The organism is Amycolatopsis azurea DSM 43854, assembly GCF_001995215.1.
Classification (GTDB): domain Bacteria; phylum Actinomycetota; class Actinomycetes; order Mycobacteriales; family Pseudonocardiaceae; genus Amycolatopsis; species Amycolatopsis azurea.
In genome coordinates, this window is record NZ_MUXN01000002.1 from 1 (window position 1) to 230,686 (window position 230,686).

At 70.0% G+C, this 230,686-nt stretch carries 173 protein-coding genes and 1 pseudogene (1 of these 174 cut by a window edge); 105 read left to right on the plus strand and 69 right to left on the minus strand.

Translation table 11 applies throughout. The annotated features are described in order from the left end of the window. Positions 1-338 precede the first annotated feature (338 nt). The 12 genes from B0293_RS02570 to gntA all read left to right on the plus strand — a co-directional run bounded on the left by B0293_RS02570 (position 339) and on the right by gntA (position 54,733). Positions 339-4,664, plus strand: a complete 4,326-nt coding sequence (locus B0293_RS02570) for a type I polyketide synthase (protein ID WP_407640094.1) — start codon at positions 339-341, stop codon at positions 4,662-4,664. A 39-nt stretch (positions 4,665-4,703) separates the two neighbouring features. Continuing rightward, on the plus strand, positions 4,704-26,405 hold the full coding sequence (locus B0293_RS02575; RefSeq protein WP_005152900.1) for a type I polyketide synthase: 21,702 nt from the start codon (positions 4,704-4,706) through the stop codon (positions 26,403-26,405). Between the two features lie 34 nt (positions 26,406-26,439). Beyond that, positions 26,440-37,428, plus strand: a complete 10,989-nt coding sequence (locus B0293_RS02580) for a type I polyketide synthase (protein ID WP_005152899.1) — start codon at positions 26,440-26,442, stop codon at positions 37,426-37,428. Positions 37,429-37,459: 31 nt separating this feature from the next. Continuing rightward, a complete protein-coding gene (locus B0293_RS02585; protein ID WP_005152898.1) occupies positions 37,460-46,195 on the plus strand; it encodes a type I polyketide synthase in 8,736 nt (2,911 codons plus the stop codon). An 8-nt stretch (positions 46,196-46,203) separates the two neighbouring features. Next, positions 46,204-49,140: a type I polyketide synthase gene (locus B0293_RS02590; protein WP_005152897.1), complete on the plus strand. Its 2,937-nt coding sequence runs from the start codon at positions 46,204-46,206 to the stop codon at positions 49,138-49,140. Further along, positions 49,137-49,982: a 3-hydroxyacyl-CoA dehydrogenase family protein gene (locus B0293_RS02595; RefSeq protein ID WP_005152896.1), complete on the plus strand. Its 846-nt coding sequence runs from the start codon at positions 49,137-49,139 to the stop codon at positions 49,980-49,982. Before B0293_RS02590 ends, B0293_RS02595 begins: the two co-directional genes overlap by 4 nt. 99 nt (positions 49,983-50,081) lie before the next feature. Beyond that, on the plus strand, positions 50,082-50,333 hold the full coding sequence (locus B0293_RS02600) for an acyl carrier protein (RefSeq protein WP_005152895.1): 252 nt from the start codon (positions 50,082-50,084) through the stop codon (positions 50,331-50,333). A gap of 15 nt (positions 50,334-50,348) precedes the next feature. Beyond that, positions 50,349-51,488 carry an acyl-CoA dehydrogenase family protein gene (locus B0293_RS02605; RefSeq protein WP_005152893.1) on the plus strand — a complete coding sequence of 380 codons (1,140 nt, stop codon included), beginning with the start codon at positions 50,349-50,351 and terminating at the stop codon, positions 51,486-51,488. Then, positions 51,485-52,534, plus strand: a complete 1,050-nt coding sequence (locus B0293_RS02610; protein ID WP_005152890.1) for an HAD-IIIC family phosphatase — start codon at positions 51,485-51,487, stop codon at positions 52,532-52,534. The genes B0293_RS02605 and B0293_RS02610 overlap by 4 nt, the downstream gene beginning before the upstream one ends. Next, complete coding sequence (locus tag B0293_RS02615) at positions 52,531-53,277, plus strand: thioesterase II family protein (protein WP_005152888.1); 747 nt, start codon at positions 52,531-52,533, stop codon at positions 53,275-53,277. Before B0293_RS02610 ends, B0293_RS02615 begins: the two co-directional genes overlap by 4 nt. Further along, entirely contained in the window at positions 53,274-54,032 is a 759-nt protein-coding gene (locus B0293_RS02620) for a 4'-phosphopantetheinyl transferase family protein (RefSeq protein ID WP_005152885.1), read from the plus strand. The genes B0293_RS02615 and B0293_RS02620 overlap by 4 nt, the downstream gene beginning before the upstream one ends. Continuing rightward, positions 54,029-54,733 (plus strand): guanitoxin biosynthesis heme-dependent pre-guanitoxin N-hydroxylase GntA, encoded by a 705-nt coding sequence (gene gntA / locus B0293_RS02625; protein WP_005152883.1) that lies wholly within the window; start codon positions 54,029-54,031, stop codon positions 54,731-54,733. Before B0293_RS02620 ends, gntA begins: the two co-directional genes overlap by 4 nt. Positions 54,734-54,797: 64 nt before the next feature. On the opposite strand, the gene B0293_RS02630 is transcribed toward gntA, so the two are convergent. After that, the gene (locus tag B0293_RS02630; RefSeq protein ID WP_005152872.1) at positions 54,798-55,559 is read right to left on the minus strand and encodes a GntR family transcriptional regulator; all 762 of its coding nucleotides are present in this window, start codon (positions 55,557-55,559) and stop codon (positions 54,798-54,800) included. A 470-nt stretch (positions 55,560-56,029) separates the two neighbouring features. Here B0293_RS02630 and B0293_RS44835 point away from each other — a divergent pair, with 470 nt between their 5' ends. Next, the gene (locus tag B0293_RS44835) at positions 56,030-56,263 is read left to right on the plus strand and encodes a helix-turn-helix transcriptional regulator (RefSeq protein WP_407640095.1); all 234 of its coding nucleotides are present in this window, start codon (positions 56,030-56,032) and stop codon (positions 56,261-56,263) included. A 50-nt stretch (positions 56,264-56,313) separates the two neighbouring features. Here B0293_RS44835 and B0293_RS02640 read toward each other — a convergent pair whose 3' ends face one another. Next, on the minus strand, positions 56,314-58,704 hold the full coding sequence (locus B0293_RS02640) for a BTAD domain-containing putative transcriptional regulator (protein WP_039916129.1): 2,391 nt from the start codon (positions 58,702-58,704) through the stop codon (positions 56,314-56,316). 464 nt (positions 58,705-59,168) lie between these two features. Then, entirely contained in the window at positions 59,169-61,952 is a 2,784-nt protein-coding gene (locus B0293_RS02650; protein WP_005152867.1) for an ATP-binding protein, read from the minus strand. 173 nt (positions 61,953-62,125) lie between these two features. On the opposite strand from B0293_RS02650, the gene B0293_RS02655 reads away from it, so the two are divergent. Then, on the plus strand, positions 62,126-62,743 hold the full coding sequence (locus tag B0293_RS02655) for a TetR/AcrR family transcriptional regulator (RefSeq protein WP_005152865.1): 618 nt from the start codon (positions 62,126-62,128) through the stop codon (positions 62,741-62,743). 9 nt (positions 62,744-62,752) lie between these two features. Here the strand turns inward: B0293_RS02655 and B0293_RS02660 are convergent, their stop codons facing one another. The 10 genes from B0293_RS02660 to B0293_RS02700 all read right to left on the minus strand — a co-directional run bounded on the left by B0293_RS02660 (position 62,753) and on the right by B0293_RS02700 (position 74,586). After that, entirely contained in the window at positions 62,753-63,145 is a 393-nt protein-coding gene (locus B0293_RS02660; protein WP_005152863.1) for a DUF7715 family protein, read from the minus strand. 84 nt (positions 63,146-63,229) lie between these two features. Further along, positions 63,230-64,345, minus strand: coding sequence for an acyl-CoA dehydrogenase family protein (locus B0293_RS02665; protein ID WP_005152861.1), 1,116 nt, complete (start codon positions 64,343-64,345; stop codon positions 63,230-63,232). Then, a complete protein-coding gene (locus B0293_RS02670) occupies positions 64,342-65,523 on the minus strand; it encodes an acyl-CoA dehydrogenase family protein (RefSeq protein WP_005152859.1) in 1,182 nt (393 codons plus the stop codon). The genes B0293_RS02665 and B0293_RS02670 overlap by 4 nt, the downstream gene beginning before the upstream one ends. Further along, positions 65,520-66,740 (minus strand): acyl-CoA dehydrogenase family protein, encoded by a 1,221-nt coding sequence (locus B0293_RS02675; RefSeq protein WP_005152857.1) that lies wholly within the window; start codon positions 66,738-66,740, stop codon positions 65,520-65,522. The genes B0293_RS02670 and B0293_RS02675 overlap by 4 nt, the downstream gene beginning before the upstream one ends. Before the next feature lie 4 nt (positions 66,741-66,744). Then, on the minus strand, positions 66,745-66,906 hold the full coding sequence (locus B0293_RS43470) for a hypothetical protein (RefSeq protein ID WP_157376414.1): 162 nt from the start codon (positions 66,904-66,906) through the stop codon (positions 66,745-66,747). 12 nt (positions 66,907-66,918) lie between these two features. Continuing rightward, the gene (locus tag B0293_RS02680) at positions 66,919-67,941 is read right to left on the minus strand and encodes a phosphotransferase family protein (RefSeq protein ID WP_005152855.1); all 1,023 of its coding nucleotides are present in this window, start codon (positions 67,939-67,941) and stop codon (positions 66,919-66,921) included. 91 nt (positions 67,942-68,032) lie between these two features. Further along, the gene (locus B0293_RS02685) at positions 68,033-68,485 is read right to left on the minus strand and encodes a MaoC family dehydratase (protein ID WP_005152854.1); all 453 of its coding nucleotides are present in this window, start codon (positions 68,483-68,485) and stop codon (positions 68,033-68,035) included. 3 nt (positions 68,486-68,488) lie between these two features. After that, on the minus strand, positions 68,489-69,250 hold the full coding sequence (gene fabG, locus B0293_RS02690; protein WP_005152851.1) for a 3-oxoacyl-ACP reductase FabG: 762 nt from the start codon (positions 69,248-69,250) through the stop codon (positions 68,489-68,491). Positions 69,251-69,352: 102 nt separating this feature from the next. Beyond that, positions 69,353-69,841: a hypothetical protein gene (locus B0293_RS02695; protein ID WP_005152849.1), complete on the minus strand. Its 489-nt coding sequence runs from the start codon at positions 69,839-69,841 to the stop codon at positions 69,353-69,355. A gap of 11 nt (positions 69,842-69,852) precedes the next feature. Further along, positions 69,853-74,586, minus strand: a complete 4,734-nt coding sequence (locus B0293_RS02700; RefSeq protein WP_005152843.1) for an RHS repeat-associated core domain-containing protein — start codon at positions 74,584-74,586, stop codon at positions 69,853-69,855. Positions 74,587-74,825: 239 nt separating this feature from the next. Between B0293_RS02700 and B0293_RS02705 the strand changes: the two genes are divergently transcribed. Further along, positions 74,826-78,131 carry a S8 family peptidase gene (locus B0293_RS02705; RefSeq protein WP_005152840.1) on the plus strand — a complete coding sequence of 1,102 codons (3,306 nt, stop codon included), beginning with the start codon at positions 74,826-74,828 and terminating at the stop codon, positions 78,129-78,131. Between the two features lie 246 nt (positions 78,132-78,377). Here the strand turns inward: B0293_RS02705 and B0293_RS02710 are convergent, their stop codons facing one another. From B0293_RS02710 to B0293_RS02725, 4 genes are read right to left on the minus strand one after another with little or no spacing between them, the layout of a single operon-like run. Continuing rightward, positions 78,378-79,460: a thiamine-phosphate kinase gene (locus B0293_RS02710; RefSeq protein ID WP_005152838.1), complete on the minus strand. Its 1,083-nt coding sequence runs from the start codon at positions 79,458-79,460 to the stop codon at positions 78,378-78,380. Continuing rightward, positions 79,444-80,040 (minus strand): dCTP deaminase, encoded by a 597-nt coding sequence (dcd, locus tag B0293_RS02715; protein WP_005152837.1) that lies wholly within the window; start codon positions 80,038-80,040, stop codon positions 79,444-79,446. The genes B0293_RS02710 and dcd overlap by 17 nt, the downstream gene beginning before the upstream one ends. After that, entirely contained in the window at positions 80,031-80,732 is a 702-nt protein-coding gene (locus B0293_RS02720; RefSeq protein ID WP_005152834.1) for a hypothetical protein, read from the minus strand. Before B0293_RS02720 ends, dcd begins: the two co-directional genes overlap by 10 nt. Next, positions 80,729-82,009 carry a helix-turn-helix transcriptional regulator gene (locus tag B0293_RS02725; protein WP_005152832.1) on the minus strand — a complete coding sequence of 427 codons (1,281 nt, stop codon included), beginning with the start codon at positions 82,007-82,009 and terminating at the stop codon, positions 80,729-80,731. Before B0293_RS02725 ends, B0293_RS02720 begins: the two co-directional genes overlap by 4 nt. A gap of 363 nt (positions 82,010-82,372) precedes the next feature. Between B0293_RS02725 and B0293_RS02730 the strand changes: the two genes are divergently transcribed. Next, a complete protein-coding gene (locus B0293_RS02730) occupies positions 82,373-82,705 on the plus strand; it encodes a hypothetical protein (protein WP_005152829.1) in 333 nt (110 codons plus the stop codon). Beyond that, the gene (locus B0293_RS02735; protein ID WP_005152827.1) at positions 82,702-83,328 is read left to right on the plus strand and encodes a hypothetical protein; all 627 of its coding nucleotides are present in this window, start codon (positions 82,702-82,704) and stop codon (positions 83,326-83,328) included. Before B0293_RS02730 ends, B0293_RS02735 begins: the two co-directional genes overlap by 4 nt. A gap of 22 nt (positions 83,329-83,350) precedes the next feature. Here the strand turns inward: B0293_RS02735 and B0293_RS02740 are convergent, their stop codons facing one another. Further along, on the minus strand, positions 83,351-84,016 hold the full coding sequence (locus tag B0293_RS02740; protein ID WP_005152826.1) for a DUF998 domain-containing protein: 666 nt from the start codon (positions 84,014-84,016) through the stop codon (positions 83,351-83,353). Positions 84,017-84,252: 236 nt separating this feature from the next. Between B0293_RS02740 and B0293_RS02745 the strand changes: the two genes are divergently transcribed. Then, positions 84,253-86,751, plus strand: coding sequence for a M14 family zinc carboxypeptidase (locus B0293_RS02745; RefSeq protein WP_005152825.1), 2,499 nt, complete (start codon positions 84,253-84,255; stop codon positions 86,749-86,751). A gap of 213 nt (positions 86,752-86,964) precedes the next feature. Here the strand turns inward: B0293_RS02745 and B0293_RS02750 are convergent, their stop codons facing one another. Next, on the minus strand, positions 86,965-88,044 hold the full coding sequence (locus B0293_RS02750) for a J domain-containing protein (RefSeq protein WP_005152823.1): 1,080 nt from the start codon (positions 88,042-88,044) through the stop codon (positions 86,965-86,967). A gap of 184 nt (positions 88,045-88,228) precedes the next feature. On the opposite strand from B0293_RS02750, the gene B0293_RS02755 reads away from it, so the two are divergent. Continuing rightward, the gene (locus B0293_RS02755; RefSeq protein WP_245191864.1) at positions 88,229-89,062 is read left to right on the plus strand and encodes an alpha/beta hydrolase family protein; all 834 of its coding nucleotides are present in this window, start codon (positions 88,229-88,231) and stop codon (positions 89,060-89,062) included. On the opposite strand, the gene B0293_RS02760 is transcribed toward B0293_RS02755, so the two are convergent. Together B0293_RS02760 and B0293_RS02765 are read right to left on the minus strand one after the other, a co-directional pair. Then, entirely contained in the window at positions 89,059-89,958 is a 900-nt protein-coding gene (locus tag B0293_RS02760; protein ID WP_005152818.1) for a hypothetical protein, read from the minus strand. The genes B0293_RS02755 and B0293_RS02760 overlap by 4 nt on opposite strands. Next, positions 89,955-90,464 (minus strand): hypothetical protein, encoded by a 510-nt coding sequence (locus B0293_RS02765; RefSeq protein WP_005152815.1) that lies wholly within the window; start codon positions 90,462-90,464, stop codon positions 89,955-89,957. The genes B0293_RS02760 and B0293_RS02765 overlap by 4 nt, the downstream gene beginning before the upstream one ends. Before the next feature lie 218 nt (positions 90,465-90,682). On the opposite strand from B0293_RS02765, the gene B0293_RS02770 reads away from it, so the two are divergent. The 5 genes from B0293_RS02770 (at position 90,683) to B0293_RS02790 (ending at position 95,690) form a co-directional block, all read left to right on the plus strand. Further along, complete coding sequence (locus B0293_RS02770; RefSeq protein ID WP_005152813.1) at positions 90,683-92,092, plus strand: APC family permease; 1,410 nt, start codon at positions 90,683-90,685, stop codon at positions 92,090-92,092. Beyond that, positions 92,089-92,988, plus strand: coding sequence for an ROK family protein (locus tag B0293_RS02775; protein ID WP_005152812.1), 900 nt, complete (start codon positions 92,089-92,091; stop codon positions 92,986-92,988). The genes B0293_RS02770 and B0293_RS02775 overlap by 4 nt, the downstream gene beginning before the upstream one ends. 101 nt (positions 92,989-93,089) lie before the next feature. Then, positions 93,090-93,662 carry an NADPH-dependent FMN reductase gene (locus B0293_RS02780; RefSeq protein ID WP_005152808.1) on the plus strand — a complete coding sequence of 191 codons (573 nt, stop codon included), beginning with the start codon at positions 93,090-93,092 and terminating at the stop codon, positions 93,660-93,662. Positions 93,663-93,685: 23 nt separating this feature from the next. Further along, positions 93,686-94,669 carry a daunorubicin resistance protein DrrA family ABC transporter ATP-binding protein gene (locus tag B0293_RS02785; protein WP_005152806.1) on the plus strand — a complete coding sequence of 328 codons (984 nt, stop codon included), beginning with the start codon at positions 93,686-93,688 and terminating at the stop codon, positions 94,667-94,669. A gap of 169 nt (positions 94,670-94,838) precedes the next feature. Next, positions 94,839-95,690, plus strand: a complete 852-nt coding sequence (locus B0293_RS02790; protein ID WP_005152803.1) for an ABC transporter permease — start codon at positions 94,839-94,841, stop codon at positions 95,688-95,690. A 27-nt stretch (positions 95,691-95,717) separates the two neighbouring features. Here B0293_RS02790 and B0293_RS02795 read toward each other — a convergent pair whose 3' ends face one another. Continuing rightward, positions 95,718-98,837 carry an ATP-binding protein gene (locus tag B0293_RS02795; RefSeq protein WP_005152800.1) on the minus strand — a complete coding sequence of 1,040 codons (3,120 nt, stop codon included), beginning with the start codon at positions 98,835-98,837 and terminating at the stop codon, positions 95,718-95,720. A gap of 256 nt (positions 98,838-99,093) precedes the next feature. Between B0293_RS02795 and B0293_RS02800 the strand changes: the two genes are divergently transcribed. Continuing rightward, entirely contained in the window at positions 99,094-100,368 is a 1,275-nt protein-coding gene (locus B0293_RS02800; RefSeq protein WP_039916075.1) for a cytochrome P450, read from the plus strand. 2 nt (positions 100,369-100,370) lie between these two features. On the opposite strand, the gene B0293_RS02805 is transcribed toward B0293_RS02800, so the two are convergent. Further along, complete coding sequence (locus B0293_RS02805; protein WP_039916072.1) at positions 100,371-100,997, minus strand: alpha-ketoglutarate-dependent dioxygenase AlkB; 627 nt, start codon at positions 100,995-100,997, stop codon at positions 100,371-100,373. Positions 100,998-101,133: 136 nt separating this feature from the next. Here B0293_RS02805 and B0293_RS02810 point away from each other — a divergent pair, with 136 nt between their 5' ends. Together B0293_RS02810 and B0293_RS02815 are read left to right on the plus strand one after the other, a co-directional pair. Next, positions 101,134-102,411 (plus strand): DUF3100 domain-containing protein, encoded by a 1,278-nt coding sequence (locus B0293_RS02810; RefSeq protein WP_005152793.1) that lies wholly within the window; start codon positions 101,134-101,136, stop codon positions 102,409-102,411. Positions 102,412-102,422: 11 nt separating this feature from the next. Beyond that, positions 102,423-103,202: an alpha/beta fold hydrolase gene (locus B0293_RS02815; RefSeq protein ID WP_039916115.1), complete on the plus strand. Its 780-nt coding sequence runs from the start codon at positions 102,423-102,425 to the stop codon at positions 103,200-103,202. On the opposite strand, the gene B0293_RS44095 is transcribed toward B0293_RS02815, so the two are convergent. Then, positions 103,174-103,374, minus strand: a complete 201-nt coding sequence (locus B0293_RS44095; RefSeq protein WP_005152788.1) for a hypothetical protein — start codon at positions 103,372-103,374, stop codon at positions 103,174-103,176. The two genes, B0293_RS02815 and B0293_RS44095, sit on opposite strands and share 29 nt — an antisense overlap. Here B0293_RS44095 and B0293_RS44100 point away from each other — a divergent pair. Continuing rightward, complete coding sequence (locus B0293_RS44100; protein WP_245191862.1) at positions 103,364-103,726, plus strand: hypothetical protein; 363 nt, start codon at positions 103,364-103,366, stop codon at positions 103,724-103,726. The genes B0293_RS44095 and B0293_RS44100 overlap by 11 nt on opposite strands. 75 nt (positions 103,727-103,801) lie before the next feature. Then, a complete protein-coding gene (locus B0293_RS02825; protein ID WP_005152783.1) occupies positions 103,802-104,407 on the plus strand; it encodes a LamG domain-containing protein in 606 nt (201 codons plus the stop codon). A gap of 7 nt (positions 104,408-104,414) precedes the next feature. Here the strand turns inward: B0293_RS02825 and B0293_RS02830 are convergent, their stop codons facing one another. Further along, entirely contained in the window at positions 104,415-105,350 is a 936-nt protein-coding gene (locus B0293_RS02830) for an RluA family pseudouridine synthase (protein WP_039916069.1), read from the minus strand. A 181-nt stretch (positions 105,351-105,531) separates the two neighbouring features. Further along, complete coding sequence (locus B0293_RS02835) at positions 105,532-105,936, minus strand: DUF5313 domain-containing protein (protein ID WP_005152779.1); 405 nt, start codon at positions 105,934-105,936, stop codon at positions 105,532-105,534. Between the two features lie 115 nt (positions 105,937-106,051). On the opposite strand from B0293_RS02835, the gene B0293_RS02840 reads away from it, so the two are divergent. Both B0293_RS02840 and B0293_RS02845 read left to right on the plus strand, forming a co-directional pair. Next, positions 106,052-106,495, plus strand: coding sequence for a MarR family winged helix-turn-helix transcriptional regulator (locus B0293_RS02840; RefSeq protein WP_039916112.1), 444 nt, complete (start codon positions 106,052-106,054; stop codon positions 106,493-106,495). 100 nt (positions 106,496-106,595) lie between these two features. Next, positions 106,596-107,027: a DUF6292 family protein gene (locus B0293_RS02845; protein WP_005152775.1), complete on the plus strand. Its 432-nt coding sequence runs from the start codon at positions 106,596-106,598 to the stop codon at positions 107,025-107,027. A gap of 3 nt (positions 107,028-107,030) precedes the next feature. Here the strand turns inward: B0293_RS02845 and B0293_RS02850 are convergent, their stop codons facing one another. Then, positions 107,031-107,717 carry a thioesterase II family protein gene (locus B0293_RS02850; protein WP_005152772.1) on the minus strand — a complete coding sequence of 229 codons (687 nt, stop codon included), beginning with the start codon at positions 107,715-107,717 and terminating at the stop codon, positions 107,031-107,033. Between the two features lie 219 nt (positions 107,718-107,936). On the opposite strand from B0293_RS02850, the gene B0293_RS02855 reads away from it, so the two are divergent. After that, a complete protein-coding gene (locus tag B0293_RS02855) occupies positions 107,937-108,827 on the plus strand; it encodes a TIGR03854 family LLM class F420-dependent oxidoreductase (RefSeq protein WP_005152770.1) in 891 nt (296 codons plus the stop codon). A gap of 3 nt (positions 108,828-108,830) precedes the next feature. Here the strand turns inward: B0293_RS02855 and B0293_RS02860 are convergent, their stop codons facing one another. Then, positions 108,831-110,351, minus strand: coding sequence for an MDR family MFS transporter (locus tag B0293_RS02860; RefSeq protein WP_005152768.1), 1,521 nt, complete (start codon positions 110,349-110,351; stop codon positions 108,831-108,833). Between the two features lie 111 nt (positions 110,352-110,462). Here B0293_RS02860 and B0293_RS02865 point away from each other — a divergent pair, with 111 nt between their 5' ends. From B0293_RS02865 to ligD, 3 genes are read left to right on the plus strand one after another with little or no spacing between them, the layout of a single operon-like run. Beyond that, entirely contained in the window at positions 110,463-111,614 is a 1,152-nt protein-coding gene (locus B0293_RS02865) for a DUF1015 family protein (RefSeq protein WP_005152767.1), read from the plus strand. A 39-nt stretch (positions 111,615-111,653) separates the two neighbouring features. Continuing rightward, positions 111,654-112,733 carry an ATP-dependent DNA ligase gene (locus B0293_RS02870; RefSeq protein ID WP_005152765.1) on the plus strand — a complete coding sequence of 360 codons (1,080 nt, stop codon included), beginning with the start codon at positions 111,654-111,656 and terminating at the stop codon, positions 112,731-112,733. Next, positions 112,730-113,737, plus strand: coding sequence for a non-homologous end-joining DNA ligase (ligD, locus tag B0293_RS02875; protein WP_005152763.1), 1,008 nt, complete (start codon positions 112,730-112,732; stop codon positions 113,735-113,737). The genes B0293_RS02870 and ligD overlap by 4 nt, the downstream gene beginning before the upstream one ends. A gap of 18 nt (positions 113,738-113,755) precedes the next feature. On the opposite strand, the gene B0293_RS02880 is transcribed toward ligD, so the two are convergent. Both B0293_RS02880 and B0293_RS02885 read right to left on the minus strand, forming a co-directional pair. Then, positions 113,756-114,022 carry a hypothetical protein gene (locus B0293_RS02880; protein WP_005152762.1) on the minus strand — a complete coding sequence of 89 codons (267 nt, stop codon included), beginning with the start codon at positions 114,020-114,022 and terminating at the stop codon, positions 113,756-113,758. Positions 114,023-114,138: 116 nt separating this feature from the next. Beyond that, positions 114,139-115,155: a CobW family GTP-binding protein gene (locus B0293_RS02885; protein ID WP_005152760.1), complete on the minus strand. Its 1,017-nt coding sequence runs from the start codon at positions 115,153-115,155 to the stop codon at positions 114,139-114,141. Here B0293_RS02885 and B0293_RS42870 point away from each other — a divergent pair. The 5 genes from B0293_RS42870 (at position 115,130) to B0293_RS02905 (ending at position 118,111) form a co-directional block, all read left to right on the plus strand. Further along, positions 115,130-115,321: a hypothetical protein gene (locus B0293_RS42870; protein WP_143254463.1), complete on the plus strand. Its 192-nt coding sequence runs from the start codon at positions 115,130-115,132 to the stop codon at positions 115,319-115,321. The two genes, B0293_RS02885 and B0293_RS42870, sit on opposite strands and share 26 nt — an antisense overlap. Positions 115,322-115,530: 209 nt before the next feature. After that, positions 115,531-116,739, plus strand: a complete 1,209-nt coding sequence (locus B0293_RS02890; protein WP_039916064.1) for a nitric oxide synthase oxygenase — start codon at positions 115,531-115,533, stop codon at positions 116,737-116,739. Between the two features lie 88 nt (positions 116,740-116,827). Beyond that, positions 116,828-117,334, plus strand: a complete 507-nt coding sequence (locus B0293_RS02895; RefSeq protein ID WP_005152755.1) for a flavodoxin domain-containing protein — start codon at positions 116,828-116,830, stop codon at positions 117,332-117,334. 39 nt (positions 117,335-117,373) lie between these two features. Next, the gene (locus B0293_RS02900) at positions 117,374-117,643 is read left to right on the plus strand and encodes a DUF1905 domain-containing protein (protein ID WP_005152753.1); all 270 of its coding nucleotides are present in this window, start codon (positions 117,374-117,376) and stop codon (positions 117,641-117,643) included. Continuing rightward, on the plus strand, positions 117,644-118,111 hold the full coding sequence (locus tag B0293_RS02905; RefSeq protein ID WP_005152752.1) for a hypothetical protein: 468 nt from the start codon (positions 117,644-117,646) through the stop codon (positions 118,109-118,111). A 360-nt stretch (positions 118,112-118,471) separates the two neighbouring features. Here the strand turns inward: B0293_RS02905 and B0293_RS02910 are convergent, their stop codons facing one another. After that, a complete protein-coding gene (locus B0293_RS02910) occupies positions 118,472-119,977 on the minus strand; it encodes a sialidase family protein (protein WP_005152750.1) in 1,506 nt (501 codons plus the stop codon). A gap of 174 nt (positions 119,978-120,151) precedes the next feature. Between B0293_RS02910 and B0293_RS02915 the strand changes: the two genes are divergently transcribed. After that, the gene (locus tag B0293_RS02915) at positions 120,152-120,760 is read left to right on the plus strand and encodes a hypothetical protein (RefSeq protein ID WP_005152746.1); all 609 of its coding nucleotides are present in this window, start codon (positions 120,152-120,154) and stop codon (positions 120,758-120,760) included. 12 nt (positions 120,761-120,772) lie between these two features. Further along, positions 120,773-121,333 (plus strand): hypothetical protein, encoded by a 561-nt coding sequence (locus B0293_RS02920; protein WP_005152744.1) that lies wholly within the window; start codon positions 120,773-120,775, stop codon positions 121,331-121,333. Here the strand turns inward: B0293_RS02920 and B0293_RS02925 are convergent. Further along, complete coding sequence (locus tag B0293_RS02925; RefSeq protein ID WP_005152740.1) at positions 121,305-122,003, minus strand: Crp/Fnr family transcriptional regulator; 699 nt, start codon at positions 122,001-122,003, stop codon at positions 121,305-121,307. The two genes, B0293_RS02920 and B0293_RS02925, sit on opposite strands and share 29 nt — an antisense overlap. A 50-nt stretch (positions 122,004-122,053) precedes the next feature. Then, positions 122,054-123,478 carry an aminotransferase-like domain-containing protein gene (locus B0293_RS02930; protein ID WP_039916061.1) on the minus strand — a complete coding sequence of 475 codons (1,425 nt, stop codon included), beginning with the start codon at positions 123,476-123,478 and terminating at the stop codon, positions 122,054-122,056. Between B0293_RS02930 and B0293_RS02935 the strand changes: the two genes are divergently transcribed. Both B0293_RS02935 and B0293_RS02940 read left to right on the plus strand, forming a co-directional pair. Then, positions 123,477-124,373 (plus strand): DMT family transporter, encoded by an 897-nt coding sequence (locus tag B0293_RS02935; protein ID WP_039916058.1) that lies wholly within the window; start codon positions 123,477-123,479, stop codon positions 124,371-124,373. The two genes, B0293_RS02930 and B0293_RS02935, sit on opposite strands and share 2 nt — an antisense overlap. Before the next feature lie 56 nt (positions 124,374-124,429). After that, entirely contained in the window at positions 124,430-125,614 is a 1,185-nt protein-coding gene (locus B0293_RS02940) for an MFS transporter (protein WP_005152725.1), read from the plus strand. On the opposite strand, the gene B0293_RS02945 is transcribed toward B0293_RS02940, so the two are convergent. Beyond that, positions 125,592-126,581 (minus strand): YeiH family protein, encoded by a 990-nt coding sequence (locus tag B0293_RS02945; protein ID WP_005152718.1) that lies wholly within the window; start codon positions 126,579-126,581, stop codon positions 125,592-125,594. The two genes, B0293_RS02940 and B0293_RS02945, sit on opposite strands and share 23 nt — an antisense overlap. Positions 126,582-126,652: 71 nt before the next feature. On the opposite strand from B0293_RS02945, the gene B0293_RS02950 reads away from it, so the two are divergent. The 6 genes from B0293_RS02950 (at position 126,653) to B0293_RS02975 (ending at position 140,999) form a co-directional block, all read left to right on the plus strand. Continuing rightward, positions 126,653-127,558, plus strand: a complete 906-nt coding sequence (locus B0293_RS02950) for a LysR family transcriptional regulator (protein WP_005152716.1) — start codon at positions 126,653-126,655, stop codon at positions 127,556-127,558. Between the two features lie 472 nt (positions 127,559-128,030). Further along, positions 128,031-134,498 (plus strand): type I polyketide synthase, encoded by a 6,468-nt coding sequence (locus B0293_RS02955; RefSeq protein WP_039916054.1) that lies wholly within the window; start codon positions 128,031-128,033, stop codon positions 134,496-134,498. Between the two features lie 3 nt (positions 134,499-134,501). Beyond that, on the plus strand, positions 134,502-138,773 hold the full coding sequence (locus B0293_RS02960; RefSeq protein WP_005152712.1) for a beta-ketoacyl synthase N-terminal-like domain-containing protein: 4,272 nt from the start codon (positions 134,502-134,504) through the stop codon (positions 138,771-138,773). Next, a complete protein-coding gene (locus tag B0293_RS02965) occupies positions 138,763-139,062 on the plus strand; it encodes an acyl carrier protein (protein ID WP_005152711.1) in 300 nt (99 codons plus the stop codon). Before B0293_RS02960 ends, B0293_RS02965 begins: the two co-directional genes overlap by 11 nt. 2 nt (positions 139,063-139,064) lie before the next feature. Beyond that, the gene (locus tag B0293_RS02970; protein WP_005152710.1) at positions 139,065-139,856 is read left to right on the plus strand and encodes an alpha/beta fold hydrolase; all 792 of its coding nucleotides are present in this window, start codon (positions 139,065-139,067) and stop codon (positions 139,854-139,856) included. Next, positions 139,857-140,999 (plus strand): glycosyltransferase, encoded by a 1,143-nt coding sequence (locus B0293_RS02975; protein ID WP_005152709.1) that lies wholly within the window; start codon positions 139,857-139,859, stop codon positions 140,997-140,999. On the opposite strand, the gene B0293_RS02980 is transcribed toward B0293_RS02975, so the two are convergent. Continuing rightward, positions 140,996-141,997 (minus strand): serine hydrolase domain-containing protein, encoded by a 1,002-nt coding sequence (locus tag B0293_RS02980; protein ID WP_005152708.1) that lies wholly within the window; start codon positions 141,995-141,997, stop codon positions 140,996-140,998. The two genes, B0293_RS02975 and B0293_RS02980, sit on opposite strands and share 4 nt — an antisense overlap. 174 nt (positions 141,998-142,171) lie before the next feature. Between B0293_RS02980 and ctaD the strand changes: the two genes are divergently transcribed. After that, entirely contained in the window at positions 142,172-143,830 is a 1,659-nt protein-coding gene (ctaD, locus tag B0293_RS02985; protein ID WP_209437252.1) for an aa3-type cytochrome oxidase subunit I, read from the plus strand. 10 nt (positions 143,831-143,840) lie between these two features. Next, positions 143,841-144,383, plus strand: coding sequence for a bifunctional nuclease family protein (locus B0293_RS02990; RefSeq protein WP_005152706.1), 543 nt, complete (start codon positions 143,841-143,843; stop codon positions 144,381-144,383). Between the two features lie 67 nt (positions 144,384-144,450). Here B0293_RS02990 and B0293_RS02995 read toward each other — a convergent pair whose 3' ends face one another. Beyond that, positions 144,451-149,940 carry an ATP-binding protein gene (locus B0293_RS02995; protein ID WP_039916050.1) on the minus strand — a complete coding sequence of 1,830 codons (5,490 nt, stop codon included), beginning with the start codon at positions 149,938-149,940 and terminating at the stop codon, positions 144,451-144,453. A gap of 404 nt (positions 149,941-150,344) precedes the next feature. Here B0293_RS02995 and B0293_RS03000 point away from each other — a divergent pair, with 404 nt between their 5' ends. Beyond that, positions 150,345-150,578, plus strand: coding sequence for a hypothetical protein (locus tag B0293_RS03000; RefSeq protein ID WP_039916092.1), 234 nt, complete (start codon positions 150,345-150,347; stop codon positions 150,576-150,578). Positions 150,579-150,655: 77 nt separating this feature from the next. On the opposite strand, the gene B0293_RS03005 is transcribed toward B0293_RS03000, so the two are convergent. From B0293_RS03005 to B0293_RS03020, 4 genes are all read right to left on the minus strand, one after another. Further along, positions 150,656-151,870, minus strand: a complete 1,215-nt coding sequence (locus tag B0293_RS03005) for an HNH endonuclease signature motif containing protein (protein WP_077241215.1) — start codon at positions 151,868-151,870, stop codon at positions 150,656-150,658. A 37-nt stretch (positions 151,871-151,907) separates the two neighbouring features. Next, the gene (locus tag B0293_RS03010) at positions 151,908-153,332 is read right to left on the minus strand and encodes an ArnT family glycosyltransferase (protein WP_005163985.1); all 1,425 of its coding nucleotides are present in this window, start codon (positions 153,330-153,332) and stop codon (positions 151,908-151,910) included. A 26-nt stretch (positions 153,333-153,358) separates the two neighbouring features. Continuing rightward, complete coding sequence (locus B0293_RS03015; protein ID WP_005163984.1) at positions 153,359-154,657, minus strand: GGDEF domain-containing protein; 1,299 nt, start codon at positions 154,655-154,657, stop codon at positions 153,359-153,361. A gap of 349 nt (positions 154,658-155,006) precedes the next feature. Continuing rightward, positions 155,007-156,266, minus strand: coding sequence for an MFS transporter (locus B0293_RS03020; protein WP_005163982.1), 1,260 nt, complete (start codon positions 156,264-156,266; stop codon positions 155,007-155,009). Between the two features lie 126 nt (positions 156,267-156,392). Here B0293_RS03020 and B0293_RS03025 point away from each other — a divergent pair, with 126 nt between their 5' ends. Further along, a complete protein-coding gene (locus tag B0293_RS03025) occupies positions 156,393-156,683 on the plus strand; it encodes a hypothetical protein (RefSeq protein ID WP_005163981.1) in 291 nt (96 codons plus the stop codon). A 1-nt stretch (position 156,684) separates the two neighbouring features. On the opposite strand, the gene B0293_RS03030 is transcribed toward B0293_RS03025, so the two are convergent. Both B0293_RS03030 and B0293_RS03035 read right to left on the minus strand, forming a co-directional pair. Next, the gene (locus B0293_RS03030) at positions 156,685-158,424 is read right to left on the minus strand and encodes a discoidin domain-containing protein (RefSeq protein WP_005163979.1); all 1,740 of its coding nucleotides are present in this window, start codon (positions 158,422-158,424) and stop codon (positions 156,685-156,687) included. Positions 158,425-158,530: 106 nt separating this feature from the next. After that, on the minus strand, positions 158,531-159,469 hold the full coding sequence (locus tag B0293_RS03035) for a GlxA family transcriptional regulator (RefSeq protein ID WP_005163977.1): 939 nt from the start codon (positions 159,467-159,469) through the stop codon (positions 158,531-158,533). Between the two features lie 92 nt (positions 159,470-159,561). On the opposite strand from B0293_RS03035, the gene B0293_RS03040 reads away from it, so the two are divergent. From B0293_RS03040 to rnhA, 4 genes are read left to right on the plus strand one after another with little or no spacing between them, the layout of a single operon-like run. Continuing rightward, positions 159,562-159,981: a DUF6010 family protein gene (locus B0293_RS03040; RefSeq protein ID WP_039919201.1), complete on the plus strand. Its 420-nt coding sequence runs from the start codon at positions 159,562-159,564 to the stop codon at positions 159,979-159,981. 25 nt (positions 159,982-160,006) lie between these two features. Further along, complete coding sequence (locus B0293_RS03045; protein ID WP_005163974.1) at positions 160,007-160,300, plus strand: putative quinol monooxygenase; 294 nt, start codon at positions 160,007-160,009, stop codon at positions 160,298-160,300. A 45-nt stretch (positions 160,301-160,345) separates the two neighbouring features. Continuing rightward, positions 160,346-161,536: a DNA polymerase IV gene (gene dinB, locus B0293_RS03050; protein WP_005163972.1), complete on the plus strand. Its 1,191-nt coding sequence runs from the start codon at positions 160,346-160,348 to the stop codon at positions 161,534-161,536. A gap of 22 nt (positions 161,537-161,558) precedes the next feature. Next, positions 161,559-162,041: a ribonuclease HI gene (gene rnhA, locus B0293_RS03055; RefSeq protein ID WP_005163971.1), complete on the plus strand. Its 483-nt coding sequence runs from the start codon at positions 161,559-161,561 to the stop codon at positions 162,039-162,041. Positions 162,042-162,417: 376 nt separating this feature from the next. Here the strand turns inward: rnhA and B0293_RS44105 are convergent, their stop codons facing one another. From B0293_RS44105 to B0293_RS03075, 4 genes are all read right to left on the minus strand, one after another. Next, positions 162,418-163,089 (minus strand): hypothetical protein, encoded by a 672-nt coding sequence (locus tag B0293_RS44105; protein WP_005163969.1) that lies wholly within the window; start codon positions 163,087-163,089, stop codon positions 162,418-162,420. 196 nt (positions 163,090-163,285) lie between these two features. After that, positions 163,286-163,783 (minus strand): hypothetical protein, encoded by a 498-nt coding sequence (locus B0293_RS03065; protein WP_005163967.1) that lies wholly within the window; start codon positions 163,781-163,783, stop codon positions 163,286-163,288. After that, positions 163,780-165,192: a sensor histidine kinase gene (locus B0293_RS03070; RefSeq protein ID WP_005163965.1), complete on the minus strand. Its 1,413-nt coding sequence runs from the start codon at positions 165,190-165,192 to the stop codon at positions 163,780-163,782. Before B0293_RS03070 ends, B0293_RS03065 begins: the two co-directional genes overlap by 4 nt. Further along, positions 165,189-165,881 (minus strand): response regulator transcription factor, encoded by a 693-nt coding sequence (locus tag B0293_RS03075; protein ID WP_039919199.1) that lies wholly within the window; start codon positions 165,879-165,881, stop codon positions 165,189-165,191. The genes B0293_RS03070 and B0293_RS03075 overlap by 4 nt, the downstream gene beginning before the upstream one ends. Before the next feature lie 110 nt (positions 165,882-165,991). On the opposite strand from B0293_RS03075, the gene B0293_RS03080 reads away from it, so the two are divergent. After that, the gene (locus B0293_RS03080) at positions 165,992-166,939 is read left to right on the plus strand and encodes a phosphatase PAP2 family protein (protein ID WP_005163961.1); all 948 of its coding nucleotides are present in this window, start codon (positions 165,992-165,994) and stop codon (positions 166,937-166,939) included. 205 nt (positions 166,940-167,144) lie between these two features. On the opposite strand, the gene B0293_RS03085 is transcribed toward B0293_RS03080, so the two are convergent. Further along, positions 167,145-168,659 (minus strand): GGDEF domain-containing protein, encoded by a 1,515-nt coding sequence (locus B0293_RS03085; RefSeq protein ID WP_005163959.1) that lies wholly within the window; start codon positions 168,657-168,659, stop codon positions 167,145-167,147. A 134-nt stretch (positions 168,660-168,793) separates the two neighbouring features. Between B0293_RS03085 and B0293_RS03090 the strand changes: the two genes are divergently transcribed. After that, on the plus strand, positions 168,794-170,014 hold the full coding sequence (locus B0293_RS03090; RefSeq protein WP_005163957.1) for a cytochrome P450 family protein: 1,221 nt from the start codon (positions 168,794-168,796) through the stop codon (positions 170,012-170,014). Here the strand turns inward: B0293_RS03090 and B0293_RS03095 are convergent. Then, positions 170,011-172,293 carry an ATP-binding protein gene (locus tag B0293_RS03095; RefSeq protein ID WP_245192038.1) on the minus strand — a complete coding sequence of 761 codons (2,283 nt, stop codon included), beginning with the start codon at positions 172,291-172,293 and terminating at the stop codon, positions 170,011-170,013. The genes B0293_RS03090 and B0293_RS03095 overlap by 4 nt on opposite strands. A gap of 388 nt (positions 172,294-172,681) precedes the next feature. On the opposite strand from B0293_RS03095, the gene B0293_RS03105 reads away from it, so the two are divergent. After that, positions 172,682-173,617, plus strand: a complete 936-nt coding sequence (locus B0293_RS03105; protein WP_005163951.1) for a DMT family transporter — start codon at positions 172,682-172,684, stop codon at positions 173,615-173,617. Here B0293_RS03105 and B0293_RS03110 read toward each other — a convergent pair. Beyond that, the gene (locus tag B0293_RS03110; RefSeq protein ID WP_063936659.1) at positions 173,542-174,048 is read right to left on the minus strand and encodes a GNAT family N-acetyltransferase; all 507 of its coding nucleotides are present in this window, start codon (positions 174,046-174,048) and stop codon (positions 173,542-173,544) included. The two genes, B0293_RS03105 and B0293_RS03110, sit on opposite strands and share 76 nt — an antisense overlap. A gap of 135 nt (positions 174,049-174,183) precedes the next feature. On the opposite strand from B0293_RS03110, the gene B0293_RS03115 reads away from it, so the two are divergent. The 4 genes from B0293_RS03115 to fgd all read left to right on the plus strand — a co-directional run bounded on the left by B0293_RS03115 (position 174,184) and on the right by fgd (position 176,908). Next, entirely contained in the window at positions 174,184-174,381 is a 198-nt protein-coding gene (locus tag B0293_RS03115) for a hypothetical protein (protein ID WP_005163950.1), read from the plus strand. Positions 174,382-174,519: 138 nt separating this feature from the next. Further along, positions 174,520-175,047 carry a hypothetical protein gene (locus tag B0293_RS03120; RefSeq protein ID WP_005163948.1) on the plus strand — a complete coding sequence of 176 codons (528 nt, stop codon included), beginning with the start codon at positions 174,520-174,522 and terminating at the stop codon, positions 175,045-175,047. A gap of 43 nt (positions 175,048-175,090) precedes the next feature. After that, on the plus strand, positions 175,091-175,567 hold the full coding sequence (locus B0293_RS03125) for a DIP1984 family protein (RefSeq protein WP_005163946.1): 477 nt from the start codon (positions 175,091-175,093) through the stop codon (positions 175,565-175,567). 336 nt (positions 175,568-175,903) lie between these two features. Then, complete coding sequence (fgd, locus tag B0293_RS03130) at positions 175,904-176,908, plus strand: glucose-6-phosphate dehydrogenase (coenzyme-F420) (protein WP_005163945.1); 1,005 nt, start codon at positions 175,904-175,906, stop codon at positions 176,906-176,908. A gap of 53 nt (positions 176,909-176,961) precedes the next feature. Here the strand turns inward: fgd and B0293_RS03135 are convergent, their stop codons facing one another. Beyond that, positions 176,962-177,492: an AAA family ATPase gene (locus tag B0293_RS03135; protein ID WP_005163943.1), complete on the minus strand. Its 531-nt coding sequence runs from the start codon at positions 177,490-177,492 to the stop codon at positions 176,962-176,964. A 3-nt stretch (positions 177,493-177,495) separates the two neighbouring features. After that, the gene (locus B0293_RS03140) at positions 177,496-177,909 is read right to left on the minus strand and encodes an SsgA family sporulation/cell division regulator (protein WP_005163936.1); all 414 of its coding nucleotides are present in this window, start codon (positions 177,907-177,909) and stop codon (positions 177,496-177,498) included. Positions 177,910-178,441: 532 nt separating this feature from the next. On the opposite strand from B0293_RS03140, the gene B0293_RS03145 reads away from it, so the two are divergent. The 5 genes from B0293_RS03145 to kstD all read left to right on the plus strand — a co-directional run bounded on the left by B0293_RS03145 (position 178,442) and on the right by kstD (position 183,450). After that, positions 178,442-179,365, plus strand: coding sequence for a hypothetical protein (locus tag B0293_RS03145; protein WP_005163934.1), 924 nt, complete (start codon positions 178,442-178,444; stop codon positions 179,363-179,365). 60 nt (positions 179,366-179,425) lie between these two features. Continuing rightward, the gene (locus B0293_RS03150; protein ID WP_005163932.1) at positions 179,426-179,941 is read left to right on the plus strand and encodes a winged helix-turn-helix transcriptional regulator; all 516 of its coding nucleotides are present in this window, start codon (positions 179,426-179,428) and stop codon (positions 179,939-179,941) included. A gap of 49 nt (positions 179,942-179,990) precedes the next feature. Then, positions 179,991-180,509, plus strand: coding sequence for an SRPBCC family protein (locus B0293_RS03155; RefSeq protein WP_005163930.1), 519 nt, complete (start codon positions 179,991-179,993; stop codon positions 180,507-180,509). Continuing rightward, entirely contained in the window at positions 180,509-181,546 is a 1,038-nt protein-coding gene (locus B0293_RS03160; RefSeq protein WP_039919197.1) for an LLM class flavin-dependent oxidoreductase, read from the plus strand. Before B0293_RS03155 ends, B0293_RS03160 begins: the two co-directional genes overlap by 1 nt. A 143-nt stretch (positions 181,547-181,689) precedes the next feature. Then, entirely contained in the window at positions 181,690-183,450 is a 1,761-nt protein-coding gene (gene kstD / locus B0293_RS03165; protein ID WP_005163926.1) for a 3-oxosteroid 1-dehydrogenase, read from the plus strand. A gap of 139 nt (positions 183,451-183,589) precedes the next feature. On the opposite strand, the gene B0293_RS03170 is transcribed toward kstD, so the two are convergent. Continuing rightward, positions 183,590-184,960: a pentapeptide repeat-containing protein gene (locus B0293_RS03170; protein ID WP_005163925.1), complete on the minus strand. Its 1,371-nt coding sequence runs from the start codon at positions 184,958-184,960 to the stop codon at positions 183,590-183,592. Between the two features lie 62 nt (positions 184,961-185,022). Between B0293_RS03170 and B0293_RS03175 the strand changes: the two genes are divergently transcribed. Then, entirely contained in the window at positions 185,023-185,571 is a 549-nt protein-coding gene (locus tag B0293_RS03175) for a TetR/AcrR family transcriptional regulator (protein WP_005163924.1), read from the plus strand. A 52-nt stretch (positions 185,572-185,623) separates the two neighbouring features. Here the strand turns inward: B0293_RS03175 and B0293_RS03180 are convergent, their stop codons facing one another. Both B0293_RS03180 and B0293_RS03185 read right to left on the minus strand, forming a co-directional pair. Beyond that, positions 185,624-187,186, minus strand: a complete 1,563-nt coding sequence (locus B0293_RS03180; protein WP_005163923.1) for an amidase — start codon at positions 187,184-187,186, stop codon at positions 185,624-185,626. Between the two features lie 357 nt (positions 187,187-187,543). Next, a complete protein-coding gene (locus B0293_RS03185) occupies positions 187,544-188,236 on the minus strand; it encodes an IclR family transcriptional regulator (protein WP_005163921.1) in 693 nt (230 codons plus the stop codon). A gap of 229 nt (positions 188,237-188,465) precedes the next feature. Between B0293_RS03185 and B0293_RS03190 the strand changes: the two genes are divergently transcribed. After that, on the plus strand, positions 188,466-189,872 hold the full coding sequence (locus tag B0293_RS03190) for a serine/threonine-protein kinase (protein WP_005163920.1): 1,407 nt from the start codon (positions 188,466-188,468) through the stop codon (positions 189,870-189,872). Here the strand turns inward: B0293_RS03190 and B0293_RS03195 are convergent. Continuing rightward, a complete protein-coding gene (locus B0293_RS03195; protein WP_005163918.1) occupies positions 189,847-190,704 on the minus strand; it encodes an LLM class F420-dependent oxidoreductase in 858 nt (285 codons plus the stop codon). The two genes, B0293_RS03190 and B0293_RS03195, sit on opposite strands and share 26 nt — an antisense overlap. A 25-nt stretch (positions 190,705-190,729) precedes the next feature. Further along, positions 190,730-191,920 (minus strand): cytochrome P450 family protein, encoded by a 1,191-nt coding sequence (locus B0293_RS03200; RefSeq protein WP_005163917.1) that lies wholly within the window; start codon positions 191,918-191,920, stop codon positions 190,730-190,732. A 107-nt stretch (positions 191,921-192,027) separates the two neighbouring features. On the opposite strand from B0293_RS03200, the gene B0293_RS03205 reads away from it, so the two are divergent. Further along, positions 192,028-193,104 carry a TetR/AcrR family transcriptional regulator gene (locus B0293_RS03205; protein ID WP_005163916.1) on the plus strand — a complete coding sequence of 359 codons (1,077 nt, stop codon included), beginning with the start codon at positions 192,028-192,030 and terminating at the stop codon, positions 193,102-193,104. 8 nt (positions 193,105-193,112) lie between these two features. On the opposite strand, the gene B0293_RS03210 is transcribed toward B0293_RS03205, so the two are convergent. Continuing rightward, positions 193,113-193,637 (minus strand): GNAT family N-acetyltransferase, encoded by a 525-nt coding sequence (locus B0293_RS03210; RefSeq protein WP_005163915.1) that lies wholly within the window; start codon positions 193,635-193,637, stop codon positions 193,113-193,115. 78 nt (positions 193,638-193,715) lie between these two features. On the opposite strand from B0293_RS03210, the gene B0293_RS03215 reads away from it, so the two are divergent. The 3 genes from B0293_RS03215 to B0293_RS03225 all read left to right on the plus strand — a co-directional run bounded on the left by B0293_RS03215 (position 193,716) and on the right by B0293_RS03225 (position 195,702). Continuing rightward, on the plus strand, positions 193,716-194,084 hold the full coding sequence (locus tag B0293_RS03215; protein ID WP_005163913.1) for a winged helix-turn-helix transcriptional regulator: 369 nt from the start codon (positions 193,716-193,718) through the stop codon (positions 194,082-194,084). Positions 194,085-194,310: 226 nt separating this feature from the next. Next, positions 194,311-194,907, plus strand: coding sequence for a TetR/AcrR family transcriptional regulator (locus B0293_RS03220; RefSeq protein WP_039919194.1), 597 nt, complete (start codon positions 194,311-194,313; stop codon positions 194,905-194,907). A gap of 33 nt (positions 194,908-194,940) precedes the next feature. Then, positions 194,941-195,702, plus strand: a complete 762-nt coding sequence (locus tag B0293_RS03225; protein ID WP_005163908.1) for a glucose 1-dehydrogenase — start codon at positions 194,941-194,943, stop codon at positions 195,700-195,702. Between the two features lie 125 nt (positions 195,703-195,827). On the opposite strand, the gene B0293_RS03230 is transcribed toward B0293_RS03225, so the two are convergent. The 3 genes from B0293_RS03230 to B0293_RS03240 are packed head-to-tail and all read right to left on the minus strand — an operon-like array spanning position 195,828 to position 196,806. Beyond that, complete coding sequence (locus B0293_RS03230) at positions 195,828-196,094, minus strand: DUF4235 domain-containing protein (protein WP_005163906.1); 267 nt, start codon at positions 196,092-196,094, stop codon at positions 195,828-195,830. Then, positions 196,091-196,396: a DUF3618 domain-containing protein gene (locus B0293_RS03235; RefSeq protein ID WP_005163904.1), complete on the minus strand. Its 306-nt coding sequence runs from the start codon at positions 196,394-196,396 to the stop codon at positions 196,091-196,093. Before B0293_RS03235 ends, B0293_RS03230 begins: the two co-directional genes overlap by 4 nt. Beyond that, on the minus strand, positions 196,393-196,806 hold the full coding sequence (locus tag B0293_RS03240) for a phage holin family protein (protein ID WP_005163897.1): 414 nt from the start codon (positions 196,804-196,806) through the stop codon (positions 196,393-196,395). Before B0293_RS03240 ends, B0293_RS03235 begins: the two co-directional genes overlap by 4 nt. Before the next feature lie 136 nt (positions 196,807-196,942). On the opposite strand from B0293_RS03240, the gene B0293_RS03245 reads away from it, so the two are divergent. From B0293_RS03245 to B0293_RS42880, 3 genes and pseudogenes are all read left to right on the plus strand, one after another. Beyond that, positions 196,943-197,404: an SRPBCC family protein gene (locus B0293_RS03245; protein ID WP_005163895.1), complete on the plus strand. Its 462-nt coding sequence runs from the start codon at positions 196,943-196,945 to the stop codon at positions 197,402-197,404. Positions 197,405-197,500: 96 nt separating this feature from the next. After that, positions 197,501-197,965, plus strand: coding sequence for a hypothetical protein (locus B0293_RS03250; protein ID WP_005163894.1), 465 nt, complete (start codon positions 197,501-197,503; stop codon positions 197,963-197,965). Between the two features lie 81 nt (positions 197,966-198,046). Then, positions 198,047-198,171: pseudogene (locus B0293_RS42880) on the plus strand (hypothetical protein). 191 nt (positions 198,172-198,362) lie between these two features. Here B0293_RS42880 and B0293_RS03255 read toward each other — a convergent pair. From B0293_RS03255 to B0293_RS03265, 3 genes are all read right to left on the minus strand, one after another. Continuing rightward, entirely contained in the window at positions 198,363-199,151 is a 789-nt protein-coding gene (locus B0293_RS03255; RefSeq protein ID WP_005163891.1) for a SigB/SigF/SigG family RNA polymerase sigma factor, read from the minus strand. Then, the gene (locus tag B0293_RS03260) at positions 199,148-199,600 is read right to left on the minus strand and encodes an ATP-binding protein (protein ID WP_005163890.1); all 453 of its coding nucleotides are present in this window, start codon (positions 199,598-199,600) and stop codon (positions 199,148-199,150) included. Before B0293_RS03260 ends, B0293_RS03255 begins: the two co-directional genes overlap by 4 nt. Positions 199,601-199,664: 64 nt before the next feature. Next, complete coding sequence (locus tag B0293_RS03265; RefSeq protein WP_005163889.1) at positions 199,665-199,997, minus strand: hypothetical protein; 333 nt, start codon at positions 199,995-199,997, stop codon at positions 199,665-199,667. Positions 199,998-200,107: 110 nt separating this feature from the next. Between B0293_RS03265 and B0293_RS03270 the strand changes: the two genes are divergently transcribed. From B0293_RS03270 to B0293_RS03285, 4 genes are all read left to right on the plus strand, one after another. Continuing rightward, positions 200,108-201,070 (plus strand): TIGR03557 family F420-dependent LLM class oxidoreductase, encoded by a 963-nt coding sequence (locus B0293_RS03270; protein WP_005163888.1) that lies wholly within the window; start codon positions 200,108-200,110, stop codon positions 201,068-201,070. A 119-nt stretch (positions 201,071-201,189) separates the two neighbouring features. Beyond that, entirely contained in the window at positions 201,190-201,381 is a 192-nt protein-coding gene (locus B0293_RS03275; protein WP_005163887.1) for a hypothetical protein, read from the plus strand. A 250-nt stretch (positions 201,382-201,631) separates the two neighbouring features. Continuing rightward, a complete protein-coding gene (locus tag B0293_RS03280) occupies positions 201,632-202,039 on the plus strand; it encodes a VOC family protein (RefSeq protein ID WP_005163886.1) in 408 nt (135 codons plus the stop codon). Between the two features lie 143 nt (positions 202,040-202,182). Then, positions 202,183-202,527 (plus strand): hypothetical protein, encoded by a 345-nt coding sequence (locus B0293_RS03285; RefSeq protein ID WP_245192037.1) that lies wholly within the window; start codon positions 202,183-202,185, stop codon positions 202,525-202,527. Positions 202,528-202,555: 28 nt separating this feature from the next. On the opposite strand, the gene B0293_RS03290 is transcribed toward B0293_RS03285, so the two are convergent. Beyond that, entirely contained in the window at positions 202,556-203,104 is a 549-nt protein-coding gene (locus B0293_RS03290) for a dihydrofolate reductase family protein (protein ID WP_005163884.1), read from the minus strand. 137 nt (positions 203,105-203,241) lie between these two features. On the opposite strand from B0293_RS03290, the gene B0293_RS03295 reads away from it, so the two are divergent. Genes B0293_RS03295 through B0293_RS03350 form a run of 12 tightly spaced genes read left to right on the plus strand, consistent with a single transcriptional unit; the run spans position 203,242 to position 216,546 of the window. Then, the gene (locus B0293_RS03295) at positions 203,242-204,498 is read left to right on the plus strand and encodes an ATP-grasp domain-containing protein (RefSeq protein WP_039919193.1); all 1,257 of its coding nucleotides are present in this window, start codon (positions 203,242-203,244) and stop codon (positions 204,496-204,498) included. A 58-nt stretch (positions 204,499-204,556) separates the two neighbouring features. Next, positions 204,557-205,870 (plus strand): lysine N(6)-hydroxylase/L-ornithine N(5)-oxygenase family protein, encoded by a 1,314-nt coding sequence (locus B0293_RS03300; protein ID WP_005163882.1) that lies wholly within the window; start codon positions 204,557-204,559, stop codon positions 205,868-205,870. A 23-nt stretch (positions 205,871-205,893) separates the two neighbouring features. Continuing rightward, positions 205,894-206,259 carry a cupin domain-containing protein gene (locus tag B0293_RS03305; protein WP_005163881.1) on the plus strand — a complete coding sequence of 122 codons (366 nt, stop codon included), beginning with the start codon at positions 205,894-205,896 and terminating at the stop codon, positions 206,257-206,259. After that, positions 206,256-207,875, plus strand: a complete 1,620-nt coding sequence (locus B0293_RS03310; protein WP_005163876.1) for a class I tRNA ligase family protein — start codon at positions 206,256-206,258, stop codon at positions 207,873-207,875. The genes B0293_RS03305 and B0293_RS03310 overlap by 4 nt, the downstream gene beginning before the upstream one ends. 6 nt (positions 207,876-207,881) lie before the next feature. Next, positions 207,882-209,141, plus strand: coding sequence for an MFS transporter (locus B0293_RS03315; RefSeq protein ID WP_005163874.1), 1,260 nt, complete (start codon positions 207,882-207,884; stop codon positions 209,139-209,141). Between the two features lie 31 nt (positions 209,142-209,172). After that, a complete protein-coding gene (locus B0293_RS03320) occupies positions 209,173-210,936 on the plus strand; it encodes an ABC transporter substrate-binding protein (protein WP_005163873.1) in 1,764 nt (587 codons plus the stop codon). Next, positions 210,933-212,213, plus strand: a complete 1,281-nt coding sequence (locus tag B0293_RS03325) for an ATP-grasp domain-containing protein (RefSeq protein ID WP_005163870.1) — start codon at positions 210,933-210,935, stop codon at positions 212,211-212,213. The genes B0293_RS03320 and B0293_RS03325 overlap by 4 nt, the downstream gene beginning before the upstream one ends. Then, entirely contained in the window at positions 212,210-212,674 is a 465-nt protein-coding gene (locus tag B0293_RS03330) for a cobalamin B12-binding domain-containing protein (protein ID WP_005163868.1), read from the plus strand. The genes B0293_RS03325 and B0293_RS03330 overlap by 4 nt, the downstream gene beginning before the upstream one ends. Further along, a complete protein-coding gene (locus B0293_RS03335) occupies positions 212,671-213,978 on the plus strand; it encodes a glutamate mutase subunit E (protein WP_005163867.1) in 1,308 nt (435 codons plus the stop codon). Before B0293_RS03330 ends, B0293_RS03335 begins: the two co-directional genes overlap by 4 nt. Beyond that, entirely contained in the window at positions 213,975-214,970 is a 996-nt protein-coding gene (locus B0293_RS03340) for an asparagine synthetase A (RefSeq protein WP_005163866.1), read from the plus strand. Before B0293_RS03335 ends, B0293_RS03340 begins: the two co-directional genes overlap by 4 nt. Further along, positions 214,967-216,220: a glutamate synthase-related protein gene (locus B0293_RS03345; RefSeq protein ID WP_005163864.1), complete on the plus strand. Its 1,254-nt coding sequence runs from the start codon at positions 214,967-214,969 to the stop codon at positions 216,218-216,220. The genes B0293_RS03340 and B0293_RS03345 overlap by 4 nt, the downstream gene beginning before the upstream one ends. Continuing rightward, positions 216,217-216,546 (plus strand): hypothetical protein, encoded by a 330-nt coding sequence (locus B0293_RS03350; RefSeq protein WP_005163862.1) that lies wholly within the window; start codon positions 216,217-216,219, stop codon positions 216,544-216,546. The genes B0293_RS03345 and B0293_RS03350 overlap by 4 nt, the downstream gene beginning before the upstream one ends. A gap of 202 nt (positions 216,547-216,748) precedes the next feature. Here the strand turns inward: B0293_RS03350 and B0293_RS03355 are convergent, their stop codons facing one another. Together B0293_RS03355 and B0293_RS03360 are read right to left on the minus strand one after the other, a co-directional pair. Further along, positions 216,749-217,099 carry an MmcQ/YjbR family DNA-binding protein gene (locus B0293_RS03355; protein WP_005163860.1) on the minus strand — a complete coding sequence of 117 codons (351 nt, stop codon included), beginning with the start codon at positions 217,097-217,099 and terminating at the stop codon, positions 216,749-216,751. Then, entirely contained in the window at positions 217,083-217,775 is a 693-nt protein-coding gene (locus tag B0293_RS03360; RefSeq protein ID WP_039919192.1) for a hypothetical protein, read from the minus strand. Before B0293_RS03360 ends, B0293_RS03355 begins: the two co-directional genes overlap by 17 nt. 188 nt (positions 217,776-217,963) lie before the next feature. On the opposite strand from B0293_RS03360, the gene B0293_RS03365 reads away from it, so the two are divergent. From B0293_RS03365 to B0293_RS03400, 8 genes are all read left to right on the plus strand, one after another. Then, entirely contained in the window at positions 217,964-219,430 is a 1,467-nt protein-coding gene (locus B0293_RS03365; RefSeq protein WP_039919191.1) for an NB-ARC domain-containing protein, read from the plus strand. Between the two features lie 87 nt (positions 219,431-219,517). Continuing rightward, on the plus strand, positions 219,518-221,086 hold the full coding sequence (locus B0293_RS03370) for a carbamoyltransferase C-terminal domain-containing protein (RefSeq protein WP_005163853.1): 1,569 nt from the start codon (positions 219,518-219,520) through the stop codon (positions 221,084-221,086). A gap of 101 nt (positions 221,087-221,187) precedes the next feature. After that, positions 221,188-222,345: an NAD(P)/FAD-dependent oxidoreductase gene (locus B0293_RS03375; RefSeq protein ID WP_005163852.1), complete on the plus strand. Its 1,158-nt coding sequence runs from the start codon at positions 221,188-221,190 to the stop codon at positions 222,343-222,345. Then, entirely contained in the window at positions 222,342-223,595 is a 1,254-nt protein-coding gene (locus B0293_RS03380) for an ATP-grasp domain-containing protein (protein WP_005163845.1), read from the plus strand. The genes B0293_RS03375 and B0293_RS03380 overlap by 4 nt, the downstream gene beginning before the upstream one ends. Positions 223,596-223,674: 79 nt before the next feature. Continuing rightward, a complete protein-coding gene (gene ddaH, locus B0293_RS03385; protein WP_005163843.1) occupies positions 223,675-224,487 on the plus strand; it encodes a dimethylargininase in 813 nt (270 codons plus the stop codon). 10 nt (positions 224,488-224,497) lie between these two features. After that, entirely contained in the window at positions 224,498-225,919 is a 1,422-nt protein-coding gene (locus B0293_RS03390) for a cation:proton antiporter (RefSeq protein ID WP_005163842.1), read from the plus strand. 6 nt (positions 225,920-225,925) lie between these two features. Continuing rightward, complete coding sequence (locus B0293_RS03395) at positions 225,926-226,939, plus strand: TauD/TfdA family dioxygenase (protein ID WP_005163840.1); 1,014 nt, start codon at positions 225,926-225,928, stop codon at positions 226,937-226,939. Positions 226,940-227,067: 128 nt separating this feature from the next. Beyond that, positions 227,068-227,427, plus strand: a complete 360-nt coding sequence (locus B0293_RS03400; RefSeq protein WP_039919189.1) for a hypothetical protein — start codon at positions 227,068-227,070, stop codon at positions 227,425-227,427. A 1-nt stretch (position 227,428) separates the two neighbouring features. On the opposite strand, the gene B0293_RS03405 is transcribed toward B0293_RS03400, so the two are convergent. Beyond that, positions 227,429-228,292: a universal stress protein gene (locus B0293_RS03405; RefSeq protein ID WP_005163838.1), complete on the minus strand. Its 864-nt coding sequence runs from the start codon at positions 228,290-228,292 to the stop codon at positions 227,429-227,431. 106 nt (positions 228,293-228,398) lie between these two features. Here B0293_RS03405 and B0293_RS03410 point away from each other — a divergent pair, with 106 nt between their 5' ends. After that, entirely contained in the window at positions 228,399-228,797 is a 399-nt protein-coding gene (locus B0293_RS03410) for an STAS domain-containing protein (protein WP_245192036.1), read from the plus strand. Positions 228,798-228,814: 17 nt separating this feature from the next. Here B0293_RS03410 and B0293_RS03415 read toward each other — a convergent pair whose 3' ends face one another. Both B0293_RS03415 and B0293_RS03420 read right to left on the minus strand, forming a co-directional pair. Next, complete coding sequence (locus B0293_RS03415) at positions 228,815-230,050, minus strand: PucR family transcriptional regulator (RefSeq protein WP_005163836.1); 1,236 nt, start codon at positions 230,048-230,050, stop codon at positions 228,815-228,817. 22 nt (positions 230,051-230,072) lie between these two features. After that, positions 230,073-230,420, minus strand: a complete 348-nt coding sequence (locus B0293_RS03420) for an STAS domain-containing protein (protein WP_005163835.1) — start codon at positions 230,418-230,420, stop codon at positions 230,073-230,075. Between the two features lie 260 nt (positions 230,421-230,680). On the opposite strand from B0293_RS03420, the gene B0293_RS03425 reads away from it, so the two are divergent. Next, positions 230,681-230,686: the 5' portion of a DNA alkylation repair protein gene (locus tag B0293_RS03425; RefSeq protein ID WP_005163834.1), read on the plus strand. It continues 663 nt past the right edge of the window; only the first 6 of its 669 coding nucleotides appear in the window; it begins with the start codon at positions 230,681-230,683; its stop codon lies off the right edge, out of view.

Genomic DNA, 230,686 nt, shown 5'->3' on the forward strand with positions numbered 1-230,686 from the left:
ACGGGCCCCTCGACATACCCACGCCCACGTGAACCAAGTCCCGGACATCGAATTCCGCGACCGACCCGCCAACCACTCTTCATGATCGACGGCCTGAGCGTCAGTGGGTAGACAGCGGTAGTAGCCGGGCTTCGGTACAGCCCCGCTCACCACTCACGAACCCCGCCCGGACCGAACGCCCACCCGGTCCACGGGTGGGCCCTCGGTTACCGGGGAATGGGGCCGGGGTGGCGAACAGTGCCGGGGACGAGCGGCGCCCGCGCCCAGGATGAGGCCATGCCCGAGCTGCGTCCGTCTCGTCCGGTCCGGAGAATCTGATGGCGACACCCGAAGAGCTGGTGACCGCGCTGCGGGAATCGGTCAAGGAGAACAGCAGGCTGGCCGCGCGCAACCGCGAGCTCGCCGAAGCGGCGAAAGAGCCGGTCGCGATCATCGGCATGGGATGCCGCTATCCGGGCGGGGCCGACTCGCCCGAGGCGTTGTGGGATCTGGTGGCCGCCGGCCGCGACGCGGTCTCGGAGTTCCCCGAAGACCGCGGCTGGAACCTCGCCGAGCTGTTCCATCCCGACCCCGACCACCCCGGTACGTCCTACGCGCGTGAAGGGGGATTCCTCCACGAGGCCGCCGAATTCGACCCCGAGTTCTTCGGCATCTCTCCGCGTGAGGCGCTCGCGATGGACCCGCAGCAGCGGCTCCTGCTGCAGATCAGCTGGGAAGCGATCGAGCGCGCCGGACTCGACGCCTCGGCGTTGAAGGGCAGCGCGACCGGCGTGTTCGCCGGGATCATGTACCACGACTACGGATCCGGCGTCACTGAGCTGCCCGAGGGCGTCGAGGGCTTCCTCGGCACCGGGACGGCGGGAAGTGTGCTGTCCGGCCGGGTCGCGTACACCTTCGGCTTCGAGGGACCGGCCGTGTCGGTCGACACCGCCTGTTCGTCGTCGCTGGTGGCCGTGCACCTGGCCGCGCAGGCGCTGCGGTCGGGAGAGTGCTCGCTCGCCCTCGCCGGCGGCGCGACCGTGATGGCCGTCCCGGACACCTTCGTCGAGTTCTCCCGCCAGCGCGGGCTCGCCCCGGACGGGCGCTGCAAGTCGTTCGGCGCGGGCGCCGACGGCACCGGCTGGGGCGAGGGCGCCGGAGTCCTGCTGCTGGAAAAGCTATCCGACGCCGTCCACAATGGACATCGCGTCCTCGCCGTCGTCCAGGGCTCCGCGGTCAACTCCGACGGCGCGTCGAACGGGCTCACCGCGCCGAACGGGCCGTCGCAGCAGCGCGTGATCCGCACCGCGCTCAAGAGCGCGGGCCTGTCCACTTCGGACATCGACGTCGTCGAGGCGCACGGCACGGGCACGAAACTCGGTGACCCGATCGAGGCCGACACCCTGCTGGCCACCTACGGTCGCGAACGGGAAAACCCGCTGTGGCTCGGCTCGATCAAGTCGAACATCGGGCATACGCAGGCCGCGGCCGGGGTCGCCGGGATCATCAAGATGGTCGAGGCGTTGCGCCGCGGCGAGCTGCCGCGCACGCTGCACGCCGACGAGCCGTCCCCGCACGTCGCCTGGGATTCCGGCGCGGTCGAACTCCTCACCGAGCACCGGCCCTGGCCCGAGACCGGCCGCCCGCGCGCGGCCGCGGTGTCGTCGTTCGGGATCAGCGGCACCAACTCGCATGTCATCCTCCGCCAAGCTCCAGAGCAGCCCACCGAGACCGGGAGCGGCTCCCGAACCCGGGTCCCGTGGGTGCTGTCCGCGAAGACCGAGGCCGCCTTGCCCGAACTGGCCGACCGGCTCCTTCAGGTCGACGGCGACCCGGCCTGGTCGCTTGCCACCGGCCGGGCGCCGCTGCCGTATCGCGCGGTCGTCACCGGCGCCGACCGAGAGGAACTCCTCGCCGGACTCGGTGCCCTGGCCCGCGGCGAGGCCGCGCCCGGCGTGGTCACCGGCCGCGCGGGCAGTGGCAAACTCGCCTTCCTCTGCACCGGGCAAGGGGCGCAGCGGCTCTCGATGGGCGCCGCGCTCGCCGCGGCGTTCCCCGTCTTCGGCGAGACCTTCGACCGCGTCGCCGAACGGTTCGACGCGCACACGGGCTTCAAACTCGCCGAAGTCCTTGCTTGTGAGGACCAGAAGAGGATCGACCGGACCGACGTCGCGCAGCCCGCGTTGTTCGCCTTCGAGGTCGCGATGGCCGAGCTGGTGCGGTCCTGGGGCGTCGAGCCGGACTTCCTGCTCGGGCACTCCATCGGCGAGCTCGCCGCGGCGTACGTGGCCGGGGTGTGGTCGCTCGACGACGCCGCCCGCCTGGTCGCCGCGCGCGGCCGGTTGATGCAGACGCAGCCGACGGGCGGCGTGATGGTCGCCTTGCAGGCCACCGAAGCGGAGCTGGACCTGCCCGACGGCGTCAGCATCGCCGCGATCAACGGTCCCTCGTCCGTCGTGCTTTCCGGCGAGGAAGCCGCCGTCACCGCTGTCGTCGACGCGTTCCCGGGCCGTCGCACCAAGCGGCTTTCGGTCAGCCACGCCTTCCACTCCGCGATGATGGACGGGATGCTCGACGACTTCCGCGAGGTCGCCGCGAGCGTGACGTATGCCGAGCCGCGTATCCCGATCGTTTCGGGTCTCACCGGCGACATCGCCGAGATCGGCTACCCCGAGTACTGGGTGCGGCAGGTGCGCGAGCCCGTCCGGTTCGCCGACGGCGTCAAGACCCTGCACGCGCGCGGAGTCCGGCGCTTCGTCGAGGTCGGGCCCGACGCTTCCCTGACCGCGCTCGGAGCGGACTCGGCCAGCGACGGCACGTTCGTCGCCACGCAACGGAAAGACCGCGACGAGGCGGCCGCCGCCGACCTGGCCCGGGCGAGGCTGTTCACCGCCGGGGTCCGGCTCGACTGGGCCCGGATCTTCGACGGCACCGACACCACCCGTGTCGACTTGCCGACGTATCCCTTCCGGCGGGACCGCTTCTGGCTCGCCGCCGCCGATCGGAGCACGCCCCCGGCGCGACGCTACGAAATCGTCTGGCGTCCGATCGAGCCCATGGCGTCACAGGAAACCTGGACCGTCTACGCCCCCGAAAACCACGCCTGGGCCCAAGCCGCCGCGAAGGCACTCGACGCGCCTTTGGTGACGGAAGTCCCGGAGAACGGGCCGGTCCTCGCCTTCCCCGCGGACGGGGCCGCGCTCGCCGCGCTCCTGCGTGACTCCCCGGCGAAGATCTGGTGCGCCACCGGCGATCCCGGCGTCGCCGCCGTCGCGCGGGTCGCGGCGATCGAGCAGCCCCGCCGCTGGGGCGGCTGCGTGACTCTGCCCGAGGATCCTGCCGTGGCCGCCCGCCTCGGCGAGGTGCTCGGCGGTCCGGAGGACGAGGTCGCCATCCGCGAGGACGGCATCTTCGCCCGCCGGTTCGTCCCCGCCGCGCCCGCGCCGACCACTGCGTGGACCACCTCCGGTACCGCGCTGATCACCGGCGGCACCGGCGCGTTGGGCGCGCTCGTCGCCGAACGGCTGATCCGCGCCGGGACCGAACACGTGGTGCTCCTGTCGCGGCGCGGCGAGAACGCGCCCGGAGCGGCGGAACTCCGCGCACGACTGGAGGGCCTCGGCGCCAGCGTCAGCATCCACGCCTGCGACGCCGCCGACCGAGACGCACTGTCCACAGTGGTCAGCGGTCTGGAAGACCTGCGTGTGGTCGTGCACACCGCCGGCGTCCTCGACGACGCGCTGCTCGACGACGTCACCCCGGAGCGGTTCGAAGCCGTCGCCCGCCCGAAGGTGACCTCCGCGCGGCATCTGCGCGAACTCACGAAGGACCTCGACGCGCTGGTGCTGTTCTCCTCCGTCGCCGGGGTGCTCGGCAACGGCGGGCAGGCCGCCTACGCCGCCGCGAACGCGGAACTCGACGCGCTCGCGACCCAGTGGCGGGCCGAAGGAGTGAAGGCGGTGTCGATCGCCTGGGGCCCGTGGGCCGAGGGCGGGATGGCCGAAGCCGTCGACGACGCCGTCCGCCGCAAGGGTTTGCGCCCGATGACCCCCGAAGCCGCGGCGGAGGAGTTCGTCCGGGCGATCGCCGCGGACGACACCTGCGTCACCGTCGCCGACTTCGACTGGCCGTCGTTCTTCGAGGACTTCCGCGCCGCGCCGATGCTCGCCGAGCTGCCGCGGCCGGAAACCGCGGCGGCCGAAGCCCCCGTGGCGGATCTGCGGTCGCGGCTGGCCGGGCTGATCGAGCCCGAGCAGCGGCGGCTGCTGTTGAAGGTCGCCCGCGAGACCGTGGCCCGCGTGCTCGGCCATCCGGACACGTCGGCGATCGGACCGGACCGCGCGTTCACCGAACTCGGCTTCGACTCGCTGACCGCGGTCGAACTGCGCAACCGCCTCGACGCCGCCACCGGCCTCGCCGTGCCCGCGACGCTCGTGTTCGACCATCCGACACCGCAGGCCCTCGCCGACTACCTCTGGCAGGAACTCGCGGGCACCGAGCAAGACCTGGAAGACCTGCTCGACGGCCTGGAAGCCGCCGTGAGCCGCCTCGACCCGGGCAGCGAAGACCACGCCAAAGCGGGCGCCCGCCTGCGGAAACTCGCCGAGAGCCTGGACGGGCCCGGCTTCACGCCGTCTTCGGACGACGAACTCTTCGCCTTCATTGACCAGCAACTCGGCGCTTGAGCCGGGTGCACGCGACCTCGACCGATGAGTGGGGACACCGTGGGTGAGAACGACAAGCTTCGCGACTACCTGACGCGAGTCACCGGCGAACTGCAGCGCACGCGCGGCAGGCTCGCCGCGCTGGAGGACCGCGCCGCCGAACCGATCGCGATCGTCGGCATGGGCTGCCGGTTCCCGGGCGGCGTCCGCACGCCGGAGCGGTTCTGGGAGCTGCTGACCGCCGGGGAGCACGGGATCTCCGGGTTCCCCGAAGACCGCGGCTGGGACGTCGGCGCGCTCGTCGACCCCGACCCGGACCATCTGGGCACCAGCTATGTCGACCGAGGCGGATTCGTCGACGGCGCCGGGGAATTCGACCCCGAGTTCTTCGGCATCTCGCCGCGCGAGGCCGTCTCGATGGACCCGCAGCAGCGGCTGCTGCTGGAGACGTCGTGGGAGGCGCTGGAACGCGGCGGAATCGATCCCGCGTCGCTGTCCGGCAGCCGCGCCGGGGTCTTCGTCGGCACCAACGGCCAGGACTACGGCCGCGACCTGCCCAAGGGTGTCGAAGGCGTCGAGGGGTACCTTGGCACCGGTATCTCCGGCAGTGTCCTTTCCGGACGGATCTCCTACGTGCTCGGGCTGGAAGGCCCGTCGGTCACCGTCGACACGGCGTGCTCGGCGTCGCTGGTCACGCTGCACCTCGCCGTCCGCGCCCTGCGCGCGGGGGAGTGCGACCTCGCGCTTTCCGGTGGTGCCACCGTGATGGCGAGCCCGGACGCGTTCATCGAGTTCTCCCGCCAGCGCGGTCTCGCCCGCGACGGCCTGGTCAAGGCGTTCGCCGCCGGGGCCGACGGCACCGCGTGGGGCGAGGGCGCCGGCATGATCGTGCTGGAGCGGCTTTCCGACGCCCAGCGCAACGGACATCCGGTGCTGGCCGTGGTCCGCGGCTCCGCGGTCAACCAGGACGGCGCGTCCAACGGCCTCACCGCGCCCAACGGCCCCTCGCAGCAGCGCGTCATCCGCCAGGCACTGGCCGACGCGCGTCTGTCCACAAAGGATGTCGACGTCGTCGAGGCGCACGGCACCGGCACGACCCTGGGCGACCCGATCGAGGTCCAAGCCCTCCAGGCCACCTACGGCCGCGACCGCGGTGAGCGCGGGCCGCTGCTGCTCGGCTCGGTGAAGACGAACATCGGCCACACCCAGGCCGCCGCGGGCGTCGCCGGGATCATCAAGATGGTCCTGGCCCTGCGCAACGGGATCCTGCCCGCGAGCCTGCACATCGACGCGCCGAGCCCGCAGGTCGACTGGTCGCCCGGCACGATCGAGCTGCTGGCGTCCGCGCGTCCCTGGCCGGAAGGGGAGACCCGCCGGGCGGGTGTCTCGTCGTTCGGCATCAGCGGCACCAACTCCCATGTACTGCTGGAGCAGGCGCCTGCCGTCGAAGAGTCCACAGTGGACAGCGTCACCCCGCCGGTGATCCCGTGGGTGCTGTCCGGCCGCACTCCGGCGGCGTTGCGGGCCCAGGCCCGCGCGCTGCTGGACGTCGAGGGTGGCCCGGCGGACATCGGCTGGTCGCTGGCCGCGACTCGGTCCGTGTTCGAGCACCGCGCGGTCGTCACTGGCCGCGACGAGGCCACGCTGCGTGCCGCGCTGACGGCGGTCGCGGAAGGAACTCATGACGGTGGCGAGGCGACCGACGGTAGCCTCGCGATCTGCTTCACCGGCCAAGGATCGCAGCGTCTCGGCATGGGCCGCGAGCTGTACGAGACGTATCCGGCGTTCGCCGCCGCGTTCGACCAGGTCTGCGAGTTGCTGCCGGGTATCCGCGAGATCGTCTTCGGCGACGACGTCGATGCCTTGAACGACACCGCGAACGCGCAGCCCGCGCTGTTCGCGCTCGAGGTCGCCCTCTACCGGCTGGTCGAATCCTGGGGCGTGGTCCCGGACTTCCTGATCGGGCATTCCGTAGGCGACTTCGCCGCCGCGCACGTCGCGGGCGTCTGGTCGCTGGAAGACGCGGCCGGGCTGATCGCCGCGCGCGGACGTCTGATGGGCGCGTTGCCGCGCGGTGGCGCGATGTGCGCGATCGAGGCGACCGAGGACGAGGTCCGCGCCGCCCTGGTCGCGGGCGCGGACATCGCCACGGTCAACGGCCCGCGCGCCATCGTCGTCTCCGGTACCGAGGACGCCGTCCGGACCGTCGCCGCGGTGTTCCGTGAGCAGGACCGCCGAACCAAGAACCTCGCCGTCTCCCACGCGTTCCACTCGGCGCTGATGGACGGCATGCTCGACGACTTCGCCGCCGTCGCCCGCCGTGTCACCTACAAGACGCCCAAGATCGCAGTGATCGCGGGCGTCACCGGCCGCATCGCCGAGACCGCCGAAATCCTCGACCCGGCCTATTGGGTCCGGCACGTGCGCGAGGCCGTGCGGTTCGCGGACGGCGTCAAGGCACTGGCCGAAGCGGGAGTGACCCGTTTCCTCGAACTGGGCCCGGACGGCATCCTCTCCGCCGCCGGTCAGGAGAGCGCGGACGGCCTGTTCGTCCCCGCGCTGCGCCGCGACCGGCCCGAACCCGAGACGTTCGTCGCCGCGCTGGCCGCCGTGCACGTCCACGGCGGGAAGGTCGGCTGGGCCGCCGCGTTCGACGGCGCGCGTCCGGTCGAACTGCCCACATACCCGTTCCAGCGCGAGTTCTACTGGCTTCCCCCGACCCACGCCGCCGGCGACGCGGCGGGTCTCGGCCTCGGCTCGCTCGACCATCCGCTGCTCGGCGCCGCCGTCTCGGTCGCCGACGCGGGTGGATTCCTGTTCACCGGAAGCCTTTCGCTGCGCACGCACCCGTGGCTGGCCGACCACATGGTGCACGGGCAGGTCGTCGTTCCCGGCACCGCGCTGGTCGAACTCGCCGTGCGCGCGGCCGACGAAACCGGCCTGTCGGCGCTGGAAGAGCTGACCCTGCAGACGCCGCTGGTGCTTCCGGAGAGCGGCGCGGTCCAGGTCCAGCTGTGGGCCGGGACGCCCGAGGAGTCCGGCCACCGCCCGCTCACCGTGCACTCGCGTCCGCACGGGGCGGGGGAGTGGACGCTGCACGCCACCGGCGCGCTCGCCCCGACCGCCGCCACACCGGACTGGGAACTGGCCGAGTGGCCGCCGCCCGGCGCCGAAGCCGTGTCTCTCGAAGGCCGCTACCCCGAACTGGCCTCGGCCGGGTTGGAGTACGGCGAGATCTTCCAGGGCCTGCGGGCTCTCTGGCGCGACGGCGAGCACACCTACGCCGAGGTCTCGCTGCCCGGCGCCGCCCGCGACCAGGCGGGCCGGTTCGGTCTGCACCCCGCGCTGCTCGACTCGGCGCTGCACGCGCTGGCGGAGGGCGACGGTCCCGCGCGCCTGCCGTTCGCGTGGAGTGACGTAGTCCTGCACGCCTCCGGCGCCGCCGAACTGCGTGTCCGGCTGACCCCGGCCGGCACCGACGCGGTGACGTTGCGCGTGGCCGACGGGACCGGTGCGCCGGTCGCCACGGTCGGCTCGCTGGTCGTCCGCCCGGTTTCGGCGGGACAGCTGCGTCCGACGGCCACGCGCGAAGGGCTGTACGAGCTGGAGTGGCGGCCTCTCGCCACCCCCGAGACCGAAGCGCCGAGCTGGGCGCGGTTCGCCGACGTCACCGGCGACGCGCCCGAGGTTGTCGTGTACCGCGCCGAAGGGGACGACGTCCACGCCGTCACCGGCGCCACGCTGGACGTCCTCAGGACCTTCCTCGCCGAAGACCGCTTCGCCACCTCGAAACTGGTCGTCCACACTGGACAGTCCGATGTGGACCCGGTCGCCGCCGCGGTGTGGGGACTGGTGCGCAGCGCGCAGTCCGAGCATCCGGACCGGTTCCTGCTGGTCGACGCCGACGAGCTGACCGACGCCGTGCTGGCCGCCGGTGAGTCGCAGATCGCCGTCCGCGAGGGCGAACTGCGCGTACCGCGCCTGGTCACGCCGGAATCCACCGGCAGGCTGCTGCCGCCGTCCGGGAACTGGCGGCTCGGCCTGTCCGGCAAGGGCACCTTCGACCACCTGACCCTGGAGCCGCTGCCCGACGAGCCGCTCGGCCCGCAGGGTGTCCGAGTCTCCGTCCGCGCCGCCGGGCTCAACTTCCGTGACGTCCTCAACGCGCTCGGCATGTACCCCGGCGAGGCGGGGTTGCTCGGCAGCGAGTTCGCCGGGACCGTCCTCGAGGTCGGCGACGGCGTCACCGACCTGCGGCCCGGTGACCAGGTGATGGGCCTCGTCTCCGGCGGCGCCGGTCCGGTCGCGGTCGCCGAACGGCCGATGATCACCCGCAAACCCGCGGACTGGACCTACGAACAGGCCGCGTCGACGCCGCTGGTGTTCCTCACCGCCTACTACGCGCTGGTCGATCTGGCCGGGCTCAAGGCGGGCGAGTCGATCCTGATCCACGCCGCCGCCGGCGGGGTCGGCATGGCCGCCACGCAGCTCGCGCGTCACCTCGGCGCCGAGGTCTACGGCACCGCCAGCGAAAGCAAGCAGTACGTGCTGCGCGACGCCGGACTCGACGACGCGCACATCGCCTCCAGCCGCACGCTGGAGTTCGAGGAGCGGTTCAGCGGCATCGACGTCGTCCTGAACGCGCTCGCCGGGGACTTCATCGACGCCTCGATCCGCACGATGGCGCCGGGTGGCCGGTTCCTGGAGATGGGCAAGACCGACATCCGCGAGCCCGAAGGCGTCCACTACCAGGCCTTCGACCTGATCGACGCCGGTCCGGAGCGGACCGCGCAGATGTGGGACGCGCTGACCGATCTGTTCGCCTCCGGCGCGCTCGCGCCGCTGCCGACCCGAACCTGGGACGTCCGCGAAGCCCGGGAAGCGTTCCGGTTCCTCAGCCAGGCCAAGCACATCGGCAAGGTCGCGCTCACCATGCCGAGGGCACTCGACCCCGAGCGGACGGTGCTGATCACCGGCGGCACAGGCGGTCTCGGCGCGCTGATCGCCCGCCATCTGGTGACCACGCACGGCGTCCGGAAGCTCCTGCTCACCAGTCGCCGTGGCCTCGACGCGCCGGGCGCGCGGGAACTGGCCGCCGAACTCGACGCCGAAGTGACGGTCGTCGCGTGTGACGTCGCCGATCGTGACGCCGTCGCCGCACTGCTGGACGGCGTCGAGCTGACCGGTGTCGTGCACGCCGCCGGTGTGCTGGACGACGGCACCATCGACGCGCTCACCCAAGAGCGGCTCGACTATGTGCTCGGTCCGAAGGCCGACGCCGCAAGGCATCTGCACGAACTGTCCGGTGACCCGGAACTGTTCGTCACTTTCTCCTCGGCCGCCGGTGTGCTCGGCGCGCCGGGACAGGGCAACTACGCGGCGGCCAACGGCTACCTCGACGGCCTCGCCGCCCACCGCCGTTCGCTCGGTCTCGCCGGGCAGTCGCTGGCCTGGGGCCCGTGGGCCGCAGGCATGGCGGAAACGCTCGGCGAGGCCCACCTGGCGCGGCTGCGCGCCGGGGGCACTCCCGCGCTCGCCGTCGAAGACGGTCTCGCGCTGTTCGACGCGGCCATCGCCGCCGGTGCGCCGCTGGCCATCCCCGTCCAGCTCGACCTGCCGGTGCTCGCCGCGTCCGGACCGCTCCCGCCGCTGCTCGGCGCGCTGGTCAAGCCCGGTCGCCGGACCGCGAAATCGGGCAGTGACTCCTCGCTCGCCAGGCGGCTCGCCGGGCTGACCGAGGCCGACCAGGACCGCGAGCTGCTCGACCTCGTCCGCACTCAGGTCGCCCTGGTGCTCGGGCACGTCAACGCCGCCACCGTCGAACCCGGCCGCGGGTTCATGGACTCCGGTTTCGACTCGCTGACCGCGGTCGAACTGCGCAACCGCCTCGGTTCCGTGACCGGGCTGCGGCTGCCGTCGACGGTGATCTTCGACCACCCGACTCCGGTCGCCCTCGCCGGATACGTGCGCTCGGAACTGCTCGGCGACCTCACCGCCGGACCGCGCACCCGCGCCCGCGTGATCGACGACGGCGAGCCGATCGCGATCGTCGCGACCAGCTGCCGGTTCCCCGGCGAGGTGAACACGCCGGAAGACCTGTGGCGCCTCGTGTCCGAAGGCCGCGAAGGCCTCACGGAGTTCCCCACCGACCGCGGCTGGGATCTGGCCGCGCTGTTCGACCCGACCCCGGGCAAACAGGGCGTGTCGAACACCCGCACCGGCGGATTCCTGCCCGACGCGGGCGACTTCGACCCGGAGTTCTTCGGCATCTCGCCCCGAGAAGCCCTCGCGATGGACCCGCAGCAGCGGTTGCTGCTGGAGATCGCGTGGGAGGCCTTCGAACGCGCGGGTATCCCGCCGGGCACCCTGCGCGGCAGCGACACCGGTGTCTTCACCGGCGCGATCTACCACGAATACGCGTCGCGGCTGACGAAGATCCCGGAGGAGGTGGAAGGTTTCCTCGGCACCGGCACGTCCGGCGCGATGATGTCCGGCCGCGTCTCCTACACCTTCGGCTTCGAGGGGCCGGCCGTCTCGGTGGACACGGCGTGCTCGTCGTCGCTGGTCGCGATGCACCTGGCGAGCCAGGCGCTGCGGTCGGGGGAGTGCTCGCTCGCGCTGGCGGGCGGTGTCACCGTGATGGCCAACCCCGACCCGTTCGTCGACTTCAGCAAGCAGAACGCGATGGCGATCGACGGCCGCTGCAAGGCCTTCGCCAACGGCGCCGACGGCGTCGCCTGGGGTGAAGGCGCCGGGTTCGTCCTCCTGGAGAAGTTGTCCGACGCGCGTCGCAACGGACACCCCGTGCTGGCGTTGCTCAAGGGTTCCGCGGTCAACCAGGACGGCGCGTCCAGCGGGCTCACCGCGCCGAACGGTCCGTCGCAGCAGCGCGTGATCCTCCAGGCGCTCGCCAACGCGGGACTGTCCACTTCGGATGTCGACGTCGTCGAGGCGCACGGCACCGGCACCAGGCTGGGTGACCCGATCGAGGCGCAGGCCCTGCTCGCCACCTACGGCCAGGACCGGGAAGAGCCGCTGCTGCTCGGCTCGGTGAAGTCGAACTTCGGGCACACGCAGGCCGCGGCCGGTGTCGCCGGGGTGATCAAGATGATCGAGGCGATGCGCCACGGCGTCGTCCCCGCGACGCTGCACGTCGACGCGCCGTCGTCCCAGGTCGACTGGGAAGCCGGCGCGATCCGCGTGGCCACCGAGTCCGCGAGCTGGCCGGAGACCGGCCGTCCGCGCCGGGCGGGCGTGTCCTCGTTCGGGTTCAGCGGGACCAACGCGCACGTCGTGCTCGAACACGTTCCCGCGCAAGAGATCCCTGAGCCGGGAGCCCGGCCCGCGATGCTGCCGTGGGTGCTGTCCGGTCGTTCCGAGGAAGCCTTGCGGGCACAGGCCGCGCGGCTCGCCGAACTGACGGACGACCCGCTCGACGTCGCCTGGACGCTCGCCACCACCCGCACCGCGCACGAACGGCGCGCGGTCGTCGTCGGGACCGACCCGTCGGTGCTGCACGCCGGGCTGGCCGCGTTCGCCGACACCGGCCGGGCGGCCAACGTCGTGTCCGGCCGCGCGGTCACCGGGCGGCTCGCGTTCCTGTTCACCGGCCAAGGCGCCCAACGCCTCGGCATGGGGCAGGGCCTTTACGAGACCTTCCCCGCTTTCGCCCAGGCTTACGACGAGGTCGCCGCGCTTCTTCCGCTCGATGGCGACATCGACCGCACCGGCACCGCCCAGCCCGCGATCTTCGCCCTTGAGGTCGCGCTGTTCCGGCTCTTCGAATCCTGGGGTGTGACCCCGGATCTCCTGGCCGGGCACTCGATCGGCGAGATCGCGGCAGCGCATGTCGCGGGTGTGCTTTCGCTGGAGGACGCGGCGAAACTCGTCGAGGCGCGGGGCCGGTTGATGGAGGCGCTGCCCGAGGGCGGCGCGATGGTCGCGGTCCAGGCTTCCGAAGACGAGGCCCGTGAGTTCCTGACTGACGAGGTCTGCCTGGCCGCGGTGAACGGGCCCGACGCCGTCGTGCTGTCCGGTGTGGACGGCCCGGTCCGTGAGGTCGCCGCCCGGTTCGCCCAGGATGGCCGCCGTACCAAGCATCTCGTGGTGTCCCACGCCTTCCACTCGGCGCTGATGGAGCCGATGCTGGACGAGTTCGCCGCGGTCGTACGGAGCTTGGAGTTCTCGGCGCCGCGGATCCCGATCGTCTCCACCGTGACCGCGTCGGCGGATTTCACCGACCCGGCGTACTGGGTCCGGCACGTCCGCGCAACCGTCCGGTTCGCCGACGGCCTCGCGGCCCTGACCGCCGAGGGCGTCACGACGTTCCTCGAACTCGGCCCGGACGCGGTGCTTTCCGCGATGGGCACCGACGGCGTCTTCGTTTCCGCGCTGCGCAAGGACTCCGACGAGGCCCGGACCGCGATGACCGCGCTGGGCGCGGTGCACGCGGCCGGTGCTCCTGTCGACTGGGACCGCTTCTTTGACGGCAGTGGCGCGCGACCCGCGAACCTGCCCACGTATCCGTTCCAGCGCCGCCGCTTCTGGCTGCTGGCCCCGCCGGGGTCCGGCGACGCCACCGCGCTGGGTCTCGGCGCGCTCGACCACCCGCTGCTGGGCGCCGCCGTCGCGTTGCCCGAACGCGGCGGGCTCGTGCTCACCGGACGGCTGTCCCTCGACGAGCAGCCGTGGCTGGCCGGGCACCGTGTCCGCGACGCCGTCCTGCTGCCCGGGACCGCGTTCGCCGAACTGGCCGTGCGAGCGGGCGACGAGGTCGGCTGTGGCACCGTCGAGGAACTCACGCTTCAGGCACCGCTGGTGCTCACCTCGGCCCCGGTTCAGCTTCGAGTGTCCGTTTCGGACAGTGGTTCCCTGGCGGTGCACTCGCGTCCCCAGGACGGCGAATGGACCTTGCACGCCACCGGTTCGCTGACCACGGCCGCCGAGGAACCCACCGCGATCACCGAGTGGCCGCCGTCCGGTGCGGAAACCGTTGACCTGGAGGGCTTCTACACCACACTCGCCGAAGCTGGGCTCACTTACGGAGACCCGTTCCGCGGTCTGCGTGCGGCCTGGCGTCAGGGTGACGAGGTCTTCGCCGAGGTCGCGCTGCCCGAGGGCACCGACGTCCGCGGGTTCGGACTGCACCCGGCCCTGCTCGACGCCGTCCTGCACGCCGTCGGCCTGACCGGCGGCCCGGCGCGGCTGCCGTTCTCGTGGGCAGGGCTCGCGCTGCACGCCACCGGCGCGAGCGCCCTGCGGGCCAAGCTCACCCCTGCCGGTCAGGACGCCGTTTCCTTGCAGGTCACCGACGGCACGGGCGCACCGGTGCTTTCGGTCGCGTCGCTGAGCCTGCGTCCGGTGGGTGACGGGCCGCTGCCCAGCGCCGCCACCGACGCGCTGTTCGGCATCGACTGGATCTCCGTCGCTGTTCCGCAGCAGGCCGAAGACGTCGCTGTGCACGAAGCCACGTCGGTCGAGGCCGCGCTCGAAGCGTTGCAGGCCGCCGAAGACCGGCTCGTCGTCCACCTCACCGGCGACAGCCCGGAGCACGCCGCGATCGCCGGACTGGTGCGCAGCGCGCAGGCCGAGTACCCGGACAAGTTCGTCCTGGTGCACGGCGCCGGAGACGCCCGGCTCGCGGCGGCCACTGGCGAACCCGAGGTCAAGTTCACCGAGGACGGTCCGCGCGTACCGCGCCTGACGCGGTCCCGCGCCACCGCCGACCCGGACTGGACCCTTGAGGGCACCGTGCTGGTCACCGGCGGTACCGGCGGACTCGGCGCACAGGTCGCGCGACGGCTCGTCGAGCGGCACGGCGTCCGGCATCTGCTGCTCGTCGGACGCCGGGGCGCCGACGCTCCCGGTGCCGAAGCCCTGCGTGAGGACCTGCGCGCGCTCGGCGCGGAGGTGACGATCGCCGCGTGCGACGTCGCCGACCGCTCCCAGCTCGAGTCCGTGCTCGCGCTTGTCGAAGAACCGCTGAGTGGCGTGGTGCACGCGGCCGGTGTCCTCGACGACGGCGTCCTCACCGCGATGACCCCCAAGCGGCTCACCGCCGTGGCGGGCCCCAAATCCGACGCCGCGCGGCACCTGCACGAACTGACCACCGAGCTGAAGCTGTTCGTCACGTTCTCCTCGATCGCCGGTGCGCTCGGCGCGCCCGGTCAGGCGAACTACGCGGCGGCCAACGGCTACCTCGACGGGCTCGCCACGCTCCGGCGTGCCCAGGGCCTCCCCGGGACGTCGATCGCCTACGGCCTCTGGGAAACCGGCATGGGCGAGGGGCGCGGGGGAGCGGCACTGCCCATCGAAGCCGGGCTGGAGCTGTTCGACCTGCTGGCCCTCGGTGACGACCCGCGTCCGGTCGCGACCAAGCTGGACCTGGCCGCGTTGCGTGCCGAAGCCGAGGTGCCGCACGTGCTGCGGAGCCTGGTCCGGCCGCGCCGTCGCCGTGCGGCGGAGGAAGCGGAAGCCGCGGGCCTGCGGCAGCGTCTGGCGGGCGTGCCCGCCGGTGAGCGCACGCGGCTCCTGACCGAACTGGTCCGCACCGAGGCCGCGCACGTCCTCAGCCACACCAGCCCGGACGCCGTCGAAGCCGACCGCGCGTTCGGTGATCTCGGCTTCGACTCGCTCACCGCGGTCGAATTCCGCAACCGCCTGAGCACGGTCACCGGGCTGCGGCTCCCGGCGACCTTGACCTTCGATCACCCGACCCCGGTGGCGCTGGCCGAATTCCTGCTCGCCGAACTGCTCGACGAACCCGCCGACGCGACCCCGGTCTTCACCGCCGCCCGCGCCGACGGCGACCCGATCGTCATCGTCGGCATGGCCTGCCGCTACCCGGGCGGCGTGACGTCGCCCGAGGAGCTGTGGGACCTCGTCGCCGGTGGCCGCGACGGCGTGACCCGGTTCCCCGAGGACCGCGGCTGGGACGTCGACGGCATCTACGACCCCGACCCCGACCAGCCGGGCAAGACCTACACCCGCGAAGGCGGATTCCTGCACGACGCGGGCGACTTCGACCCCGAGTTCTTCGGGATCTCGCCCCGCGAGGCGCTCGCCATGGACCCGCAGCAGCGCCTGCTGCTCGAAGTCGCGTGGGAAGCGCTGGAGCGCTCCGGCACCGACCCGACGGCGCTCAAGGGCAGCCCGACCGGCGTCTTCGCCGGCGTCATGTACCACGATTACGGCACTCGGCTCGGCAACGACGTCCCCGACGACGTCGAGGGCTTTCTCGGCACCGGCACCTCGGGTTCCGTGCTGTCCGGCCGGGTCGCCTACACCCTCGGCCTGGAGGGACCGGCGGTTTCGGTCGACACCGCGTGCTCGTCGTCGCTGGTCGCCCTGCACTGGGCGACACAGGCCCTCCGCTCGGGCGAATGCTCGCTGGCGCTGGCCGGTGGTGTCACGGTGATGGCGACGCCGGAGACGTTCATCGGGTTCTCCCGTCAGCGCGGGCTCGCCGCCGACGGCCGCTGCAAGTCCTTCTCGGCCGACGCCGACGGGACCGGCTGGGCCGAGGGTGCCGGAATGCTGGTGCTGGAACGGCTTTCCGACGCTCGCCGCAACGGCCACCGCGTCCTCGCGGTCGTCAAGGGCTCCGCGGTCAACTCCGACGGCGCGTCCAACGGTCTCACCGCCCCCAACGGTCCCTCGCAGCAGCGGGTGATCCGCCAGGCGCTGGCCGCCGCCGGGGTCCCGTCGTCCACTGTGGACGCTGTCGAGGCGCACGGAACGGGCACCACGCTGGGTGACCCGATCGAGGCGCAGGCGCTCCTGGCCACCTACGGCCGCGAGCGCGACGGCGAACCGCTGTACCTCGGTTCGGTGAAGTCCAACTTCGGTCACACGCAGGCCGCGGCGGGCGTCGCCGGGATCATCAAGATGGTCCAGGCGATGCACCACGGTGTCCTTCCGCCGACGCTGCACCTCGGTGAGGCGACCCCGCACGTCGACTGGGAAGCCGGTGACGTCGAGCTGCTCGCCGACGGCCGGGAGTGGCCGGAGACCGGACGTCCGCGCCGGTCCGCCGTGTCGTCGTTCGGGATCAGCGGCACCAACGCGCACGTCATCCTCGAACAGCCGCCGGTCGAGACCCCGGCCCCGCGTGAGGTCGTGGCCCCGGCCCTCGTGCCGTGGGTGCTCTCCGGCCGCGCCGAGGACACCCTGCGGGAGCAGGCCGGGCGTCTGCTCGGACGCGACGGCGAACCGGTCGACGTCGGATTCGCGCTCGCCACGACCCGGACCGCGCACGAACGCCGTGCCGTCGTACTCGGTGCCACGGACGCGGATCTCCGCGCCGGGCTCGGCTCGCTGGCCGAGGGTGCCACCACGCCGTCGGTCGTCGCCGGACGCGTGCTGTCCGGGCGGACCGCGTTCCTGTTCACCGGTCAGGGATCCCAGCGTCTCGGCATGGGCGAGGGGCTCTACGCCGCCTTCCCCGCGTTCGCCAAGGCCTACGACGAGGTCACCGCGCTGCTCCCGACCGGCGGCGACCTGAACCGCACCGGCGCCGCGCAGCCTGCGATCTTCGCGCTGGAGGTCGCGCTGTACCGGCTCGCCGAGTCCTGGGGAATGACGCCTGACTTCGTGGCCGGGCATTCGATCGGCGAGATCGCGGCGGCGCATGTCGCCGGAGTGCTTTCCCTGGAGGACGCGGCGAAACTCGTCGAAGCGCGCGGCCGGTTGATGGAGGCGCTGCCCGAAGGCGGCGCGATGGTCGCGGTCCAGGCGAGCGAGGACGAGGTGCGCGAGCACCTGACGCCGAAGGTCTCGCTGGCCGCCGTGAACGGCCCGAACGCGGTTGTTCTTTCGGGTGCCGCGTCACCGACGCTGAAGCTGGCCAAGAAGTTCGAGAAGCTCGGCCGCCGCACCAAGCGGCTGGAGGTCTCGCACGCGTTCCATTCGGCCCTGATGGAGCCGATGCTCGACGAGTTCGCCGCCGTGGTGGACGAGCTCGACTTCTCGACGCCGACGATCCCGTTCGTGTCCACAGTGGACGGCGAGCGCGCGGCCCGGGTCGTCGAACCGGAATACTGGGTGGAGCACGTCCGCGCCACCGTCCGGTTCGACGCCGGGCTGGCGTGGCTGCGCGAGGCAGGGGTGACCAGGTTCGTCGAGCTCGGCCCGGCCGCCGTGCTGACCGCGCTCGCCGACGACGGCCCGGACACCTTCGCGGCGTCGTTCCTGCGAGCCGACCGCGACGAGGCGGAGACCGCGCTCACCACGCTGGCCGCCGCGTACACCCGCGGTGTCGCCGTCGACTGGGCCGAGGTGTTCCGTCCGACCGGTGCCCGCGTCGTCGACCTGCCGACGTCGGTGTTCGATCGCCGCCGGTTCTGGCTCGCCGCCGGGAGCGGAGCGGGCGACGTCACCACGGCCGGGCTCCAGGCCGCCGGGCATCCGCTGTTGGGCGCGGCCGTGCCGTTCGCCGACGGCGACGGCTGGGTCCTGACCGGACGGCTTTCGGTCGCCACGCATCCGTGGCTGGCCGGGCACGCCGCGTTCGGTGAAGTGCTCGTCCCCGGCACCGGACTGCTCGAACTCGCCGTCCGCGCCGCCGACGAAGCCGGCTGCGGAGGTGTGGAGGAACTGACCCTGGCCGCGCCACTGGTGCTGCCGCCGCACGGCGCGCTGGACGTTCAGGTGCTCGTCGGTGCGGCGGGTACGGGCGGACGTCGCCCGGTTTCGGTGCATTCGCGTGCCCCGCAAGGGGAATGGACCGAGCACGCCACCGGCACGCTCGCCCCCGAGACCGCCGCCGTGCCGTCCGGGCTCACGGAATGGCCGCCCGCCGCCGAGCCGCTTTCGCTCGACGGGCTCTACGCGGACATGGCGGCCGCAGGGCTCGACTACGGTCCGCCGTTCCGCGGGCTCACCACCGCCTGGCGCGACGGGGACACCGTCTTCGCCGAGGTCGAGCTGCCCGAAGGCACCGACGTCAACGGCTTCGGCCTGCATCCGGCGCTGCTCGACGCGGCACTCCACACGCTCGGTCTCCTCCCGGGCGAGGGCACCCGCCTGCCGTTCCTGTTCGGCGACGTCACCCTGCACGCCACCGGCGCCACCGCGCTGCGCGTCCGGGTCACACCCGCCGGCTCCGGCTTCTCCCTGCTGGTCACCGACACCACCGGCGCGCCGGTCGCCACGATCGGCACGGTCGCGGTCCGCACCGCCGAGGCACCGGCGCGGCGCGGCACGGACTCGCTGTACGAGCTGACCTGGGTCGAGGTCCCCGCCGACGGCGAGGTCACCGAAGACGTCCAGGTCTTCACCGCGCCGGACGGTGCGCCCCGGGACGCGCTGGCCGCGACTCTCGCCGCCGTCCAGGAGTTCCTGGCCGACGGTGGGACGCGTCTGGTGATCAGCACCGGCGACACTCCGGCCGGGGCCGCCGTCCGCGGGCTCGCCCGCACCGCCGCTTCGGAGCACCCGGACCGGTTCGTCGTCCTCGAAGGCGACGACGTCAGCCTGGCGCTGGCCACCGGCGAACCGCAGGTCCGGGTCCGCGACGGCGTCGCGGAGGTCCCGCGACTGGCTCGCGCGACTCCGGGTGAGGCAGCGATCTGGGGTGAGGGAACGGTTCTCGTCACCGGCGGCACCGGCGGGGTCGGGGCCGCGATCGCCCGGCATCTCGCGCCCGAGGTCAGCAAGCTGGTCCTCACCAGCCGTCGTGGTCTCGACGCCCCGGGCGCGGCGGAACTGGCGGAAGAACTCGGCGCCGACGTCGTCGCCTGCGACGTCACCGACCGCGACGCGCTCGCCGCCCTGCTCGACGGGATCGAGGACCTCACCGGGATCGTGCACGCCGCCGGTGTGCTCGACGACGGCGTCGTCACCGAACTGACCCCGGAGCGCTTCGACACCGTGCTGCGGCCCAAGGCCGAGGCGGCGCTCGCGCTCCACGAACTCACGCTCGGCAAGCCGCTGACCCAGTTCGTCCTGGTGTCCTCGGTGTCCGGGATCCTCGGCGGTCCCGGGCAGGCCAGCTACGCCGCGGCCAACGCCCTGCTCGACGACCTCGCGCGACGACGTCACGCCGAGGGCCTGCCCGCCCGTTCGCTCGCGTACGGCCTGTGGGCCAACGGCATGGGCGGACAGTCCGATGTGGACCGTCTGGCCCGTGCCGGATTCGGCGCGCTGACCGACGAGGAAGGCCTGGCGCTGTTCGACGCCGGGCTGGCCGCTTCGACACCGGTCCCGGTGCCGGTCAAGCTCGACCTGGCGACACTGCGCACGCTGGCCCGCACGAGCGAGCCCGCTCCCGCGCTGCGCGGTCTGGTCCGGGTGCCGAAGCGGCGGGGCGCGGCCAACGCCGCGGCCGCCGCCGGGCTGACCGCGACGCTCACCCGGCTCTCACCCGCCGACCAGCTCTCGCATCTGGTCGACCTGGTCCGCGGTCACGTCGCCGACGTGCTCGGCCACGGCACCGCGACGTCGGTCGAGGCCGGGCGCGCGTTCACCGAACTCGGGTTCGACTCGCTCACCGCGGTCGAACTGCGCAACCGGCTCGGCGAGGCGACCGGCCTGCGGCTGCCCGCCACGCTGGTGTTCGACCACCCGAACCCGGCGGCGCTGGCGACCTACGTCCGCGGCGAACTGGCCGGTGAAGAATCCACTGTGGACGTCGAGCCGGTGCGGGTGGCCGAGCCGGACGAGCCCATCGCGATCGTCGCGATGAGCTGCCGGTTCCCGGGCGGCGTCAGCTCGCCGGAGGACCTGTGGCGCCTGGTCGCCGAGGGGACCGACGCGATCACGCCGTTCCCGTCCGACCGTGGCTGGGACCTCGACCGGCTGTACCACCCGGACCCCGACCACCCCGGCACCAGCTACGCCCGCGAGGGCGGTTTCCTACACGATGCCGCCGACTTCGACGCGGAGTTCTTCGGGATCTCGCCGCGTGAAGCGGTCACCGTCGATCCGCAGCAGCGGCTGCTGCTGGAGACCGCGCAGGAGGCGTTCGAGCGCGCCGGGATCGACCCGGTCTCGCTCAAGGGCAGCACCACCGGGGTGTTCGCCGGCGTCATGTACGACGACTACGCCTCTCGGCTGGCCGCCACCCCGGACGGGATGGAGGGCCTGCTCGGGACCGGCAGCGCGAGCAGCGTGCTGACCGGCCGCGTCGCCTACACCTTCGGGCTCGAAGGCCCGGCGGTGTCGGTCGACACGGCGTGCTCGTCCTCGCTGGTCGCCCTGCACTGGGCGGCGCAAGCGCTGCGATCCGGTGAATGCGGCCTGGCGCTGGTCGGCGGCGCGACCGTGATGGCCAGCCCCAACCCGTTCATCGAATTCTCCCGCCAGCGCGGCCTGGCCGCCGACGGCCGCTGCAAGCCGTTCGCAGCCGCGGCCGACGGCACCGCCTGGGCCGAGGGTGCCGGATTCCTGCTCCTGGAAAGGCTTTCCGACGCTCGTCGCAACGGACGTCACGTGCTGGCGGTGGTCCGCGGCAGTGCGGTCAACCAGGACGGCGCGTCCAACGGCATGACCGCGCCCAACGGACCCTCGCAGCAGCGGGTCATCCGCCGTGCGCTGGCGGCGGCGGGCGTCGAGTCGTCCACTGTGGACATCGTCGAGGCGCACGGCACCGGAACCGCGCTGGGCGACCCGATCGAGGCGCAGGCGCTGCTGGCCACCTACGGCCAGGACCGCGAGGAACCGCTGTGGCTGGGTTCGGTGAAGTCCAACATCGGCCACACTCAGGCCGCCGCGGGGCTCGCCGGGATCATCAAGATGGTCGAGGCGATGCGCCACGGCGTCCTGCCCGCCACCCTGCACGTCGACGAGCCGTCCCCGCACGTCGACTGGAGCGAGGGTGAGGTCCGGCTGCTCACCGAGGCGCGGCCTTGGCCCGAGGCGGACCGGCCCAGACGGGCGGCGGTGTCGGCGTTCGGCATCAGCGGTACCAACGCGCACGTCATCCTGGAGCAGGTCCCGGAACCGGTGACGCACGCGGCTCCGGCGGCGCCGTCGCTCCTTCCGTGGGTGCTGAGCGCCCGCACCGAAGACGCGCTGCGAGCCCAGGCTGGACGGCTGCTCGGCACCGTCGGGTTCGCCGACCCGGTCGACATCGGCTACGCGCTGGCCACCACCCGGACCGCGTTCGAGCGGCGGGCGGTGCTCACCGGCGACGCCGACACGCTGCGTGCCGGACTGGCCGCCCTCGCCGGTGGCCGTCCCACGCCGGACGTCGTCATCGGGCGTGCGGCCGAAGGCAAACTGGCGATGTTGTTCACCGGTCAGGGTTCGCAGCGGCTCGGCATGGGGCAGGGACTCTACGACGCCTTCCCGGTGTTCGCCGCGGCTTACGACGAGGTCTCCGCGCTGCTTCCGCTCGATGGCGACATCAACCGCACCGGCACCGCGCAGCCCGCGATCTTCGCCCTCGAAGTGGCACTGTTCCGCCTCGTCGAGTCGTGGGGGATCCGGCCTGATTTCCTGGCCGGGCATTCGATCGGCGAGATCGCGGCGGCGCATGTCGCCGGAGTGCTTTCCCTGGAGGACGCGGCGAAACTCGTCGAAGCGCGTGGCCGGTTGATGGAGGCGCTGCCCGAAGGCGGCGCGATGGTCGCGGTCCAGGCGAGCGAGGACGAGGTGCGCGAGCACCTGTCCGACGAGGTCTGCCTGGCGGCGGTCAACGGACCGCAGGCGATCGTCCTGTCCGGTGTGGACGGTCCCGTGCACGCAGTGGCCGAAGTGTTTGCGAAGGAAGGTCGCCGCACCAAGGCGTTGGTCGTCTCGCACGCGTTCCACTCGGCGCTGATGGAGCCGATGCTGGCGGAGTTCGCCGAAGTCGCGGCGTCGCTGGAGTATGCCGAGCCGCGAATCCCGATCGTGTCCACGGTGAGCGAATCGGCCGATCTGACCGACCCGGGTTACTGGGTGCGGCACGTCCGCGAGACCGTGCGGTTCGCCGACGGTATCGCCGCGCTCTCGGCCGCCGGGGTCACCCGGTTCGCCGAACTGGGCCCGGACGGCGTGCTTTCCGCGATGGGCCTCGACAGCGCCCCCGACGCGGTGCTCGTCCCGGTGCTGCGCAAGGACCGCGACGAACGGCAGACCGCCTCCCTCGCCTTTAGCCGACTAATTGCGACGGGGACCGAGGTCGACTGGACGGCGTTCTTCGACGGCACGGACGCCCACGCCGTCCCGCTGCCCACCTACGCGTTCCAGCGCGAGCGGTTCTGGCTCGACCCGCCGGCCGTCGCCGGTGACGCCGCCGGGCTGGGCCTGGCCGCGGCCGGGCACCCGCTGCTCGGGGCGACCGTGCCGACGGCGGGCGAGGACGGCCTGGTCGGCTACGGCAGGTTGTCGCGCGCTGTGCAACCGTGGCTGGCCGATCACGCGGTGCTCGGGACCGTGCTGGTGCCCGGTGCGGCGCTGGTCGAACTCGCCGTCCGGGCGGGCGACGAACTCGGCTGCTCCCGCGTGGCCGAACTGACCCTGGCCGCGCCGATGGTGCTGCCCGAGACCGGCGGCCTCGCCGTGCAGGTCGTCCTCGGTGCCCCGGACGACGACGGACGACGTCCGGTGTCGATCCACTCGCGGCGTCCCGAAGCCGACGCGTGGACCGAGCACGCCACCGGCCTGCTCGCCCCCGGCGACGCCCACCCGGCGGCCTCGGATGCCGCGTGGCCGCCCGCCGGAGCGGAAAGCCTCGACGTCACCGAGCTTTACGCCGGTCTCGCCGACGCGGGCCTGCAGTACGGGCCGGTGTTCCAAGGCCTCACCGCCGCGTGGCTGGTGGGCGAGGAGGTCTGCGCCGATCTCGAACTGCCCGCCGCCGCGCACGGCGACGCCGGGAAGTTCGGCCTGCACCCGGCCCTGCTCGACGCCGCGCTGCACGCCATCGGCCTGCTGCCCGGGAACGCCGAGACCACCCGGCTGCCGTTCCTCTGGCGTGACGTCGTCCTGCACGCGGCCGGTGCCACCGCCGCCCGGGTCCGGGTCGCCGCCTCCGGCACCGACTCGGTGCGCCTGGAGCTCACCGACGGCGCCGGAGCGCCGGTCCTGACGGTGGGATCGTTGCTGCTGCGCGAGGTCACCGACCTCGGCCCGGCGGATCCGTCCACTTCGGACTCGCTGTTCCGGCTCGGCTGGGCCCAGGTCACGAACGAGTCCCCGGTTCCGCCGACAGAGCTGCTCTCGGCGGTACCCGGTACCGACGAGACCCCGGCGGCCGCGCACGCTCTGTTGCGCAGCACGCTGGCGAAGTTGCAGGAGTGGCTGGCCGAGGAAAAGGACACCATCCTCGTGGTGCGCACCGAGAACGCGGTCGCCGTGTCCACTTCGGACACTGTCGACCCGGCTTCGGCCGCGGTCTGGGGCCTGGTCCGCAGTGCCCAGTCCGAGAATCCCGGCCGTCTGGTCCTGCTCGACGCGGCCGAAGCCGACGTCGACATCGCGCTGGCCGTGCTGGGCGACGAAACCCAGCTGGCCGTCCGCGACGGCGTCGTCCACGCGGCCCGGCTGCTGACCGCCGCGTCGTCGCCGGACCTCGTGCCGCCGTGGCACGAACCGGCCTGGCGTCTCGACAGCGTCGTCAAGGGCACGCTCGACAGGCTCTCCTTCGAGCCGTACCCCGACGTGCTCGAACCGCTGCTGCCGCGTGAGGTCCGGATCGCCACCCGCGCGGCCGGGACGAACTTCCGCGACGTGCTCAACGTGCTCGGCATGTACCCGGGCGACGCCGGCCGGATCGGCTACGAGGCCGCCGGTGTCGTCACCGACGTCGGGTCCGAGGTGACCGACCTCGTGCCGGGCGACCGCGTGATGGGCCTGGTGCACGGCGGGTTCGGCCCGCTCACCTTCGCCGACCGGGACCTGCTGGCGAAGATGCCCGAGGGCTGGACGTACGAAGAGGCCGCGTCGGTGCCGCTGGTGTACCTCACCGCCTACTACGCGCTGACCGACCTCGGCGCGCTGAAGAAGGGCGAGTCGGTGCTCATCCACGCCGCGGCGGGCGGTGTCGGCATGGCCGCCACGCAGCTCGCCCGGCATCTCGGCGCCGAGGTGTTCGGCACCGCGAGCGAGGGCAAATGGGACGTCCTGCGCGCGGCCGGACTGGACGACGACCACATCGCCTCGTCGCGGACGCTCGAGTTCGAGGAGCGGTTCCGCGAGACCACCGGCGGGAACGGCGTGGACGTCGTCCTCAACGCGCTGACGGGCGACTTCATCGACGCGTCGATGCGCCTGTTACCGCGCGGTGGACGGTTCGTGGAAATGGGGAAGACCGACGTCCGTCCGGACGGCGGCGCCGCGGGGCACCATCCCGGTGTGACTTACCAGGCGTTCGACGTGATCGACGCGGGCAACCGCCGGATCGCGCAGATATGGGAGGAGCTGATCACCTTGTTCGACCAGGGCGCGCTCACCCCGCTGCCGATCCGGACCTGGGATCTGCGCCGGGCACCGGAGGCGCTGCGCTTCCTGTCCCAGGCCAAGCACGTCGGCAAGGTCGTGCTGACCGTGCCGCGCCGCCCGATCGGCGGCACGGTGCTCGTCACCGGCGGTACCGGTGGCCTCGGCGCGGTACTGGCCAAACACCTGGTGACCAAGCACGACATCCGCGACCTGGTGCTGACCAGCCGTCGCGGTCCGGACGCGCCCGGCGCGGCCGAACTGACGGCGGAACTGACCGAGCTGGGCGCGACCGTGCGGATCGAGGCGTGCGACGCCGCCGACCGCGCCGCGCTCGCCTCGGTCCTGGACCGCACACCGGACCTGACCGGTGTGGTGCACGCGGCCGGCGTCCTCGACGACGGCCTGCTGACCGCGCTCACCCCCGAGCGGCTCGAAAAGGTGTTGCGGCCCAAGGTGGACGCGGCGTGGAACCTGCACGAGCTCACCCGCGGGCACGACCTGACCATGTTCGTCCTCTTCTCCTCGGCCGCCGGCGTGCTCGGCGCGCCGGGGCAGGCGAACTACGCCGCGGCGAACACCTTCCTCGACGGGCTGGCGCACCACCGCCGCGGCCTCGGTCTGCCCGCGACGTCGCTCGCCTTCGGTCTGTGGGCCGACGGCATGGGTGACTCGGCGGACGCGGACCGCATGGGCCGCGATGGGGTCGGCAGTTTCGACCCGGTGGAAGGACTGGAGCTGTTCGACCTGGCCACCGGCCTGGCCGAACCGGTCTCGGTGCCGGTGAAGCTCGACGTCGCCGGGCTCCGGTCGATGACCGGGCCGGTGCCGCCGCTGCTGCGCGGTCTCGTCCGCGGTTCGGTGCGGCGTGCCGCACCGGTGGACGCGGCGGCGCAGGCCGACGGTCTCAAGCGACGGCTCGCCGGGCTGTCGCAGGTGGACGCCGAACGGGTGCTGCTCGACGTGGTGCGCGGCCAGGCCGCGGCCGCGCTCGGGCACGACGGCGCGGACTCGATCGAGCCGGGCCGGGCGTTCACCGAACTGGGCTTCGACTCGCTGACCGCGGTCGAGCTGCGCAATGGGCTCGACGCGGCCACCGGGCTGCGCCTGCCCGCGACGCTGATCTTCGACTACCCGACCCCGGACGACCTCGCCAAGTTCTTGCAGTCCGAAGTCGTGCCCGCCGCGGCTGAGGAAACCGGCCTGGCGTCCGGGATCGACAAGCTCGCCGCCGAACTGTCCACTGTGGATCTGGCGAGCGCGGACGGGGCCGAGGTCGAGACGAAGCTGCGGAACCTGGTCGCCCTGTGGCAGGACCGCGTCCGGCCGTCCGGCGGCGACGCCGACCTGGAAGTGGACACCATCGACGACATGTTCGCCCTGCTGGACAACGAACTCTGACCCCCGGCCCGCCGCCGCGAGGAGGACCACCGTCATGACCACCGACGAGCGGACGCTCGACTACCTCAAGCGACTGACCGCCGAACTGCGTGAGACGCGGCGCCGTCTGCGAGAAGCCGAGGAGAGCGGCTCCGAGCCCCTCGCGGTGATCGGCATGGCCTGCCGGTTCCCGGGCGGGGTCACCTCGCCGGAAGGACTGTGGGACCTCGTCGACGGCGGCGGGGACGGGATGACGGGTTTCCCGGCGAACCGGGGCTGGGACACCGACGGGCTGTATCACCCGGACCCGGAACACCGGGGCACCAGCTACAGCGACCAGGGCGGATTCCTCCATGACGCCGGGGAATTCGACGCGGGTTTCTTCGGCATCTCGCCGCGGGAAGCCCTCGCGATGGACCCTCAGCAGCGGCTGCTGCTGGAGGTCACCTGGGAGACGTTCGAACGGGCCGGGCTGGACACGGCCGCGCTGAAGGGCAGCGCCACCGGCGTGTTCGCCGGGGCCATGCGCAGTGAGTACGTCTCCGGGTTCGACGGCGGATCCGAAGAGGTGGAAGGGTTCCTGGGCACCGGCTCGTCCAACAGCGTGCTGTCGGGTCGGCTCGCCTACACCCTCGGCCTGGAGGGTCCGGCGGTCACGATCGACACGGCGTGCTCGTCGTCGCTGGTCGCGGTCCACCTCGCGGCGCACGCGCTGCGGTCGGGGGAGTGCTCACTGGCGCTGGCCGGCGGGGTCACGGTGATGGCCACACCGGAGACGTTCGTCGAGTTCTCGCGGCAGCGCGGCATGGCACCGAACGGGCGCTGCAAGGCGTTCGCCGCCGGGGCCGATGGCACCGGCTGGTCCGAGGGCGCGGGCATGCTCCTGCTGGAGCGGTTGTCCGACGCCCGCCGCAACGGGCACCGGATCCTCGCCGTCCTCAAGGGTTCCGCGGTCAACCAGGACGGCGCGTCCAACGGCCTGACCGCGCCCAACGGCCCGGCCCAGCAGCGTGTCATCCGTGCCGCGCTGAAGAACGCGAAGCTGACCGCCGCCGACGTCGACGCCGTCGAGGCGCACGGCACCGGCACCACCCTCGGTGATCCGATCGAGGCACAAGCGCTGCTGGCCACCTACGGCCGTGAGCGGGAAACCCCGCTGTGGCTCGGGTCGATCAAGTCGAACATCGGGCACACCCAGGCGGCCGCGGGTGCCGCCGGGATCATCAAGATGGTCGAGGCGATGCGCCGCGGCGTGCTGCCCCGCACCCTGCACGTCGACGAGCCCTCCCCGCACGTCGACTGGTCGGCCGGAGCCGTCGAACTGCTCACCGAGCCGAAGCCGTGGGACACCGGCGACCGTCCGCGCCGAGCCGGGGTGTCGTCCTTCGGCATGAGCGGCACCAACGCGCACGTCATCCTGGAGCAGGCCCCTGCGGACGACGACGCAGAGCCGGAGCGGACTCCGCCCGCCGTCCAGACGTGGCCTCTTTCGGCCCGCGGACCCGCCGCGCTGAAAGCCGCCGCCGCCGACCTTCTGTCCACAGTGGACAATAGTGATCCGCTCGACCTCGGGTGGTCGCTTGCCACCACGCGGACCGCGCTGGAAAGCCGCGCCGCGATCGTCGGCACCGGCGTGGAAGACCTGAAGGCCGGGCTGACCGCGCTGGCCGAGGGCGAGCCCGCCCCCGGCGTCGTCACCGGTGAACCGCTGCTCGGGCGCACCGCGTTCCTGTTCTCCGGCATGGGCGCCCAGCGTTGCGGCATGGGCCGCGAGCTCTACGACACCTTCCCCGCGTACCGCGCCGCCTTCGACGAGGCGTGCGCCGCTCTCGACCCGCACCTCGACCGCCCGCTGGCCGACGTCGTCTTCGGCGACGACCAGAAGCTGCTCGACCGGATGACCTTCGCCCAGCCTGCGATGTTCGCCTTGCAGGTCGCGCTGTTCCGCCTGCTGGAATCTTGGGGCGCCCGGCCGGACTACGTCGTCGGCCACTCCGCCGGTGAACTCGCCGCGGCCCACGTCGCCGGGGTTTGGGACCTGGCGGGCGCCGCGCGGATGATCACCGCGCGCGGCCGTCTGATGGAGGCGCAGCCGCCGGGCGGCGCGATGATCGGTATCCAGGCCACCGAAGAGGAGGTCGCCGCCGAACTGACCGACGGCCTCGCCATCGGCGCGCTCAACGCCCCCGACTCGGTCGTCGTCTCCGGTGAGGAGGCCGCCGCCGAGGCGCTGGCCGCGAAGTTCGCCGAACGCGGGCGGAAGATCAAGCGGCTCAACATCTCCCACGCGTCCCACTCCGCGCGGATGGACGGCATGCTCGCCGAATTCGGCGCCATCGCCGAAGAGATCCCGCACGGGACGCCGACGATCCCGGTGGTCTCCAACGTGACCGGCCGTCTCGCCGGACCCGACGAGGTCACCGTGCCCGGCTACTGGCCGCGCCACGTCCGGCAGCCGGTGCGGTTCGCCGACGGGGTCGGATTCCTGCGCGGCGAAGGGGTTTCCCGGTTCGTCGAGATCGGTCCGGACGCGGTGCTGGCCGGAATGGCGGCGCGCACGCTGCCGCCGGAAGGCACTCTTGTTGTCCCGGTGCTGCGCAAGGACCGCCCCGAAGCCCCGACGGCGATGACCGTGCTCGCGGAACTGCACGTCCGCGGCGCCCGCGTCGACTGGACGGCGTTCTACGAGGGCACCGGGGCCCGCACGATCGATCTGCCCACGTACCCGTTCCAGCGCGACAACTACTGGCTGCGCGGCGGCCACAGCGCGGGCGACCCGGGCGGGCTCGGCCTGGCCGACGCCGCCCACCCGCTGCTGGGTGCGGCCGTCCCGCTCGCCGACGGCGCGGGCGTCGTCCTGACCGGCCGGATCTCGCCGTCCACCCACCCCTGGCTTTCCGACCACGCCGTCGCGGGCACCGTCATCGTGCCCGGCACCGCGCTGGTCGAACTCGCGCTGCGCGCCGGTGACGAAGCCGGCTGCGCGCATCTGGAAGAACTCACCCTGCGCGAGCCGATGGCCCTGGCCGGCCCGCTGGACGTCCAGGTCGTCCTGGCAGGCCCGGACGAGAGCGGCCGTCGTGCTGTCGCCGTGTACTCCCGTGCCGGTGAAGGCGCCTGGACGCTGCACGGTTCGGGAACCCTGGCACCGCAGGCCCCGGCCGCGAACTTCGACCTGGCCGAGTGGCCGCCGCGCGACGCCATCTCTGTGGATGTCGCCGAGGTCTACCCGGTGTTCGCCGCCGCCGGCCTGGAGTACGGCCCGGTCTTCCAGGGACTCAAGGCCGCCTGGCGCCTCGGTGAGGAGATCTTCGCCGAGACCGCGCTGCCGGAAGACACCGCGAAGGCCGACGTAGATCGTTTCGGCCTGCACCCCGCGCTGCTGGACGCCGGTCTGCACGCGATCGGCCTCCTGAGCGAGGAACCGGGTGGCGCCAAACTGCCGTTCCTCTGGCAGGACGTCACCCTGCACGCCACCGGCGCGTCCGCGCTGCGGCTGAAGCTCACCCCGGCCGCGTCCGGCGCCGTCACCCTGCGCGCCGCCGACGGCACCGGCGCGCCGGTCGTCACCATCGGCTCCCTGACCCTGCGCGAACTCGCCCCTGTCACCACGGCGACTCCCGGTCTCGACTCGCTGTTCCGCCTCGACTGGACCCCGGTGCCCACCCCGGCGGACTCGGCCCAGGTCGACTGGGCGTATCACGGGCGGGTCGGCGGTGGCGCCGTGCCGCCGGTGGTCGTCCTCCCGGTGTTCACCGACCCGGCGGGCGTCGGCATCGCCACCCGCGAGGTCCTCGCCGTCCTGCAACAGTTCTCGACCGAAGACCGGTTCGCCGACGCGAAACTCGTCCTCGTCACCTGCGCCGCGATCGGACCCGGCCGCGTCGATCCGGCCGCCGCCGCGGTCTGGGGCCTCGGCCGCTCCGCACAAAGTGAACTCCCGGGCCGGGTCGTCCTCGTCGACACCGAGACCGGCGACCTGACCGAGACCGAGCTCGCCGCCGCTTTGGCGACCGGCGAACCCCAATTGACCTTGCGTGACAGCGGTTTCGCCGCCCTGCGCCTCGCGCCGGTTCCCGGCACCGACGAACTCAGCCCGCCCGCCGAGCCCGCCTGGCGGCTCGGCATGGCGGCTCGCGGAACGCTCGAGGAACTGCGGCTGGAGCCCTGCCCGCAGGCTCTGGAACCCCTGGCGCCCGGGCACATCCGGGTCGCCGTCGGCGCCGCAGGCCTCAACTTCCGTGACGCGCTCAATGTCCTCGGCATGTTCGAAGGCGAGCCGGGTCCGCTCGGCAACGAGATCGCCGGTGTGGTGCTGGAAACTGGGCCCGAAGTGGACGATCTCGTGCCCGGTGACCGCGTCATGGGTGTCGCGATCGGCGGCATCGGCTCGATCACCACGGCGCAGCGCTCGATGTGCGCACGCATTCCGGAGAACTGGACCGACGAGGAAGCCGCGTCCGTGCCGCTGGTGTTCCTCACCGCCTACTTCGGCCTCAAGGAACTCGCTGGGCTGAAGGCGGGGGAGTCCGTCCTCGTCCACGCGGGTGCCGGTGGCGTCGGCATGGCGGCGATCCAGATCGCCCGCCACCTCGGCGCCGAGGTCTACAGCACCGCCAGCCCCGCGAAGCAACACGTGCTGACCGAAGCCGGGCTGGACGACGGCCACATCGCCAACTCCCGAACCCTCGACTTCGAACAGCATTTCCTCGCCACCAGCGAAGGACGCGGCGTCGACGTCGTGCTCGACGCGCTCACCGGTGACTTCGTGGACGCGTCCCTGCGGCTGCTGCCGCGCGGCGGCCGGTTCCTGGAGATGGGCAAAGCGGGACTGCGTGACCCCGAAGAGGTCGCCGCGCAGCACCCGGGCGTGCACTACCGGCCCTACGACCTCATCGAAGCGGGCCCCGAGCAGTTCTCCCGCATGTGGGCCGAAGTGCTGGAGCTGTTCGCGAGCGGTGTGCTGAAGCCGTTGCCGCGCCGCGTCTGGGACGTCCGCCGCGCCCCGGAGGCGTTCCGGTTGCTCAGCCAGGCCAAGCACATCGGCAAGGTCGTGCTCACCATCCCGCGCGGTCCGGAGCCCGAGGGCACCGTCCTGATCACCGGCGGCACGGGCGGCCTCGGCGCGATGCTCGCCAAGCACCTGATCGCCGAGTACGGCGTCCGGCATCTGCTGCTGACCAGTCGCCGCGGTCCCGACGCCCCCGGCGCTTCCGAGTTGTCGCAGGAGCTCGAAGCCCTTGGCGCGACCGTCACCATCGCCGCGTGTGACAGCGCGGACCGTGGAGCCGTCGCCGCGCTGCTGGCCGCCATCCCCGGCGAGCATCCGCTCACCGCCGTCGTCCACGCGGCCGGTGTCCTCGACGACGCTCCGATCGACGCGCTCAACCCCGAACGCCTCGATCGTGTTCTGGCCCCCAAGGCCGACGCAGCCTGGCATCTGCACGAGCTGACCGCGGAACTGCCGCTGCGCTGGTTCGTCCAGTTCTCCTCGGCCGCCGGTGTGCTCGGCAACCCCGGCCAGGGCAACTACGCCGCCGCCAACGCCTTCCTCGACGGCCTCGCCACCCGTCGTCGCGCCGAAGGTCTGGCCGCGCAGTCCGTCGCGTGGGGCCTGTGGTCCGGCGGGATGAAGGGCGAACTCGGCGACGCGGGCGAAGAACGCATGCGCCGCAGCGGTTTCCCCCCGATCGACGCGGGAGAGGGCCTGGCGATGTTCGACCGCGCGGTCGGCCTCGACCACGCCGTTCTGCTCGGCCTCAAGTTCGACCGCGCGACCGTCCGCGGCAGCGACGCCCCGATCTCGCCGCTGATCCGCGCCCTGGTCGGCGGATCCGGCCGGGCCAAGGCCAAGACCGCCACCGCCGAGCAGGCGGGCGAGCTGCGGCGCAAACTCGCCGGGCTGCCCGCGCCGGACCGCGACGAACTCCTGCTGGATCTCGTACGCCGCGAGGTCGCGCTGGTCCTCGGGCACGCCGACGCGGCCGGCATCGCCGCCACCCGCGCGTTCAACGAAATCGGCTTCGACTCGCTCACCGCGGTCGAACTGCGCAACCGCCTCGGCGCCGCGACCGGCCTCCGGCTGCCCGCGACGCTCGTCTTCGACCACCCGACGCCCGACGCGCTGAAGGTCTTCCTGCGCGGCGAACTCGTCGGGGACGAGACGCCGGCCCCGGTCGCGGTGGGGGCGGGCCATGTCTCAGCCGGGTCCGGTATCCACGACGATCCCATCGTCATCGTCGGCATGGGCTGCCGGTACCCGGGCGAGGTCACTTCGCCCGCCGAGCTCTGGCAGCTGGTCGCCGAGGGCCGCGACGGCGTCGGGGACTTCCCGGCCGACCGCGACTGGCCCCTGGACTCGCTGTTCCACCCGGACCCCGACCACCGCGGCACCACCTACGCCTCCGAAGGCGCTTTCCTCTACAACGCGGGCGATTTCGACGCCGAGTTCTTCGGGATCTCGCCGCGTGAGGCGCTGGCCATCGATCCGCAGCAGCGTCAGGTCCTGGAGACGTCGTGGGAGGCGCTGGAGCGGGCGGGCATCGACCCGGCTTCCCTGCGCGGCACCAGCACCGGTGTCTTCGCCGGGGCGCTGTCCAACGACTACATCTCGCGGCTGAGCGCGATTCCCGAGCAGGTCGAAGGTTTCCTCGGCACCGCGTCCTTCAGCAGTGTCGTGTCCGGCCGCGTCGCCTACGCGCTGGGTCTCGAAGGCCCGGCCGTCTCCGTCGACACCGCCTGTTCGTCTTCGCTGGTCGCCGTCCACTTGGCCGCGCAGTCGCTGCGGTCGGGGGAGTGCTCGCTCGCGCTGGCGGGTGGCGTCAACGTGATGGCCTCACCGGACATGTTCGTCGAGTTCTCCCGTCAGCGCGGACTGGCGCCGGACGGCCGCTGCAAGCCGTTCGCCGGGGCCGCCGACGGCACGAACTGGGCCGAAGGCGTCGGCATCCTGGTGCTGGAACGCCTTTCCGACGCCCGCCGCAACGGGCACCGCGTCCTCGCCGTCGTCAAGGGTTCCGCGGTCAACCAGGACGGCGCGTCCAACGGTCTCACCGCCCCCAATGGACCTTCACAGCAGCGCGTGATCCGTTCGGCGCTGGCCAATGCCGGGGTCGAATCGTCCACTGTGGACGTCGTCGAGGCGCACGGCACGGGCACGCCGCTGGGCGACCCGATCGAGGCGCAGGCGCTGCTGGCCACCTACGGTCGTGACCGTGAGCGGCCGCTGCTGCTCGGCTCGGTCAAGTCCAACATCGGCCATACGCAGGCCGCCGCGGGCGTCGCCGGGATCATCAAGATGGTCGAGGCGATGAACCACGGTCTCGTTCCGGCGAGCCTGCACGTGGACGAGCCGACCCCGCACGTCGACTGGACCGCCGGTGACATCGCGCTGCTCACCGAGCAGACGCTGTGGCCGGAGACCGGCGGCCCGCGCCGCGCCGGTGTGTCGTCGTTCGGCATCAGCGGCACCAACGCCCACGTCGTCCTCGAACAGGCTCCGGCCGAAGCCGAGCCCGAGCCCTCGGGCACGCTCCCCGTAGTGCCCCTGCTGCTTTCCGGACGTACGCCGGAGGCGCTGGCCGCGCAGACTTCCCGTCTGTCCACTGTGGAGTACACGGCTGACACCGGTTTCTCACTGGCGACCACCCGTACTCACCACGCGCACCGCGCGGTCGTCGTCGGCGAGCCCGGCGCCGGACTGCGGACGCTGGCCTCCGGCGAAACCGCGTCCGGCCGTCTCGCGTTCCTCTTTACCGGCCAGGGTTCGCAGCGACTCGGCATGGGACAGGGGCTCTATGAAGCTTTCCCCGAGTTCGCGAAGACCTACGACGAGGTCGCCGCGCTCCTCCCCCTCGACGGTGATCTGAGCAGGACCGGGACCGCGCAGCCCGCGATCTTCGCCCTCGAAGTCGCGCTGTACCGGCTCTTCGAGTCCTGGGGTGTCCGTCCCGCGTTCGTCGCCGGGCACTCGATCGGCGAGATCGCCGCCGCGCACGTCGCCGGTGTGTTCTCGCTGGAGGACGCGGCCAAGCTGATCGAAGCGCGCGGCAGGCTGATGGAGGCGCTGCCCGAGGGCGGTGCGATGGTCGCCGTGCAGGCGACCGAGGACGAGGTCGCCGAGTTCGACGGTGTCGCCGTCGCGGCGGTCAACGGCCCGGACGCCGTCGTGCTGTCGGGTGCCGAGGAACCGGTGCTCGCCGCCGCCTCGGCACTGGAAGCCCGTGGCCGCAAGGTGAAGCGGCTCGACGTCTCCCACGCGTTCCACTCGCCGCTGATGGACCCGATGCTCGACGACTTCGCCGAAGTGGCGCGGAGCCTGACCTACGCCGAGCCGTCGATCCCGGTCGTTTCGGCGGTCACCGGCGCTGTCGCCACCGAGCTGACCGACCCGGTCTACTGGGTGCGGCACGTGCGGGAACCGGTCCGGTTCGCCGACGCGCTGGCCGCCCTCTCGGCCGAAAACGTCACCACCTTCCTCGAAATCGGCCCGGCGGCGGTGCTTTCGGCACTCGCCGCGGGGATCGGCGAGGCGATCCCCGCCCTGCGCGACGAGAAGGACGAGCCGGAAACCGTGGTCACCGCGCTGGCCCGTCTGCACGTCCGCGGCATCGACGTCGACTGGCCCGCGTTCTTCGCCCCCGCGAAGCCGCGCGTCGTCGACCTGCCGACCTACGCCTTCCAGCACGAGCGGTACTGGCTGCGTGAGCCCGCCGTGGCGCGCGTCGCCGGCGGCCTGCGTCACCCGGTCCTGGCTTCCGCCGTGACCTCGGCCGACGACGGTGCGGTCCTGTGCACCGGTGTGCTGCCTGCCGACCCGTCGGACACGCTGCTCGTCGAACTGGCGATCCGCGCCGGTGACGAGATCGGCGCGGGCACCCTCGCCGAATTCGCCGTCGAGGCACCGCTGACCGGGGATCGCGAGGTCCAGGTCTCCGTCGGGGCCGAGAGCGATGGCCGTCGCCCGGTCTCGGTCCACACCCGGGCCGGTGCGGGCTGGCAGCGGCACGGCACCGGACTCCTCGTCACCACCCCGGCCCCGGCACCGCGACTTCCGGAAGACGGCCTGACCGAACTGACCCTGCCGGACGACAGCGCGCAGCTGTACGGCCTGCACCCGAGCCTGCTCGACCCGGTGCTGGCCGAACGCGGCTGGCCGGTCGCCTGGCGGAACGTGACCCTGCACGCCACCGGCGCCACCACCGTCCGGGCGCACCTGAGTCCGGCGGGGGAGCTGGCGGTGTTCGACCTCGCGGGAGCCCCGGTGCTGTCCGCCGAGGTGACCTTCGGCGAGCGTCCGGCGGCCGTGACGGAGCCGAGCGAGTCGCTGCACCGGATCGTCTGGTCGCCGGTTCCGGCGGGTGACGGCGAAACGTCGTGGACCCGGCTTGAGGACGTCGGCGCGGAACTGCCCGGCGCGGTGGTGCTGGAACTCGCCGAACCGGCGGGGAACGTGGCCGACGCGGCGCGTACGGCGACCGCGACCGTCCTCGCCGCGTTGCAGGAGTCCACAGCCGCCCGTCTGGTCGTGCTGACCGCCGGTGCCGTCGCACTGTCCGAAGAGGACGGTGCGGATCCGGCCGCCGCCGCGGTCTGGGGCCTGGTGCGCGCGGCGCAGTCGGAGAACCCGGGCCGGTTCGTCCTCGTCGACGGCGACGGTGACACCTCGATGCTCGGCAAGGCGCTGGCCACCGGCGAAGACCAGTTGCTGCTGCGCGAAGGCAAGCTGTACGCGCCGAAACTGACGCTGGTGGGCACGCGAACCACCGAGCCTTCGGCTTTGGCGGGCGGGACTGTCCTCGTCACCGGTGGTACGGGCGGCCTCGGTGCCCACCTAGCCCGGCACCTCGTCCAGGCACACGGCGTCCGAGAACTGGTGCTCACGAGCCGACGTGGCCCGGACGCGCCGGGCGCGGCGGAACTCGCCGCCGAACTGACCGGACTGGGCGCGAACGTCCGCGTCGAAGCGTGCGACGTCGCCGACCGCGCTTCCGTCGAAGGCCTCGTGGCCGGGATCCCCAGGTTGACCGGGGTCGTGCACGCGGCGGGTGTCCTCGACGACGGTCTCGTCGGCGCGCTCACCCCGGAGCGGCTCGCGACCGTGTTCGGTCCCAAGGCCGCCGCCGCTTGGCATCTGCACGAACTGACCAAGGGCCACGAGCTCGCGGCGTTCGTCCTGTTCTCCTCGGCCGCCGGGGTCTTCGGCAACGCCGGGCAGGGCAACTACGCGGCCGCCAACGCCTTCCTCGACGGTCTCGCCGTGCACCGCCGGGCGCTCGGCCTGCCCGCCCGCTCGCTGGCCTGGGGCCGCTGGGCGGACGGCATGGGCGGGGCGCTGGGCACCCAGGCCGGGCAACGGTTGAGCCGCAACGGTTTCCCGGCGCTGAGCACCGAGGAAGGACTGGCGTTGTTCGACGCGGCGCTGGCCGCAGACGTGGCCGCGTCGGTCCCGGTCAAACTCGATCGAGACGCGCTCGCCTCGGCCGGGCAGCTGCCGCCGATCCTGCGCGACCTCGTCCCCGTGGTCCGGCGCACCGCCGCTGCCGCCGACGCCGGCGCGCTGCGGCTCAAGCTCACCGGGCTGGCCGAATCCGAACAGGAACGCGCGCTGCTCGACCTGGTGCGCGGACAGGCCGCCGCCGTCCTCGGCCACGCCGGGGCGGCCGCGATCGCCCCGGGCCGTGGCTTCCTCGACCTCGGTTTCGACTCGCTCACCGCCGTCGAGTTCCGGACCGCGCTGGCCGCCGCGACCGGCCTCACCCTGCCCACGACGGTCGTCTTCGACTACCCGGCGCCCGACGCGCTGGCCAAGTACCTCCAGACCGAACTCGCCCCCGAAACCGGTGCCGGGGCCGCGGTGACCGAACAGATCACCCGGCTCGAAGCGCTGCTGGAAGGAGCCGATCCCGGTGACGCGGAGATCGACGGACGGCTCAAGCGGCTCGTGGCGGCCTGGACGGCGAAGAAGCCCGCGCACGCCGACCTCGACGCCGCCTCACCCGACGACCTCCTCGCGCTGATCGACGACGAGTTCGGCCCGCGCTGAGAACCGCCCTCATCCATTCAGGAGCCGTGACATGCCTTCGGAAGAGCAGTACGTCGACTACCTCAAGCGGATGGCGGCCGACCTGCGGGAAAGCCGCCGCGAGCTGGCGGACGCGCGGGAGAAGGAGACCGAGCCCATCGCGATCGTCGCGATGAGCTGCCGGTTCCCCGGCGGCGTCCGCACCCCGGAACAGCTGTGGGAACTCATCGACGGCGGCGGTGACGCGATCTCGCCGTTCCCCGCCGACCGCGGCTGGGACACCGACGCGATCCACGACCTCGACCCGTCCGTCCCCGGCACCAGCTACGTCCGCGAGGGCGGGTTCCTGCACGACGCCGCGGAGTTCGACAACGAACTGTTCGGCATCTCGCCGCGTGAGGCCGAGGCGACCGACCCGCAGCAGCGGCTGCTGCTGGAGACGGCGTGGGAGGCTGTCGAGCGGGCCGGGATCGACCCGCTTTCGCTCAAGGGCAGCGCCACCGGCGTGTTCGCGGGCGTCGGGTTCACCGACTACGCGTCGCGGCTGACCGCGCTGCCCGAGGAACACGAGGGCTACCTCGGCATCGGCACCTCCGGCAGCGTGGTGTCCGGCCGCGTCTCCTACGCGCTCGGCCTCGAAGGGCCGTCGGTGTCGATCGACACGGCCTGCTCGTCGTCGCTGGTCGCGGTCCACCTCGCCGCCCGTGCGCTGCGGTCGGGGGAGTGCACCCTGGCCCTGGCCGGCGGTGTCACGGTGATGGCGACGCCGGGCGCGTTCGTCGAGTTCTCGCGGCAGCGGGGGCTCGCACCGGACGGGCGCTGCAAGCCGTTCGCGGCCGCCGCCGACGGCACGAACTGGGCCGAAGGCGCCGGAATGCTGGTGCTGGAACGCCTTTCCGACGCGCGCCGCAACGGCCACCCGGTCCTCGCGCTGGTCCGCGGCAGTGCGGTCAACTCCGACGGCGCCTCCAGCGGCCTGACCGCCCCGAACGGCCCGTCCCAGCAGCGCGTGATCCGCGCCGCGCTGGCGAACGCCGGAGTCGAAGCGTCCACTGTGGACGTCGTCGAGGCGCACGGCACCGGAACCGCGCTGGGCGACCCGATCGAGGCGCAAGCACTGCTGGCCACCTACGGCCGCGACCGGGAAACGCCGCTGTGGCTGGGTTCGGTGAAGTCCAACATCGGCCACACCCAGGCCGCCGCCGGACTCGCCGGCATCGTCAAGCTGGTCGAGGCGATGCGGCACGCCACCCTGCCCGCGACGTTGCACGTCGACGCGCCGTCCCCGCACGTCGACTGGTCGGCCGGGTCGGTGGAGTTGCTCGACAAGGCCCGTCCGTGGGCCGCGACGGACCGGCCGCGCCGCGCGGGCGTGTCGTCGTTCGGGATCAGCGGCACCAACGCGCACGTCATCCTGGAGCAGCCCACCGAGGAAGGTGCCGAAGACCGCGAGATCGTGGCGCCGCCCGTGGTTCCGTACGTGCTGTCCGGTGCCTCGCCCGCCGCCGTCCGCGCACAGGCCGCCGCCCTTCTGTCCACTGTGGACGAATCCAGCGCCGAGCCGGTCGACGTCGCGCTCTCCCTCGCCACCACGCGCGCTGGGATGGAACACCGCGCCGTCGTCACCGGCGCGGACCGCGCCGAACTGGCCGCCGGTCTCCGTGCCCTCGCGGGTGGCGAAGCGGGAACGGTCACCGGCAGCGACACCGCCGGACGCCTGGCCGTGCTGTTCACCGGCCAGGGTTCGCAGCGGCTCGGCATGGGCCGCCGTCTCCACGAATGCTTCCCGGTGTTCGCCGAAGCTTTCGACGCGGCCTGCGCGCACCTGCCCGGCGTGCGGGACGTCGTGTTCGGCGCCGACGCCGCCCGGCTCGACCGCACCGAATTCGCCCAGCCCGCGCTGTTCGCCTTCGAAGTCGCGCTGTTCCGGCTCGTCACGTCCTGGGGTGTCAGCCCGGACTTCCTCGCCGGGCACTCGGTCGGCGAGATCGCGGCCGCCCACGTCGCCGGAGTGCTTTCCCATGAAGACGCGGCAAAGCTCGTCCTGGCCCGAGGCAGGCTGATGCAGGCGCTGCCCGAGGGCGGCGCGATGATCGCCCTGGAAGCGACCGAAGACGAGGTCCGCCCGTATCTGTCCGCCGACGTCGCGCTCGCGGCGGTCAACGGGCCGCGCGCGGTCGTCCTGTCCGGCGCCGAGGCGGCGACGACCGCTGTCACCGAACGCTTCCCCGGCCGTCGCTCGACCCGCCTCTCGGTGTCTCACGCCTTCCACTCGGCGCTCATGGAGCCGATGCTCGCCGAGTTCGCCGCCGTCGCGCGGACCCTGACCTACCGCGAGCCCACGATCCCGGTCGTCTCGACGCTGACCGGCGAGCTCGCGGACCGGCTCACCGATCCGGAGTACTGGGCCGAGCACGTCCGCGGCACCGTCCGGTTCGCCGACGCGGTGGAAACCCTGCACGGCCAAGGCGTCACGACGTTCCTCGAGCTCGGTCCGGACGCGGCGCTCACCCCGATGGGCCGTTCTGTCCGCCCTGACGGCGTCGTTTTCGCCGCCACCCAGCGCAAGGATCGCGACCAGGCCGCCACCCTCGTCACCGCGCTGGGCCTGATCCACGCCCACGGCGCCCGCGTCGACTGGTCCGCCTACCTCGGCGGAAGCGGGGCGCGCGTGGTCACGCTGCCGACGTACCCCTTCCAGCGCAAGCGTTTCTGGCTGGAGGACCCGGGCGCGGACGTCGCCGCCGCCGAGGACGGCCGGTTCTGGTCGGTCGTCGAGGCAGGCGACGTCGGCGAGTTCGCCGCCGAGCTGAAGCTGTCCGACGTCGAAGCGCCGCTCGGCACTGTCCTGCCCGCGCTGTCGCGTTACCGCCGCGCCCGGTCGCTGGCGGCCGAAGCGACATCGCTGGCCTACCACGTCCGCTGGCAGCCCTTCACCCCCGCGACGACCACGGCCACCGGACGTTGGCTGCTCGTCACGTCCGCGCGGGAGCACCCGTGGATCGAGACCGCCTCCCAGGCCCTTTCCGGCGCCGAAGTGCGACGGCTCGTCGTGGAGCAGCCCGACCGCGTGGACCTGCCGGACGAGTCCTTCGACGGAATCCTGTCCCTGCTGGCCCTCGACGAGACCGAAACCGACGGCCTGTCCTTCGGCGCCGAAGCCACGATGTCGCTGGTCCGCGAGCTGGCCACGCGCGACCCGCAAGGTCCACTGTGGACGCTCACTCGCGGCGCGGTGTCGACCGGCGCCCACGACGCGCCGGACTCGCCCGCACAGGCCCAGCTGTGGGGTTTCGGCCGCGCGGCCGCCTTGGAGAACCCGCAGGCGTGGGGCGGTCTCGTCGACGTCCCGGCCGAGCCGGGAGAGCGGACCCTCGCTCTGCTGCGCGGCGTCCTCACCGGACCTCGCGGTGAGGACCAGGTCGCCGTCCGGGCCACCGGCGCCTTCGGCAGGCGGCTCGCGCACGCCGAACCCGTCGAGGCCAAGCGATCCTGGCAGCCGCGCGGCACCGTGCTCGTCACCGGCGGTACCGGCGGACTCGGCGGGATCGTCGCCCGCTGGCTGGTCGACCACGGCGCCGAACACGTCGTTCTCGTGTCACGTCAAGGACAAGACGCTCCCGGCGCCGCCGAGCTGGCAGGAGATCGCGTCACCATCGCCGCCTGCGACGTCGCCGACAAGGACGCCCTCGCGGCCGTGATCGAGCCGATCCGCGACGACCTCCGCGCGGTCTTCCACCTCGCCGGCGTCCTCGAACTCGGCCTCATCGAGACCATGGACCGCACGCGCTACGCCGACGTCCTTCGCCCGAAGGTCGCCGGGACGCGCAACCTCGAAGAGCTGACCGAGGGACTCGACCTCGACGCCTTCGTCCTGTTCTCGTCGATCGCCGCCTCCATCGGCAACGCGGTCCAGAGCGCTTACGGGGCCTCGAACGCGTACCTCGAAGCCGTCGCGCAGCGGCGCCGGGCGAACGGCCTGCCCGCGACGTCGATCGCGTGGGGCCGCTGGGGCCGCGTCGGCATGGGCGTCGGCGCGGACCTCGACGAACTGCTCAGCGGGCTCGGCGTCCCGGCCATGGCGCCGGAGACCGGTCTGGTCGCGCTCGGCCAGGCGCTGGACCGCGACGAGACCGCGCTGACCGTCGCCGAGCTGACGTGGGAGAAGTTCGCCCCGCCGTTCGCGGCGCTGCGGCCGAGCCCGTTGCTGGCCGATCTTCCCGAGGTCGTCGCCATCGCCGAGGCCGAAGCCGCCCAGGCCGCCGAGGGCGCGGAAGCCGCCGATGCCTGGCGCACCCGCCTCGCCGGGCTGCCCGAGGCCGAACGCGAACGCGTCGTCACCGAACTGGTCCTGACCCACACCGCCGCCGTGCTCGGGCACACCGACGGCGTCCCGGCCGGGCAGCAGTTCACCAAACTGGGCATCGATTCGCTCACCGCCATCGAGTTGCGCGGCCGGATCAACACCGAGACCGGACTCGCGCTCCCGCCGACGATGGTGTTCGACCACGCGACCCCGGCCGCGCTCGCCGCGCATCTGCTGGCCGCGCTCACCCCGGCCGCCGAGGAGACGCGGACCGTCGTCGCCGGACCGGCCGCCGCGGGCCAGGACGTCGCCGTCGTCGGCCTCTCCTGCCGCTTCGCCGGTGGCAGCGACACTCCGGAGAAGTTCTGGCAGAACCTGGTCCAGGGCAAGGATCTGGTCCGCGAGGTCCCGCCGGACCGGTGGACCGCCGCCGATTACTACGACCCCGACCGCACAGCGCCGGGCAAGGCGTACACGCAGCAGGGCGCGTTCGTCGACGACATCGCCGGCTGGGACGCGGCGTTCTTCGGCCTGTCACCGCAGGAAGCGCGGCGGCTCGACCCGACCTTCCGGCTGCTCATGGAGCTGGTGTGGGAGGGCATCGAGGACGCCGGGCTCACCGCCGACGAACTGCGCGGCAGCCGCACCGGCGTGTTCGCCGGGCTGATCGACACCATGCAGTACAGCATGCGGCAGCTCGAAGCCGACGGCATGGACGCGGCCGACGACCCCTACTTCGGGCTCGGCAGCTCGCTTTCCGCCGCCGCCGGGCGCATCGCGCATCTGCTCGACCTGCGCGGCCCCTGCCTCACCGTGGACACCGCGTGCTCGTCGGCGCTCAGCGCGGCGCATCTGGCCGTGCAGAGCCTCCGCCGCGGCGAGTGCGACATCGCGATCGTCGGCGCCGCGTCGGCGATGATCAACCCGGACGTCTTCATCCAGTCCTGCAAGATGAGCATGCTCGCCGCCGACGGCCGTACCAAGACCTTCGACGAGAGCGCCGACGGCTACGTCATCGGTGAGGGCGGCGGCGTCGTCGTGCTCCGCCGGGCGGGCGAGGTCGGCGCGGGCAGGCGGACCCGCGCGGTCATCCGCGGCACCGCGACCAACCAGGACGGCCGCAGCAACGGGCTCACCGCGCCCAACCGCGCGGCGCAGAACGCAGTCATCCGCGCGGCGCTCGCCGACGCCGGGGTCGGTCCCGACGAGATCGGCTACGTCGAGGCGCACGGCTCCGGCACGCAGCTCGGCGACGCGATCGAGTTCACCGCACTCGGCGAGATCTTCGGCGAGCGAAACGCGCCCGAGCCGCTCTACGTCGGCGCCGTCAAGACCAACGTCGGCCACACACTCGCCGCGGCGGGCATGGCCGGGCTGATCAAAACCGTGCTGTCGCTGGAGAACGGCACCCTGCCGGGGAACCTGCACATGAGCACGCCGAACTCGGTGGTCACCGTGGACGGCACGGTCCGCCCGGTCCCCGAGGCGCGGCCCTTCCCGGCCAACGCCGCCGGGGTGCTGCGCGCGGGTGTCAGCTCCTTCGGCTGGTCCGGGTCCAACGTGCACTTCGTTCTCGACCAGGCCGCACCCGCCCCGCCCGCCACTCCCGGCGTGGAATGGCAGCTGCTCACGATTTCCGGTCAGAGCGAAGCCGGGTTGCGCGCCAACGCCGAGGCGCTGGCCGAGAACCTGACCGGAGAACTGGCCGACGTCGCCTTCACCACCCAGGCCGGGCGCAGCGCTCTCCCGCTCCGCAAGGCCGTGCTGGTGCGCGATCACGCGGACGCCGTCACGGCCCTGCGCGCGGTCACCGGCGGTTCGGCCGTCACCGACAAGCGGCGCTTCGGCCTCTTGCTGCCCGGTACTCGTGGCGCCTGGCGGGGCACGACCGACGAGCTGTACCGCACCGAACTCGCGTTCCGCGCCGCGATCGACGAATGCGCGGCCCTGCTGGACGGTCGCGCCGACCTGCTCGGCGCGCTCTACGGCACGGCCGAAGCCGACGAACGGGCCGTGGTCTTCGCCGTCGAGTACGCCTTCACCCGGCTGCTGACCGCGTGGGGCCTCGAACCGGCCGTGGTGCTCGGACGCGGGACCGGCGAATGCGTCGCCGCCGTCGCGGGCGGGCTGTTCGGTCTCGCCGAAGGCCTCGAACTCGCGCTCGGCGGACCCGTTCCGCAGGCGGGAACCCCGACGGTGCCGGTGATCTCGCCGCGCACCGGCACGGTACTCACCGCCGCCGAAGCCGCCGACCCGGCGCACTGGCGGATCGCGGACGACCGTTTCGAAGACGGCCTGCTGGCGCTCGCCAAATACGCCGGAGTGCTGGTCGAAGCCGGACTCGGTGACGACGGCGCCGAAGCGGCGGGCCGCTACCTGCCGCAGACGCCGGTGGTCTCCCTGTTGCCGCAGCCGGTGGCCGGTACCGGACGACAGGCCTGGCTGACCGCGCTCGGCGCGCTCTGGGAGCACGGCGTCCAGATCGGCTGGGCCGACGGCGCCGGACCGGACCGCCGGTTCGTCTCCCTGCCCGGCTACCGCTTCCAGCGCACCCGCTACTGGCCGGAGGTCGCTTCTCGCGGTGGCGGCTGGTCCCTGTCGCAGATGTCCGCCGGTGAACCGCAGCCGGAAACGCCGGTCCGCGACGGTCTGGCCGCGCACACGCCGACCTGGCGCCGGGACAGCACCCGCCGGGTGCCCGCGACTCCGGGAGACCTCGTCCTGTTCGCCGAGCCTGGCGCGTTCGCCGACGGTTTCGCGGCCGCCGCGGAGGCCGCCGGACACCGCGTCACCGTCGCGTCCGACATGGACCGCCAGGTGTTCGCCGGAGACGGCCCGTTGCGGATCGTGCATGCCCTCGGGCTCACCGCCAGCGGCCTCGAATCCGGCTTCTACAGCCTCCTGGAACTCGGCAAGGCGATCGGCGCCGAATGCGCCGGGCGCCGCGTCGACCTGCTCGCCTTGGGACGCAACGGCTTCGACGTCCTCGGCGGGGACGCCACCGACGCCTTCGCCCCGACCATCGCCGCCACGGCCGACGCGATCGCCGCCGAGTACCCGCTCGTCCGCGCGCAGTACGCGGACTTCGACCGCACCGGCGACAAGGTCGCCCAGGCGACGCACGAACTCGACCTGCTCGCCGCGTCCACAGTGGACACCGTCGACGGGGTCGCCGTCGCCGCTTGGCGCGGCGGACGGCGCTGGCTGCGCGGCTTCGACGTCGTCGAGCTGCCCGAGACCGACGACGCGCTGGCCTGGAAGCCCGGCGGGACCTACCTGATCACCGGCGGGCTCGGCGTCCTCGGCCTGGCGCTGGCCAAACGCCTCGCGCCGCTGGGCGTGAACCTCGCGCTGGCCGGCCGTTCCGAGCTGCCGCCGGAAGAGACCTGGGACGACTGGATCCGCGACCACGGCGTCGACGACCGCACGAGCGAAGTCCTGCTGGCGGTCCGGGACCTGCGCGCCCTCGGCGCCGAGGTCCTGACGCTGCGCGCCGACGTCAGTGCCCCCGGCGAGGCCGCCGCGCTGCTGGCCGAGGTCCGCGGCTACTTCGGCTACCTCGACGGCGTCGTGCACGCCGCCGGGATCGCCGGTGGCGGTCTGTTGCAGAACAAGACCCGCGAGCAGGCGGCCGCGGTGCTGGCGCCGAAGGTCGACGGCACGCTGGCCCTGACCGAAGCGCTGCGTGTCGAACCGGTCGACCTGCTGGTCCTGTACTCCTCGACGGTGACGCTCACCGTCGGCGTCGGCGAGATCGACTACTCGGCGGCCAACGCCTTCCTCGACGGGGTCGCCTCGGCCTCGGCGGGGGGACGTGGTCCCGCGAAGCAGGTCGTGTCGGTCGCGTGGGGTCCCTGGCAACTGGACGCCTGGACGGCGTCCGGGCTCTCGGGATCCGCCGAAGCGCAGGAAGGTTCCCGCAAGTTCCGCGAGGAGTTCGGCATCGGCGCCGAGGAAGGCACCGAACTGCTGTCGCGGATCGTCGCCTCCGGCGAGCCGCTGGTGACCGTGCTCCCGCTGCCGCTGTCCGACGTGCTGGCCGCGCTGGCCCGGATGGGGTCGGTCGACGCGCTGGTCGGCGCCGACGCCGCCATCCCCACCGGTGAGCGGTACCCGCGGCCCGATCTGCGCACCGCGTACGTCGCCCCGCGCACTCCGGCGGAGGTGCGGGTCGCCGCCGCCTGGTGCGACTGCCTCGGCCTGGAAGAGGTCGGCGTGCACGACCCGTTCTTCGACCTCGGCGGCACGTCGCTGATCGGCCTGGTGCTGATCGGCCGCGTCGCCAAGGAGTTCGGCGTCGAACTGGCGCCGGCGAGCCTGTTCGAGAAACCGACCATCGCCGAATTCGTCACGCTCCTCGGCGAACAGTCCCCGGCGGCCGCCGAGCCTGCCGGGGTCGCCGAAGACGTATCCGCCCGCGGCGAACGCCGCCGCGCCCGCACCGCGAAGCTCCGCAAGCGCCCGAGCCGGACCGGAAGGTGAACCACCCCATGACCACGCGAGAACGGGACACCGGCGACGACATCGCGATCGTCGGCATGGCCGGGAACTTCCCCGGCGCGCCCGACATCGGCAAGTTCTGGGCCGACCTGTGCGCCGGCCGCGACGGCATCACCCGGATGACCCGCGACGAACTGCTCGCCGCGGGCGTCCCCGCCGAAGTGGCCGACGACCCCGCGTTCGTCCCCGCCGCGGGCCTGATCCCCGGGATCGACCGCTTCGACGCCGACTTCTTCGGCTACAACCGGGCCGACGCCGAACTGCTCGACCCTCAGCACCGCCTGTTCCTCGAATGCGCGTGGCACGCGCTGGAGGACGCGGGCGTCGACCCGGACCGGGTCGAAGGCCTCGCCGGGGTGTTCGCCGGTGGTGCCCCGAGCACCTACCTGCTGTCGAACCTGCTCTCCAACGACGTCACCGCGCTGACCGTCGGACCGGACCAGCTGATCCTCCAGAACGAGAAGGACCTGATCGCGTCCCGGCTGTCCTACGCGCTCGACCTGACCGGCCCGTCCGTCAGCGTCCAGAGCTGTAGCTCGACCGCGCTCGCCGCCGTCGCGCAGGGCTGCTCCAGCCTGCTCACCGGTGAGTCCGACCTGGTGGTCTCCGGCTCGGTTTCCGTTGTCGTGCCTCAGGAACCGGGCTACCTCTACCGCGAGGGCAGCCGGTTCGCGCCCGACGGGATCAACCGGATCCTCGACGCCGGAGCCAACGGCAAGGTGCCCGGCAACGGTCTCGGCGTAGTCGTCCTGCGGCGGCTGGAGGACGCGCTCGCCGACGGCGACCGGGTCTACGCGGTGATCCGAGGCTGGGCCATCCACCACGAGGGCAACCGGGCGAGGCAGGGATTCAACCTGCCGGGCGTGCCCGGTCAGGCCGCCGTCGTCGCCGAGGCGATGGCCGCCGCCGACGTCGAACCCGGCGAGATCGACCACATCGAAGTGTCCACTTTGGGCACTCCGTTCGGTGACGTCGCCGAGATCTCCGCGCTCCAGAAGATCTTCGACGTCGACGACGTCGAGCGGATCACGCTCGGCTCGATCGACGCGAACCTCGGGCACATCAACCAGGCGGGCGGTATCGCCCGGCTGATCAAGGCCGCGCTGGCGCTGCATCACGAGAAGCTGCCGCCCGCGGTCAACTTCGAGAAGCCGAATCCGCAGCTGGCCCACAGCGGCGACAAGCTCGTCGTGCAGACGGAACTGGGCGACTGGCCTCGCGGCGAGCGTCCTCGTCTGGCCGGGGTCAGCGCGTACGGTTTCGGCGGCACCGATGCGCATGTCGTCATCGAGGAAGCGCCGGAGGATTGCCCGAAGCGCCCGGACGCCCGGCCGCATCAGCTGCTCGCGTGGTCCGCGCGGACCCCCGAGGCGGCCGACGCGATGACCGGCAGGCTCGCCGCGCACCGTCCTGAGTGGACGGACCTGGCCGACGTCGCCTACACGCTGCACAACGGCCGGAAGGCGTTCGAGCACCGGCGGATGGCCGTGGTGTCCTCTGTGGACGACGCCGCCGACGCGTTCGTGTCCGAGACCCGTGTGGTCGCCGAGGCGGACACGAAGCCGAGGAAGGCGGGTTTCCTGCTGGCCGGGGTCGGCGAGCAGTACCGCGGCATGGCGGGCGGCCTGTACGACAGCGAGCCGGAGTTCAAGGCCGCCGTCGACGAATGCGCCGAGCTGTTCAAGGCTCACCTCGGCGCCGATCCGACGGCGAGCTTGCACGGAGACCGCGGTTCCGACGGCGGGGACCTGGCCCGGCTGCTAGGCCGCGCCACCGACGCCGAGGACGCGGCGCCGTCGGTCACCCAGCCCGCCGTGTTCACCCTCGGCTACGCGCTCGGCCGTGTCCTGCGCGCCTGGGGCGTCCAGCCCTCGGTGCTCGCCGGATACAGCGTCGGTGAGTTCGCCGCCGCGACCCTCGCGGGCGCTCTCACGCTGGAGGAGGCCACCGCACTGGTGGCCTTCCGCGCGAAGCTGATCGAGAAGCTGCCCGAAGGCGCGATGGCCGCGATCCCGCTGGGCGCGGCCGAACTCACCGCGCTGGTGGGCGACGTGACCGCGTTCGGCGTCGACGTCGCCGCGATGAACGGGCCGCGGATGATCGTGGTGTCCGGCGCGGGCGACGGTGTCGAAAAGCTGGCCGCCGCGCTCACCGAACACGGTGTTCCGGCGCGTCCGCTGCGCACCACGCACGCTTTCCACTCACGCGCCCTGCGCCCGGCCGCCGCCGAACTGACCGCTTGGGCGCGGAAGAACCTCACGCCGCGCGAGCCGGAAGTGCCCTACCTGTCGAACGTCACCGGCGCGCCGATCACCGCGAAGCAGTTGAACGATCCCGGGTACTGGGCCGAGCACATGTGCCGTCCCGTGCGCTTCGCCGCGATGATCGAGCATCTTGCCAGTACTTCCCCGGATACCGTGTTGCTGGAACTGGGAGCCGGGCAGTCGCTCGGCTCGATGTTCCGCGGCCACCCCGATTTCCCCCAGACTTCGTGGTCGCTGCTGGTACCCACCCTGCCCGGCGAGGCCGACCCCCGCCAGGACACGGCCGTGCTCACCGAAGCGCTCGGCCGCGCCTGGCTCTCCGGGGCGGACATCGACTGGCGGGCCTATCACGACGGCCGTGACCCGCGGAAGACCACGTTGCCCGGTTATCCGTTCCAGCGCGACCGCTACTGGATCGAGCCGACCGAAGCCGCCGCCGACGTCGCCCTCGGCGCCCGGTCGGCCCGGCCGGTCTACCTGATCGAAGGCGAACTCGGTGTCACCGCCCGGGATCTGGCCGCCCGGCTGGGCGCCGAACTCGGCGCGACCGTCTTGTTCGCCGAAGAGCACCCCGGCGGCGCCGACGCGGTGCGGGCCGCCCACGGCCGGCTCGACGGCGTGCTGGACCTGACCACGAGCAACGCAGCCAAGGAGGAACGATGACCCTCGTCGGAGTCGTCGGCGCCGGTGTGATGGGCACCGGGGTCGCGCAGAATCTCGCCACCAGCGGGCACGAGGCCGTGCTCATCGACGTCGACCCCGGCAAGCTGGCCGACGCCCGCGACCGGATCGAACTCGAATGCCGGATGAGCCGCATGCTCGGCGGTCCGGAGATCGACGCGGAGGCCGTACTCGGCCGGATCACCTTCGGCACCGAACTCGACCTCCTCGCCGAGGCCGAGGTCGTGATCGAGAACATCACCGAGAACTGGGACCTGAAGTCCCGGCTCTACCCGAAACTCGACGAGGCCTGCAAGGCCGACACCGTGTTCGTCGTCAACACCTCCGCCATCCCGATCACCAAGGTCGCCGCGCTCACCCAGCGCCAGGACAAGGTGATGGGCGTCCACTTCATGAACCCCGTGCCGATGAAGCCGTCGTGCGAGTTCATCCCCGGCTACCACACCAGCGAGTCCACCAAGGACATCGTGCGCGAACTGCTGCTGTCGATGGGGAAGAAGCCGATCCCGGTCAACGACGCCTCCGGGTTCGTCTCCAACCGCGTGCTCATGCTCACCGTCAACGAGGCCGCTTTCCTCGTCCACGAAGGGGTCGCGGACGCGGAGACGGTCGACGAGGTCTTCCGCGGCTGCTTCGGGCACCCGATGGGCCCGCTCGAGACCGCCGACCTGATCGGCGTCGACACGATCCTCTACAGCGTCGAGGTGCTCTACGACGAGTTCAACGACAGCAAGTACCGCCCTTGCCCGCTGCTCAAGCAGATGACCGCGGCCGGGCTGCACGGCCGCAAGAGCGGCAAGGGTTTCTACAACTACAGCGGCTGAAGGACGCTTTCGCCGCATCTCACGCGGTGAAGGGCGCTTTCCTCGCATCGCATGCGGCGAAGGACGCTTTCACCCCCCTTGACAAGAAAGGTATCCACCATGTCGCAGGACGTCCGCGGCGAGATCCGCGCCTTCATCGGGGCGAAGTTCCCCAGCCTGTCGTTCACCGACGAACAGGACATCTTCGCACTGGGTTTCGTGAACTCCCTGTTCGCGATGGAGCTGGTCATGTTCATCGAGAAGGCGTTCGCCACGCGGATCCCCAACGAAGAGCTGAAGCTGGACAACTTCCGCACCGTCACGCGGATGACCGAGCTGGTCGAGCGGCGCACCGCCGCGGCCGCGCACTGAAACGGGGAGAAAGACGTGAGGGCGAGGACACGGCCCGAAACGCCTGAGGTCGAGGTGGTCGGGCGTTTCGTCGACGAGGAGGTCGGCCCGCACGCGGACGCGTGGGACCGGGCCGAGCACATCCCCGGTGACGTGCTGCGGCGAGTGGGGGAGCTGGGACTGTGGGCCCCGTTCCTCCCCGCCGAAGCGGGCGGCGCCGGGCTGGACATGGTCACCCTCGGGCGGTTGCACGAGGAGGTCGGCCGCGGGTGTTCGTCGCTGCGGAGCCTGCTCACCGTGCACACCATGGTGACCGCGACGGTGCAGCGCTGGGGCGACGACGAGCAGCGCGACCGCTGGCTGCCCGCTCTGTCCGAAGGCACGACGCTGGGCTCTTTCTGTTTGACCGAACCGGACCACAGCGGCAGTGACTCGACAGCCGCGGGGACCGTGGCCGTCGCCGAGAACGGCGTCTGGACACTGCGGGGGCGCAAGACCTGGATCACCGGCGGACAGGTCGCCGGGCTGCTGCTGGTGTTCGCCGGCACGGCGACCGGGATGAGCGCGTTCCTGGTGCCCTCGGACCACCCGGGAGTCCGGGTGACCCCGGTCCGGCACATGCTCGGCACCACCGCGAGCATGCTGGCGACCATCGAGTTCGACGACGTCCGGCTCGAGCCGGACGCATTGGTCGGGCCGCCGGGCTGGGCCGCGGGCACGGTGATGACCGGCGCGCTCGACCTCGGGCGCTACAGCGTGGCGTGCGGTTCGGTCGGGATCGTGCGGGCGGCGTTGGCCGCGTCGGCCGCCTACACCTCGACGCGTTCGGCGGGCGGCGGGCTGCTGCGGGATCTGCCGCAGATCCGCGCCAAGATCAGCGAAATGGTCACCGCGCGCGAGGCCGCGCGCCTGCTGTGCGAGAAGGCGGGACGGCTCAAGGACGCGGGCGATCCGGCGACCATCATGGCGACCTGGGTGGCCAAGTACTTCGCGTCCACGGCCGCGGCCAAGGCGGCTTCGGACGCGGTCCAGATCCACGGCGCGAACGGCTGCGGCCCGGACTATCCGGTGGCACGGCTGTACCGCGACGCGAAAGTCATGGAGATCATCGAGGGCAGCACCCAGATCCAGGAGCTGACCATCGCCGACGAGGCGTACCGGGAGGTGTCGGGATGACCGAGGTTCTGGAGAAACCCAAACGGGGCCGCATCAAATGCGTGGTGTGGGACCTGGACAACACGGTGTGGGACGGGACCCTGCTCGAAGACGGTGAGGTCACCGTGCGGCCGGAGGTCGTGGCGGAGATCAAGCGGCTCGACGAGCTGGGCGTCCTGCATTCGGTGGCCAGCCGCAACGACCACGAAGCGGCGATGGCACGGCTGAAGACGGCCGGGCTCGACGAGTACTTCCTGTACCCGCAGATCAGCTGGAACCCCAAATCCGGTTCGGTGGAACGGATCGCGAAGGCGCTCAACATCGGGCTCGACGCGATCGCGTTCGTCGACGACCAGCCCTTCGAACTGGAGGAGGTCGCGCACGCGCTGCCGACGGTCAAGACGGTCGACGTGGCCAAGCTGGGGGAGACCCTGGCGTCGGAGGAGTTCCGGCCCAAGTTCGTCACCGACGAGTCGCGGGTGCGCCGCGAGCTCTACCGCGCGGCCGCCGTGCGGGAGCAGGTCGAACAGGACCACGAGGGCACCAGCGAGGAATTCCTGTCCACTTTGGATATGAAGTTCACGATCGCCCGCGCGCAGCGGGAGGACCTCCAGCGGGCCGAGGAACTGACCGTCCGCACCAACCAGCTCAACTCCACCGGCCGTACCTACTCCTACGACGAACTGGACGAGCTGCGGACCTCGCCCGACCACGTGCTGCTCGTCGCGTCCCTTTCGGACAAGTACGGCGGTTACGGCAAGATCGGGCTCGCCCTGGCCGAACGCGGCGAGGAGGCCTGGCATCTGCGGATGATGCTGATGTCGTGCCGCGTGATGTCGCGCGGTGTCGGCACGGTCCTGCTCAACCACATCATGGGGCTGGCCAAGGAAGACGGCGCGAAGCTGCGCGCGGACTTCGTCGAGACCGGGCGCAACCGGGTCATGTACGTGACCTACGCGTTCGCGGGGTTCTCCGAGATCTCGCGTGACGGTGCGCGGCTCGTCCTGGAGTCCGACCTGAGCACGATCCAGCCCCCGCCGCCTTATCTGACGATGGAGCTGCGATGACCGTACCGATCACGGCGCGGCCCTGGCTGCCCGGCGGGATCCCGCCGGGCGGCGCGACCAAGCTGTTCTGCTTCCCACACGCGGGCGCCAGCGCGGCGGTCTACCGGGAGTGGATCCCCGCCGCGGGCGGCGATCTGGTCGTCCTGCCGGTCCAGCTGCCCGGCCGGGCCGAACGCGGCCGCGAGACGCCGCACCACGACGTCGAAAGCCTGGTCGAGGCGGCCATCGACGGCCTCGGCGACGCGCTGACCGGGGACTTCGCGTTCTTCGGGCACAGCGTCGGCGCCCTGACCGCGTACCTGCTCACTCGCAGGCTCGCCGAGCGCGGGGCCACGCTGCCGAAGCACCTGTTCGTCTCGGGCCGGGCCGCGCCCCAACTGCCCGACACCCGGCTCCAGCTGCGGGACCTGCCGGACGAGCGGCTCGCCACCGAACTCCACGCGCTCGGCGGGCTGCCGGACGTCCTGCGGCGCGAACGGGAACTGCTGGCGATGTTCCTGCCGCTGATGCGGGCCGATCTGGCGGTCAACGAGACCTACCGGCACGTGCCGGGGGAGCCGTTGCCGGTGCCGCTGACCGTGTTCGGCGGAGACCGCGACCCGAGGGCCGATCTGGACGAACTCGCGGCGTGGCTCGAACTCGCCGCGGACTCGACGATGGTCACCTATCCGGGCGGGCACTTCTACCTCGAACAGCGGGTGGCGGAGCTGCTCGGCGTGATCCAGCGAAAACTGGGCCGATGACCACGCAGTGGTTCTCGGCCTGGAAACAGCCTTCGGGCGCGCTGGGGGAACGGCTCCGCCCCGGCCGGGACGCGCACGTGTGGCGGATCCCGCTCGCGCGGGTGCTCGCCCCGGGCTCGGCCGAGGTCTACGGCCTGCTCGGCGCGCTCTCCGAAGACGAGCTGCGCCGCGCGGCCGCCATCACGGTGGACGACGAACGGGCCCGGTTCCTGGCCTCGCACGTCGCCCTGCGCGACATCCTCGCCTCCTACACGGGCACCGCGCCGTCCGCGCTGCGCTTCACCCGCGACGGCGACCGCCCGGCACTGGCAGGCGAGACCGGGATCGAGTTCAGCCTGTCCCGCTCGGGTGCGCTGGCGCTGGTCGCGGTCACCTCCGCGGTCCGGGTCGGCGTCGACGTCGAAGAGGTCCGGGAGGTCGACCACGACGGCCTGGCCGCACGGACGCTACGTCCGGAGGAAGCCGCCGCCGTGCGCGAGCCGCTGACCTTCTTCCGGTACTGGACCTGCAAGGAGGCCTACCTCAAGGTCGACGGCACCGGCCTGGCCGGACTGCCGGGGCCCTCGTTCACCCTCACCGGCGGCGACGTCGTCTTCGACGACAGTCCTGAGTGGACGATCACGGAACTGGACGCCGGCGCCGGCCACGCGGCCGCGCTGGCCGTCCCGGCGCGCCCGGTCACCGTGCGCGCCTTCGACTGGCTTCCCGGCAGGCGGCGTGCGGCCGGGGAGCACCGGAAAGGCGGAGTGAAATGAGCGACCCGAAAGCGGAGCTCGAAGCGTTCATCCAGACCACGGAGTTCAGCTGCCTCGGCGCTCGCGCGGCGTTGAAGAAGGGCTCGATCGTCCACGGCCACTACCCGGCGCTGGGGGATCCGGAATCGGCGCGTGCCCACTACCGCGACATGCTCGGCTACGCCCGTGGCATCCGATCCACCTTGTCGGACAAGAGTTTCCGCACGTTCGTGTCCACTTTCGAGGAACCCGGCGGTGTTCTCGACGAGGAGGAGTACGAACGCCTGCTGTGGCGCCATCTCCAGCTCATCCACGACATCGACAGCCGCACCTACGGCCTCGACGAGGGCGCCACCTCGGACCCCGGCGAACCGAACTTCGGCTTCCACGTCGCCGGTCACTCGTTCTTCGTCGTCGGCATGCACCCGGGCTCCTCCCGGGCGAGCCGCCGGTTCTCGCGGCCGGCGATCGCGTTCAACTCGCTGATGCAGTTCATGTTGCTGGGCGACAAGTTCTTCTCGATGCAGGACGCGATCCGCAAACGCGAGACGACGAACAACGGCTCGGTCAACCCGAGCTTCACCACCTACGAGTACCAGATGCCGTCCCGCCACTTCTCCGGGCGGATGACCGAGGAGGACTGGAAGTGCCCGTTCACCTCGCGGCACGAGCCTTCGTCGGTCAAGTACACCTCGGATGTGATGCAGCGCCCCACCGGCTGACCCCTCTTCGCGACGTCAGCCCCCGGCCGCTTCGGCGACCGGGGGCTTTCTCGTTCGGTGCGAGTCAGTCCGCCAACCACTCGTACGACAGTTCGTAGCGATCACCGGCCAGGATCATGTCGTTCATTTCCAGCGGCTTGCCTTCGGTGCTGTACGCGACGCGGGTAACGGTGACAACCGGGACGCCATCAGCGAGCTGCAACAGCGATGCTTCATCCGGCGTCGGCATTCGCGCACCGACATGCTCGATGAACCGTCCGATCACCTGCCCGGCGTCTTCGAGTCGCGCGTACGTGCCGCCGTTTCCGGTGTCGACCTCCTCGATCGCGGTGCCACGGGTGAAGTCACGCGGTAGACGCGACACCGCGAGTTGGACCACCAGCCCATCGGCACGCATCACCCGGTCTCTCACGGTGATCTCGGCGCCTTCCTCGATGGCGAGGTGTTCGGCAACGCGGACATCTGCTTGCTCGAAGCGAACCTTGACCGAGGTCGAAGGCGTGAAGCCGCGGCTCGCCGCGTCCGCGAGAAAGGCGCCCTTGTTCTGGGCGCGTGCGGCGCGGGACAGACGAGCACGGGCGATGCGTTGGATCGTGGCCGGCGGTCGCACGAAGACGCCGCGCCCGTGCTCGGAGGTGACGAGCCCCTCGGACTTGAGCATGTTGATGGCGTCGCGAACCGTCGGCCGTGAGACGTCGTAGGCCTCGGTCAGCTCACGTTCGCTCGGCAGCTGATCACCAGGCGAATAGGTACCTGTCGAGATCTTCTGTCGAAGGTCCGCCGCGACCTGCCGGAACGCGGGGACTCCGCTTCTGCGATCCACCATGCCCTGATTCTCTCACTTGTAAGCTTGTCTTGACCAGTTGCCGTGCTTGTGAGACCGTTGAACTTGTCAAGACGTCCTTACAAGTTGCGGAAGAGGGTCGACGGTCAAGGCAATGGTGCCCCCTCCGGCCCGGGGCAGCAGACGGGTTCCACCTGCCCTTTGCGCCGACACGGAGGACGGTTCGATGCCGCGCAACCCAGCAGGATCGGGACCGACGAGGCCGGGGCAGGCAAGGACCGGCCCAGCTCGCCCACGCGCGACAACCCCGGACCGCAACCCCGGCCCATCCAGCCGAAGCGACCGCAGCGCTAGAAGCAACCTTCGCAGGGGCGGGGAGTCTCTTTTCATCGCAGCCGACTGGTCCGACCCGACCGGGTGGCAACTACCGATCGACCCGGTTCCGCTGGTCGCAGGAGCCTCCAGCGCAGGACGACGAGGACTAGAATCGGACTATGCGGTCGACCCGAGAAATGCACAGGCTGACAGCGGTGTTCCTGGCAGGAGATACGAAAGCCCGCTTCCACGCCGGGGATCTGCGACGTGCGACGAAAGTGCATAACCGGCGGCTGTACCCGATGCTGGCGCGCTTGCTCGAACGTGGCTGGATAACGAACGGGTGCGACGAGCCTTCATCCGACGAGCCCTCACCCCAGCCCTACTACGTGCTCACCGATATCGGTCGGCGAGAACTGAACAGGCCGTAGCAGTCCAGGCGCAGCAAGGGATTCATCCTCCGCGATAGGGCTTTTCCGTGTCAGGCGAGGGCTTCGACGCGGCGCGGGACCGGGCGGCGCAGCAGCGCGGTGCGGGTCGCGCGCGGGATCCGCTGGTAGACCAGCTCCCGCAAAGTCGCGCGGCGGAACGTGTAGCCGGCGTCGTCGTCCTCGCGGCGCAGCACCGAGAGGCTCGCGAGCCGGGAGAGCGTCCCCTCGATCTCGGCGGTGTCCCGGCCGCAGACCGCGGCGACGTCCTCGGCGGTGAACGCGTCCCCGGCGAGGCTGGCCGCCTTCAGAAGGGATTTCTCGGCGGTGGGCAGGTTGTCGAGTTGCGCGGCTAGGGTCCGGCGGACCAGCGGGGGTGTCATCGCCTGGCCCAGTCCCGGAAACGGGGTGGTCTTGCCATGCACCCCCTGGGCGTACGCGTGCGCGAAGCGAGGGTTCCCGCCGATCCTGCCGATCAGGTCCTGCCTGCCGCGGATGAGCCGGGCGGTGCCGGGCAGCAGCTTGTCGAGCAGTTTGCCGACGGCGTCGTCGGAAAGCGGGGAAAGGCTGACCGTCGTCCCGCAGCGTTCGCCGTGTTCGGCTTCCAGAAGCCCGGGCCGGGCGGACGCGACGACGAGGACCGGTAGTCCCGCGCAGGCTTCTCCGAGCCGGTCGACGGCGTCCCGGGTCTCGAGGTCGGCGCGGTGCAGGTCGTCGGCCAGCACCACCAGCGGACCGTAGGCGGTCAGTTCGCCGGCGGCGGCCCGGAGTGCCGAGTCGCCACCTTCCGTGCGCAGCCGCGAGGCGGTCTGGGGGAGCAGACCCGGGACGACGGCGAACGCTTCGGCGACGTCGGCACCGGCGTCCAGCACCCGGATCCGGGGTTGCTCGGACAGGGTCTCGGCGAACTCGGCGAGGAGCCGCGACTTGCCGATCCCGGGCTCGCCGAGCACCGTCACCCGGTGCGGGCGGCCGCCGCGCTCGACGAAGCCGAGAAGGTGGCTGAGCAGATCGAGGTCGTGGTCACGGCCGACGAAGCCGCCGGGGTCGGCGGGTTCCGCCACCGGGTGCTGGCGGGCGGAAACGGCGTGCCACCAACCAGGTGAGTCTTCCGACGCCTCGTGCACCACGGCGGGTTCGGAGGCCTCGCGGACCGCGTCCGACACCCGGATCCGGCCTTCGGGCGCGCGCAGCGCCGAGCGGACACAACGGTCCAGCACGGGGCCCGCGACCTGACCGGGACCGGAGGCGGTGAACTCGACGAGGACGTCGCCGCTGTCGACGCCGATCTGGGTGGCGATCCCGGCCGTGACCAGCCGGTCGTGGATCCGCAACGCCGTCCGCGTCGCGTGGACGGCGTCGTCGTCATCGGTGCGGGGGAGACCGAACAGGGCCAGCACCACCGGACCCGATTCGCCGGGCAGATGCGCGCCCGCCGCGAGCGCCTCCTCCTCGACGACGGTCCGCAGCCGCGCCTGCACCTCGACGGCCTCCTCGGGGTCGTCGTCCGGGGTGGCGGCGAGGGCGACACCGATCGCGACGACCGGCTTCCGCTCGCTCTCGACGGGCTCGGTGCGGGGCAGGGCGATCACAGGAGCGGGGGTGAACGGCAGCGGCTCGGCCACCGGTGCGGGCTCGGCCGACGGCACGGGTTCCGGTCGCGGTGCCGGGTCGGGACGCCGGGTGAGCAGGGCTTCGTCGTGCTGGAGGATCGCACGTTCCAGCTCGCGCAGCTCCTTGCCCGGCTCCAGGCCGAGGCCCTCGGCGAGGCTGGCCCGCGTCGCGCGGTAGACCTCGAGGGCGTCGACGTGGCGGCCGCAGCGGTAGAGCGCGGTCATCAGCTGGGCGTTGAGCCGCTCGCGGTTCGGGTTGGCCTCCGCCATCCCGCGCAGGTCGGTGAGCACCTCGTGGTGGTGCCCCCGGTCCAGCTCCAACCCGAAGAGATCTTCGTGGACGGCGATCCGCTGGTCCTCCAGCGCGACCAGTTCGGGCCACACCACGCCGGTCTCTGTGAGGTCGGCGAGCACCGGGCCACGCCACAGCGCGAGCGCGTCACGGTAGGCGGAGACGGCCTGATCGACGTCGCCACCCGCCTGCGCGGTCCGGCCTTCGGCGGCGAGACGTCGGAAGCGGGAGACGTCGACCTGGTCGCTGTCGACGCGCAGCAGGTAGCCGGGCGCATGGGTGAGCAGCATGGCCTGCTCGGCGGCGCCGGTGCGCTGGGCCAGCGTGGCGCGCAGCCCCGAAACGGCGTTCTGCACCATCTTGCGCGCGGTGGCGGGGATCTCGTCCGCCCAGATCGCCTGGAGCAGGGTGCTGGTGGCGATGACCTCGTTGTGGCGCAACAGGAGATAGGCGAGCACGGCCCGCTGGGTCGCCCCGCGCAGCACGACCGGACGTCCGTCGTGCACGACGTTGAAGGGGCCGAGGAGATCGAAACGCACGGGGTCACCACCTTGTTCGGGACTTGCGAAGACGATCTCCACCGTGGCCCCGGACCCCGCCTCCCGACAACGCTGTGGCGCGGATACTGGCTCGGTGCCAGTGGCACCCGAGAACGATGCCAGTTACCGCCCGATGTGTTGACTGTGGACGTTCCCACTGCTAAACGCGCGCGGCCCCTCCCGCTTTTGTAGGGCGGTAGGGCGAAGGTGTCCTGTCGGGTGCCAAGTCCGTGAAGGCCTCCTTGAGGGACTCTGGGTCCCTCAAGGAGGCCTTCACGGACCGGTGTTCGTCCGCGGGGCATGCGGGTCTCGTGGGCGGCGGAGTCCCGGAAGCGTTGCGAAAGCCCCTTTCGTAACCTTCAACGTTGCGAAAGTGGCTTTCGCAACACCCGAGGTCGGCGTGCGGGCGAGCGACCGAATTCGCCACCTTTGCCTTACCGCCAATAGTCCTCTGAATGCGGAGTTCAGGTGCGGTATTCGCCGGTCAGGATCCCTGCCGCGAGTTCCACCCGGGACGTGTACCCGGTCCGGGAGAACAACCTGCTGAGCCTGCCTTCGACGCTCTTCTCGCTGGTTTCGAGGACGACCGCCAGTTGCCGGTTGGTGAGGCCTTCGGCGACGAGGATCGCCAGCAGACGTTCGTTCTCGGCGGTCGTCTCCGTCCGGCCGGGACCGGCGAAGCCGTTGTCACGTAACAGCTTCCGCACCTTGCCCCGCCAGAACCAGGCACCGACCTCGCCGAACAGTTCGTACGCCTCGGTCCACGACTGCTCCGGCCGGTGCCCGGCGAGGCCCGCTCGCAGGAGCGTCATCGCCGACTCGTACGGGACGTCCCGGCGTTCGCGGGCGATGGCCGCGGCGCGCCGGGCCGCGGCGGGCTCGCGGTGAACCACGGCGCGGGCCAGATGGTGGTTCTGGTGCGCGCGGGCGGTGTCGAGCTGGGTGGCCGTACGCGCCGCGCGCCGGACCCAGTGCTCGCCTTCGCGCTGCTTGTTCCGCGCCAGCGCGGAGCGGGCCAGGTCGGCCCAGAGGTCTTCGGTGCCCAGGACGTAGCCGCCCGCGTCGGCGCTGCGCGCGGCCGAGTACAGCAACGCGTCGGCGCCTTCGGTGTCGCCGAGTTTGCTGAGCACGGTGAACTCGGCGTGGTCGATCGAGTGCCGCATCCCGGACGGACGGCTGTCGGCGGCGAGCGCCCTGGCGCGGGAAAGCCAGCCCTGCGCGCCGAGAATCCGGATCGCGCATTGCGTCAGCAGGAAATGCAGTGGCCGCGCCGGATCGGTGCCGCCCAGCATCGTCCGGCGGGCCAGTTCCATCGCCTCCGGCCAGTCCCCGCCCAGGTAGTTCAGGGCGAACCGGTTCGCCACGGGCAACTCGTCGACGGCCAGCCCGGACGCGGTGATCCGCTGCCGCACCTGCCGGAGTTCTCCCAGCTGCAACAGCATTTCGACTTCGAACCGGCGATGTTCGACCTCGTAGTGCGGCAGATGCGCCGCCCGCCACAGTTCCGGATGCGCCACGAGGGTGTGCAGCTGGGACGTGTCGCCAAGCACGACGCCGCAGGCCGCGAGGAACATCGTGCCGAAGTCGGCGGTGATGTGATTGCTGCCGGTCCACACCGCGCGTTCCCGTTCGAGCAGGTCGCGCGTCTCGATCCAGCGATGGCTCAGCAGCAGGGCGTACGCCCGGTTGACCACCATCAGGGCGGGGTCGTCCGGCAGCACCGGTGACGCGCCCGCGGCGATCTCGGCGAGCTCACCGAGATCGCGGCGGGCGGCGAGCCCGGAGATGAACACGGTCGACAGTTCCTGCGCTTGAGCCGGGTCCAGGTGGCCGAGATGTTTGCAGAGCACCTGCCGCGCGCAGTCCCCGGCTTCGGCCGCCCGGTAGTGCACGGCCTTCGCCGAGCTCAGCAGCATCAGCACGGCCGTCCGCTCGGGCGGTTCGGTCACCCAGGCCAACGTCGCGTGGAGCCAGCGTTCCGCCTTGGCCCCGTCGGTGAACAGCACACGCTCGCCGTTCTCGAGGAGTTCGGCCGACGCGCGGCGCGTGTCCACCAGCGAACCGGCCTGGGTGATCCAGTCGAGCACCAGATCCGGATCGGAGACCGAAGCCGACCCCGACCACACGGCGTGGACCGCCTGGGCGGCCAGGCTGCGCGTGGCGTACGGCCCGATCCCGGTCAGCAGGGCGTCCCGGACGGCCGGGACCCGGAACCGGTACCCGCCGTCCCGGTCCCGTACCAGGACCCGTTCGGCGACGAGCCTGTCCAGCACCGCGCGGAGATCGGCCTCCCGCCACCCGAGCGCGGTCGCGGCCAGCCCGGCGGCCGAAGCGCCGAGCGGGCCGAGCACCGCCATCCTCTCGGCGACCTCTCGCACTCCACCACCGGCCTCGGTCACCGCCCGCAGGAGCGGATGGTCCTCGGTGGCCACCGGCTGATCGACCCGTTCGACGCGGTACGCGGTCCGGTCGACGATCCGCAGGGCGCCGGCGGACCGGTAGCCGTGGACCAGCGCGGTCAGCGCGGCGGGGTTGCCTCGCGCCGCGGCGTGCAGTTCGGTCACCAGTCCGTCGTTCGGCATGGCCGACACCAGCCCGGTCAGCAGGGAGCGCGACTGGGCTCGCGAAAGCGGCCGGAGGAACCGCAGCCTCGCGTGCCCGCCCGCGCGCAGCCGGGCGAAGGCGCCGCGCAGTGCGGGGCTCCCGGAGAGGTCGTCCCCCGCGCCGATCCGCAGTGTCGCGACCACACTGATCGACGTCTCCGCCGAACACCGGTGCAGGAGCGGGCTCACCAGCCGGGCGGTGTGCTCGTCGAGCCATTGCGCGTCGTCGACCAGGACCACCAGCGGGGTCTGCGTGCGCAGGAGGGCGAACACGGCCGTCGCGATCTTCGCGACGGTCTCCGGGGTCGGCGTGGTCTCGCCCGCCCTGGCCAGCATCGCCAGCACGGATCGCCGCGCGGGCTCCTCCTCGGTCCGGTCCGCGCCGAGGAGGACGAGAAGCCGGAAGATCGCGCCGTACGGGAGCGTCCGGTCGAGTTCGGCCAGCCGCAGCACCAGCACCTTGGCCGAGGGGGTGAGTTCCTCGGCGAGCCTGTCGAGCACCGCGCCGCGGCCGCAGCCGGGCTCGCCCGCGAGCACCGTCAGCGGGGTCGCGCCGGGAGCGGCGTCGTCCCTCAGGACCCTGACCTCCTCGGTGCGGACATCGGCCCGCAGTCCCGTCCCGGCGCCCGGGTGCCTGGTGCTCATGCGCCCAGTTCACCAGGACGGAGCCCGGCTGGCCGTCACCCAACCGTATGAACCGTGCCGTCGCGGGCGCCTCGGGCGACCAGTGACCGGTAATTCCTTCCGGGAACCGGCGCTTCTCCGGCCGTCGACAAACCGGCCGGTATGCTGAGACTCCGCACGAGAAGGAGCCGGTCATGACACGAGCGACCACCAGGAAGGCCGAGGCGAGCGGCGAAGATCAGGCCGCCGTCCCGCGCCGTCTGTTGTCGCACGCCACGAAGCTCTTCGCCAAGAAGGGGTTCGACCGCACCTCCGTGCAGGAGATCGTCGAGGCGGCCGGGGTCACCAAGGGTGCGATGTATCACTACTTCGGCTCCAAGGACGACCTCCTTTACGAGATCTACGCCCGGGTGCTGCGTGCGCAGACCGAGCAGCTGGAAAAGGTGGTTTCGAGTGAGGCGCCGCTGCGGGAGCGGCTGCGGTCCGCCGCCTCCGACGTCGTCGTCAGCACGATCGACAATCTCGACGACAACACGATCTTCATGCAGTCCATGCATCAGCTCGGCGTGGAGAAGCAGAAGGCCGTCCGCGCGGAGCGCCGCAAGTACCACGAGCGGTTCCGCACGCTGGTCGAAGAAGGCCAGGCGTCCGGCGAGTTCCGCGCGGACAAACCGGCCGACGTGATCGTCGACTTCTTCTTCGGCTCGGTGCACCACCTCGGTTCCTGGTACCGGCGTGGCGGCGCGCTCTCGGCCCGCCAGATCGGCGACCACTTCGCCGATCTCCTGCTGGCCTCGTTGCGCCCCGAGTAGCGACCGGGCTCAGCCCGGTGGTGCCGTCGCCAGGCGTTCGACGAACAAGTCGCACCGGCGTTCGAGCACCGTTCCCACCTCCCAGCCGAAGGCGAAGGCGAGCAATCCCGTCGCGACTTCGTCGGCGGCTTCGGAAGGCCAGCCCTGTGCGGCCAGACTCGACCGCAAGGCCTCGGCGTAATCGGGATAGGTGAAGCCGGGCAGTTCCGCGACGAGCGCCGTCGTCGTGCCGAGGTGCGAGTTCAACCCGCCGAACGACCGGCCGCAGCCGCATTCGGAATCGGGCGAGCTCTCGCCGTCTCCGCAGCACGGCGCTATCCAGAGCAGCTCGCCGTCGACGCAGTGGTTGAAGTCGTTCGCCCGCTCGCCCTGGGTCTGCGAGGTGGCCACGAGCAGTTTCATGAGGACTCCCTGTTCGATCAGATGTTCGAACAGGTTGTACCGGCGGGGTCCGACACTTTCCGGGGCGGACCCCGCCGGGGGAGCTCAGGCGGGCAGGTCGATCAGCGGCGCCAAGGCGGCGCGATGCCGACCAGGAGTGCCCAACGCGATCTCGTCGCTCTTCGCGCGCTTCAGGTACAGGTGCGCGGGATGCTCCCAGGTCATGCCGATCCCGCCGTGCAGCTGGATCGCCTCTTCGGCGGCGTGGACGGCGATGAGGGAGTTCCGGGCCTGCGCCACCGCGACGGCGATCGCGATGTCCTCGCCGGTGGCCAGGCAGTCGGCGGCGTAGCGCGCGGTCGCCCTGGCGTTGACCAGATCCGTGTACAGGTTCGCCAGCCGGTGTTTCAGCGACTGGAAGGAGCCGACCTGACGGCCGAACTGGTAGCGCTCCTTGAGATAGCGCACCGTTTCGGTCAGCGCCCATTCGGCGATCCCGAGCTGCTCCGAAGCGAGCAGCCCCGCCGCCGTCACGAGCGCGATGTCCAGCGCGGAAGCCGCCGTCGAGGAGTCGGCGACGCGCTTCGCGGCCACGTTCTCCAGGGTGACGTCGGCGATGCGCCGGGTCAGGTCCAGGGAAATCGCCTCGGTGACCGTCACACCCGCCGAAGCCGCGTCGACCGTGTAGAGACCGGGGCCCTCGGGTCCCACTGCCGGGACGACGATCAGCTCGGCCACCGAAGCGTCGGCGACACTGCGGACCGCGCCGCTGAGCGTGCCGTCGGCGGTCGCGGTGACCGTCGACGGGAACTCGGCGCCGGGCGCGGTCGACAGCGGTACGGCCAGCGCGCCGATGAGCGCGCCCGCGGCCAGTTTCCCGAGCCTTTCCGCCACTTCCGCCTGCGAAGTGTCGGTCGCCAGCAAGGCCGACGTCGCCAGGACGGCGCTGCCGAGATAGGGGACGGGGGCGACGCTGCGCCCGAGTTCCTCCATCACGACGGCGACTTCACGCGCCGAAGCGCCGTGCCCGCCCAGTTCCTCCGGGACGGCGAGACCGGCCGCGCCGAGATCGGCGGCGAGCGTGCGCCACAGCGACAGGTCGTACGGCTCCGCCGTCTCGGTCCTGGTGATCAGGGACGCGGGTCCCACGCGGTCGGAGAACAGGTCGCGGACGCTGGCCCGGAGGTCCTCTTCGACCTCGGAGTACAACAGGTCGCTCATCGGGGCAGGTCCTTCCAGGCGACGTCCTTGTCGATCCGCGGCTCGGACGGCAGTCCCAGCACGCGTTCGGCGATGATGTTGCGCAGGACCTCCGAGGTGCCGCCCTCGATCGAGTTCCCCTTCGCGCGCAGATAGCGGTACCCGGCTTCGCGACCGAGGAAGTTCACGCCGTCGGGACGCCGCATCGTCCAGTCGTCGTAGCGCAGGCCTTCGTCGCCGAGCAGTTCGATCTCCAGCCCGGACGCGGCCTGGTTCAGCTCCGAGAACGCGACCTTGACCGCGGACCCCTCGGGGCCCGGCGCGCCGGCGGCGAGTTGCTGCCGCAGCCGCGAACTCACCAGGCGCAGGCTTTCGCCTTCCACCCACAGTTTCAGCAGCCTGTCGTGCAGTTCGGAGGTCCGCAGCTCCGGACGCTCCCGCCAGGCCTCCGTGACGACGCCGACCATCCCGCCGTCGCGCGGGAACTCGGTACCGCCGATGGCGACCCGTTCGTTCATCAGCGTGGTCTGCGCGACCTTCCAGCCCTCGCCGACCGCGCCGAGGCGGTGCGCGTCGGGAATGCGGACCTCGCTGAGGAAGACCTCGTTGAACTCGGCCTCACCGGTGATCTGGCGCAGCGGCCGGACCTCCACGCCCGGCGCGGTCATGTCGCACAGGAAGTACGTCATGCCACGGTGTTTCGGCACGTCGGGATCGGTGCGGGTGACCAGGATCGCCCACTGCGACTGGTGTGCGCCCGACGTCCAGACCTTCTGGCCGGTGACCACCCAGTCGTCGCCGTCCCGGACCGCGCGGGTGCCCAGCGCGGCGAGGTCGGAGCCGGCGCCCGGCTCGCTGAACAGCTGGCACCACACCTCCCGTTCGGTCCACAGTGGACGCAGGAAGCGCTGGTGCTGTTCGGGGGTGCCGAAGGCGAGAATGGTCGGCGCGGCCATGCCGAGGCCGATCCCGATCCGCCGTTTGTCGTTGTCCGGCGCGCCCGCCGCGGCCAGTTCTTTGTCCACAACGGACTGAAGCGACCGCGGCGCGTTCAAGCCGCCCAGGCCTTCGGGGAAGTGGATCCACGCCAGCCCGGCGTCGAACCTGGCGTCGAGGAAGTCCTGACGCGGAGTGCTTTCCGGCGGATACGCGGCCAGCAGGCCGGCCACCCGTCGCTTGAGGTCGTCCACAGTGGTCACTTCTTCTCCCCGCGGTACTTCTTCAGTTCACGGTGCGCCAGCGAGCGCTTGTGCACCTCGTCCGGGCCGTCGGCGAGCCGCAGCGTCCGCACCTGCGCCCACATCTCGGCGACCGGGAAGTCCTGGCTGACCCCGCCCGCGCCGAACAGCTGCACGGCCTTGTCGAGGATCCATTCGACGGTGATCGGCGTGGAGATCTTGATCGCCTGGATCTCGGTGTGCGCGCCCTGGTTGCCGACGGTGTCCATCAGCCACGCGGTCTTGAGCACCAGCAGCCGCTGCTGCTCGATCTTGACCCGCGCTTCGGCGATCCAGTCCTGCACCACGCCCTGTTCGGCGATCGGCTTGCCGAAGGTCTCGCGCGAAAGCGCCCGGCGGCACATCAGTTCCAGCGCGCGTTCGGCCATGCCGATGGCGCGCATGCAGTGGTGGATCCGACCGGGGCCGAGGCGGGCCTGCGCGATCGCGAACCCGTCGCCCTCACCGGCGATGAGGTTTTCCGCAGGTACGCGGACGTCCTCGAAGAGCACCTCGGCGTGCCCGCCGTGGTCGCCGTCGGTGTAGCCGAACACGTGCATCCCGCGTTTCACGGTCATTCCCGGGGTGTCGCGGGGGACCAGGATCATGCTCTGCTGCTTGTGCGCGGGAGCGTCGGGATCGGTCTTGCCCATCACGATGAAGATCTTGCAGTTCGGGTTCATCGCGCCGGAGATGTACCACTTGCGGCCGTTGACGACGTACTCGTCGCCGTCCCGGCGGATGCTGGTGGCGATGTTGCGCGCGTCGGAGGAGGCGACGTCGGGTTCGGTCATCGCGAACGCGGACCGGATCTCGCCGTCCAGCAACGGCTGGAGCCACTGCTTCTTCTGCCGGTCGGTGCCGAACATGGTGAGGACTTCCATGTTCCCGGTGTCCGGCGCCGCGCAGTTCAGCGCGGTCGGCGCGAGCCGCAGGCTGCGGCCGGTGATCTCGGCCAGTGGCGCGTACTGCAGGTTCGTCAGGCCCGCGCCGTGGTCGCCGGGGAGGAAGAAGTTCCACAGCCCGCGCTTGCGCGCCTCGGCCTTCAGCTCCTCGACGATCGGCGGCTGCGACCATTCGCTGTCACGCTCGGCCAGCTGAGTCTCGAAGACGGCCTCGGCCGGGTAGATGTGCGAATCCATGAACTCGAGGAGTTTCCCCCGCAGTTCCTCGGTTTTCGCGTCGAAGGCGAAGTCCATCTTGCTATCCCTCTTCCTTGATTTCGGGGGCGCGCGGTCGACGAATGCGTAGCCAGGCCGCGGCTTTCAAAGGCTTCTCTTGTTCGCGATGAGGGCGGCCCGCCTCCACCTTCGCGAGGCCTTCGGCCAAAGCGCGCGCTGCTTGGCCGCCTTTCGGATAAGTCATCGCACGTCCCTGTCAACCATCCTTGAGAGTCTCATTGCCGTGCGCGATCAGGGGGACGACGCCCGAGCCGATGCCGTCGAATCCGGCGCCGACGGTCTGCCCTTTGCTGTAGCGGAGGTGGATGCCTTCCAGGATCACCGCGAGTTTGAAGAAGGCGAAGCTGACGTACCAGTTGAGCCGGGAGACGTCGCGCCCGGAACGCTCGGCGTACCGCGCGATGACCTCGTCGTTGCGCGGGTAGCCCGGCGCGGAACTGGCGTTGGACACGAACTGCAAGGAAACCTTGTCCCGTTCGGCGTAGGCCACCAGCAGCGCGAGGTCGGTCAGCGGATCGCCGAGAGTGGACATCTCCCAGTCCAGCACCGCGGTGATCCGGTCGTCCGCGTTCACCAGCACGTTGTCGAGCCGGTAGTCGCCGTGGACGATCGACGGCTTACCCGATTCCGGCACCGTCGAGGCGAGCCGGTCGTGCAGTTCGTCGACGCCGGGCAGATCGCGGCTGCGGTTGCCGTCGAGCTGCTTCTTCCAGCGCCGCAACTGCCGTTCGAGGAAGCCTTCCGGACGGCCGAAGTCGCCGAGTCCCAACGACTCCGGATCGACGGCGTGCAGCTCGACGAGCGTGTCGACCAGCTCGTCCGCGATCGCCTTCGTCCTGGCGGGGCCCAGCGCGGCCAGTTCGGTGTCCGAGCGGAAAGGCGTGCCTTCCACGAACTCCATCACGTAGAACCGCGAGCCGATGACGTCCGTGTCTTCGCACAGCAGCACCGTTTCCGGTACCGGGACGGCCGTTCCGTGCAGACCGGAGATCACCCGGAACTCGCGGCCCATGTCGTGCGCGGTCGGCAGGACGTGGCCCAGCGGCGGGCGGCGCACCACCCAGCGGGACCGGCCGTCGCCCACGACGTAGGTGAGGTTGGACCGGCCCCCTTCCACGACCTCGCCGCTCAGGTCGCCCTGGACGAGCCCCGGCCGCTGCTCGTCCAGGTGGGCCTTGAGCCTGGCCAGGTCCAGGCCCGGCAGGTCGGTCTGGTTCATGGTGCCTCCAGCGTCTCGCTTTCCGGTTACAGTACCGACCAGTCGGTATGTCGGGTAGTGGTGGTCCGGCGAGGTGCCGGAGGTCACCCTCTCAGGCGATCAGCCGGACGACCATCTCCGCGACGCACGCCGGTTTCGGCTCGCCGTCGATCTCGATCGTCCAGCGGACGACGGCCTGCTTGCCCCCGGTGACGTCGGTGACCTCGACCAGTTCGGCGCCCGCCCGGATCTTCGAGCCCACCTTGACCGGCTGCGGGAAACGGACCTTGTTCAGGCCGTAGTTGATGCCCATCCTGAGCCCGTTGACCCGGTAGAGCTTCCCGACGAAGCCCGAAATGAGCGACAGCGTCAGGAAACCGTGCGCGATCGGTGCCCCGAACGGGCCTTCGGCCGCTTTCTCGACGTCGACGTGGATCCACTGGTGGTCGTCGGTGGCGTCGGCGAACAGGTTCACCCGCTCCTGGGTCAGCGTCAGCCAGTCGCTGTACCCGAAGTGCTCGCCGACGGCGTTCTCGAACTCCTGCAGGGAGGCGAATTCGCGCATGGCTCAGTCCTTCGGTCCGCCGGCGACGTAGATGACCTGGCCGGAGATGAATCCGGCGCCGTCGCTCACCAGGAACGACGCGAGGTTGGCGATGTCGTCGGGGGTGCCGACGCGCTGCACCGGGATCTGAGACGCGGCCGCCGCCTTGAAGTCCTCGAACGACATGCCGATCCGCTCGGCGGTCGCCGCGGTCATGTCGGTGGCGATGAAACCGGGGGCGATGGCGTTCGCGGTGACGTTGAACTTGCCGAGTTCGATCGCGAGGGTCTTGGTGAAGCCCTGCATGCCCGCCTTGGCCGCGGAGTAGTTGACCTGACCGCGGTTGCCCAGCGCCGAGGTGCTGGACAGGTTGACGATGCGGCCCCACTTCTCCTGCGTCTGGTACTTCTGCACCTCGCGGGTCATCAGGAACGAGCCCTTCAGGTGCACGCCCAGCACCGAGTCCCAGTCCTGTTCGGTCATCTTGAACAGCAGGTTGTCGCGGGTGATGCCGGCGTTGTTGATCAGCACGGTCGGCGCGCCGAGTTCCTCGGCCACCCGGGTCACCGCCGCCTCGACCTGCGCGGCGTCGTTGACGTCCAGCGCGACGCCGACGGCCTTGCCGTCCTCGGCGACGATCGCTTCGGCACCCTGCTTGACGCCCGCCTCGTCGAGGTCCAGCAGGCCGACGGCGAACCCGTCGGAAGCGAGCCGCTTGGCCACGGCCGCGCCGATGCCGCGGCCGGCGCCGGTGACGATCGCTACGCGGGAGGGATGTTCGGTCACGGGTGACTCCTCGTCGTCGAGTGGAAGTGACGCCGAGTCTGCCGTACTAAGCAGTTGCTTTGCAGGGTCTCCTCGTGTGACCGGGGTCACCCATCGGGGTGCTCAGCTGTAGACGGTCACCAGGTCGACGCCGTCCGCGACCACCTTGCGCAGCGCCGCGAAGACGGTGCCGACGATCATGGCCTCCTCCAAGGGGAGCCCCTCCGCCGGATCTTCGCCGAGCGCGTCGAGCCTGGCGACGGCGTCCCGCAGTTCGGCGTTGGCCGCCCAGCCCACGCTCGGGTACTCGTCCCAGACGAGGCCTTCGAGCGGCCTGTCCAGGAGGTGCTCGGCCAGGTCCGCACCGATCGCTTCGGCGACCAGCCCGCCGATGACCTCTTCGCGGAACCAGTCACCCCCGGAGGAGGAGTGCTCCACCATGTCGATCGGCTCCGCCAGCTCCCGTACGACCTGGACGACCTCGACAGCGGCCTCCTCGTCCACCGCACCGCCACCCGCGATGATCAGGCGGGCGGCCGCGTCCGTCGAAGCCCGCAGCCGTTCTCCGAGCGCGTTCAGCGAAAGCCCGTGGAATTCCAGTCCGTAACCCACCGCGATTCCCTCTACTGCTTGATGACACTGACGACGGCGTTGCCGCTGCCGTTGATCTTGGTCCCGATCGGGACATAGTCCACGATGCCGTCCTTCTGCCCTTGCCAGACCAGATCGCCGATCAGGTTACGGCCGTCCTTCTGAGGCGAGTTCCGCATCGCGTGCGCGATGTCGGTGAGGTACTCGGAGCTGCCCTGATCCATCTTGTTGGGGTTGTTGGTGCGATCCGGCAGGGGCCGCATGGTGCCGGTGTCGGGATCGAACCACTGGGTCCGCCCCTTCATCGGTCCGCCGACGAGTTGCGAACCCCCGCCCTTCGCCTCGATGACGTGCAGCTTGTTCCCGTCGAAGTACGCCACGTCGACCACGCCGGAGTTGTTGAACTTGACCGCGTTCGGCCACGGTTTGCCCTGGGTGGTCGTGTAGTCGTCCTTCGAGAGCGGATTCTTCACCGACGGGGTGTGCAGGTTCAGATCGTCCTTGCCGGTGGTCTTCTTGATGTAGTCGAGAGCACCGGCCTCGCCCATGTCTTCGGAACGGTTCTTCTTCGTCTTCCCGTTGGCGTCCTTCTTACCGATCTTGGCCTTCCACTTCTTGTACGCGTCGACCGCGGGATCCTTGAGGTTCCGGTTCACGATGTTGCCGGGCTTGAAGATCCGGTGCCGCTTGGCTTTCGAGCCGCTCGCGTTCGTCTTGTCGTTCTTGCCGTTCTTCCGGCCGCCGATCCCTCGGGTGCCGCCGCCACCGCCGTCCTTGCACGGGCCGAGGCCGAGCGGATCGCTCACCTCGAGCGGGTTGGGGACATAGGTGACCGGGTTCGGGGCCGGTTCCAGGCCGAGCGGGTCCGGGCTGAGATAACGCCCGGTTTCCGGGTCGTAGTACCGGTAGACGTTGTAGTGCAGCCCGGTTTCGGCGTCGTGGAACTGGCCGGGGAACCGCAGAGGCGTGCCCGCGGCCACGCCTCCCGCGCCCCACAAGGTGCTCTGGTCCTGCCAGACCGGACGGCCGTCGGCGTCGATCAGTTCGAGCGGGCTGCCGACCCGGTCGGTGATCACCGTGGCGAACCGGGCGGCGTCGCGGGAACGGTCGAACTGGGCGACCGGCCGGTCGTCCTCGGGATGGTGTTCCCAGGTGGTCACCTCATCGCCGGACCACTGCTCGACGATCATCGTGCCGTCCCATACGAAGGTGACTTCTTCGGCGATCACGGGCGGTGCGCCGGGAGCGGGGGAGACGAGGCGCTGCTTGGCGATCCGCCTGCCCATCGGGTCGTAGCGGTACACCCAGAGCGAGCCGTCGGGGGTGGTCGCCGAAGTGAGCCTGTCGAGGGCGTTCCAAGTGAAGCGCCAGACCAGTTCCCGGCCCGTGAGGTCGCGGACGCGGCGGACGATCAGCCGTCCCTGTCCGTCGTATTCGTAGGCCGCGGTGGACGTGCCGAGGAGCCGCGTCCCCTGGTACTGCCGCTGGTCGGAGCCGACGGTCACGATGTTGCCGCATCCGTCGTACCGGTAGTGCTCGAGCCTGCCAGGCCCGCTGACCTCGGTGATCCTGTCCTCGGCGTCGAGCTGGAACCGCACGGCGCCGGTCCCGTCCTCCACGGCGGCCAGCACGCCGTCCGGGCGGTACTCGAAGCGGCGCCTGCCGATCTCCTGCCCGCCGATCGTGGTGACCTGCTCGGTCAGCCGCTGCTCCTGGTCGTAGGCCTGGGCGAGGACCGGGCCGCCGTCCACCTGCCGCCGCACCTCGACACCGGAGTCGTGGTCGAAGGTGACCTCGTGCCCGCCCATCTCGAGCGCCGCCGGTTCGCCGTCGTCGGCGTGTCGCCAGACGCTGTCCACGCCCGACGGCGTCCGGCGGGCCAGGGTGCCGGTCTCGTCGTCGTAGCGGAAGCCGAGCGTGCGCCCGTTCACGGTGTGGCTGACGACCCGCCCCCGGTCGTCCCGTTCGACGGAGACCGTCGCGTCCGGATTGGCCGCGGTGACGAGCCTGCCCACCGGGTCGTAGGCGAAGGTCGCGACCTCGGTCGGGGTGCGGCGCCACACCACGTTGCCGAGGACGTCGTAGCCGTACTCCACCGTCTCGCCCGCGCCGTTGACCGAGCGCACCAGCTGCCCCGCAGCGTCGTGCTCGTACCGGGTGATCCGGCCGTCGAAGTCGATCTCCTCGACCACGCGCCCCGCGGCATCGTGGACGTAACGCCAGGTCTGGCCGTTCGGGTTGGTGACCGCGACCAGGCGGAGCTCGGTGTCGTAGCCGTAGGTCGTCCGCGCGCCGGTTCCGTCCACGGTGGCGGTGATCAGGTCGAAAGTGCCGTACTCCGTGGTCGCGGACTGGCCGAGGGCGCGGACGTGGCCGATCTCGTTGCCCTCGTTGTCGTACCGCCACTGTTCCCGCGCACCGGACGGGCCGGTGCGGGACAGCATCTTGCCTTCGACGTTCCAGGCCAGCCGGGTGTGCCCGCCTGCCGCGTTCACCATCGTGTGCGGGCGGCCGAACAGGTCCAGCTCGGCCCGGGAATCGGCGGCCGGTTCGCCGCCGGGCGACCCGGTGCCGCCGGGGGCGCCGGCCGGAGTGGTGCCGGATTCGGCCTCCGGGGTCTCACCGGACACGCCGAGCTGCGCGGTCATCGGGTCGGGAGCCGTGCCGGCCGGATAGGTGCGGCGCCAGACGCGGCCGTCGGCCTCCACCTCGATGTCGAGAGCGCCGTCCGGGTGCCGGGTGGTGCGGACGCGGCTGCCGTCCGGCCGGATCACCACGGTGAGTTCGCCGAGCTCGTCGTACTCGTAGCGGGTCGTCCGGCCGAGCGGGTCGGTGCGGGACAGCTGCCGGTCGTAGCGGTCCCAGGTGTAGGCGGTGACGTTGCCGAGCGGATCTTGTTCGCTCAGCAGCTGGTCGGCCGGGTTGATCCGGAGTTCGCTGGTGTGGCCGAGGGAATCGGTGAACGCGGTGACCAGCCGCTCGCTGTCGTAGGTGAATGCTCCGTCATAGAAGCCGCGGTCGCCGACGGTGCGGACGCACCGTCCGGCGGTGTCGTAGATGTAGCGGTACCAGACCCCGTTGCGGTCCTGCCAGCCGGTCATCCGGCCGACGCCGTCGTAGTCGAACTGCTGGGGAAGGCCGGTGGAGTCGACGATTCCGGTGAGCCGTCCGAGGCGGTCGTAGCGATACCGCACGACGACCACCCGGGAGCCGGTGTCCTGGTCGGCCACGCGGACCTCGGTGACCCGGCCGTCGGCGGAGGTGAACTCGACCAGATACCCCACTGAATGGCGCAGCAGGAGCGGCGCCCCGAGATCGTCGTATTCGACGTCGATGGTGTCGCCGCCGCTGCCTTCCGTGCGGATCAGCGGCAGCACGGCGCCGCCGCGGCCCGGCAGCGGGGCGAAGACCAGTGACGTGCCGGTCTTCGGGTCGGTCAGCCGGTAGCCGCGCCCGGTGCGCAGCAGCGGGCGGCGCGGGCCTTCCAGCGGCAGCGTGGCCGCACCGGGTGCCGGCAGCGGGTAGACCAGCCGCATCCCGTCCGGCGAGAACCAGACGGCGTGCTCGTCGTCGAGCTCCAGCCGCTGGTCCAGCGTCGACGCCCAGGTCGTACCGAACCAGAGACCGGCCCGGTACGACGAGGTGTGCGTGCGTTCCAGGATCAGGTCGAGGGTGTGGGGCAGCGTCAGGTCCCGCTGGACCAGCAGGACGTCCCCGGTGGCGATGTCGACCGGATCCGTTTTGCACTTCTTGTTCTTGGTCTCGACAGCGCCCTTGCGCGGCGGATTCGGCTTGTTCGGCGAACCGGACGACCCGGACGGGTTCGTGGAGCCGTTGTCCGGCCCCTTTGTCACGGGCGGCGGACCGTTGGGGGTGGGATCGGGGGAACCGTGGGTACTCGACGGGCCGGTGCCACCACCGTTGCCGGACTGCGAACCGCCGCCGGGCCCCTTGGCGCTGGACGCGCTGGTGCCTTCGTCGATGTCGGTCTTCTTGGCGGACTTCGTGCTGCCCGGCGTCAGCTTCTTGAGCGACTTCGCCGCGTCGGCGAACAGGTCGTCGGCGCGTTTGAGCAGCGGCATCAGGGCTTTGAGCGCCTTGACCAGTTTCTTGGTGAGGCCGGCGATCTTGTTCGCCGTCTTGGTGACCGCGGCGACCACCTGGGGGACGACCCAGGTGAGCCCGATGCCGAGGGTGAACACCACCTGGAGCGCCCAGCTGACCAGGTGCCCGACCAGTTCGGCGATGATGTCGCGGACCAGCGTCCGCACCGCGGCCACGACCTCGCCCGCGGTCTGCACACCGCTTCCCGCGCCCTCGGCGCCCTTTTGCGCCGCGGTGATCAGCGTCGCGGTGTCCTCGGCGCGCTTGCGGTAGTTGTCGCCCGCTTCGCCCTTCCAGCTCCCGGTGTCGGCCTTGACCATGGCCACCAGTTCGGTGCCGACGTCGCCGAGTTCCTTGGCGACGTTCTTCCACGTCTCGGCCTGCGCCTTGACCTCGTCGGGGTTGCCCGCCAGCGCGTCGAGCGCCTGCTTCAACGGGCCCACGTGCTCCATCAGCCAGCCGACACCCGCGGCGAGGATCGCGCCGAACGGGTCCATCGCCATCGACAACGCGTCGAGCGCGGTGCCGACCGCCCCCATCGCGACCGATGCCCAATCGCCGCTCTCGATCGCGGATTTCAGATCGTTCGCCGACTCCAGCAACGGAATGCCCGAAAAGCCTTGAGTCGAACTCTTGGTTTCCGCGACGAGCGGGTTCCCCACCGGCCGTTCCCCCTCCTCAGCTCACGGCATGATCTTCCCATCGAAGGCTATCCAGGAAGCGAGACCGGCGACTTCGCAGGTCCGATCCGTGCCCGAACGGGCATGCCGGATGACCCGATCGCTCAAAAATGTGGCGTCACACACCGTTTTTCCGCAATTCTCGGCGCGTCCGGAGGCGGTGCATTGTCCGGATCAAGTCCATTGTGGACGTTCGTGGAGGAATGAACGGAGGGTGCTTCATGCGCCGAAGAACTCACGTCCTGGGCGGTCTGCTCCTGGTGACCGTTCTCGGGGTGACCGGTGCGCAGGTCGCGCAGGCCGCTTCCGACCAGCCGCCGACGGCGAACGCCGCGCCGGGTCCGCGCACCCTCACCCTGATCACCGGCGACCGGATCACCGTGCAGGAGCGGCAAGGCGGAGTACCCGCGCTCTCCGTGCAACCGGGTCCCGGCCGCGAGCGGATGGGTTTCCAGCGCAGCCAGGGCAAGGACGGCTGGTCGGTGTACCCGGCCGACGCCCTGCCGCTGGTGGCCGAGGGAGTCCTGGACGAGCGCCTGTTCCGGATCGACCGGCTGCTCGCCGACGGCTACGACGACAGCGCGCGACCGACTCTTCCGCTGATCGTGCAGCAGGAAGGCACGGCGGCCATCGCGGGCGCGACCGCGGTACGGCGGCTGGACAGCGTCGGCGCGACCGCGTTCGCCCAGCCCAAGGACCGTGCGGGGGAGTTCTGGTCCGCGTTGACCGGTCCTCGCGCGGCTTCGGTGCGGAAGGTGTGGCTGGACCGCAAGGTCAAGGCGAACCTCGACCACAGCGTGCCCCAGATCGGCGCGCCGCAGGCCTGGCGGAGCGGGTTCACCGGCAAGGACGTCAAGGTCGCCGTGCTGGACACCGGTGTCGACGCCGGTCACCCGGATCTGGCGGGCAAGGTGGTCGCGGCCAAGGACTTCTCCGGCGGCGGCGACCCCACCGACCGGCACGGCCACGGCACGCACGTCGCCTCGACGATCCTCGGTTCCGGCGCGGCGTCCGGCGGACGGCTCAAGGGCGTCGCGCCCGACGCGGGGCTGCTTGTGGGCAAGGTCCTCGGTGACGACGGCAGCGGCGGCTGGTCCGAGATCATCAGCGGGATGGAGTGGGCGGTCGCGGAGGGCGCGAAGGTGATCAACCTGAGCCTCGGCGGCGAAGACGGTGACGACATCGATCCGCTGGAAGCGGCGGTGAACCGGCTCACGAAGGACCACGGCGTCCTGTTCGTGATCGCCGCGGGCAACGACGGGGAACGGGGCGCGGGCACGATCGGGTCGCCGGGCAGTGCCGACGCGGCGCTCACCGTCGGCGCGGTGGACCGGGCCGACGCGCTCGCGTCGTTCTCCGGCAAGGGACCGCGCCGGGGCGACAACGCAGTCAAACCGGAGATCGCCGCGCCGGGTGTGGAGATCGTCGCGGCGAAGGCCGGAGGCGGCTACCAGCCGATGTCGGGCACCTCGATGGCGACGCCACATGTGGCGGGCGCGGCGGCGCTGCTCGTCCAGCGGCATCCCGACTGGCGGCCCGAGCAGCTCAAGGCCGGCCTCACGGGCACCGCGAAGCCTGCCGACGGACCGACCGTCTTCCAGCAAGGAGCGGGACGGATCGACGTCGCCAAGGCGGTCGAGCAGCGCGTGCACGCCGACGTCACCACGCTGGCCTTCGGCACCGTTCCGGTGGCCGACCCGAAACCGCTGACCCGCGAGATCACCTACCGCAACGGCGGCGACGCGCCCCTCGATCTCGACCTGCGGCTGGACGTCCGCGACGAGAACGGGAAGCCGGCCGTCGACGGCCTGTTCACGGTGGACCGGCCGCGGGTCACCGTGCCCGCCGGGGCGACCGCGACCGCGGTGGTCACCGTGAACCCCGGGCAGAAGCCTCGCGGTGCCTACGGCGGCACGCTGCTCGCCACCTCCGCCTCCGGTACCGAGGTCCGCAGCCTGATCGGCGCCGACCTCCAGCGCGAGGTCTTTTCGGCCGACGTCAGGCTTTTCGACCGCAAGGGCAACGGACCCGGCCCGCAGGGGCCGAGCGGCGTCCTCATCGTGACCAATTTGGACAGTGGTGACCTGAAGATCTACGCCGCGAAGGAAGGGGGAGGCCCGATCCGGTTGCCTCAGGGCCGCTACCTGTTCGTCGCGCAGATCGACGAGCGGCCGGGGTCGAGTCTGGTCAGTGAGCCGGGCTTCGTCCTCGACCGGGACCGGGAAGTCGTGCTGGACGGGCGTTTGGCGAAGCCGGTGACCGTGCGGACGGATCGCGAGGACGCCAGTTCGAACGGCCAGATCGTCGTCTTCTCCGAAGAGGTCACGGGACGGGGCGCCACGAGCCATTCCTGGTATCAGCCGAGGCTTTTCCACGACGAACAGTACGCCTACGTCGCTCCCACCCGCACGGCCGTGCCCGGCTTCGGCTTCCTCGTCACGACCATGCTGAGCAAGCAGACCGACGAGGGCCGTTCGGAGAACAGTCCGTACGTCTACAACCTGCAATTCCCCAGCGAAGGCAGGGTTCCCGACGTCTCCGCGTACCGGGTGCGCGACCACGATCTGGCGAAGGTGACCGCCACCTACGCCTCCACCGGCAAGCAGTGGGGCAACCTTCACGTGCTGCCCTCGCCGTACGACAACGAGGTCGCCTTCGGCAACGCATGGTTCCTCACCGCTCAGGCGCAGTTGCCCTCGACGCGCGAGGAGTTCTACAGCACCGGGAAGATCCGCTGGCTGAAGCGGCTCTTGGTGCACCGGGCCGGCACCAACGCGACTTGGAGCGACATCCAGGAAACCGCTTCAGGCGTGGAATACCGTGCGGGGCAACGGTCCAAAGAGGACTGGAATCGCGCGATCGTCGGCCCGACCCTGGCGAAGCTGACCAAGGCGGTGCGCGACGGTGACACCTTCAGCGTCCTGCTGCCGCTGCTCTCGACACGGGGTGAGCACATCAGCCTTTCGGCGGTGGAAGGCACCACGCGGCTCTCGCGGAACGGGAAGGAGGTCGGTTCCCTGCCCAGGGTGCCGGGCTACGTCTGGCCGAGCAACGGCCCGGTCACCTTCACCGTGCCGCCCGAGAACGGCGACTACACGCTGACAGTCGACGCGAAACGGCCGGAAGGCGCCGACGCCGAGCTGTCCGGAAACGTGGTCATGGAGTGGAAATTCCGTTCGCAGCGGGCAACGGGGGAGACGCCGCTTCCGCTGATGACGCTGAGGGCCACCCCGTCGCTCGGCCCGGCCAACGACGCCTGGCGCCTGTTCCCGCTCGCCGTGCCGATCGAGGTCGAGCGGTCCGCGGGGATGGCGGGCACCGTCCGGCAGGTCACCGCCGAGGCCTCCTTCGACGGTGGGAAAACCTGGCGACGGCAGTTCGTCTTCGGCAGCGGCGCGCACCGGCAGGCCTTCGTCGTGGCGCCGCCGTTCGGCTCCTCGCCCTTCGTGTCGCTGCGGCTTTCGGCGACCGACTCGGCCGGGAACTCGGTGACGCAGACGGTCAAGGACGCTTACCGGTTGAGGTAGGTGTCGGTACAGGTGGTCGTGAGTGGCGATTCGGGTTAGAACCCGAATCGCCACTCACGAGGCCCGGAGCTCAGCCCCGCGCGCCTGCATACCGGCCTCGGGTGTTGCGAAAGTGGCTTCCGCAACCTTCAGCGTTGCGAAAGTGGCTTTCGCAACGCTGGGCGCCGTCGGGTAGCGCTGGGCCGAGGGGGTCGTGAGTGTTTCGGGTCGTTCTAACGACACTTTCCACTCACGACCCGCCGGAGCTCAGCCCGCGCGCCTGCCGAGGACCTCGGTGATCAGCTTCGGAAGCTCGCCACCGTGCCACGAACTCGGCGAGAAGCGCTCCTGCGCGATCCCTTCCCAAGGTTCGCCGTCGTCCAGCGAGATGCCTTCCTCGCGGGGAACGAGGGTGCCGATCTCCTGCGCGGCGACGCCTTCCGCGGCGAGCGTCTTCCTGGCGAGTTCGACGTCGTCCGGCCGCACGGCGACCACGAGTGTCCAATCGCCCCAGGCCTGCGCGAGTTCGAACCGGCCGAGTCCCGACTGTTCGCAGACGTCGGCGGGCGCGTTGTCGAGCTGGATGTCCGTCGTGATCCGCGCGCCGAGACCGTTGGCGCCGCACAGGGTCCGCACGGTCGGGAAAAGGCCGTCGGACACGTCCATCGCCGCGCGCGCCAGCCCCGCCGTGGCGAGGATCTTCCCGGCGGCCACCTGGGCCATCGGACGGCAGGCGCGGTCACGGATCTCCGCGACGACCGACTCCGGGAGCCGAGCCTGCTCTTCGACGAGCAACGCGTACGCCCAGAGGTAGCCGGGCGAACCGACCAGCAGCAGGCGATCGCCGGCCTCGGCCCCCGCGCGCCCGAGCCTGCTCCCGGGAACGCACCGGCCGATCGCGGTCGCGGTGAGCTGCCGGACCGGACCGTCCCGGAGATCGCCGCCGACGACCTTGGTCCCGTGTGTCGCCGCGCAGTCGTCCACGCCGTCGAGAAGCCGCCGGAATTCGCCGGCCGTGGTCGTCTTCGGCAGGGTGTAGTTGACGACCAGGCCGAGCGGGGTGGCGCCGGCCGCCGCCAGATCGGACAGGTTGATCGTCGCCAGCAGCCAGCCCGCGTGGTACGGATCCATTTCGCCCAGGATGGTGACCAGGGGAGTGGGGCAGCTGTCGGTGGTGGCGACCAGTTCGCCGCGAAGCCCTTCTTCGGCGTCGAGGACCGCGCAGTCGTCACCGAACCCGTGGACGCCGCCGTAGCGCGGCCGCAGGATGTGTTCCAGGATGGCGTGTTCGCCGAGTTCGCCGAGGTGCACGTCGTCACCGACGGGCGAGAGTTCAGTTACGACCGACATGGTCCGCCAATCGGGACGGGGCGACGGTGTGGTCGCTGGAGTAGTTGCCGGGCATGGTCCCGTAGGGCTGATCGCTGCCGGTGGAGGCGAACAGCATCAGGTTGCAGATCCGGGTGCCGGGGTGCAGGAGCACCGGATGCCGTAGGTGGTTGACGATCTCCAGGGTCAGCACGGCGCCTTTCTCGCTGCCGAAGCCGGGGCTGACCTGACCACAGAGGACGACGCTGATGCCGAGCCGCGCGTAGTCGCTCGTGCCGTCGACGAGCCCGGCGAGTTTCTCCGAAAGCCCGATTTTCTCCAGGGTCGGCGCGAGGACGACTTCGCCGGGCTCGACGCTGATCCTGCCTTCGGCGTCGAGTTCCTTCGGCCGCAGTTCCGGATACGTGGTCCGGTCGGCGATGTCGACGGTTCCGGTCGATTCCAGCGCGAAAGCCTCGTGGCCGAGCCGCAGGCTGATCGCGGCGGGGCGGACGAGACCGGGTTCGAACGGGGTGATGGAGAGTTCCCCGTTCCGGTGCGCGCGCCTGATCGCCCTGTCGGTGAGGATCCCGCGGCGCAGCGCGGGCCGGATCAGGGGCATGACGCCACCGCTTTCGCGACGGCGCCGACGAGGATCCGGAAGTCGGTCTCGGTCAGTTCGCCGTTGGGCTGGTCGTCGGTCTGGCCGGGTTCGCAGTAGACCACGGTGGTGCCGGTGCGATGCGGGCCCTGGATCACCACCGTCGCGGTCAGGCCCGCCGTGATCGGCCGGACGGTGTGCACGACGGTGGTGTCGCACGAGTAGACGTCGCCACGCCGGACGTGCGGGGTCTTCTCCACCGCGAGCCGGGCTTCGCCGTCCGCGAGCAACGCGGCCGGATTCGCCGGATCGGCGCCGTAGCGGAAGCGGTTGTGCGCCTTGCCGCCTTCGGGCGTTTCGCGGTACTCGACCATGTGCAGGCCTTCGCCCGCGACGATGGCCGAGGCGAATTCCCAGCGGTGGCTGTGCGGATTGGATTCACCGCGGGACGGTTCCGCGGATTCCGGCCAGACGTGGAGCCGGATCCGGAAATCGGCCGAAGAGTGGAGCACCATTTTGGCGAATCCGTTGGGATGCCAGTAGGAACGCTTCGCCGCGGCGCGCACGGCTTCTTCGTCGCCGAGGATTTCTTCGAGCCACGCGAGAAAAGTGCCCGGGGCGTCCTGGACCCGGTGTGCCACCGTGCGCAGCCAGGTGAGGTCCGCGTCGCCGTCCGGAGCGGCGACGAGGGTCGAGGGCGGAGAGTCGATCATGGAGTTCCTGGGGGGCTGAGCGGGGGTGCGGCGGCCGCGAGCGCGGCCGCGCGGAGGGCGGTGACGGCGTCCAGCGTCTGCCAGATCGGGAGGTCGCCGCTGCCCCAGACCCACAGTCCTTGTTCGGCGTCGTAGCGCTCCCAAAGGGTTCCGAGCGCGCGGTTGAGCCGGGGGAGGGGGAGGGAGGGGGCGTTCGCGAGCGCTTGGACGACCCAGGCGGCGGTGAAGTGCCGGATGATGATCCGGGTCGTTCCTTCACCGTCGGGACGAGGCCTTTCCAGGTCCTCGGCCACGCCGTCGTCCGAGTGCGACCGCTCGATGAGCCATTGTGTGGCTTCGTCGGCCGCTTCCCGGACATCGTTGCGATCTTCACGGCTGCGCAGGACGTCCCGGAGAGCGACGACCGACCGCGCGGTGTGGACCACCGAGGCCTCCGGGGCGACGAGGCCGGCCTCGTTCTTCTCCGGCCACAGGCGTGAGCCGTCGAAGTCGAGCCGGGCCGCCAGGAGGGCGTCGATCAGCCGGTCGGTCAGCGGGGCGTCCGGCCGCAGCCGGACCGCCGTGTGCAGCACGGCGGACAACAGGTACGGGCGGGTCCGGCTGTACAGGTCGAGCGACCCGTCGAGTCGTGCCAGCCCTTCGTCGGCGGACATCGTGCTGGTGCGGAAGAGGGCGTCGACCACCGACGCGGTGGTCTCCGGTCGTTTCCCGCCCGCGCGGCCCCGCCAGCCGTGCATCGATTGGAGCCGGTAGAGATCTTCGGCGAGCGTATGTAGGTCGATGTAGGGATCGCCTACCAGCAGCATCGTATTGATCCCATACGCGGTGCTGAGTGCCTTCGGCCCGGTGTTCTTCTGCAGGTTGTGGCGCCAGCCGAGCGGTTTGCCGTCGGCGTCGTGGATCAGGTGCTCGGTGAGTTTGGCGCCGACGGTGTGGAAGACCTGGAGCAGCGAACGAGAGGTGTCGACGACGCCTGCGTCGCCGACCGCGGGCGGGGCGTGCTCCTGGGGTGATCGGGCCTTCTCCACCAGCCTGAACAGCTTGTTCGCGGCGCGGAAGTGGTCGTCGAGCTGGCGGGCGTTGTGCGGCGACGGCAGGTACTTCGCGGTCTCCCACTGGGTCAGGTTCGCCCTGGTGACACCGATGATCCGGGCGGTCTCGGCCTGCGTTTCGCCCGCGGCCTTGCGCAGCCGCCGCAGCTCACGGCCGACATCCGACGCGGTAACGGTTTCCGCATCGGGACTTACCGGCCGGTCCCCGGCCGATGTAGGCTTCATGTAGGCACTAGACACGGGCTTACCTACCTCGGGTAGGCAATGTAGGGCGGTGACTGAACGTGCACACAACGGCGAGAGTACAGCAAGCGAATCGGACCGCGCTGGCGCGTCGGTCAACGTCGTGTCACAACGTGGGAATGGCTGTGACGCGCCCTGTTCTGCCAGGTCCGAGGGTGCGAGACCCGCCGGGAGGCCAGGGCCGGTGCGACCCGGGCGCGACCGGAAAGCGGATGCTGTCAGCCATCTGATCGTAACGCTGCGCATCCGAACCGGTTCGAGCCGCCTGTGGGCCACACGAATGCCGGAGTAGGCGTCGTGTGTGCCGACCCGAATCCGCGTTTTGCAGTATCGGGGGTGAACTTCATGTCCCACCACGAGATCCACACGGCAACACCCCGACCTTGGTTCGATCGGCTTCTCGCGCGCTTCCACGAATGGCTGTTCGCGGCGGAGGAGGACCGCCGGGCGGCCGCGCGCGGCTGGCAGGTGACTCGCGTGCCGGGGAGCAGGCGCCGCGTCTACCGCGATCCGCGCTGGGACACCGTGCACGCGTGCGAACCGTGCGGGGGCACGGGCTGGTGGCCCTACGAGGACGCCGTTTGCCCGGACTGCTCCGGTGCCGGTGTCGTCCGCTCCATTCCCGCGGCGGCGGTGGCCGCCGAACAGACCGCCGGACGGACAGGAGGAAGGTCATGAGCCGTTGGCAGGAACCCCAGGCGATCGCCGAGCTGGCCAGGGAGGTCACGGTGGTCAGGCGGCCCAACCCGCTCGTCGCGCTGTACCACTGGCGCTACGAGATCGGTGCGCTGCTCGTCTTCCCGTACGCGTTGTTCACGCTGTTCCAGGCCGTGGGCCCGATCTGGGCCGCGGTCGTGCTGTTCGGCGTCGCGAACTGGCTGTTCTACTGGAAAGCGGCGCGGCGCTTCCTCCGCGACCGGCTCCGCTCGATCGTCGTGCAGCACCGGCTGCGGACCGGGTTCGCCCGGGCGCGGGTGTGCACGCTCGACGGCAAGCTGCCGGTGATCCTGTGGACCAAACCGCGGGGTGACGAGGTCGAGGTGACCGTGTTCTGCCCGGCGGGGGTCGGCTACGAGCGCATCGAGCAGCGGCGGGCCCTGCTCGCCGCGGCGTGCTTCGCCACCGACGTCCACGTGTACCGCCATCACAAGCGCGCCAACGTGGTGCACCTTTCGGTCTGCACCGCGCGGTTGCGCAAGGACGCCGACGAGGACGAGCTCGTTCCCGCACCGCGCTACGCCGGGCAAACGGGCGGTGTCGTCCTGCCCGTCCAGGACATGTCGCGAGGGTTCCTCGTCTGACGCGGTGAAGAATCGTGTCTCGTCAGGCCGGGCCGTCGGGATCGCCGACGGCCCGGGCCGGGATGAGCAGCGACGCCAGCGCGATCAGCCCGGTCAGCGCCATCGCGCGTTCGACCAGGCCCAGCGGGATCGCCTGCCACCACGGCCTGCCGCCGTTCATCGAGACCACGATCGCCCCGAGGATCACGCCGAACCAGGCCAGTGCCGCCACCGCGAGCACCCGCGTCACCGCGCGGCGGGCGGGGGAGGACGGGAAGACGGCTTTCGCGGCGAACCACACCGCCAGTGGCAGGCAGATGAAGGCCACGACGCTCGCGATCCGGTGCACGGTGCCACCGGTGCTGGGCCCGATGGCCCAGTTGTTCTTGGGGAACGCCACGATCACCACCAGGCTCACCGTCCAGAGCGCGCAGAAGACCGACGCCGCGGACAGCGCGGGCAGGTGCTTGCGGCGGATCAGCGCGCCGAAGCCGATCGCCGAACCGATGGCGACCAGCAGGACCGCGACGTCGAAGATCCACTTGTTCTCGCTCAGCGCGTATTCGCTGATGGTGCGGCGGACCGGGCTGATGTCGCTGGTGGCGGGGAGGACCTGCAGCAGCAGGATCAGCAGTGCTCCGCCGGCGACCGAGCCCACGGCGGCCAGCAGGGCCAGCGGTGATCTGGCGGTGACCTCGGACGTCGTCATGGTGGAAAGGTAACCGCCCAACCTGAAGGTTTTCTTAGGTCTTCCTGTCGGAATCGACAGGAAAGTCCCATTCTATGGCGTCCATCCGCGGTGATCGTTCCTGCACTTTCGGTGAGATCGTTGGGCCGAAAGGGGTGCAGACGACTTGTGGCGGGTCCCCCGGGTGGGGTCTCGGGTCTAGTGTCTCGCTACCGGTGACCTCACCCGGTCACCGGACTGTCCAAGGAGGTCAGTCTGTGGGGTATTCACCAAACCGGCGAAGAGCGGGATGGACGGCGGCGACACTGGTGCTCGCCGGCACCTTCGTGGCCCTTCCGTCGGCCACGACGGCGGGGGCCGCGGACAACGTGGTGCGCGCCAATCAGGCCGTGGCACGGTCCTGTTTCGCCGCGTTGCAGAAGCCGGGTGCGTCCGGCACCGACCGCCGTGAGTTCACGTCCACAGTAGACGGTCTGCTGCAGGCGCGCCTCGCGCCTCGTGGCGGCACCGAAGGCGACTGGGACCTCGCGGTATTCGATCAGGCGACCGGTGCCGTGGTCGCCGCGTCCGCCGCGTTGCGCAGTCACGAACTCGCCGAAGGATTCGTGAAGAAGGGCCAGAAGCTGGTCGTGCAGACCTGCCGGTACGACGGGCAGACCCGCGACGCGGTACTGGGGGTCGACTTCCTCGCGCTCACCCCGCAGGGGACACCGACCGGCGCCGCGCCCGCGCCGCAGCGCGCCGAACTGGTCCGGGTCGAAACCCCGGCCAAGCAGGACAAGGACAAACTCCTCCGGCTCGGGCTGGACGTCACCGAGAAGGCCGACGCGACCGGCGTCGAGGTCGTCCTCGCCAACGACGCCGACCGCAAGACGCTGGCGGACAACGGCTTCAAGTCGAAGGTGGTCGACGCCGACCTTTCGGCCCGGTCGATCCAGAACGCCAAGACCGACCGCGAGTACGCCGCGAAGACGCCGGGCTCCACCCTGCCGTCCGGGCGCACGAGCTACCGGCACCTCTACGACTACCAGTTCGAGGTCAAGGAACTGGCCCGCAAGAACCCCAAGCTGGCCACGGCGTTCACGCTGCCGCAGCCGACCTGGGAAGGCCGTGACGTCGTCGGTCTCGAGATCGCGACCGACGTCAAGAACATCACGGACGGCAAACCCGTCAACTTCACCATGGGCGTGCACCACGCCCGGGAGTGGCCCGCGGGCGAGCACGCCATGGAATGGGCCCACGAACTGATCAAGGGCTACACCGGCAACAACCCCGAGGTTCGCGGTCTGGTCGGCCGGACGCGCAACATCATCGTGCCGATCGTCAACCCCGACGGCTTCGAAATCTCCCGTGAGGCCGAGCCCAAGGGCGACTTCTCGCGGTTCGACTACGAGATGAAGCGCAAGAACTGCAACGTCAACGACTCGCCCAAGGAATTCGCGACCGGCGTCTGCAAGGCCAACCCCGGCGGCCGTGAACGTGGCACCGACCCGAACCGCAACTACGCGGGCTTCTGGGGCGGCGCGGGCGCGTCGACCCTGTGGCGCAGCGACACGTTCCGCGGCTCCGGCCCGTTCTCCGAGCCCGAGACGCAGAACATCCGCTCGATCGTGTCCAACCGCCAGGTGACCAACCTGATCACGCTGCACACCTTCTCGAACCTGGTGCTGCGTGTCCCGGGTGTCGCCGCCGTCCGCCCGCCGCTCGACGAGCCGGCGTACAAGGCGCTCGGCGACAAGATGGCTTCGCGCAACGGATACACCAGCCAGCCGTCGTGGGCGCTCTACGACACGACCGGTTCGACCGAGGACTGGTCGTACTGGGCCACCGGTGGCTGGGGCTTCACCTTCGAGATCGGCAACACCGAGTTCCACCCGCCGTTCCAGGCAGGTGTCGTCGCCGAGTACACCGGCGTCGCCCCGGCGGCCGGTGCGGGCAAGGGCGGCAACCGTGCGGCCTTCATCGACATGCTGGCCAACGCCGCCGACCCGGCGGCGCACTCGACGCTGATCGGTACGGCGCCGAAGGGCTACCAGCTGAAGCTGCACAAGACCTTCCAGACGCCGACCTCCCCGGTGGTGCAGCCCGACGGCTCGACGAAGCCGCCGATCTACGTCACCGACGACCTGAACTCGTCGCTGTCCTCGACCGGTGGCCGGTTCGCGTGGTCGATCAACCCGTCGACCCGTCCCTACGTCGCGGGCCGCTACGGCCGCGAGCCGCAGGGTCCGGCGCAGGCCGGCATCGCGGTGACCAACCCGCCGGGTGTGCCCGCGCCGAACGCGAACTACCCGACCGACCCGACGTCGGAGAGCTTCACGTTCCACGTCGACGGGCTGCCGAAGGTGGACAACGGGAAGTTCAGCGTCGACGTCAAGTGGGCCAGCCAGGACACCGACTGGGACCTGTACGTCTTCGACGCCGCGGGCAACATGGTGTCGTCGTCGGCGAACGGTTCGACCACGGAAGAGCACGCGATCCTGTACGACCCGCCCGCCGGGGACTACCGGGCCGTGCTGGTCAACTACGCGCAGGCGAACCCGTCCACTGTGGACGACTGGACCGGCGGTGTCTCGTTCCAGGCGCCGATCCCGCCGACCTACGGTCCCAAGGAGGCGTACCAGCTGACCTGTACGTCGCCGAAGGGCAAGCTCGTCGGGCTCGCGGACGTCTACATCGACCGCGGCCAGACGGTCGACGTCGGTGAGGTCTGCACCCGTTCCGCGCGCGCCAACAAGGAGCGCTCGGGCCGGTAGTTCTCTTTCAGTACATGAAGGCCCCCTTCCTTGCGCCAGGCGCAAGGAAGGGGGCCTTCATGTACTGCGTCGGATGTGGGGTCCGGCATGCTGGGAACGTCGCGTCGATGCTCCGGCTCGCGTTGCGAAAGCCACTTTCGCGACGTCTGGTGTCCCGAAAGTGGCTTTCGCGACACCTTCCGGTCCGGACCTGCCCAGAGACCGCGTCCCGGATCAAACGGTGCCGACCACCCGGTCCCGCACCACCCGCATCGTCGCCGAGTCCACAGTGGACGGCTCTGCCGCCAGCCAGCCGCCGATCTCGTGCAGGAACTGCTCCGGCGTCATCGGCGGCGTGGGGGAGGGATCGTCGGGATCCGTGGTGATCTCACCGGTCCGGCTCGGGTACACGATCATCGCCCCACGCAACGCGACCCCCGGCAGGATCCGCCGGTATTCCGCGAGGCTCTCCGCCAGCCGGCTGCCGCCACCGCGGAAGGCGCGGCCGTTACGGAACAGGCGATCGTCGTCGTCGGTTTCGTAGTGTCCCGGCAGCCACAGCTTCGATTCGATGAGCACGAGCCGCTTCCCGCACAGCACCGCGTGGTCGACGTCGGCGAACACCGAGTCCGGCCACGAGAGGCCGTGGAAGATCCGCGCGCCGGGCAGCCGGGTCAGATAGCGCTCCAGCATGTCGGCGGTGAGCCGTTCGGCGAGTTCGTCGGTCTCGGTGCCGGGGGTGCCGAATACGCGTTTCCCGCCGAATTCGGCGGCGAACCGGTTCTTGGCGCGGGAGGCGGCGAGGTAGCCGCGCGCGAGCCGTTGCACCAGCAGGGCCGTGCCCGCGGTCAGGATCAGCCAGATGATCAGGGTGGGGGCCGAGAAACCGACACCGGTCAGCACCGGCAGCAGGACCAGCACCATCCCGCCGACCGCCGCCACGACCGGGGTGTGCCCGGGACCGCGCCGCCGCCCATGGCGCACGCGCCCGTCCTGTGCGGCGAACTCCCACCATTCGAGGTCTTCCGGGTCGATCACGACCGGCTCGGGCTCGTAGCCCGGCTCTTCGCCGAAGCGACGTCTCGGCCGCGGCCGGATCGGCACGCGCACGGAGCGACCGCCCGCGTCGTAGCCCGCGCGCCGCATCGGATCGCTGAGCGTGTCGTAGGCCTCGCGGACCAGCTGGAACGTGAGCGCGGAACCCCCGGTGTCCGGGTGATGCGACTTCGCGAGGCGCCGGTACGCGGTCTTGATCTCGTTGACGGAGGCGGCCTTGCCCACGCCGAGCACTTCGTAGTAGTCGACATCGGGCACGGGCGGTTCACCTCCAAAGGGCCGGGCCGCAACACTATTCGGCTGCCGCCGATCGCCCGCAACCACCTCCGCGGCGCGTCGGGGTGACGCCGCGGGCATACTGTTTCGCTTGTGGCGGAACGAGGTCCGCCTCCGGTGCGTCGTGGATATCGTGGAGATCGACAGCGTACGAGGAAGGATCGCGGTGGAAGAACCGGTCACGGGTACGGCAGCGGGGGTACCGTTCACCGTTTTGCCGCCATCGGCCGAGGTCAGCGGCCCCGCGCCGGTGGTCGTCGCGTGGCACATGATCGACGCGCCGCGTTCCGACGCCGCCTTCGCGGCCGCGTTGCCGCTGGCAGGGGTGCCGGCGTGGCGCGTGTACCTCGGAATGCCGTTGTGCGGCGCGAGAATGGTCGACGGCAGCATGGACGCCATCGTCGAGCGGGCCCAGCGGGACGCCATGCTCGCCTACGTCGACCCGTTCGTCCGGCAGGCGGCGCTGGAATTCCCCGCAGCCCTGGCCGAGCTGCGCGAACGGTTCGGGTTCGACACCTCCCGGACGGCCGTCGTCGGAGGTTCCCTCGGCGGTGCCGTCGCGCTGACGATCCTGGCCACACGGGAGATCCCGGTCCGAGCGGCGGCCCTGATCAACCCCGCCGTGCGGGCGCGTTCGGTGATCGGCCTGGTCGAAGGCATGCTGGAGCAGCCGTATCCGTGGAACGATGAGTCGGAGCAGGCGGCGGATCAGCTCGACTTCGTCGCACGATCGGGTGAAATCTCGGCCAGGGAAAAGCAGGCGCCGCTGCTGCTGGTCAGTGGTGAAGAGGATTTCCCCGGCTTCCGCACCGATGCCGACGAACTCGTCGGCGCGTTGCGCGGCCAGTACTCCGTGCCCGGCGAGGTCCGGCTGGATCGCGTTCCCGGCCTCGCGCACCCGCTGGCCGAAGACCCGGGCATCGAGCCGGCGCCGCAACTGCCGATCGCGCGGCAGGTCGACGAGGCGATCACGGAATGGCTGGTGCGGCACCTGAGCTAGCAGCCGGCGGGTGGCGTCGACCGGGCGGGACCGAACTCCAGCCGGAGTTTCTCGGTCTTCGGAATCACGAACGCGACACCGCTGCCCGCCCGCCAGCCCGACGGCACGAACACGTACTGCCCGCCGGACTGCAACAGCAGTTTCAGGCCGGTGTACCGGTACTTGTAGGCCGCATCGGGGTCCGCACACTTCACCTGGAGCACGCCGCCTGCGGTGAGGTTGAGGCTCTCGGCGCTGTAGAGCGTCGCAGCGGGCCGCGCGGGGAGCTGCGCCGCGGTCTCGAAACCGCGCCGCGTGCCGACGGACGCCGAATAGTCGCTGACGGCCCAGAACAGCCCGATGCTGACCAGCGCGTAGCCCAGGACGAGTTCCAGCAGGCTCGGGCGCAGCGCCGAAGCCCAGTGGCGCCAAGCGAACAGCAGCATCAGCACGCCGGCTCCGAAGCCGAGACCCGGCAGGCCGGGACGGTCGCGGAACGGTTCCGGATTCAGCGCGACCAGCACGGTTGCGATGACCAGCAGGGCGCCCAGCCCGGCCGCGATCGGCGCGGAGATCCGCAGCAGCCGGGTCCACGCGCCCTCGGAGAGACGTAACCGCAGGATCCGGACGACGATCACGCAACCGAGCACCGCCCCCGCGGCACCCGCCAGCGGCAGGTACAGGCCGTCGACACCACGCGCGAAGATCTCGTCCGGGGTCTGGGCGAGAAGCGTGTAGTGCACGCGGAAGTACGCGAAGAGCACCTGCGTCTCGATGAGCCCGAAGAAGTACAGCAACGCGGTGAGCAGGGTCGTGTTGGCCAGTACCGCGCCGACCAGTTTGAGCGCCTGGGGCGGCCCGGGATCGGGCTCGGCACCCTTCGGCTCCGGGCGGCGCAGGCCACGCCGGGGCGTCATCCGGACGTGGTCTCGGCGGGTGGTTCGCTGGACGACGCCGGGCTTTCCGAGGTCGTGCTCTCCTCGGTGACCTCGGACGGGCATGCCCTGGCCTTGACCGTCACCGTCCCGCCGGGTTTCACCGGCGAGAGGGTGATGCTCGCGGTGCAGTCGCCCTTGCCGGAGATGACCACTTTCACCCCGCACAGTTTCGGGCCGCAGACCTTCCGGATGTCGCCCTCGATGTCCGACTTGGCGGTCTCCGGCGCGGCGCCGAGGCGGGTGTGGTCGTAGATGATCGGGCTGCCGGGTACCCCGGGCGGCGCCGGATCGTCGGTGTGGCCGCCGCCTCCGCCGGACGAGGTCGACGAGGTCGAGCCTGCCGACGCCGTCGGTGCGAGCTCCGTGGTCACACTGCCGCCGGTCTGGTCGGCGGGCGCAGTGTCGCGGGGAGTGGAGGTTCCTCCGCATGCCGTCGCGAAGCCGAGGGCGGCGATCACCATCGCCGCGCTGAACAGCCGTTTCATGGACCTCACCGTCCCTGTGAAGACGTCCCTTCTTGCTAAGGACGCGGAACGGTGCCTCCCTGATACGTAACGATTTGGTCCGTTCGGGGGTATTCCGGCTGATTCCGCCCTTTCGGGCAATTCCGGGTGGACGCCGAGCACGACAACTTTGCGGACCGGCCTTCCGACACGCCCGAAATTATGTTAAGAAACTTTACTAACTAACAGGGAGGCGCGTTTTGAGTTCATCCCCGCGGCCGGGGCTCGAGCGGAAGATCGGGCCGCTCCAGGCGACCGCCATCAACATGACCCAGATGTGCGGGATCGGCCCGTTCGTCACCATCCCCGCGATGGTCGCGACCCTCGGCGGCCCGCAGGCCATGTTCGGCTGGCTCATCGGCGCGGTCATCGCGCTGGCCGACGGCCTGATCTGGGCCGAGCTCGGCGCCGCCCTCCCGGGCGCCGGCGGCACCTACGTCTACCTGCGCGAAGCGTTCGGCTTCCGGACCGGCAGGCTCATGCCGTTCCTGTTCGCCTGGAGCGCGGTGCTGTTCATCCCGCTGATCATGTCCACCGGCATCATCGGCCTCGTCCAGTACCTCGGGTACCTGATCCCCGGGGTCGCCGACGACGGCGGGACGACCGCGCTCGGCAAGGTCATCGGGCTCGGTGTCATCGCGCTGATCGTGCTGGCGCTGTTCCGCAAGATCGGCGAGATCGGGAAGCTGACCACCGTCCTGTTCGCGATCATGCTGTTCGCCGCGCTCTCGGTGATCGTCGCGGCCTTCACCCATTTCGACGGCGCGCAAGCGTTCGCCTTCACGCCGGGCGCCTTCTCCTTCGGCGGCGGCGCCTTCTGGGCCGGGCTCGGCGCGGGCCTGATCATCGCCATCTACGACTACCTGGGCTACAACACCAGCGCCTACCTCGGCGGCGAGGTGCGTGACCCGGGCCGGACGCTGCCGCGGTCGATCATCTTCTCGATCCTCGGCATCATGAGCCTGTACTTCCTGCTGCAGCTCGGCGTGCTCGGCTCGATCCCGCTGGAGGAGCTGAAGAACGCCACGTCGGTCGCCTCCACCGTGCTGGAACAGGCGTGGGGCACGGGCACGGCCAAGGTCATCACCGTGTTCATCGTGATCGCCGCGGTCGGCTCGGTGTTCGCCGGTCTGCTGGGCGGCTCGCGGGTCCCGTTCGAGGCCGCGCGCGACAAGGTGTTCCTGCCGGTGTTCGCCAAACTGCACCCGAAGCTCAACCTGCCGACGGCCGGTGTGCTGACGATGGGCGCCATCACCGCGATCGGCTCGCTGTTCACACTGACCGCGGTGATCAACGCGGCGGTGACGGTGCTCGTGCTGATCCAGTCGCTCGCCCAGGTCGCGGCGATCGTGGTGCTGCGGCGACGGCGGCCCGAACTGGACCGGCCGTACCGCCAATGGCTCTACCCGATCCCGACGGTCATCGCGCTGCTCGGCTGGGTCTACATCTACTTCTCCGCCACCTGGCTCTCGATCGGGCTTTCGGTGGGATGGATCGCGCTCGGCGTCGCGGCGTTCCTCGCCTACGCGAAGGCGGAGCGCGTGTGGCCGTTCGGGCCCAAGGGAATTCAGGAATCGTTCGTGGGGGCGGCAGAGGGGAACGGGAAGTGACGGGGGAAGAACTGATCCTGGGGATCGACTTCGGCGGGACGAAGGTCGCGATCGGGCTCGCGGACAGAGCCGGGAGCCTGCTGGTCACCCGGCGGCTCGACACCGACGCGCAGGCGGGCGCCGAACAGGTGGTGAGCCGGGCGCTCGCCGCCGCGCGGAAACTGCTCGCCGACGAAGGCGCCGCCGACAACCTCGGCGCGATCGGCGTCGTCAGTCCCGGCATCGTGCTGGAGGACCGCATCCTGCTGGCCCCCAACGTGCCGGGCTGGGAGGAACTACGGCTGCGCGAACTCGTCGCCGACGAGTTCGGCGGCGTCGGAATCGAGGTGGGCACCGACGCCAAGGCGGCGGCGCTCGCGGAATGGCGATGGGGGGCGCTGGCGGACACCGATCCGGCGGTGTTCCTCTCGCTGGGGACCGGGATCGCCGCGGCGGTCCTGGTCGGCGGCCGGCTGCTGGCCGGCGCGAATGGCGCTGCGGGAGAGATCGGGTACAACCTCCTCTCGCCGCAGGACACCGACGGGTTCGCCAGCGGAGCGGCGCCGCTGGAGGAAGCCGTCGGTGGGCGTGGGCTGGGCGGCCGGGCGAGTGTGCTGCTCGGCCGCCCGGTAACCGCGGGCGAGCTGTTCGGCCTCGCCAGGGAGGACGCTCGGGCCAAGGACCTGGTGGGCGCGGCGCTCGACGAACTGTCGATGCACGTCGCGAACCTCGCCATCGCGCTCGACCCGCAGCGCATCGCCGTCGGCGGGGGACTGGTGCGCTCGGCCGACATCCTGCTTCCCGCGCTGCGTGAGCGGCTGGCCAGGGCGGTGCCGTTCCCGCCCGAACTGGTGTCGGCGAAGTTCGACCAGGACGCGTCCCTGCTGGGCGCGATCGCCATCGCGCTCGACGCGTAACGCGATCACCGACCGAAGCCGCCGGGCGTCCGCTAGATCCGATCTAGCGAACGCCCGGCGGCTTTCTCGCGCCTAGGGGGTGAAGCGAGAGGAGGTCGGTCATGAAGGACAGCCCACTGCGGGTCGCGGTGATCATCGGCAGCACCCGCGAAGGCCGGGTGGGGGACGCCGTCGGCAAGTGGTTCGCCGGCCGCGCGGAGGAGCGGGACGATGTCGTCGTCGACGTCCTCGACCTGATCGACTTCACCATGCCCGCCGGACTGCCGGAGCAGCCGACGCCCGACATGAAGCGGTTCGCGAGGCTGGTCGACGAGGTCGAGGCGTTCGTCGTCGTCACCCCCGAGTACAACCGCAGTTTCCCGGCGTCGCTCAAACAGGCGATCGACTGCGCCTACGACGAGTGGCGCGCGAAGCCGGTCGGTTTCGTCTCCTACGGTCACCGGTCGCAGGGCCTCTACGCCGTCGAGCAGCTGCGCTCGGTCTTCACCGAGCTGCACACGGTGACGATGCGGGACACCGTCGCCTTCAACCTCCTCGACGGAACCTTCGCCCGTGACGGCACCCCCATCGACACCGACGGCCAAGGACAGGCCGTGACCACCCTGCTCGACGAGCTCGTCTGGTGGGGCCTCGCCCTGCGTGACGCGCGCACCGCGCGCCCCTACGTCTGCTGAAAGTTTCTGAAAGGAAAAGGAAAATGAGTGAACTGGCCATCGAAGCCTCGGGGCTGGTCAAGGTGTTCGGGGAGAACCGGGCGGTCGACGGGATCGACCTGAAGGTCCCCGCCGGCACTGTGTACGGCGTCCTCGGCCCGAACGGCGCCGGCAAGACCACCGCGGTGAAGATGCTCGCGACCCTGCTCCGCCCCAACGGCGGTGAAGCGCGCGTCTTCGGCAAGGACGTCGTCCGCGACGCCGACGCGGTCCGGTCCATGGTGAGCCTGACCGGGCAGTACGCCTCGGTCGACGAGGACCTGACCGGGACCGAGAACCTCGTCCTGATCGGCAGGCTGACCGGGCACCGCAAACCGGCCGCCCGCGCACGGGCCGAAGAGCTGCTGGCGGCGTTCGGCCTGACCGAGGCCGCGGGGCGGCAGGTGAAGAACTACTCCGGCGGGATGCGGCGGCGGATCGACATCGCCGCGAGCATCCTCAACACCCCGGACGTGCTCTTCCTCGACGAACCGACGACCGGGCTCGATCCCCGCAGCCGCAACCAGGTCTGGGACATCGTCCGCGCGATCGTGCGGCACGGCACCACCGTCCTGCTGACCACGCAGTACCTCGACGAGGCCGACCAGCTGGCCTCGCGCATCGCCGTCATCGATCACGGCAAGGTGATCGCCGAAGGCACCAAGGGGCAGCTGAAGGCGTCGGTCGGCGCGGGTGCCGTCCACGTCCGGCTGCGCGAGGCCGATCAGCGGCCGGAGGCGGAAGCGCTCCTCGTCCGCAACCTGGAAGCCCAGGTGGTGCTCGAATCCGATCCCGTCGCGCTGACCGCCCGCCTTTCGGGCGAGAGCACCGAACAGGGGGCCGCCGAACACGCCGCGCGTGCCCTGGCGGAGCTCGCCCGCGCGGGCATCGTCGTCGACACCTTCTCCCTCGGCCAGCCGAGCCTTGACGAGGTCTTCCTGGCCCTCACCGACCGCACCGCGGCTTCTTCTCAGGAGAGTGCAGCTTGAGCACAGAGGTCAGCCGAGCACCCGAGCTTTTGGCGGCCACAAGGCGCGCGTCGGCCATGCCCCGCTATCGGGGCGGCAGGGCGCCTATTCCCTCGGACAGAAGTGTCATCTCGAACGCGCGCCCTGGCGACCCGATCGCGGACGCGCGCGGCAAAGAGGAGGAAACAGCTTGAGCACCACGGCAGTCAAAGAAAACGAACCCGTTCTCGCGGCACCGAAGGCGGAGGACCTCGCCGCCGTCCTGATCGCGAAGAACCGCCCTCAGCGCCCGAGCGCGCTGTCGGCGTCGGTCACCTTCGGGTGGCGCGCGATGCTGAAGATCAAGCACGTGCCCGAGCAGCTGTTCGACGTCACGGCGTTCCCGATCATGATGACGCTGATGTTCACCTACCTGTTCGGCGGCGCGCTGTCCGGCTCGCCGACGCAGTACCTGCAGTTCGTGCTGCCGGGCATCATGGCGAGCAGCATCCTGATGATCACCATGTACACCGGGATCTCGGTGAACACCGACATCGAGAAGGGTGTCTTCGACCGGTTCCGCACGCTGCCGATCTGGCGGCCGTCGGCGATGGTCGGCTACCTGCTCGGCGACTTGCTGCGCTACCTCATCGCGTCGCTGGTGATCCTCGGCGTCGGGCTGATCATGGGCTTCCGGCCCGGCGGCGGATTCGGTGGCGTGGCCGCCGCGATCCTCCTGCTGCTGGCGTTCTCGTTCGCGTTCTCGTGGATCTGGACGATGTTCGGCCTGTTGCTGCGCAGTGAGAAGTCGGTGATGGGCGTCAGCATGATGGTGCTGTTCCCGTTGACCTTCCTCAGCAACATCTACGTCAACCCGGAGACGATGCCGGGCTGGTTGCAGGCCTTCGTCGACGTCAACCCGGTGACCCACGTGGTCGCGGCGGTCCGTTCGATGATGGACGGCAACTGGGACGGCGGCGAGATCACCTGGGTGCTGATCGCGGGCGGCGTCATCCTCGCGGTGTTCGGAACGTTGACCATGCGGCTCTACAACCGCAAGTAACTGGGGGTGGCAAGGTCCCCTGGCGGCTCAGAGCCGCCAGGGGACCTTGTCTTCCGGCGCGTAGCGGCACGAAGACCCGGTGGTGACCGACGCCCGCAGGTGCGCGGCCAGCGCCGGGTGTTGCTCGTCGAGTTTGCGCAGGGTGTCCCGGATCCGGGCGGTCACCGTCTTGCGGGCGCGTTCGGCCTCGTCGCCGAGCCGCCGGGTGCGGCCGCCGAGCCCGGCCGCGGATCGCAGTTCCGCCAGCAGCGCGTCCCTTTCGCGATCCAACGCGGCGGCGCGGGTGTCCTGGCCCAGTTCCGCCGCGGTGTCGATCAGTTCGTCGAGCTCGTCCAGCCGCGCGCGGTACCGGGCCTTCGCCTCGTCGTCGAGGACGGCGTCCCCGCCGAGGCTCTTGGCGGCGACGACCACCTCACCGCCTTCGGGATCGAGCAGCCGCACGGACGTCACTTCCGAACCCGGCCTGCCGAGCAGGAAATGCAGATCCCGCAAGCCTTTCGAATCCGGAAGGTGCGCGGTGACGCCTTCGTAGTGCAAGGTCCACACGGCATCGTCGCGCCGGAACTCGGCGGCGGGGGAGGGCGGCGCCTGCGCGTTCTTCCGGGTCTCCGCGGCCCGCGCCACGACCTGACGCATCCCGATCGTGCCGGCCTCTCTGTCCACTTCGGACAGCAGGGTCGCCGCTTCGGCGGAGTCTTCTTCGAGATTCCTGCCCAGCAAGGCTTTCGCCAGCCAGGACTTCGCTTCGACCGCCCACGGCGTGGACTGCATCCGGTCTGCCGAGAGGGCCGCGGCCCGCAGCCTTTCGACCGCGTCGTTCCACCGGTGCTGGGCCAGATCGAGCCTGCCGAGCCACAGATCGACCGGCCCGGAGACTTCGCAGCCGTAGAGCGAGACCACCCACTCGCCGCTGTGCGGGGCGAGTACCGCGCGGGCCGCCTCACAGCGGCCGGGATCGCCGGACAACGCGGCCGCCTGCGCCTGGCAGCGCAGCCACAGCGGCTCCAGTTCGCGCGGGAACGGCCTCGCCTCGGCCGCGAGATCGGTGAGCCGTACGGCTTCCGCGACGTCCTCCCGTTGCGCGGCGGTGATCGCTTCCAACAGCCTGCTGTAGCCGTAGCCGCTGCGCGCGATCTCCCGGTGCAACCCGGCGAGGTCCTCGAAACGGCCTTGCAGACACCATCTCGCCCACTGTTGCAACTGGTGCAGATTGCCGAAGTAGGGATGCTCGTGGTCGTCTTCACTGCGCGCCAGCTGCCGGAGGGACGCCTCCGCCTCGGCGAACCGGCCTTGGAGGGTGGCGATGATGTTCCGGTCGATCATCGAAGCCAGATACGAACTCGGCACCTGGTTGTCGCTCGCCATCGTGAGGAAGTCCCGGTACTGCTCCAGATAGCGCGGATCACCCTGCTCCAGCAACGCCACCCAGCGGAACGACGACGCGAAATGCTCCAGCTCCGGGTTCGCCGTGCGGCGGCCGACCGCGATCAGTTCCTCGGTGAGCCGTTGTCGTTCCGCGGCGGTGCCCGGCCCCCAGATCGCGTCGTGCCGGGCCCACAACCCGAACAGCAGGGCGGAATCGTCGTGCACGTCGCGGGCGGTCATCATGATCCGCGCGGTCAGTTCCTGCGTCATCAAGTCGATGTCGTCGCCGGGTTTCCCGCCGCAGAGCCGTTGGTACGCCTCGGTGAGCAGCGCCGTGGTCTCCTCGACCCGCAGTCCTTTGTGATCGGCCCGGATCAGGGTCAGCGCGAGCCGGGCGAGCAGATCGTCGTCGTCGAGTTCGCGAATGAGCGCCGACGCGCCGTCGAGGACTTCTTGACCCTCTTCGGAGCTCTGGTGACGCGTGAGGTGGGCTCCCAGTTCGAGGGCGATCACCGCGCGGCGGCGGCGATCCACGGCGACCTCCATCGCTCGCCGGTAATGAGTGGCCGACTCCTCGAGCGCCATGCGGCCGGTGGCGTCGATCGCGGCGGTCAGCAACAGGTCGACGGCCTCTTCCGGATCGAGTTCCCGGCCCGCGAGCAGCGCGTGGCGGGCCATGTCCGCGGGGAAGAGCCTGCCCGGTGCCGCCGGGGCGTCGCGGACCGTCGCGATCACCGCGGCGTGCTGCTTCCGCCTGTCCGCTTCGGACAGGTTCGCGTACAGCGTCTCGCGGACGAGGTCGTGCGCGAAGGCGAACCGGCCCTGCCCCTGCACCACGGCCAGCCGGGCCGCGACGGCCTGGTCGAGCAGTCTGTCGACCTGGGGCACGGGTGCCGACGCGACGCCCGCGAGCAGTCTTCGGTGGAATTCCCTGCCGAGTACGGACGCGGTGGTCAGGAGATCGAGAACCGATTGGGGGAGCAGGGAAAGCCGTCGTTGCAACGCGTCGGCCACCCCGGGCGCGATGGTCTCGGCGGAGCCGCCGCTGTGCCAGAGCCGCGCGGTCTGCTCGACGAAGAACGGGTTTCCGCCGGTGCGGCGGTGGACCTCGGTGACCAGCGCGCCGTCCGGCTCCGCGCCCGCCGTCCTGGCCATGAGCCGGCCGACCTCTTCCGGTTCGAGCCCGGTGAGAGTGACCGAAGTGGCCTTCGCGAGCAACGGCAGCATGAGGGAGCGGAGCGGATGATCGGTCGCTTCGACCTCGACGTCCCGGTACGTGCCGATCAGCAGGAGCCGTTCGAACCAGGTGTGCCGCGCGGCGAACTCGAGCAGCCGCAGCGACGCGGCGTCGGCCCAGTGCAGATCGTCGAGCACCACCACGATCGGCTGATCCTGGGAGGCGGCCACCAGCACGCTCGTCACCGCGTCGTACAGCCGGAACCCGTCCGCCGCGCCGTCGCCGCGGGTCTCGCCGAGGAGGACGTCCAGCTCACTGTCCGCCATCGCCGCCCAACGGCCCTGCCCGACCGCGCGCCGCAGCCCGCGCACGACCTGCGTCCACGGCCAGTAGCCCGGCGCGCTCGACGAGTCCCAGCAGGACCCGTTGAGCACCAGGGCGCCGAGGCGTTTCGCCTCGTCGGCGGCGCCGGTGACCAGCGTGGTCTTGCCGATCCCGGCCTCGCCGGTGACCAGCACCAGCCCGCCGTGGCTTTCGGCGGCACGGGCGATTTCCGCGCGGAGCACACCCGCGGGATGGTCCCTTCCGATGAGCGAGGGTGACATGTCCGAATCCTCCCAGCAGGGTCCGACAATCTCATGACCCCCGCCGGATGTCAGGCGTTCTCTCCGGTTCGTCGTGACCGGCCGTGATCGACGTCTCCCGGCCACTGGGAACCGTCCGCGGCTCGAATCCGACGTTCTGGACGTGACGAATCGAGTGGGACGGCGGGTGAACAGCCGTCGAAATTCCTGCCCGGCCGGGCGAACGCGACCTGTTGTGCCAGGTCAGGTGGCCAGTGGCTGGAGTAGGGTGCGGACTATGGGGAGCATTCGCTCGCGCGTGCTGGCGTGGATCGGCCGCCGCTACCTCGCGCGTCAGCAGAAAAACGGCTTCGACCTGGCCAAGATGTCGATCATCCCGGACAGCGCGCTGAAGCCGCTCAAACGCGACGGTCTCGACCCGGTGGCCGAGCTGGGCCGCATCCGCGCGGACGAGCCGATCAGCAAGCTGGACCTGCCGTTCGGGATGAACGCCTGGCTGGTCACCGGCTACGACGAGGCCAAGGCCGTACTCGGCAAGGTGACCGAGTTCAGCAGCGACTTCACGAATCTGGTCGGGAACGCGGGCGTGACCGAGGACCAGAACCCCGGTGGGCTCGGGTTCGCCGATCCGCCGGTGCACACCAGGCTGCGGCGCCTGCTCACCCCGGAGTTCACCATGCGGCGGCTGTCCCGGCTGACGCCGCGAATCGACGAGATCGTCGCCGACCAGCTCGACGCGATGGAGAAGGCGGACGGGCCCGTCGACCTGTGGGAGGCCTTCGCCCTGCCGATCCCGTCGCTGACCATCTGCGAGCTGCTGGGCGTCCCGTACGAGGACCGCGACGACTTCCAGCGCCTGAGCACCGCGCGGTTCGACCTCTTCGGCGGCGCGGGCGCGTCACTCGGCGCGATGACGGAGTCACTGTCCTATCTGGACGACATCGTCAAGAAGCAGCGGGAGAACCCGGGCGACGGCTTGCTCGGCATGCTCATCAAGGAGCACGGCGACGAGATCGACGACCGCGAACTGGCCGGTCTCGCCGACGGTGTGCTCACCGGCGGGCTGGAGACCACGGCGAGCATGCTCGCGCTCGGCGCCCTCGTACTACTGAAGGACCGTTCGCTGTTCGACACCGTCCGCGGTGACGACGACGCCGTCCACAAGTTCGTCGAGGAACTGCTGCGCTACCTGACCGTCGTGCAGATGGCCTTCCCTCGCTTCGCCAAGGAGGACATGGAGATCGCCGGCGTGCAGATCTCGAAGGGCGACATCGTCCTGGTCTCGCTCAGCGTCGCGAACCGCGACGGCGTCCTGGGCGAGGACATGGAGGAGTTCGACGCGACCCGCGAGCCGACGTCGCACCTCGCCTTCGGCTGGGGCATCCACCGGTGCATCGGTGCCGAACTGGCCAGGATGGAGCTGCGCACCGCGTATCCCGCGCTGGTGCGCCGGTTCCCGGAGATGCGGCTGGCGATCGAACCGGACGAGGTGGGCTTCCGGAAGGTCTCGATCGTCTACGGCGTCGACGCTCTGCCCGTGCTCCTGGACTGAAGCTAGGCCACTCCTCTCGGCCGGAACTGGATGCTGATCCTCGGCCCGACGGGTTTGGCGGTCTTGGGGATGGCGTGTTCCCAGGTCCGCTGGCAGCTGCCGCCCATGACGATCAGGTCGCCGTGGCCGAGGGCGTGCCGGAGGGTTTCGCCCCCGCCACGCGGGCGCAGCGCCAGCTGCCGGGCGGCGCCGACCGAGACGATCGCGACCATGGTGTCCTCGGTGCGGGAGCGTCCCGTGTCGTCGCCGTGCCAGGCGACGCTGTCGCGCCCGTCCCGGTAGAAGCACAGACCGGACGTCACGAACGGCTCGCCGAGCTCGTCCGCGTAATGCGCGGAGAGCTTCTCCCGCGCCTCGGTGAGGAGTGGGTGGGGGAGCGGCATGCCCTCGCGGTAGTAGCTCAGCAGCCGGGGGACGGCGACGACACGGTCGTACATCTGCCGTCGTTCGGCGTGCCAGGGCACGTCCTCGGCGAGCCGGGTGAACAGTTCGTCGGCGCCGGTGAGCCAGCCGGGCAGCACGTCGATCCAGGCACCCCGGGTCAGCTCGGTGCGACGCGTCCCGTCGAGTGAGCCGAGCCCGAGGGCGGCGCACTCGTCGAAGAGCGAGGCTTGAAGCGCGGGTGTCATGGCAACCGAACCTACCCCGGATTCGATCATTTGTCGAACGCGTGTTCGACTCGAATGTCCGACGGTGCCGTCGTGCCGCTGTCGGGCATGGTGGAGATCATCGAACGGGGTGGGTTCCAGGGGGGCGCCGACAGTCATGTCCGAACCATCGAACGCCAAGATCGGGACAGTGACCGCGATCGGGGTGACCGTGTTGTGCGTGCTGGTCACCGCGGGGACGGAGTACGCGGGCGCGCTGGAACTGCGGATCGGCACGTTCGCGCTCGTCCTGCTTCCGCTTTTCTTCGCCTTCGTGATCACGGTCGCCGTCAACCTGTCGCTGTCCTGGCGGCGTCCGGACGTGGCCCCACTGGTCTGGTCCACCGCAGGGAAGCTCCTGCAACTGCTGACGGTGGTCTTCGTGGTGCGGGCCGGGGTCGTGCTGGGCACGTCGCTGCCCACGATCATCGAGGCCGGACCGGCGATCCTGGTGCAGAGCCTGGGAAAGACGGGGACAGTGCTGCTGGCCTTCCCGGCGGCTCTGCTGCTCGGCTTCGGGCGCGCGAGTATCGGCGCCACCTTCTCCATCGGCCGCGAACCCAGCATCGCCCTGGTGACCGAGCGATACGGCATCTCCGGGCCGGAAGGTTCAGGCGTTCTCGCCACCTACATCAGCGGCACGCTCTTCGGGTCATTGTTCTTCTCCGCACTCGCCGGTGTCGGCTCGGCGATTCCGCTGTTCGGTTCCACCGCGCTGGCGATGGCCTGCGGGGTCGGCAGCGGAGGCATGACGATCTCGTGCGCGGGTTCACTCGCGCACGGTTCCCAAGACCTGCCCCAGGACGAGATCCTCGCGCTGGCGACGGCCAGTGACGTGCTGACCTACGTCACGACCGTGCTGCTGGGCACCTTCGTCGTCCTTCCGGTGCTGGAGCGGCTGTACCGCGCCCCCGCCGCCGCACGGAACCGGCTGGAATCCGGGGACACGGCTGAGGCCGGACCAACTGTCGTGCCCTCCTCGCTGGTCGCCGGCCTGGCCGTGACCGTGTTACTGCTCGTCACTCAGGGATGGCGTGCGGCACCGGGAGTTCTCGTCCTGCTGGTCCTCGCCATCGGGGCACGGCTCCTCGGGCATCGGACCGGCCGGTTCGTGCCGACGGTGTTGTGGGCGGCGCTCGTCGGCGCGGTACTGACCGTTCCGGGGCTGCCGTGGTCGCCGGTCATGCTGCGGATCCTGTCCGCCGTCGACCTGCTGACACTGGCCACCGCGGTGCTCGCCTGCGTCGGTCTGTCCGTGACCACCCGGCAGCTGAAGATCTTGCGCACTCTGAGCTGGCGCGCGGTCGTCGTCACGCTTCTCGTGTTCGCCGGTTCCTTCTTCACTTCGGCCCTGCTGGCCCAGGGCGCGTTGTCGCTCGTCGGGGCCGCCGGATGACAATGGTCCACATGATCGACACAGTCAGGTCCACGGACGGAACGCCGATCGCGTTCGAACGACGTGGCGAAGGGCCCGTGGTGGTGATCGTCGCGGGTGCCGCCAACGACCGGCACGGCGACGAACCGCTGGTCGCGGAGCTGGCGGCCGAGTTCTCCGCGGTGACCTACGACCGCCGGGGCCGGGGCGACAGCGGGGACACCGCGCCGTACTCCGTCGAGCGCGAGATCGAAGACCTCGCCGCCGTCGTCGCCGCTTTCGACGAGCCGGTGATCGTGCACGGCATCTCCTCCGGCGGTGCGCTGGCCTTGCTCGCCGCCGCGGCGGGAGTGCCGATGGCGCGGCTTTCGGTCTTCGAGTCGCCGTATCGCGGCGAAACGGAAGAAGTCGCCGAGGGCTACGCCGACGAGATGCGTGAGCTGGTCGCGGCGGATCGGTGGGACGACGCCGTCGCGCTGTTCATGATGTCCGCGGTCGGTTCCCCGGCGGAAGCCGTCGCCGAGGCCAAGGCGACGCCGATGTGGGCCGAACTCCGGTCGTTCGCGCCCACGCTCGTCTACGACGCCCTGGTGATAGGCGACTCGAAGGTGCCGGGCGAGCTGTCCTCGATCACGACGCCCGTCCTCGTGGTGAACAGCAACGGCAGTACGGACTGGCTGAAAGCCGCCGCTCTAGCCACCGCGAAAGCGATCCCCGGAGCACGGCAGGTCGAACTCGACGGCGAGTTCCACAGTGTCCCGCCGGAGCGTCTCGTGCCGGAACTCAGCACGTTCTACCGGGATCCCCGATGAGCCGCAGGTAGGCCGCGCCGCGCGGGGAGATCCGGTAACCGACTTCGAGGCTGAGCGTCAGGCCGAGACCCTTGAGCTTGCGGATGTCGACCTTCAGTGATTCCTTTTCGCGGCCGAGGAGGTCAGCGAGTTCCTGGGCCCGGCGGCCGGGGTTGCCTGCGATGATCCGCAAGGTCTCGTGTGTCCGCGAGCGGTGTCTGTCCATATTGGACAAACGGTCGCGGATCGCCTCGATGTCCTTTTCGGACAGTTCGGCCTCCGCGCTGAGCGCTCGCCGATTCCGCCCCGCTGCGGCGGGCGTCCGCGTCGGTGATGGTGGCGGGGTCGACGACCTCGACCGACTCGACCTCGATCACCCCGGCTTCCAGGCGCATGACGTCGCCGGGGTGGACGTTCTGGTTCGACCAGCGCCGGAAGGCCAGGTCGATCGTCCCGGCCGCGAGTCCTTCGAGGACCGTCATGGAGAGGATCACCGTCGTTACCCAATCAGCGGGACGCCGGAGCGTCAACGTCTTGTCCGATGACGGTTCGTGCTCGTACAGTCGCAGCCTGGTCCTGGTCTGGACCATCACCGCCGCCCTGAGTGCGCAGGAGGCAGGATGCGGAGACGACTTCGGACCGCCGGGGTGGTCGCGGCGGCCGTTCTCAGCCTGGTGGCGTCGGCGATGCCGGCGAACGCCCAGGTCGGAACCGGGCCGTGGACGGCGGAGAACCCCTCGTTCAACGTCCAGGAACGAGGGTGCGGCAACGTCGACGGGCTCGATTTCGAACTGACCTGTTCCACCGGGAGCGGGGACCAGCGAGCGGAACGGCGCTACGTGACCTACACCGGCGGGACCCGGCAGTTCGAGGGCTCGTTCCGGATCGCCAGCATGGCGGGAACGCGGATCAGCCTGAAACAGACCTTCCGCGACGCGCCGACGGCCGGACCGTATTTCATGCTCGCGGTCGAACGCGGCGGACGGCTCTACGCCGTCCACGGCGGCGAGACCCTGGGGAGCGGGGCGACCGTCGGGACGTCGGTGCGGGTCAACACCGTGCACCAGGTGGGGAGCACGCACAAGGTGTACATCAACGGTTCGCTGAAGCAGACGGTGAGCAGCAGCGGCGGCAGTTACTACGACAAGTTCGGCGCGTACCGGACGGCCAGTGGCGCCGGGCCGGTCAAGGTGACGTGGAGCGGGATCAAGTTCTGGCGGAAGTGAGCCGGTGTCACGGACCTCGGCGCCACGCGTCGAGGTCCGTCCACGCTTCGAGGGTCTGCCCGCTTTCGAACCGGCGGCGTTCCCCGGTGACCGGATCGGTGAACTCGAGGACCTTCGCCAGCAGTTGCAAAGGTTCGGTGAAGTCGTCGAGCGGGGTCTCGGTCAGCTCCGGATAGAAGTCGTCGCCGAGAATCGGCAACCCGAGGCCGCTCATGTGCAACCTGAGCTGATGGGTGCGGCCGGTCGCGGGGAGCAGCCGGTAGCGGCCGAGGCCGTCGCGGTGCTCGATCAGCTCGACGCGGGTTTCGGCGTTGGGCGGCCCGTCGACCTCCTGCGCGGCGATGACCCCGCGTTCCTTGACGATGCGGCTGCTGATCTCACGCGGCATCGCGATGTCCGGATCGTACCGCGCGATCGCCTCGTATTCCTTGTGTACCAAGCGATCCCGGAACATCGTCTGGTACTTGCCTCGGACCTCGGGGGTGATCACGAACAGGATGAGCCCCGCGGTGACCCGGTCGAGCCGGTGCGCGGGGACGAGCGTCGGGAGATCGAGTTCGCGGCGGAGGCGGACCAACGCGGTCTGCAGAATGTGCTGCCCGCGTGGGATCGTCGCGAGGAAATGCGGTTTGTCGGCGATCAGGAAATGCTCGTCGCGGTGCACGACGGAGACGTCGAACGGGACGTCGACCTCGTCGGGCAGGTCGCGATGGAACCAGATGAACGAGTCCGGCACGAACGGCGAATCGACGCCCAGCGGCCCGTCCAGCCCGACGATGCGCTCCTCGCGGAGCATCTCCTCGATCCGCTCGGGCGTGACCCGGGGGAGCCGCTCGACGAGGTGCTCCCGCAACGTCGTCCACGGCCCCTCGGCGGGCATCTTGAGTCGCGCGGGGTCGAGCCCGTGGCGGGGCGGGAGCGGCGGGCGGAGCTTGCGTCTCATCACCTCGCACTCTAGCCGCGACGGCTCATCCGGCCTGGTCGTGGGCGGGCGTCGGGGCTTGCGGCGCGGCTGGCGGTGGGGCGCTCGATGTTGCGAAAGCCACGTTCGCAACCTTCAACGTTGCGAACGTGGCTTTCGCAACACCCTCACCACGCGGGAGCACCCCCGATGGCGAGCAGGGTCAGGCGCCGGTCTGGTCGCGATACCGCGCCAGATACCGCTCCGTCACCTCGGCCTCCGCGACCGCGATCGCCTCCGCGCGCGTCCGGCGGCCGATGCCCGGCGGGAAGCCGTTCTTGGCGAGCCGGTGCTCGATGCTCTCCTCCATGTAGGCCATCGAGTAGAAGTACGCCACGAGCGCGGCCATCAGCACGATCGCCAACCGCAGGGGGAGCGGTCCGGGCAAGAGCAGCCACACCGCGCACAGCGGGGCGATCATCACCGTGCTGCGGGCGACGTGCCGCCAGCGCCAGCTTCCGGTGGTCGCGTCGTGGAGGATCCAGTCGTGGTAGCGCTCGGGCAGCCTGCCGCCGAGTGAGTACCACAGCCAGCGGAACACGTCCGGTCGCTTGCGGGGCGCGGGCATCGGGCGACTCCTTCCTTCGCTGCTCGTCACAGTACACTAATGATTAGCACACTAATCTTTAGTGTCGTGCACGCCACGGGCTAGGATTCGCGGCATGGACACGGAGGGGCCGGAGATGAAGTCGATCGATCTGGGCGAGGATCCGCTCGCGCTGGAGCGTCAGGTGTGTTTCGCGCTGTCGGTCGCTTCGCGCAGCGTCATCGCCATCTACCGCCCGTTGCTGGAGCCCCACGGGCTCACCCATCCGCAGTATCTGGTCATGCTGGCGCTGTGGGAGCGGGGCCCGCAGGCGGTGAAGGACCTGAGCACCGCTCTGCGCGCCGAACCCGCGACGCTGTCACCGCTGCTCAAACGGCTGGAGACGATCGGGTACGTCACCCGCAGGCGCAGCGCCGAGGACGAGCGGCTGCTGACGGTCGAGCTGACGGAATCCGGTCGCGCGTTGCGCGCGGAGGCGGAAAAGATCCCGTACCGCGTCGTCGAGAAGCTCGGGATGGAGGTCTCCGAGCTGGAGGCGCTGCACAAGGTTTTGACGCGGGTCATCGAAGCCACGGCTTGAGCGAACCGAAACCGTGGTGTGACGAAATGGGGGTGTGAAGCCGCGCGGGGGTGGGTAATTCCCGTCACGCCAACTCAAAGTGACAGGAAGCTGAGGGACCGTGACCACCTCGACCCCCGCGCCCACGGAATCAGGTCTGGATCTCATGACCAGGCTGAACGCCTATCTGGAGGACGTGGCAGCGGCACTGGGTATACGGATGGACGACTGCACGGCCGACCTCACCGGCCCCGTCACCGCCCGGTTGAGGCTCAACTGGCGTCTTCCCGGCTTCCCCGAACGCGACGTCGACCTGATGTGGCACGAAGAACACGGCTGGTCCGCCGCCGTCGCGACCCAGTCCGCGGACGACCACCACGTCGTCGTCGCTTACCTCGGAGGCCGGACGGTGGCGTCGCAGCCACGTCTGGTGGCCCGGTTCGCCGAGACCCTGCGCACCGGGGACCACCAGGACTGCTGGCCCGGCGCGCCCACGTTGCGCACCGCGGGCGGACCGTCCGCGCTGGCCAAGGAACTTTCCACCTGGGCCTGACTTTCAGGGGCTGACGGTCAGTTTGCCGAGGACGCGCGCGGCGATGGCGTCGAGATTGTCGTCGACGAAGAAGTGCCCGCCCTTGAACACGTCCATCTCGAAGGTGCCGCTGGTGTGCTCGCGCCAGTTGTCGACGTCCGGCACCTCCAGGACAGGGTCCGCGTCCCCGGCGAGCGCCACGATCGGGCAGCTCACGTCGGGACCGGGCCGGTAGCGATAGGTCTCGACGGCCTTGTAGTCGCCGCGCAGCGCGGGCAACGCGAGCGCGCGGATGTCCGGGTCGTCGAAGATCGACGCGTCCGTGCCGCCGAGCCTGCTGACTTCGGCGAGGAAGGTGTCGTCGTCCGCGAGGTGGTGTGAATTCTCCTTGACCACGTCCGGGCCGCGACGGGCCGAGACGAACAGCGCCGCCGGAACGAGTCCGCGCGCTTCGAGCCGCCGGGCGACTTCGAACGCGACCATGGCGCCCATGCTGTGGCCGAAGAGGGCGAAGGGCTTCGGTAGCGCGGCGACGACGTCCACCAGCTGCTCGGCGAGGACGTGCAGATCGTCGATGACCGGCTCGCCCATGCGGTCCTGCCGTCCCGGGTACTGGGCGGTGTGCACCTCGACGGTGGGCGAGAGAGCGGCCGAAAGCGGCCGGTACGCGCTTGCCGAGCCGCCGGCGTGCGGGAAGGCGACGAGCCGCATCCCGGCCTCCGGTGCCGGGTGGAAGCACCGTGTCCAACGGCGAAGAGCCTGCCCTGCCATCGAAAATCCCCCAATCCGTGCGGGAACGGCCCACACGACACTCGAATGTACGGGGAATTCGAGGGAAGAGTCCATGGGCGTGCGGGGTTGTTCACGCCAGTACCTGGTGTGAACACTGGACATCGGCCCGAATCCAGGGCCTGGCGGAAAGGAGCGGGTGTGGCGGAGGAGCTGAAGATCAGGGTCGGTGCCGGGCTGGGGACCGGGACGGCGCCCGAGGAGTTCGGTGCCGCGGTCGACGTCCTGGAGCAGGCGGGTGTCGATTCGCTCTGGCTGCCCGAGGCGGTGTACTCGCCCAGGATCGACCCGGTCGTCGGGCTGACGCACGCTCTCGCCCGCACGTCGAAACTGAAGGTCGGCACCGGCGTGATGGTGCTGCCCGGCCGTGACCCGGTGCTCGTCGCCAAACAACTCGCCTCACTCGCCGCGCTCGCGCCGAAAAGGGTCCTCCCGGTCTTCGGCCTGAAGCCCGCCCGCGACGCGGAACTCCCGCTTTTCCCGGTGCCGCAAGGCCGTCGCGCCGCCGTGTTCGACGAGTCGTTGCTGCTGATCAAGGCGTTGCTGGAACAGGAAGAGGTGACCTTCGAGGGCGAGTTCTTCCGCGTCGAAGGCGTGGGTCTCGGCCTGCGCCCGGTGAAACGGCTCGACCTCTGGCTCGGCGGGAAGGCGCCCAACGCGCTGCGGCGGGTCGGCAGGCTCGCGGACGGCTGGCTGGCCAGTTTCCTCACCCCGGAGGAGGCGAGGGCAGGCCGCGAGGCGATCCAGAAGGCCGCCGCCGAGGCGGACCGGGAGGTCGAGGCCGATCACTTCGGGATCAGTCTCCTCGTCGCCGAGGACGGGATCCCGGACGCGCTCGCGGCTTCGATCGCGGCACGGTCCGACGCGGATCCGTCCCGGCTGATCGCGGGCGGCTGGCGTGCCGCCCGCGATCTGGTCGCCGAGTACATCGACGCCGGGCTCAGCAAGTTCGTGCTGTACCCGGCCGGACCGGAGCCGATCGAGCGGTTCGTCGAGAACTTCGTCGAGCACGCGATCCCGATGCAGAACTAGGCGCTAGTCGAACTTCAGCTCTTCGGTCCGCCGCGGCATCAGCAGCAGCGCGCCGACGCTGAGCACGGCGACCACCAGCATCGCCAGGAAGACGTGGTGCGTGGCGCCGGCGAGGGCGTCACGCACGAACGACGTCGTCGGTGTCTCCGGGCCGTCGCCACCCAGGACGACGCTGGTCGCGTCGACACCGGACGGCAGGCCGGAGACCCCGGCGGGCGGGTTGGCGAACCGGCTCGCCAGGGTGGCGTTCGCGATCGCGCCGAACATCGCCACGCCGACGGCGCTGCCCAGCGACCGGCTGAACATGTTGGTCGCGGTGACGACGCCGCGGCGTTCCCAGCCGATGGTGGACTGCACGGCGATCAGCGTCGGGCTCGACGTCAGGCCCAGCCCCAGGCCGAGGACGAACGCCGCCGCTGCCGCCAGCCAGATCGACGACCCCGCCGCCAGGAACACGGTGAGCCCCGCGCCCGCGATGACAGCCCCGCTGCCGATCAGCGCGGTGTCCCGGAACCCGATCCGCATGTAGATCCGGCCGGCCAGCGACGCCGAGATCGGCCAGCCGACGGTCAGCGCGGCCAGCGCGAATCCGGCGACGAGCGCGCCGGTGCCGAGCACGCCTTGGGAGAAGGTCGGCAGGTACGAGGTGAGCCCCATCAGCAGCATGCCGACGACGACGGCGACCAGGTTCCCGCCGATCAGCGTCCGTTTGGTGAAGATCCACAGCGGCAGCACCGGTTCCTCGGCCTTGCGTTCCACGAGCACGAACGCCGTCAGCAGGACCACCGCGCCGATGAAGATCGCCAGGCTCGGCGCGGACGCCCAGCCCCAGGCGACCCCGCCTTCCAGCAGGCCGAGGATCAGCAGTGAGCAGCCGAGGGTGAGCAGGGTGGCGCCGAGGTAGTCGATGCGGTGCGAGCGGCGCTCGACGCGCTCACGGAAGTTCCGGAACAGCATCCACGCCGCCAGTGCGCCGAGCGGCAGGTTGATGAAGAAGATCCAGCGCCAGTCGAGGTATTCGGCGAACACCCCGCCCAGTGTCGGCCCGACCACCGACGAGATGGCCCAGACGCTCGCGAGATAGCCCTGCACCCTGGCGCGTTCCTCGACGGTGTACATGTCGCCGACCATGGTCAGCGCGATCGGCTGGATGGCGCCCGCGCCGATGCCCTGCACCGCGCGGGCGGCGATCAGCACCGGCATGCTCCAGGCCGCGCCGCACAGCACCGAGCCCAGCAGGAACGCCGCGATCCCGAAGAACATCACCGGCCGCCTGCCGAGCACGTCGGCGAACTTGCCGTACAGCGGAACGGTGACCGCCTGGGTCAGCAGATAGATCGAGAACAGCCACGGGAACTGCGAGAACCCGCCGAGATCGGCGACCACCGAGGGCACCGCCGTCGCGATGATGGTCGAATCGAGGGCGATCAGGCCGGAACACAGCATCACGGCGATCAGGACGGGGCCGCGTTCGGAACGGAAACCGACCCCTTCCTTCGCGGCGACCGGGGCCGGGGTGGTCATCTGAGGGGCTCTCCTCGGGCTCATGAAGGGCGTCAACTACTTCGCATGGGTAAGCATTCCATGGAGACACCCGGTCATGGGACCGATTTTTTCCGTGAGGTATCCCGCAAAATGGATCGGATGAGCACCTGGATCCGCCCGATCGACCGTGGCTGGGTTGTCCGCGACACCGTCCCGGGGCCCGACGTCGACGAATTCGCCGACCCGGACCGGGTCGCCGCCGCGCTCGCCGAGGCGCGCGGGGACAGCCTGCTGGCGGTCCAGCATCCGGCCAGGACCCCGGCCGCGCTGGCGGGCGGCCTCTCGATCGAAGAGGCGTTACCGCAGGCCAGAGCGACTTTCGAGCGGATCCGGGAGCGGCATTATCGCCCGGTCACCGCCGTCGTCGCGCCGTATCGCATCGACGGGCCGGACGGCGTCGCGCTGGGTGTGCTGTGCCTCGTCGACCCGGCGGCGGTCCGGGCCGACGGCGTGACCCGGGTCCGGCACACCGAGGACGTCTATCCGGACGTCGTCGCGGAGCGGGCCGCGATGCTCGCCGGACTCGGCGTCGCCACGAGCGCCGCCATGCTGGTCCCCGCGACCGGCGGTCGCGAGCTGACCGCGCTGATCGAGCGGACCTGCCGAGGGCAGGTGCCGACCTTGTCCACAGTGGATGGCGCGGGCCGCAAGCACGAGCTGTGGCTCGCCGGTCCCGGCGACGACCAGGACGAGTTGCTGGCGACGCTGGACGAGCTGGATCTGCTGGTCGCGGACGGGAATCACCGTGTCGCGGCCGCCGCCGCGTCGGGGCGGGGCGCGTTGCTGGCGCTGGTCACCGGGGGACCGGGGCTGCGGATCGGGCCCATCCACCGAGTGCTCGCCGGCACCGGTCTCGACGCGGCGACACTGGTCCGGCGCTGGACGGAGGCGGGGTTCGACGTCCACTCCGGCCCGCCGACGGCGCCCGCCGAAGCGGGGGAGGTGACCGTGCTGGCGGGAGGATCGGCGTTCCGGGTGGTACTCGGCAAAGCGGGCCTCGACCACGCCGTCGTCGAGCAGGACCTGCTCCGCGGGGCACTCGGCGTCGATCCGGAGGGCACGAACTTGCGGCCGCTGCTGCCGGGAGCCCCGGTGCCCGAAGACGCCGACGCGGTGTTGCTGCTGGCCCCGGTCCCGTACGCGGAAGTGCTGGCCGTGCACGCGGCCGGGCTGCGGATGCCGAGGAAGGCCACCTATTTCACGCCGAAACCGCGAAGCGGGCTCTTGCTGGCGGAGCTGTAGAGCTGCGCTTTTGTCAGTGGTCCGGCTTAGGATCACCTCGTGGAACTGCCCGTGATGCCACCCGTGAAGCCGATGCTGGCCAAGGCCGTGCACGAACTGCCGCGCACGCCGGGGCTGCTGTACGAGCCGAAGTGGGACGGTTTCCGCTGTGTGGTCTTCCGCGACGGTGACGAGGTCGTGCTGGGCTCGCGCAACGACAGGCCGTTGACGAGGTACTTCCCCGAACTGGTCGAGCTGCTCAAGGAAGCGCTGCCCGAGCGCTGCGTCGTCGACGGCGAGATCGTGCTGGTCACCGAGGGCGGGCTCGATTTCGAGGCGCTGCAGCTGCGCCTGCACCCGGCGGCCTCCCGGGTGAACAAGCTGGCCGAGGAGACGCCGACGAGTTTCGTGGTGTTCGACCTGCTCGCCCTGGACGACCGGGATCTGACCCCCGAACCGTTCTCCGAGCGGCGGAAGCTGCTCGAGAGCGTCGTCGACACGAAGTTCGCCCGGGTGCACCTCACCCCGCTGTCCGAGGATCCCGACGTCGCCCAGGACTGGTTCACCCGGTTCGAGGGCGCGGGCTTCGACGGTGTGATGGCCAAACCCGCCGACGCGCCGTACGAGCAGGACAAGCGCGTGATGTGGAAGGTCAAGCACCAGCGGACCGCGGACTGCGTCGTCGCCGGGTTCCGGTGGCACAAGGACGGCGTCGGCGTCGGATCGCTGCTGCTCGGGCTCTACAACGACGAGGGCGTCCTGCACCACGTGGGCGTGGCCAGCAGTTTCACCGCCGCGAGGCGCCGTGAGCTGGTGGACGAGCTCGCGCCGCTGCGCGAGAACGCGCTGGAGCATCATCCCTGGCGCGAGTGGGCCGAAGCCCATGAAGAAGCGGGCGGCCGGATGCCGGGCGCGGGCAGCCGATGGGCGCCGAAGAAGGACCTGAGCTGGGAGCCGGTCCGCATCGAATGGGTCGCCGAAGTCCGGTACGAGCACGTCGAAGGCACGCGGTTCCGCCACGGCGGCAGGTTGGTGCGCTTCCGTCCCGACCGGGAACCGGCCTCGTGCACGTACGAGCAACTCGAAGAGGTCCCGCCCGCCGAGCTGGCCACGCTGTTCACCGAGCTGGGGGAAGCATGAAGTCGGAACCGGTCACGCTGGACCTCGACGGCGTCGAGGTCACGGTGTCCAATCCGGGCAAGGTCTACTTCCCGGAGAACGGCGAGACCAAACTGGACCTGGTCGAGTACTACCGCGCGGTCGCGAAGCCGCTGCTCGCACAGCTCGGCGGCAGGCCGCTGTTGCTGGAACGCTATCCCGACGGCGCGGGCGGGAAGTCGTGGTTCCAGAAGCGGGTCCCGAAGAACGCGCCCGGTTGGCTGACCACGACGGTGGTGTCCACCCCGAACGGGACCACGTCGGACGCGCTCGTGGCGAAGGACCTCGCGCACGTCATCTGGGCGGTGAACCAGGGCTGCCTCGGGTTCCACGTGTGGCCGAACCGGGCCGACGCGCCGGACATCAGCGACCAGTTGCGCGTCGACCTCGATCCGTCGCCGGGCATCGGGTTCCCCGAACTGCGGCGCGGTGCGGTCCTGACGAAGGCGTTGCTCGAAGAACTGGACATCACCGCGCAGATCAAGACTTCGGGTTCGCGCGGCTTGCACCTTTATGTGCCGCTGGAACCGAAATGGGACGCCTACGAGGTCCGCGCGGCCGCCGTCGCGCTCGCCCGCGAACTCGAACGCCGTCACCCGGAGGAGATGACGGCGCAATGGTGGAAGGAAGAACGCGGCTCCCGGGTGTTCGTCGACTTCAACCAGAACGCGCCGCACAAGACGGTGTTCGGCGCGTGGTGCGTGCGGCCGCGTGTCGGCGGGCAGGTGTCGACGCCGATCGGCTGGGACGAACTGGAGACCGTCGAGCCGGACAAGCTGACGCTGTCCACTGTGCCCGCTCGTTTCGCCGAACGCGGAGACCCTTGGGAGGGAACGAAACCGCAGTCGATCGAACCGTTGCTGGAAATGTCCCGGAAGGACATGGAGCGCGGGCTCATGGACGCGCCTTGGCCACCCGTCTACCCGAAGATGCCTAACGAGCCGCCCCGGGTGGCGCCGAGCAGAGCGAAGAAAGAAAGCAATTAGTCCTCTGAATGCGGTGGTTCAGAGCGGCAGGTCGAAGGCGAGTTGCGTGTTCACGGCGGGCTCGGCCTTGCGGGTCGAACGGTGGCCCGGCAGGGTCGCGGCGCAGCGTGGGCACGGGGCGACGTCGCTCGTGGTGAGATCCACCGGCGTCCACATCCGGGATTCCTTGTCCCCGCAGGCGGAACGCCGGTAGCGGAGGTCTTCGGAGCGTGTCATCAGGTGCGCGGCGGGGGAGTCCTCCGGCAGCGCGCCGACGAGGTACCAGCGTCCGGCGGTGTTCGTCATGGAACTGTCCTCCCGATACAGGTGGTCCAGCTCGAGATTCCTTCCGCGGATCAGTGTCGAGCAGACGCGCGGCGATACCGGGTATTTCGAGGCCTTTCGGCGTGTCAGCCCTGAATTCAGTCCTGAATGAAGCGCAGGACGCGCAGCATTCCGCGCTCGTCGGCGACCTCGGGATCGTCCGCGACGCACTCCTCCAGGCGTGCGGTGACGGCCTCGGTGTCGATCCCCGAGCCGATCAGCACCAGTTCGCTCCGGCGCGGCTGCCCGGACGGCCACGCCGATCGCTCCAGCTGGATGAACGAGCCCACCGTGTGCAGGCCGAATCGAGAGCGTGGGTCGTTCGGGCCGAAATCGAGGAAACCCTTGATCCGGTAGAGCCCGCCGGGGCGCTGGTCGAGGAAGTCCATCAGTCGTCGCGGATCCAGCGGCCGCTCGGTGGTGAAGGCGACGCTGTCGTACGCGGTGTGGAAGTGGTGCTCGTGGTCGTGCTCCTCCTCGCGGAGGTCGTCGAACGACATCTGGCCCGCCCGCTCGCGCGGCCGGGCGTCGAAGAACAGGGTGGGGTCGATCCGGCCGTGGGAGGTCGCGATCACCGGGGTGCCGGGCGCGATCTCGTCGATCGTGCCGCGCAGCTTGGCCAGGGTGTCCTCGTCGGCCCGGTCGGTCTTGTTGAGCACGACCAGGTCGGCGAACCCGAGGTGCTCGTCCAGTTCCGGATGCCGCTTCCTGGTCGCCTCGAACTCGGCCGCGTCGACGAGTTCGACGAGACCGCCGTAGGCGATGGCGGGGTTCTCGCTGGCGATCATCAGGCGGATGAGGTCACGCGGCTCGGCGAGCCCGCTGGCCTCGATCACGATGACGTCGATGCCGGCCTCGGCCTCGGAAAGCTTGGCGAGCATGGCGTCGAGGCCGCTCGCGTCGACGGCGCAGCACAGGCAGCCGTTGCCGAACGACATCATGGTGTCGACCTGGCCGGAGACGGCCATCGCGTCGACCGCGATGCTCCCGAAGTCGTTGACCACGACACCGATCCGCGCGCCCTGGCGGTTGGCCAGCAGGTGGTTGAGCAGGGTGGTCTTGCCGGAGCCGAGGAAGCCCGCGACCAGGATGACCGGAATCCGCCTGTCGACCACGATTTTCCTTTCCGCCGGGGATGCCCGCACTCTAGCGATGGCGGCCACGGGTCAATACACCGGCATGGGGAAACAAGAGAAGGGGAGCCGGATGAATACGCTCGAAAGAGTGATGAATAACGATCATAAAGTGATCTTGAAAGCGGGTGATCATTTCGCACGATGAAATTCGGTGAATATCAGGCGAAGTGGTAACCGATTCCAAATATTGTCGTCGATAGGCTCGCTGCCTGCGGAAATGTCATCCAGGCGGCGGCTTCTGCCGTTTGGTGGATAGTGCTCGTCTTTCTCTGGGGTATCCTCTTTCGTCTGGTCCGGACCCGGCCGTCTCGCCGATCAGGCATGATCCTCCGGGCATTTCCGAGTGCAGGAGGAATGGTGATCGTTCCCGCCGCCGGAGCCGGCGTCGAATTCGGAGAGTGGGAGGCCGAGGTATCGACAGCCTCCATGCGGGTGACGGATATCCCTCGCTTGCCTCCGGAGGTGAGGCCGCGGGAACGGACGGTGGACGTGGCCGAGGCGGAGGACTTCCTCCGCCTCTTCCACGCCGAGGTGGACGACGGGACGGCACGACTGCGTGAGCGGCTCGACAGCGTCCGCGCCGAGATCGACGAGACCGGCACCTACCGGCACACCACCGCCGAGGTCGAGTTCGGCGCCCGGGTGGCTTGGCGGAACTCCGCACGGTGCATCGGGAGGTTGTATTGGCAGGGGTTGAAGGTGCGGGATCGCCGTGACGTCGAAGGCGCGGAAGCCATCGCCGACGAGTGCGTCACGCATCTGCGCGAGGCGACCAGGGAGGGCCGGATCCGCTCGACCATCACCGTGTTCGCGCCGGACGGCCCGGCGGGACCCGGGCCGAAGATCCACAACGATCAGCTCATCCGGTACGCCGGCTATCGGCTCAGCGACGGCTCGGTACTGGGCGACCCGCGCCACGCCGACTTCACCGAGACCGTCCAGGGGCACGGCTGGCGCCCGCCCGAACGCAAGGGCTCCTTCGACGTCCTCCCGCTGCTCATCGAAGCCGAACCGGGGGACCGGCAGCTGTTCGGACTGCCCTCGGACGCCGTGCTGGAGGTCCCGTTGTCCCATCCCGACCACCGCTGGTTCGCCGGGCTCGGGCTGCGCTGGCACGCGGTTCCGGCGATCAGCAACATGCGGCTGGTCATCGGCGGGATCACCTATCCCGCGGCGCCGTTCAACGGCTGGTACCTCGCCACCGAGGTCGGCGCGCGCAACCTGGCCGACACCGACCGGTACGACCTGCTGCCGGTGATCGCGGACCTGATGGGGCTGTCGACGAAATCGGAACGCACCCTCTGGCGCGACCGCACGCTGGTCGAACTGACCCTCGCCGTCCAGCACTCCTTCGACGCGGCGGGCGTGACCGTCGCCGATCACCACACCGAATCGAGGCGGTTCCTCACGCACATCGCCAAGGAGGAGCGCGCGGGCCGCCGTTGCCAGGCGGAGTGGAGCTGGATCGTGCCGCCGTTGTCCGGTGGGCAGACCGCGGTGTTCCACCGCTACTACGACGAGCCCGATCCGGCCGTGAGACCGGCGTTCCTGCCTCCCGGGTAGGGCACTGACGGGTGAAGAGGTGAGCCGAATGCGGCGTGTCGATAGGCCGGACGGTGGCGCGGGTTGCGCCCGCGCGGACAATGGGGGCATGACCGCAGTGCTCGTCGCCCACGCCGGCCGGTCCGGCGGGACAAGGGAGATCGCCGAGGTGATCGTCGCCGAGCTGCGGGAAGGCGGGCTCACGGCCGATCTGCTGGACGCCGCCGAGGTCGAGGACGTCGAACCCTACGGCGCGGTGATCGTCGGGAGCGCGCTGTACCACCGGCGATGGCGTCCGGAGGCGGTGCGCCTGCTCACCGAGCACGAGGAGGCGCTCCGGAACCGTCCGGTCTGGCTGTTCCACAGCGGGCCTTGCGGGCCGTTCGCCGCGGGCAAACGGGTCAGCCTTCCCGCCGGGGTCGCGCTGCTGGCGGCGAGGATCGACGCCGAGCGCACGGCCACCTTCGGCGGGAGGCTCACGCCGGCCACCGCGCGCGGCCTGTTCTGGAAGATCATGGCCATGGGCCCCTGGGCGGGCGACTTCCGAGACTGGCCGTCGATCCGGGCCTGGGCGCGCGACGTCGGCCGCCGCGTCCGCACCCGTGTCGCACTTTGACGTATCGGTTTCGTCGGTGCCCTGTCGTAGGGTGCTTTCATGAACAAGAAGTTCACAGCGAAGCTGCTCAAGAGCCCGGAGAAGGGCGGCTGGACGTACGTGGTCATGCCCGGCTCCGCCGAGTTCTTCGGCACCAAGGGGCTGGTGAAGGTGCGCGGGACCATCGACGGACATCCGTTCCGGAGTTCGTTCATGGCGCTGGGCGACGGCACCCACAAGCTCCCGGTGAAGGCCGACGTGCGCAAGGCGATCGGCAAGGAAGAGGGTGACACCGTGGACGTCGTCCTGCTCGAAAGACTGGAGAGCTGAGTGGCCGCTGAATGGAAGCCGTCGCCGGTCATCAAGATCTACGAGGCGCTCGGCGCGGTGGCCGACGGGCGGGTCGAGATCGACGGTGACACGGCGCGGGTCGCGTCGTCGGACAAGGCCAAGACCTACGACGTCCGCCACGATCCGGCCGCGGGGTCGATCACGGCCAACGACAACGGGTCCTACTGGCAGGGATATCTCGGCTACCCGGGAATCGCGTACCTGCTGGAATGCGGCGTGATCACCTACGACCGCGGCCTCGCCGGGGAACTGGCGGGCGTGCCGTGGAAAGAACTCGCGACCAGGTACCGCAACGACTGGGCGAAGGTCGAGAAGCACGTCCGCGAGGACCTGTCCGGCCGGGGTGTCGACCTGGACCGGTTCGACGCCGGGCTCGCGGAGATCTCGGCACAGCTGGAGAAGCTGGGGCTGACGAAGCTTTCCCCGCGGTTGAGGCCGCCGAAGTGATCCTGAGTGGCTGAAGTACATGAAGGCCCCCTTCCTTGCGCCTAGCGCAAGGAAGGGGGCCTTCATGTACTTGAACGAGGGAACGCAGGCGTCCTGTCGGGTGCCAAGTCCGTGAAGGCCTCCTTGAGGGACCCAGAGTCCCTCAAGGAGGCCTTCACGGACGGGCGCTCGGACCGGCCGCTTGGGGAGTGTGGTGAGCGGGGTGAAGGGAACCTTCCCCGCAGCGCGCGCGGAAAGTTCCCTTCGCCTCGGGGCTTGCGGTCCTTGTGGGTGGCGGGGTCCCGGAGGTGATGCGAAAGCCACTTTCGCAACCTTCAACGTTGCGAAAGTGGCTTTCGCATCACCGAGTTCGCGTAGGGGTCAGCCGCAGTGCTCGGACGGGCTGTCGTACTTCGTCCCGCCCGCGGAACCGCCCCACTTCACGCATTTGTCCGCCGCGGCGGCCTTCACCGGTCCGGCGAACCACGAGAACGACCCGGAGTCGGTGATCCGGGCAGATCCCGCGACCTCGAGGTAGGCCGACGTCGCGGTCGCGGTGCCCGCCGACGCGCTCTTCATCGTGCTGACGCAGTTCTGCCCGTTGGAAGCGTTGTAGGACAGGTAAACCGTGCCCGAGGTCCCGAGCGGCGCCGAGTCGATCACGCCGTAACCGCCGCCGCACACCGGGGCGCCGAGCGTCGTCTCGGTGACGGTCGAGAAGCGGATGGTCTCGTTGGCGTTCCCCGCCGGGCCCGCTTCGTACAGCACGCCGACCGAACCCGAGGAAAGCTGGACCATGTCGGAGTACGCGGCGTCACCGCTCCACACCAGCGTTCCGGCGGAGTTGCCCTGCCAGTTCGCGCCTTCGTCGAACGACGACCGCACGATGAGTTCCTTGCGGCGGTCGCAGACCGACGGCGCGGCGAACAGGATCCGGTTGTACTTGCCCGCCTTGTCGGTCGCGGTCATCCGCGCGGTCGAGGCCTGCACGACCGGGGTGATCAGGTCCTCCTCGAAGGTGAACTTGGTGGAGAAGCTCGCCCCGCCGTCGGAACTGATGGCGAAGGCGCGGTTCTTCGCACCGCCGCTGAGGCATTTGTTGCCATTGTTGGCCTGGTTGCGCGCCGCCACGTAAACGCGGCCGTCGAGCAGTTCGGTGACGCTGATCTCCTGCGGGTTCAGCGTGGCCGACGTCGCCCGGCTGTCGGTGGCGCCGCGCTTCCACGTGACGCCCTGGTCGTCGCTGTAGATGAGCGCGCCGCTGTTCTCGCCGTCGTCGGTGTAGCTCATCCCGGCGACGATGCGGCCGGCGTGCGCGCCGCGGGTCAGCACGATGCCGTGCGACGGGCCGGTCGCGAGCCAGCCGGGCGCGGCGTCGAACCCCAGCTGCGTGGTGAGCACCTTCGGCGCGGTCCAGGTCTTGCCGTGGTCGTCGCTGATCGAAACGCGCGGAATCCGGTTGCAGTCAGGGTTCTTGACGCATTCCATCACCGAGAGCAGCACGATCCGCCCGGTGGACGGGACCACGATCGGGGTCGGATTTCCTTTGGTGTCCCCGAAACCTTCGATGACGATCTTCGGGGCGCTCCAGGTCTTGCCGTTGTCCGCCGAGCGTTTCACGACGAGGTCGATGTCGCCGCTGTCGTTGCAGAAGCTGGCGCCGCCTCTGCGACCTTCGGCGAACGCGAGCAGTTCGCCGTTGTTCGCCTTGACGATGGCGGGGATTCTGAAGCAGTCGTAACCTTCTGTTTTCTCTTTGTACACCACCGTGTTCCCGACGGCGGCGGTCGCGGCGGGCGCGGCGAGTGAAGTGGCCGGGGATGCGCCGACCGCCGCGATGGCGACGAGGGCCGCGAAAAGGCCCTGTGCGACGCGAGAGATCTTCAAGGGAATGCTCCGTCCTGGAGGGGTTCCGGGTGACGGGACATCAGAGTCCATTCAGGTCGTACAAGGCGCGTACAACCTGGTTTCGCGTTCTGTGTCAGGTGACGCAGAACGGGAGGCCGTTCCCTGACAAAGTTCCTTCAGCCGGCCACGGCGCGAGAGGGAAGGGGAGGCCCGATGAAGGTGATCGATCCCGAGGGGCGTGAGTGGGAGATCAATCGCCGCTTCGCGCCGTGGCGCCGGTGGGTTCAGCCGTTCGCGCTGCTCAGAGGTGGCTATCGGCACTACAAGATCACCGCGGACTGGACGCTGTATCTCAAGGATCTGCCCAACGACCCCGAGGACACCCCCATGGGCGGCCCCGTGGAGAAGGCGGCTTACGGGCTGTTAGGCGTACTGGGCCTCCTGGAGGCGGTCGTCGAGTTCCTCTTCTATCTGCTCTTCGGGCTGGTGCTGGTGCCGGTTCGGCTGCTGGAGCTGCTGTGCCAGGGCATCGTGGGGTCCGTCGCGCAGGCCGTCCGGTGGTTCCGGAACGCGCCGGAGCGGGTCGACGTCGCCGGCTGGAACAAGGACCGGACCGGCCTGGTCTCGCTGGCGATCCTCAAGGTCCACCGAGAACTCGCCGACCCACTGGCCGCCGAATTGCGTGGCCTGTTCCGCGATCGCGTGATGTTCGACCCCGGTGACCCGGCCGTGCGCGAGGTGCTCACCCGGTTCGGCGCGCGGGTGGAACGGCACCGGACCCTGCTCCGTCGGAGAGCTGTGTCAGGATCGGCTCACCGATGACGGGGGAACGCGATGCGGGTGACCGATGCCGACGGCGGCGAGTGGCTGATCGTGCGGCGGTTCGCGCCGTGGCTGCGCCGCGTCCGCCCGCTCGCCATCGCCACCGAAAGCGACCGCTATCGGGAAGTGGCGTTCACCCGGCACCGCGGCCGCTCCGCGGACAAGGAACGCCTGAGCTTCGAAGATCTGCTGGTGCTGGGGATCGTGCTCGCGTACGCAGCCTGGCTGACGTTGATCCTGTCGCCGTTCCTCCTGGTGGAACTGCTGGCCTGGACGGTGACGGGTGCCGTCCTCTGGCTCGTCAGGCTCACCGGTCTCGTCCGTGCCCGGATCGACCTTGTCGCACCGCCGCCTGCCGTGCGCAGCCTCGCGCCGGTGCGGGTCGTGCTGGTGCCGAGGGCGGGCGCGGCCAGGCTCACCCGCGAACTCGGGACGCTGATCGAGACCACGCCGGACTTCGACCCGGAGAACGAACCGCGCGTGCGGAAGCTGTTCTCGGCCACCGGGGCACGCGTGGAGCGGCACTTCGGCCTGCGGTGGCGGCTCAGTGGTCGTCGGGTGCGAGCTGTTTGAGGTCGCGCAGGCTCCGGACGACCAGCCGCTGGCGCCCGGTGCTGAGCAGCCCGTCGGCGCGCAGGGTCCGCAGGGTCCGCGCGACGGCCTCCCGTGACGCGGACGCGAGTCCCGCCAGATCGCGCTGGCTGATCCGCAGGGCGATCAGGGTGCCGTCGGGGACCGGCACGCCGTACCGCTCGGCGAGGTCGACCAGGATCGCGGCGATGCGTTCGGCGGCCGTGCTGTCCCCGAATTCGGTCCGCCGCGAGTTGGCGTAGCGAAGCCGCGAGGTGATGATCCGGAGCAGGACCACGGAGATGCCGGGGTGTTCGCGGAGCACGGTGTTGAACGACCGCGCGGACAGCCACAGCCCGGTGACCGGTTCGACGGCGATCGCGGTGGCCGAGCGCAGGCTACCGTCCATCGACGCCATCTCGCCGATGATGTCGCCCGGGTCGCGGACGGCCAGCACGGCGTCGTAGCCGCCGGTGGACACCGACGTGATCTTCACCCGTCCGGTCATCAGGATCAGCACCCAGTCCGACCGGTCGCCCTCGCGGATGATCACCGTGCCCGGCGGGTACCGGCGCAGCTCGGCCTCGGCGCGCAGCGCCTTGCGCTGGCCGTCGTCGAGCAGCTCCCAGAGCCTGTCGGGTGAATCTTGCGGCTCCGCCGCGGGCTGTGTCATTCCTTTTCGTCGCCTCCGAGCGCGATGGTACGAGCATCGCGCGCCGGGCGTTAACCGGGGATCTCTTGGTATGCCTGGGAAAGGCGCTGGATACCGTCCCGCAGCTGCGAGCCGGTGGCGGCGCTGACGTAGCTCAGGCGCAGATAGGGCCCCGGCGCCTCGGCCGCGAAGTAGAACCGGCCGGGGGTGACCGCTACTCCAGCGCGGAAAGCGGCGCTGGTCAGGGCCATTTCGTCGGCGAAACCGGGTAGTGGCTGCCACAGGTGATACCCACCGGTCGGGACCGGGACCGTGCGCCACGAGGGCAGGAACTCCCGCAGTGCCGAGACGGCGACGTCGCGGCGCTCCCGCAACGAGGCGGCGAGGGTTCGCAGATGGCGTGCCCAGGCGGGGGAACTCACCAGTTCGAGCGCGGTTTCCTGCAACGGCCGCGGGACGAAGAAGCTCTCGACGGCGTGGAGGCCGCGAAGCCGTTCCAGCGCCGGTCCGCGGGCGGCCAGCGCGCTGATCCGCAGGCTCGGCGACGCCGGTTTCGTGAGCGACCGGATGTGCACCACGACGCCGTCGGGGTCGTCGGCCACGAGCGGCGGCGGGGGAGCCGGGCTGCCGGGATGCGCCATCAGCCGCGCGAAATCGTCCTCGACGACGAAAGCGCCCGCGTCCCGCGCGATCCGCAGGACCTCGGCCCGGCGTTCGGCGCACAGCACCGCGCCGGTCGGGTTCTGGAACGCGGGCTGGCAGACGAACAGCCGGGCGCCGGTGTCGCGGAAGGCGTCCGCGAGCAGTTCGGGCCGGACGCCGTCGCGGTCGATCGGCACCGGGATCGGCCGCATCCCCGAGGCCCGCGCGATGGCCAGCAGCCCGGGGTAGGTCGGGGATTCCACCAGCACCGGCGCGCCGGGGGCGCCGAGCGCGCGCAACGCCGTGGTCAGCGCGCTCTGCCCGCCCGAGGTGACCAGCACGTTCTCGACGTTCACCGGGCTGCCGATGTCGCGGGCGAACCAGGCCCGCAGTTCGGGCAGGCCGCAGATCGGCGGCCGCGTCCACGCACCGGGACGGCGTCCGGCGCGGGCCGACGCCGCCGCGAGCTCGCGTTCCGGCTGGAGGCTCGGATGCGTGTAGCCGCCGTTGAGGTCGATGACGCCCGACGGCGGGTCGCTCAGCGCGGTGAGCACGCCGGTGGCGTCGATCGCGCGGGTGCCCGACTGCGAGCTCAGCGCCACCTCCTGCCACGAGACGTCGCCGGTCACCGCCACCTCGCGGGGCGGCGGGGCACGGAAGACGCCGGCACCGGGACGGGTGATCACCAGGCCTTCGGCGACGAGCGCCGAGATGGCGCGCGAGACCGTCACCGGGCTCACTTTCAGCTGCCGGACGAGCTCCCGGCTGGACGGGAGCTTTCCTTCGAACGGATAGCGCTCAAGTTCGGACCGCAGCTGTGTTACCAGGCTGGCGACGCTGCTACCATCGGACATGAGACTGGATGATAGCGCTATCGCGGACCGGGCAGTAGCGGTCCGCTCCGGGACCTTGCTGTCGGCGCTGGGTGTCCTCGCCTTCTCGTTCACGTTCCCCGCCACCGTGTGGGCGCTCAAGGGCTTCGAGCCCTGGACCGCCACCGGCCTGCGAAGCGTGTTGGCCGCGCTGGTCGCAGGCGCCTGTCTTCGCGCTTTCCGTGTCCCGCTGCCGAGACGGGACCAGTGGCGTGGCCTCGCGGTGGTTTCCCTCGGCTGTGTCCTCGCGTTCCCGATCCTGACCACCCTCGCGCTGAAGACGTCGTCGACGGCGCATTCCGCGGTGGTGATCGGACTGCTGCCGATGGCCACCGCCGTCATTTCGTCGAGGTTGACCGGGCATCGTCCGTCCCGTCGGTTCTGGCTCGCCGCCGCGGTCGGCGCGAGCGCGGTGGTCGTGTTCACCGTCGGCCAGAGTGGCGGCGGACTGTCCACAGCGGACTTGTTCCTGTTCGGCGCGCTCGTGCTGTGTGCGTTCGGGTACGCCGAGGGCGGCAGGCTGGCCAGGGAGATGGCCGGCTGGCACGTGATCGCCTGGGCGCTGGTCCTCGCGCTGCCGGTCACGGTCGGTTTCGCCGTCTTCGGCCTGGTGACCGAGCCGCTGCACGTCACCGGCGAGGGGATCGCCGGCCTGCTCTACGTCGCGCTCATCTCGCAGTTCGGCGGATTCTTCGCCTGGTACCGGGGCATGGCGGAGATCGGCGTCGCACGGGCCAGCCAATTGCAGCTCGCACAGCCACTGCTGACCCTGGTCTGGGCGGTCCTGCTGCTCGGTGAGCACCTCCCGGCGGCGGCGCCCGTGACGGCGCTGATCGTCGTCGCCTGCATCGTCGTGACCCAACGGTCCCGCAGCTAGATCAACGTCGCGAATCCGCCAGACCGCGGTGTCCGCGTGGTGATGGGCTGAAGCACATGACCGCTTCGACCCTCGACACCTCCGCGCGAACCCCGCTGAAGGGATGGCTCGCCGTCCTCGCGGTGACGCTCGGGATCTTCTCCCTCGTCACCACGGAGATCCTGCCGATCGGCCTCCTGACCCCGATCGGCGAGGACTTCCGGATCACGCCGGGGACGGCGGGCCTGACCATGACCCTGCCCGGCTTCCTCGCCGCGCTCGCCGCTCCGGCCGTCACCGTCGCCGCCGGGCGGCTCGACCGCCGGATCCTGCTGTGCGCGCTGATGGTGGTGCTGGCGCTGGCCGACGTCCTCGCGGCGACCGCGCAGGCCTACTGGGCGGTGCTGGTCTCGCGAGTCCTGGTCGGACTGGTGATCGGCGCGTTCTGGGCGATCGGCTCCGGGCTCGCCGCGCGGCTCGTCGGACCCGGGCACGCGGGCCGCGCGACCGCGGTGATCTTCTCCGCCGTGCCGCTCGGTTCCGTGCTGGGCGTGCCCGCCGGGACGTTCGTCGGCGAGCTGTTCGGCTGGCGGGCCGCCTTCGCCGTGCTGGCGGTCTTCACGATCGGCGTGCTCGCCGCGCTGGCGTGGGCGCTGCCTCCGCTGACTCCACTGCCCTCGACGGACGCGACCCGGCTCGGCGTCCTGCGCGAGATGACCCGCGGGCGGGCGACCCGGATCGGCCTGCTCGTCACGGTGCTGGTCGTCCTCGCCCACTTCGGGACCTACACCTACATCACGCCACTGCTGCGCCAGGTGACGCAGGTGAGCCCGGAGCTGATCACCGTCTTCCTGCTGGTCTACGGCACCGCCGGGATCGCGGGCAACTTCGTCGCCGGAGCGGCGATCGCCCGCGATCTCCGGCTGACCTTCCTCACCGCCGCCGGGCTGATCGGCGTCGCCACCTGCGCGCTGCCCTTCCTCGGAGACTCGAAAGCGGCCACGCTCGCGCTGCTGGTGATCTGGGGGTTCGCCTACGGGGCCGTCCCGGTCTGCTCGGGGACGTGGTTCGCGCGGGCGGCACCGCAGGCGCCCGAGGCGGCGTCGGTGCTGTTCACCTCGTCGTTCCAGGCGACCCTCTCGGCGGGCGCACTGCTCGGCGGGTTCGTCGTCGACACGACGTCCGTCTCGGTCGTGATGGTGGCGGGCGGGGTGCTCGCGCTGCTCGCGGTCGGCGTGCTCAGCCGAGCACGGTCAGCGTGACCAGCGCGGTGGTCCCGACCAGCAGGGTGGAGAGCAGGCCGAGCAGCAGGGCACGGCCGCCGGTGCGGACGAGGGTGCCGATCCGGACCGCGCAGCCCAGCCCGAACAGCGCCCCGGCCAGCAGCAGCGTGCAGGCGATCTTGGCGACGTCGAGCGCGGGCCCCGGCACGATCCCGGTGCTGCGCACGGCGGCCATCGCCAGGAAACCGAGGACGAACAGCGGGACCAGCGGGGGCCGCTTCCCGTCGACGGGACGGTGGCGTTCGGCCACGCCGACGGCGGCGACCATCGGGGCCAGCAGGACCACCCGGCTGAGCTTGATCACGATGGCGACCGCGATGGCGGCGGCGCCCGCGGGCGTGGCCGCGGCGACGACCTGCGCGACCTCGTGCACGGAGAGCCCGGCCCATTCGCCGATCCGGGTCGCGTCCAGGTGCAGCCAGCCACCGATCAGGGGGACGGCCGCGATGGCGAGCCCGCCGTAGAAGGTGACCAGCGCGACGGCGGTCGCGACGTCGGAATCCTCGCGTTTCACGACGCCTTCCATGGCGGCGATGGCGGACGCCCCGCAGATCGAGAACCCGGTCGCGACCAGCATCGCCAGGCCACGCGGCACGCCGAGGAGCCTGCCGAGGCCGATCGTGCCGAGGAACGTAATCCCGACCGTGAGCACGCCGGCGAGCAGCGTCCCGGGCCCCAGCGCCAGGACCGACGGGAGCGAGAGCTGCAGGCCCAGCAGCACGACACCGGCGCGGAGCAGCTTCTTGGTGACCCCGGCGATCGCCTTGCGGGTCTCTTCCGACAACGACGACAGCGAGCCGGTGAGGATGCCGAGCACGACGGCGATGGTGAGCGCGCTGACGACCGGGAAAGCGGTGCCGACCAGGTACGCGGCGGCCACACCGGCGCCGGTGACGGCCAAGGCGGTCAGGTAGGGCTTCGTCGGTCTCGCGTGCGTGGTGCTCATGGTTCGAGCCTCGCCCGGACGAGGGCGCCTCGGTAGCCGGGAATACCGGGGGTAGATCATACACTTGGGCTATGACCGCACCCGACCTGGACTCCCTGCGCCTGCTGGTGCTCGTGGACGAGCTCGGCAGCATCGGGCAGGCCGCGGCCAGCCTCGGGATCGCGCAGCCGTCGGCGAGCAAACGACTGTCCACAGTCGAGCGACGGCTCGGCCTGGTCCTGGTCGACCGTACGCGTCGGGGGTCCGCGCTCACCCCCGACGGCCGGGTCATCGCGGGCTGGGCGAGTCGCGTGCTGTCCGAACTCGACGGTCTGCTCGACGGCGCCGAAGCGCTGCGCACCCAGCACGAGGCGCAGCTGCGGGTGGCCGCGAGCATGACACTGGCCGAGTATCTGGTGCCGGGCTGGATCGGCGAGCTCAAACGCGGCGACCCCGGGCTGTACCTCGGGCTGGAGGTCACCAACTCCGATCAGGCCGCCGAACTGGCACGAGAGGGCAAGGTCGACCTCGGGTTCGTCGAGTCGCCCGGTCCGCTGCCCGGACTTTCGACGAGGCGGGTGGCCACCGATCGCCTGGTCCTCGTCGTACCCGTAAACCATCCGTGGGCGCGCAAGCGCCGTCCCGTGACCGCGGCCGAGCTGGCGATCACGCCGCTCGTGGTCCGCGAACCGGGTTCCGGGACCAGGGAGACCGTGGACGCCGCGCTGCGCAAGGCCGGTGTCGGACCGGCGAAACCATTGCTGGAACTGGGTTCCGCCTCCGCTGTCGGCAACGCCGTGATCGCGGGCGCCGGTCCGGCGGTGATCAGTGAACTCGCCATCGTCCGGGACGTCGCCGAAAGCAGGCTCGTCCCGGTCGCCGTCGAGGGCGTCGACTTCGGCCGGGAACTGCGGGCGGTGTGGCCTGCCGGGCGGCGGCTCGCCGGTCCGGCCGCGGCGCTGCTGGCCATCGCGGTACGGAATGCGAAATCCCGGTGAGTCCTTTCATGTTCCTCTGTGAACGGCCCGTTAATCGCGCGTGATACCGAAAGTCCCGGCGGCGTGGATACCGACGATAGGGCGAATCGCGGGCAATTCCCCGGAATGGCGGCGGACCACCATTTCCGGTGGTACTGGCGAAAGCGGAATGGCGAACTCCGGGTAACAGGCCGGATGGCGTATCGGCTGTTGGGACACCTGGTCGTTGACGGCACTTCCCTGGTACTGCGGGAAAATGTGGCGTCTTCGATGTCCGCCGTGTATCCGGAACGCTAATTTTCCGCGACGATCCTCGCGTTTCGCAGGTCGGCGTACCGCCATCCGGTTCCTGTGACCGGAAACCCTACTGTCGAGTATTGACGTGAAGCCCCGCCTGCGTTTAAGTACGCCCGGTAACCAAATCACTCTTCCGTGTGCTCGGAGGCTTCCCGTGGGTAAGTCACTTCGTGGCTCCGACACTTCTGCTGCCTTATTGCCGACCGGTACGGCGGATCTGCTCATCGCGGTGCATCCCTTCGGGGTGCCTTCCGCGCGGTTCGCCGCGACGGCGACGCGGGCCGGCGCGCTCGGCGTCCTGGATCTGACCAGCGGAAACCGGGCCGCCCGCGAGGAACTCGACCTGGCCGTGGACTGGCTCGGAACCGGCATCGCCGTTCGCGTCGCGGGTCCGGTCGAGCTTCCCGATGCGGTGCACACGGTTCTGCTCGCCGCTGACTCCGTAATGTCCACTGTGGACTTCAAAGGGCGGCGAGTCCTCGCGGAGGTCACCAGCCGAGACGAGGCCGCCGAAGCCGTCGCCTCCGGCGCGGACGGCTTGATCGCGCGTGGCCACGAGTCGGGCGGCCGGGCGGGCGAACTCGGCACGTTCGTCTTCCTGCAACAGCTGCTGGCCGATCCCGCGATCGATATCCCGGTCTGGGCGTACGGCGGGATCGGCGCGCACACGGCGGCCGCCGCCATTGCCGGTGGCGCCGCCGGTGTCGTGCTCGACACGGCGTTCGCGCTGCTCTCCGAGGCGGAACTCGGCTCGGACGTCACGATGGCGGTGGAAGGCCTCGACGGCTCCGAGTCCATTGTGGACGGCGGCGTGCGGGCGCTCCGGCGCCATCGTGCGGTGGAAGTCGGGCAGGACGCGTTCCTGCCTCAGCGTTTCCGCGACACCTGGGGCACGCTCCCCGCCGCGATCCGGGGCGTCCGCGCGTCGATCGCCGAAGGCCTCGCCGCCTCCGGTGGTCCGCTGCCGCTCGCGCAGGGCCCGATGACCAGGGTCAGTGACCAGCCCGAGTTCGCCGAGGCCGTCGCCGCCGGGGGAGCGCTGCCGTTCCTGGCGCTGGCGTTGTCCGGGCCCGCGCAGACCCGCGAGATGCTCGAAAAGACCAAGACGGTGCTGGGCGACGCGCCTTGGGGCGTCGGGGTGCTCGGGTTCGCGGCCGAGGACGTCCGCGCGTCGCAACTCGAGGTGATCCGCGAGATCCGGCCGAGCCACGCGATCATCGCCGGTGGCCGTCCGGCGCAGGCGAAGGCGCTGGAGGACGTCGGTATCTCGACGTTCCTGCACGTCCCTTCGCCGGGACTGCTGCGCCAGTTCCTCGAAGCGGGCGCGCGCAAGTTCGTCTTCGAGGGCTCCGAATGCGGTGGTCACGTCGGCCCGCGAGCCAGTTTTCCGTTGTGGGAAGCCCAGATCGACGTCCTCCGGGACTACGCGGCCGACGTCGAGGTGTTCTTCGCCGGGGGAGTGCACGACGAGCGTTCGGCCGCGATGGTCACCGCCGCCGCGGCACCGCTGACCCGGCTCGGCGCGACCGTCGGCCTGCTGATGGGCACCGCGTACCTGTTCACCGAAGAAGCCGTCCGCGCGGGCGCCGTCCTGCCGTTGTTCCAGCGCCAAGTCGTCGAAGCCACGCGCACCGATCTGCTGGAGACCGCGCCGGGGCACGCGACGCGGTGCGTGCGGTCGGCTTTCACGACCGAATACGCGGAACTCAAACGCGCGCTGAAGGACCAGGAAGTACCGGACCGCGAGGCCTGGGAACGGCTGGAGAAGCTCAACGTCGGGCGGCTTCGCCTGGCCAGCAAGGGGATCGAGCGGATCGGGGACACGCTCAGCCCGGTCCCCGAGCGGCGGCAGCTCACCGAAGGCATGTTCATGGCGGGCGACGTCGCCGTCCTCCGGTCCGAGGTCACGACGATCGCCCGGCTGCACGAGGCCGTGGGCCCGGGGGCTCGGGCGTTCCTCGAAGCCAGGGCGGCCGAGTTGCTGGAACCACGGCCCGAGGAGCCCGCGCCGGAACCGCTCGACATCGCCATCGTGGGAATGGCCTGCGTCTTCCCGCAGGCCGGGGATCTCCCGTCGTTCTGGTCGAACATCCTGTCCGGAGCGGATTCGGTGACCGAGGTCCCGGCACACCGCTGGGATCCGGCGCTCTACTACGCGCCCGGCGGAGACGGCGAGAAGACGCCCTCGCGCTGGGGCGGGTTCCTGCCGGAGATCCCGTTCGACCCGCTCGACCACGGCATCCCGCCCGCATCGCTCGCCAGTATCGAACCGGTCCAACTGCTGGCGCTGGAGGTGTCACGGCGGGCGCTCGCCGACGCCGGGTACACCGAACGGGCCTTCGACCGGTCCCGCACCTCGGTGGTCTTCGGCGCGGAAGCCGGGAGCGACCTGTCCAACGCGATGACCCTGCGGACCGTGCTCCCGTCCTACCTCGGCGAACTCCCCGCCGACCTCGACCGCCAGCTGCCGCGGCTGACCGAGGACTCGTTCCCCGGCGTGCTCGCCAACGTCATCGCCGGCCGGATCGCGAACCGGCTCGACCTCGGCGGCGCGAACTACACGGTCGACGCGGCGTGCGCGTCCTCGCTGACCGCCGTCGACGCCGCCTGCAAGGAACTCGTCACCGGCACCAGCGACCTCGTCCTGTGCGGCGGCGCCGATCTGCACAACGGCATCAACGACTACCTGCTGTTCTCCTCGGTGCACGCACTCTCGCCGTCCGGCCGCTCGGCCACCTTCGACAGCGACGCCGACGGGATCGCGCTGGGCGAGGGCGTCGCGTGCGTCGTGCTGAAGCGGCTGGCGGACGCCGAACGCGACGGCGACCGGGTGTACGCCGTCATCAAGGGCGTCGGCAGCGCCAGCGACGGCCGGGCGCTCGGGCTCACCGCGCCGCGGCCGGAGGGCCAGCACAACGCGCTGACCAGGGCTTACCGCAACGCCGGGATCTCGCCGTCCCGCGTCGGGCTCGTCGAGGCGCACGGCACCGGCACGGTCGTCGGCGACCGCACCGAACTCGGCACCCTGACCCAGGTGTTCACCGAGGCGGGCGCCGAACCCGGCCGGTGCGTGCTCGGTTCGGTGAAGTCCCAGATCGGGCACACGAAGTGCGCCGCCGGACTGGCCGGGCTGATCAAGGCGAGTCTCGCGCTGCACACGGCCGTCAAACCGCCGACGCTGCACCTGACCAAGCCGAATCCCGCGTGGGACCCGGCGACCAGCCCGTTCGCGTTCCACACCGAGGCCCGGCCGTGGGCGGAGGACGAACGCGTCGCCGGGGTGAGCGCGTTCGGCTTCGGCGGCACCAACTTCCACGTCGTCCTTACGTCGCACGAGGGAGCCGTCCCGCCCGCGAAGACCCTCGACGCATGGCCCGCCGAGCTGTTCCTGTTCGCGGGCAAGGACGACAAGGACGCCGAGGATCTGCTGTCCGCCACTGGGCAGGGCTGGCAGCTGCGTGACCTGGCGCTGGCCGCGTCCCGCCGGGCGGAGTCACGGGGCGGCCGGACGAGGTTCGCCGTCGTCGCGTCCACTGTGGACGAACTCGCCGTCTTGCTCCGCAGGGCCATCGCGGGTGAACGCGACGAGAACGCCGGTATCTTCGCCGCCGACGGCGAACCTGTGGGCGAGATCGCGTTCCTCTTCCCCGGGCAGGGCGGCCAGCGGCCCGGGATGTTCGCCGACCTGTTCGTCGCGTTCCCGGAACTGCGGCGTTACCTCACGCGCGCCGGGAGCACTGTCGACGTCTTGTTCCCGCCCGCCGCGTTCGACGAGGCCGGGCGTGAGGACCGGCTCGCCCGGCTGACCGACACCCGCGCCGCGCAACCCGCGCTCGGGGTCGCCGGCCTCGCCGCGCACCATCTGCTGGGGAAGGCCGGGGTCCGCCCCTCGATGGTGGCGGGGCACAGCTACGGCGAACTCGTAGCGCTCACCGCCGCCGGTGCGCTGAGCTCGGCCTCGCTGCTCGAATGCAGCCGGGCGCGAGCGGCGGCGATCCTCGGCGCGACCGGCACCGGCGACCCGGGAACGATGGCGGCCGTCGCCGCGAACGCCGAGGACGTCACTGACGCGCTCGTCGCGGAAGGCTTGGCCGAGGCCGTCGTCACCGCCAACCGGAACTCGCCGAAGCAGACGGTGATCTCGGGACCGACCGACGCCGTCGCCACGGCCGTGGACCGGTTGCGGGGACGCGGGTTCGGCGTGAAGAGCATCCCGGTCGCCTGCGCGTTCCACAGTCCGCTGGTCGCCCCGGCGGAGGCGGAGTTCGCGCGCGTGCTCGACGCCGTCCCGGTGCGCGAACCGGAGATCCCGGTGTGGGCCAACCGGACCGCCGCGATCTATCCGGCGGACCCGGACGGGATCCGCGCCGGGCTGGCCGCGCAGATCGGCGCGCCGGTGCGGTTCGCGGAGCAGATCGAAGCCATGTACGAGGCAGGCGCCCGGACGTTCGTCGAAGCGGGCCCGGGATCCGTCCTCGCCCGGCTCGTCGGCGCCGTGCTCAACGGCCGTCCACATCGGACGGTCACGTTCGAGAGCGGTCGCCGCACCGGGGTTCCCGGTTTCCTCGCCGCGCTGGCCAGGCTGGCGGTCGCCGGTGCGGACGTCCGCACCGGCAGGCTGTTCACCGGCCGCGCGTGCGCGGACGCGCTGTCCGCACGTCCGCCGAAGAAGGCGGGCTGGACCGTCGACGGCCAGCTCGTCCGCACCGCCGACGGCGAAATCCCCGCCGCCGCCCTGCACCCAGCCCAGCGAATCCCCACGGAGGCGATCGTGACATCCCGGCCCGGCCACGACGGCGGCGAGGCGCTCATCTCGGAGTTCCTCCGCACCAGCCGCGAGATGATCGCCGCGCAACGGGACGTCCTGCTCGGCTACTTCGGCACCGATCCCGGCGCCCGCCCGGCCGCGCCCGTCGTCCTTCCCTCGGTGCCGGAGCCGGTCTTCGAACGGGAGCCCGAGCCGGTGCGCGCCGAGGTCGCTCCCGAACGTTCGGTGTTCGACGTCGTCGTCGAGGTGATCGGGGAGCGGACCGGCTACCCGGCCGACATGATCGAGCCCGATCTGGACCTGGAAGCGGATCTGAGCGTCGATTCGATCAAGCGCGCCGAGATCGCCGGCGAGCTGGCGAACCGGCTGGGCCTCGTCGGCGGCGATCCCGAGGTGTTGGCCAAGGCCAGGACCGCGGCCGCGCTGACGGACCTGATCACCGGCAGCGGAACCGGAGACGCGCCTGAGGCCGAGGAGACCGAGGCCGTCGTGGTGGCGCCGAAGCGGTACCTGATGCGGGAGTTCGACCTCGCCGGCGCCGTCCCCGCCGACGAGGAACTCGCCGGGCTTCGCTTCGCCGTCGTCGGTGAGGGCCAGGTCGCCGAAATGCTCGTCGCCCGGCTCGCCGGGTACGGCGCCGAAACCGAGCTGGTCCCAGGCGTGCCGGGACGCGGCACGGACGGCGTGTTCCACCTGTCGCCGACGTTCCCCGACGATTTCCCGCTGTACCAGGCCGTCCTGGCGGGCGGGCCGCGCTGGCTCATCGCGAACGGCCCGGCCGACGGTGCCCGCGGCTTCTTCCGCACGGTGGCCAAGGAGTATCCGGACACGGTCGCCCGCGTCGTCGAGCAGCGTCCGGAGTCCACTGTGGACGAACAGGTCGAGACCCTGCTCGCGGAGCTGTCTGCCGGGGACTGGGAACCGGTCGTCGTCCGCCGGGACGGGGCGCGGCGAGGTCTGCGGATGACCGAGGAAAGCCTCGGGCTGCTCGGCAGCACGGGCGCCGGTCCGGCGGGTGACGGGACCGCCGAAGCCGAAGCGCTCGGCCTGGACCGGGATTCGGTCGTCCTCCTGGTCGGCGGGGCGAAGGGCATCACGGCCCGGCTGGCCACCACGCTGGCCTCGGCGTCACGCTGCCGCATCGAGCTGTTCGGCCGTACCGCCGTGCCCATCGACGGCGAGGAACCGGAGATCGCCACCGCCAGGACGACGGCCGAGTTACGCGCGGCCCTCATCGAGAGCGGGCTGACCAAACCGGCCGAGATCGAGCGGACCATCCGGCTCATCGAGGCCGAACGCGAGGTCCGGGGGACGCTGCGGCGGATCAGCGGCCTCGGCAGCCCGGTGCGCTACCACTCGGTGGACATGCTCGACGCCGAGGCCGTGCACCGCGCGGTCAAGGAGATCCACGCCGAACACGGCCGGATCGACGGCATCGTCTACGCGGCGGGCGTCATCGAGGACAAACTGATCGCGGAGAAGGACCCGGCGTCGTTCGACCGCGTCTTCGCCACCAAGGTCGAAGGGGCGGGCACCCTGCTCGCGGCGGCGGGCGAACTGCCGGAGGCCCCGAGGTTCGCCGTCCTGTTCGGCAGTGTCGCGGCGACACTCGGCAACCGGGGACAGTCCGACTACGCGGCCGCGAACGACGCGCTGGAGGCGCTGGGCCATCGATGGTCCACTGTGTACGGACGTCGCGGGCTCACCGTCCACTGGGGACCGTGGGCGCCGACCGGCGTCAACAACGGAATGGTCACCCCGGAACTCATGCGGGACTACGCCCGGCGCGGGATCGAACTGATCGACCCCGAGGAAGGCACGTTGAGCCTGCTGCGTGAGCTGGCGTGGGGCGACGAGGGCCTGACGGCCGTCACGTACACCGCGTCGGGGTGGTGACCGGTGGCCGAAACACCCCCGATCGCGATCGTCGGGATGTCGGTGCTGTTCCCCGGCGCCCCTGACCTCGACACCTACTGGCGCAACATCGTCGACGGCGTCGACGCGATCACCGAGGTCCCCGCGGACCGCTGGGATCCGGCTTTCTATCAGCCCGACGCGGAACCGCGGGCGGACCGGATCTACTGCCGTCGCGGCGGTTTCGTCGGTGAACTGGCCGACGTGGACGTCGCAGGCTTCGGCGTGATGCCGTCGTCGGTCCCGGGCACCGAACCCGATCAGCTGATCGCGCTGCGGGTGGCCGCGCAGGCCATCGCCGACGCCGGCGGCGAGCACCGGCTGCCCTCCGACCGGCAGCGGACCGGCGTCATCCTCGGCCGCGGCGGGTATCTCACACCCGGCCTGGTGCGGCTCGACCAACGCGTCCGCACGGCCGCGCAGGTCGTCCGCACGCTCGGCGAACTGATGCCCGAACTCGACGGCGAGCGGCTGGAGGAACTCCGCCAGGCCTTCACCGACCGCCTCGGGCCCGAGGCCCCCGACGCCGCGATCGGGCTCGTGCCCAACCTCGCCGCCTCCCGGCTCGCGAACCGGCTCGACCTGCGCGGTCCCGCGTACACGGTGGACGCCGCCTGCGCCTCCTCACTCGTCGCCGTCGACCACGCCGTGCGTGAACTGGCGACCGGGCGGTGCGACGTGGTGCTGGCAGGCGGCGTGCACCATTGCCACGACGTCACCTTCTGGAGTGTGTTCTCCCAGCTCGGCGCGTTGTCACGGAGTCAGCGGATCCGGCCGTTCCACCAGGACGCGGACGGCGTGCTGATCGGCGAGGGCACCGGCGTCGTCGTGCTGAAGCGGCTGGAGGACGCCGAACGCGACGGTGACCGGGTCTACGCCGTCGTCACCGGGACCGGCGTGGCCAGCGACGGCCGGACCGCCGGACTGTCCAATCCGGACACCGCAGGGCAGGTCCGTGCGGTGCGGCAGGCCTGGACCGCCGCGGGGGTCGACCCCGCCTCGATCGGGCTGCTCGAAGCGCACGGGACCGCGACCCCGGCGGGTGACGCCGCCGAACTGGCGACGATCGCGGAGGTCTTCGGGCAGGCGGAGGAGCCGACGGCGGTGCTCGGCTCGGTCAAGTCGATGATCGGGCACACCATGCCGGCGGCGGGCGTCGCCGGGCTGGTCAAGGCCGCTTTGGCCGTGTACCACGGGGTTCTCCCACCGACCCTGCACTGCGACGAACCGCATCCGGCGCTGGCCGCGACCCGCTTCGAGACCCTCGGCACCGCGAAGGTCTGGGAGACCGACGACCGGCGGCCGGTGCGCCGCGCCGGGGTCAACGCCTTCGGATTCGGCGGGATCAACGCCCACGTCGTGCTGGAACAGGCCGCGACGCGCGGGCCTGTAGTGGTCTCCGAACCCGAACGTGTCCTGCGGCTGTCCGCGCCGACCGTCGCCGAGATGGGCTGCCTGCTCGACCGGGACGACCTCCTGGACACCGGGGACACCGGACGCGGCCGGATCCGGCTCGGTCTCGTCGACCCGACGCCCAAACGGCTCAACCTGGCCAGGAAAGTGGTCGCGAAGGGCAGACCCTGGCGCGGCCGCAACGACCTCTGGTTCGTTCCGGAACCACTGCTCGGCGCGGCCGGTGGCAAACTCGCGTTCGTCTTCCCCGGGCTGGAGAACGAATTCGAGGCCCACGCCGACGACATCGCCCGGCACTTCGGCCTGCCCTGGGATTCGCCGGACGTCACCGTCGGCGACGTCGGCAGGCACGGCAAGGGTGTGTTCCAGCTGGGCAGGCTCCTCGACGCGGCGTTACGCGGACTGCGCGTGACGCCGGACGCGCTCGCCGGGCACAGCCTGGGGGAGTGGACCGCCATGGCCGTCGCCGGGATCCACGCCGACGCGGAGGTCGACGCGTTCCTGGCGGGCTTCGATCCCGACGCGCTCAAGGTCCCGGGGCTGGCTTTCGCGGTGATCGGCGCGGATGCCTGTGCCGTCGCAAAAGTCCTCAATGGACAGTCCGAAGTGGTCCTCTCGCACGACAACGCGCCCAACCAGTCGATGATCTGCGGTCCCTCGGAAGCCGTCGACGGCTTCGTCCGCGCGTTCCGCGTCGACGGCGTGATCTCCCAGGTGCTGCCGTTCCGGTCCGGTTTCCACACCCCGATGCTCGCGCCGTATCTCGGCCCGATCCGCGAGGCCGCCGAGCGCTACACCCTGCATCCGGCGAAAGTCCCGGTCTGGTCGGCCACGACGGGGAAGCACTACCCGTCACCGGCCGCGGAAGTCCGGGCACTGTTCGTCCGGCATCTGCTGGAACCAGTGCGGTTCCGGGGCCTCGTCGAGAACATGTACGCGGCCGGGTTCCGCGCGTTCGTGCAGACGGGCGCCGGTCAGCTCGGCTCGCTGATCGGGAACACCCTGCACGACCGCGAACACCTCGTCGTCGCCGCGCATTCCGCGCATCGGCCGGGTCTTCCGCAACTTCTGCGGGTGGCCACCGCCCTCTGGGCCGACGGCGCCGATCCGGCGTTCGAACTCCTGCCGGGGCAGGGCGGCAAGCGCGGCCGGACGATCCGTCTCGATCTCGGCGGCCCGCTGGTGTCGCTCGACGAGAGCGTCTGGCGCGGGTTCCGGCCCCGCGCGACCCGGACGTCCACTTTGGACCGGATCGGGGAGCGGAACCCGCTCGCGGCCGAGCTCTCCGGGCTGCTGGCCGACACCGCCGGTCTGGCGGCCGAACTGTTCGCGGCCAGGCGGACACCCCGCCTCCGGCCGCTGCGCACCGAACTCCGGGTGTCCGTCGAGACGATGCCGTATCTGCTCGACCATTGTTTCTTCAAACAGCCCACCGGTGCGGATCCCGCCGACGCGTGGCCGGTCGTGCCTGCCACGACGGTGATCGGGCACTTGATGGACTTCGCCGAACAGGCGGCGCCGGGCAGCCGCGCGGTCGCGCTGGAGGACGTCCGGCTGAACCAGTGGATCGCCGCGACACCCGCGCTGGACGTGCCGGTGAGCGTAGTGCCCCAAGGCCCTTCCCAGGCCTGCGTGTCGCTGGGCGAGTACTCCCAGGCCGTCGTCGGACTGGACGCCGGATTCCCCGCCGACCGGCCCCGGCCGTGGACGTTTCCGGCCGGGAGCGAGCGGAAGCCGGACCTGTTCGCCGAGCAGCTCTACACCGAGCGCTGGATGTTCCACGGGCCGAAGTTCCAGGGCGTCGAGGAACTGGTCGCGTCCGGTGAGCGGCACGTACGCGGGATACTGCGGACGCCGGAAGCGCCGGGGGCGCTGCTCGACAACGCCGGTCAGCTGCTCGGGTACTGGATCATGTCCCGGCTGAGTGGCCGCACCACGGTGTTCCCGGTGGGGATGCGGCGGATCCGGTTCTACGGCGAGCATCCCCTGCCGGGAGAGCGGCTCGACTGCGTCGTCCGCGTCGTCTCGGTCACCGACGCGGAGGTCGAAGCGGACGTCCAGCTGATCCGCCGCGGCCGGGTCTGGGCGGAGATCGAGGGCTGGCGTGACCGCCGGTTCGACAGCGACCCGGTGATCCGCGCGGTGGACCGGCGGCCCGAACGCGCCACGCTGTCCGAGGAGCGGCCGGGCCGCTGGGCCCTGGTCCGCGAGCGCTGGCCCGATCTCGCGACCCGCGACCTGATCATGCGGAACATGCTGGCGGGTGGGGAAAGACAGGCATACGCGAGTCAATCGCCACGCCGGAGACGGGCCTGGCTGCTCGGGCGGATCGCGGCGAAGGACGCCGTGCGCCGTCTCTTGTGGACAGACGGCGAAGGCGACATATTCCCCGCCGAACTCCGGATCGGGAACGAGTCATCGGGTGCGCCGACCGTGTCGGGAGCTTACGGACGGGAGCTGCCCCGGCTCACCGTCTCGATCGCCCACCGGGACGCGCTCGGTGTCGCGATCGCCCGCCGGGGACCGTGCGGGATCGACGTCGAGGCCGTCGAAGACCGTCCGGAGAGCACGGTCGCCGCTGCCCTCACCGAAACCGAACGAGCGCTGCTCGGCGCACCGGAGGCCTTGTGGTTCACCAGATTCTGGGCCGCGAAGGAGGCCGTCGCGAAACGGCTCCGCACCGGCCTGCGCGGCGACCCGCACGCCTTCACCGTCGTCGAGGTGGACGGCGGACGGCTCACCGTCGAAACGGGCGGTGCCCGGTATCCGGTTCGGCACACCACGATCACCACCCCGGCGAAGAAGTACGTCGTGGCTTGGACGGAGAACGAAGATGACCACTGAAACCGCATCCGCCGCGACCGTCCTGGCCGACATCGCCGTGATGCTGCGTGAACTGCTCGAGGAATACGGGCTGGACGACGCCGAGATCGGCCGGGACACGAAGTTCCACGACGATCTCGGACTGGAGAGCGTCGACCTCGTGACGCTGTCCGGCCGGTTGCGCGACCACTACGGCGACAAGGTCAACTTCGCCGAGTTCATCGCGGAACGCGAACTGGACGAGATCATCGCGCTGACCGTCGGCGAGCTGGTCGACCACGTCGTCGAGTCCCTGACCGGGAAGGCCTGAGCATGGCTAGGGTCAAGGTCGGAGACCTCGACGTCCACGTCCAGCGCCTCGGGCCTTCGGACGAAGCTGCGCCCGTCGTGGTGTTCGTCCACGGTCTCCTCACCGACAGCCTGGCGAGTTACTACTTCACCCTCGGAACGGCCTTCGCCGCACAGGGGATCGACGTCGTCATGTACGACCTTCGCGGGCACGGGCGCACCACCCGGCCCGCCACCGGTTACCGGCTGGAGGAGTTCGTCGGTGACCTCGACGGCCTGCTCACCGCGCTCGGGATCGACCGGCCGGCGCACGTGGTCGGGAACTCGTTCGGCGGCTCGGTCGCGTTCGGTCTCGCGGCTTCGCGACCAGGACGCGTCGCCAGCGTGATCGCCATCGAGGCGGAACCGCCCGTGCGGGCCTGGATCGGGCACATGGCAGAAGGGCTGGCCGACGCGAAGAACAGGCTCGCGCACGATGAGGTGATCGGGTGGATCGCCGAGAACCACGGCGCGCACACCGCCCGGCTGTCGAAAGCGGCGTACCGGATCCTGGCGGCCACCACACTGGCCGAGGACATCCCGCTGAGCCGGACCATCGACGACGACCTCGCGGCGGTGCGCTGCCCGGTGTTCGCGCTGTTCGGCGACCGGTCCGGACTCGCGGAGCAGGTCCCGGACCTGGAGGCGAACCTCGCCCGCTGCCGCACGGTCGTCCTGCCGGACCAGGGACATTCGGTGCTCGTCGAGCGCACCGCGGAGACGTCGGAGCTGATCCTGGGCTGGGTGCGCGAACACTCCTGCGAAACGGCGGTCTAAGTGGGCAGATTCCTCTTCGTCACGCCGCCGCTGACCGGGCACGTCAACCCTGCGGTGGGTGTCGCGGCCGCCCTGGCCGCGCGCGGGCACGAGGTCGCCTGGGCGGGGCAGCCGCAGGTCATCCGGCGGCTCGCCGGCGACGGCGCCGACGTGTTCCCGTGCGCCGTCCCGCGAGGACTGCCCCAGCGCGACGCGAGCCTCAAGGGACCGGCGGCGTTCCGGTTCCTGTGGGAGGAGTTCCTGATCCCGCTGGCCGAGGCGATGGCGCCCGGGATCCGCGCGGCGATCGCCCGGTTCCGGCCGCAGGTGGTGGTCGCCGACCAGCAGGCCATCGCGGGCGGACTCGTCGCCGACGGGCTCGGCCTGCCGTGGGTCAGCTCCGCGACGACGTCCGCGGAGCTCGTCGACCCGCTGGCCGGGATGCCGAAGGTGGCGGCCTGGCTCGACGACCTCCTCGACGGTCTGCGCGCGCGGATCGACGGCGGCCCCGCCGACCCCAGGATGTCCCCGCACGGGGTGCTCGCGTTCACCACCCGGGAACTGCTCGGCCCGGCCCCGCTGCCGAAGCGGGTCCGGCTGGTCGGGCCGTCGATCGGCGGGCGCGCGCCAACCGGCGACTTCCCGTGGGACTGGCTCGACCCGGCGATGCCGACGGTGTTCGTGACGCTGGGGACGGCCAACGTCGACGCCGCCGGGGACTTCCTCGGCGCGGCCGCCCGCGGGCTGTCCCGGGTCGCCGGGATCCGGACCGTCGTCGCCGATCCGGGCGGCGCCGTGGGGCAGGTGGGGGACACGGTGCTCGTGGTGCCGCGGGTGCCCCAGATGGCCTTGCTGGCGCGGGTCGACGCCGTCGTCTGCCACAGCGGGCACAACACCGTCTGCGAGAGCCTGTGGCACGGGGTGCCGCTCGTGGTCGCGCCGATCCGGGACGACCAGCCGATCGTCGCCGGGCAGGTCGTCGACGCGGGCGCCGGGATCCGGCTGCGGTTCGGCCGCGCGAAACCCGACCGGATCGCGACCGCGGTGACCAAGGTGCTGGACGATCCGGCGTATCGGTCGGCCGCCGAAAAGGTGGGCGCCTCGTTCCGGGAAGCGGGCGGGGCCGCGACGGCGGCCGACCACCTGGAGGCGCTGCTCGGCTAGGAGATCGCGGCGGAGACCTCATGCAGAAGCTGTCCGGCGTCCTCGCCCCAGCGGGAGACGATGACGAGGTCGCGTTCGGGATCGACCCACAGCAGGTGCCTGCCGCCGTTCCCGCGAGCGCACCGGCCGCTCGCCGGGGCGGCGGGGTAGACCCGCTGCCGGTCGTTGAGCCACCAGAGGTAGCCGTAATCCTGGTTGTGGTCACACGGGCGCCAGGTGCGGTCGATCCACTCGGCACTGAGCAGCCGGCGACCGTGGTCGTAGCCATCGCGCAGATAGAGCAGGCCGAGGAGGGCGAGGTCGTCGGCGGAGATCCACAGGCCGCCTCCCCAATGCGCTCCGCCGCTGACGACGGGAACGTCTTCGCCGCCGATGCCGGTCGTCGCGCCGCGGTAGCCGTGCCATGACCAGGTGCCGGACGCGCCCAGCGGACCCAGGACGCCGTCCCGCAGCACGGCGGGCAGCGGCCGGCCGAACAGGCGGGTGAGCGCGAGGCAGAGCAGGTTCACCCGGACGTCGTTGTAAGCCCATCCGGCGCCTGGAAGGGCGTCCGGCGGCGCGCTTCCCGGACGGTGACTCCCGGCGTCCGCCCAGGCCGGTTTGCCCCAGAGCTCACCGTCCCACTGGCCGGTCTGCTGGAGCAGGTGGTGCCACGTGATCGTGCTCCCGCGACGATCCTCCAGTTCGGGCATGTCGAGTGTGCCCGCCACCGGCCGGTGGACGTCGGGGATCTGTCCGGCGTCGAAGGCGAGGCCCGCGACCGTCGAAACGACACTTTTGGTGGCGCTGAACGCCATTTCGGGGACGCTGGGATCGCCCCAGGAAGCGACGCGTTCCCCGCCGTGGACGACCACTCCGGAGGCTCCGGACGCGGCCAGTACCGGCCCGATCACTTCGCGGTGGAAATCGTCGGTCACCTGAGAGTCCAGGTAACTCGTCATGTCCTCGATACCCGGCGTGACACGCTCTCGCTGTGCCGCCACGGCGGCACGGACCATGGACGGATTCAAGTCAGCCCCCTTCACTCCCGGTCGCCAGGGTCCTCTACTCGGCTAGCCCTTGAAAAGCCCGCGTGTAGGGACTCTCCTGGAGGGGTACCAGCTTTCAGAAGGTGTGTCCTCGTGCTGGGAGTCGCCGTGACCACAGTGAAGACATCGCCCCGACCGGAGGCCATCCGCTTCGGCGGGCGGCCTCGCGCCCCCAAAGGCTCCGTGTTCCTCAGCGTCGTCCGCACCACCGACCACAAGACGATCGGCCTGCTCTACCTCGGCACCTCGTTCGCGTTCTTCCTCGCCGGCGGGTTCATGGCGCTGCTGATGCGCGCCGAACTCGGCAGGCCGGGGTTGCAGTTCCTTTCGCAGGAGCAGTACAACCAGCTGTTCACCATGCACGGCACGATCATGCTGCTGCTGTACGCGACGCCGAATCTCTTCGCCTTCGCCAACTACATCCTCCCGTTGCAGATCGGGTCGCCGGACGTCGCGTTCCCCCGGCTGAACGCGTTTTCCTACTGGCTTTACCTTTTCGGCGGCACGATGACGCTCACCTCGTTCGTCACCCCGGGCGGAGCACCCGACTTCGGCTGGACGGCCTACACGCCGCTTTCGGCCGCCGCGCACGCGCCAGGGGTCGGCGCGGATCTGTGGATCATGGGCCTGATCGTGTCCGGGCTGGGCACGATCCTCAGCGCGGTCAACATGATCACGACGATCCTCTGCCTGCGCGGGCCGGGGATGACCATGTTCCGGCTGCCGCTGTTCACCTGGAACATCCTCTTCACCACGATCCTGATCCTGATCGCGTTCCCCATCCTCACCGCCGCGCTGTTCGCGCTGGAAGCCGACAGACGGCTGGGCGCGCACGTCTTCGACCCGGCCAACGGCGGGGTGATCCTGTGGCAGCACCTGTTCTGGTTCTTCGGCCATCCCGAGGTCTACATCGTCGCGTTGCCGTATTTCGGCATCGTGACCGAGATCGTCCCGGTGTTCAGCCGGAAACCGTTGTTCGGCTACAAGACCATGGTGTTCGCGACGATCTCGATCACCGCGCTGTCGATCGCGGTGTGGGCGCACCACATGTTCGCCACCGGCGCGGTCCTGTTGCCGTTCTTCTCGATCATGACGTTCCTCATCGCGGTGCCGACCGGGATCAAGTTCTTCAACTGGATCGGCACCATGTGGAAAGGACAGCTGACCTTCGAATCGCCGATGCTGTGGTCGGTCGGGTTCATGGTGACGTTCCTGCTCGGCGGGCTGACCGGGATCATCCTCGCCTCACCGCCGCTGGACTTCCACGTGCACGACAGCTACTTCGTGGTCGCGCATTTCCACTACGTGCTGTTCGGCACCATCGTTTTCGCCACCTTCGCCGGGATCTACTTCTGGTTCCCCAAGATGACCGGCCGGATGCTCGACGAGCGGCTCGCGAAATGGCATTTCTGGACCACGTTCATCGGCTTCCACACGACGTTCCTCGTCCAGCACTGGCTCGGCAACGAAGGCATGCCGCGCCGCTACGCCGACTACCTCACTTCGGACGGATTCACCACGCTCAACACGATTTCCACGATCGGCGCGTTCCTGCTGGGCGCGTCGGTGCTGCCGTTCCTCTGGAACGTCGTCCGCAGCTTCCGGTTCGCCGACGTCGTCGAAGTCGACGACCCGTGGGGACACGGGAACTCCCTGGAGTGGGCGACGACCTGTCCGCCTCCCCGGCACAACTTCTTAGACCTGCCGAGGATCCGGTCCGAACGGCCGGCGTTCGAACTCCACTATCCGCACATGGTTTCCCGACTGCGTGCCGAGGCGCATTCCGGCCGACCGAAGGAATGAGGTACCGCGCATGATCCCGATGGACGTCGAGGGGATGGCCGTCCTGGCTCCGGAAGCGGCACCGGTGATGCTGCTGCGGGAGCGGGAGGGCGAACGCCGCTGGCTGGCGATCACGATCGGCGGCCCCGAGGCGAGCGCGGTGGCGCTCGCGCAGGAGAAGATCCGGCTGCCGCGGCCCGGCACGATCGAACTGATCGGGAAGGTGGTCGAGTCGTTCGGGCATCGGGTCACCGGGGTGGAGGTCACCGCGCTGCGGGACGGCATCTTCTTCGCCGACCTCGTGTTCGATTCCGGGATCCGCATCTCTGCCCGGCCGAGCGACGCGGTCGCGATCGGGCTGCGCGCCGGGGTCGTGATCGAAGTGGCTGATTCGGTGCTGGAGGTCGCTTCGGTGCGGGTCGAGATCGTGGGCGCCGGGCCCGACGCGGAACTGCCGTCGGTGCCGCCGGATCCGGCGGCGCAGGAGCGGGAGGTCGAGGAGTTCCGGGCGGCGCTGGACAAGATCGTGCCGGAGGACTTCGGCGACCTACCGCCCGACCCGCCTGGCCACTGAGCTACGCGGCGTAGGGGCCTTTCACAGCAACACTTGCCGTGAAAGGCCCCTACGCCGCGATCAAGTACTACTTCTTGGCCAGGCCCTGTTCGATCGCCTCGATGATGCGAGGCCGCATCTCGGCGGCGCCGATGATCGCGTCCACCGAACCGACCTTCACCGCGCGTTCGATGCTGTGCACCCCGTCGAACTCCGAAGCGACCGCGCCCAGCTTCTCGGCCCGCACCGAGGACTGGACCTCGGCCAGTTCCGCGGCCAGCGCGGCGCGTTCGGCGCCGGTCGCCCCGCTGAGCTTCTCCGACAGCGAGCGCACCCGCTGATCCGCCGCGGTCCGCGCGTTGACCTCACCGGAGAACACGACCGCCGCGGCGGGCGCGCCACCGAGCACGGAGGCGAACGAGCCTTCCAGCGCCAGCACGGTCATGTTCGGGTTCAGCGCCTTCGAGAAGACCACGAACGCGCCGCCGTGGTACCGCGAGATCACGGTGAACACGATGGGGCCTTCGAAGTTGACGATCGCCCGGCCGATCTCCGCGCCGTACTCCAGCTGGAGCTTCCGCATCGACTCCGGCGAACCGTCGAAGCCGGACAGGTTCGCCAGCACCACCAACGGCCGGTTGCCGCTGGCCGCGTTGATCGCCCTGGCGGCCTTCTTCGACGAACGCGGGAACAGCGTGCCCGCGGTGTAGGTGTCCGGGCCGTCGGTGGGCGGGAAGCCGCGGCGCGGCACCGAACGCGACTCGATGCCGAGCAGGCACACCGGCCGCCCGCCGAGGTGCACGTCCTGCACGGCCGCGGTCTCCGCGTCGGCCATGCCCGGCCAGCGCTCCAGCACCGGGTGGTCCTGGTCGGACAGCGCGCGCATCACCGTGCGGATGTCGAACGGCTTCTTGCGGTCCGGGTTGGCCTCCCGCGAGAAGATCTGGCCGACCGTGGTGAAGTCGCTGTCGACGGCCGCGTGCGGGAACGACGAGATGTCGCGGTCGATCGGGTCGCTCGTGACCGCCTTGCGCGGGCCGGTCTCCTCCGGCGCCACGTAGGTGTGGTCGTAGTGCGACATCAGCACATCGCGGGCCGCGGCGAGGTTCGGCGCCCAGTACTGCGCCTGGCCGTTCGGGCCCATGACGCGGTCGTAGCCGCCGATGCCGAAGTTGTCCTCGGCCGAGACGCCACCGGAGAAGTCGAGTGACTGCTTACCGGTCAGCACCATCGCGGAATCCGGCGTCATCACCAGGATTCCCTTGGTGTGCATGAGCATCGTCGCTTCGGCGTTCCAATACGGCTGGGCGCCGACGTTGATCCCGGCGACGACGATGTTGATCTCGCCACCGTCCTGGGTGAAGTGCACGATCCGCTTGAGCGCGGCCGCGACCCAGTCCATGTTCTCGGTGCCGGACTCCATCGAGATCCGGGCGCCCGCAGAGAGGGCGTACCACTCCAGCGGGACCCGCAGCCGCTCGGCGAGGTCCAGCGCCGCGATCACCCGGGAGCACTCCGGCTCCGAGAGCGCGCCGAGCGCCTTCGTCGGGTCGCCCAGCAGCACCACGCGCTTGACGCCCTCCGGGTACCGCTCGGTCGGCGTGGTGACCACCCCGGCGACGATCGCCGCCTTGTTGCGCCCCTTCTTCCGGTCGACCGGGACGAGCGTGTTGGTGTCGTCCATGTCGTACTCGGTGAACGAGCCGAGCATTTCGGTCAGCTCGTACGGGTACACCGTGTCGCGGCGGCGGGCGCGCAGCACGTTCTGGCGGTAGTCGTCGAGCGGGAGGATCGGCTCGGTGGTGGGCTCGGACAGCGACATCTGCACGCCGCCGCTCACGTCGTAGCCGATGCGGACGGCGACCTCGGTGACGTCGCCGGTCACGCGGTCGCGCTGCCTGCCGAGGAACTGGACCTCTTCGAGGCCCGCGCCCGCCGTCGACGGCTGGACGCGCTGCGCGACCGTGTTCAGCTCCTCACCGGTGAGCTCACTGGTCGGCCACACGTACAGCATGACCCGGTTGGTGTCGAAGCGCTTCTTCGGCGGAAGCTTCGCCTGCACCTCGCGGATCGCGTCGAGGCAGCCCGCCAGCGTGCCTTCGACCGCGGGCAGGGCCAGCAGCTTGCCGTCGTTGTCCCGCAACGGGGTCAGGTCACGGACCTGGGCGAGCGCGACCAGCCGCTGATCCGACGGGTTCATCGGCGAGACGCACTTGAACAGGTAGACGTCCTCGTCACCGGACGGCAGGCGCGTGAGGTCGAAGTTCGCCAGCCGCTGCAACTGCATCCGCTGCGCGATCAGCGGGTGGAGACCGCGGATCAGCCGCTCCTCGCTGAAACCGGTCGAGGACGGGCGGAAGGTGAAGTGGTGGTGCGTCACCGCGCCGCCGTGCCCGGCGACCGTGGTGGTGACACGCCGGATCCGGCTCGGCAGCGACTCGGCGGTGAGGATCTCCCGCAGGCCCGCCGCCATCGCGTCGTCGTCGGCCGAGTCGTCGTCCCAGGTCAGGTAGAGGTCCGCCTCGACGTCGGTGTCGGCGGGCAGCTGGGCGGCGAGATCGGCGACCGCCTTGATCGCGCCGGGCAGCCCGGCCCGGTCGACGGCGGTGGTGGCCATGTGGAACCGCTCGTTCTCGTCGGCGTAGTCACCGGTGACGAAGGTGCAGCCGCCGACGGTGACCTGCTGGACACCGGTGAGCGCGCGGTTGCCGTAGTAGCGGCGGCTCAGCACTTCGAGCAGCGGGGTGTGATCGGTGCCGGGGCGGCCGATCCGCTGCCCGAGCAGGCGCACCAGCGGTTGCGCGCTGGCCTGCATGCTCGCGATCCGCTCGGCGCGGTCCGGCGAGTCCGGGTTCAGGTCGAGGTGACGCAGGTGCTTGCGGACCTCGCTGTACACCTCGGCGCGCGTGCGGCGGAGCAGCGGCTGGGCGAACCAGCGGAACACGACGCTGCGGGCCAGATCGCCGACCACCGGGAAGCGGAGCTGGGTGGCGGCGATGAGCGCTTCCAGCGCCTTTCCGGCGGGTTCGCGCATCGACTCGAACGGCTGCGCCTCGGTGAGCCACTGCCGCAGCAGCGCCGTGACGACCGCTACGTCGGACGCGGTCCGCTGCTGGGCGAGGAAGATGCGGAAGACCGCCTCCTCCAGCTCCGGCGTCCGCTCCAGATCCGTGATGCCGTAGTGCGCCAGGACCTTCTTGAGCTTGTTCTGGAACGACTCCGACAACCCGGCGCGTTCGACGTCGAGGCTTTGGAGGTAGGTGTGGAAGAACTCGCGGGAGCTGTGCACCCGGTTGTCCGTCTTCGCCTCTTCGCGCGCCGGCTTGTTGCGCATCAGCTCGGACAGGTCGGCGAACACGGTCAGCAGTTCGACCTCGCCCTCCAGCGGGCGATCGCCGTTGTCCTCCAGCTCGGAACGGGCGGCCAGGTACGCGCTGAGCGTGCGGCGCTCGTCGTGCGGGTCGACGTCGAAGCCGAGCAGGAGGCTGCGGAGGTCCTGCTGTCCGCGCGTGATCCGCTGCGCCGCCGACGTGCCGTCCGGCTCCGAGGGCAGCTCGATCTCGACACTGCCGGTGTCCTCGGCGACCTCTTCGCCTTCGTCCGCCAGCGGTTCCAGCCGCAGCAGGGGAGCGCCGGTCTCGACCTGGCTGCCGACCGAGACCACGCACTCACGCAGCTTCGCGCGGAACGGCGCGCGGAGCACCGTCTCCATCTTCATGCTTTCCAGTACCAGCACGGGCGCGCCTGCCTCGACCTCCGCGCCGACCTCGAGCGGCGTCGCGACGACGAGCGCGGGTGCGGGTGAGCGGACGACGCCGCCCTCGTCGCGGCTGATGCGGTGGGTGACGCCGTCGACCTCGACCAGGTGGATCGGCCCGTGCGTGCCGGTGACCAGGCGGAACCGGGTGCCGTTGACGGTGATCTGGCCGGTGTGCTCGTCGAACCGGTCGACCTCGACGTCGGCGGGGTGGATGTCGCCGCCGCCCGCTGAGACACCGACGCGGAACCGGCGGTGGCCGATCCGGGCCACGCTCACCCGGTACGCGGCGCCGCGCAGTTTGAGGTCGAGCGGACGGCCGCTCTCGTGCTGAACCTGCGGGCGGCCACCGTGGGCGGTGGACAGAAGCCGTTGGCGCTCAACGGCTTCCTCGTCCTCGTAGGCCTCGATCGCCGCGGCCGCGAGCGCGATCGCCGAGTGGCGGTGGGTGACCAGCTTGCCTTCGCCGCGGACGCGGTCGATCCAGCCGGTGTCGGCGCTGCCGTCGATGACCTCGGGCTGGTCGAGCAGGTCGAGGACGAAGCTCTTGTTGGTCGCGCCGCCCTCGATGATGACGGTGGTCTGCGCCATCGCGCGGCGCAGACGGCCGAGCGCCTCGTCACGGTCGCGGCCGTAGGCGATGATCTTCGCGATCATCGAGTCGAAGTCGGCGGGGATCGTGTCGCCTTCGCTGACCCCGGTGTCGACCCGGATACCCGGTCCGGCGGGCAGATCCAGGCGGGCGATGCGGCCGGGCGATGGGGCGAAATCGCGGTCCGGGTCCTCGGCGTTGAGCCGCGCCTCGACGGCGTGGCCGAACTCGGCGGGCTGGACGCCCTCGAGCTTGCCGCCGGAAGCGACGTGCAGCTGGGCCTTGACCAGGTCCATGCCGGTGGTCAGCTCGGTGATCGGGTGCTCGACCTGGAGGCGGGTGTTGACCTCGAGGAAGGCGAACAGCTTGTCGCCCGGGTGGTAGAGGAACTCCACGGTGCCGGCGCCGCGGTAGTCGACCGCGAGCGCGAGCCGTTCGGCGGACCGCTTGAGCTCGTCGGCCTGCTCGGGGCTCAGCACCGGGGAGGCGGACTCCTCGATGATCTTCTGGTTGCGGCGCTGCACCGAACAGTCGCGGACGCCGAGCGCCCACGCGGTGCCCTGGCCGTCGGCGATGACCTGGACCTCGACGTGCCGGGCGCCGGTGACCAGGCGCTCCAGGAACACGACGCCGCTGCCGAAGGCCCGCTCGGCCTCCAGGCTGGTGCGCTCGTAGGCGTCCTTGAGTTCGTCGGCGGAGGTGATGACGCGGATGCCGCGCCCGCCACCGCCCGCGGTCGCCTTGAGCATCAGCGGGTAGCCGATGTCGTCGGCCGCGCGGATGGCTTCGTCGAGGTCCGCGACGGCGCCGCGGCTCCACGGCGCCACGGGCACGCCGACCTCTTCGGCGATCAGCTTCGCGCCGATCTTGTCGCCGAGCTTGCGCATCGCGTCCGCGCTCGGCCCGATGAAGGTGACGCCCAGCCGCTCACACAGCTCGGCGAAGGCCGGGTCCTCGGCCACGAAGCCCCAACCGACCCAGGCCGCGTCGGCCCCGGTCTCGGTCAGCGCCCGCTCCAGCACGGCGAAGTCCAGATACGGACGCGCCGACGCGGGACCCAGGTTGTGGCTGAGGTCGGCTTCCCGCACGAACGTCGCCGACCGGTCCGCGTCCGTGTAGAGAGCGACGGTCTCGATCCGCTGTCCGGTCTCCGCCGACAGCTCGCGGACGGCATGGATGAGCCGCATCGCGGCTTCTCCGCGGTTGACGATGGCGACACGACTGAACACCGACTGAGCCTCCCAAGTACGCAGCACAACAGGGTGACGTCCCGCCGGATCTCGCGCGGGACAGTCTCCTGAACCTGCCTTACAGCCTGCCTCTTACCGGCCGGTACGAGAATGTCGTCGGTGGCGCATGCCGAGGGCCGGGTCTTGTAGGAACCCGCCAAAAAGTGTCCTGGAACACCTAGTAGAGGGCCCTGATGACGTGATGAAGTGGACAATCGGGGGCCGGACTTGCTAGCCGGGTTCGTGAGGTGTCACCAGGTGTTCACGGCGGTTTCATCGGGGTGGCCCGGGTGGGGAGGCGTTGCCGGTTTTCGGCGACGGCTCTGGCCGGGGTGTCTCTCGGGCGAAGCCGGCGGCTGGAAGTCTGTCGCGCCGGGATCGCGGTGGACGGCATCATGTCGGACATGGCCGCAGACCTGCCCGCCGTGTCGATCGAGCTGTGGAGAGCCGATGCCGTCGTGTTGTTCGACTGGCTGATGAGCACGGACCTGAACAGCGTCCCGATCACGCACCCGGCCCAGAAGCAGGCGCTGATGGACTTGCTGACCCGGCTGGAGCACGAGACCGACATCCCCGGCGTCACGCAGGCGCAGATCGACGCCGCCCAAGCCGAAGTCGCGCATGACATGGGCTGGTAGTCGAAGGGGCGAGCAGGTGCGGGACCACCTGTAGAACGCGGCCTGTCGGGAGGCGTCGTCGTTTTTCGGCAATGGGTTCAGAACGGCGACGGGTCGTCGTCCGGGGGTGCCGTCGGGCGGGGTTCGTGCAGGGGCGGCGGGGTGCTGTCGTAGTGCTGCCCGGTCGGGGTGGTGATGGTGAGGGTGCCGTCAGCAGCCAGGGTGTAGATCCAGCCCGGTTCGTCCTTGAGCCGATGATCACGGCGGCAGAACGCGATCAGGTCATCGACATTCGTATGGCCACCGAACTGCCACGGCACCGAATGGTCCAGGTCGCAGGCTTGGGCGACACGGTGGCACCCGGGTCTTCGGCACTCACGATCCCGCACCCTCACGAACTCGCCGACACCGGCGGTGGGCCGATACCGTTCCCGGCCCAGGTCCAGCACCTGCCCGGACAGCGGGTCGGTGATGATCCGCCGCAGCACTGCGTCCGCGCCCGTGGCGATCTCCCGCGCCAGCGATGCCGGAATATGACCATGCCCGGCCAGCTCCGCCGGATCCTCGTTCAAGCCCAGGTAAGTCGCCAGGTCCATGTAGAGGAACACCTCCGCCCGTTCCCGGGAACCACCCTGCCCGCCCAATAGGAGATCCAGCGCGACGTCAGCGCGGAGCTGGTCCAGGGTGCGGGTCTCGCCACCGGTCTTGAGTGCCCGGGCTTCCCGGTCGATCCGGGTGTAGGCAGCGGTCACCTTCTCCACGGGGCCGTCCTCGACCTCGATCGACGCCACCCCGGACTCGCCCTGCCGCACTCTCAGCCGACGCCCCGCGCGGTTGTGTTCGGTGCGCCGCGCCGCCCCTTCCTTGTCCACGACCCCTGCCGCATGACTCGCCGCTTTCCGGATCTGCTCGGTATTCCGGCCCGCCAGCCGGTCCTCCAGCACCGCGTCCACAGCGCGAGCGTTCTCGTCGGACAGCCACGCGGTCGCCGCGGCGACCTTCGCCGCCCCCGCACCACCCAGCAACCCCCGATCCATCAACCCCAGCGTGCACGGCAAGCGGGTGGTCAACGCCTCCGCCGTCGACACCAGCGCCGCGGCATGAACGTCCACAACAGACAGCTCGAACGCCACCTCCTGCACCACACTCGACGCGCCACCGCGATGACGACCCAGCCGCGCGATCGCACGGAACCGGACCGCCTCCAACCGCGCGATATCCGCCGACGCCGCCTTCGCGAGCGCCACGCACTCGACGTCGGTCAGGGAGCTGATTTCCTTGTTTGAAGCCAAAAAGGCTGTGTCAGTGTCCACGACGAGAACGGTATGACCGGCCACCGACAGTTTCTGATCAGTAGTAGTGCCGCAACTCGCCCCACATAGCGGACCAAGGACGAGAAGTCCCTGCGCACAAGGAAATTTTCACTCCTTGCTCCTCGTTCTCGACTCCGAGACCGTTGTCGTGAGCGGCCACCTCACGACATTCGCGGAACCATTCCGGACGATACGGCCCGACGACGACCACCGGGCCGGTAGTCTCAGGAGGAGGTCCCCAGTCCGCATAGGACATATGCCCCGAGTAGACCGAAGGAAGTCCGTAATACTCCAAGGCTCCCGCTTGCCCGTAGTTGCGCGTGAAGATCACTGCGGTGGGTGCTTGCGACTGAACCCTGGCGACCGTCGAAGCCAGCTCGGGCCAGCCCGCTTGCTCGCCTTGCTCCTTGTTCACCACCAGAATCGGTGCCAGCGCGGAGACCGGCAGCAGTGGCAGCCCGACGATCAGCGACGCCGCCGCACCGGTCACGGCCCAGAACGCCGGCAGAACCCGGCGCGAGGTCCGGTCGAGCCGCCGCAGACAAGGTTCCGCGCCCGCGGCCGCGAGCAGCAACAAGAACGGTGCCGAGTAGTACGGTTTTCCGCCCAGTACCACCAGGATCACGCACAACACCGGATAGGCCAAAGCCAGTGAGCGAGCCCAGCGCAGGTCCGGATCCCGCCAGAGCCGCAGGCCCCCGGCGATCCAGACCGGCACGACCGCGGGCGACAGATAGAGCAGTTGCATCGGCACGAACAGGATCCGGTTCTCCGCGCCGTCGTCCTCGCTGATCCCGGAAGCCACAGTCAACAAAGGGAAATCGTGGGTCGCCTGCCAGATCAGCCCCGGCGCCGCCAATGCCAGCGCGAGCAGGATCCCGGCAGGCAGCCATAAAGTGCGGAACACCGTTCGCGGGCCGACGGCGAGCATCGCCACACCGATCGAGGCGACCATCAGCAGGACGAGCCACTTGCTCTCCAGCCCGACACCGATGACAGCGCCGATCGCGAGCCACCACCGCCCGTCGCCGGTGCGGAACAAACGCAGGACCACCAGGCCCAGCGCACTCCAGACCAGCATGTCGATCGTGGCCGTCGACAGCATGTGCCCGTCGACCACGACGAACGCCGCCAGCGCGGTCATCGCGGCGGTGAGGACCTGCGGACCGCGGCCACCGCCGAACTCGCGGGCGACCAGCGCGAGCAAGACCACCGTTCCGGCCGCGCACAACGTCGCGGCCACGCGCAGGCCGTAAGGAGTGGCTCCGAAAAGGTCGGTGGAGATCCGCGCGAGCAAGGGCGTCAGCGGCGGCTGATCGACATAACCCCACGCGAGCCGCTTGCCCGCGGCGAGGAAGTAGAGCTCGTCCCGGTGAAATCCGTACCTTCCGGACAACAAGGTCAAGACCAGGACCTGGATCGCGACCACCAGACCGACAGGACCCCAAGCGAATCGCTTCATCGTGCCTCCCCAGACGGAGGCGAAGCTTACTGCGCGGGAGGGGCCAGTTCGACGCGATTGCGGCCACCCTGCTTCGCCCGGTAGAGCGCTGTGTCGGTGGCGACGAGCAGGTCGTCGACGCTGGTGATGTTGGTGGCCGGGTACAACGCCCCGCCGATCGACACCGTCAGGTCGGTCAGCACGGTGTCGCGATCGGGCAGGGCGACCGAGACCACCGCCACCTGGTGCCTAATCCGTTCGGCAACCTGGCGCAGCGTCTCTTCGCCGTGGATGTCCGGGATGACGATCGCGAACTCCTCGCCGCCCCAGCGTCCGCAGACGTCCTGCTCGCGGATCTCGGCGCGCAGCGCGTCACCGACCGCCCGCAGGACGAGGTCGCCGTTGGGGTGACCGTAGGTGTCGTTGATCGTCTTGAAGTTGTCGAGGTCGAGGAACAGCACGCCGAGTTTCCGGCCGGCCCGTGTCCGGCCCAGGTGTTCCTCGGCCAGCTGGCGCCAGCGGCGTTTCGTGACGAGCCCGGTGGTGGCGTCGGTGTGCGCGTCGCGCCGGTACTGAGTCAGCAGCAGTCCGCGGTGCAGCGCGACCAGCGCGATGACGACCCCGACCAGGACCAGTGGATTGGCCTGGACGAGGACGACGGCGGTCACGAGACCGAGGCCGAGCGAGCCTGCTTCGAGGATCTGGTCGCCGAACCCGGAGAACAGCTCGCCGATCGACTTCGGCGGTGAGGAGAGCGCGATCGCGATCATCACCAGCGCGGTGTTGATCGCCCAGCGCAGGGCCGCGGCCACGATGATGACGGCCAGGTCGCCCAGCCCGGCGAGCAGTCCGGAGTCGGGTGAGCCGGGGTAGTGGCGCATGCCGAGGCTGAGGACGACGACGGCGGCCTGCGTGCCGCAGAGCACCGTCGCGGCGGAAAAGATCCACCGATGGGGGAGCACCGGCCGCTGGTGTGGCCAGATCCGCAGCCATGCGATGGTGTAGGTCACCACGACCATCGCGGCGGCGAGCACCGGCGGCAGCGCGATGACGGCGGCGACGCTCCACACCGCCTTGGTGTCGACGTAGGCGACCGCCGGGGCCCTGTCGTACTCCCGCTGGCGTTCGATCTGCCGGGTGCCCTCGATCGCGATGGCCGCGCACAGCGTTAAGACGCCGAAGCGGATCAGGTCGGTACCGGTCACCGGGACCAGCCAGGCCGTGGCGGCGGTCGAGAGGACCGCGATGAGATTCACGACCAGGACGTAGGAACGCACAGGTCGCGGCAGGCTCCACAGGTGCCAGGCCCTGAGCCGCCGCCGCGCGCCGCCGAGTCGTCCGTCCACGCACCCTCTTCCGTCGGTGATCTACACCGTAATCGAACCGGGACTGCGACGACCGTCGTTGTCCGGACGATAAGAAGCGCGGCCTCGAATTCCCCCGGACAGCCCAACCGAAACGAGGGAGGTGCACCGATGCAGGACAACAACTGGTGAATGTTTTGCCTGATGCATCGCTATTTCGAGGGAGGTGAACGACATGCGGGACAACAACTGGACCACTCGGCGTGACAACAACTGGACCTGAGTGATCTCGCCCACGAGCGCGCGGCTTCGCGAAGGGAGGTGAACGCAGTGCGTGACAACAACTGGACGACCCGACGTGACAACAACTGGACGTGATGAACCGATCGAGTCAGGAACCGTGCTCGCCAACGGGTGTCGTCCCGCCGGCCGGTCCCACGGGATCTTCGTGATCCGCGGGGCCGCGGCGGGACGACACCGCCCGTGACCAGCCCACTCCGGCGACGAAGGCGACCACGACGCCCGCACTCGCGGCGACGGTGATCACGGTGGTCGGCGCGAAGACCTGGGCCAGCAGGCCGGCGGCCGCGATCCCCGCCGCCTGAGCCGCCCTCAGTGCCGCGATCGCGACCCCGATCACCTGGCCGCGCTGGGCCGACGGCGCGGCGAGGCTGTACTGCGTCTGGGTGATCATGTCGTGCGCGGAGAACACGCCCGAGAGCGTCCACAACACGACGATCGTGACCAGGCCGGAAGCCCAGCCGGTCGGGATCAGCACCAGGCTGCTCGCCACCGTCAGCGCGCCCAGCACCCGGACTTGCCGTTCGCGCGGGATCCGGCTCAGCAGGATGCCGCCCAGCACCGACCCGACCGGGTTCGCGGCCAGCAGCCAGGGCAGCGCGCCCGCGCCGCCCAGTTCGGCGGCGACCGGGACGGCGAGGCCTTCGGGCACGACATAGAAACCGCAGCAGCAGGCGATCAGCAGCAGCCAGCGCAGCTTGCGGTCGCGGGCGACCAGGCGGCAGCCCGCGATCAGGGAAGGGCGCTTGTGGTGGCTCGGCGCCGAAGGCGGATAGCGATCCAGTCCGAAGCGGAGCATGACGGCTGACAGCGCGAACGTCCCCGCGTCGATCAGCAGCGCCCCGGGGACGCCGAGACCGGTGACGACGGCGGCGCCCGCGCCGAAGCCCACCACGAGCCCGGCCTGGTAGGTGGACGAGATGATCGCCTGGCCGACGACCAGGCGGTCCGGGTCCAGCAGATCCGGCAGCATCGCCTGCCGGGCCGCTTGGAACGGTCCGGCCATCAGCTGCACGAGGAACAGCAGCGCGGCCGCGGCGGGCAGGGGCAGGCCCGGGACCGCCATCAGCGCGATCAGCACCGCGCGGCCGACGTCGGTCACCACCATCACGGTGCGTCGCGAGAACCGGTCCGCGACGCCGCCCAGCGCGCCGCCGAGGAGATCGGGCACGAAGGTCAGCGCATACGCCGCCGATGCCCAGCCCGCCGACGACGTCCGGTCGAACACCAGCACCGTGAGCGCGACCCTGGCCAGCTGGTCGCCGGCGATCGACAGCAGGTGCGCGAGCCAGATCCGGCGGAATTCGGCGACCGCGAAGACGCTGCGGAACGACGCCGCCCGGGCTGGCATGCGCTTCAGGCTGTCGTGAAGCGACCACTTCGCGCAACCCCGAAGATCTTCGAAAAATATCCGCCGCCGTGTCGAACCGCGGGGTACTCGTTCGACGTGTGAGTAAGAGAAGGAACGGAGAATCCGATGTCGCACTCACTGGGCCCGCTGGCCAACAACCTCGCCGCCTATGCCATCTACTCGACCGCGCAGACCGAGATGCGCCACGCCTACAAGCTGATCGATGCGGGCGACTACCTCGGCGCCGCCGCGGAGATCGATTCCGCCGCGCACGCCGCCGAGGTCCTCGCCCGCGCCACCTCCGAACTGGACGCCGAGCGTTCGGAACGATGGCTCAGAGTCGTCGCCGCCCGGAGGCGGTTCGCCGAACAGGCCCGGGTGCGGGCCTCGGACACCGCACTGCCGCTCGCCGCGTGAGTCAGCCCGCCGGATAGGCCGAGCCGATCCAGGCCTCGTCCACCCGCAGCCGGTCGACGCCCTGGCCGTCGACCTTCTCCACCCGCACATGCCGCGCCGTCGTCATGGGCAGGTCGATGAACTGCACGCCCCGGTGGTTCGGCAGCGAGCCGGTCTTCACCGGCGAACCCCAGTTCTTCCCGTCCGCGCTGACGTACACCCGGTAGTTCTTGATCCGCGCCGAATTCGTCGCCGGGTAGGTGGTCGAGTCCTCACGCTGGTTGATCCCGACGTACTGGATCCGCTTCGGCGTCCCGAGATCGAAGCGCAACGACACCGGCCGCGCGGACGTCGCGTCCCAGTACGTCGAGTAGTCGCCGTCCGCCGCGGCCTGCGCCGGATGCCCGCTCCCCGAAGCGCTGGCGCTCATCGTGTAGGACGACGGCGGATAGGCGCCCTCGCGTCCGCTGGTCTCCACCGTGAACACGGTGTCGTACTGGTCCCACGACGAGATGCCCGACAAGGTCAGCTTGCCACCGGACTGGCTGTGCGCGACCACCGCGCCGGTGCGCTGGTTCGTCACCCGTTTGACCTTGTACCCGTTGTCGCGCAAGGAAAGCGTACTTCCGGATGGGCGGGTGAGCACATGGAGATAATGCTTGTCCGGGTCGGTTTTGGACACCGTCGTGACGCCGTGCGCGCCGTCGTTCCAGAAGCCGGGCGCGAACCCGCCGTGGTCGTAGCCGCCGCCGTGGGTGCCTTCGATGGACGGCCAGATCTTGTCGAAGTACCCGGCGGCGAAGTCGTTGAACGCCTCCTGGTTCGACGGGAACCGCCCGTTCACCATGGCGGTTTCGGCCATCAGCGCCTTGACGTCCGAGCCCTTGTTGGCCAGGTACCGGCCGAGAGTGAGCTTGTGGTCGACCGCCGAGTTCGAGCCGCTGTACCACCACGCACCGGACGTGGGGAGCTTGAAGCACGCCTCGATCAGCCGCGGCGCGGCGGTGTAGACCGCCTGCGGGTAGTCGTAGGCCGGGGTCATTCCGGTTTTCTGCTCGTTGCTGATCGTGTCCATGATCGGGGTGTCTTCGTTGTTGTTGCTCAGCAGGTAGTCCGGCCGCTCCCGGCGGACGCGTTCGTAGAGGCCGTTGCGCTCCCAGTACGCGTTGTCGTTGTCGATCCAGAACCCGGCGAGATCGGGATAGCGCCGCATGATCTCGACGAAGTTGTCGTAGCCGAACTCGCCGAAGCCGTCGCGGGTGTGCAGGTCGACCTGCTTGCCCTTGTACTTCGAATACGCGGACGAGTTCAGCCAGCTCTTGCCCGAACCGAGACCTTCGTTGTACCACTGGGGATCGTCGGTCAGGTAGTTGATGACCTTGACCCCGCCCGCCTTGCCCGCGGCGATCAGCTCGCCGAGGAAATCCCTTGTGGTGGAACAACTTCCGGGAATCGCGCTCGGCCACGCCCTGGCGTAGCCGAGCCTGCTGTGGAACGACGCCAGGACGATGTACTGCGCGTGCAGTTTCTTCGCCTCGTCGATCCAGTACTTCGCGTTCCATCCGCCGTCGGTGACGGCCTTTTCCCAGTCGCCGCAACTGGTGTAGCCCGGCGACGTGCGCATTCCCCAGTGCAGGAACAGGCCCGCGCTCGAGGCGCGCAGCCAGTCCTGGCGAGGATGCCGCACCTCGGCGTTCGCGGGTGTCAGTCCGGTGAGAACGAGTACGAGGGCCACTAGGACGCCCAGCTTCTTGCCCAGCACGAGCTTGCCTCCTGACGACGTCCCCTACGGCGGGAGAAGACGTGCTCGGTGATGTGTACGGCCATCGTCGCCGGGACGCCCGGTCACCGGCAAGAGGTGTTCCCGGTCAACGGAAAGCGCGTCGATAGGTGACCGGGCTGACGCCGGTCGTGCGCTTGAACCGGTCGCGGAACGAGGTGGGCGAACCGAAACCGACTTCGGTGCCGATGCGTTCGACGGCGTACTGGGTGGTCTCCAGCAGATGCTGCGCCTGCCGGATCCGCGTCCGGTGCAGCCACTGCAACGGGGTCGTCCCGGTCTGTTCGCGGAAGTGCCGGATGAGCGTGCGGGTGCTCATCCCGGCGCGGGCGGCGATGTCGGCCAGGCTGAGGTCGCGCGCGAGGTTCTCCTGCATCCAGAGCAAAGTGGGTTCCAGCGCCGCGCCGCGGGGAGCGGGCGGATGCCGCAACGCGATGAACTGCGCCTGGCCGCCTTCGCGTTCCAGCGCCATCACCGAAAGGCGGGCGGCGTCGGCGGCGATCGCGGCGCCGTGGTCGCGGCGGATCAGGTGCAGGCACAGGTCCATGCCCGCGGCGGCGCCGGCCGACGTGAGGATCTGCCCGTTGTCGACGTAGAGCACGTCCGGGTCGACGTCGATCTCCGGATAGGCGGCGGCCAGCGCTTCGGCGGCTATCCAGTGCGTGGTGGCGCGGAGGCCGTCGAGAAGGCCCGCGGCGGCGAGGATGAAGGTGCCGGAACAGATCGAGGCGATCCGCGTGCCCTTCGCGGCGGCCGAGGTGAGCGCGTCGCGGACGGCTTCCGGTAACGGCCCGGCCGGGTCGGAGGTACCCGGGACGATGATCGTGCCGGCCTCGCGGAGCGCGTCCAGCCCCCACGGCGCGCGCAGGGTGAAGTGCCCGGCGTCGATCTCCGGATGCTCGGCGCAGACGATCACCCGATAGCCCGCGTTTCCGTCGGCGAGCCTGGTCCTGGCGAAGACCTCGATCGGCGTCGAGAGGTCGAACGGGATCACCTTGTCCAGCGCGAGGACGGCGACGGTGTGCATGACCGCAACCTACCCGCCCGATGGCGAGATCCCGTTGGAAGACGTCATTCACGCCACTGGGAGCGGGCTTCGTCCGGTTCTAGCGTCGAGCCATGATGATCATCGCGCCGATTCTGGTCGGCCTCGTCTACGTCGTGCTGATGTCGCTGATCCACGAGCCGCACCGCCGCCGCTTCAACGCCGTCATGGTGGCGGGCGCCGGCGCCGCGTACCTGAGCGGCGGCGGACTCGGGATCTGGGAGTTCGCGTTCACCGCCGTCGTCACCTACGTGGCGTACCGGGGCCTGGAGTCCTGGACGTTCATCGGCATCGCCTGGCTGCTGCACACCGGCTGGGACGTCGTGCACCACCTCAAGGGCGCCCCGATCATCCCGTTCGCGGAGCATTCCTCGTTCGGCTGCGCGATCTGCGACCCGGTGATCGCGATCTGGTGCTTCACCGGCGGGCGATCGGTGACGGATTTCGTCCGCACGCGTGTCGTTTTCCGTCGCGCCCGTTCGACGGTTCAGTAAGGCGACCGAACGAAAGGAGTACGGGATGACAGTGATCGTCGCGGGGAAGGTGTACGTCGACCCCGAGGAGCGGGACGAGTACGTGGCGGGCCATCAGGTGATCGTCGAGAAGGCGCGGGCCCACCCCGGGTGTCTCGACGTGGTGATCTCGGCCGACACGCTCGAGGCGGGCAGGGTGAACATCTTCGAATACTGGGAGTCGGAGGAAGTGCTGAACGCGTGGCGCGCGATCTCGCCGAGGCCGACGTATTCCGCCGAGATCCTGACCGGGGAGGTCTTCAAGCACCGGGTTTCCCACTCGGGGCCGCCGTTCGACTGAGCCGGAAGCTTGGTCGTTCCGCCGTTTGATGCGAACATATGTTCTATGACGACCGAGGGTCCCATCCTGCACGCCGACCTGGACTCGTTCTACGCGTCGGTCGAGCAGCGGGACGACCCGAGCCTGCGCGGGCGGCCGGTCATCGTCGGCGGAGGTGTCGTCCTGGCGGCCAGCTACGAGGCCAAGGCGTACGGCGTCCGCACGGCGATGGGCGGCGGCCAGGCGCGGCGATTGTGCCCGAACGCGATCGTCGTCCCGCCCCGGATGCGCGCGTACTCGGAGGCGAGCAAGGCGGTCTTCGAGGTCTTTGGCAACACGACGCCGCTGGTGGAGGGCATCTCGATCGACGAGGCCTTCCTCGACGTCGGTGGGTTGCTGAAGATCGCGGGCACGCCGAGCCGGATCGCCGCGAAACTGCGAAAGGACGTCCTGGAGCAGGTCGGCCTGCCGATCACCGTCGGCGTCGCCAGGACGAAATTCCTCGCGAAGGTGGCCAGCGGTGTCGCGAAACCCGACGGACTGCTCGTCGTGCCGCATGACAAGGAGATGGAGTTCCTGCACCCGCTACCGGTCGAGCGGCTGTGGGGCGTCGGCAAGGTGACCGCGCAGAAGCTGCGCGAGCGCGGGGTGACGACGGTCGGGCAGATGGAGGGGTTCGGCGAGAAGGAACTCATCCGGATGCTCGGTCGCGGCGTTGGCGTCCACCTGCACGCCCTCGCCCACAACGACGACCCGCGGCGGGTGCAGACCGGCCGCCGTCGCCGGTCGATCGGGGCGCAGCGCGCGCTCGGCAGCAGACCGCGTACCCCCGCCGAACTCGACGCGACACTGCTGACCCTGGCCGATCGCCTGGCCCGGAGGCTGCGCGCGGCGCACCGGGTGTGCCGGACCGTGGTGCTGCGGATGCGGTTCGCCGACTTCGCCAAGGTGACCCGCTCGCACACCCTGCTGGAGGCGACCGAGCAGACCGGCGCGATCGTCGCCGCGGCCCGCGACCTGCTCGCCGCGGCGAGACCGCTGATCGACGAACGCGGGCTCACCCTGATCGGCCTCGCTCTCACGAACCTGACGAAAGACGACGCGATCCAGCTGGCTCTGCCGTTCGACGCCAAGCCAAGGGACGCGCTCGACGCGACGCTCGACACCGTTCGGGACCGCTTCGGATCGAAGTCCATCACCCGGGCGGTGCATCTCGGGCAGGTCGAGGAGCCGTGGGTGCCGCTGCTGCCGGACTGACCCCGTTCATTAAGGTGTCCGGGTGGCGGAAGTCGAGATCTACACCGATGGCGCGTGCAGCGGCAATCCCGGCCCCGGCGGCTGGGGCGCGGTGCTGCGGTACGGCGACGTCGAGAAGGAGATCTACGGCGGGGATCCTGGTCCGACCACGAACAACCGGATGGAGCTGACCGCGCCCATCGAGGCGCTGGAAAGCCTCAAACGCCGGGTCACGGTGGACATCTACACCGACAGCACGTACGTCCGGAACGGCATCACCAGCTGGGTGCGGAACTGGAAGAACAACGGCTGGATGACCTCGGCCAAGACGCCGGTCAAGAACGCCGACCTGTGGCGCCGTCTCGACGAAGCCGCATCACAGCACGACGTCGAATGGCACTGGGTGAAGGGGCACGCCGGGCACCCGGAGAACGAGCGAGCGGACCGGCTCGCCGTCAAAGGCGTGGAAGAGGTCGTGGGGCGACCTGTCGTCCAGCCCGGCGAACGGTCCGCCCGGCGTCGCTAGCGATCCGCCGGGCCACCGAGACCACGCCTTCGCCCCGTCTGAACGTCGTGACCGGACCGGTCACGCAGGGACTGTGTGGATTTCTGGTCATCCAACGCACCAAAACCCACACAGTCGACGTCCTGGCACGAACATCACGCAGGACCGCTGACCTGCACCACGAACTCGCCACCCTTGCCCTATCCCTCAATAACTCTCAAGGGAACAGGCCTGCCAGTCACGACCCCTCGACCCGGCGCGGTCAAGACGGGGAGATGGTGTTGCGAAAGTGGCTTTCACAACGGTGAAGGTTGTGAAAGCCACTTTCGCAACATCCGGAGCCGGTACGCAGGCGGGCACGACACGCCTGCCTTGGGGCCGTCGTTAGAAAGCGTCGTCAGCAGCTGACGCTGACCTTCGCGCTCTTGGCGAAGGAAACGTGCACGTGGTCCATGTGGTTGGCGGTCGCGCCGCCGCGGTCCTCCATGGTGTCCCAGCCGCTGCCGTCGTTGTAGCGCTGGCGCCAGATGACGTAGGTGACGCCGAAGTCCTTCTGGTTGGCCAGGATGTAGTCGGCGATCGCGTTGCCGGTGGCGGTGTCCACCATGAAGTCCAGCGCGAGGCCGGAGGGGTGGTCGCTGGCGTTCGCGCGGCCGGCGACGCCGCCGACGGTCTTGACGCCGAACTTCGCCTTCACGTGGTTGCCGACCTGGGCGACGTGCGGCTTGGTGCCGGCGAGGCTGGTCGAACACGCCGTCGCGGCGGGCACGGTCGTCTTCACCGGGGCGGGGGCCTTGGTCGACGTCGTCGGCTTCGGGGGAGCCGAGGAGGTCGAGGGGGGCGGGGTCGTCGTCGAGCTGGAGGGCGGGGTGCTGCTGGTCGACGGCGGGGGAGTCACGCTGGAGACCGGGGGAGCCTTCACCGCGAGCGCCGCGCTGGCCGCTTCGACGTCAGGGGTACCTGCGGTGGTCAGCCACATCGACGCCGGGAGCGCCGTGGCGACCGCTGCCGCGATACCCGCGGGGAGCTTCCATTGCGGAGCCTTGGTTTTGCGATGTCTGCCGGCCATTTCTCTGATCACTCACCACTTCGGGGACGGGAACTCGCGTCGGGGGCCGCGAGCTCCGGGCAACATTACGAAAAGGACACGGCAATGTCACGCCCGAGTGTGTTCGCCCACAGTTACCTTGATCCGTGAACCAAAAGGAGCTCACGTCCGTACAGGTACAAGAAGTGCTTTTATGTGAGCACTGTGAGTGACGAAATCAGTCCGCTTTGCAGGACTGGAAGAGCACGTCGTCGTAGGGCGAGATCACGTTCACCCCGGGGGAGCGCGGAGCCTGTCCGGTGCTCGTCGAAGCCGCGATCACGGTACAGACCAGCTGATTGATGGCCTGGTCGGACAGTTTGCGCACCGAGAACGGCAGCGAGAGGCTTGACGGGTCGCCCGGGTACACCGCGACCTTGTCCAATCCCACGGGAACGAACGTGGTGAGTCCCTGCGCGGCTTCCCGTTCCGTCGGCCCCTTCAACAGCATCCTGATCGCGCCTTCGGGGGAGACGTAGCCTTCGGTGGGCCTGGTCACCGGGATGACGCGGCCGTCGGAGACGAAGTACAGCGTCAGGCCGCCGAGAAGCTGCCTCCCCCCGGTGTTGTGGATCGACGGTCCCGGCCCGGCCGGGACGACGCCGGTCGGCTGCACGCCGCAGGCCGTCACCAGGGCCGCGGCCGCGAGGACGGGCAGGATCCGGGTCTTCCTCATCGCGTCCCCCCTTCGGTGCGGTGCGGCAGGCGCAGCACGAACCGGGCTCCGTTCCCGGTGTTGGCGGCCGTGATGTCGCCGCCGTGCAGACGGGCGTTCTCCAGCGCGATCGCCAGCCCCAGCCCGCTGCCTTCGGACCGGGCCCGGGCGGTGTCGGCCTTGGTGAACCGGTCGAACACATGCGGCAGGACCGCGGGATCGATCCCGGGCCCGTGATCGTCGACCTCCAGCGTGACGCCGTCGCCGTCGGCGCGCAGCCGGACTGCGACCGGGCCCTCACCGTGCCGGAACGCGTTGCCGACGAGGTTGGCCACGATCAGGTCCAGCCGTCGCCGGTCGACGCGGGCGAGTACGCCTTCCGGCAGGTCGACGGTCAGGTCTTCGCCGTCGCGCCAGCCGCGGGCGTCGAGACTGTCCCGGATCGCCGTCGCGAGATCCCATTCGTCAAGCACGAGTTCGGCGCGGCCCGCGTCGAACCGGGAGATCTCGACCAGATCCTGCACGAGCCGCGTCAGCCTGCGGGTCTCACCCGAGACCAGCCGGGCCGCGACGGCCGTGTCCGGCGGGAGTGCCTCCGCGTCCTCGTCCAGGACGTCGGTGACCGCGTTCATCGCCGCGAGCGGCGTGCGGAGTTCGTGCGAGACGTCGGCGACGAACCGGCGGGCGTCGGCCTCCATGGCTCTCAGCTCGCCGACCGTGCGCTCCAGTTCGGCGGCGGTGTTGTTGAAGGTGGTGACCAGTTCGGCCAGCTCGTCGGATCCCTTGGCGGGCAGCCGGACGTCGAGCCTGCCTTCGCCGAGCTGGGCGGCGGCGGTGTTGAGCGCGCGGACCGGCCGCAGCACCTGTCTCGCCGCGAGCAGGGCGAGCGCGGCGGCCAGCGGCAGGGCGAGCGCGGCCATCTGCCAGGCGGACTTCGCCAGTTCGTCGATGGCCTGTTGCTGCTGGACGAGCGAGGTGAGCGAGTACACCTCGACGCCGCTGGCCCCCATCGACCCGTCCGGCTGCCGCGCCAGCACCGGCAGGCCGACCAGAAGTTCGGGACCGGTTTCACGGTCCACCCGCTGGAATTGGATCCGGGTGTCGCTCGCGACGGTCTGCCGCAGTTCGGGCGAGAACACGGACAGATCCGGGCCGTTGACCGACCGCAGGTTCCGGTAGACCGCGACGGCGGTCAACCGCAGGCTGCCCGCGAAGTCGTTGAGCTGCTCCTGGGTCGGCGGCGTGGACAGCGGACGGCCGTAGGTGCTGACCCGGTCCTTCAGCTGGTTCATCGCCGCGTTCTGGACCGCTTCGAGGATCGCGTTGCGGGCCGAGACGTAACTGGCTCCCGCCGCGGCCGCCGCCCCGATGATCGTCATCGCCGCGAAGGCCAGGATGAGCCGGGGCCGCAGCCCGGAGAGCAGCCTCATGAACGGCCGAACCGGTATCCGAAGCCCCGGACGGTCTGGATGTGGTCTGGTTTCGCGGGGACGTCTTCGATCTTCGCGCGCAGCCGCTGGACACAGGCGTCGACCAGCCGGGAGTCGCCGAGGTAGTCGTGATCCCAGACGGCGGAGAGGATCTGCTGGCGGCTGTAGACCTGGCCGGGCGTGCGCGACAGCTCCAGCAGCAGTTTCAGCTCGGTCGGGGTGAGCGAGACCGGCTGGCCGTTCTTCGTGACCACCAGCCCGGCCCGGTCGATGATCAGGCGGCCGTGCCGCTCGACGGCCGGGTCGTTCTCGCTCGCGGGCTTCTCGCTCACCGCGCGCCGCAGCACCGCCCGGATCCGGGCGTCGAGCACGCGCGGTTCGATCGGCTTGGTCACGTAGTCGTCGGCGCCCGCCTCCAGCCCGGCCACGATGTCGAAGTCGTCGCTGCGGGCGGTGAGCATGATGATCGGCACCTCGCCCGCAGAGCGGATGCGGCGGCAGGTCTCGAAGCCGTCGATGCCGGGCAGCATCAGGTCCAGCACGACGATGTCAGGCTGGAACACCCGGAGTTTCTCCAGCCCGAGCTCACCGCTTTCGGCGGTGTGGACGGTGTGCGCCTGCCGGCGCAGCGCGAGTTCCAGTCCCTCCCGGACGGACGCGTCGTCTTCGATCAAAAGGACACTTGCCACGCCGCCATTATTCGGATATCGCAGCGCCTGTGCGACTCGGCCCGATCTTGTAGCAGAACCATGACATTGTCCGGACCTTCCGGCGAAACGGCGTGGGGACAGTGGGACCCATGGCCGTCCTCACCCCCGAAGCGAACCCGACCCCCGTCCACCGACCGCTGCCCGGGCGCCACGCCGAGACCAGGCGCACCCTGTCCAGGGCCGTTTTCCAGCTGGCCACCGGACTCGGACTTGCCGTCGCGTTCATCGTGACGTTCGTGCTCTTCGTGCACACGTCGGCCGGTCAGCTCGCGGAGAACGGCGTCGTCCGCAGCGCGCAGTCCGGCCAGTGGTCCACAATGGACTGGGCCGGGCCGCTGCGGGACCAGGACATGGTGCTCGTGATCGGCTCCGCCGGGATCGTGCTGGTCGGCTTGGCGCTGATCCGCCGCAAACCCGGTCTTCTCGTCCCGGCGCTGAGCGTCCTCGTGCTTCCGCTCGTCGTCGCGCAGCTGCTCAAGCTGTACGTCCTCGAACGCCCCGACCTGCCCGACGCCGGCTACGGACCGGGCCACAACAGCTTCCCGAGCGGGCACGTCAGCGCCGCGATGGCGATCCTGATGGCACTCGCTTTCGTTCTGCCTCAACGGTTCCGTCCGGCGATCATCGGGATCGGCGGCGTCGCGGTCGCCTGGGTCGCGTCGTCGACCATCGCGCTGGGCTGGCACCGGCTGAGCGACACGGCGGGCGCCTGCCTGCTGGGGGCGTCGTTCGCCTGCCTCGTCGCCGCCTGGCTGACCACCCGGCGCCGCGACCTGCGCCGCACGCCCGCCGCGCTGGTGGCGCTGGCCGCGGTGCTGCCCACCGCGATCGTGCTGGTCGGGTTCGCGGTGCTGAGCACGGCGACCGACGGCGCCGCCCAGTTCGTCGCCGCGCTGGTGCTGGCCGCCCTGGCCGCACTGGGGATCGTGCTGGTCGCGCTGTGGCCGTTGCGCGGTTCCGCGTTCGAGCGGCGGGCCGGTGTCGAGACCCGGGTGGTCGACGACCTGCTCGAGACCCGCCTCGTGACCCGCCGCTGACGCGGGTCCCCCGAGGTGCTCCGGAATGTCACGTATGGGACCGGTCGGGTCCCATACGTGACATCGGTGCTTGGGGCGCGCACGCCGGTGTCGCGAAAGCCTTTCGCGACGTCCGGTGTCCCGAAAGAGGCTTTCGCGACACGTCCGCGAGTCCTGGGGCAGGGGGCCGGCCCACGTCGGCGAAGGCATCAGAGGACTGAACGCGTCAGTCGCGGCGTGAGTCCCCAGCCCGGCTCAACGGTGACATCGGTGCCCGCGGCGAGGGAGGAACGGCGGAAGTCGCGACGACGACCCGGTTCCGCCCGGTCCGCTTCGCTTGGTACATGGCCGTGTCCGCCGCGCGGAAGAGCTCGCCGTAGTCCGTGGAGTGCTCGGGCGAGAGCCCGACGCCGATCGACACCGTGCAGCCGTGGATGGGTCCCACCGCGCGGGGTTCGTTCGTGGCGTGGCCGCTGGCGAGTTCCGTCAGGCCGGTGATCGCGGTCTTCGCGACGGCTTCCCGGATCCGCTCGGCGATCCGCATCGCCTCCTCGCGGGTGGTGTCCGGCAGCAGGACCGAGAACTCCTCGCCGCCCCACCGCCCGACGACGTCCGTGGCGCGGGTGTTCTGCCGGAGCACGGCGCTGACGCAGCCGAGCACGATGTCGCCGCCGGAATGCCCGTACTTGTCGTTCCACTGCTTGAAGTGGTCGAGATCCAGCATCAGGAACGCGGTCGGCCGCCGGTCGGTCTGGTCTTCGAGCAGCCGCAAGGCGGCCGGGGCGTGGAACGAGTCCTCGGTCAGCAGCCCGGTCTTCCGGTCGCGCTGGCTGCGCGCGATCGTGTCCGCCAACGCTTGCGAGAGCCGGGTCGAGCGCAGCGCGACCCCGATCATCACGAGCGGCACCAGCGCGATGTTGACCGCGCCGAGGATCGTCGTGCACGCGGCGAGCTGCAGCGCGTAGACGAAGTCCGCGTTGTCGGCCCAGCTGCCGATCAGCTTCTGCCGCCGCCAGCCGCCCCAGGCCAGGCCGCGCGCGATGCTGATCAGGAGCGTTTGCGACGCGAAGTACCAGAGCGCGGCGCCCACCAGCGCGACGGCGGCGACCGCGATTTCGCCGGCCCGCTGGGGGAGCGTCCCGGATTCGAGCCAGGTGTGCAGCGACGTCAGTTCGGTGATCGCGTGCACGCCGAGGATGGAGGCGGCGTGCGCGGCGGTCGTGAACAGGAACGTCGTCATCGCCTTGTGCGCGATGGAGTAGCGCTGCACGCGCACCATCAGCAGCAGCGTCAGCGACAGGGCGGGCGGCAGGAGGACGGCCGCGCCGCCCAGCCAGACGGCGGTCTGGTCGATGTGCTCGCCCCGCCGGTCGTCGGCGCGGCGCTGCTCCTCGGGATGCTGGGTCTGGACGAGGTACCAGATCGCGCAGGCCGTGATCACGCCGAAGCGGACGAGGTCCGTGGTCGTGACGGTGGCCTTGAAGCCGCTGTACAGGGCCCAGACCGCGACCGCGATCTCGGTGCCGAGCATCCAGAGGACCGCCGCGGGCGGCAGTCGCCACAGTTCCCACCCCGCCGGATGCCGCAGGGTGTTCCAGGCGCGGCCACGCAGCCGCCAGACGCGGGCGGAGGCGAGGCCGACGGTGTCGGCGAAACCCCGGAGAGAACCGGGCGGCCGCTCAGGAACCGCGTCACGGTCGTGCTTGCCGAACTCGCTGACGGGGTCCACCTCCTTCGTCACGCACCGCACCCGCTTCGATCTTGCTGGGTCACCGCAAGGGGGTGACAGGGGGACCGCGTTGACGATCGCGTGAGACAGGCCAATACCGGCGTTCGCCGGATCAGACGCCGCCACCAGCTGGCAGGGTGACCCGTATGCCTGATGCCGCACACGACGCCGCCGCGGTCCCCGTGATGTTCGGTCCGGAATTCGACAGGAATCCCTCTCCTGCCTACGAATGGCTTCGTGCGAATGCCCCGGCGTTCCGGCTTCCGCTGCCCGGCGACACCTGGACCTGGCTGCTGACCCGGCACGCGGACGTCGTTTCCGCGATGGCCGACCCCCGGTTGTCCAAATGCCCGTCGGTCGCCGCGGACCACTGGCGCAAGGCCAATCTCGGTCTGCCCGCCGACCACCGGCAGACGCTCATCGGGCATATGAACAACTTCGAGGGCGAGGAGCACGCTCGGCTGCGTAAGGCCTGTGCCGGCGCGTTCGGCCCGCGCCGGTTGCAGCACATGCGGGACCGCACGCATCAGCTCGCGAACGAACTGCTGGACCCGATCCTGGACCGGGGCGAGGGCGACCTCGTCGAGGATTTCGCGTACCCGCTGGGGATCCGGTCGATCTGCGAGCTGATCGGCATACCCGGCAGCCTGCTGGACGAGGTCCGCCCGCCCGCGCTGGTGGTCGCCGCCGGCGACGTCACCGACATGGCGTCCATGCTCAAGGCGACCGACGACCTGGACGCGCTGCTCGCCGACGTCGTCGCGCGCAAACGCGCCGAACCCGGTGCGGACCTGATCAGCGACCTGCTCGCCCAGGAGGCCGACGGCAGGCTGACCGACGACGAGGTCGCCGCGACGGCGTTCCTCTCCCTGATCGCCGGGCACGAGACGACGATCAGCCTCATCGCGTCCACCGCGCTGACCCTCATCACGCATCCGGAGGAGGCGGCCCGCGCCCGCGCCGACGGCTCGCATCTGACGCTCGTCATCGAGGAGGTCCTGCGCCGCGACACCCCGTTGCAGAACACCAGCTGGCGGTTCGTCACCGAGCCGATGGAACTCGCCGGGCAGCGGATGGAGGCGGGCGACCCGATCCTGTTGTCGTTGCTGTCGGCCAATCGCGATCCGGAGGTCCATCCGGAGCCGCTCGCTTTCCGGCCGGGCGAACGGCCGGTGCGGCACGTGGCCTTCGGGGTGGGCCCGCACATCTGCATCGGCGCCGCGCTCGCCCGGATGCAGGCTTCGGCGGCCTTGGAGACGTTGTTCGACCGCGCGCCGTCGATGACGCTGACCGTGCCCGAGGACCGGCTCGTGTGGTGGCCGAGCGCGATCACCCGCGGTCTGCACAACCTCCCGGTGCGGCTCTAGACAGCGCCTTCGATGCGGCCGCGCAACACGTTCGCCTTGCGGTCGTCGAGATCCATGACGAGCTGGAGCGCGTCACGCCAAGCCGTCATGGCCTCTTCGGGGTGCCCTCGCGCGGACAGCGCGCAGCCGCGTTCGTCGAGCGCGTCGGCCTGTCCCCAGACGTCGCCGCAGTTCCGGTACGCGGTCAGCGCCCGCTCGCAGTACCCGAGCGCCTGCTCCGTGTCGCCGAACCGGCGGCAGGTCCTGGCCAGCGGCACCAGCGCGAAGCCCATGCCGTGCTGGTCGGCGTCCTTCGCGTAGGCCTCGTAAGCGCGAAGACCGTGTTCGAGGGCGAGGTCCCGTTCGCCGAAATCGCGGTAGGCGCGGCCGAGGTGGACCCGCGCGGTCGCTTCGCCGAGCTGGTACCCGATCCGCGTGTTCACCGCGACGCTCTCTTCGACGAGCCGGACCGCCTCGTGGTAGTCCTCGCGTTCGTGCGCGATGTTCCCGAGCCCCACCAGAGCCCAGCCGAGGCTCGGGTTCTCGCCGATCTCCTTCGAGATCTCGACGGCCTGGCCGAACAGTTCGTGCGCGCGGTCGAGATCGCCGCGTCGCCGGTGCGCCTCGGCGAGGTTGATCGCCGACCACGCGAGCCCGCCGAGGTCGCCGCCCGCCTTCGCGGCTTCGATCGCGACCTCGTGACTGGAGATCCACGTCTGCCACGGCCTGCCGAGCAGGTGGTAGTCGAACAGCTCGACCGGCAGCCGCCAGGCGGTCTCGTACAGCCCGTGATCCAGTGCCAGCCGGGCGACACCGGTGATGCTCGGCATCTCCGACGCGCACCAGATGTAGGCCTCGTCGAACGTGGCGAACCGGAGCGGCTCGACGCCTTCAGGCGCAGGACCCAGGTCGATGTGGTGGTCGCGGGCCGGGGTCAGCGTCCAGCTCGCCGCGTTGGCGCCGTAGAGATACCACTGGGTCAGCCGGGAAACCGCCGCCTGCCGCTCGTCCCGCCATTGCTCGGCGGTGGCCTCCTCGGCAGCGTAGACGCGGAGCAGATCGTGGAACCGGTAGTACTGGGCGCCGACCTGCTGGACGAGGTGCGCCTGGACGAGTTTGTCGAGCAGCCGGCGCGCGTCGTGTTCGGGCAGTCCGGTGAGCGCGGCCGCCGCGCCCGCGGGGAAACGCGGGCCGGGGTGGAGGCCGAGCAGCCGGAACATGCGTGCGGTGTCCGCCTCCAGCGCGCGGTAGGACCAGCTGAAGGCGGCCCGGACCCCGACGGCGTCGTCGTCGACCGCGAGCAGTTCCAGGCGCCGTCCCTCGGCGACGAGTTCGCGGGCGAGGTCGCCGACACTCTGATGCGGATGCGTGGCGACCCGTTCGGCGGCGATGTTCACCGCCAGCGGCAGCGCCGCGCACAACCGGACGAGCCTGCCGACGCCTTCGGGGTCGCCCGCCGCGCGGTCGTCGCCGATGAGTTCGGCCATGAGCCGTGTCGCTTCGAGATCTTCCAGTGGTTCCAACGAAACCTGGACCGCGCCGCTGCCGATGACGAGCCCGGAGAGTCGCCGCCTGCTGGTGATCAGCACGGTGGTGTCCGGGGTTCCGGGCAGCACCGGCCGCACCTGGTGCGAGTCGAGGGCGTTGTCCAGCACGACGAGCGTGCGCTGGCCGCGCAACAGCCCGCGCAGGAGCGCGAGCCGCATGTGCTCCTCGGCGGGGACACGGTCGGGACGGACGCCGACGCAGCGGAGAAGGTCGTCGAGGATGTCGGCGGGCTGCGCGGGGGAGCCCGCCGCGTAACCGCGCAGATCCGACCAGAGGACGCCGTCGAACTCCTCTTGCCGCCGATTGGCCCACTTCAGCACGAGCGCGGTCTTCCCTACCCCGGGCGGTCCCGCCACGAACACCACTTCGGCCTGTCCGGTGAACACTTTTTCGTCGAGCAGGGCGAAGTGCTCCTCGCGGCCGACGAAATGGCTCGGTGGTGGGGGAAGGTGAACGTACGGTTCCGCGCGGGCGGCCTCGGCGAGGACGATCAGCGTCCCGCCCGCCTCCAGCGCGCGATCGCAGGATTCGGCGAATTCCGCGCTCGGCGGGGTGAGGCCGCGTTCGACCCGGCTGATCAGACTTTTGTCGACATAGGCCAGTTTCTGGAGCTCGCGCAACGCCAGGCCCTTGGCCTGCCGCCGCTGCCGCAACGCGCGCCCGAACGCCAGCGCCGCCGTCGAAACAGGCCTCGGTTCCGAGCGTGCTTTCCCGGTCTCCCCGGATCCGGCCGAACCGGAATTCTCGGTCACCAGAAGCACCTTTCTTCCCGCACCGCGGCAGATCGTGCCACAACCTTCCCATTACCTGGGTCACAACACGGCCACTGGGTGTGCGGAGGCGTGAACAGAGCCCCCAAACTGTGCGAGAACGCGCCCGTCCCCCACCGGAGCGCCGGTCGAAAGGGAGGTGGATCATGCGCGACCGCGAAATGTGAGCAGGCCCTGTTCCGCTTGCGAACAACCCGGCGAGTACTGATCTCCTCGGAAACCGGTCGTGGCCGTCGGCTCCGGCGGTCACGACCGGGACCTTTCGGAACATGTAGGTCCGCTTAACGTCGGTGTAGATCTTTTCACTTGTCCTGACGAGTCGCCCGAGGCAGCTTGGAGAGGTATCGAGCTGCCCGGCGAAAGGAACGAAGTGAACATCGGCGCGCCGGGAACCTTGGTCCGGATGGGCGTTCTCGCCCTGTTGTGGGGATCGGGGTTCCTGTGGATCAAGCTTGCGCTGACCGGGCTGCCGCCCGTTCAGGTGACCGTCATCCGCTGCGCCCTCGGCGCGGCCGTCCTTCTCGTGCTGAGCCGCCGGGCCGGGCAACGCCTGCCGCGTGGCCGCCGGATCTGGGGCAGGCTCCTCGTCGCCGCCTTCTTCTGCAACGCCTTGCCGTTCGCGTTGTTCAGCATCGGTGAACTGACCGTCGACTCCGGTGTCGCGGGCGTGATGAACGCGACGACCCCGCTGTGGTCGTTGCTGATCGGCCTGTCGATCGGCACCGAACGCCGGATCACCGCTCTCCGGGTGGGCGGGCTGGTGCTCGGGTTCGCCGGCATCCTGCTGATCTTCGCGCCCTGGCAGAAGAGCGGCCTGCTCGGCTGGGGGACGCTGGCCCTGCTCGGCGCCGGCCTCAGTTACGCCGTCGCCTTCGCTTACATGGGCCGGAAACTCGTCGGCCAGGGCGGGCCGATCGCGATCTCCGCCGCGCAGCTGCTGACCGCCACCGGACTGAGCGCGCTCGCGCTGCCGTTCGACGCGGCGCCCGCCGGGCCGCTGAACGTGACCGCGGTGATCGCCGTCGTCGTCCTCGGGATCTTCGGCACCGGCGTCACCTTCTACCTCAACTACCGGCTCATCGCCGACGAAGGCGCGACCTCCGCGGCGACCGTCGGCTATCTGCTGCCGGTCGTCTCGGTCGCGCTGGGCGCGGTCGTGCTCGGCGAGGAACTCGGCCCGCGTGTGCTCGCCGGGATGGCGGTCGTACTGCTCGGAGTCGCGTTGACGCGCTACGTGAGGTCTTCGGCGAGCAAGTCCATCAGCAGCCCGTCGTGCCAGCCGTCGCCCTCGGTGTCGCGTTCGTAGCCGCGCATCACCCCGACCTCGCGGAAACCGACGGCTTTGTAGCAGCGGATGGCGGCGTGGTTGTCCGCGGCGGGGTCGATCACCAGCCGGTGATGCCCGCGATCGTGCAGGAGGTGGCGCGCCATCGTGCGGACGGTGTCCGTGCCCAGGCCCCTGCCGTGCTCCGCCGGGTCGAGGAAGAGGTCCACCGACGCGTGCCGGTACATCGGGTCGTCCTCTTCGCCGTACTGCACGAAGCCGCGGACGACGCCCTCCTCCAGCACGGTGAAGTGGGCCGTCGAGGGATCGTCGAACGGCCAGGTGGGGGAGTCTTCGACCGAACCCCAGCGCGCTCTGACCCCCGCCGTGCCGCGGATCCGGCGCAGTTCCTGGACGTGGGCTTCGGTGACCGGGGTCAGGATCACGATCTCCCCGCGCAACTCGGTGGTCAGGTCCTGCTCCGTCCGGTCGTTCTTGTGACGCCAGTCTAGGGAGAAATCGACGTTACCGCCGCCGGAACAGCAAGAACGCGGGGGGCCATCTCAGCTCGGATCGGGTATCAACGAAAGGGAACACGGAGGTGGGTCATGGGGAACCTGTTCGAGGAACTGCGTCCGGCCGAGGAACTCATCGACGGCGGGGCGACGACAGTGCGGGCGGTGGTGCTGCGCAAGGCGACCGAAGCGGTGGTCGCGAACGCCCGCGACGCGACGGACTGCCGGATGCTGCTGGAAATGCTGGGGCTGCACTCCGAACGAGCCGTCCGAGCCGACGAGGCCGCCTGAGCTCTCCCGACCTGGGGGAGTCGCAAGTCCGTGAAGGCCTCCTTGAGGGACTCTGAGTCCCTCAAGGAGGCCTTCACGGACTTCTCGGCGGCCGGAAACCGGTGCCGGGTACCGGCTGATCACCGGCATACTCACCGGGTGGCTTTCTTCGACATCGAGGGTTATGAACCCGTGTGGCTCTCCGGACTCAAGCAGATCCGGGGAGCGCACGGTGACCGGCTGGGCGCGTTGGTGGGCAAGCGGCTCCAGCGCGTCCACCTGACGTGGTTCGTCGAATACCGCGAATGGCTTCAGGACGCGCCCGTCGTGGTGGACTTCGGTGACGAACGGCTGGAGATCACGCACTGGAAGTTCGACGAGGTTTCCCTGACCTGGAACACGATCGACCCGTACGGGAAGTCCGCATGGGACTGGGGCGACCCGGAGGAGCCCAGCCCACTCGAGTGGCGGCAGGACATCTACCCCGAACTGTCCGCTTTGGAGGGTCAGGTGCTCCAGGACGTCGAACTGCTCGAGTGGGCGGGGCGGGACATGGCAGGCGGCATGGTCGCGATCGGCTTCGTCTTCCCGCAGGGTCGCTTCACCGTCTTCAACGCCATGGACGAGAACGGCCTCGAGTACACCGAGCCGGAGGCGGCTTACCGGAGGCATTCCCCGGTGGGCTGAAAACGGGATGCGGCGGTCGTCGATCTTGGCGATACTTGCCGTCATGTCCCCGATCAAACTGGCCGAAGCGCTCGCACTGCGCGCCGACGCGACGAAGAAGGTGGAGGCGCTGCGTTCCCGGATCGTCGACAACGCGCGGTACCAGGAAGGCGAGGAGCCCGCGGAAGACGCCGCCGCTCTGCTCGTCGACGCCGAAACCGCGCTGGGCGAACTGGAGTCGCTGATCCAGCGGATCAACCGCACCAACGCCGCCACCCCGCTCGGGGAAGGCACGATCACCGACGCGATCGCGCGCCGCGACGTCCTCCGGCTCAGGCACGGGGTCCTCACCGCGGCCGCCGACGCCGCGGCCGGTCGCAACCAAGGCGGCTACGGCCGTCAGCTTCGCTCGGAACTCCGGTATTTCTCCACGCTCCCGGTCGCGGAACTGCGGTCCAGCGCGGACCGGGTCGCCGGGGAGATCCGGGCGATCGACGTCGAGATCCAGCGCACCAACTGGGAGACCGATCTCCTGGACTGAACGTGGAAAGCAGGTAGCCCTCCGGGAAGCGGGCACGAGCCGAGGGCCGGCGGTACTCCGGTCCACCTCCTGGCACGTGGCGGGCAACGTGGGGGTTCGACTCCCCGATCACAACTCAGCCCAGCACGACGCACAGGTGACGGCGCAAGCGGCACAGCTCATCACCATGTGCCGGTCCCGGAAGGTGAGGGTGGGTACGGGGCCTTTCCACGTCCGCGGTCACGCATTCCCCTTGGCCGAGTGGCGTTCCCGACACAGCGAGGTATGGGCGGACCTGATCGACTCTGTGCCAAGGTGAAGAGCGGAACAACCCAAGAGCCCAGGTGGTGACCCCGGATGGCACTGAAGATCGGATACAAGGCGTCGGCCGAGCAGTTCGGCCCGCGCGACCTCGTCGAGTACTCCGTGCTCGCCGAGCAGGTCGGGCTGGACAGCGTGATGGTCAGTGACCATTTCCAGCCCTGGCGGCACCAGGGCGGGCACGCGCCGTTCTCGTTCGCCTGGATGGCGGCGGTCGGCGAGCGCACCGAGCGGGTGGTTCTCGGCACCAGCGTGCTGACGGCGACCTTCCGCTACAACCCGGCCGTGGTCGCGCAGGCGTTCGGCACCCTCGGCAGCCTGTACCCCGGCCGCGTGCTGCTCGGTGTCGGCAGCGGTGAGGCCCTCAACGAGGTCGCGGTCGCCCGGATCGAGTGGCCCGCGTTCAAGGAGCGGTTCGCGCGGCTGCGCGAGGCGATCGAACTGATGCGCAAGCTGTGGTCCGAAGAGCGCGTCACGTTCGAGGGCGAGTACTTCCAGACCACCGACGCCACCGTGTACGACCGTCCCGAGGGCGGCGTCCCGATCTACATCGCGGCCGGCGGCCCGGTGATGGCGAAGTACGTCGGCAAGCAGGGCGACGGTTTCATCTGCACCAGCGGCAAGGGCATGGACCTCTACACCGAGAAACTGCTGCCCGCGGTCGCGGAAGGCGCGGAGCAGGTCGGCCGGAGCACCGGCGACATCGACAAGATGATCGAGATCAAGCTGTCCTACGATCCGGATCCGGAGCAGGCGCTGGAGAACACCCGGTTCTGGGCGCCGCTCTCGCTGACGCCGGAGCAGAAGGCGGGCATCGAGGACCCGGCGGAGATGGAGAAGGCCGCGGACGCGCTGCCGATCGAGCAGGTCGCCCGCCGCTGGATCGTCACCTCGGACCCGGCGGACGCCGTCGAGCAGATCAAGCCGTACGTCGAGGCGGGCTTCAACCACCTCGTCTTCCACGGCCCCGGCCACGACCAGGAGCGGTTCCTGCGCTCGTTCTCCGAGCAGGTCGTCCCGGGTCTCCGCGAACTCGGCTGATCCAGGCGCGGGTGGCGGCATCGCATCGGCGGTGCTGCCACCCCTCTTCGCGTTCAGTCCTCTGAATGCGGTCCGTGCACCATCGCGTACAGCGTTTCGGCGCTCTCCGTGGGGCTCTGGAGTGCGGTGTCGATGACCAAGCGGTCGCGGTTCCACGGTTCGTACTCGTGGTCGAGGATCGACTGCCAGCTCGGTGGCTGGAGCCCGACGACGTCGACGGTGCGGGTCTCGGCGCGTCGGCGGTGTTCCTCCGGATCCGAACACACCACTTCGACTTCGAGCAGACGCGCGCCGTGGTCCGCCGCGACGTTCCGCCACGCGTCGCGCGTGATGCCGAGCGGGTTCACGCTGTCGGCGATGACGCCGAGGCCGTGGCGCAGCTGGTCCGCGGCGAGGTCGTAGCCGATGATGTAGCCGACCGGTCCCACCGGCTGTCGCAGCGCGGTCGACCGGACGACGGCCTGCTCGATGCTGTCGATCCGGAGGTGGGCGAAGCCGGTGCGACGCGCCAGTTCCTTCGCCACGGTGGACTTCCCGGTCGCGGGAAGACCGCCGAGGACGACCAGGCAGGTGTCACAGGCCATCGATCAGGACTCGGTGACGAGCTTGGCCATCTCCTGGTCGAAGTCGAACCACTCCTGCTCTGAGCCGGCGGGCACCACGTCGTAGGTGCGGTCGAGGAACTCGGCCAGCTCCTCCGCCGAGGCTTCGAGGACCGCGCAGCCGTCGGGCGCGCTGAGCGCGAAGATCACGATCGAGGTGTCGTCGGCCGGGCTGATGATCACGTCGCCTTCACCTGATGGGGTGAGGAGGCCGTCCGCCAGCAGGTCACGGCCGAACATCCAGCGGACCGTTCCGCCGCCCGAGTGGTAGGCCACCACGACGGCGTAGGGGTCTTCGGGGTCGTATTCGAGATCGGCCTGGACCGGCAGGGGGTCCGCACCGAAAGTGCGCAAGCCGAAGACGATCGTCCCCCGGATGAGGTCGTTTTCCTTGTCCAACGCTTCAGCCCCTTACGTTCGGTTGCTGTTGATCTTCAATCATTGATAACGCAATGTGAAGCGTTTTCGTGACCCGAGACGACAACTTTCACACGTTCGGCTGAGAGCTGCGTCTCAGGCGCTCACGGACGGTCCCTGTCGAGCACGTGCGGTGAGCGGCCGGGAAATGTGATCATTCGTGCAAAGGAAAGAGATTTCGCACGTGCATATTCCGGTGAATGGAAATAGCCAACCGTTCGGCGGAGTGCATCGATATTTCCCGCGGTTAACATAATCGTGCGTCGTTCAAGTGTTTCCAGGAGACCGGCGTAGCTCCGTCCTGGACCCCGGCGAGCGTGATCGTTGTGGATCTGGAGGGGAGTAATAATGGGTGTGCGAATCACCATCAGCATTCCGAGGGAAGACAAGGCGCGACGAGACGCGGATTGCGGACCGCGTAGACGGCCGGGCGCGACTTCTTCCAGGTACGGCTCCGGGACCGAACCGGCCATGCCGCGAGCCCAGGGGCGCCGCCATGATTGAGCGGCTCCCGATGCGGGTCGGGCAGGCCGACATCGATCGCCTGGAGGGTGTCATCGCCGCGCTCCGGGCACGTGACTATCGGGAAGGCGGTGGATCCTGCCGGGAACTGCTGCGCGTGCTGGAGCCATACGGCGCGGCACTGCGGCGGGGAATGATGTCCGAACCGCTGGCCCGGCGCCTGGCGGGTGTGGTCGCGGATCTGCACAACCTCAAGGGCTGGACGGAATTCGACTCCGGCCGTCCCCTCAGGGCGGAGTGGCACTTCCGCCGCGCGCTCGAACTCGCGGGGCAGTCGGGCAACGAGGATCTCGTCGCCAACATCCGCTACCGGCTCGGCCGGATGTATCTGCACCACCGCTCTCCGGCGGAGGCGCTGGAGCAGTTCGGTCACGGCCAGCTCGCCGCACGCAGGGCGGGAAGGCCGTTGTCCCAGGCGATCCTGTCGGCGAACGAGGCGTGGGCGTACGCGCTGCTCGGTGACGTCCGGCAGGTGCTGGACAAACTTTCCCTTGCCCCGGAACAGTTCGCCAGTTCGCAGGAGGACACGGTACCGTCGTGGTCGGCGTTCTTCACGGCCAACGACCTGGCCGCGATGGTCGGTACGGTGCGCACGGAACTCGCCAGGATCGTCGACGTCCGCCACAGTCGTGAGGCCATTCCCGCGCTCACCGAGGCCGTCGACGGCTACGGCCCGGACATGGTCCGCAGCCGGTCGCTGACGATGATCTGGCTCGCCGTGGACCACGCGCTGGAAGGGGATCTCGACCAGGCCGCGGAGGTCGGCCTCGCCGCGATGGAGATCGCGTACGGAATCCGCTCCGCGCGTACACGGGATCGTTTGCGGCCCCTGTCGGAAAGTGTGCGGAAGCGGGTGAGTGATATTAACGCGCGAGATCTCCTTGATCGGATCGCGACATTTCGCGCCGCCGCTTGAGCGCCGTGGAATAGGTGGAGGAATGACCGGATCAATTCCGGCGAGCGTAGGCTCGCAGACATGAAACGGACTTCGTTCGCGCAGTGGCCGTGCTCGATCGCGCGCACCATGGACCTGCTCGGCGACTGGTGGACACCGCTCGTCCTGCGGGAGGCGTTCTACGGCATCCGCCGGTTCGACGAGTTCCAGCAGGAGCTGGGCATCGCGCGGAACACCCTCGCCGACCGGCTGCGCCGCCTCGTCGGGGAAGGGCTGCTGGAAAAGCGCGCCTACCAGGCCGAACCGGTCCGATACGACTACGTACTGACCGAGAAGGGCGCGGATTTCTACGGCGTGCTCGCCGCGATGTCGCGCTGGGGTGACCGATGGCTCGCTGAAGAGGCCGGGCCACCGATCACGCTCCATCACGACATGTGCGGCCACGACACGCACGCGGAGGTCGTCTGCGCGCACTGTGCCGGGCCGCTCACCGCCGAGAACACGCGGGCGCGGCTCGGCGCGGGCTACCCGCCGAAGCTCGCGAACCGGCCCGACGTGGTCCGCCGCTTCGCCGCGCAGGAAGGTTTGACAAGCTAAGTCTATTTACGCAACTATCGAGGTCACGAGCACGGGAGGCGGGACCACGATGGAGTGGACGGGCGCCAAGTACGCCGACAAACCGACGGTCGAGGTCCAGGCCTGGGTCGACGCCGATCCGGAGCGGGTCTGGGCGATCGTCTCCGACGTCCGGCTGATGCCGGAGATGAGCCAGGAACTCCAGGCGGCCGAGTGGTGCGACAGCACCGACGGCGGGGCCGCGGTCGGCAGGCGGTTCGTCGGCCGTAGCAAACACGACGCGCTCGGCGAGTGGGAGACCACGTCGCACGTCGTCGAATGCGACGAGCCGCGGGTCTTCACCTGGGCTGTGCACGATCCCGAGACCCCCACCGCGTTGTGGCGCTTCACGCTGGAGCCCGAGAACGGCGGGACGAAGCTGCGGCAGTGGATGCAGCTGGGGCCCGGGCGGTCGGGTCTGTCGCTGGCCATCGACCAGATGCCGGACAAGGAGGAGAAGATCGTCTTCGTCCGGCTGCGCGAGTTCGAGAAGGCGATGACCGGGACCCTCGCCGCGATCAAGGAGCGGGCCGAGGCGGGCCGCGCGTGATGCGGACGGCGACCACGGTCGAGGCTTCGCGCGGCTGGCGGGAGACGCTGGATTTCGTGCTGGAGGCGGAAAAGCTCGGTCTCGACGACTGCTGGGTCGCCGAGGCCTGGGGGTCGGACGCGCCGTCCGTGCTCGGCTATCTGGCCGCGCGGACCGAGCGCATCCGGCTCGGCTCGGGGATCATCCAGCTCGGCACGCGGACCCCGGTGGCGATCGCGCAGGCCGCGCTGACGCTCTCGGAGCTGTCCGGCGGCCGGTTCGCCCTCGGGCTCGGTGCTTCGGGTCCGCAAGTGATCGAGGGTCTTCACGGCGTTTCGTTCGCCCGGCCGCTGACTCGGATGCGGGAGACGGTCGCGATCATCCGCCGGGCGTTCGCGGGCGAGAAGATCGCGTTCTCCGGCGAGGAGTTCGAGATCCCGCTGCCGGGTGAGAGCAGGCCGATGCGGCTGTCGACGGCGCCGAATCCCGGCATCCCGATCCACCTGGCCACGCTGTCGCCGAAGCTGCTGGAGCTGACCGGCGAGATCGCGGACGGCTGGCTGGGCACCAGTTTCGTCCCGGAGGGGGCGCAGGCGTACTTCTCGCATCTCGACGCCGGCCTCGCGAAGGCGGGCCGGTCGCGGCCGGATCTCGAAGTCTGCCAAGGCGCCGAGGTCGCCTTCGCCCGCGATGAGGACGAGTTGCGCGGGATGGTCGCTGGCCGCAAGGCCGAACTCGCGTTCAGTCTCGGCGGGATGGGTTCGGCGAAGACGAACTTCTACAACAACGCCTACAGCAGGCAGGGCTGGGCCGAGGTCGCGGCGGCGGTGCGGGAGCGCTGGCAGGCGGGCGACCGGGAAGGCGCCGCCGCGCTGGTGACCGACGAGATGGTGCTCGGCACGACGTTGATCGGTACCGAACCGATGGTGGCCGAGCGGCTTCGCGTCTGGCGTGCCGCCGGGGTCGACACGGTCCGGCTGTACCCGGCGGGGGAGTCGGTGGCGGACCGGCTCACCACCCTCGGCCGCGCGCTGGACCTGGTCCGCGCCCAAGGCTGAGGAGTTCGCCCGAATGCCCGCGCCGGTTGAGGTGACCGGCGCAGCGTGCCCCTCCCGGCCTGCTCCAAGCGGGTAGAACTTGTTTCACTTTCACCCTCGCCCGGAGAACATGACCTCGCTCGATCACCACGCGAGGAGGACTCATGGAGCCCGAAAACCGCCTGTCCCGGCGCCAGATCCTGCGCGGCACCGCCGCGGGCGCCGGGATCGCGCTCGCTTCGGGCCTGCCGTTCGCCGGGACGGCTTCGGCAGATGCCGCGGTGATCGGCGAGTACGACGTCGTCGTGGTCGGCGCGGGCGCGGCGGGGATGACCGCCGCGCTGACGGCGGCCCGGCGCGGGCTGAGCTGCGTCGTGCTGGAGAAGGCGGCGAAGTTCGGTGGCTCGGCCGCCCGTTCGGGGGCGGGGATCTGGATTCCGTGCAACCCGGTGCTGGCCGAGGCCGGCGTCCGCGACACCCCGGAACAGGCCGCACGGTACTTGGCCGCCGTGGTCGGCCCGTCGATCCCCGCCTCGCGGCAGCAGGCGTTCCTCGCCAATGGCCCGGCGATGCTGTCGTTCGTGATGGCCAACAGCCCGCTGCGGTTCCGGTGGTTGGAGGGCTACAGCGACTACTACCCGGAACTGCCCGGCGGGATGCCGGACGGCCGCTCGATCGAACCCGATCAGCTCGACGGGAACGTGCTCGGCGCCGAACTGGCCAACCTGAACCCGCCCTATCTCGCCACTCCCGCGGGAATGGTCGTCTTCAGCGCCGACTACAAATGGCTCGCACTGGCCGCGGTCAACCCGAAAGGCACCGCGGTGGCCGCCGCCTGCCTCGCCCGCGGCACCGCCGCCGCGCTCGCCGGGCAGAAACCGCTCACCATGGGGCAGTCGCTGGCCGCCGGGCTGCGGGCCGGGCTCCAGCGCGCCGGTGTCCCGGTGTGGCTGAACACGCCGTTGACCGATCTCGTCATCGAGAACGGGAAGGTCACCGGGGTGACCGTCGCCGCGGGCGTGGTGAAGGCCCGCCGCGGCGTCATCGTCGGCTCCGGCGGTTTCGAGCACAACGCCGCCATGCGGGCGGAATACCAGCGCCAGCCGATCGGTACACAGTGGACGGTCGGCGCCCGGTCGAACACCGGGGACGGGATCCTCGCGGGCAAACGCGCCGGAGCGGCGCTGGACCTGATGGACGACGCCTGGTGGGGACCGGCGATCCCGCTCCCGGGCGAACCGTACTTCTGCCTCGCCGAGCGGACCCTGCCCGGCGGGCTGATGGTGGACGGTGCGGGCAAACGGTTCGTCAACGAAGCGGCGCCGTACAGCGACGTCGTGCACACGATGTACGACCGGAACCCGACGTCGCCGACCATTCCGGCCTGGCTGGTCGTCGACCAGCACTACCGCAACCGGTATCTCTTCCGCGACGTCGCACCGCTGCTGCCGCTTCCCGATGAGTGGTACACGGCGGGCGCGGTCAAGAAGGCGTGGACCGTGGAGGCGCTCGGCACCGCGATCGGCGTTCCGCCGCAGGCGTTGCGCGCCACGGTCAACCGCTTCAACGGTCAGGCACTGTCCGGTGTGGACAGTGACTTCCGCCGGGGTGTCAGCGCCTACGACCACTACTACACCGACCCGTACGTCCTGCCGAACTCGTGCCTCGCCGCGCTCTGGGAACCGCCGTTCTACGCGTTCAAGATCGTCCCGGGCGACCTCGGCACCAAGGGCGGGATGCGCACCGACGCGCGGGCGCGGGTCCTGCGGGCCGACGGCTCCGTCATTCCCGGCCTGTACGCGGCCGGGAACGCCAGCGCGGCGGTGATGGGCCCCAGTTACGCGGGCGCGGGGTCGACGATCGGCCCGGCGATGACCTTCGGGTACGTCGCGGCGAACGACCTGGCCCAGGCGCGGGAGTCGTGAGTGTTTTGGGTCGTTCTAACGACACTTGTCACTCACGACCATCGGGACCGACGCGTCACAGCCGCTTTGATCGGGCGAGGTTGTGAAGGGCCCCTTCGCTACTTTCAGGGTAGGCAAGGAGGCTTTCCTTGCCCTCGATCTATTCGTCTTCGAACGGCTTGTGCGACCGAAGCTGCGGGGGAGTGAAAGGGACGCCGTCCAAGGTCGAGTCGGTGAATCTGATGTCGCCGCTGAACGTCGTGCCGTCGAACGTGGTGAATCCGCTGAACGTCACCTGGTTGAACCAGGCGTCACCCGCGAACGAAGCTTCGGTGAAGTAGGACCGACTGGCGAACGCCACACCTGGCAGGTACGCGTCTTCGAAGAACGTGGCGTCGTTGAAGTTCACTCTGTCGGTGAACACGGCTTTGCTGAAGACCACGCTGCCGGTGAACGTCGTGTCGTTGAACCGTGCTTCGCGAAGGAACGAAGCCGAGCGGAAAGTGGTGGTCCCCTTGAAGGTGGCCGCGTCGAATCTGGCCGATGCTTCGAAGGTCGCCTGGTCGAACCGGACGTTGCCGGTGAACCGTGCTTCCGAGAACCAGGAGTCTCCGGTGAACGTGGCACCGTCGAACCTGGTCTCCCCCTCGAAGTGGATGCCCATGAGCAAGGTGTCACCGCAGAAGCGGGCGTTCGAGAAGCGAGCGTTGTTGAGCCGGCAGTCTCGGAACATGACGTCGATCAGCAGCGCGCCACTGAGGTCCAGGTCGATGTCCGGCCAGAACCGTTTCCCCTCCTGAAAGGTCGGGTCGAGATGGTCGGTCAGGATCCGTTGAGCGGTAGTCCGAACCTCACGTTCTTGGATATCGCTTCGGTACTCGTCGTGGATCTCTTTCTCCGCGCCGGGATCGGGAGGTTTTTCGGGCAGTTCATAGGGCATGCGAAGGTAGGCGCTGATCACATTGACGATGGTTTGCCGCTGCGGGGGATTGTCCTGCGCCAAGCGATCGAGTGCGTACAGCCCGGCGAGCCGGACGGGTGCCTTGTCCGCCCCCAGTTGCTCCACCGCTTTGAGATAGAGGTCGCTGATCCGCCGTTCCGCGGCGTCGTGGCGCGCGTCGTCGTTGGCTTGTTCTCGTAACACCAGGTCATGTCGTTTGGTCAGAAGATCTTGCTCCGCGGTCTGTTGCCGTCGAGCGGCAAGGAGCAACGCGATGGTGCCACCGGCCCCGAGCACGATCGTGCCGACCGTCCGTACGCCTTCAAGCCGGGCTTTGTCCGCGTCGGTTCCTTGACCGTAGAGAGAGAAAAGCACCCAGCAAGCGGCGACGGCGAAGACCAGCAGCAGTCCGGCGCACAGGGTGACGGTGCGATTGGACAGCGTTCGATGTTCCCTGGGAGCAGACCCGGGAGGCCTGGTTCGAGACTTCTCCGGTGAGTGGGAATCATCGGCCATCAGACCATGATCGCAGCGCGTGGCCGATTTCGAATCGGGCGAACACGTGACAGTGATGATCGAGCCTTCGGCCACCGGAGCGCTGCCTCCGCTAAGGTGAGGCGTTCGCGTGGCATCAAGGGCTGGGGGGGTCCGCCATGGTCGTCAAACGTTCCTATCACCACGGGGACCTTCGTCGTGCGCTCGTCATGGCCGCGCGGGAGGTCCTCGTCGAGCGAGGTCCCGAGGGGGTGAGCCTGCGCGGCACGGTCGCGAAGGTCGGCGCGTCCACCGCGGCGCCGTACCGGCATTTCCGCGACAAGGACGCGTTGCTGGTGGCGGTCGCGCTGGAAGGGCACGCCGAGTTGCAGGGGCGCCTGCGCGGATGCGGACCCGGGACGGTGACCGCGCTCGGGCAGTCCTACCTCGGTTTCGCGCTGGAGAATCCCGCGCTGTACCGGTTGATGGTGGGCGCCGGCATCGGCGACCGCGCCGCGTATCCGGAGCTGGGTGACGCGCACCGGGAGACCTTTGCGCTGCTGGCCGACCGGGTGGGGGAGCGGACCGATCCGGACGGGTTCGCCATCACGCTGTGGTGCCTGCTCCACGGGCTGGCCACACTCGCGATCGACGGTCACGTCGAGCGTGACTCCGCCGTCGAGGAGGCCGAGCGCAGCCTCGCGCTCCTGGGCCAGGCTCGTCCGTGAAGGCCTCCTTGAGGGACCCAGAGTCCCTCAAGGAGGCCTTCACGGACCGGGCTCAGCCGATGGACGGGATGAAGGTCGGCAGCCGCCGGACCTTCGTGTCCTGCTCGAAGGCGTAGGCGATGGCCAGCAGCGACGGTTCGCTGAACCGCCCGCCCATGATCGACAGCCCCAGCGGCAGCGGTCCGGCGTACGCCATCGGGACGGTCATGTTGGCGTAGCCCGACACGGCCGCCGGTCCGGACGAGTCGATCAGCAGCGCGCCGTCCCCGACGCCGAGTTGCGTCTTCCACGCGGCGTTGTTGGTCGGCGCCACGATCGCGTCGAGCTTGCTCCCGCGCAGCGTCTCGTCGAGCCCCCGGCGGGCCGCGCTCGTCGCGGCTTCCCGCATCGCGCGGTAGGCCGGATCGTTCAGATCACCGGTGGTCGCCTGCGACCGGTCCCACAGATTCTGCGTCCAGTAAGGCATCTCGACCGCCGCGTGGTCCAGGTTGTACTGGATCAGCCCGGCCAGGTCGGCGGGGTGCTCGCCGCCGGTGGACGCGAGATAGGCGTTCAGGTCGTGCTTGAACTCGGTCCTGATCGCGGGGAACTCGTTCGCCGCGATGACGTCCAGGTAGGGAATGGTGATCTCGACGGTGGTCGCGCCGAGCTTCCGCAGTTTGCCCAGTGCCTGCTCGAACGCCGCCTTCGTCGTGTCGTCCGGGGTGTAGACCTCGCGCCAGACGCCGATCCGCTTGCCGCGCAAGGCGTTGGGGCGCAGGTACTTCGTGTAGTCGTCGAGGGACTGCCGGGCGGCGTCGACGGTGATCGGGTCACGGCGATCGGCGCCGTTGAGGGCCGCGAGCAGGATCGCGGCGTCGACCACGTTGCGCGCCATCGGCCCGGCGGTGTCCTGCTGCTTCGACACCGGGATGATCCCGCTGCGGCTGACCAGCCCGAGGCTCGGCTTGACGCCCACGATGCCGTTGGCGCCGGACGGGCAGCTGATCGAACCGTCCGTTTCGGTCCCGACGGCGACGGTCGCCAGATGCGCCGCGACGGCGACCCCCGGACCGGACGACGAGCCGCACGGGTTGCGGTCGAGGACGTAGGGGTTGGCGGTCTGGCCCGCGAGCGGGCTCCAGCCGTTCGACGAGCTGGTGGACCGGTAGCTCGACCATTCCGAGAGGTTGGCCTTGCCGAGGATGACCGCTCCGGCCTCGCGCAGGTTTTCGACGACGCCGGCGTCCCGGTACGGGCGGGATTTCACCAGCGCCGTCGAGCCCGCCGTAGTCGGCTGCCGGTCCGCGGTGTCGATGTTGTCCTTGAGTAGCACCGGAATGCCGTCCATCGGCCCCTTCGACCGGTGCCGGTGCCGCCTCGCGTCGCTGTCCGCGGCGAGCCGCAGCGCGTCCGGGTTCGTGGTGAGCACCGCGTGCAGCGTCGGATTCAGCTTCCGGATCCGCTGCAGGTAGAAGCTGGTCAGTTCGACCGAGGACAGCCGCCCGGAGCGCATCGCCCGTTGCAGATCAGGGATAGTCGCCCGCTCCAGATCGATACCGGCCACGACGGGACGGCCGGAGAAGTCCGCGGCCTGCGCCGGGACCGCCGTGGCGGCGGAGGCGACGAACATCATGGCGAGTAGAGCGGTCGCACTCCATCTTTTGAGCGAGTGCCTTTTCAGAGAATGTCTTTTCAAGGAATTCCCTCCTTGGTCGAAAGAATTCCTGCACCGTACGTGCGCCGCTTCCGTCGGGAAAACGACGAACGGTGCGAAAAACGGTGAATCAATTCCCGGGCCGTCGGTTGACCGGTAGGCGGCCGGTCACGGAAACGGCCTGATGAGGGCGATCGGGTGCGGTTTCGGCACGCGGAGCTTCCGGACACGGACGCTGGGTGAGACGATTCCGTGGATTCTCGTCGGAAATATTCCGTCCGATTTCGATGATGGGCCGGTCTTGTGGTTGTTCGGGGATTGTTCGGGGTTCGTCGATCATCCGGCCCGTTTCGGCGGTGAATGCTCGGCGAGCGCGGCGCCGAAGGAGCGCGCGGTGCCGGTCAGTCCGGCGACCACCGAAACCGGGTCGCGCCGGGCGGGCAGGACGGCGGCGAGGGCCGCGCCGACCCGGCCGTCCGGCGTCCTGATGCCGACGGCGGCGCAGCCGAGCCCGGCCGTGATGGTCTCCGACTCGGTCGCGTACCCGGCCGCGCGGATCTCCAGCGCGTCGGTGTCCGGTTCCGCCAGCGAGGGGTGATGGGCGGCGAGCAGCCGTCCGGCGGCGGTCCCCGGCGGCAGCGGGGTGCCCGGCCACACGGGGACGTCGTCGGCGGGCAACACCGCCCCGGCGGCGACCAGCGCGCGACCCTCCCGCGGGACCACGAGCACCAGGCTCGTGCGCATCCGCGCCGAAAGCACCGGCAGCCACTCCTTGGCCAGGTCCCGGAGTTCGGGCTGCCAGAACCGGCCGAGCCGGAACACCCGGGAGCCGATCCGGTAGCCGCGTCCCGCCCGCTCGACCGCGCCGAGGTCGGCCAGCTGCTCGAGGAGCCGGTGCACGGTGGTCTTCGGGAGCCCCGTGGACCGTACGAGCTGGGTCAGCCCGGCCTGCCCGCCGTGCTCGTCGAGCGCCTCCAACAACGTGAACGCGCCTTCGAGCACGCCGCGTCCGCCGATGGTTTCCCGCATCGCCGCCCTTTCCCGAAGTCAGGCCACACCGAAGAAGTAAAGTGCGCTTCCGGCCGCCCGGGATACGGACTTTCGGGCAGCCGATGGGGCGGGGTTCCGCTGAACGGTCCGATCACCGACGTGACCGACACCGCGTCGGAAACCACCGTGCCGGGTCCGGTGTCCCGGCGAGTTCCTGGCATGCTGGCAAGGTTCGCGCGAACACCACAGCTCCAGGGGGACGTCGATAATGGAGGAGATCCGCCGCCTCGCCGACCGGTTCGATCTCATCGAGCCCGTCGGCGGTGGCTCGATGGGCACCGTGTGGCGGGCGCGCGACGACAACCTGGAGCGCACGGTCGCGGTCAAGGAACTCCTGCTGCCGCACGGGCAAGGGGAGCAGAAGGCCGACGAGGCCAAGAACCGCGCGCTGCGCGAGGCCAGGATCGCCGCCCGGCTGGTGCATCCGCACGCCATCACCGTCTTCGGGGTGATCGACGAGCAGGACCGCCCGTGGATCATCATGGAGTACCTGCCCTCGAAAAGCCTCGCGGACAAGCTGCGTGACGGGCCGATGGAGGTCGACGACGTCATCCGGCTCGCCATCCAGCTGTGCTCGGCGCTGGCGGCCGCGCACCGGGCGGGCATCGTCCACCGCGACATCAAGCCCGGCAACGTCCTGCTCGGCGACGACGACACCGTCAAGATCACCGACTTCGGGATCTCGCGGGCGATGGGCGACGTCCAGCTCACCGCGACCGGCGAGATCTCCGGGACCCCGGCGTTCCTGGCGCCCGAGGTCGCCCGCGGCGAGGACGCCACCTCCGCTTCCGACGTGTTCTCGCTCGGCGCGACGCTGTACACCGCGCTCGAAGGCGGCACGCCCTACGGCACGGCGGAGAACCCGATCGCGCTGCTGTACCGCGCGTCGAGCGGGGAGATCACCCCGCCGACCAAGTCGGGGATCCTGACGCCGCTGCTGAACCGGCTCCTCGACGTCCGGCCGGACAGCAGGCCGACGATGACCGAGACCGAGCGGGAACTGCGGGCGCTGGCCGCGGGGGAGCCGACGACGCTCGTCGCGGAGGAACCGCCGCCGAAGGCGCGCAAGGGGATGCTGATCGGTGTCATCGCCGTGTTCCTCGTGCTCGCGGCGGCGGCCGCCGCGGCCGTGGTCGTGGTGCTCAACCGCGGTGAGGACACCCCGTCCGGTACGGCTCCGCCGGCGTCGCAGTCGCAGAGCGCCGCCCCGCCGTCGTCGGAGCCGGTGGCCCCGCCGCCTACGCCGTCTTCGGTGCCTTCGTCGTCACCACCACCGCCTTCGACCCCGCCGTCCTCGACGGCGCCTCCGCCTGCCCAGACGCCCGGACAGGCTCTCCAGGCCTACTACACGCTCATCCCGGCCAACCTCCAAGCCGGGTTCGCGGGGCTGTCCGACAACTTCAAGCGCACCAGGAACCAGAGCTTCGAGCGGTACTCGAGCTACTGGAAGGACTACCGCTCGGTGACCGTTTCCAACGTGTCCGAATCCGGCAACACGGTGACGGCGACGCTCACGTACGTCAAGGCCTCCGGTGCGACCACGTCGGGGCGGGAGACCTTCGTCCTGGTCCAGCAGGACGGCCGCTACCTCATCGACTCGCAGAAGGCAGGCTGAGCTTCCCGGCGAGGCGGCCGAGCCAGGCCTCGACCTCGTCGGGCGAGCGGTCCGGAAGGCCGAAGATCGTCTCGGTGACGCCCGCCGCTTCGAGCTTCGCCAGGTTCTCCGGATCCGGGCGGACGCCGAGTGCCGAGATCTCCGGTTCGCCGGCGCGGCCCGCTTCGTGCCAGATTTCGCGCAGCTGCCGGGCCTTGTCCTCGATGTCCGTGTCGCCGGGGGTGGTGAGCCAGCCGTCGGCCGACTTCGCGATCCAGCGGAACGTCTTCTCTGTCCCGCCCGTGCCGACGATCACCGGGATGTGGGCTTGAGCCGGTTTCGGCCACGCCCAGCTCGCGCCGAACGAGACGAACTCGCCCGTGTAGGAGGCTTCGTCGTCCGTCCAGAGCGCGCGCATCGCCTCGATGTACTCGCGCAGGACCGTCCGCCGCTTGTTCCCCGGGACGCCGTGATCGGCCAGCTCGTCGACGTTCCAGCCGAAGCCGACGCCGAGGGTGACCCGCCCGGCCGAGAGGTGATCGAGGCTGGCGATCGTCTTCGCCAGCGTGATCGGGTCGCTCTCGACCGGGAGGGCCACCGCCGTCGCGAGCCGGATCCGCGTGGTCACCGAGGCCGCCGTGGCCAGCGCGACCCACGGGTCGAGCGTGCGCAGGTAGCGGTCGTCGGGCAGCGACGAGTCGCCGGTGCGCGGATGCGGCGCCTCCCGTTTGACCGGGATGTGCGTGTGTTCGGGTACGTGGAAGGTGTCGAAGCCCGCGGCTTCCGCCGCCCGTGCGGCGGCCGCCGGGGTGATGCCCCGGTCACTGGTGAACAGTACGATCCCGTGTTTCACCGATCGCACATTATTAGAACGTGTTTCAGTTTGCAACCGGGGCGTGCAGCCTGACCGGCAGCGCGTTCAAGCGCCAGGTACCCGGGTCCGGGATCCGCAGCAGGCCGTCGGCGAGCGCGAGATCGGGGAACCGGCGCAGCAGGGCGGTGAGCGCGACTTCCGTCTGCACCCTGGCCAGTGAGGCGCCGAGGCAGAAATGCGGTCCGTGGGCGAACGCCAGATGCCAGGCCGGGCCCGCCGCGCGCCGGATGTCGAAGACGTCCGGGTCCCCGAACGCCTTCGGATCCCGGTTCGTCGCGGCGATCGCGACGGTAACAGGTTCTCCTTCCGGGATCGTGACGTCGCCGATCCGGACGTCCGTCGTGGTGAGCCGGGGGACGGTCAGCAGCTGCGGGCTGCACCAGCGCATCAGCTCCTCGACCGCGCCGGGCATGAGGGACGGGTCCTCGCGGAGCTCGGCCAGCTGCTCGGGGTGGGAGAGCAGGACCTCGACGGCGTTGGCGATGAGGTTGCCGGGCACCTGACCGCCGAGGACGAGCTGCCAGACCAGGGAGACCAGTTCGGTTTCGCTGAGCCTGTCGCCGTCTTCGGCCTGGATCTGGAGCAACTGGGAGACGACGTCCTCGGCGGGCTCGAGCTTGCGTTTCGCGATGGCGGCGAGTGAGTTTTCGACGATTTCCGGGACCGCCTTCGCGAGTCCGGGGCCGTCGCCCGCCGCGACCATCGTTCCGTACTCGCGCCAGCGCGGGCGGTCGGCTTCGGCGATGCCGACCAGCGCGCAGATCACGTCGACCGGCAGCGGGCGGGCGAAGGCGGTGACCAGGTCGATCTCGCTTTGCCCGGCGAGGCCGTCGAGCAGGTCTTCCACGAGCCGCTCGATCCCCGGCCGGAGCGCGGCGGCCTTGCGCGGGGTGAACGCGGGGGACACGAGGCGCCGGAGCCGGAGGTGTTCCGGGCCCTCGACCACCTGCATGGACCGCATGTACGGACGGCAGTGCTCGGGGATGTCCATCGGCGGGTAGCTGGCCGGGCTCAGCGCGAAGCGCGGGTCACTCAGCATCTTCCGCGCTTCTTCGTGGCGCAGGACCGCCCACAGCGAGAACCCGGGCGCGACGAGCTTGGCGATCGGGGAGCGCTCGCGGGCCGGGCTGTACGCGGTGAACGGATCGCGCAGGACCTCGGGGTCGGTCAGCTGGATCTCGGGAACTTCGGGCAAGACGGCTCTCCCAGTTCGAATGTTCAGATCAGATGTTCTCATCATCTGAATGGCCAAGGTATCTTGATCCGGGTCCAAGGGCAATCTTGTGAGGTGGCGGGAGACCGATGGTCCGGCTGAGCAGGGCGGAGACACAGGAGCGCAATCGCGCGAAGGTGCTGGCCGCCGCGCGTGACGAGTTCGCGGACCAGGGCTTCCGGGACGCCAAGATCGACGTCATCGCCGAACGGGCGGAGCTCACGCGCGGCGCGGTCTACTCGAATTTCCCCGGGAAGCGCGCGCTGTACCTCGCCGTCCTGGCCGAGCTGGCGGAACGGCCGGCCGGAGCGCCGCACGCCACGCCGGGCAAGACGCTCCAGGACGCGCTGGGCGCGCTGGCCAGGGCGCGGGTCGCGGCGCTTCCCCTGGACGACGAGCAGGCGGGTCTCACCCGCGACCTGATGCCGGAGGTGCTCGCGGACGAGCGGATCCGGCGCCCGTTCGCTCAGCTGGTGAAGCTCAGCGGGCTGCTGCTCGGGCTCGCGCTGGAGCGGCTCGATCCGCCGGATCGCCCAGCGGGGGCGCCGATCCCGCGCCGGATCCGGCTCGCGGAGACCGTGCTGACCACGTTGCACGGCGCCGGCCAGCTGGCGGCCGCCGCGCCGGGGCTCGTCGAGCCGTTCGACGTCGTGAGCGCCTGCGAACGGCTGGCGGGGCTCGCCTTCAACGACTGGTGGGCGCCGCCGGTGATCGTGCCCGCCGCGCAGGCCGCCGACCGGCCCTGGTCACCGCCCGAGGTCGTGGATCTGGTGCGTGCCGAAGCGTTCGTGCCCGCCGACGGCGTGGTCGTCGTACTGGGTACCCATCGGCTGGCCGCCGTGGAGGAGGCCGTCCGGGCGTCCGGTGGTGAGGTCACCGTCGTCGTGGTGACCAGCGAGCCCGACGAACTGGCCCCGTTGACCCGGCTGATCGTCGCGGAGGTCTGTGGCGGTCTGCGGCAGGCCTTCCCCGAGTCGTCGTGGCCGGGTGTCCGGGTGGTGTGCGACGTGACCGGGACGCTGGCGGCCGCCGCCGGGGTGCTGGCGGTCAGCGACGAGACCGAGGCGGCGGTGCGGATCGAGCGAGGCCGGATCGTCGCCACGGCGGACGGCCGCGGCGCCGGGCATGCGGTCTCGATGACCGGTGAGGTGTCCCGAGTGGACTAGACGGGGTTCTAGACGACGTCCGTGTGACGGATCCGGTACACCTGCAGGCGAAGCCCGTAGTACTTCTCGGTTTCCCCGACCCAGACCATTCCGAGCCGTTTCGCGGTCGCGATCGCGCGTTCGTTGGCCGGCCGCGCGACGGCGAAGAGCTCGTCGGTGTCCTGGGTGAACGCCCAGCCGATCAGCGCGCGGGCGGCCTCGGAGGCGTACCCCTCGCCCCAGGCGTCCGGATGCAGCTGCCAGCTGATCTCCAGGTCCTCTTCGTACGGTGGCAGCAGGTGGATGCCCAGCCCGCCGACGACCGCGCCGTCCTCCTTGCGCTGCACCGCCCATCTTCCGCGCGGTGGCACGAGATTGGGCTGCGCCTGCTGCCAGGCTTGCAGTACCGAGCGCATGGCCGCGGCGTCGGTCACCCGGTCCATCGCCGGGGTGAGCCAGCGGGTCACGTCGGCGGTTCCGTAGATCGCCAGCGCGGCTTCGGCGTCGTCCTCGGACCAGTCACGGACGATGAGCCTTTCGGTGGTCAAGTCCATAACAGAACGTTACGCGCGTCAGCGGGGTGTTTGGGTGTCTGGATCATGACAACTCGGCAACCCGCGTACCTTGGCCCCATGCGCGCCGACGCCTTGACGACACCCGAGCAGGCCTGCCCGATCGCCCCGGTGGTCGACCTCGTCTTCAGCCGCTGGACCACGCCGATCCTGTGGACGCTCAACGAGTTCGGCAGGCAGCGGTTCGTCGAACTCGAGCGCCGCATCGGCTCGATCACGCCGAAGGTGCTCACCCAGCGGCTGCGGCAACTGGAACGCGACGGTCTTCTCACGCGGACCTATCACGCCGAGGTACCGCCCCGGGCCGAATACGAGATCAGCGATCTGGGCCGAAGCCTGTCGCCGCTGTTCGCGACCCTCGCGGACTGGTCGGCGGAGAACCTGCCGAAGGTGGAAGTGGCCCGGTCGGCCTACGACTCCGCTTCCTGAAGGCCTGTCTCCTGTTGGGGCAGCGTTGCGAAAGCCACGTTCGCAACCTTCAACGTTGCGAACGTGGCTTTCGCAACGCTCGCTTCTCACGAGGTCGCACCAGGCCGCGTGCGTGTGTCGTCCATCCAGTCACGTTTGTCGTCCGTCGGATCACACGTGCCGACCGAATCGTCGCGTGCCGTTCGCTTATTTGACCGATCGGTACAGATGTGGCTAAGCTTCTCTCGTGTCCAGGGTGAAGGAATTCGACGTCGACGCGGCCTGTGAAGCCGCGCTGGAGCTGTTCTGGCGGCAGGGGTACGAGGCCACTTCGGTCAGTGACCTCGTCGCCGGACTCGGCATCGGCAAGGCGAGTCTCTACGCGACGTTCGGTACCAAGCGCGAGCTGTACTTGACCGTGTTGAACCGCTACATCGCCAGGGGCAACAAGCGGGTCGTCGAAGACTTCGCCGGACCAGGGCCCGCGCTCGCGGGGGTTCGGCGGCTCATCGACCGCTATCTGGCCGAAATCCTCGACGAATCGGGCCGGAAAGGCTGTTTCGTGGTCAACGCGGCCATGGAACTGATGCCGAGCGATCCCGACGTCGCCCGCGTGGTCGAGCGCAGCTGGGACGCGCTCGAACTGGCCCTGCGGATGGCGTTGAGCCGGGCGAAGGCGCAGGGCGAACTCGGCGACGCCGTCGATCCGGAGGAGCTCGCCGGCTTCCTGCTCACCGTCCTCCAGGGGATGCGAGTACTGGGCAAGGGGCCGGATCCCGCGGCGCGGGCCAAGGCGACGGCGAAGCAGGCCATCGCGGTCGTCGAAGCCGCTCGCAAACACTGATAATAGAACGATCGGACCAGAAAGTTGGGAACTGTGGGGAAGCGATTCAGCGGCAAAGTCGTCCTGGTGACCGGGGGAGGTTCCGGGATCGGCCGCGCCACGGCGGCGGCTTTCGCGCGCGAAGGCGCTCAGGTCGTCGTTTCCGGTCGTGACGGCGAGAAACTGCGTCAGACGGTCAAGGAGATCGAGGCAGACGGCGGCTCGGCCGACGCGGTGACCGCGGACGTGAGCGCGGGCGCCGAAGTCGAGCGCCTCGTCGTCGAAACCGTGCGGCGGCACGGCAAACTCGACATCGCGTTCAACAACGCCGGTGTCCTCGGCAGTCCCGCGCCGACGGCAGATCTCGACGAAGACGGCTTCACCGCCGTCGTGCAGACGAACATCACCGGCGTCTGGCTGTCCATGAAGCACGAGATCGCGCAGATGCGGGCGAGCGGCGGGGGAGTCATCGTCAACATGTCGTCCAACATCGGCTCGCACATCCGCCTTCCGGGAATGGCCGCGTACGCCGCTTCGAAGGCCGCCGTGGACGTGCTGACCCGGACCGCCGCCCGCGACCACATCGCCGAGGGCATCCGGATCAACGCCGTCAGCCCCGGCGCCACCGACACCGGCATGTCGTTCCGGCCCGGCGAGACCGAGGCCGAGCGTGCCGAACGGCTCGCCTCGGTCATCCCGATCGGCCGGATCGCCGCGGTCGAGGAGATCGCGGCGGCCGTGCTCTGGCTGGCCTCCGACGAATCCGCGTACGTCGTGGGGCACGACATCGTCCTGGACGGCGGTACGAGCGCCTGATCCCTAGCGGTACGCGCGGGGCAGTTCCGGGGAATCGGTGTCCAGCGGCACCGACGCCGACCTGACGAGTCCTAATCGGACGGTCTGGCGTTTCGTCACCGCTTCCAGCGCCCAGTCGGAAGTAGTCAGTCCTCCGTGGGCCAGTCGCCGGTCGCCTTGCGGTAGCCGACCGCGCCCGCGCGTTCGGTGGCCGCCTTCACCGCGCCGAAGATCGCACCCTGCGCGGCCGCCGCGACGATCACCTGCGTCCAGGTGAAATCCCGGTCCGTGGCGCTCGGTGCGTCTTCTTCGCCGCTCACGCGTTTCCAGATCTGCTTGAACGCGATCCCCGCGAGCACTCCGCCCGCGGCACTCACGACCATGTTCAGCGGTTTGTAGAGAACCTTGTTCACGACGAAGACCTCTTTCGCAGGATCAGCCGGATCGCCACCACCAGTGCGAGCGCACCGGCGAAGATCGGAAGGGGGTTCGCGCGGACGACTTCGGTGCCCTGACGGAACTTCTCCGCCGCGGGCTCGGAAACCTTTTCGGAGATCTTGGCGCTGGCCTCGTCCACCTTGGCGTCGAGGTTGTCGTTGACCCTCGACTTCACGTCCATCTTCTTGCCCAGCGCGTCGAGGGTCTCGGTGAGTTCCTCGCGGGTCACGTCGCGATCGGTGCGGGCTTCTTCGGCGTTCTTGGGGAAATCACTCACGAGCGCACTCCTTGTTTGACGGTGTCGACATCCTCGCGGACGCCCTCGATGGCCTCCTCCGGCAGCGGCGGTGTCGCGCTCGTGACCTCCTTCTTGCCGACCATGGCCGAAAGGCCACCGATCACCAGCAGCGCCGCACCGGTCACCACGGCCGCCAGCCACGCGGGCATGACCAGGGCGAGCGCCAGCACCACGGCGGCGATCAAGGTCGCCAGGCCGAAGAGCGCGAAGATCCCGGCCGCGCCGAACAACCCGGCGCCGAGTCCCATGCGCTTCCCTTTGCCCTGCAACTCGAACACGGCCAGGCGCATCTCGTCCCGGACCAAGCGTTTGACCTCGTCACCCAGGTCGGAGACCAGTTCGCCGACCGACTTTTCCGCGGTCGGCTTCCGGCGGGCTTCTTCGATCATGGAGCACCTCCTCGGAGCGTTCTGTCCGCCGGGTACCCGGCGTCGCACGCGATCAATCACGGTGAGTTTCGGCCCCCGGAGCGCCGGGTAGCCGGGGAGTGCCGGCTCGAAAGCACTCAACCGAGGAGGAGGATGCATGAGCACGATCACCGAAATGGTGGACGTCGAAGTCCCAGTGCAGACCGCGTACAACCAGTGGACCCAGTTCGAGACCTTCCCGCATTTCATGGAGGGTGTCGAGGAGATCCGTCAGATCGACGCGACCCACACGCACTGGGTGACCAAGTTCGGTGGTGTGAGCCGGGAATTCGACGCGACCATCACCGAACAGCATCCCGACGAACGCGTCGCGTGGACGTCGGACTCCGGTCCCGACCACGCGGGCGTCATCACCTTCCATCGCCTGGACGACAACAAGACCCGTGTCACGGCGCAGATGGACATCGATCCGGAAGGCTTCGCCGAGAACGTCGCCGACAAACTCGGTCTGCTCGACCGCCGGATCAAGGGCGACATGAAGCGGTTCAAGGAGTTCATCGAGAGCCGCGGTCGCGAGTCCGGCGCGTGGCGCGGTGACGTGGACCGCCCCGGCAGCTGACCAGAGCCCGGCATCTCTCCTGGAAGACGGCGTTTTCCGGGGAGAGGTGCCGGGTATCTCTCGGGGTGAGGTCCACAACGAAGGGAGCGTTCCAGCATGACTACCAACGCGTACGTGGCCTTCCTCGTCATCGGGGTGGCCCTGGTCATGCTCGACGGCCTGATCATCTATCAGAGTGGTAAGCGCTACCTGCGAGGCTCCTATGGCGATCCCGCCGCCGGCGCGTCCATGACCTGGCTCGTCACGGTGCTGTTCCACCTCGCCACTCTGGGTGTCTTGGCCCTGCTGTCGACCATCGACATCGGGGGCAGCGACCTGCCGGGTGTGGTGGGCAGGCTGGGTGTGCTGTTGCTGGTCCTGGCCATCGCGCACGCGATCACGCTCAGTGTGCTTTCGCGCATTCGCGGCGAGCAGGAGGCCGAAGCGGTCATCAACCGCCCCAGGCAGCGTGTCGAGCCCGAGCAGCGGGGCACGACGGTGACGCCGGTGCCCGGCCAGGAAGGCCGTTTCCCGACCGCGAGCCCGTCGATCGAACAGCAGGCGCCCTACACGACGCCGTAGAAAGTCGAGTGCTGGCAGGAGTTTTCGGCCGTGCACGAGATCGAAGACGAACTGTGGGACGAGTTCCATCGCGTGGTCAACATGACCTCGCGGGAGCTGGCCGACTGGCTGCGCACGCGTGACGAGCTGGAACCGGTCGCGGGGGGCAGGCGCACTGGCGGCACAAGCTGATGTCGCTGGGGCACGATCCGCTGAAACCCACGTGAGGTAGTCGAAGCGTGTTGCGAAAGCCTCTTTCACAACGCTGAAGGTTGTGAAAGAGGCTTTCGCAACACACGGAGCCGTGGAGAGGAGCCCACGGTAGCGGTGGGCTACTGGAGAGAGTCCCGAGCGCCACGTTCGAGACGTTGAGCGTCCCGGGCGTGGCGCTCGGGACTCCCGGCACCGCTGGGAGCGGCTACTCCGAGAGCTTTCCTCGCAGCTGTTCCAGCGTCTGTGAGAGAAGCCGGGAAACGTGCATCTGCGAGATGCCGATCCGTTCCGCGATCTGCGTCTGCGTGTACCCGCCGAAGAACCGCATCACGAGGATCGCGCGCTCCCGCTTCGGGAGTTCCCGCAGCAGCGGTTGTAGCGCCTCGTGGTTCTCCACCAGGGCCATCTCGTGGTCTTCCTCGCCGATCGTGTCGGCAAGGGAGAGGGCTTCGGAGGCGTCGTCGTGCACCGGCTTGTCGACCGACAACGTCTGGTACGCCTGGCCGGCGAGCAGTCCTTCGCGCACTTCGTTGACCTCGAGCCCCAGGTACTCCGCGAGTTCGGTCGGTGTCGGCGCGCGGCCGAGACGCTGGGACAACGCGGCGGTGCCCTGGCTGAGCGAGACGTGCAGTTCCTTGAGCCGCCTCGGTACCCGGACCGACCATCCGGTGTCCCGGAAATGCCGCCGGACCTCGCCCATGACCGTGGGTACCGCGAAGGAGAGGAAGTCGTGCCCGCGGCCGGGATCGAAGCGGTCGACCGCGTTGATCAGGCCGATCCTCGCCACCTGCACCAGATCTTCCCGGGGCTCGCCCCGGCCGGAGAATCGGGTGGCGATGTGCTCGGCGAGCGGCAGCAGTTCGGTGACCAGGCGGGCGCGCAGCTCCTGGCGACGCTGGGAATCCTCCGGCAGGGAGGACATCTCCTCGAAGAGCGGTTCGCAGTGGGCGTAGTTGTCCGCCTGCCGCGTGAGTGTCTTGCGCTCCCCGCTCACCCGTCGCTCGTTCCCGGGGCCAGGACGAGCTCGATCGTCGTCGTACCCCCCGGTTCGCCTGGAATCGGTTCGTAGCGTGCCGCCACCGAGCCGGTCAGGGTCGTCAGGACGTGCCAGCCGAACGTCGTCTCGCTCGGCAGGAAGGGTTTCGCCGTCGTCGTCGAGATCGAGACGGCGATCCCCGCCGGTACCTCGTGAAAGACACAACACAGAACGGCTCCCAATTCGGCGGGCTGGACAAGTTGGGAACAGGCTTCGTCGACGGCCATCTTCGCGTCTGAAATGGCGTCCAAGCCGAAGTCCGCACGCGCCACCACACCGTGGGTGAGCGTACGGACGAGAGGGATCTGCTCCGCCTCGGCGGGCAGGCGGAGTTCGACCCGGTCGAACAGGTCGTCCGACTGGGGCCGGGTTTGCGGGGTCAGGCCGCCCCGTCCTTGTGCATCCATTACGAAACCCATCCGTCCGTGGCCGTGAGATACCCGCGGCGGTGATCCGCCGCAGGGCGCGTGATCAACGGCCTAGGGCGCGCTGAAGCTCCTTTTTGGACATCTTCGACCTGCCCCTGACGTCGCGTTTCTTCGCTTCGTTGTAGAGCTGGTCCTTCGTCGGGCCGTTCGGGCCCTGACGGTTGCCGGATCGCTTGCCGCCCCGCCGCTGCGGCGACATGTCCCGAACGGACGTCCGGCTCGCCTCGCGGGACTCGCCCGCCTGCGCGCGGTTCTTGTTGACCGTGCGCGCGGCGATCTCCTCGGCCCGGTCGGTGCTCGCGCCCCGGTCCTTCGCCGAATCCTTGATGTGTTCGAACTGACGTTCTCGTTTGTCGCTCCAACTCTGCTGGGGCATCGCGGCTCCTCTCTTCCCGGATCAAGTACCCCGTTCGATTCGCCGGATAAACGTCCGGTTGGTCCCGGGAACGGCCGGGTACGCGGAGGTCAGACGCGAAGGAGGGTGCGATGCGCATCGGCTACACGCTCATGACCGAACAGGCCGGGCCGAACGACCTGGTGGCGTACGCCACCGGGGCCGAAAAGGCGGGATTCGACTTCGAGGTGATGAGCGACCACTACTCGCCCTGGCTGGACGAGCAGGGCCATTCGCCGTACGCGTGGAGCGTGCTGGGAGCGGTCACCCAGAGTACCGATCAGGTCGAACTGATGACCTTCGTGACCTGCCCCACCATGCGCTACCACCCGGCGGTGGTGGCGCAGAAGGCGGCGACCGTCCAGGCCCTGTCGGATGGCCGGTTCACCCTCGGGCTCGGTGCGGGCGAGAACCTGAACGAGCACGTCGTCGGGCGCGGCTGGCCGTCGGCGAACGTCCGCCACGAGATGCTCGCCGAAGCGGTCCAGATCATCGGCGGGCTGTTCGACGGCGGATACTTCAACTACTCGGGGAACCATTTCCGGGTGGACTCGGCGAAGCTCTGGGACCTTCCGGAACAGCGTGTCCCGATCGCCGTCGCGGTGTCCGGCTCGCAGTCGGTGACCCGGTTCGCCCCGATCGCCGACGCGATGATCGCCGTGGAGGCGGACGCCTCGCTGAGCAGTGAATGGGACGCCACCAAGCTCGGCCCGCCGTCCAGGAAGATCGCCCAGCTGCCGGTGTCCTGGGGTGAGGACCGCGACGCCGCGATCCGGCGGGCGCACGAGCAGTTCCGCTGGTTCGGTGGCGGCTGGAAGGTCAACGCCGAACTGCCGGGGCCCGCGGGGTTCGCCGGGGCGACCCAGTTCGTCAAACCGGAGGACGTCGCGGCGGCCATCCCGTGCGGACCGGACGTCGACGAGATCGTGAAGCAGGTCGGCGAGTTCGAGGCGGCCGGGTTCACCGACCTCGCCCTGATCCAGATCGGCGGTGACCAGCAGGAAGGCTTCCTCCGGTTCGCCGAGGACACCCTGCTCCCGGCGCTGCGGGGCTGAGTCACCCTAACGGAGTAAAGCGGTTGTGTCTCTGAGCACCCGAACGGGGACACCTGTGTTCAACCCCGCGATCGCGGGTACCAGAACGACACATTGTCCTTCACACATAGGGGGAACTGATGAGCAACGAACTCGGATTGCACCCGGTGCCCGACCTGATGCCGGAGAGCCAGGACACGCCGGAGCAGGAGGCGGTACGCCGCAAGGCGGCCATGGCGGTGGCTTCACGGGCGAGGAGCGCCGAGGACTGCGCGACGCTGCTGGACATGCTCGGGCTGCACGACGGCGGCCGCAGTTCGGAAGTGGCCTGACTCAGCGGCCGCGCGCCGCCCCGAGGCCGGCCGCAGGTCCCCAATGTCGTATTAGGGACGCTCGGCGACTCATATGCGACATTGGGAACACTCGCCCGAGCGGAGCGCGTTCGGGAAATCGCTCACCGCATTCGGCGAACGGGGTTGAATTTCCGTTGCGTGAAGGAATTCACCCGGCCGTAGTTCAGTCGTTGTCGCGCTCGGTGGTGTCTGCCAGGATGCTCGTGACCCGAGCCGAAGGAGTTTTCCAGTGGGTAGCCGCCTCAATCCTTACCTCAGCTTCGCCGGTGACGCCCGGCAGGCCTTGGAGTTCTACAAGTCGGTGTTCGGCGGAGAACTTACGCTGCACACGTTCGGCGAGTCCGGAATGGCGGGTTCGCCGGTGGAGGACCAGATCATGCACGGCCAGCTCGAATCGCCGAGCGGCTACACGATCATGGCGTCGGACACGCCGCCGGGAATGGAGCACCGTCCCGGTACGAATATTTCGGTCAGCCTCAGCGGTGATGACGGCGAGGAATTGCGTGGGTACTGGGAGAAAATCTCCTCGGAAGGCACTGTTTCGGTACCGTTCGAAAAGCAGATGTGGGGCGACGAATTCGGTGCCTGCGCCGACAGGTTCGGCATCCAGTGGATGGTGAACGTCGTCCAGTCCTAGGGCATTCCGGCCCTGTCCGATCGGGGCCGAAGCTCCCGACTTCCGGGGACTTGCGGCTCCGATCGCGCGAAACCTGTGATGCCGCCGGCGAAACCGTCGTTCTCCTCACGTGAGGGTTCGGCGGTTCACCGGGAGGCGAGAACATGAACAGGATGGTCGCGGCACTGCTGGTTTCGGCGGGGGCCGCCGCGGTACTGGGCGGCTGTGGGACGACGACCGCCGGGACACCGGTCACGGTCGTGCGGGAGGTCGTGCCGCCGTCGACGACCACCGCGGTCGTCGCGCCGCCGACCACTTCGGTGGTCGTGGTGGAGCCACCGGTGACGGTCACGCGAGCGCCTTCGCTCACGTCGTGCCAGCGCCTGTTCGCCGAGGGGTTCTCGTACACCTACGCGTACAACTCCTGGGTGAACGCCGGACGCCCGCTCAGCTGGGACGCCGACCGCGACGGGTACCCCTGCGAGCAGTCCTACGGCAACCGGAACTAGACCCGCCTTCCCGTTCGGCAAGAAGCCACTAGGCCGGGCGGAACCGGACATCGACCGACGCGAGAGGATCTTCCGTTCCGACTCCGCGCAGCCGGATCGGCGGCCCGCCGGGGTTGACGTACAGCCGGATGCCGTCGCCGAGCAGGACCGGCGCGATGTGCAGGTCGATCTCGTCGATCAATCCCAGTTCGAGCAGCTGGCGGCCGATGTCCGGCGAGAACACCTCGAGGTTCTTCCCGCCCGCCGCCTCCAGTCCGATCCGGACCGCCTCGGCCGGGCCGCAGTCGAGGAAGGTGGCGCCGTCGGTGGGCGTCGCGTCCTCGGGATGGTGGGTGAGGACGAACAACGGTCCCTTCCAGACACCACCGTAGATCCCGCCGGGGTCGGGGTAGGCGTCCCAGCCGTCGCGTCCGCCCAGGACGGCGCCGGTGGTCGAGGCGTACTCGTCGATCAAGCCCGGCCGGAACGTCGTGCCGGTCATCCAGTCCATGCTGTGCCCCGGGCCCGCGACGAAGCCGTCTAGGGACATCGTGAAGTGCCAGAGAACTTTTCCGCCGGCCGTCTGTGGTTCGAACACCCTGCCTCCTGTCGGTCGTGACGACGGGAGCCATCCCGCGCGTCTCGTTGATTGTTCTGCCCGAATCAAGGGTTCCGGTCAACCAATCCCCGGGATGTAGTAGCCCGCGACGAAGCGACGGGCTGTGGGGAGAGGGAATGAGCTCAGCGGAGGGTGTTGTCCTGGTGATCGGCTGCGGGATGCGGCCGTACCGGGAGTACCTGTTGGCGTCGGCCGGGCACCGGCATCCCTTGTGGCTGTTCAACGGGACCGAGCCGGCCTGGCAGGAGCGCTACATCACCGGCGCCACGGTGCTGGACCTGCAGGACCGCGACGCCGTGCTGGCCGCGGCCCGCGCGGTGAACGCGAAGACACCGGTGCTCGGCGTGGTGTCGTGGGACGAGGCGCTGATCGTGACCGCGGCGCACGTCGCGGACGAACTCGGCCTGCCGGGCGCGGGGATCTCCGCGATCGAGGGCTGCCGGGACAAATGGCTCAACCGCAGGACACTCACCGCGGCCGGGGTGACGCAGCCCGACTTCGGTTTCGTGCACGACGAAGAGCAGGCCGTCCGCGTGGCCGACCGGATCGGCTACCCGGTCGTCGTCAAACCGCGCGGGGGCGGGGCCAGCATCGGCGTCAGCTTCGCGGACGACGCGGAGGCGGTGCGGAAGGCGTTCCGGACCGCGGAGGACGCCAGCTTCGGCGGCTCTCCCGCCTACCAGGGCGGCGCGCTGGTCGAGGAGTATCTGACCGGACCCGAGATCAGTGTGGACGGTGCCGTCGTGGACGGTGAGTACACGCCGATGTTCGTCGCGCACAAGACGGTCGGCATGCACCCGTACTTCGAGGAGCTCGGCCACCTGGTCAGCTCCGCGGACGAGCTGCTGGCCGACCCGGTGCTCCGTTCGACGCTGGCCCGCGCGCACAGCGCGATCGACTTCCGGTACGGCATCACCCACACCGAACTCAAGCTCACCGAGCGCGGACCGGTGATCGTGGAGATCAACGGCAGGCTCGGCGGGGACCTGATCCCGTTGCTCGCCCGGTTCGCGACCGGGATCGACCCGGGCGCGGCCGCGGTCGACGTCGCGCTCGGCATGCGTCCCCACATCCCGTACGAGGCCGAGCCCCGCTGGGTCGGGGTGCGGTTCGGCTACCCGAAACAGGACTGCGTCGTCGAGTCCGTGTCCGTCCCGGGTTCCATGCGGGACAACGGGGTCCTCGCCGCCGACGCGCTGGTCGAGCCGGGAGCGCGGATGCGGCTGCCGCCGGCGGAGTTCATCTCGCGGCACGCGTACGTGATCTGCGCGGGCAGCGACCCCGACGACTGTGAAGTGGTGCTGGACAAGGCCATGGCCCAGGTCCGGCTGACCGCGCACCCCCTGCTGCCCTCGGTGGCCGCCGGTGGCTGACCGCGCACGGGCACCGCAGAACACCTTCCAAGCACTCACAACGATGGCGGAGCAAACAATGGCGAACCGTGATGTCGAGCTTCTCGCAGTCGGAGCAGGACCGTCCAACCTGGCACTCGCCGTGGCGCTGGAGGAGCTCGCGCCCGGCCTGGCCCGCGAGTCGGTCCTGCTCGAACGCGACGAGGAGGTCTCCTGGCAGCGGGGCATGCTCCTGCCGGAGGCGCTGTCGCAGGTCTCGTTCCTCAAGGACCTGGTGACCCTGCGCAATCCGTGCAGCCGCTTCTCGTTCCTCAACTACCTGCACGCCACCAACCGGCTCAACGAGTTCGTGAACATGGGCAGCTTCGTCCCGTACCGGGTCGAACTCGCCGACTATCTCAAGTGGACGGCCGATTCACTGGCGCTGGTGGACATCCAGCGCGGCCGTGAATGCCTCGACGTCACTCCCGTGTGGACGGACGGCGTGCTGACCGGCTGGGACACCCGGGTCGCCGACGGCGAGGTCGTCCGCAGCCGGTACCTGGTGGTCGGCGCGGGCCGCGACGCGCGGATCCCCGACCAGCTCCGGACGGTGAACCAGGACCGCGTCATCCACAGCACGCAGTACCTGCCGAGGATCGCCAAGCTGCGCAAGGATCTCCCGTACCGCGTCGCGGTGATCGGCGCCGGCCAGAGCGCGGCGGAACTGTTCAGCACCGTGCAGCAGGACCTGCCCGAGTGCAAGCCGACCATGGTGATGCGTTCGATCGGCCTGAACTACTACGAGAGCAGCAAGTTCAACAACGAGCTGTTCTTCCCGTCCCATGTGGACAAGTTCTTCGACGCGCGACCGGAAGCCCGCGAACAGATGCTCAAGGAGATGCACCACACGAACTACTCCGGGCTGGCGCCGGGCACGATGGACGCGCTCTACCGGTCGATCTACCTGGACCGCCTTTCCGGCCGTTCCCGGCTGCGGATGATCACGATGAGCGACATCACCGACGCGCGCGACGACGGTGACGAGATCGTGCTGGAACTGACCGACCGGCGCACCGGCGAGACGCAGGAACTGCGCACCGACCTCGTCCTGCTCGGCACCGGGTTCTCCCCGGAGATGCCGAGGATGGTCCAGGAGATCGCGAAGTCGATCGGCCTCTCGGAGATCAAGGTGACCCGCGACTACCGGCTGGAGATCGACCAGCCCGCCACCGCGGCCGTCTACCTCCAGGGCGTCAACGAGGCGACGCACGGGATCGCGGACTCGCTGCTCAGCGTCCTCGCCCCGCGCGCCAACGACATCCTGCAGGACATCCTCGCCCACCGCGGGGAAACCCCCGAGGTTCCGCCGCAGCCGACGCAGGACGCCGACCCCGTCGTCGCCACCCGCTGATCATCGAGAAGAAAGAGAACGTCATGGAGATCCGGCCGCTGGAGCGGGAAAAGATGGTCTTCGAGAACGGCGCCTACGGCCAGCGGCTCCTGCCGTGGGCGGCGCTGAACGCGCCGTTCGAGGGCGCCTGGGTCACGGTGCCGGCGCACGGCGCGACGGGTGCGCATTCCCACCACGAGTACGAGATCTTCATCGCCGTCAGCGGCGAGGCGGTCGTCGAGTCCGGGGGAGAGCGCCGCCCCTTCCGGCCCGGCGACATCGAGTTCCACCAGCCCGGCACCGAGCACCGCATCCTCAACGACGGCGCCGAGGACTTCGAGATGTACGCGATCTGGTGGGACACCGACATGACGGCGAAGTTCGCCGCCCGGCACGAGGAGCTGGCGTGACCGACACGAGACCGGTGGTGATCATCGGCGGACCCCCGACGTCCAACGGGGACCTGCACATCGGGCACATCGCGGGCCCGTACCTCGGCGCCGACGTGCACCGGCGGTACCTGCGCGCGGCCGGTCGCGAGGCCGTGTTCGCCTCCTGCACCGACGACAGCCAGACCTACCTCGTCACCAGCGCGGCGAGGGTCGGGCTCACGCCGCCCGAGCTGGTGAAGCAGTCGACCGAGAACATCCAGAGCACGTTCAAGGCGATGGGCGTCGAGGTCGACGGCTTCTCGCCGACCGACGACGGCTACAAGGCGCTCGTCCACGACTATGTGAAGCGCTTGTACGACAAGGGAAAGCTCCGCCTGCGCAAGGTGCGGCTGCCTTACAGCGAGAGCAAGGGCGAGTTCCTGGTCGAAGGGTTCGTCGGCGGCGGCTGCCCGACCTGTCTCGCGGACAGCCGCGGCGGTTTCTGCGAGGGCTGCGGGCATCCGATCGACTTCGACGCGCTCATCGAGCCGTATTCGGTGCTCGACCCGGCCGACGAGGTGACCTACCGCGAGACGGAGATCATGGTCTTCCCCGTCTCGGAATACCGCGAACGGCTCCTCGCCTACTACGAGGAACGTGGACCCGCGTGGAGGCCGCACGTGCTCGGGCTGATGCGGGAGCTGCTGGCCGGGCCGTTGCCGGACTTCGCGATCACGTACCCGGTCAAGTGGGGGCTGCCGGCGCCGTTCCTCCAGACACCCGGACAGCGGCTCAACGCCTGGGTCGAGGGGATGCCCGCCTCGATGTACTGCACCGAGTACGCGCTGCGGCGCAACGGAAAGCCGCAGGCGGGTGACGACGACGCTTGGCTCGTGGAGAACGACGCGCGGGTCGTGGTGTTCATGGGGTTCGACCCGCTGTTCACCTGGGGCGTCGTCCACGTCGCCGAGCTGATCGCCCTGGAGGACCGCTACGTCCTCCCGGACACCCTGCTCGTCAACGAGTTCTACGAACTGGAGAACGAGAAGTTCTCCACCAGCAAGGGACACGTGGTCTGGGCCCGCGAACTCGCGGCCGAGGTACCCCGCGACATCGCGCGGTTCCACCTCAACCTCACCGCTCCCGAGTTCGCCCGCACCAACTTCTCCCGCGCGGCGCTGGAGAAGGTCGCGGGGGAGCGGCTCGTCGCGCCCTGGAACGAGCTCGCCGAGACGCTGGCCAAACTCACCGCCGAGGTCGGCGGGGAGAGCGGCTCGCTCCCGGTTTCGGTCGAGGCCACGGAACGTGCGGCGGCGATGGTCTCCCGGTTCGTCCTGAACTACGAACTCGAGGACTTCAGCCTCAGCCGGGCCGCCGATCTGATCGTGCAGCACGTCGGGCGCCTGCGCGCGGCGACCGAACGCACGCTGAAGGGCAACCTCGACCAGGAGGTGCTCCGCGGCGCGCTGGGCGACCTCTTCCTCGAACTGCGGGCCCTGATCGGCTGCGCCTCGCCGATCCTGATCGACCTCACCGCGCGCGCCGCCGAAGCGGGCGGGTTCGACCTCCGGATCGACCCGGACGCCTTCGACGTCACGCACACCACGGCGTTCGCCGTGCCACCACTGGAATTCCCCCCGACGAGCGAGGCCTGAGACCCCATGTCACTCGACAGCACCCTCACCCCCGACGCGGTCCGGAGTTCCCGGCTCGCCGAACGCCTGCTGGTCCCGGCAGGGTTCGTCACCACGGCGGGCAACGCGTTCCAGATCACCGCCGCCGCGATCCTCGTCTTCCACGCCGAGCAGACCACCCTCGCCGTCGGCTGGCTGTTCATCGCGGTGTCGATCCCGCAGGTCGCGCTCGCGCTGCTGTTCGGCAAGCTGGTCGACAAGGTCGACCGGCGGATGCTGTGCATCGCCGCGGACCTGGTCAGCGCGATGACCGCGTTCGCCCTGCCGGTCTGGCTGTGGATCGGCGGCCCGGCGAACCTGGGTTCCTACATAGCGAACTTCATGCTCGCCTGCACCGCCGCGCTGTTCATGCCCGCGAGCAACGGCTTGATCAAGGAACGCATCCGCGACGAGCGGCTCGGGAAGTTCAACTCGCACTTCGAAATGGCGAGCAACGCCGGCATGCTGATGGCGTCCTCGCTCGCCGGGTTCCTGGTGATCTGGTTCGGTGCCACCCCGCTGTTCGTGTTCAACTCGCTCAGCTTCATCCTGTCGGCCGTCCTCGTCTACGCGATCGGCCGCAAACCCGCCAAACCGCTGGTGGTCGCCGAAGCGACGGCCGACGACTCGGCGGCACCGGTCGAGGTCCTCGTGCGCCAGCCGGTCAAGCGGCTCGCGCTGTTGTACGCCAACGGGAACATCGGCCTGATGGTCGCCAACGTCATCCTGACGACACTGATCCTGCAGACCTTCAACCAGGGCGCGTGGATGATCGGCGTGGTCGACGCGCTGGCCGGGGTCGGCTTCATCGTCGGCGCCGCCGCGTACGGCAAGGTCAGCAAGCGGTTCAAGGGAATCCACCTGGCCGTGCTCGGCACGCTCGGGAACCTGATCTGCCTCGCGATCCAGCCGCTGCACTACATCGCGCTGATGGCGGCGATCCCGTTCGCCGGGTTCTGCTTCGCCCAGGGCCGGATCGCCGCCCGGACCCTGCTGATGCGCGCGAGCCCGGAGGACCGGGTCGGCCGGATCTTCGGCGGTACGCAGGCGGTCGGCCTCGGCCTCGGTGTCGGGGCGACCGTCGGGTTGTCGGCGCTGGCGGACGCGACCACCGTGCCCTACGCGTTCTGGGGCCTGGCGATCCTGCAGGGCGCGATCGTGATCGGCACCTACTTGAGTCTGGCGAAACCGCTGTCGGCGCAGGAGAAGAAGCAGCCGGCCGAGGTTCTCGAAGCGACCGCCGCCTGAGCGCGGACCGAATTCGGAGGAAGCGAAAGTCATGACGGACAAGCCGATCAAGGGTGGCGTCGCCACCTGGGCCTGCCTGCCCGGGTTCCCGCCCGCGGTGATCTTCCCCTTCACCCCGGGCGAGCGCTTCGGCGTGCGGAGCCTCTACGAGTTCCAGATGCTGATGTACCGGCCGCTCTACTGGCTGGGCCGGGACGGCGCGCCGGAGATCGACTGGGACCTCAGCGTCGGCGAAGAGCCGGTGTGGGACGAGACCGGCCGCACCTGCACGGTCCGGATCAAACCGTGGAAGTGGTCCAACGGCGAGACGGTCTGCGCGGACAACGTCATCTTCTGGATGAACATGCTGAAGGTGAAGGGGCCGAGGTTCGGCGCCTACTCCGAGGGCTACTTCCCGGACAACCTGGTGTCGTTCGAGAAGGTCGCCGACGACAAGGTGAGCTTCACCTTCGACAAGGCGTACTCGACGAACTGGGTGCTGCTGAACCAGCTCACCATGATCACGCCGATGCCGAAGGCGTGGGACCGCACCGCGGACGGCCCGGCCGACGCGACGCACGACATCGACCAGGCCGAGGCGGTCTACGAGTTCCTGATGGCGGAGAACGGCGACGTCGTCGAAGAGGACAACTCGCACCGCACGCGCTGGGCCGACAGTCCTGTGTGGAGTGTCGTCAACGGACCGTGGCGGCTCAAGAGCTACACCGAGGACGGCGTCGTCACCTTCGTCCCGAACGAGCACTACAGCGGACCCAACCCGGCGCACCTCGACGAGCTGCGCCAGGTCTCGACGACGTCGGACGAGCAGCAGTACGAGCTGCTGCAGTCCGGTGACGTCCAGGTCGGCTTCCTGCCGCCGGGGATGGGCGTCCAGCCGGACGGCGACCCGACCAAGGGCGGGCCGAACCCACTTGGCGACGGCTTCCAGCTGGAACCGCAGATCCTGTTCAACATCAACTTCATGGCCGTCAACTTCAGCAACCCGACGGTGGCCGGGCACCTGATCAGGCAGCCGTACGTCCGGCAAGCCCTCCAAAGTTGCTTCGACCAGGAGTACGGGGCCCGCGAGGTCTACCAGGGCTACGGCTGGAGCCAGACCGGGTCGATCCCGGTGCTGCCCAAGAGCGACCTCGTGTCGCCGAAGATCGCCGAGCGCGGCGGGTTCTGGCCGTTCGACCTGGAGAAAGCGCGAGAGCTGCTCGCCGACAACGGCTGGGACGTCAGCGCATCACCCGCGGTGTGCGTGCGTCCCGGCACCGGGCCCGGTGAAGCGGGCGAAGGCATCCCGGCAGGCACCGAGCTGAGTTTTTCCCTGCGCTACTGGGAAGGACGACCTTCGCTGGCGCGGCTCATGGCGCAGTTCCGGGACGACGCGGCCAAGGCCGGGATCGAGATCCGGCTCGAAGAGGTGATGGGTTCGGTCCTGGTGGCGGAGGACGGTCCCGGCGAGAAGCGGATGTGGCAGCTGTCCTGCTGGGGCGGCGGCTGGGTCTACAACTACCCGACCGGCGAGAACCTCTTCCAGAGCGGTGCCGCCTGCAACTTCAGCAACTGGCGCGACGCCAAGGCGGACGAGCTGATCGCGAAGACGGTCACCACGGACTCCCTCGAAGCGCTGTACGAGTACCAGGAGTACATCGCCGAGCAGGCGCCGGTGATCTTCATGCCGACGTTCCCGCGCCGGCTGTTCGAGGTCGCGGGCAACCTGCGCGGGTTCTCGCCGATCAACCCGTACGGGCTCATCAACCCCGAGAACTGGTACTACATCGACGACACAGCGGATGGTGCGTCATGACTCGCCCGGTGATCCTGGTCGGCTTTGTGGCGGCCGCGCTGGGTTCGTCCATCAAGGACTTCCAGCCGGACGGTTCGGTCATCTTCGTCGAGGAGCCCGACGTCGTCCGCAAACGCAACGCGCGGGAGACGGTCGCCGGTTCGGCGCTGGTGCGCGAACTGATCGAATGGGAGTTCCACCTCCCCGGCAAGGCGGACGAGTTCTACCACGTCCACCGCGACCTCGACCCGGCCGCGGTGGTCCCGCTGACCGAGTACGCGACCCCGTTCGCGGCCCGGCTCGCGGAACGCTACGGCCTGCCTGGCGCGGGCTTCGGGGCAGCGCAGATCCTGCGGGACAAGGGCGTGCTGCGCCTGGTCAGCCGGGCGGCGGGGATCGCGAATCCGGCGTCGGCCCGCGTCGAAAGCCCGGAGCAGGTCCGCGAGTTCATGGCGCGGCATCCGGGGAAGATCGTGCTCAAACCCGCGAACCGGCAGGCGTCGGTGGGAACGCAGGTGCTCAGCGACCCGGCCGAGGCCGAACAGGCGTGGGCGAACTGCGTCGTGCAGGACGAGGGCATTTTCGTCCCGGATCGCGCCATGGACCTGAAGATGCTGGCCGAAAGCTTCGTCGACGGCGACGAGTACAGCGTCGAAATGCTGCTGAGGGACGGCGAACCGCTGTTCGCCAACGTCACCGGCAAGCAGTTGTTCCCCGGGCCGCGTCCGGTGGAGCTCGCCCACATCGTCCCCGCCGACATCCCGGACGAGCTCACCGCGACGCTGAACGAGGAGACGCGGCGGCTCACCGGGGCGGCCGGGTTCCGCACCGGGATCGTCCACTGTGAATGGATCGTCTCCGACGGTGTCCCGTACCTGGTCGAATGCGCCGGCCGGTTCGCGGGCGACGGCATCATCGAGCTGATCCAGCGCGCCTATCCGGTGGAGCTGAACCGCGCCTACTTCTCGGTGATGAAGGACGAGCCGGTCGTGGACGTGCTGCCGCGCAAGGCCGAACGCGGCGCCGCGGTCCGGTTCGTGTCCATCGAGCCGGGGCTCATCGAGGACGTGCGCGGGGTGGAGAAGGCGTCGCAGGCGGAGGGCGTCTTTCTTTGCGACGTCAGTGTTTCGGCCGGTGACCGGTTCGACGGGCTGCGCAGCTCGTGGGACCGCGTCGGCGATCTGATGGTGACCGCGGACAGTCCGGCGGAGGCCTTGCGCCTGGCCGAGGACGCGGTCGTGCTGATCGAGATCGACGTGCGGCCGGACGGCGAGGAGAGGGAGAAAGCCGCACGATGAGTATCGAAGCCGTCCAGCCCTCGCTCCCGGACGCCGGTCTCGACGTGGTCGTGACCGGGCTCTCGTCCGACGCGCACACCTGGAACCTGGTGTACCTGGAGCTGTTGCTGGAGGAACTGGGCTGCCGGGTCACCAATCTCGGCGCCTGCGTCCCGGACGCGACGATCGTGCGCGAATGCGCCGTCCGGCGGCCGGACCTGGTGGTGATCAGCAGTCTCAACGGGCACGGCTGCCAGGACGGCGTCCGGCTGATGGACACCTTCCGCGCGCACGCGGACCTGGTCACGACGCCGGTCGTCATCGGCGGGAAGCTCGACGTCATCGGCGGCAGCAACGCGGCACGGCTGCTGGAGGCCGGCTTCGACGCGGTGTTCGAGGACTCGGGCGGGCTGACCCCGTTCCGTACCTTCCTCCGCACCTTGTCCGTGCGCACCTCCGGTGTCCCGCTGGGCGCGGGATGAACGTGCTCACCCCGCGACGGGGACTTTCGTTCGGCGAGGTGGTGGCGCGCCACCACGCCGAAGGGGATCTGGTCGTCCAGCCCCGGATGGGGTTCGCCGATCCGGGGCGGATGACCAGGGGGCTGCTGGCGACCCGGTCGGCCCGGGCCGCGACGGTCGGGACCATCACGATCGACAGCTACACCAGGGTCGGCGACCACGAGGCGGCCCGCGCGGCGCTGGCGGCCGGCGCCGATCTCAACGGGTACCCGCTCGTCGACCACGATCCCGTGACGACGACGGCGTTGCTCGACGGCGTGCTGACCAGGGATTTCCCGGTGCAGATCCGGCACGGTTCGGCGGATCCCCGCCGGATCGTGCGGACGCTGCTGGACTTCGGGCTGCACGCGACCGAGGGCGGGCCGGTGTCGTACTGCCTGCCGTACAGCCGGATGCCGCTGTCCGCGGCCGTCGACAACTGGCGGCGTTCGTGCGAAACGCTGGCCGAAGCCCGGGGGCCCGAGCTGGAGCCGCATCTGGAGACGTTCGGCGGCTGCATGATGGGCCAGCTGTGCCCGCCCGCGCTGCTGGTCGCGCTGAGTGTGCTGGAGGGGATCTTCTTCTGGCGGCACGGGATCCGGTGCCTGTCCTTCAGCTACGCGCAGCAGACCCACGCCGGGCAGGACGAGGAGGCGGTCGCCGCGCTGCAGGCGCTGATCAGGGAATACGTGCCGCACGCGCGCACGCATGTGGTGATCTACGGCTACATGGGCGTCTACCCGAGGACTCCCGGCGGCGCGCTGGCGCTGATCGCGGAGTCCGCGCGGCTGGCCGCCCGCACCGGGTCGAGCAGGCTGATCGTCAAGACCACCGCCGAGGCGCACCGGCTGCCGACCGTGGCGGAGAACGTGACCGCGCTGGAGCACGCCGCCGAGGCCGCCAGTGGTGTCTCGCGGATCGGCCATCTCGGCGACACCGGGATCCACGCGCAGGCGAAAGCGTTGGTGGACAACGTTCTTTCGCTCGACGGCGATCTCGGCAGGGCCTTGGTCACCGCGTTCGCGCGGGGGCAGCTGGACGTCCCGTTCTGCCTGCACCCGGACAACGCCGGCCGGGCGCGCGGACGGCTGGACGCGAACGGGCGCCTGGAATGGCAGCGGATCGGCGCGATGCCACTGGGCGATCTCGTCGACCTGCCCGCGGACCGGCGGATGACCTCGGGCGATCTGCTGGACGCGCTCCGGTACGTCGAGCGGACGTTCGACGAGAAGTACGGGATGCCCGGAATCGAAACCGCGAAACTGATACAGGGGAGCAGAACATGACCGGAACACCGGAAGCGGCGCTGCCGCCGGGCACCCGCGAGCACCTGACGTCACCGGTGACGCAGGCGGCGTTGCGCATCCAGAACAGCATCACCGCGGGCACCCGCGAATACCTCGGCATGAACGGGTTCGTGGAGCTCCAGCCGCCGCTGATCGGGCCGGTCACCGACCCGGGATGCCGCGGCGCCAAACAGGTCGACGTCGACTACTACGGGCACAAGTACAAGATGATGACCAGCGTCATCCTGTACAAGCAGGCGTCGCTGCTCGCGTTCGACAAGATCTTCTACGTCGCGCCGAACGTGCGGCTGGAACCGCTGGAGACCTCGACCACCGGACGACATCTGGTGGAGTTCACCCAGATCGACGTCGAGGTCGCGCGGGCGAGCCGCGAGGACGTCCTCGACCTGGCGCAGGGCCTGCTCCGGCATGTGGTGACCTACACGCTGCGAGAGTCCAAAGTGGACCTGGCCACTCTCGGCCGGGACCCGGAGGCGTTCACGGCGCTCCTGGACGAGGACTTCGAGCGGATGACGCACCGCGAGGCGGTGTCACGGTTGCAGGGGCTGCTGCACGGCCAGAGCGCCGACGCGGAGATCGACTGGCAGGGCGAGCGGATCATCTCCGGGCAGACGAACCGGCCGTTCTTCATCGTCGACTACCCGAAGGGATCGCGCGGGTTCACCGACGGCGAGTCGAGCACCGAACCGGGCGTGCTGCGGAACTTCGACCTCATCGCTGCGGAAGGGTTCGGCGAGCTGTGCAGTGGCGGTGAGCGCACGCACGAGTACCGGCGGCTGATCGAACGGATGCGGGAGACGGGGGAGAATCCGGCGAAGTACGCCTGGTACCTCGACCTCGCGCGCGAAGGACTGCCGCCGAGCGCGGGCTTCGGGATGGGGCTGGAACGGGTGACGCGCTACATCGCCGGGCTGGACGCGATCTGGCAGGCCAACGCGTACCCGAAGCTGCCCGGGATCGCGGCGCCGTGATCACTGCGCGGCAGCTCCCCGAAGACGCGATCCGCGCCAGGGCGCGGGAAGGCAGCGCGGCGATCTTCCCCGACGTCGGGGGATACGGCCGGTCGCTGTTCGGCGCGGACGTCGACAGTCCGCCGGACGAACTCGACCGCGCGAGGATCGTGCCGCCGGTATTCGTCCCGCGGCGCCTGGAGAAGATGTTCGACCTCGCGCGTGAACCGGTCTACGGCGATGTCGGTCTCTCGACGGTTCTGGGCGGCTTCACCGCGCCGTCGCCGGTCTTCCTGTGCGCGTTCGGATCCACGCAGGTGGCGGGCAGCGGTCTCGGGATCGCCGCGAGCGAGCAGGCGGGCAGGCTCGGGATGCCGATGGTGATCGGCGAGAACGTGGTGCCCATGCACGGATACGGCCGGATGGGCGAAAGCGCGGAGGACGGTCTGCTCGGCCGGATCCGCGCGTACGCCGGCGCGGTGCCGGACGGGCTGGGCGGCGTCGTGGTGCAGCAGAGCACCGAAGACGCCGACGCCGAGGTGTGGAACCTCGTCTACAGCGACCCGTCCGCGACGAAACTGCTGGAAACCGGGCGGCTGGCGTTCGAGCTCAAGGTCGGCCAAGGCGCCAAGCCGGGGCTCGGCGGGATGACCGTGCTCTCGCGCACGGCCGCCGGCGAGATCGCCGAACAGTACACAGTGGACGAAACGTTCGGCACGGACACCGCCATGGTGCTGCGCTCGAGCAGCCCCGGCACGTTCACCGGCGAGATCCTGCGCCAGCAGATCCACCTGATGCGCAACAACTACCCGCGCGCACGGGCCTGGGTGAAACTGCACCCGGGTCGCGACGTCGGCGAAGCCGCGCGGGTCGCTTGGGCGGCGGGCGCGGACGCCGTCACCGTGGACGGAGCCGAGGGCGGCACCGGCTGGGCGCCGTCGGTGTTCCTCGACCAGGTCGGGTTGCCGCTGGTGGAATGCCTGCGCCGGGTCGGCAAGCACGACGCGTCGCTGCTGGTTTCGGGGCGGATCTGGGAAGGGGCCCGTGCGCTGAAGTGCCTTGCCATGGGCGCCTCCGCGGTCGGCCTCGGCCGGGCTGCACTGCTCGCCGTCGACGAGGACGCGACCGAAGGGCTCGTGCGGCTGGTGCGGTGTCTCGAACTCGAACTCCGGCTGCTCACCAGCGCGCTCGGGAAGTACGACCTCGCGGAACTCACCTCGGACGACCTCTGGTTCCCCGGCTCTCCCGGACGAATGGAGCAGGACGGATGATCAACTACGACGGCAAGCGGTTCCGTAAGGTCAGCACCGACCCGAACGCGCCGGTCACCCTGTACCGGCAGAGGGACGACCTGGTGTGGGCCGAGCTGACCGGCGGCGGCGTGCGGCTCGGGTCGCTGACCGGGAAGTGCGGCGAGGACGGGACGATCGACATGGCCTACACGATGGTGCTGGCCAGTGGTCAGGTGATCTCGGGGCACAGCACGAACACCCCGGAGTTCCTGCCGGACGGGCGGATCCGGCTGAACGAGGTGTGGGAGCGGTACGGGACCAATGGCTCCCGTGGTACGTCGGCGATCGAGGAGGTCGCGGAGTAGGTCCGGCGGTTTGCGCGTGAAGGCCCCCTTCCCTCGGCTCAGCCGAGGGAAGGGGGCCTTCACGGACTTCAAGCCGGACGAGCGGCACACGAACAGTGGGGGCGGCACCGTATTTCTGCCCTTTTCGGTCACCCGAAAGGCGATTCACGCGACCGAAAAGGGCAACCGGGAGGGCTGAACGGCTCACTCCGAAAGGAGCAGCTCAGTTCGGGTTCTTTTCCAGGTATTCCGTCCAGACCTTCTTCGGCACGCACATTCGCCACGAGTCGACGATCAGCTCTCGTAACTCCTCGTAATCGATTGCGGACAGCCGGACGCGGACCCACTGATAGCGCATATCGGAGGGAATCGGCATCATGAACTTGTCCGGCTCGCCCGCCACCAGCGCTTCCCGCTCCTCTTTGGGATACCCGAATCCCAACACGGTTTCGTCGGGTGAGAGCGAAAGGAACACGATTCGCCCCACGCGGAACTTCGCCCGGTCCCGGACCAGCGCCTCATAGGCGCGAGGCAGCTCCGAAGCGATCCGTCTGACGTCATCCCCGGTTACCATTTTTCCACCATTCTCCGCTGTCTGTTCCCCAGTCACCCGTGGCGCCCATGGTGAAGGCGACGTAAAGGTATTCGTCCAGGATCTTCGCCAGTGACACGGGTCTGCCCACAAGGGCGGGGATCTTCTCCCCGTCGTCCGCCGCCTCCGCGATCACCGCGGCGGCCCACTCGCGGCCGAGCCGCAGATGCCTGCCGAACGCGGCGCCGTCGCGGTCGCCGTGGAGCGCTGCCGCGATGGCGGCGTCCCACGGGATGATCGTGTTGGGCCGCAACGCATACAGTGCCTTGGCCGCGGCGGTCGGGCCCAGCGTACGCCTCGTCCGTCCCGCCGAGACGACGACACCCGAGAGATCCGCGTACGCCTGCGCCGTCGCGTCGATCCCCGCGTCCGTCAGGTGGACGAGGTCGACAGTGGGCAGTGCGGAACCCCAGATCTCCCACCAGGCCCGGATCCCGTCGTCGAACGGGGCGGGCTCGCCTTCCCGCGGGTACCGGATACGGCATCCCCATGAGTTCAGCCAGCGCAGAAGAATTGTGCGATGTGCGGCCTGTGACAGGTCGATCGCGGACCGCGTTTCTTCGAGCAGTCGGAGCCAGGAGCTGTCGGCATTCGCGAAGCCGTTGAACACTTCGGCGGCGCGCCGGAGTTCGGCGAGAGGGGGTAGGGGACCACGCATGGGCGAACCCTATCCGGTGCCACCAAGGGGGTGAATTTCCGCGTCCAACTATTGGACTTTGTACATTGAGTCACCTATTTGTATCTGCTGCACGGTTCATTGGTCCTTTAGGGTTGTGGCCAGGAAGGCCGCAAGGATGATGGTCACGCAGAGCGATCGCGTTACCTCGTCCAGGGGAGGAGTAAGGCATGGGCAGACCCGAGCGACCGTTGGACGGCTCCACTGGTCCGATCGCCGCATTCGCTCATGATCTGCGTGTTTTGAGGAACCGTGCGGGAAACCCGAGCTACCGGGAACTCGCCAGGACGGCACTGTTCGCACCTTCCGTACTGTCCAGCGCGGCCAGTGGCCACCGGCTGCCCACTCTCGCCGTGACACTGGCGTTCGTCTCCGCGTGCGGGGGAGACCGGGCGGCGTGGGAACGGCGATGGCGGAGTCTCGCCGGGCAGACGGGAGGCGGCACCGAGGTCCGGGAGGAGCGCGCGCCCGCGCCGGCTCAGGCGGAGATACCGGCGGACGGCGCACACGCGCTGGCATCCGGCGTCATCCACCTCGCCCGTCCGGCCCAGCTGCCCATGGGGTCGAGGACCTTCGTCGGCAGGGAAGGGGATCTGGCCGAAGCCGCGGAAATGATCGGAGCGTCCGGTCCGATCAAGGTGCCGTTGCTCGTCAGTGGTCCGATCGGGGTAGGTAAAACCGCCTTCGCGTTGCGGCTGGCCGAAGAGGTGGCGGCGGACTTCCCGGACGGGCAGCTCTACGCCGACCTGAGCAACAGCGGGACCGGTGGCCGGTCGGCGAACGGGATCGTGCGCGGCTTCCTGCGCGCGCTCGGCGTGCCGGCGCATCTCGTGCCCGACGACCCGATGCAGCGGATCGGGTTGTACCGATCCCTGCTGGCGGAACGCCGGTTGTTCGTCCTCCTGGCGGGCGTCAGCGACGAGGGACAGGTGCGGCCGCTGCTGGGCCAGGCCCCGCACAGCCAGGTCGTGGTGACCAGCCGCGCCCGGCTGCTCGGGCTGGAGGACACGAACCGTGTCGAACTGGATACGTTCTCCCGTAAGGAATCGCTGGCATTGATCGGCCGGATCGCCGGACCGGGCCGGGTACGGGCCGAACACGACGCCACCGACTCGATCGCCGAACTGTGCGGGGATCTGCCGCTGGCGGTCAACATCGTCGGCCGCAAGATCGCCGCGCGCCCGGAATGGGCGATCGCGTACACGGCGGGCCAGCTCGCCGATCGCGAACGGCTCATGGACAGCCTCAGCGTGGGCGACGTCAACGTCCGCGACCGGTTCACCGCGGCGTACGAACATCTTTCGCCCGCCGAACGGGAGGCCATCCACCACTTCGGGCAGAGCGGGGCGGGCTGGACGACGTCGATCGGCGTCGCCGCGGCGATGGGCATCATGATCGAGACCGCCGACGAACTCCTCGAGTCCGTCGTGGACGCCGGACTTCTCCAGCGTGCCAACGTCGCCGGCCGCTACGCGGTCTCCCGGCTGGTCAGCGCGTTCGCCGCCGAGCGGCAACGGGACCCGGATTCCGTCGCCGCCGCCGTCCCGATGGTCGGCCGCAGGGCACGGAAGAACGCGTTCGAATCGCTGCGCCACGACGCCGTGCGCACCCTGCCCGGCAGCTCGTCCGAAGGTTGATTGTTCTCCCCGCGCGACGCTTCCGGTCAACGGAGCGCGCGGCTTGAATGAGTCGACGAATGAAGGCGAGCGAAATTCGGTGACACAATGCTGATTCTGTCGATGAAAGAGGGCCACGATGGCGGGATCGTGGCCATCGAGGACGGCAAGCTGCTGTTCGCGCTGGAGTCGGAAAAGGACAACTACCCGCGCTACGACCGGATCACCGGCGAGCTGATGGCACGCGCGGCGGGCATGCTCGACAAGCAGCCCGACGTGGTCGCGCTCGGGGGCTGGGTCAAGGGCGAGTTCTCGGTGGAACCCCCGTCCCGCACGGGATACTTCGGTGTCGGCGAAGGCGCGATCTCCGACGAGGTCGGCAAGTTCTTCGGCAAGGACGTGCGCTACTTCTCCTCCACTCACGAGCGCTCGCACATCTACACCTCCCTCGGGATGGCCCCGGCCGCTCCCGGCCAGGCGTACTACTCCCTGGTGTGGGAAGGGAACATCGGGGACTTCTACCGGATCGACGAGCGCGGTGAGGCCACTCACCTGCAGCACGTGCTGACCGACCCGGGCGCGAAGTATGCGTACCTCTTCGCGCTGGCGGACCCGGGTTTCCCGCTCGGCAAGGGGAAGTTCCGGTTCAACGACGCCGGCAAGCAGATGGCGCTGACCGGATTCGCCGAACCGGGCCCGCTCACCCCCGACGAGCAGAAGACCATCGACTTCATCCTCGACCGCGACGGCATCATCCTCGGCCTGTCCAAAGAGGAGATGTCCTGGTCCCATCTGTACAACGCGGGTGTCTGGTCGCAGGAGTACCGCAACGCGGCGGCGAAGCACTCGCAGGCGATCTTCAACCGGTTCCACGACTACGCGGAGAAGAACCTGACCGAGGGCCTGCCGTTGCTGATCTCCGGCGGCTGCGGCCTGAACTGCGACTGGAACCGGTTGTGGCGCGAGAGCGGCCTGTTCTCCTCGGTGTTCGTGCCGCCGTGCCCCAACGACAGCGGTTCCGCGCTGGGCACGGCCATCGACGCGCAGTGGTTCTACACCGGACAGGCGACCATCGATTGGGACGTCTACGCGGGGGAGAACTTCGTCGAGGACGTCGTCCCGGATCCGGCCAAGTACGAGACCCGGCCGCTCGTGGCGAGCGAGGTCGCCAAGTACATCAAGGACGGCAACATCATCGGCTGGGCCCGTGGCCGCTACGAGATGGGCCCGCGGGCGCTGGGCAACCGGTCCATCCTCGCCGCGCCGTTCACCGTGGACACCACCGTGCGGCTCAACAAGATCAAGCGTCGCGAGGACTACCGTCCGATCGCCCCGATCGCGCTGGAATCCGACGCGCCCCAGTGGTTCGTCGGCTCGGTGCAGGACCCGTACATGCTGTACTTCAACCACGTCACCTCCGACGAGCTGAAGGCCATCACGCATGTCGACGGGACCGCGCGCACCCAGACGGTGACCCGGGAACGCAACGCCGGCATCACGGACCTGCTCGAAGCGTTCCGCGAGCAGACCGGGTTCAGCGTGCTGTGCAACACCTCGCTGAACAACAACGGGCGCGGTTTCCTCAACCGCACCAGTGATCTCATCGAGTACGGGGAGACGTACGGCCTCGACGGCTACGTCATCAACGACACGTTCGTGACCCCGCGCGCATCCTGATTCCTTGCCCAACGGGGGTAAGGCCCGGATGCCACGTCCCCAGCCGTGGCGTCCGGGACCCCGTTGCGCCCACTCGAAGTCTCGCCCGGAGGGGGAAGGCCATGCGAGTCGTGCTCGCGGGCGGCGGTGTCATCGCGCTGCTGACCGCCGTGGAGTGCGTGTCGGCCGGGCACGAAGTGGTGATCGCCGACCAGGCGGACATCCCGTTCACCGGTGCCACGTCGTTCGACCGGCATCGCGTGCTGCGCGCGTTGCATCCCGGCGACCCGGCCACGACGGCGGCCGCGGTCGGCGCGCATCACGCGTGGATCGAACTGGAGCATCTGCTGTCCACGGCGTTCTACGAACAGTCGGGCGCGCTCACCGCGATCGGGGCGGACGAGGCGACGGCTGCGCGGGATCTGCTGAACGCGGCCGGGTCCAAGGCCGAAGTGTTCGGCGCGGGCGAACTCGCCGCCGAGTTCCCGCACGCCGGGTTCGTTCCCGGGACCGGCGCGGTCTTCGAGTCGCACGCCGGAGTCCTGCTCGCGGACCGGGTACTGACGGCTTGCGCGGGCTGGCTGCGCTGGAACGCCAAGGCGGAACTGCATCCGCACCGCAAGGTGATCGGAGTCGACACCGACCGGGCCGAGGTCCGGCTGGCCGACGGCGGCTCCCTGCGGGGCGACGCGGTCCTGCTGGCGGCGGGCCCGTGGTCCAGGGACCTGCTGGCCCCCGGGCTGGCCAGGGAACTCGTGCTGCACCGGCAGACGATGCTCTACTGCGACGTCCCGCCCGCCGACGCCGCGGCCTGGGCGGCGACACCGGCGATCACCTCGCTCGGCTCCGCCGGCGGCGCGTGGCTGGTGCCGCCGGTCGCCGGGACGCCGTTGAAGCTCAGTGCCGCGAGCGCCTGCCGGGTCGTCGACGAGATCGGCGCCGCCACCGCGCCCTCGTGGTGGCGTGAGCACCTGATCGACACGTTCGCCGAGCTGATCCCGGGTTTCCGCCGGGACTGGCTGATCGACACCCGGGACTGCCACTACCTGGCCCGGCGCTCCACCCTCGGCCCGATGCTCGCCGTCCTCGGCGACCGGGTCCTGTCCTACGCGGCGTGCGGCGGCTCGTCCTTCAAGTTCGCCCCGCTGATCGCCCGGTCGCTGACCGCGCGCCTGACCGGCGCGGATCCGGCCCCGACCGGACTCGAACCGCTCGACCGGCCGCTCGTGCGCGCGTCCGGCGTCCATCCGATCCGTCCTGCCCTACGAGGTGTGTCGTGAAACTGCTCGCGCTGGAAGCCAGCCAGAACTCCTACTACTACCTGCCCCGGTACCAGCAGATCGAGGACTTCGGCGGAGTGCTGTACGTGCTCAACGGGGTCGGGACCGAGGACCTCTGGCCGTCCGAGCGCTACCGGATCGCCGGCAGCAACCACATCGACGACCTGATCGAGCACGCGAAGGCCTGGCACGCCGAGGAGTCCTTCGACGGCGTGCTCACCTTCTCCGAGTCCGGTGTGGTCCTGGTCGCCGCGGTGGCCGAGGCGCTCGGCCTGCCCGGTATCGGCGTGGACGCGGCCCGGACGAGCCGGAACAAGCTGATCATGCGGCAGGCGCACGAAAAGGGCGGTGCCGCGCATCCGGACTACCGATTCGTCGAAGACCTCGATTCGGCCCTCCAGGCGGCCGAGGACTTCGGATACCCGGTGATCCTGAAGCCGACGCTCGGCGCGGCCAGCAACTTCGTCTTCCGCGTCGACGACGAGGAGAAGATGCGGGAACGCTACGCGCAGGCGCGCGAAGGCATCGACCGGATGACCTGGTACAACATGGAGGCCGAGGGGCTGGATCTCGGTCCGCACGGCCTGCTCGTCGAGTCCTTTCTGGACGGTCACGAACACCTCATCGAGGCGCTGGCCTGGGACGACGAGGTCTACCTGGGATCCATTGTGGACAGGGTCACGTCGGAAGGTGAGACCTTCGACGACGACGTGCACCACGCGCCGACATCGCTGACCCCGGACCAAGTGGCCGAAGTGCAGGGCGTGGTGGCCGCCGGGGTGCGGGCGCAGGGCATCACCCGCGGCGCGCTGCACGCCGAGGTCCGCTTCCACCAGGGCAAACCGTTCCTGCTGGAGATCGCCGTCCGCCCCGGCGGCGGAGGGCTCGACCACATGGCGCGGCTTTCGGCCGGATACGACCCGATCCGGGGACTGATGGACGTCTCCCGCGGTGTGCGGCCGGACGTCCACCACTTCAGCCCGACCGGGCTGCACACGGCCGCGATGTGCCTGATCTGCCCCGGCGGCGTGATCGCCTCGATCGAGGTCCCGCCGGCGGTGAACGACTCGGAAGCCTTGTACTACCTCAAGATCTTCGCGAAGCCGGGTGATCTGATCAAGCGCCCGCCGCTCGGCAACAACATCTTCGGCGGCATCGGCGCGCTCGGGGCGTCGTTCGACGAAGCCATGCGCAACGCGAACGACCTGGCCGGGAAGATCGAGGTCAAGCTCAGCGAAACCCAGAAATAGCAACGGATCCCGTTCTGTGAAACCGGCCCCTTACCCAGGGGCCGGTGGAAGAAGACGCCCAAAACCGCGTGGAGGAAGCGTGTCACGGACAGCCACTCAACGGCATTACCTGATGGTCAGACCGACGTACTTCGACGTCGAGTACTCGATCAATCCCTGGATGGACCCGAAGAAGCCCACGTATACCGAGCTCGCCCTCGCCCAGTGGGAGTGGCTGCACGATCTCTACGTCGATCTGGGGCACCGCGTCGACCTGCTCGAACCGGTGCCGGGCCTGCCCGACATGGTGTTCGCGGCCAACGGCGCCACCGTGGTCAACGGCCAGGTCCTCGTCGCGCGGTTCCATCACATGCAGCGGGCCGGCGAGTCCGACGCGTACCTGGAGTGGTTCCGGGCCAACGGATATCGCTACGTCCGGCAGGCACAGTGGGTCAACGAGGGGGAGGGCGACTACCTCGTCGCGGGGAAGAAGATCCTCGCCGGGACCGGGTTCCGCACCAATCCCGAGGCACACAACGAATCCCGCGAGTTCTTCGGCTGCCCCGTGATCGGGCTGACCCTGATCGACCCGCGGTACTACCACCTCGACACCGCGCTCGCCGTCCTCGACGACGAAACGGTCATGTACTACCCGGAGGCGTTCTCCGAGGACAGCCGCCTGGTGCTCAAAGAAATGTACCCGGACGCGATCCTGGCCTCGGAGCGTGATGCCGCCGTCTTCGGGCTCAATGCCGTGTCGGACGGCAAGCACGTCGTGCTCCCGCAGGCGGCCACCGGGCTGACCGCGCAGCTGCGGGAACACGGTTTCGAACCCATCGGTGCCGATTTGTCCGAACTGCTGAAGGCAGGCGGCAGCGTCAAATGCTGCACGCTGGAATTGCGTGCCGGTTAAGGAGAACTCCATGGAGTCAGCTGTACCGGAGAGGACCGGGCGCACCACACTGCGCCGGGTCCTCGTCGGGGCGACGTTGATCGCGGTGCCCGCGGTGGTGGTCGTCGTGGTGCTCGGCCTGGGTTCGGCCTACGAACCCGTCGCGGGCACCGCGGCCAAGGCCGCGAGCGGCGGACCCGACATCTACGCACGCCTGCTGGTCGCTTTGCCGGTGATCCTGGGCGCCTGCTATCTGGCGGGCGCGCTGGCCCGGCGGCTCGGCCAGCCCCCGGTGATCGGCGAGATCGTCGCGGGCATCCTGCTGGGGCCGTCGCTGTTCGGGCTCGTGTGGCCCGGCGCGTTCGGCTGGCTGTTCCCCAGCGGGGTGGTCTCGGCGATCAACATCCTGGCGCAGCTGGGCCTGATCTTCTTCATGTACCTGGTCGGTTCCGAGATCGACCTCGACGCGGTGCGCGAACGCGGGTTCACCGCGGTGACGGTCAGCCAGGTCAGCATCGCGCTGCCGATGGTCACCGGCATCGTGCTCGCGCTCGGCATGTACCCGGTGTTCGGCGGCGACGTCGGCTTCCTCGCGTTCGGGCTGTTCATCGCGGTCTCGATGAGCGTGACGGCGTTCCCGGTGCTGGCGCGGATCCTGACCGACCGCGGGATCTCGAAGACCCCGCTGGGCGCGCTCGCGCTCACCTGCGCCGCCGTCGACGACGTCGCCGCGTGGTGCCTGCTCGCCGTCGTGGTCGCCGTCAGCCAGGGCGGCACGCCGTCGGAGGTCTTCCTGACCGTCGGGCTCACCCTGGCCTTCGTCGCGCTGATGGTCTACGTCGTCCGGCCGCTGCTGCACAAGTTGCTGACCCGGGTGCCGGAGCCCGCGGTCCTCGCGATCCTGCTCGGCGGGATCATGCTGTCGGCCCTGGCCACCAACGAGATCGGCATCCACGCGCTCTTCGGCGCCTTCCTGTTCGGCGCGATCGCGCCGAGGCGGGACCCGGTCGTCGCCCGCGCCGCCGGGAAGCTCGGCAGCGTGACCCTGACCCTGCTGCTGCCGCTGTTCTTCGCCTATACCGGGCTGCACACCGAGTTCAGCCTGCTCGGTTCCGGATCGATGTGGCTGTGGACCCTGGCCGTCACGGCGGTGGCGGTGTTCGGGAAATGGGCCGGCAGTACCACGGCGGCCCGGCTGACCGGCGTCGGCTGGCGCGAGTCGCTGTCGCTCGGGGCGCTGATGAACTGCCGCGGGCTGACCGAACTGGTGGTCCTCAACGTCGGCCTCCAGTTGAAGGTGATCAGCCCGACGGTGTTCGCGATGCTCGTGATCATGACGCTGGTCTCGACGATCGCCACCGCCCCCGCACTCACCCTGATCGACAGGTTCGGGAAGAAGTCCGAAAAGGACTCGGAGAAGACCGCCGGTCCAGCGGCGGCGGAAAGTAGATAGGACACCATGACCAGCAAGCAGGAAACCCTAGTCAGCACCTTCGCCGAAGTCGTGCTCCCCGACGAGGTCCGGGACATCATCGGGAACGACCTGCGGTCCTTCGCGAACCCGGTCGAGGACATCGACCGGTCGCTGGCGATGCTCCGGGTCACGTTCTCGAAGCTGCCGATCGACCAGTTGCAGACGATCCTGGACTTCGGCAGGCACGTCGACACCCCCGGCGTCGCGCTCGTGCGCAACCTGCCGGTGGACCCGGAGCTTCCGGAGACGCCGATCGACGGGGAACCCAGCAAGGACAAGAAGACCTTCGTCGCCGAGACCGTCCTTTTGGGACTGAGCCAGCTGCTCGGCGAACCCGTCGGGTTCACCACCGAGAAGAGCGGGCGGCTCGTGCACGACGTCGTCCCCGTCTCGGCGGGCGCGCGGAGCCAGACCAACCAGAGCTCACACGTGTTCCTGAACTTCCACAACGACATCGTGCACGACGAGGTCGGCCGTTACGACGTGTCCAATCCGGACTTCCTGGTGCTGAACTGCGTTCGCCAGGACGGGAACAAGGAGGCCGTCACCTACTACGCCGACGGCCGGGACATCTCCGCCGCCCTGGACCCGGAGGTGCTCGACATCCTGCGCCGTCCGGTGTTCCGGCTCAACGCGCCTGGAAGTTACGTGCGCGATGTGGCCAAGGGGGCCGACGTGCTGTCCGACCTCGTGCCGGTGATCTCCGGGCCGGCGGAGTCGCCGGAGGTGGCGGTCTCGGCCAACGGCGTGGTGGGGGAGACCGTCGAGGCGGAGCAGGCGCTGGAGCACTTGCAGCGCGTCTGCCGCGAGGTCGCGCACCAGGTCAAGCTGGAGCCGGGGACCGCGCTGCTGATCAACAACCGGAAGGGCCTGCACGCGAGGTCGCAGTTCTTCGCGCGGCACAACGGGCGTGACCGGTGGCTGCAGCGCACCTACATCCGGCGCAGCCTGTGGACGATCCGGTACCGCGGCACGGCCGAGGACCGGCGGGTGCACTGAGGATCTTTGTCCGTGAAGGCCTCCTTGAGGGACCCAGGGTCCCTCAAGGAGGCCTTCACGGACCGCTGCCGCCCCGGAACCCCGGCGGGACTGGTTTTCGCAGGTCGCGGAGGGGGTACTTCAGGGCAATGAGACCCAACTCGGAGGTGCCGCCGTACGTGCTGGCCGCGCAGGCGGGAGGCGCCGTGCGTCACCTGTGCCGTCGGATGCGGAACGGCGAACCGGCCTCGCCCACTGACCTCTGCCGGACTCTCGGCGCGTTGCAGCAGCTCGCCGGCGACCTCGCCCACGTGCTGCCCGGTCTGCAAGAACAACTCGAAGCAAGCCTGCTGGCCGGCCGAATCGGCACGGGCGAGACGGCGGGGGAGGCCTGGGACAAGGTCGCCGACGTCGGCCATGCTCTCGCACAGGCCCACGCGAGCAGCCTGGTGATGGCCACTGAGCTGCGCGCCTCGCAGCGGGTGCTCGGAGAGCTCGCCTCTTCGTGACTCAGCCGACCGGCTGAGTCCGGACCACCGCCACCGGACAGTGCGCGTGGTGCAGCGCGTCGTCGCTGATCGAACCGAGCAGCAGACGCCGGAGGTCACCGCGATCGCTCCGGCCGACCACCAGCAGCGCGGCCTCGCTGGACTGAACGGTCAACGCCTGCGCGGCGGGCCCGATGCCGTGCACCATTTCCACGGCGACGTCCGGATAGCGCTCCTGCCACGGCTTGAGCTGCCGGGCGACGAGTTCGTCGGCGACTTCCTGGGGGAGACCGGGCGACGGATCCAGGACCGGCCCGCCGAGCAGGGGTTCGCTCGCGGGACCCCAGATCGGCATCCTCGCGACGTGGACCGCGTGCACGGTCAGTCCGTGACGTGCCGCGAAGTCGAACGCGAAACCGGCCGCCTGCGCGCTCTGCTCGGAGCCGTCGGTACCGAGGATCACCGGCCCGTCCGGGGGCGGCTGCTCCCCGCGTACGACTACGACCGGCCGCCCGGCGGTCTTGGTCACGCCGGATTCCGTCGAACCGCTGACGGCCCTGGCGAACAACCCGGTGTGGGATTCGCCCAGCACGATCATCGCCGCGTCCGTCTCGTCGGCGACCGCGGTCAGGACCTCTTCCGGAGTGCCGCCGCGGACGACCGTGCGGACGTCGACGCCGGGATCGGAACGTTCCAGGGCTTCCGCCATCGAGGCGAGTCGCCGCTGGGCGGGCTCGACCTCGGCCGCGTCGCCCGCGTGCGCGAGGAGCAGGCCGAGTCCGCGGGATTGCGCCTCGGCGGCCGCCCAGCGCACGGCGCGTTCGGCCTCCTGCGATCCGTCGAAACCGGTCACGACGGGTCCGGGGTGGGTTCGGTCGGCGGACATGGGGCATCACCTCCGTTTTGCCGGTGGTACCCGCTTTTCGCGGTCTTCAAGTCACCGAAGTCCTCCGTCCGGTTTCGCCTGCCCCCGGATCTGGGTACTTCAAGGTATGACTTCCCTGTCGACGCCCCGCGCGCTTGACACGAAGCGCGCACTCCCGGTGCCCTGCGAATCACGGGCGCTGGAAGAACCGAGGGGACGTCTGCGGCTGCAGGTGAGCAGGCCGACCAAGGGGACCGCCGTCATCACGGCGAACGGCGCGGTCGACCTCGGTACCGCGCCCCGGTTCTGGGACATGCTGAACCAGCGGCTCCACGGTCACGGCGCCACGCTGATCGTCAACCTGTCCGATCTCGATTTCTTCGGTGTGACCGGTATTCGGGTGCTCGAACGGGCGCAGTTGCTCGCCGACGACACGGGCACGCTCCTGTTCGTCTTCCCCGGCGAGTGCCGTTCCGCCCGGCGGTTGCTCGACCTCTACGACGGCGCGGGTCTTCATTCGCTGTAAGCGCCTTCGGTGACGCGTCACAAACGGCGGCGGGCCGAAAGAGCCGCGTTCAACAGGGCGATGTGTTCGAGCCGGGTGGGGTCCAGGCCGGTGAGATCGGCGATCCGGCGCAGCCGGTAGTCGACGGTGTTGGGGTGGACGTGCAGGTCGGCGGCGGTCTGTCGTCGTCCGCCCCGCCGCAGGAAGGTTTCCAGCGTCTGCAGGAGTTCTTCGTTGCCGTCCAGCGGCGCGAGCCGGGTGGCCAGCCGGTCCAAGGCCGGGCCAGGGCGCGAGAGCTGGTATTCGAGCAGGACGTCGTCGAGCCGGTACAGCCCGGGCGGTCGCCCGGATCCGGTGGCGACCGCGAGCACGTCCTGCGCGAGCTTCGCCGCGGCTGACACGCCGGACGGGCCGGCGGCGGCGGTCCCGGCGATGACCTCCGCGCCCGCGGTGCGGGCGACGTCGGAGAGGACCCGCTCCAGCCGTGCCCAGTCGCGTGTGGACAGTTCTTCGGCCGGGGTTTCGTGCGGCAGCAAGGCGATGCCGCCCTCTGGAGTGAGCGAGGTCAGGACCGTGCCCCGGATCTGCCGCTCCAGTTCGACCCGCAGCCGCCGGAGTTTCCGGCGTCCGGCGATCAGCGGGTCGACCCCGTTGTCCTCCTCGTCCGGATGCGCCCCGACCGACGCCGCGAGGACGATGTAGCACGGCGGCAGGCGCAGGCCTGCCTGTCCCGCCGCGACGTCCGCCGGGTCGCCGTCGAGCAGGGCGGACAGCACCGTGTGCCGCGCCGAACGCTCGTCGTCGAACATCGTCCGGCGCTCGTCGAGGTAGCCCGCGCCGACCGCGGGGGTGACCACTTCGAGGTAACGCAGAGTCAGCGCGTTGACGGCCAGGACGTCGGCGACCTCCTCCGGCCGCGCGTCCGACGTCACCGACGCCCAGACCACCTGGATGCCGATGTGGTACGCGGTGAGCACGATGTCGATCGGGATGCCCTCCTCCGCGCGCCGGGCGGCCGATTCGCGGAGGAAGTCGAGTTCCTCCTGCGTCGGCGTGTCCCCGGTGCGGAGGGTGTCGATGAACGACCGCAGGTTCTGCTCGATCACGTGCGTGATGTCGCCGCTGAGTTCTTCGGCGGGCAGCAGGCCGTACTCCGGGATGCGGGCGACGATCTCGGACAGGACCGTCTTGGTGAGCGACGGCAGGACTTCGGTCAGCCGCTCCGCCAGTGGACGTCCGCCGATACGGAATCCCGGATCCTTGTCACCCGTCACAACCGCCCATCATGACAGCTGGTCAGCGAGTGAGCGCGTCCCGCGCCGAATCGAGCGTCGGGTGCACGTTGAAGACGCTGTCGAGGCCGAGCAGCGACATCGGTCGCAACAGGGCCCGCTCCTGGGTGACCAGGACGAACGGGACGCCCGCCTTCTCGGCCTGCGTGCGGATCTGGACGAGGGCGGTGAAGCCGGACGAATCACAGAACGTGACCGCGGACAGGTCCGCGATCAACGCCGCGGGGGTGAACCTGAGTTCCTCTTCCAAAGCCTTCCGCAGGCCGTCCGAGACGGCGAGGTCGATCTCGCCGGATACGGTGACCACGGTGTCGGCGCTGGACGTGGTGACCGAGATGTCGAGCGGGGACACGAATCTCCGTGCTGGACGGGGCGGATCTGAAGCGGGAGCGCGGTAATCGGTCAAAGTGACTCCTTGCCGGTACGAGGGGACCGGCTACTGCCCGGTGGACATACCGGACCCGTGAAAAGGGACCCGGCGGCTGGTGTCTGAACCGCGACGGGACAACCGTAGCAGCCTCGCGGCCCGTCTCGCCGGTTGAGCGGTGTCCGTCCGGTCACGGTGGAACTCCTCGTAGGCTGAACGCCACACGCGGTGGACGGGAGGCCGAGGTGACC

Excerpts from the sequence above, each read along its gene's own strand:
- B0293_RS02580 (WP_005152899.1), top strand. The coding sequence starts at position 26,440 with ATGACCACCGACGAGCGGACGCTCGACTACCTCAAGCGACTGACCGCC.
- B0293_RS02585 (WP_005152898.1), top strand. The coding sequence starts at position 37,460 with ATGCCTTCGGAAGAGCAGTACGTCGACTACCTCAAGCGGATGGCGGCC.
- B0293_RS02590 (WP_005152897.1), top strand. The coding sequence starts at position 46,204 with ATGACCACGCGAGAACGGGACACCGGCGACGACATCGCGATCGTCGGC.
- B0293_RS02595 (WP_005152896.1), top strand. The coding sequence starts at position 49,137 with ATGACCCTCGTCGGAGTCGTCGGCGCCGGTGTGATGGGCACCGGGGTC.
- B0293_RS02600 (WP_005152895.1), top strand. The coding sequence starts at position 50,082 with ATGTCGCAGGACGTCCGCGGCGAGATCCGCGCCTTCATCGGGGCGAAG.
- B0293_RS02610 (WP_005152890.1), top strand. The coding sequence starts at position 51,485 with ATGACCGAGGTTCTGGAGAAACCCAAACGGGGCCGCATCAAATGCGTG.
- B0293_RS02615 (WP_005152888.1), top strand. The coding sequence starts at position 52,531 with ATGACCGTACCGATCACGGCGCGGCCCTGGCTGCCCGGCGGGATCCCG.
- B0293_RS02620 (WP_005152885.1), top strand. The coding sequence starts at position 53,274 with ATGACCACGCAGTGGTTCTCGGCCTGGAAACAGCCTTCGGGCGCGCTG.
- gntA (WP_005152883.1), top strand. The coding sequence starts at position 54,029 with ATGAGCGACCCGAAAGCGGAGCTCGAAGCGTTCATCCAGACCACGGAG.
- B0293_RS02630 (WP_005152872.1), bottom strand. The coding sequence starts at position 55,559 with ATGGTGGATCGCAGAAGCGGAGTCCCCGCGTTCCGGCAGGTCGCGGCG.
- B0293_RS44835 (WP_407640095.1), top strand. The coding sequence starts at position 56,030 with ATGCACAGGCTGACAGCGGTGTTCCTGGCAGGAGATACGAAAGCCCGC.
- B0293_RS02650 (WP_005152867.1), bottom strand. The coding sequence starts at position 61,952 with ATGAGCACCAGGCACCCGGGCGCCGGGACGGGACTGCGGGCCGATGTC.
- B0293_RS02655 (WP_005152865.1), top strand. The coding sequence starts at position 62,126 with ATGACACGAGCGACCACCAGGAAGGCCGAGGCGAGCGGCGAAGATCAG.
- B0293_RS02660 (WP_005152863.1), bottom strand. The coding sequence starts at position 63,145 with ATGAAACTGCTCGTGGCCACCTCGCAGACCCAGGGCGAGCGGGCGAAC.
- B0293_RS02665 (WP_005152861.1), bottom strand. The coding sequence starts at position 64,345 with ATGAGCGACCTGTTGTACTCCGAGGTCGAAGAGGACCTCCGGGCCAGC.
- B0293_RS02675 (WP_005152857.1), bottom strand. The coding sequence starts at position 66,740 with ATGGACTTCGCCTTCGACGCGAAAACCGAGGAACTGCGGGGGAAACTC.
- B0293_RS43470 (WP_157376414.1), bottom strand. The coding sequence starts at position 66,906 with ATGACTTATCCGAAAGGCGGCCAAGCAGCGCGCGCTTTGGCCGAAGGC.
- B0293_RS02680 (WP_005152855.1), bottom strand. The coding sequence starts at position 67,941 with ATGAACCAGACCGACCTGCCGGGCCTGGACCTGGCCAGGCTCAAGGCC.
- B0293_RS02685 (WP_005152854.1), bottom strand. The coding sequence starts at position 68,485 with ATGCGCGAATTCGCCTCCCTGCAGGAGTTCGAGAACGCCGTCGGCGAG.
- B0293_RS02705 (WP_005152840.1), top strand. The coding sequence starts at position 74,826 with ATGCGCCGAAGAACTCACGTCCTGGGCGGTCTGCTCCTGGTGACCGTT.
- B0293_RS02710 (WP_005152838.1), bottom strand. The coding sequence starts at position 79,460 with ATGTCGGTCGTAACTGAACTCTCGCCCGTCGGTGACGACGTGCACCTC.
- dcd (WP_005152837.1), bottom strand. The coding sequence starts at position 80,040 with ATGCCCCTGATCCGGCCCGCGCTGCGCCGCGGGATCCTCACCGACAGG.
- B0293_RS02720 (WP_005152834.1), bottom strand. The coding sequence starts at position 80,732 with ATGATCGACTCTCCGCCCTCGACCCTCGTCGCCGCTCCGGACGGCGAC.
- B0293_RS02725 (WP_005152832.1), bottom strand. The coding sequence starts at position 82,009 with ATGAAGCCTACATCGGCCGGGGACCGGCCGGTAAGTCCCGATGCGGAA.
- B0293_RS02730 (WP_005152829.1), top strand. The coding sequence starts at position 82,373 with ATGTCCCACCACGAGATCCACACGGCAACACCCCGACCTTGGTTCGAT.
- B0293_RS02735 (WP_005152827.1), top strand. The coding sequence starts at position 82,702 with ATGAGCCGTTGGCAGGAACCCCAGGCGATCGCCGAGCTGGCCAGGGAG.
- B0293_RS02740 (WP_005152826.1), bottom strand. The coding sequence starts at position 84,016 with ATGACGACGTCCGAGGTCACCGCCAGATCACCGCTGGCCCTGCTGGCC.
- B0293_RS02760 (WP_005152818.1), bottom strand. The coding sequence starts at position 89,958 with ATGACGCCCCGGCGTGGCCTGCGCCGCCCGGAGCCGAAGGGTGCCGAG.
- B0293_RS02765 (WP_005152815.1), bottom strand. The coding sequence starts at position 90,464 with ATGAAACGGCTGTTCAGCGCGGCGATGGTGATCGCCGCCCTCGGCTTC.
- B0293_RS02780 (WP_005152808.1), top strand. The coding sequence starts at position 93,090 with ATGAAGGACAGCCCACTGCGGGTCGCGGTGATCATCGGCAGCACCCGC.
- B0293_RS02785 (WP_005152806.1), top strand. The coding sequence starts at position 93,686 with ATGAGTGAACTGGCCATCGAAGCCTCGGGGCTGGTCAAGGTGTTCGGG.
- B0293_RS02795 (WP_005152800.1), bottom strand. The coding sequence starts at position 98,837 with ATGTCACCCTCGCTCATCGGAAGGGACCATCCCGCGGGTGTGCTCCGC.
- B0293_RS02800 (WP_039916075.1), top strand. The coding sequence starts at position 99,094 with ATGGGGAGCATTCGCTCGCGCGTGCTGGCGTGGATCGGCCGCCGCTAC.
- B0293_RS02805 (WP_039916072.1), bottom strand. The coding sequence starts at position 100,997 with ATGACACCCGCGCTTCAAGCCTCGCTCTTCGACGAGTGCGCCGCCCTC.
- B0293_RS02810 (WP_005152793.1), top strand. The coding sequence starts at position 101,134 with ATGTCCGAACCATCGAACGCCAAGATCGGGACAGTGACCGCGATCGGG.
- B0293_RS02815 (WP_039916115.1), top strand. The coding sequence starts at position 102,423 with ATGATCGACACAGTCAGGTCCACGGACGGAACGCCGATCGCGTTCGAA.
- B0293_RS44100 (WP_245191862.1), top strand. The coding sequence starts at position 103,364 with ATGATCCGCAAGGTCTCGTGTGTCCGCGAGCGGTGTCTGTCCATATTG.
- B0293_RS02825 (WP_005152783.1), top strand. The coding sequence starts at position 103,802 with ATGCGGAGACGACTTCGGACCGCCGGGGTGGTCGCGGCGGCCGTTCTC.
- B0293_RS02830 (WP_039916069.1), bottom strand. The coding sequence starts at position 105,350 with ATGAGACGCAAGCTCCGCCCGCCGCTCCCGCCCCGCCACGGGCTCGAC.
- B0293_RS02835 (WP_005152779.1), bottom strand. The coding sequence starts at position 105,936 with ATGCCCGCGCCCCGCAAGCGACCGGACGTGTTCCGCTGGCTGTGGTAC.
- B0293_RS02840 (WP_039916112.1), top strand. The coding sequence starts at position 106,052 with ATGAAGTCGATCGATCTGGGCGAGGATCCGCTCGCGCTGGAGCGTCAG.
- B0293_RS02850 (WP_005152772.1), bottom strand. The coding sequence starts at position 107,717 with ATGCGGCTCGTCGCCTTCCCGCACGCCGGCGGCTCGGCAAGCGCGTAC.
- B0293_RS02860 (WP_005152768.1), bottom strand. The coding sequence starts at position 110,351 with ATGACCACCCCGGCCCCGGTCGCCGCGAAGGAAGGGGTCGGTTTCCGT.
- B0293_RS02865 (WP_005152767.1), top strand. The coding sequence starts at position 110,463 with ATGGATCGGATGAGCACCTGGATCCGCCCGATCGACCGTGGCTGGGTT.
- ligD (WP_005152763.1), top strand. The coding sequence starts at position 112,730 with ATGAAGTCGGAACCGGTCACGCTGGACCTCGACGGCGTCGAGGTCACG.
- B0293_RS02880 (WP_005152762.1), bottom strand. The coding sequence starts at position 114,022 with ATGACGAACACCGCCGGACGCTGGTACCTCGTCGGCGCGCTGCCGGAG.
- B0293_RS42870 (WP_143254463.1), top strand. The coding sequence starts at position 115,130 with ATGACCGGAATCCGCCTGTCGACCACGATTTTCCTTTCCGCCGGGGAT.
- B0293_RS02890 (WP_039916064.1), top strand. The coding sequence starts at position 115,531 with ATGGTGATCGTTCCCGCCGCCGGAGCCGGCGTCGAATTCGGAGAGTGG.
- B0293_RS02895 (WP_005152755.1), top strand. The coding sequence starts at position 116,828 with ATGACCGCAGTGCTCGTCGCCCACGCCGGCCGGTCCGGCGGGACAAGG.
- B0293_RS02900 (WP_005152753.1), top strand. The coding sequence starts at position 117,374 with ATGAACAAGAAGTTCACAGCGAAGCTGCTCAAGAGCCCGGAGAAGGGC.
- B0293_RS02915 (WP_005152746.1), top strand. The coding sequence starts at position 120,152 with ATGAAGGTGATCGATCCCGAGGGGCGTGAGTGGGAGATCAATCGCCGC.
- B0293_RS02920 (WP_005152744.1), top strand. The coding sequence starts at position 120,773 with ATGCGGGTGACCGATGCCGACGGCGGCGAGTGGCTGATCGTGCGGCGG.
- B0293_RS02925 (WP_005152740.1), bottom strand. The coding sequence starts at position 122,003 with ATGACACAGCCCGCGGCGGAGCCGCAAGATTCACCCGACAGGCTCTGG.
- B0293_RS02935 (WP_039916058.1), top strand. The coding sequence starts at position 123,477 with ATGAGACTGGATGATAGCGCTATCGCGGACCGGGCAGTAGCGGTCCGC.
- B0293_RS02930 (WP_039916061.1), bottom strand. The coding sequence starts at position 123,478 with ATGTCCGATGGTAGCAGCGTCGCCAGCCTGGTAACACAGCTGCGGTCC.
- B0293_RS02940 (WP_005152725.1), top strand. The coding sequence starts at position 124,430 with ATGACCGCTTCGACCCTCGACACCTCCGCGCGAACCCCGCTGAAGGGA.
- B0293_RS02945 (WP_005152718.1), bottom strand. The coding sequence starts at position 126,581 with ATGAGCACCACGCACGCGAGACCGACGAAGCCCTACCTGACCGCCTTG.
- B0293_RS02950 (WP_005152716.1), top strand. The coding sequence starts at position 126,653 with ATGACCGCACCCGACCTGGACTCCCTGCGCCTGCTGGTGCTCGTGGAC.
- B0293_RS02965 (WP_005152711.1), top strand. The coding sequence starts at position 138,763 with ATGACCACTGAAACCGCATCCGCCGCGACCGTCCTGGCCGACATCGCC.
- B0293_RS02970 (WP_005152710.1), top strand. The coding sequence starts at position 139,065 with ATGGCTAGGGTCAAGGTCGGAGACCTCGACGTCCACGTCCAGCGCCTC.
- B0293_RS02980 (WP_005152708.1), bottom strand. The coding sequence starts at position 141,997 with ATGGTCCGTGCCGCCGTGGCGGCACAGCGAGAGCGTGTCACGCCGGGT.
- B0293_RS02990 (WP_005152706.1), top strand. The coding sequence starts at position 143,841 with ATGATCCCGATGGACGTCGAGGGGATGGCCGTCCTGGCTCCGGAAGCG.
- B0293_RS03000 (WP_039916092.1), top strand. The coding sequence starts at position 150,345 with ATGGCCGCAGACCTGCCCGCCGTGTCGATCGAGCTGTGGAGAGCCGAT.
- B0293_RS03010 (WP_005163985.1), bottom strand. The coding sequence starts at position 153,332 with ATGAAGCGATTCGCTTGGGGTCCTGTCGGTCTGGTGGTCGCGATCCAG.
- B0293_RS03020 (WP_005163982.1), bottom strand. The coding sequence starts at position 156,266 with ATGCCAGCCCGGGCGGCGTCGTTCCGCAGCGTCTTCGCGGTCGCCGAA.
- B0293_RS03025 (WP_005163981.1), top strand. The coding sequence starts at position 156,393 with ATGTCGCACTCACTGGGCCCGCTGGCCAACAACCTCGCCGCCTATGCC.
- B0293_RS03035 (WP_005163977.1), bottom strand. The coding sequence starts at position 159,469 with ATGCACACCGTCGCCGTCCTCGCGCTGGACAAGGTGATCCCGTTCGAC.
- B0293_RS03040 (WP_039919201.1), top strand. The coding sequence starts at position 159,562 with ATGATGATCATCGCGCCGATTCTGGTCGGCCTCGTCTACGTCGTGCTG.
- B0293_RS03045 (WP_005163974.1), top strand. The coding sequence starts at position 160,007 with ATGACAGTGATCGTCGCGGGGAAGGTGTACGTCGACCCCGAGGAGCGG.
- dinB (WP_005163972.1), top strand. The coding sequence starts at position 160,346 with ATGACGACCGAGGGTCCCATCCTGCACGCCGACCTGGACTCGTTCTAC.
- B0293_RS44105 (WP_005163969.1), bottom strand. The coding sequence starts at position 163,089 with ATGGCCGGCAGACATCGCAAAACCAAGGCTCCGCAATGGAAGCTCCCC.
- B0293_RS03065 (WP_005163967.1), bottom strand. The coding sequence starts at position 163,783 with ATGAGGAAGACCCGGATCCTGCCCGTCCTCGCGGCCGCGGCCCTGGTG.
- B0293_RS03070 (WP_005163965.1), bottom strand. The coding sequence starts at position 165,192 with ATGAGGCTGCTCTCCGGGCTGCGGCCCCGGCTCATCCTGGCCTTCGCG.
- B0293_RS03080 (WP_005163961.1), top strand. The coding sequence starts at position 165,992 with ATGGCCGTCCTCACCCCCGAAGCGAACCCGACCCCCGTCCACCGACCG.
- B0293_RS03090 (WP_005163957.1), top strand. The coding sequence starts at position 168,794 with ATGCCTGATGCCGCACACGACGCCGCCGCGGTCCCCGTGATGTTCGGT.
- B0293_RS03115 (WP_005163950.1), top strand. The coding sequence starts at position 174,184 with ATGGGGAACCTGTTCGAGGAACTGCGTCCGGCCGAGGAACTCATCGAC.
- B0293_RS03125 (WP_005163946.1), top strand. The coding sequence starts at position 175,091 with ATGTCCCCGATCAAACTGGCCGAAGCGCTCGCACTGCGCGCCGACGCG.
- fgd (WP_005163945.1), top strand. The coding sequence starts at position 175,904 with ATGGCACTGAAGATCGGATACAAGGCGTCGGCCGAGCAGTTCGGCCCG.
- B0293_RS03135 (WP_005163943.1), bottom strand. The coding sequence starts at position 177,492 with ATGGCCTGTGACACCTGCCTGGTCGTCCTCGGCGGTCTTCCCGCGACC.
- B0293_RS03145 (WP_005163934.1), top strand. The coding sequence starts at position 178,442 with ATGCGGGTCGGGCAGGCCGACATCGATCGCCTGGAGGGTGTCATCGCC.
- B0293_RS03150 (WP_005163932.1), top strand. The coding sequence starts at position 179,426 with ATGAAACGGACTTCGTTCGCGCAGTGGCCGTGCTCGATCGCGCGCACC.
- B0293_RS03155 (WP_005163930.1), top strand. The coding sequence starts at position 179,991 with ATGGAGTGGACGGGCGCCAAGTACGCCGACAAACCGACGGTCGAGGTC.
- B0293_RS03160 (WP_039919197.1), top strand. The coding sequence starts at position 180,509 with ATGCGGACGGCGACCACGGTCGAGGCTTCGCGCGGCTGGCGGGAGACG.
- kstD (WP_005163926.1), top strand. The coding sequence starts at position 181,690 with ATGGAGCCCGAAAACCGCCTGTCCCGGCGCCAGATCCTGCGCGGCACC.
- B0293_RS03175 (WP_005163924.1), top strand. The coding sequence starts at position 185,023 with ATGGTCGTCAAACGTTCCTATCACCACGGGGACCTTCGTCGTGCGCTC.
- B0293_RS03180 (WP_005163923.1), bottom strand. The coding sequence starts at position 187,186 with ATGATGTTCGTCGCCTCCGCCGCCACGGCGGTCCCGGCGCAGGCCGCG.
- B0293_RS03185 (WP_005163921.1), bottom strand. The coding sequence starts at position 188,236 with ATGCGGGAAACCATCGGCGGACGCGGCGTGCTCGAAGGCGCGTTCACG.
- B0293_RS03190 (WP_005163920.1), top strand. The coding sequence starts at position 188,466 with ATGGAGGAGATCCGCCGCCTCGCCGACCGGTTCGATCTCATCGAGCCC.
- B0293_RS03205 (WP_005163916.1), top strand. The coding sequence starts at position 192,028 with ATGGTCCGGCTGAGCAGGGCGGAGACACAGGAGCGCAATCGCGCGAAG.
- B0293_RS03210 (WP_005163915.1), bottom strand. The coding sequence starts at position 193,637 with ATGGACTTGACCACCGAAAGGCTCATCGTCCGTGACTGGTCCGAGGAC.
- B0293_RS03215 (WP_005163913.1), top strand. The coding sequence starts at position 193,716 with ATGCGCGCCGACGCCTTGACGACACCCGAGCAGGCCTGCCCGATCGCC.
- B0293_RS03240 (WP_005163897.1), bottom strand. The coding sequence starts at position 196,806 with ATGATCGAAGAAGCCCGCCGGAAGCCGACCGCGGAAAAGTCGGTCGGC.
- B0293_RS03245 (WP_005163895.1), top strand. The coding sequence starts at position 196,943 with ATGAGCACGATCACCGAAATGGTGGACGTCGAAGTCCCAGTGCAGACC.
- B0293_RS03250 (WP_005163894.1), top strand. The coding sequence starts at position 197,501 with ATGACTACCAACGCGTACGTGGCCTTCCTCGTCATCGGGGTGGCCCTG.
- B0293_RS03260 (WP_005163890.1), bottom strand. The coding sequence starts at position 199,600 with ATGGATGCACAAGGACGGGGCGGCCTGACCCCGCAAACCCGGCCCCAG.
- B0293_RS03265 (WP_005163889.1), bottom strand. The coding sequence starts at position 199,997 with ATGCCCCAGCAGAGTTGGAGCGACAAACGAGAACGTCAGTTCGAACAC.
- B0293_RS03270 (WP_005163888.1), top strand. The coding sequence starts at position 200,108 with ATGCGCATCGGCTACACGCTCATGACCGAACAGGCCGGGCCGAACGAC.
- B0293_RS03275 (WP_005163887.1), top strand. The coding sequence starts at position 201,190 with ATGAGCAACGAACTCGGATTGCACCCGGTGCCCGACCTGATGCCGGAG.
- B0293_RS03285 (WP_245192037.1), top strand. The coding sequence starts at position 202,183 with ATGAACAGGATGGTCGCGGCACTGCTGGTTTCGGCGGGGGCCGCCGCG.
- B0293_RS03295 (WP_039919193.1), top strand. The coding sequence starts at position 203,242 with ATGAGCTCAGCGGAGGGTGTTGTCCTGGTGATCGGCTGCGGGATGCGG.
- B0293_RS03300 (WP_005163882.1), top strand. The coding sequence starts at position 204,557 with ATGGCGAACCGTGATGTCGAGCTTCTCGCAGTCGGAGCAGGACCGTCC.
- B0293_RS03305 (WP_005163881.1), top strand. The coding sequence starts at position 205,894 with ATGGAGATCCGGCCGCTGGAGCGGGAAAAGATGGTCTTCGAGAACGGC.
- B0293_RS03315 (WP_005163874.1), top strand. The coding sequence starts at position 207,882 with ATGTCACTCGACAGCACCCTCACCCCCGACGCGGTCCGGAGTTCCCGG.
- B0293_RS03320 (WP_005163873.1), top strand. The coding sequence starts at position 209,173 with ATGACGGACAAGCCGATCAAGGGTGGCGTCGCCACCTGGGCCTGCCTG.
- B0293_RS03325 (WP_005163870.1), top strand. The coding sequence starts at position 210,933 with ATGACTCGCCCGGTGATCCTGGTCGGCTTTGTGGCGGCCGCGCTGGGT.
- B0293_RS03330 (WP_005163868.1), top strand. The coding sequence starts at position 212,210 with ATGAGTATCGAAGCCGTCCAGCCCTCGCTCCCGGACGCCGGTCTCGAC.
- B0293_RS03335 (WP_005163867.1), top strand. The coding sequence starts at position 212,671 with ATGAACGTGCTCACCCCGCGACGGGGACTTTCGTTCGGCGAGGTGGTG.
- B0293_RS03340 (WP_005163866.1), top strand. The coding sequence starts at position 213,975 with ATGACCGGAACACCGGAAGCGGCGCTGCCGCCGGGCACCCGCGAGCAC.
- B0293_RS03350 (WP_005163862.1), top strand. The coding sequence starts at position 216,217 with ATGATCAACTACGACGGCAAGCGGTTCCGTAAGGTCAGCACCGACCCG.
- B0293_RS03355 (WP_005163860.1), bottom strand. The coding sequence starts at position 217,099 with ATGGTAACCGGGGATGACGTCAGACGGATCGCTTCGGAGCTGCCTCGC.
- B0293_RS03360 (WP_039919192.1), bottom strand. The coding sequence starts at position 217,775 with ATGCGTGGTCCCCTACCCCCTCTCGCCGAACTCCGGCGCGCCGCCGAA.
- B0293_RS03365 (WP_039919191.1), top strand. The coding sequence starts at position 217,964 with ATGGGCAGACCCGAGCGACCGTTGGACGGCTCCACTGGTCCGATCGCC.
- B0293_RS03370 (WP_005163853.1), top strand. The coding sequence starts at position 219,518 with ATGCTGATTCTGTCGATGAAAGAGGGCCACGATGGCGGGATCGTGGCC.
- B0293_RS03375 (WP_005163852.1), top strand. The coding sequence starts at position 221,188 with ATGCGAGTCGTGCTCGCGGGCGGCGGTGTCATCGCGCTGCTGACCGCC.
- B0293_RS03390 (WP_005163842.1), top strand. The coding sequence starts at position 224,498 with ATGGAGTCAGCTGTACCGGAGAGGACCGGGCGCACCACACTGCGCCGG.
- B0293_RS03395 (WP_005163840.1), top strand. The coding sequence starts at position 225,926 with ATGACCAGCAAGCAGGAAACCCTAGTCAGCACCTTCGCCGAAGTCGTG.
- B0293_RS03400 (WP_039919189.1), top strand. The coding sequence starts at position 227,068 with ATGAGACCCAACTCGGAGGTGCCGCCGTACGTGCTGGCCGCGCAGGCG.
- B0293_RS03405 (WP_005163838.1), bottom strand. The coding sequence starts at position 228,292 with ATGTCCGCCGACCGAACCCACCCCGGACCCGTCGTGACCGGTTTCGAC.
- B0293_RS03410 (WP_245192036.1), top strand. The coding sequence starts at position 228,399 with ATGACTTCCCTGTCGACGCCCCGCGCGCTTGACACGAAGCGCGCACTC.